Origin of the sequence: Paraglaciecola sp. 2405UD69-4 (genome assembly GCF_047525415.1) — a bacterium.
GTDB lineage: Bacteria > Pseudomonadota > Gammaproteobacteria > Enterobacterales > Alteromonadaceae > Paraglaciecola.
The window spans coordinates 692057-922742 of the sequence record NZ_JBLIXM010000002.1; the positions used below are offsets into that span (position 1 = coordinate 692057).

Below are 230686 nucleotides of genomic sequence, written 5' to 3' on the forward strand. Positions count from 1 at the left end.
TCAGAGCCAAAATCACGATTGGCATAAGATAAAGCCGCAGCCACACCAAAAACATTATCAAACACATTGGTTACACTACCTGAAACTTTAGGGCTAGTGTCATTACGCAACTGGTTTTGACTTGCCTGCACATTCAAGCTGGCGCTAGTACCTTGGCGGTCAAATGCACTTAAACTTTTGACTTCAATAGAGCCACCTATGGCATCCGCATCCATATCAGATGTAACAGATTTAGATACCTCTAACCCTTGAATCAATTCTGAGGGAATAACGTCTAATGCTACAGAGCGCACGCCACCTTCAGGTGAAGGTACATTTACACCATTTATCGTGACATTGTTTAGGTTTGGATCAATTCCTCGAATACCTACAAAACGCCCTTCACCTTGGTCTCGTTCAATTGATAAACCAGGTAAACGTTGTAACGCTTCAGCGGCATTTTGATCAGGAAACTGGCCAATGGCATCTGCAGAAACAATAGACTTGATGCTATCGGCAGCACGCTGTAAGTTAATTGCACTCGCTTGACCCGCTCTTTGGCCATATACCACTACGGTATCAAAATCCTTACCTCTGGCCGCCAATTTAATATCTTGCTGCAGAATTTTTCCACCACTTACCATGACTGGCACTTGAACTGTCGGTGCGCCAAGGTATTTTACTTCTAAGGTGTATTTCCCTTCCGGTAAGTTTACAAATCGAAAACTTCCATCTCGTCTAGAAACAGTACTTTGCTCAAGTTCTTTAATGGTAACTTCAGCGCCTTGAATATAACTCGTTTGACTATTGTCAGTGAGTAAGCCTTGAATAGAGCCCTCTTCAGCAAACGCCGATTGACAAGAAAGTGCAGCTAAACATGCCATGGCTAAAGTGGATTTAATCATTTTCATTATAACGTCTCTGGTTGCAATTTAGGGTTGGTCTTCGTTGGCGTGACAAGCTAAGTAGTAGCAATGACATTTTTATGACAGCAGTTGAAATAAAAACGGCGGCACTGTTCATAATGATGTTTTTCTGGGGAATTAATTACTTTTCTGAGCTTATTTGACCTCCCTTAGGGCCCTTGCTAAATCTGGCTTTTGCTAAAATCCTCTACAAACAAATATTCCTAGGTTCATTATATTGTCATTTTCCTGAGCCAATATGACCCCCTCGCGGCTTAGTAGCTATGTCAGCATAAAAACATCCGCATCAAACGAGTAATACAATGAATTTTTCCTTGCTAGTCCATCACCAACGTTTATTTTCAATCACTTGTGCATCTTTAGCCCTTTCTTTATCCCTCAGTCTTGGGTTAGGAGAAGCCAAACCAATAAAGGATATTTCTTGGTTAGATATCATAGGCGAAGGCAGTGTGGCGCTACTGTCTTTGGCTTGGATTTTCTTCCTTTTGGTTAGCCGTCCGCCAGGTAGAGTAACCTCAGCGTTAGTATTAGGACTAAGCTGCTTTTTGTTTTCAGCTAATTTAGATTTAATTGATGAAGTGATGTCCTACCATGATGCAGCAACTGTATTGAGCATGGTCGAATCAATACCTTCTGCCATAGGTATGTTGATCATGAGCTACGCTCTGTATCAGTGGCATAAAGAGCAATTAATGCTAAATAAGCAGCTCCAAAAACGTGAGCAAGCGTTACGTCAGCATCATCAAATTGACTTCGTGACAGCCTTATACAGTGCTGACTACATGCGCACACAGATTGACCTAGCGTTACAACATGAGCATCCACCAGAGTTTACCGTGGCTATGTTAGATATTGATGATTTTGATGTATTCAATCGCAAGTTTGGTCATGAGCAAGGAGACATGTTCTTAAGGGAACTTTCTGATTTAATTCTTATGAATCTCAGCGCCGCAGATTTAGCCTGCCGCTATGCTGGAGACAGGTTTATTTTGCTGTTTCCTGATACAGATTTAATCACAGCTCAAAGAGTCGCTAATCAAATTAAAACTGCCATAGCTAACATTGCCTTTAAGCCATCAAGTTCAAAAGAGTCCTTTTACCATAGGCTCAGTTTTGCTGTAGAAAAAGCGCAGCCCGATGACAATACCGAAGCCCTTTTAAAACGAGTTAACAGCAGCCTTGAAGTAGCAAAGCAGGCAACAAAGGAGCAAAGCATTCTGGATACTCAAAGCCGCTCTACTGGGTATGTAGATATGCCATCAAAGGATGGAAACGCCCATGGCTAAGCCCGATTTTTATGGCATAGACGATAAGGTGATCCCTGCGTATCAATTAGCCGCAAGCATACTCGATTTTAGCCATTCTCGAGCAGTCAACAAACACAAGTTATTGCGTGGTACTGGTATATTCAGTGAAGATTTAGTTTCAGATAAAAAACTCAGTACACATCAATTGTTGCAGCTTATGAAAAATGCACAGGCGCTAACTCCCGGACAAGACTGTGGTTTTTTGTTAGGTAAACGGTTATTTCCAGGTAACTATGGGGCGATTTCCAACGCATTAATGCACAGCCGAAATTTAACGGATGGGCTCAGGATATTAATGACTTACAGAAGTCAAATTTGCCCTTTTTTAGATATCAAATATTACGCAACTCCCAACAGCCACTGCATATTGATTTCTGATGCAATAGGATGTCACGAACAGTTTAAGTTTATTGTGGAGCTATACTGCACCGCTTTGGTTGCAGCTGTTAAGTTAATCTTAGGGCAACGCATTCCATTTCAATTTAACTTCCCGTTTCCAAAGCCTAAATATATTCAAGAGTATGAAGTGCATTTAGGTCACAGGTTAAGTTTTTCACAACCGGTTATGAGTATCAGCTTTGATAAAAAATGGTTAGAGATATTAGGCGTTAATCGTAGCGACAGTTTAAAGCACCATGCACTTAGACAATGTAAACAAGCTCAGATACCCTCTCAAGGCTTTATAGAAGCAGTGCGCTTGAAGATATCAAAACATGCTGAATATGGATTAATAAAAGTTGCCGAGCAATTTTGCATGAGCCCGGCAACCTTTAAACGAAAGCTAAAACAACACGGTTATAGCTTTCAACAAATTCATGATGAAGTAGGTAAACAAAAAGCAATTTACCTTTTACAGGTGCAGCAATTAAGTAACGAAGAAACGGCTCATTTAATGGAGTTTAGCGATATTCCAAATTTTCGCCGCTCGGTGAAACGCTGGACAGGATTAACTCCAAGTCAATTAAGAATGACAACACCCCATTGAGTTAATTAGCACTGATTTTGGTTACATTAAGACTTGTCATCAGCACTAATACGACTTGCCGTTGCCCCAGATTGGTCTTTATATTTGGCATCGACTCTAGCGTTATAAGGTTTTTCCGCAAAGCCAGATAACACTTCAAAGCTAATTGCGCCAATTTTCATCCCCGGTTTTAATGCAAGGGGTAATTTACCGCTGTTGAATATTTCTAACACTATATTGCCTGACCAACCGGGATCAATCCTGTGAGCAGTGACATGAACCATTAGCCCCAAACGCGCTAATGAAGAGCGCCCATCTAACCAGCCCACTATATTGGCAGGCAAAGTGACGGACTCATAAGTAACAGCTAAGGCTAACTCACCAGGGTGTAAAAAGAATGACTTATCATCAGCAATTTCGATTTCATCACTCATGACATTATTGAGCGCAGCTTGTACTTCTGCTTTAGGGCCGCTCAAATCAATATAAGGTGCTTGATGGTCTTCAAACACTCTAAATTTATTTCCTAACTTCACATCGACTGTCACACCACTTATTTCTTCATAAGCAGGTTGTGGCGATACTTTAATTTTACCGTCTAATAAGTATTGGTAAATATCTTTATCACATAAGCGCATAGCAACTGATTCTTTATTTTATGGTGTTAAATTAGGCCATTAGCCATTTTACTCTATACAGAGAGCTTACGCCATTTGCGCAGCTTTAAGGTAATAATTTTTATGACATTTTTATCACTAAGTCATATTTAGCCATTGATATTAAATAATGCAGAAAATTATTCGCTAGCAGTGCAATTTCGTAATGCAATGATCCGCTATTTTCGCTACTATTTGCGACCTTTTTTAAAACTCAACAAAACATAAGTGACCATGGCAGAACAAACTCGCAAAATTCTAGTTACCAGCGCCCTTCCCTATGCTAACGGCTCAATCCATTTAGGCCATCTTTTAGAGCATATTCAAACCGATATCTGGACTAGGTTTCAACGAATGCGTGGTCATAATTGTTATAGCGTGTGTGCAGATGATGCCCACGGCACACCAGTTATGCTTAAAGCACAGCAGTTAGGTATAACTCCAGAGCAAATGGTGGCACAAACTCGCGACGAACATCATGCAGATTTAGTTGATTTTGGCGTTGAGTACGATAACTATCATGTGACTCACTCAGACGAAAACAAAGAGCTATGTGAGTTGGTTTATAATCGCTTAAACGACTCAGGTTTTATTAGTAAACGTACAATCAGCCAGCTGTTTGATCCTGAGAAAGAAATGTTTCTCCCTGATCGTTTTGTACAAGGCACGTGTCCAAAGTGTGGGGCAGAAGACCAAAACGGCGACAGTTGTGATGTATGTAGTGCCACCTACGACCCTACCGAGCTAAAGAATCCCCGCTCAGTAGTGTCTGGTGCCCAGCCGGTATTACGAGATTCTGAACATTACTTTTTTGACTTACCTCAATTTGAAGGCATGTTGCAAGAATGGCTAAAAAGCGATGCGATTCAACCTGAAATTGCCAACAAGCTAAAAGAATGGTTTGAAGAAGGAATGCAGCAGTGGGACATCAGCCGTGATGCACCTTACTTTGGTTTTGAAATTCCTAATGCCCCAGGCAAGTTCTTCTATGTTTGGGTTGATGCACCAGTGGGTTACATGGCCAGCTTTAAAAACCTTTGTGACAAAAACGGTCTTAACTTTGATGAATACTGGGGCAAAGACTCAGATGCAGAGCTTTATCACTTTATCGGCAAAGACATCACCTACTTCCACTGTTTATTTTGGCCTGCCATGTTAGAAGGCGCAGGGTTCAGAAAGCCTACAGGGGTGAATGTACACGGTTTTGTAACAGTCAATGGCGCCAAGATGTCTAAATCTAAAGGCACCTTTATTAAAGGCCGCACTTATTTAGACCACTTAAATCCTGAATATTTACGTTACTACTTTGCCTCTAAGTTGAGCGATGCTGTAACTGATATTGATCTTAACTTTGAAGATTTTGCGCAAAAAGTTAACTCTGATTTAGTGGGTAAAGTGGTAAACATTGCTAGTCGTTGTGCCAGCTTTATCACTAAACGATTTGATGGAAAGTTATCAACTAATGTGCTTGAACCAGAGCTAGTGGCCGAGTTTCATCAAGCAGAGGCCAGTATTGCTATGGCTTTTGAAAAACGCCAATACCATAAGGCAATTCGCGAAATAATGGCGTTAGCTGATAAAGCAAATCAATTTATTGATGCTAATGCACCTTGGGTCACCATTAAAGATGAGACTAAGCAGCAGTTTACCCATGATGTCTGCTCATTAGGCATTAATTTGTTTAGAATTTTAGTGGCTTATTTAAAACCAGTTGTTCCTACTTTGGCTCAACAATCGGAGTTGTTTTTAAATGACAAACTAAGCTGGGAAAGTACACAAACAGTGCTAACTGATCACAGCATCAATAAATTTAAAGCCTTAATGCAACGTGTGGATATGGACAAAGTAAACGCCATGGTAGAAGACTCAAAAGAAAACTTAGAACCAACTGTAACACTCGATCCAAACAGTCCTTTGGCTAAAGATCCTATTAGTGAAACCATTAGTTTTGAAGATTTCGCTAAAATTGATTTACGTATTGCCCGCATTGCTAAAGCAGAGCACGTAGAAAAAGCCGATAAACTTTTACGCTTAGAGTTAGACTTAGGCGGTGAAACTCGCCAAGTATTTGCTGGGATAAAATCTGCTTACCAACCAGAAGATTTAGAAGGTAAGTTAACCGTTATGGTGGCTAATTTAGCCCCTCGTAAAATGCGCTTTGGTATGTCAGAAGGCATGGTATTAGCCGCAGGCCCTGGTGGTGAAGACTTATGGATACTCAATCCAGAAGAAGGCGCACAACCGGGCATGAAAGTTAAATAGGTTTTTAAAGCCCAGTTACCACAGCCTATTAAGGGCTGTGGTAATCTTAACCTTGTAATTTATCCTATTTCCCAATTGGCAAACTGCTTACAATAGCACTGGTTGCTACACCTACAAATATAGTGATAGTGAAACTCGTAAGCGTACCTAACATGACATACTCAGTTAATTTTTTACCTTGAGTGTTTGTTAAATCACCAAACCTAAACACTGATTTAGTGGCTAATAAAAAACCAATAGCCGAAAATTGATTTAATACAATAAAGGTCAAAATAAGCAACCTTTCTAAGTAACCAATCATCATACCTGCAGACTCTAATGAACTATTGCTATGTTTTGCATGCTCTTTAGGTAAGGCTGCTTCAATGCGCTTTAGCTCTTTTGTCCAAGGGGCTAAGATCATGGCGATTAAAATAGAAGTAGGTTTTAAAATAATTAGATAGGCCACTACTAAGGTAAGGTGCTTGTAAGTGAGTAATGGATATAAAGCGCCATACTCCGCCAGTTTATCGCTAGACCAAGCCCACAATAAAAGTAAAACCAAAATATGTGCGAGTTGATCTAAAACAAAGTTTTTTGTGGTTTTCTTTGCGTATGATTTTGCCAAATCAATCACAAAATGACTGCCCACAATCACACCAGAATACACAAGATTTAATAGCCAGCCGTTACTCCCCAACAAACTAAAAACGGCAAACGAAAGTACGCCATGCACTGCAATATGTTTATACAAAGCAGAGGACTTATAATGTTTAAGGTTACGATCAGTTACCCATTCACTTGGCTGAAAATAAAAATCACTCAATATGTGAACTAATATAAGGGCAACTAAAATAATCAACTCAGGCATTGCTAAATTCCTCTTCATAGCATTGTGCAACGTAATGTAAATATTCATCTACTAGCTGGTAACGGCTGGCTAATAAAAGCTTAGTGATATTACTTCGAGTTTTACCCAAAGCCTCAGCTAAAGCCGCATGAGACTTATCTTTAGCAAGTAAATAACACAATAGTGTTTCAGATTGAGTAAGGGTTAAATCACTGAGAAGGTTATCTAAAAATTTAGTTAATAGACCAACCTTTAGTTGAAAGTTTGAATTGTTGCTGGTGACTTTAATTAAATCGTTTTTAATTGTATCTAACCCTTTACCAGATAAAGTAAAAGCTTCACCGGTTGAGGTTTTAACCTCCGAACGTCTAGTTGTTAGCTCTCCAATCCCCACACTTTGCCTAACATCAAAAGAAGTACTGGCAGCTTTAAGGGATAGCCGAATAATCACAGCAGAGAATATGGCATCTATTGGATTATCAAACACCCCTTGAAAAGCATCTCCTCTGTATGTTTCAAAGCTCATATCGTAATGGCTTTGCAGCATGGACAAGCTGCTCTGAAGTGTATACAACATATTGTCGTACTTTTCTGACTTGATTTTTTGAGAACCAACAAGATCTCCGGTTATCACCCCTATAACACGCTTACCCATGAGAGCCTCGCTGCGCCATGTTTACTGAGAACTGAAAGAAAGTTACCAATTTTATTCCCTTCACATAATGTTACCAATAACGGTAACTTTTATTAATGTTACTAAATAAAGTAACATTTTAGTAGTATCATATGAAATCAACAAGAAGTCATCCCCTCAAATCTAATACCTAGCGGCAAATTACATAAACTAGAGTGGACAAGCTATGTCCAGATCGGTAGCATCAAATAAAAAAGACAGACCTGTCTACCACTAAAGTATATTAATTGGAATTGTCATGACTGAAACAGCACGCCCACCACTCCCTCCTTTTACTGAAGACACAGCTAAACAGAAAGTTCGTATGGCTGAAGATGGCTGGAATGGCCGTAACCCAGATAAAGTTGTTTTAGCATACAGTGAAGATACAGTATGGCGTAACCGAAATGAGTTTCCTGCAGGGCGAGAACAAGCCCATACATTTTTAACTAAAAAATGGGCCACAGAACATGAATACCGGCTTATAAAAGAACTATGGGCTTATACTGAAAACCGTATTGCTGTACGTTTTGCTTATGAATGGCATGATGATTCAGGACAATATTATCGCTCTTATGGTAACGAAAACTGGGAGTTTAACGCCGAAGGGTTAATGCAAAAACGATATGCTAGTATCAACGACCTCGCCATAGAAGCATCAGAGCGTAAATTTTTATGGCCACTAGGACCTAGACCAGAGGACCACCCAGGCTTGAGCGATTTAGGACTATAATAACGGCTTACTTTTCTCTGTTGAGTGGCGTTTCCACTTGCATAGCACCGCGACTGACACTCACTCCTACAGTAGAGAATTTAGACGCTTTCCATTTAGGCTTAATCATAGAAAGCGGAATTTCCCGCTTTCTAGCCACAATAAGGTACATAGTCGTAAACGCCGATAAATATTGTTGGCACCACAAGTTAACTTTAGAAGATGGCTTACATTTACGATTTAAAAATAATTCGTTAAACATTAAATGCTTAACATCAACAATTTCAAAACCTAATAACTGCAACCAGTCTTTAACCCTAGCACAACTAAAATAACGGGCTTCATGTAAAACACTCGCTTTGTTAATCGGCAAATACTTACATAAGCCACTCATACTAAAAGGGTTAAACCCAGTAATTACCACGTAGCCATTAGGTATAATAGCACGATCAACCTCTCGCAATACCTGGTGAGGATCACGGGAAAAGTCCAACTCATTGGCTAAAATAAAAGCATCAACACTATTTTCAGTAATGGGTAATGATGAGGGCTTAGCGACAATGTTTGAGTGGTTCAGTGAATGCGGAGTAATATTTACCTGATGTTTTATGGGACATGATTTGAGTTCAATTTCACTGCTCAAGTTACCAAGACGTACCAAATGATAACCAAAAAACTTACGGCTAAAATCTTCTACTTCAGACTCAATCAGCGCTTTCATATGCTCGCCAACGGGCAAGTCTTGCCATGACTCTGGACGACTAGGACTAGTTGTGATTAACGCCGGTTTCATAGAAATTATGGTACTCTAAAGTTATAAATTTGTTTAGGAGTTATACCGTGAGTTTAAATGTTCATCCCATTTCGGCCTTTGAAGACAATTACATATGGAGCATTCACAATCAACAATATTGTGTAGTAGTTGATCCTGGTGATGCAACACCTGTAATCGAGTACTGTAACAATGAACAATTATCTTTAGTGGCAATCCTCATTACCCACCATCACAGAGATCATACAGGAGGAATAGATGCATTATTAGAAGCTTACCCAGGCATACCTGTATACGGCCCTCAAAACCCTAACATTAAACAAATCACCCACAGATTAACAGAAGCAACCGATATCACATTACCTCATTTAAACGTCAATTTATTGGTAATGGAAGTACCAGGCCACACATTAGATCATATTGCCTACTATGGAGAAAACAGTTTATTTTGCGGAGACACCTTATTTTCTGCCGGTTGTGGTAGGTTATTTGAAGGGACACCGGAGCAGATGTACCAATCTTTAGCAAAACTCAATGCACTTCCTAGTAAAACTAAGGTCTATTGTACCCATGAGTACACCCTAGCAAATATAAAGTTTGCAAAAGCTGTGGAACCAGACAATGAAGCGCTTGTCGAATACGAAAATTGGGTTATACAAGAGCGTGAAGATAACTTACCAAGCTTGCCTTCTACCTTAGAAAAAGAGCGAAAAATCAATCCATTTTTACGCTGTAACCAGGAAACTATTGTGACCAGAATGAGTGAACATAAAGGCAAACCATTGGACTCAGATGAAGCTGTATTTGCATCACTCAGACATTGGAAAGATAACTTTTAATGAGTAATATAACCTAAGCCTGTGATTATCATCAAAAACAACAGACAAACACCACTATCAACAAACTATAACTATAAAGAGAAAACATTGCGTTTATATAAAATCATTCCTGTGATGGTGTTTACCAGTTTAACAGCTTGTCAAACAACCACTGCTACCCAAGATGAACAACTTGCACAAGAACATGAAATTGCAGAGAAAATAGTCGAGTCTTGTGAGCAAGAACATACGGATGCACAAGAGCACTTTGATTGTGAAGCAGTAACATCAGGTACCATACCGATTGCCCACCCCACAGACACTGTAGAAGTGGCAGTTGAACTACCTCAAGAAGTACTAGAGGCTGCAGCAGAAAGTGAAGTAAAAGATTTATGGCAAAGAGTTCGCACTCAACTAAGTTTTGAATACGATGACAACAGTCGTATTCAAGCACAGCGCAATTGGTATTTAAAACACCCAAGTTACATGAAGCGCGTAGCTAAACGTGCTAAGCCATTTTTATATCTAATTATTGAGCAACTAGAACAGCAAAACATGCCTTTAGAATTGGCCTTGCTGCCTATTGTTGAAAGTGCTTTCGACCCATTTGCGTACTCCCATGGACGCGCCGCTGGTATGTGGCAATTTATTCCATCTACCGGTACCCGCTTTGGGATGCAGCAAACATGGTGGTACGACGGTCGCCGAGATGTAATGGCATCGACTCAAGGAGCAATAAACTACTTAAATTACCTGTTAGAAATGTTTGATGGAGACTGGTTTCATGCATTGGCAGCATACAACAGTGGTGAAGGACGGGTTTTAAAAGCGATAAGAAAGAACAAAAAATCTGGTAAAGCCACTGACTTTTGGCACTTAGACTTACCAAAAGAAACTCGGGCGTATGTTCCAAAACTATTAGCCTTAGCAGACATACTTGAGAATCACGATCAATACAACTTTGATTGGCCACTCATTGAAAACCTTGCCTATACCCAACAAGTCAATGTTGAATCACAAATAGACTTAGCATTAGCAGCAGAAATGGCTGAGCTCTCAATAGAAGAACTACATGCACTAAACCCAGGTTACAACCGCTGGGCAACCGATCCCAATGGCCCTCACACCCTGCTATTACCCATAGACAAGGTTGAAATATTCAATGAAAAACTAGCAAAAACTGATAATAAAGACAGACTAAACTGGGTTAGACATAAAGTTAAAAGTGGCGACAGTTTGCTTAAGTTAGCAGCGAAATACCACACTACTGTAGACATCATCAGTAAAGTTAACAAGTTAAAGAGTAACGTGATAGTGGTTGGAAAACACTTGATCGTGCCCGTTGCATTAAAGTCACTCGATTCATATTCACTTTCTCAAGATCAGCGTTTAGCTACCACACAGTCAAAACAAAGTGGTGCGTACCAGCTTAAACATATAGTGAAAAGTGGTGATACCTTTTGGGATATTAGCCGCGAATATAAAGTTAACTTACGTCAATTAGCTAAGTGGAATGGGATGGCTCCCACAGACACCTTACGTCCAGGTAAAGAACTGGTAATTTGGGTAAACCAAGTAAGTAGCCAACAAGATTCAGATGCAGTAATGCGCACCCTAACCTATACCGTTCGTAACGGCGATTCACTGGCTCGGATTGCTGGAAAATTTAATGTAAAAGTGAGCGACTTACAAAAGTGGAATCAAAGTAAGCTAAAAAAATATTTGCAGCCCGGGCAAAAACTAAAAATATATGTTGATGTAACTAGAACTTAATCAAGGTAGATATGAAGGCACTTGAATTAAAAATACATCCTCCAGTGATACTCTTGATGTCATTGGCAAGTGCCTATTTCATTAACCGCTACTTTGCGACTGCTTTGTTTCCTGAAGCTTTAAAAGAATATTACTGGGTAATAGGCGCGCTAGGTATACTTGTCGCCTTAGCAGGTCTAGTACAATTCAAAATAGCCAAAACCACCATCAACCCGAGTAAACCAGACAAAACTAACCAATTGGTATCTAGTGGTATTTATAGGCTCACCAGAAATCCTATGTATTTAGGGATGGCATTGGTGTTATTAGCAGCCATATTAAAATTAGGGAGTTTATTGGGACTTATCACCTTGCCGCTTTTTATGCTCTACATCACGTACTTTCAAATAAAACCAGAAGAGCGAATAATAGAAAGTCTATTTGGCGAGCAATATATAAACTACAAAGCCCGAGTCAGGCGCTGGCTCTAGTTTGACTACACAGCCAATAAAAAAGGCAATGGGCGCCAAGCTCCATTGCCTTTTTTACTCTATCACTGGATTAAACAGTAATATTAATTAGTGACTCGCCTTCGGCCAAACCAAAACGCTCAGCTAACTGGGCTGTAATGTTAGAGTTATCCGTTTCAGTTTCTGCTTTTTCTTCGAATAAGGTTTCTAAATAATCAACCGCGTCAGTTAGATCTAAACTGCTTGAACTATCTGGTGGAGGCGGTGGTGGACGATTAGCGTCTGACGGGCCTGCACCGGCTAAGCTACCAATTTCTTTTGCGTCAAAGCCTACTTCCGCTAATTTATCAGCAAATGCACCACTTGGGGCGATGCCAGCATCAGCAAAGGCTTCAACTATACTTGCAGCGTCGGCTTCAGTTAGATTGTCAGCATCGTAACCAGCTAGTGTTTCTTCGATTAATGATGTTTGATCATCAGTAAGATTAGATTGACCACCAGACGGAGGAGGTGGGGGACGGAAGCTTGCACTACCTATAGAATCAACCATATTTTTTTCCTTAGTAATTTAACAAAGTAAATGGATGCCATTTCTTAATTAACCCACCTCAATTACCAATTAACCTCGGCTAACAAGTTAAGCGAAGATATCTTACCAAGTCTAAGAAAAGCAAAATGTGCAAACAATGTGCAAATATAAAAAGAAAGGAAAAAACGAGGTTTGCCTCAACAATAGTTGAGGCAAAATAACTTAAGCTAGCCACGTCTCCATGTAGTGCCACTAGCGCTATCTTCAAGAATAATATTTAACTCATTCAAAGCATCGCGGGCGGCATCGGCGGCAGCCCAGTCTTTATTAGCTCGAGCATCATTGCGGGCCTTTATTAAGCCTTCTATTTTAGCTATATCATCTGAGTCATCACCTGTATTGCCTTGTAAAAACTCATCTGGTGATTGTTGTAATATACCTAGGATATCAGCCAGTTTTACCATAATCCCGGCAAGATCAGCAGCTTGCTCACCTTGAGATTTATTTAACTCTTTAGCCAGCTCAAACAACACAGCAAAAGCTTCTGGAGTATTAAAGTCATCATCCATCGCAGCATTAAATCGCTCTTGATAACCGCCCATTGAAATATCAACGTCCATATTCGGTGTAACATCTCTAAGGGAAGTATATAAACGCTCCAATGAAGCACGGGCTTGCTGAATAAAACTGTCTGAATAACTTAATTGACTGCGATATTGAGCAGACATTAAAAAGAATCGAACAGTTTCAGCATCATAGATATCTAACACATCACGCAGTGTGAAGAAATTCCCTAAAGACTTGGACATTTTCTCCTGATTAACTTGCACCATACCAGTATGTACCCAGTAATTAACGTACTGGGTATCAAAGGCACAACATGATTGCGCGACTTCATTTTCATGGTGTGGAAACACTAAATCAGAACCACCACCGTGAATATCAAAATGCTCTCCGAGATGTTTGTGATTCATTGCCGAACATTCTATATGCCACCCCGGACGACCATTACCCCATGGCGACTCCCAAAAAGGCTCCCCAGGTTTCACAGTTTTCCAAAGTACAAAATCTAATGGGTCCCGCTTTTCTGAGGCCACTTCAACACGAGCTCCTGCATTTAATTGCTCTAAATCTTGGCGACCTAACTTACCGTATTCCTTGTAGGTACTTACCTCAAATAATACATCGCCACTTGGTGCCTGATAAGCATGGCCCTTATCAATTAGGCGCTGAATAACATCAATAATCTCAGGCATATGAGTGGTAACTCTAGGCTCAATATCAGGCTCTAACAACCCAATAGCGCCAAAGTCTTCATGCATACGGGCTATGGTCTGCTCGGTAAACTCTGCTGCGTCTATACCTTTTTCATTAGCACGAGCAATAATTTTATCGTCTACGTCTGTAATGTTACGGACATACTTCACTTCAACACCACGAGACCGTAGATAACGGACCATAAGATCAAAGCTCAAATAGGTACGAGCATGACCCACGTGACATAAATCATAGACTGTAATTCCACACACATATAACCCCACCTTACCAGCTTGCAACGGCTTAAATTGCTCTTTCTTTCGGGTTAGGGTGTTGTAAATATGTAGCATGTAATCACTATCCTTTATTAAAAAAATGAAGACCGAGCATACGGTCCAAAAACGGAATTCTACCACCGAGAAACTCTAGCTGCACCAGTCAATCACAGTTAAAGTCTTAAAAAACATAAGTAGATAGGCTAGAATGCTGCAGTTATTTTTATCTTCATCCTTTAAGGGGCTATTTAATGGTTAAAATCCATACAAATTACGGCGTTATCACACTAACACTTTTTGCTGATAAAGCTCCAATTACAGTTGCGAACTTTCTTGGTTATGTGAAAGACGGCTTTTACGACAACACCATTTTTCATAGAGTTATTGATGGCTTCATGATCCAAGGTGGCGGATTTGAACCGGGCATGGAACAAAAAGAAACAAAAGCAACCATTCAAAATGAAGCAAATAATGGTTTAGCTAACAACCTTGGCACTGTAGCTATGGCGCGTACCAACGAACCTCACTCAGCTACTGCTCAGTTTTTTATTAACGTAGGTGACAATAGTTTCTTAAACTTCCGTAGCGAAAGCACAGACGGCTGGGGCTACTGCGTATTTGCAGAAGTAACAGATGGCATGGAAGTAGTAGAAAAAATCAAAGCAGTATCAACTGGAAACTCAGGTTATCACCAAGATGTTCCTGTAGAAGATGTAATCATTCAGAAAGCTGAAATCATCGATTAATATTAGTTTGGGGCAACTCTTTTGAGTTTGCCCCAAATTTAACATTAACATTTCCCTATGACCTCCCCTCACCCATTCACTTACTTTATTGCAGATTTGCATCTTTCAGCAGACAGAGACGACATAAACCAATGTTTATTTGCGTTTTTGGAACATGAAGCAGTTAACGCTGACGCCCTTTACATTTTGGGGGATCTTTTCGAAGTATGGATTGGTGATGATGAGCAAAACGACTTTACGCTAAGTATTGCAGCAGCATTTAAAGCCTTAAGTTTACAGGGTGTGCCTATCTACTTTATTCATGGAAATCGAGACTTTCTCATCAGGCAAAAATTTGCTGAGCTAGCTGGTTTCACTATTTTACCTGAACAAAAAGTCATTGATTTATACGGCAAGCCCACTCTCATCATGCATGGTGATGAACTTTGCACACAAGATATCGAATATCAAAAATTTCGGAAAACTGCCCGCTCATGGTGGTGGCCTAGAATTATGTTGAGATTACCACTTAAGATTCGCAGAAAATTAGCACAAAAAGCCAGAGCCACCAGCAAAAGCAAACAAGCCAAGCTAACAATGGAAATCATGGATGTCACCCAAGAAGCGGTTTACACAGCAATGCAAACTCACAAGGTGCAAAGATTAATTCACGGCCATACCCATAGGCCAGCCATCCATAACTTTATGTTAAACGACCTAGCGGCTCAGCGCATTGTTTTAGGGGATTGGTACGAACAAGGTAGTGTCTTAAAAGTATCCAATCAGAGTGTAAAACTCACTTCAATTGAATTATAAACACGACAAAGACCATTTTTAATGGTTCAAATTATCAAACGCAAAACACTCAAAAATGTGATGATATAACATAATTAAAATAACAAAAAATACATAATAACGTCATAATATGGTCACGAATGTGTAGCTAACCATTCACAAACCTTCCCTATCCTATCAGCCGTCATATACCTAAACTCAGTATAGGTATGCATGTAAGCACTACTTAATAGGATAGCAATAAGATGAGAAAGAACTGGATTGCCAAGGCTAGTGCAATAGCCATAGTCGTATCTTCGAGCTTGAATGCACAGGTTTTACCTGAGCATCAAACTGAAAATCAATGGTATACCGATGCCCAATCGAAACTAATCGAGAAATCAACTGTTAATAACAGCTTTAAAGCGAAGAACGTCATTCTTTTTGTGGGTGATGGTATGGGAATTTCTACGCTAACCGCTTCACGAATAATGCAAGGCCAACTTGCGGGCAACTCGGGAGAAGAAGACTATTTAAGCTTTGAGAACTTTCCACATACAGCTTTAGTTAAAACCTATAACGTAGATGCACAAACACCCGATTCAGCAGGCACTATGACTGCCATGATGAGTGGCTTAAAAACTGATGTTGGTGTTATAGGTGTAGATGAGGATATCGAGCGCGGAGTATGTTCAAGTCAATCCGGTAACGAAGTTGTCACAGCATTAGAGCTTGCAGAAATAAAAGGCTTAGCAACAGGCGTTATTTCTACTGCACGTATCACTCATGCAACACCAGCTGCAACTTACGCAAAGTCTGCTGACCGTAACTGGGAAGATATTTCCGATATGCCAGAAGATGCAACAGAGTGTGTTGATATCGCTGATCAATTAATTCACTTTGAAGCCAATCTAGAAGCCCGCTATACAGGCATTGATGTTGATGGAATAGACGTTGCAATGGGTGGTGGACGTCGTCACTTTTTACCTAAAGATGTTGCCTTCAATAGCGCTGATGCGTCAAGTGAAATAGAAGGTGATCGTACTGACTCTAGAGATTTAACCGCTGAGTGGAAAGAGCTCTACCCCAACGGAACTTATGTAATCGATCAAACAGGTTTTGATGCTATCAATACTGAAAGCGAAGGACCTATATTTGGACTTTTCAATGAGTCACATATGCAATACGAAGCAGACCGAAGCAATGATATTGCTGGCGAGCCATCACTAAGTGAAATGACTCAAAAAGCGATTCAAAAGTTAGACAATAATGAAAAAGGCTTTTTATTAGTTGTGGAGTCAGGACGCATTGACCACGGACATCATGCAGGTAGCGCTTATAACGCATTAACAGACACCATTGAGTTTGCTAATGCAGTAGAGATGGCCACTAACATGACAGACTCTGACGATACATTGATATTAGTAACGGCTGATCACGGACATGTATTTACAATTGCAGGTTACCCTAAAAGAGGTAATCCAATATTAGGCAAAGTAGTACCGGTAGGAAGTGACGAAGCAACCACAGCTTCCGACGATATGCCCTATACAACCTTAGGATATACCAATGGTTTAGGTTATCGCGATTTAGGTACTGAAACTGACGCTGATGTGACTTATACATTAGATGCAGCTGCAGGTCGTCAAGATCTAAGTAATGTAGACACAACCACTAGCGGCTTTCACCAAGAGGCGTTGATCCCAGCAGGTTCTGAAACACACTCGGGTGAAGATATCGCCTTACATGCACAAGGACCTGGCTCTCAGTTAGTCCAAGGTGTCATTGAGCAGAGTGTCGTCTTTCACCTTATGAACCAAGCTTTAGATCTTGTTAACGAATAGTCAGGAGTCAAACATGAAAACATTAAGATTTAGTGCAATTGCGGTGGCTATTTTAGGTCTAGCGAGTTGCTCAGATGGAGACAATGGTGCTGATGGCATAAATGGTCAAAATGGCGCAGACGGGCTAACTAGCTTAGTAGTACAAACAGCACTTGCAGTGGGTGATGCAAGCTGTCCAAATAGTGGTGTGCAGATAGACTCAGGTTTAGACAGTGATGCCAGTGGCACCTTAGAAACATCAGAAATAACTGCAACTGAATATGTATGCGTTGCAGGCGCAACCTCTATTAGCTCTAACGAGTTATTAACTAGTTTAAACAATGACTGGTTTACAGATGGAGCACAACAAGTAGAAGATGCTAAGGCAGCATGGTTAGAGGCCACATCAACAAGCAAAACTAACACCACAATACTAAGCAGCCGTGCGACCACTATCGAGTCTATAAAAGGCCAAGCAAAAAATGTGATTCTTTTTGTGGGCGACGGCATGGGTGTATCAACCATTACCGCTGCACGCATATTAGAAGGACAATTAAACGGTGAGCAAGGCGAAGACAATCAACTTAGTTTTGAAAGTTTCCCATTTGCAGGATTAGCTAAAACCTACAACGTAGACGCACAAACTCCAGACTCCGCTGGCACAATGACCGCTATGATGAGTGGCGTAAAAACTGACGTAGGCGTAATCGGTGTAGACGAAGACATTGAGCGCGGAGAATGCTCAACGGTTGCTGGTAACGAGCTATTTACTGCACTTGAACTAGCTGAAATTGCAGGTAAATCTACAGGAATCATTTCAACTGCACGTATTACTCATGCCACGCCAGCAGCAACTTATGCAAAGTCAGCTGATCGTAACTGGGAAGATATCTCAGATATGCCAGCAGAAGCAGTAGAAGCAGGTTGTATGGACATAGCAGAGCAACTTATTAACTTTGAAACATTACTTGAAGCCAAGGTTGATAACCTAGATGCAGATGGCATTGAAGTAGTATTTGGTGGAGGCCGTCGTCACTTTTTACCTAAAGATGCAGCCTACAATAGCACGGATGCCGTTAGTGAAGTTGAAGGTGATCGTACAGATGGTCGTGACTTAACTTCAGAATGGCAAGCTAACTACGCTTCAGGAACGTATGTTATTGACCAAACTGGTTTTGATGCAATAGATACCGAAAATACTGAGCGTGTACTAGGTTTATTTAACGAGTCACATATGCAATACGAAGCAGATCGTGGTAACGACGTAGCCGGCGAACCCTCAGTAAGTGAAATGACTGAAACCGCCATTAACATTCTAAATAATGATGATGACGGATTTTTCTTAATGGTTGAGTCAGGTCGTATTGACCACGGTCACCATGCTGGTAGTGCCTATAATGCTTTGACAGACACCATAGCTTTTTCTGATGCCATTGCCAAAGCAGTTGAAATGACAGATATGTCAGACACACTTATTATAGTTACCGCTGACCATGGCCATGTATTCACTATTGCTGGTTATCCAAAGCGTGGTAATCCAATACTAGGTAAAGTTGTCAACGTTGGTGCAACTGAACCGGCCACAGCTGGCGATGGTATGCCCTATACCACTCTGGGCTATACAAATGGTTTAGGTTTCCGTGACTTTGGCAATGAGACTGACGCGGACGCTACGTACGGTTTTGCTGCGGCGGCTGGTCGCCATGATTTAACCGACGTAGATACAACTGCATCTGGTTTCCACCAAGAAGCGCTAATACCGCTAGGGTCTGAAACCCACTCAGGTGAAGATGTAGCTGTGTTTGCTCAAGGACCCGGCGCATTTTTAGTTAACGGTACACAAGAACAAAATATGATCTTTCATATAATGGACTATGCTGCTGACTTAAGCGGCAGTGTAGAAGCTGCACAATAAATAAATTGTTTAGAAGCAATAGAAAACGAGATACTAATTAGTGTCTCGTTTTTTCATTTTTATAATTGTCCATTAAGGTTAAGAAATTGAAAAATATAATCTTTCTAGCATTCGTAATCTCTTTTGCAACGCCAAACGCTATGGCAGAAAAGTCATGTGCTACAACCCAAACACTTAAAGCAAGTTACACTATTGTTAAAAGCACAGTTGGTTTTGCAAAATCACAAACTAAATTAATTCTATGGCGCAAACCCAATGTTGTTGCTCACCAATATCCACAAACACACATTACTGAAATGTGGCAAAAAGTAACAAATGACTTAATCAAACCTATCCGTTTTTTTAATGAATATGAAAGAGCAATCGAATACCAACCAGGTGAATCAGTTCACGGCAAAAAAGAGCTTGACTGGAACTACAGAAACCAACTTGTATCTGACACATTAATAACTAATATGCCTGTCGTTGAACAACAAGGAACAGGCTGTAATCAAATTGAATTACGACAAAAAGAAACGGAGAACACAAAGTTAACAATTACTTGGATGCCTCAACTTAAACTAATCAAATCTTTTAAATTAAAAACACCGTTGGGCCTCGAAACCTGGGTGTTAGATGAACTTAAAACTCAAGATGCAGATACTGTAAACTACTTTAACAAACTCTATGACTATCAAACTACCGACTATGCCGACATAGGTGATGATCATACCGATCCTTTTTTGACAAAAATGGTGACTTTAGGGTTTATAGAAGCTGGCGCCTCTGGTTTTTATAACGATAAAGGCGCTGCAATAGGAAACGGTCACCGCCATTAGGTACAGGTAGTTGACACCGAACATTATCCTCAAAATTAGGTTAAATCTTGCAGAGATTTCACCTGATTTTTTGACCTATTTAAACGACGTAATTACAAGAGAACGCCACAAAAATACAAAGCAAGTGACTATAGATATACATTAGAAATATCTAAAAACCTCACGCTAAATTAATTAGTTTATTTAACTAATATTTAGGTATAACTTCATTTAATATTTATGACTAGTGAGCCGCAGATCAAACTGTTTACTTAACTTCATCTTATTACACATAGTTTCCCAACTTTATGGTAGGTTATGCTGACAGAAATATGTCAAGCTGGTGACAGAGTGACTTACAAAATGAATTAAGTGATGGGTTTTCTCACCTTCCTTGGGTAACGAAAAATCACATCAATAACAAACTGATGAGAGGTTTAAAGCTTTACTATTGATTTGACTATCGACTTTGTCATCAAAGGTTTGAATTGGAACAGGCTCACCGTATTTTTCATAGTACCTATCGATTTTACCACTCTTACGATATTCCAACATTAGTTTTGCTATGTCGTCATAATATTTTATCAACTTTGAATGAATAGGAATACTGATGTAATTCGGGTTACTGAAGGTTTCAGTTAAGCTTGCTTTATTGAACTTTGACTCAAATAGCTCAATATCATGGGACCGAGATGTAACAACTACATCAATGCGACCTCGTTCTAGCATACCCAATAATTGCGTACTATGACTAACCACAGTGAGATGATCTATTTCTAACTTAGAAAATATTGGAGAATAAAATACTCCTCTGATACTCCCTACATTTACCTTAGCGAGCTCCTCATATGAAGTAATATCTGATTTAAAATTTGGAGATGTAAAAAAATGTAAGGTTCTGGTCTCATCTGTATATTTGATAGGATTTAAATAATACTCTCTTGCAGGAGTCATAGAGTGCCGAATTAAAAGATCAACATCACCTTTTTGCGCATCGATTAAAGAACGGCCCCAAGGTACTTTCTGCCATTTTATACTGAGTCCAAGCTCAGAAAAAATATCAGAAACCAAATCAGCTACTATGCCGGTGCATTTTCCATTTTCAAAATATAAGTCGGGTGGGTAATTACGACAATGGCCAATGAAATTTTTGGCTGATACGGGCATAGACAAGATGCTTATTAAACCCATTACTAAAAGGAAAACTCTCTTTGTCATTTCATCCTACTTAGGTATTGATTCTAACGCTATCATGACCAATGCAATAGACTTAATAGCTTGGCTATTTTGGTAATAAGTATACCCGTTTATAACTGACTTATAAAATAATTAATCGCTAAGCATATGCCCTTTGCCCAAAATAAGGGACATATACATTAAATACCTTGCTTTTTAAAGATAAAGCCGCACCATCCTGCGCCAGTAATATCCTTGATGGGCTCGCTCATCCCATTGATGCAAGGTGTGGTTTATGCCCTTCTCTGAAAGCAAAGCACTCATGTGCAAATTGTTATTCAAAAACGGATCATCACGGCCAATCACCATAATAATATCCATATTTCGTAATTCATTAAGTTTCTGCTCACATTCTAGTCCCGGCAAAAAATGTGACGGCGTATTAAAATAAACATCATCGTTATAAAAACCAGAGAACAAATCACCAAAGTATTCCACTTCTAGTGTGAGATCAAAACGGCCACTAAATGCGCACAATTTATTAAATAAATGAGGATGACGTAACGCGATATTTGCTGCATGAAAGGCACCTAAGCTACAACCATGACTAATGGTACAGGGGTTAGCATTCACGCTATCCATAAAAGGAAATACTTCATTCAATATGTACTCTTCATATTGAATGTGGCGCTGAATGCGCCAGTAAGGTTCAGCCCAACTGCAATACAAACTTTCAGCATCAATACTGTCTACACAAAAAAGTTGTAACTGCCCTGCTTCGACTTTATCTCGTATTTGATCGAGGATCCTAAGGTTCTCATACTCATAAAATCGAGCAAACCGAGTTGGAAAAACCAATACCCTAGCCCCAGCATGACCATGAACCAAAAGCTCCATATCCCTTTGTAAACGTGGGCTCCACCATTTGTGATACTCTCGTTTCATCTAGTATTTACCTCAAATTCTGAACACTCTATATATTCAATTCGAGTTCTGGCCTACTAAGAACAGTAAATGCTTTGGCTTATCTCAAATTAAGGTTAACTAAAAAAAACTAATAACTCGTCAATAAGCTCCTTAGCTTGTTTAGCTTGGCTTGGATAACTATCGTGCCCAGCTTCTAAAACATACAAATGCTTCTCGCTCTTAACCTCGTTATAAATAGCAAACTGCCCCGGCGGTGTAACAACTGGATCCCGTAATGCCAAAGCAAAATGAACCGGCACAGTCACATTCGAAGCGGCATAAGCTGCATCATAATATCTAAGTGTACGAATAAGCTTAAATGGCTCTGAATGATAAAAATCTTGTATAGACTTACCACTGCCATGGGTCGGGATCCGCAGGCGTAATTGATGATGTCCAAAGGTTGGCACATTGAAATGGGCTTTAGTTATTCTTGTATCTTGGGCAAGAGCAAGCATCCCCACTCCCCCGCTAAAGCTAACACCCAACAAGTAAATACCACCTGTAATATCAGGATAAAGTTGTTTAACAACAGACACCGACAACCATACATCTTCAACGCAGCCACGAATGATATAACGCTCTTTTTTGTCAATATCATGGCGTACGTGCCAATATGGCTCTTGAGATATAGGAGCAGCAGCACTTCTAGAAATCCCCCTACTACAAGGAAAATAAATAGCTGCATCGTCAAAAGGCAAATCAAAATCAGGGCCTTGGCGTCCCGCATACCCGTGGCCTGCCACAAACACCCTATTAACTGTTTTCTTAATAGGAACTAATAACCAGCCCCAAATAGTGATTGAGTCGGTGGATTGGAAAGAAACATCATAAAGTTTCCAGTTTTTATGAGAGTGTCCCGTGTCATGTAAGTCAAATTTAGGCTCTAACGTTATGACCTCGTTATAGGCTTTTTGCCAAAAAGCATTGAAGTCGTTAGGGCGATTAGAAGCAGTAATTGAAAGCAAGTTTTCAAGGGAATACGCCCCGTAAGGGTCATTATCAAGTATGGGATTCAAAATCAGTCATGTTTTTTAGTAAGTCCTTATGCACTGATGAAACAACGATCTAAACCTAAAGTAAATGCTTAGCTGATTAAAAAATAGCAAATATCACTTGAATATTTAGATTACACATGTAATCTAAACCTATAAACTACAACTGTAATCCGTGATATGAAAGATATAACAAAAACCGAATTTGAAGTACTCGAAGCCCTATGGGAACAATCACCAGCTTCTGCCCAAGACATTATTACCCGTTTAAACATCAAAAAGCCTTGGCATGACAAAACCGTAAAAACCTTATTGAGCCGCTTGGTAAAAAAGCAAGCTATCGACTTTAAAAAGCAACAACGTAGTTATTTATATTTTCCACTATTTGCACGAAATGAATATGTCATCAAAGAAAGTGAAAACTTCGTTAGTCGTTTATTTAAAGGCCGAGTCGCCCCCTTAGTAGCTGGATTTGCTGATAGCGACGCTTTGTCTAAATCAGACATTGATGAGTTGAAAGCACTTATAGAAAAATGGGAAAAAGAAAATGATTAACTGGTTACTCGAACAACAATTAGTGTTTAGTGCTGTGGTACTGCTTTTGATTTGGATTGAGTCAAAAGGGATATCAAAACTTGGGGCGAATACTGTCTATGCCCTTTGGTTTTTGATACCCATGAGCCTTATAGCCAGCAACCTCCCACAAGATATCATTACAATAAGTGATACATCAATATATAAGCATCTTGTTACCGTAAACAATACAGTAGTAAATGCTCCAAATTTAGATATAAATTGGGTATGGCTATGGGTGTTAGGCGCAGCTTCAATTCTATTGCTTGCTGGTTTGTCACAGTGGAAAATCACGCAACTTCCCACTAAACCAGCCTTGATTACCACGCAAGGCGTTGAGCTTCCTAGCACTTTAGGGGTATATACAAGCCAGCACTTATCAACCCCAATCTTAAATGGCATATTCAAAGCAAAAATCCTACTACCAAGCGAGTTTAATACTCAGTTCGATACCCGCCAACAACAGCTAATGCTAGCCCATGAGCTAGTCCATTATGAACGCAAAGATAACCTCTATAACTTATTAGCGTTATTGATTCTATGTGTATTTTGGTTCAACCCATTAACTTGGCTAGCGTATCGGGCTTTTAGGCGCAGCCAAGAACTAGCCTGTGATGCCACAGTGCTAAAAACCTCAACAACAAGGGACAAAATTATCTACAGCAAAGCACTTATAAAATGTGCAGAGCAATCACTACATAGCTTTTCAATACACTCACCCTACGGAGAAAAAAGCAGCATGCAAAAACGAATCAAAAACATTCAAAACTCGCGCTCAGTAAAACCTATAATTATTGGCCTAACCTTAGTGCTGAGTTCTAGCTTAGTAGCCGGTGTTGCGCTAGCGAATATGACTGAAACAAGTCACAAAGTCGCACAAGAATACATGGCATCGCCTGTAACAAGAATTGAGCCTAAATACCCTAGTCAAGCAGCACAAGACGAGATAGAAGGCTCTGTAATTTTAGAATTTGATATTGCTAAAGATGGCACCACCGACAAAATTAAAGTCATCGAATCCTTTCCAAACCAAGTATTCGACAAAGCGTCTGTTGATGCGTTACAACAGTGGGTCTACAAACCCAGAGTACAAGGAGGGCAAGCACAAAGACAAACTGGCTTGAAAGTGCAACTGGACTTCAGATTAGACAACTCTTCTGAGCGCTCTGTAACCGCAGCTAAAATAGAAAGATTAAAAGTTCAGTATTAAATTTATTAAGGGCCACGTGACTAATGAAATACTTAATACTAGTGGCCTTTATATTTTGCAGTTGTAGCCAGACACCAGTGCATTTATATACTCGGTATTTATCCGATACTCAAACCCAGCTTATATCTGCGGCTTTGTCTAAAAATCAGTTTAAGGTAATAGTAAATGATCTGGATATTCCAGATTCAGTGTCCCAGTCTAGCGTTATTTACTCTCCTTTTATTAAGTCCCCTGAAAAAGTTGAAAACCTCACCCATGTCATGAAAAAACTGGGTTGGGAGATTTATAGTACCAATATGTTTTACAAGGGAAACCACCATTATAAAAAGAACTCCATTGCCTTTATCCCGATCCCAGCAGGTGTTGATCCTCATGCTCTTTCAAACACTCAGAACTGGGCTCATCAGTACACCAGCCAAAACTGTGACCTTGATTTAACAATCGAACTTGATAAGTCGATGTTTTATAAACTAACTGGGGCGAGTGTCTCTATCGAAGACATATCTCAGGGCTCATGGAGAATCAGCCAATTTCCCTACCTTGAACTCATCCCCTCAACTGGGGCTTGGTGGCGCTACTTTGAGTTAAGGCGTTACACCCAATTTGACAAAATTGGGCCGATAGAAATATTCGAATTAACCCCCTTGAGCAACTTAGAAATATTTAAAGAATGTAAGTTTCAGTATGGGATCAGGCAGTAAAAGCTGCGTTTAAAAATAGTACAAGCTCTCCATTGTGAGATGAGTTGACAATAAATTAAGATAAACAAAATTTAAGTGTAAAAGTTGTGTAAAGTGCTTTGTAGAAGGCTGAGTATCTTATATTCTAATTGTTGATTTTTAACACTTTATACTTGGCCTACCTATAGTGAAACGATACTTACCTTTACTGATTGCCATTTCTTTAGCCGGATGTGCAACTAATAGTGAGCTAAACAACAAATTGCAGTTTCCTGAAGTACCAGAAAACTGGAATTTGACAGAATCCTCAGTAGAGGTACAAGACGACTGGCTTAACCGCTTTAATCAAAGCCAATTGCAGGACTTAGTTACCGAAGCCCTAAATCAAAATTATGCATTAAGGCAAACGGCTTATGATGTTGAAATATTAGAGCAACGCTTAATTCAAAGTAAGGCTGACTTTTGGCCAACCTTAGATGCAAATTTTAGCTCTGGGCGTAGCAGAAGTGTAAGCACAGACATAACCAGCACTAGTCATTCTATCGAGTTAGAGTCTGGAATCGAAATAGATATTTGGGGTAAGTTGTCTGCAGCCCAAAAACAAGCCAACCTTGATTACCAAGCAAGTAAAACCCAATACCAGCAAAGTCGCCAAGACCTAGTGGCTAATGTCACCACTGCTTGGTTTAACTTAATAACGGCAACACAGTTAAAAGACTTATCAGAAAGCAGGGTTGAAAACGCTAAGCAAAACCTACAGATAATCGAATCTGGTTACAGACAAGGGCTAAATAGTGCCCTTGACGTTTACTTGTCTCGCAATGAGTTAAATAGTGAAATATCTAACTTAGAAGATCAAAAGAGTACCTTACTACAAGAGTCACGTACCCTAGAAAGGCTACTGGGCCGCTATCCAAGTGGCGCAATTGCCGCGAGTGTTGAAAACATTGACCTACCACTTCTCAATACAGAGGTACCTCTCGGTTTACCGTCCGATATCATTACCCGCAAACCTGAGTTACAAGCTAGCTGGTATCAAGTGCTCGCACAAGATGCGGGCCTTGCCTATGCCCACAAGCAAAGGTTTCCGAGTATAAACTTGAGCGCTTCCATTTCTGACAGCAGCAGTGAACTTTCAGATTTGTTATCTGGGCCATCCTTTGCTTGGTCATTACTTGGTTCAGTAGCGGCGCCAATATTTAGGGCTGGCGATTTAAAAGCCGAAGAAGAAGTCGCCAGAATTGCCCTTAAACAGCAAGAACAAGCCTATTTAGATAGCCTTTACCAAGCCTTTGCTGATGTAGAAAATGCTTTAACCATTGAGCTTGGCCTGCAAAAAAGTTACGTGGCTACGGTAAATGCAAGTCAAAACGCGTTAGCGGCACAAACACTGTCATTTGAACAATATCAAAAAGGCCTAGTGACATACACTACAGTGCTTGAAGCTCAAGAGCGCTCTTTCGATGCTCAAAATGCACTAATACAAATTAAAAATCAGCTATTAGCCAATCGGGTTGACCTATACGTCGCCTTAGGAGGTGACTTTGCTGAGTCCCAAAATAATCAAGAGGATGTGTTAATCAATGAGTAACGTGAGAAAGTGGATAATTCCACTAATAATATTAATAGCCACATTAGCTGTAGCAAGGTTCATATTTACTAATCCTCCCGAAAGCAAACGAGGGGGGCCTTCTGGGGCATCACAATTAACCGTTGAAGTAACCAAACTTACTCCTGAAAAATATACAGTAATAGTAGATACCTTTGGCACAGTGCAACCTAAAGTACAAAATGCTTTAGTAGCTCAGGTAGCCGGTCAAATCACCTATGTTAGTCCTCAGTTTCGTAATGGTGGCTTTTTTAACAAAGGAGATGTGTTACTAAAATTAGACCCTAGGGATTACATTGCAGATGTAAAAATTGCTGAAGCAGATTTACTGTCTGCTGAGCAAGCACTACAAGAAGAACAAGCCACGTCACGACAAGCAGCAATTGATTGGAAGCGCCTAGGAAACTCAGAAGAGCCAAGTGATTTAGTGCTTCGTAAACCTCAACTTGCAGCCGCTGAAGCAACTTTATTATCAGCTGAAGCTGGATTAACTATCGCGAAACTAGCTTTAGAGCGCACCACTATTACCGCACCTTACGACGGCAGAATATTAGAACAACTGGTTGACTTCGGCCAAGTGCTATCAGCCACAACGCAAGTAGCAGAAATATACTCGACAGATACAGTAGAGATACGCCTACCTATTAACAACAGTGATATAGAGTTAATTAACTTTCCTGAAGAGTTTCGTGGCAGTGACAATCAACCAGCGTTAATCGAAGCTAGATTTACTTCAAGCTTTAGTAAAAATCAAACATGGTTAGGCAAAATAACGCGTACTGAAGCCGCCATAGACAGTAACTCACAGCAACTTTATATAGTGGGACAAATAGAAGATCCCTACAACCAAACTCTTCATCCTGGGTCATCTATTAAGATTGGCCAATATGTTAATGCCGAAGTTCAAGGTAAAACTATTGACGATGCAATTGTCATTAATAACAGCGCAATTTATCAAGGCACCTATGTCTATATAGTCGAAGACGGTGTTCTAAAGCGTAAAGACATTGATATTCGCTGGCAAAATAGCGAAAAAGCAATAATTGACTCAGGGATAAAGGCGGGTGACTTATTAGTGACGACACCACTGGGTCAAGTTAGCTCTGGCACTCGTGTAACTATTTCCGGCGAAGATAACGCTCCGCAACAAAGAAAGCCAAGTAAAGAGCAAATAGCTAGGATGCAGAAAAAAGCCGAAGAGCTGGGAATTACAGTAGACGAACTGCGAGCCCAGCGACAAGGCAAAGGCCCAGGTATAAGACCAAAAGGCCAGAACTAATGATGTTTCTACAAGTTAAAGCACGACTAATTATCACTGGAGAATTGACATGATTGCTTGGTTTGCCCGAAACCATGTCGCAGCAAACTTGCTGATGATAACCATACTGTTTGCTGGTATATATAGCCTTACTAGCCGTATTCCACTTGAAGTATTCCCTTCATTTGAAACAGACCGAATTAATGTATCTGTGACACTTAGGGGAGCAACCCCAGAAGACTCAGAACTTGGCGTGGCAATTTTAATAGAAGAAGCCGTTCAAGATTTAGAAGGTATTGAAAGAATTACAAGTGTCTCATCTGAAGGCTCAGCTAGTGTTAGCATTGAAATTGATAGCGACTACGACGCACGAGAATTACTAGCCGACATCAAGGCACGGGTCGATGCCATTAATACATTTCCTGCTGACGCTGAAAACCCAGTAGTATCCCTTGCACAAAGGATCCGCGAAGTAATAGCCGTGTCTATTTCTAGTGATTATGGCGAAAAAGAAATAAACGAATTTGCAGAACAAATTCGTGACGACTTGTTGCGAATACCAGGTATCACACAATTAGAATTAGCTGGAGTGCGAGATTACGAAATTGCCTTAGAGATCCCCCAAGACAGGCTTCGCCAATATGGCCTAACCTTATCTGAGGTATCAACTGCCGTGGCAAATTCAAGTAGTGATATCTCCGCGGGTAATGTCAAAACTGATGGTGGAGACGTATTAATACGCTCTAAAGGCCTTGCCTATCGTACCGACCAATTTGCTGACATTCCTATCAAAACAAACAGTGACGGTTCTATTCTGCGCCTAAAAGATATTGCAGATATTCAAGACGGTTTTGAAGAAACCCCAGTACGCACTCGATTCAATGGTAAACAAGCAGCCTTTATAGATGTATACCGAATTGGCCAACAAAGTGCTGTAGAAGTCGCCGACTTGGTAAAAGAATACATTGAGGAAAAACAGCCTCTACTGCCAGAAGGTTACGAGTTAAGTTATTGGGACGATGATTCGCAAATCGTGAAAAATCGTATTGCCACTTTAACGGGAAGTGCCCTACAAGGCGGCATCTTAGTTCTATTACTACTGACACTATTTTTACGACCAGCCATTGCGTTTTGGGTCTTTATTGGGATCCCTGTATCTTTTATGGGCGCGTTTTTAGCCATGCCTATTTTCGGCGTTACCCTTAACATAATGAGCTTATTCGGGTTTATTTTAGTTTTAGGAATAGTCGTTGATGACGCCATAGTCACAGGTGAAAACATCTATACCCATTTAAAAACTGCGAAGTCGGGAGAAGAAGCAGCGATTAAAGGCACCCAAGAAGTGGCTACACCGGTAACTTTTGGAATATTGACAACAGTTGCCGCCTTTATGCCTTTTGCTTTTATCGAAGGAAATCGTGGAGCCCTATTCTCACAAATTCCTGTGGTCGTTATTCCAGTATTATTATTCTCATTAATTGAATCAAAATTTGTATTACCTTCACACCTCAAGCACATCAAATTACGCAACGAAAAAAGTGGCCCAGGTAATCGCCTAGAACAGTGGCAGCAAAAATTTGCAGATGGTTTTGAAGCGGCAATTTTAAAATACTACCAACCACTGCTTAAATTCAGCTTACGCCATAAGCTCAGCACGCTGGCTGTTTTTGTCGGCACCTTTTCTATCATATTGGCACTTTTAATGAGTGGCTGGACCAAGTTTGTATTCTTCCCTCGGGTTCCAAGCGAAACCGTTAGGGCCACATTAACTATGACCACAGGAACAACCTTCGAAGTTACCAATAGATTCATAGTAAAAATGGCAGATAAAGCAGAAGAGCTAAGAGAAAAGTACATTGATGAAGCAACCGGAGAGAGTATTATTTTGAATGTACTCGCATCTACAGGGAGCCGTGGAGGCTCTTCTAACGTGGGCTCCGTAAGATTTGAAATTACCCCACCTGAGTCCCGAAAGCTGTCTATTAGCGCTGCTGACTTAATCAGAGAGTGGCGAGATTTAATAGGCCCTATTCCTGGCGCAGAAAGCGTGACATATCGCGCTGAGACAGGCCGCTCATCAGACCCAATTGATGTACAACTTAGCGGTAACGACCAAAATACCTTGCAAGAAATTGCAGACAAAATCAAAGCGAGACTAGCTACCTACCCTACTGTGTTTGAAATAGCCGACAGTTTATCTGACGGTAAAGAAGAACTACAAATTGAGCTAACCCAACAAGGTAAAGCCCTAGGTTTAACTCGGGTAAATATATCTAACCAAGTGAGAAGTGCATTTTTTGGTAGTCAAGTGCAACGTATTCAACGTGGTAGAGATGACGTACGTGTAATGGTAAGACTACCAATAGATGAACGTCGTTCACTGGCTGACTTGAAAAACATTTTGATTGAAACCCCAAGTGGTGGTTCAGTGCCTCTGGCCCATGTAGCTACCTTGGTGCCAGGAAAAAGCCCGTCACAAATAAGACGAATTGACAGGTTCCGTACCGTAAGTGTTACCGCTGATGTTGAAAAAACCAAGACTAACATGACGGTGTTACAGGCAGATTTGACAGAATATGTACAAGAGGTTGTGAGCCAATACCCGGGCGTTACCTTTAAAATGGAGGGCGAAGCACGTGAGCAACGTGAATCATTCTCGTCACTAAGTGTAGGCTTATTAATGGTGTTCTTCGCTATTTATGGCTTGCTGGCTATTCCTTTTAAAGACTATGTTCAGCCCATTATTGTAATGAGCGTCATTCCTTTTAGTATGATTGGTGCGGTAATGGGCCACTGGTTAATGGGTATGGATCTGACCATAATGAGTATTTTGGGAATGCTGGCCTTAGTAGGTGTGGTAGTAAATGACTCCTTAGTTTTAGTTGATTTTATTAACAAGAAACGGGAAGAAGGCATTAGATTGATGGATGCCGTGTTAACAGCAGGTGCCGCAAGGTTTAGACCTATCATGCTTACCAGCTTAACAACCTTTATTGGGCTTATGCCATTATTGTTTGAAAAGTCTACCCAAGCGCAATTCTTAATTCCTATGGCGGTATCTCTAGGATTTGGAATTCTATTTGCCACGTTTATTACGTTAATCTTAATCCCAATAAACTACATGCTTGTAGAGCGTTTAAAAGGAAATAAGGCTGACAGTAAAACTATCAGCCCAGAGCAATTACAAAATGTGTGACTAGGCTTGAGTTAATTTTAATCAAGCTCTGATTCACCTATGCGGTAAATCAATATGGCGGCTTTGTGCATATTTTTGGCAAAGCTGCTCATATCAGCCACTTCACCTTTGGTGTGAGCTCCAGCTCCCATGAGTCCCAAGCCATCCATTGCCATATCTACGTGATCAGCAGCAAATGAAATATCTGCCGCTCCTGCGTTTCGAGGGTTAACAGGAGAAACTTTTCCATAACCTAATGACTCACTGATGTCACTGTACATAGACAAAAGCTTATAGTTGTTGTCTGTAGGAGACATAGGAGGGTAACCTTCAGAAAAGGTTAACCTTGCTGAAGTATGCGCCAAATTTTCAGCTACTATTTCTTGCATCACTTTTTGGGCATCAGTTAATTCTTGTAGGCTAAGTGCTCGAATCCCCCCTCTCACGCTTACCTCTTTAGCTACAACATTGGATTTACCAAACGCACCAGCAGTTGCATTCTGAGGTTGTACATTGATTTGAGTACCACCAACAATAATTCCCGGGTTGAAGCTTAAGTTGCCAACACCAACTAGGTTTTCTCTAAACTCATTTAAAATTCGTGCTGTTTCAAAAATAGCCCCATATCCGACCTTTTCACTAAAAATTTGTGAAGAGTGAGCTGCCCGCCCTTCAACATTTAGCTGCCAACCAACTGAACCTCTTCGAGCAACAACCGCTGTTTTTATATTGCTGTCAGCATTTTCAAATCCTAAAGCTATATCTGCCCATTTAGCGGCATCAATAATTGCCTTCTTTGACAAAGACAAAGGTCTACCGCTACTCTCTTCATCTCCAGTCATTACCACACGCACGCTAACGTTTTCTAATAGGTTTAGTCCTTTCAATGCTTTTAAGGCAGACAAAATAATCACGTCTCCCCCTTTCATATCTATGATCCCAGGGCCTGCAACAAAGCCATTATCAAGAGTCTGATAACGTTGAAAGTCATCAGACTTAGCAAAAACCGTATCTAAATGCCCAATCATCAAAATTTTAGGGCCTTTCGTACCATAACTTGCGACTAAATGACCAGCTCGGTTAAATTCACTGCCATCAACCCACTGAGTATCAAAACCAATGGCATCAAATTGAGCAATGAAGACATCAGCTACTTCTTTAACACCTTCAAAGTTTAAGGTACCACTATTAATATTAACGACTTGTTGTAAGGTATCAGTAGACTGCTGCAACCCTTGATTAATTCTCTCAACAATTTGCTGCTCTATTAATGGCTTAGCAAAACTTGATTGTTGTAATAAACCAGTAACAAGAGTAAGAGCCAAAATGGTAAATTTCATATTTTTATTCTTTTATGTGAGTGGTGAGTAATATTGACTTCCAGTTAAATTTCTAACAGTTAGAGTCAAGTGTAAAAAGTGGAATGACTAGATTAAGTTTCTTAAAAAGATTTTACAATGGCACACGATACAATACAGAGTGTTATTGAGTTGCTCCAATCGGTCCTTAGCAATGACAAACAAACGCAGTTGTATAAATAACAAACAAACGCAGTTGTATAAATAACAAACAAAACAGCTCCACTGTCCTTAAAACCGCCAAAAGATGCTGAGAAAGTTACAAAAAATTACATTTGCAAATGTTCTAAAAGGCTATTTTTCGATAGGATGAAGCATAACTTAACTAAATGTGTACTGATCTTATATGTCATCTGGAACAAGTTGGACAAAGTCTCTATTCGTAGGCCTGTGGAACGGCATTAACTTCACTCGAAAATTAATAATTAACCTTATCTTCATTGTCATACTCGTTGCGATCATTGCAGCTATCATGAAAGATGACAGCTCTATCAGTGTGCCCTCTGGCTCTGCTCTAGTTCTTAAACTAGTAGGTGATGTGGTAATTGAAAAACACGCAGTGGATCCTATCGAAGAGTTTATGCAAGAAGCCTTTGAAGAAGAGCAAGACGCACCAGAAGTATTGCTACAAGACATACTGTTAAGTATAGAAAATGCCAAGCAAGATAGGCGAATTAAAGCGCTGGTATTGGATTTACACGGTTTAGGCAGCGCAGGGTTAGACAAACTAGAGCAAATAGCGGTTGCTCTAGATAGTTTCAAAGAAAGTGAAAAACCTGTTTTTGCTATCGGCGACTACTACACACAAAACCAATATTACTTAGCAAGCCACGCTGACCACATTTATCTGAACCCAATGGGGTTCATGCTATTTGAAGGTTACGGACGATTTGGCACTTACTACAAATCTGCGCTAGAAAAACTAAAAGCCGAAACCCACGTATTTAAAGTGGGGACATATAAATCTGCCGTAGAGCCCTACATACGGGATGATATGTCTGACGCGGCCAAAGAAGCTAACAAAGCTTGGTTAGACGCCATGTGGAGCCAATACAAATCAAGTGTGGCAAAAGCCAGAGGCATAGATCAAAGCAACTTTGATGAAAAACTTGATGTCTTCTTTGAAAAATTCGAGCAATCTGGTGGCGACTTTGCACAGTACGCTTTAGATTATGGCTGGGTTGATGCCCTAAAAACCCGCGAAGAAACCTTACAAGATATCATTACTGTGGTTGGCGAGAATAACGACGGCACCAGCTACAATGCAATTACTTACAAAAACTACCTAAGCATAATTAACCCACCTATGCCGACCATAGATACCTTTAATGACAAGGTAGCGATAGTGGTAGCAAAAGGCGGCATTGCCAATGGGACTAAAAAACCAGGTGAAATAGGCGGTGACAGTACAGCTAAATTACTGCGCAAGGCCCGTTTAGATGACTCAGTAAAATCTGTGGTGCTTTACGTTGACTCTCCAGGAGGCAGTGCGTTTGCCTCTGAAATTATTCGTCAAGAAGTTGAAAACCTACAAGCCGTAGGTAAGCCTGTTGTGGCAGTTATGAGTACTTATGCCGCATCAGGTGGATACTGGATTTCTGCTGGGGCCGACAAAATAATAGCGGCTCCTAGCACTATTACTGGCTCTATTGGTATTTTTGGGATGTTTTTTACATTCGAAAATACCCTAGACTATCTTGGTATCCATACCGATGGTGTAGGTACAACTGAGTTTGCTGGAATGGGAGTTACCAAAACCCTTAATCCACAAATAGGTAAAATCATGCAAAGAGGTATAGAGCATGGTTATGACCAGTTCATATCATTAGTCGCAGATAAAAGAGGCTTCACCAAAGAGTATGTAGACAGCGTAGCTCAAGGCAGAGTTTGGATCGGAACCAAAGCCATTGAAATAGGCTTAGTAGACCAACTTGGTTACCTTCAAGATGGTATTCAAGCTGCCGCGGAACTAGCTAATTTACAAGAATACGATACGCAATATATCAAGCCTTCGTTAAGCCAGAGCGAGTTATTTTGGAAACAACTGTTCCAAAAAGCAACGGTAATGCTTGACGGCGCATTGAAAACTCAAAAAGACAGCAGCCTTTTAAAATTAGTCAAAACCGTTTCAGCTGATATCGACAAAGTCACTAAGCTAAACGACCCTAAAGGCGTGTATGCAATGTGTTTAACTTGCGAATATTAAACCAAGCCTTCACGCAACATCAGTAAACTTAATTTTTAAAGCCCAATTCAATTGGGCTTTTTATTTTTGTTACAGGGCTAACACACTAACGTCCTAAAAGTAGCATTATCCCCTGCCCCAATAGCAAGGCTCACTTAATAGTTGATTGATTTATAAGCAAACAACACCCAATAGCCAGACAAGTAGTAACAAATAGTGATTCTCTGTATTCATTAGCAATAAGGCTATGTTAGAATGCCGACGTTGGCAGTTTGCAGCCAACAACACTTTGGGGCTGATTTTGGATTCGACAGGATTCTAGATGCTTTAGGTGCATGTCGAGGAGCGGTTTGCCTCGTAAAAAGCCGCATTTAAATAGTCGCAAACGACGAAAACTACGCTCTAGCCGCTTAATAACCGGCTAAGCCCTTCCACTCATACTCTTTCTGCTAGTAGAGGTTCGGAAGGTCATCCCAGCAGGATAGCGAGGGAACCTTGTCTAAGGGTGAACCGCGAAACAGTATTAGGCCAGCTGCAACGAAATCCTGTTTGTCGGAGTTCCACGCAGTTAAATAAATGACAAACTAAACATGTAGTACCGACGGTTGACGTCTTCTGGACGCGGGTTCAACTCCCGCCAGCTCCACCACATTAAAACCTTTAAGTCACTTGGCTTAGAGGTTTTTTCGTTTCTGCAGGTGTGTTTTTTGAAAGTGAATATCTAAAATTTTTCCGGTTTTTCTTTGCATAAGTCATAAGGAAACAGTACCCAGCACTCCTTAAAGCAAGGAGGTGGTGCTAATATTAATAGGATTTAGTAATTAGCACACATACCCCTAATTTTCTCCAATGCAGCGGGTGCGCCATTTAGGGTGAATGTAAACCTAACCTTTGATTGGCCTTCCCAGTCTAAGTCTAGTGATACTGAATTTGATTTTTGAATTCTTTTAATGGCAAAAACACTTTCCTTAAAGTTTAAAAATCTGTCACCCCATTTTTGGTTGAATATTAGGTTTTCAACTTTGCCATCCCAGCTAACTTTCACGATCATTTTGTCATAACCGTCTTTTTTGGTGCTTTTGGTAATACTTGGCGGTGTAGAGAATCCAAAATAAGACCACTCGAAGCCACTGTCACATCGCACTACCATCCATCCTTTTACATCCGAGTAAGGGTCTTGCATTCTTGGCTCTGGATAAGAGTCTGGAGAATAGGCAATTGCTGTTTTCTCACCCGTTGTCTCGTTTTCAGATTCGAATATATCCCATGCAGGTAATATAGGTTCTGGTTCGATTTCAGCTTCTTCTTGGGGTTCGACAGGCTCTGGAGCAACTTCAATTTCAGCTTTAGGTTCTGGCGTAGCTTCAGGCTCAACAGCTTCTGGAACAGGTTTTAGCTCTTCTTTTGGTTCATCAGGTTTGGGGGCAGCCTTAACTTCCTCTTTAGGTTCGATTGTAGGCTGGGTCTCAATTATAACCTCAGAGTTATCTGGTTCTTCTTGGCTCTCTTTTTCCACTGTCATGATGATTGCAAAAACCAACCCCACAGCAACCAGTAGCACAATAAATATTAATGATTTTGAAGTGCTCTTTTCGCTCATTATAATGTCCTTTAATTTTTGGCAAACAAGCTGTACATGCGACCAAAATCACACAAAATCTGAAATACTTGGTTAATCGTAACCATTTCAGTGGCCCGTTACAACAACCGCTAACCAGAGCAGTAAAATGCAGAAAAAGCGATATCTGCTCTTTGAGGTGATATTACTCAAGCGTTAATTCAAACAGTAATGTTGAACAGCTAAAACAACTGAATCCGCATTTATTTTTATTGTTTAAAAGCATTGACTTAGTTTACCCATGCTGGCTTTTAGCATCTAGATAAGAAAAAAGAATCGCTTTTACTTCTGATGTAAAGAGCATGAATGATATAAAGGCACCAAGTAATCAAAAAGTAACGTCACATATGAGTTTTTCTTCGTTAGCATTAGATAAATCCCTAACTGATGCAGTCAAAGTGTTGGGATACGAGAGCCCAACACCAATACAACAACAGGCTATCCCCGAGATTCTTGCGGGCAAAGATATTATGGCGGGCGCCCAAACAGGTACGGGAAAAACGGCGGCATTTGCCCTTCCCATACTACAGCAACTAATAAAATTTACTGATACACAAAGACCTATCCGAGCACTGGTATTAACCCCCACTCGAGAACTCGCCCAACAGGTGTATAAAAACTTTGTGTGCTATGCCGAACATACTCATCTTAAGATTGCGGTGGCATATGGCGGAGTCAGCATTAACCCGCAACTGTCCGCGATAGAGAAAGGCGTGGATATACTGATAGCAACACCAGGGCGCTTGTTAGACCATATAGAAAAAGGAAGTGTTGATTTAAGCCAGCTTCAAACCATTGTATTTGATGAAGCGGATCGCATGTTAGACATGGGATTTAAAAATGAAATCAACCGTGTTTTAGCGCGCCTGCCCAGCAAAAGACAAACTTTGTTGTTTTCAGCAACATTCGATGACGCAATTTTCAAATTAAGTAAAACCTTACTCAAGGACCCTACACTTATCGAAGTTAATGAACGCAATGCAGCAGCCACGCAAGTAGAACAACTAGTGTATACAGTTGATAGTGATCGAAAGCGAGAAATCACGTCTTATCTCATCGGCTCAAAAAACTGGCATCAAGTATTAATATTTACTCGTACCAAACAAATGGCTGATGCCCTCGCCAAAGAAATGTGTAAAGACGGGATCCCAACTCAAGCTATCCATGGTGATAAATCACAAGGAGCCAGAGAAAGAGTACTCGCAGAATTTAAACAAGGTAAAACCAGAGCACTAGTAGCAACCGATGTAGCAGCCAGAGGCATTGATATCATCGATTTAAAGTATGTCATCAATTACGAACTGCCTTATGTTGCCGAAGATTATATTCACCGTATTGGTCGCACAGGTCGAGCAGGAAACACTGGGTTAGCCATATCACTAATGAGTCCAAAGGAAGAGTGGCTACTAGAAGCAGTTGAGAAAGTACTCGACAGCGTACTGTTAAAACAGTGGCTACCGGGTTACGAACCCGACTTAACCAAACAAAACCAACCGGCCAAAAGAAGTAATAAAGGTAAACAACAGGCCAGAAACAAAGCCCTTGGCATCAAGCCTAAGAAAAAAAGAAGATAAAAGTTGTACCATAAGCTTACACAAAGCCGTTGGTTAATGATTTTAAAAACAACGAGATACAAATGGGCTTTAAAAATTTGTTAGCTTTACACGCTGCAAATATGTAATTGAAGGCGCCCCTAAATACTTTATGTCTGAGCTGTATTAGCTCAGACTTGATCTAATAGTTACCAGCTTTTGTTCCATACAATCTAGCTTGGGCTAAACCACGGCTTACATTTACCACATATCTCTGTGTAAAATTTGCACAACCACACTTACTAAACCATAATATCTGCACAAATAATTTACCAAGGAAGTGTGAGTTATGCCCACAAAAAAACAGTCCCCGTATAAACGCTACAGTATATTATTACTCATTATTATTTTAGTTGGTGCAGCTTATTATTTTTTGAAAATTCAGCAGAATGAAATTCAACAAAACCACCGTTATTTGCGGCAACTAAACGAAGCGGCAAAAAGTCTACAGCAATCACTTAATCTACTCAGTACAAGTGTTCGCCAAGAATTTAAAGAATATCAGGCCCAAGAAACCAGTAAGTCAGATAATAAGCAAATTGACACGCATTCCGAACTCGACATTAACAAATTTAAAAACCTGCTGAACGCCACACAAAACTTTAAACACTTAAACGTCCTTAAAAATAGCAATCAATCACTTGAAACAACAGGCACTGAGTTTGCCTTACAATTGGATCCTAATGAGCAAGCTATTAAAATTGAAATTGATAATTTAAAAATAACCACACCTATTTCTGATCTTATCCCAAGCCATTTAAGTCCATTTCCATTACTTGTAATTAGTGATGATAAAGGCAATATTTTGGCAGAAAAACGCCATACCGATCTCGCAAAAGGCCTTTCTGACCTAAGGTTTTCAAATGTTAAAGTTTATCTAGAGAGTAAAGAAAAATTAGAAATAGAAAGGGCAACAGACACAAGTGTAAGTGACTCTATAGACCGAGAGCTAGCCGGCCTACACCTGCGAATTTATCGACAACCCATAAAGTTAACCAAGCTGAGTTTGGCCGAAGAAAAAAACCACTTATACTCAACAAAGGATATTTACTTGTTAGCCTTTGTTGATAAACAAGACGTCGTATTAAACAACTTAAAAATAGGTAATACCGCTGCGTTATGGGCCGTACTTTGCCTAGTTCTATTAGTCGCAATATTACCTATATTAAAAATTCAATATTGCGCCCCAACCTACAGCTACTCTCGCTCTGATGTTAGCCAATTTATTCTCGGTTTATTTATCTTGTTTGGCGTACTGGCCATAGCCATTACCGACCAACTTTTTTATCGTTATTGGCTGCAACAAAAAGCAATTCAGAGTGAAAGTTTGCACAAAATGATCAGGGAAGATTTTAGCGAAGAATTGAATAAACTAATTGAAATCGATAATACCTATTTTGAAAATATCCAGCAGGCGGGAAATAATCCCTGTGAAGGCCAGTCAGGCTCCGCGCTTGCCCATGACATCGATAAATCTCAACAACTAAGAAATTGCCTTTTATTACCAGAGTCGGGTAAATCCACTCCTTATTTTATCGAGAATTGGTTTTTACTTAACAAAGATGGGTATTTTTCAGGTTTTAATGACAAGCAACCTCCAACTATATATCGCCCCCATCAGGATCTATACAGCACAAAACTGGCGGACTTAAAAGGACGTGAATACTATCAGCGAGGCTGGCACGGCGAGCTTTGGAACTGGACAGGAAAAGAGAATAAAGAAGACACAGATAAGTCCAAGAGGGGTAAACCATTTTTCATTCAACGTATTCGTAACATTCGTGATGCCCGTTTTAATAGCCAATTGGTTTTTAAGCATATTGTTCATAACAAACAGTTAAATAAAAAGTCTAGATACCTCAGTTCAATTGGTACTTCGTTAACAAGTTTAAATCAGCGTAGTTTACCCAATAACTTCGGATTTGCTGTTATTGATAAACAAGGTCAGGTGTTATTCCACAGCGACGAAGAGCGTAGTTTAGTAGAAAACTTTTTTGCAGAAAATACTCACAATTTACAACTACTTACCACTATGGCGCACTTGACAGAGCTAGACGCAGAAGTCCCCACCCAGCTAGAACTAGAGTATCGTCATGCCCCACATAAGGTCACTATTGGCAAGTTACATAAAGATATACCCGAATGGGGTTTGGTGGTCTTTTATAATCAAGAGGAATCCTCCCAAGTAAATATGTTATTGGTATTTCTTGCCGTTATTTTATATCTGATGTTGCTAATTCCTTTGGTGTTACTTAGCCGCTATTTAAGCCTTCAAGGCTTGTGGGCTCGCATTCTTCATTACCAACATGATGACAACCAACCCTTGGCTTTTCGCATTAGGTATAAATGGCTTGCCTTGTGGATATGGTCTGCTTGTATCATGCAACTGTTAAGCATGGGAGTCACCAACTACGTACTGCCACGCTTGGCCTTTTTCTTCATAACTTTGAGCGTGATCCTAATTGTATTGCAATATAGGCTTGTCCCCGTTGCTTTTCAGAATCAAAAACTCACTTTTAAAGCCCTTGTTAAACGGTTTCTGCCGCAGCCAAGCATAGTATTTAGAACTCCCTTTTTTATCCCCTTTATTTGTGGGTTGCTTATTTCCTTGGCGTTGTACTTTTCACCCACAAGCGAAAATACCCTAACTCAAGCTAACGACAACACACCCTATGGCTTAATAATTGGAGTGGCATTCTTTTTAGTGACCTCGGTGTTATTGTTTATAAAAACCCGAGAAAGCCAAACAAAGCGTCCTCTTACTTCTACTAAAAACAGCAGTCTTGCATTATTAAACCGCAGGGTATCAATGGGGTATCTTTGGTACTTGGCAGCAAATATCTATCTCATTACTATGGTGCCTGCGGTCATTCTCATTAACAGCGTTAACGGCTATATGCTTGCTGGACAAGCCACCTTTCAAAATCAATATTTACAAGTACAACAGCAAAAAATGGCACAGCAAGCTAAGCATTATAGAAAGATCATGAAACAACCTAGGGATGACATCCCTGGTTTAGCGCCTGTATTGCCACAAATTGAACATCAGAATTTATTTCCAGGAGTGGCCTTGGCTGACACACAAGCCACAACTAGCTGGCTGACTGTAACCGATAGGGAAACTGGCAATAGTCACTCCAATAATGATCCTTTTTTAAAGTCGATTATCAAAAATTTAAACCTTAAAACCCATGTTGCCGCTGAGTATCAATTTGAGGCAGCCAATAACCTCCAAAACAAAAGTGAGAAATCATTACAATACAACCAAAACCGCTTTATGCGAGCCGCCAGTTGGGAGTTTTTACCACAAATAATCCTCATTACGGCGCTAGTCATTATGGGGATATTTTTTGCTGGTTTATTTTTAGTTAGTCGTAAATTATTAGGTGAACATATTTTTGATAGTTATCGCCTTAGACCTCCTTCAGAATCACAGCACAGCGAATATATATGGCAGCGTTTAACAGAGTTAAAAGCCCAAGGCCAAATGCGGCTACAATTTATTAGCCAATTGAGTCAATTAGATTTAGAAAATGCTTTTAGCGCTAAAAAAATCCCCATATACGAGGGGCACATTAGCTATATAGAAGATTGGATAGATACTGAAGGACAGATAAATCAAACTAAGCTTATTGGGCTGCAAAGCCAAGAACACCCGCCACTCATTGTCATTCAAGGGCTAGCACAAAGCTTATTTAATCGAAAAAATCGCACCCAAGCACTCACAATACTTAAATACCTACAACAACAAAAAATTGATTTAATTATTGTGTCAGAAGTGTCGCCGATGTTATTGCTTAGTCAAGCCGACAACTTTCCTGCCCATGACGAGAAAGAAGCGCCCGATAAAAGAGAACTGTGGCAATGGAGTAAACTATTACGTGACTATGCCATGCACTATTATTGGGTAGCGAGCAAAAAAAGTACCTTAACCACATCGCCTGATGCCGTATCTATGTTAATACACGAATCAACCCATTGGCCTGAGCTAAAACAAATCAAAGAGGTATTTCTCACCTACCATAGATCCATAAAGTTACAGCAACAAGAAGAGCAGTTAAAACAAAGTATTACCAATGAAGAGTTAGAATTAAATGACTATTGGTCACCCCAGCAAATAGTGGAGTTTTTTGTGCAACATGCTCGCCCTACTTATCGTTTACGCTGGGAACAATGCTGTACCGACGAACGCCTTACACTGCTGCAACTAGCCCATGGCGCTAAACTCAACCCTGCCAACGTTGAAGCTATTGGACATTTACAACGCCGAGGATTGATATACAGAGACAGTGGCTGGCACTTAGTGAATGAAAGTTTCAGGCAATTTATTTTAACGGCTGAACCCAGCAGCCAAGTAGAAAAATGGGTAGCGAAAGCACAAACTAGCTTGTGGCACAATTTACGAGCGCCTTTGTTTATGTTGGTAGCCATACTGTTTATTCTGGTTATTTTCAGCGCCAATATAGCTTTTGATTCCGTTTTGAGTACCTTAGCCGCCGTACTCGGCATCGCTCCCTTATTAATTCAAAACTTATCTAGCCTGCGCGCAGTGGAGATTTTGCCTAAAGAGTGAACAAGTGAGTTAAACCATAATGAAATTTGATAGTGTTAAAACTGCAATTCAAGATGTTTAACTCCCTTGCTTGGTTTACTGCTGCGGCTTAGAGCTTTTAGGTCGGGGTTCATACTGTTGAAAGCTATAAATAGTTAGTAAAAAAAGCAATACACTAAATTCTTTTCACCAAAGCTGATATCGATAGAGTCGAGCCTATTGCTATGGGCTACGTTGTGATTATTTCAATAATCCAGCTTACGCGGTTTTCAGCCAAGGCAATATGGATAAAATAAATTCCTCAATATCTGCAGGTTGCTCACTTTGATAACTATAAACACGAATACCAAAAATGACGAGCATGAGTTGTTTGGCATATTGCACACTGATTTCAGGCGAGAATACTGTCTTTAGGTGAGCGCAGTAATTTGCTTCGATTTTCGCAAACTCTTCAGAAACTTTCGTCAATATCGACTCATTGTGAGCAGACAGCTCCAATTGCGTTTTTACTAAAAAGCAACCACAGTAATCCTTGGCTTTGGCTTCTTCGAACAAGTCCAGCAGTATCGATTTAATGCCTTCAAGAACATTTAAACTGCCTTGTATACGGGTGTTTACCGTCGTAATGGTATCTGCTGCATAGCGACTCAGGGCAAGCAAGTACAAGCCTTCTTTGCTTTCAAACTCTCGGTACAAGCTACCTGGGCGTAACCCCGTGGCTTGTAACAATTGCTGCATAGAAGTTCCATGGTAACCATACTGCCAAAATGTGTTAATTGCCTGATCAAGCACAACATCCACATCGAATTTTTTAATCGCCATAACGCTCATTACTTTATTGGGTACAGGTGATATTTAATAACATTTTGAATGCTTATTCAAATTGACGTTGACAAACATAGCTTGCGGAAATAACATTTTGAACGTTCATTCAAAAATATATTTAATCTCAAGGAAACCCATATGAGCCTTAAAGAGCAACTAACTGAAGTACGTGAAGCGTCTGCTAAAAATATTCCTGCTGAAAAGCTATCTGTCATGCTGGCTGAAGTCGAAGTGCTAAAAGCAAAAGAGCTTGAAAAGCTTGCTCCAAAAGTGGGGGAAGTATTTCCGGAATTCTCTCTTTCAGACCAAGTTGGCAACTCAGTTACCTTGTCAGAAAAGCTCTCTCAAGGCCCAGTAGTACTAACATTTTACCGTGGCGGTTGGTGCCCATACTGCAACCTAGAATTGCGTGCATACCAAAACGTGCTTGACGACATCAAATCACAAGGTGCTAGCTTACTAGCCATAACTCCTGAGCTACCTGATGCATCACTTTCTACTGCAGAAAAAAATGCGCTAAGCTTCTCTGTATTATCTGATCCTAATTCTGAGTTTTCTAAAACCTTAGGTTTAGCCTTTACTCTACCGGACTCAATCAAACCTATTTACAGTGGGTTTGGCATTGACGTTGAAGCGCATAACGGTAAAGGCGCTTTCGAACTACCTCTTGCTGCAACCTATGTCATTGCCCCATCAGGCAAAATCGTATTTGCTGATGTGAACGCTGATTACACGCAGCGCGCTGAGCCTAGCGAAGTTGTTGAATCGTTAAAGCACATCTAAACACATGGCAATCACTTACCAAAAGGAAGCGTTACAATGACTCGTTCATTCAAACTACTAGCGTCGGCCGCTATGATTGCCACCAGTGCATTTAGTCTAAACATTGCAGCAGCCGATAAACCAAGACAACTTGAAGTAGTTGCCAACCTCAGTGCAGAGACCCCCCCAGGCAACATTGCGGTGGGCGCTGATGGCCGAATATTTCTCAGTATTCACCAGTTTTACGGCAAATCATTGCGAGTCGTTGAGCTGTTACCAGATGGAACAACCAAACCTTACCCCAATGAAAACTGGGCCTATGCGGCTCAAAGCCAAGAGTCTGGTGGTCTTTACGGGGTACTTGGGTTAAATATCGATACTAATGGCATTTTGTGGTTGTTAGACACGTCTGGGCCTGATCATGCAGGGCGATTAGTAGGATGGAACACCAAGAAAGAACAACTGCATAAAATAATTTACCTAGCTAAGCCTGTGATTACTGACTCAAGCTTTCTAAATGACCTAGCGGTTGATAGCAAAAACCACGCAATCTACATCGCTGATACGGGCACGGCCTCAATCCTTGTGGTTGACTTGAAAACCGGCATAGCTCGCCGAGTATTGAAAGAGTCGATGTCAACCAAAGCCGAAGACATCGATATGGTCATTGATGAGCAAACAATCTACTTAAACGGCCAACCAGTGCGCATGGGCGTGAACCCAATCACCATAGATAGTAACTTTGAATACCTTTACTACGGCTCTATGTCTGGCACTAGCCTGTACCGAATTGCCACCAAAGATCTATTAGATACAAGCCTATCCGATCAAGAGCTAGACAAAAAAGTGCAGCGTTATGGTGACAAACCCATTTCTGACGGCATAACAATGGATAACTCAGGCAATGTGTACGTCACCTCAATAACAAACGACGCAATCGGTTACACTCAAGCAAATGGTCAATATAAAACCCTTATCCAGCGTGATGATGTGTCTTGGCCTGACGGGCTTGCAGTTGGCTTAGATAATTACATCTATGGCACTGTAAATGAACTGCACCGCTCTCCCGTATTAAATAGCGGCAAAGACGGTACTCAGGGCGAATTTAAGGTTGTACGCTTTAAGGCATTATCCGATGCCAATACCGGCCGATAATTAAGCCAATAATATCGCTCATCCTAAATAAAAACTTGAAGCGTTATACTCTCAAATCAAAAAGAATGTAACGCTTCAACCTTAAACTTTAATTTGTAGTAAATAGCTGTACAGAAATGGCTGCCTTTCCATTTACCTCTAGAAAAAGTCATTTATTGTTGAAACTTTAAAGGTGGGAAAGCAGTGGCGGTGCTACCAAAGATGGTTTCGACAAAATCGATTTGATTACGATGGGTGACTTTGTGTTTATTTCAACGTTTCAACGAACCAGCCCCCGCAGTTCGATAAAAGAAACACCTCAGAATTGCATGACCTAACCAAATATAAAATCCAATAACCAGTTATCAAACGCCTCATTGATCAACTTTGACTTGTGGGTATATTTAAACTCCAATTTAAAAATCACGGATTGATCATGGGTCGCAAAAAACCTTCACTTCTAAAAGAGTTTTCTTATTTACCTTGGTGGGTAAGTGTTATTGCGGGCGTCGCTGTGTATGCTGGGCTTAGGTTTGTTATTCCGAATTTGGCAAGCGAAAATCCAATATTGTCAGTGTTTGCCAATACTGCGCAAAACGCAGCGTGGGTGTTTGCTTGTTTATTCCTAATCCCTGCCATTTCTTCTATTTTTAATCAACAAAAACGCAAACTACTAATTAAGGAGCAAAACAGTATCGACACCCTTCGAGACACCTCTTGGAGTGATTTTGAGGTGCTGGTGGGTGAGGCTTTTCGTCGTAAGGGCTTTGCGGTACAAGAAAACATGGTAGGTGGTGCCGATGGGGGTATCGACCTGAGGTTACTTAAAGACGGTAAATTGCATATAGTGCAATGCAAGCAGTGGCGCAGATCTAAAGTAGGTGTGTCTATTGTGCGTGAAATGTTTGGTGTGCTGGCCGCATCGAACGCAGTGAGTGTTTATGTTGTCAGTTCTGGGCATTTTACAAATGATGCCATTAAGTTTGCACAAGGGCTGCCTATTGAGTTGATTAACGGCAATCAATTACTTGAATTAATTGCAGAAGTGCAAACCACTAAGCCTTTGCAAACTGCAGTTAAACCAACAACTACCACCATATGCCCCAAATGTGCTTCGCCTATGGTGAAACGCATCGCTAAAAAAGGGGCAAACATTGGTAATGAATTTTTGGGTTGCAGTAGTTTTCCTAAATGCAGACACATCGAGCAACTCTAGTTTCTCTGAACTACCACTCCCTCAACTGCTGCATCTCTCTCAACCTACCACGCTGTACCACCAGCGCTTCAAACAAGTCGTCGATTGATTGGTTGTTTGAGTTTAATCCTGGTAAGGCTATGTTAGCCTCGGCGAAAAAACGTTTGTTTTGCCATGATTGCATAGTTGCTTGTTTTCGTATTTCTAGGTTTATACCAGTTGATTTCAGCCAAGCTTATTGCCACCAGCTTTGAATGTGCTGTTTGGCGCCTTTTAGTTTTTGTTCTGTGGGTAGTCGGTCGCTTTTTTGGTTATTGATTCTGCAGTCGGTTGGCAATAGATTCCATAGCTCTTTGTTGAGCCAATTGGCAAAAAGCATGCTGTGGTCAATATCGTATTTCCCCCCAGTAACTTCTAGTGCAGAAATATCAGGTAAACACATTAACCTGTGCTATTCGTAGCGTAAATAGGGCTATTCCTCCCATCACTAAATGCTTTTTCTAATGCACCGAGTTATTGTACTGAGGGTAAGGTTTTACACTAAATTATAGGTTGAATAGCTAGGGAGCCTTTCCCACTATGATTTGTCTTTAGGTATAGTGCAACTGCTTAAGTATAGTGCGTAATCCTCATAAACATTAAGCTCAGCCAAGTATTTAAACATTAGATTTTAAAGTTTCAGCTGCCGCTTTTTTTGACCTTTGGCTATTTGCTAGCAACCAAGAAGGTTATAGCTGTAACTAGTTTTAATTTAGAAAAACAAACATACAAGGAGTATTAAAAATATGAATAATAAACTGAAAAGTATACTCATTAGTGCTTGTGCACTTTCTGCAACTCTCTCTATAAATGCTCACTCCAACAGTGTGTTTATTGATGACATAACAATTTTTGATAGTACAGGAGCCGCTCCTTTTATATCTGATGTTTTAATTGAAAATGGTAGGTTTGTGGCAATTGAACCGCAGCTTAAAGCGCCAGATAATGCCGTGATGATCAATGGTAATGGCTTGAGTTTGGTTGCTGGCTTAACAGATGTGCACACCCATTGGACATCTAGCAGGGCCGAAGTTGCAACAGCAATGCTGACCCATGGCGTCACTACTGTTACAGACTTTCACTCTTCGCCAGATTCTTACGCACCTAAGCGTGAATGGCATACAAAGCTCATATCTCCCCATGTAATTTATGCCGCCCGTATTGCTCCGCCTGGTGGCCATGGTGCAGATTGGGCCGATGAGCGAATGACACGCTTAGTGGCATCAACAGAAGAAGCTAAAAGCGTTGTAGCATATTTAGATGACTTTAAGCCCGATATGATAAAAGTATTCGCTGACGGATGGCGATACGGGCGAAGTAAAGAGGATACCAATATTAGCCCAGACGCATTAGCAGAAATCGTAACCCAGTCTGCTTTGCGAGGTTTACCCGTGGTTACCCACACAGTAACTGTTGATGGCGGAATGCTAGCGGCAAAAGCCGGGGTAAGCGCAATAGTTCACGCAATACAAGACGAGCCAACCCATGCAGTACTGCCCAAGTTAATGGCTGATAATAATGTTTATTATGCCCCTACATTGGCCGTTTATGAAATAAGGCCGGATAGAGTCGCTAGATATTCTGATAAACAAATAAAAGCGGCACAATTAAGACAAACGTATTCTCAGCAAAACTTTCGCAGTTTTTTAAATGCTGGGGTCCACTTAGCCTTAGGTACGGATTCTGGTATTGGTAACACACCATTTGGAGAGTCATCAGTACATGAAATGGAGCTTATGGTAGATTTTGGTGCTACTGCAAAACAAGCGCTAATTGCAGGAACCCGAGGCGGTGCTGAAGCACTTGGACTAGCAGATGATAGAGGCACAATAGCCACAGGTAAACGTGCTGATTTTGTCATTGTAGACGGTAAACCTTGGGAAAATATCAGTGATTACAGGAAATTAAAATCAGTCTTTATTGACGGCAAGCAAGTGGTGGCTGATAACAAACTAACAAGTGAACAAGGTGCAGAGATACCACCAGCTATAATCGCAACCGAAAACATTGATGATTTTGAAGCCATGGAGGGTAAAACCCAATACGGCACACTGCGTAAAACCAACATAGATTATGGTTTTCCCCGTAGTCAGATTTTGACTTTAGTTAAGCCTGCTACCTCTAGTTCAAATAAGGTATTGAGTGTGTCTATCGCATTAGAAAACAAAAAGAATCCTAAAGCTGGTGTTCTTTTTCCTTTATCGCAAGGTAGCTTTTACCCTGTAGATGCTAGCAATTTCAAGGGAGTTTCTTTTGCTATCAATGCAAAACCAAGTACTTACACTGTAACTTTAGATAGCTATGCTGGTAAAAGCAGCGTTGATGTAAACATTAGTGCTTCAGGTTGGCAAACAATTACCATCCCGTTTAATCATTTTGTTAAACAAGGCAAGCTTGATATTGGTCTATTGAAGAGTATTTCCATTGACGTAACGGGTAAACCCGAAGAAACATTTTGGATAGAGCTAGATGATGTTAAATTTACCCCTTAGCTAATACTATCAACACCCAAAATTTTTAGAGCTTAATTATGTGCGGCCGTTTAAATGTTACTGATACGCCTGGAGTAATTGATTTACTTGGTACTCTGGGCATTCCTATTGATGTAGGGCAAAAGCCTTTGAGGTTTGAGCGCTTTATTCGGGCAGGTAGCGAGGTTTCAATTGTTAGGCAAATGGCGCAGCAGCGCTATATTGCCAATGCCAGTTGGTGGTTATTGCAAACCTTAAACGGCGATAGCTTTAAACCTGATTTTAAATGGGCGAGCTTTAACACCCGTTATGACAAACTAAACAAGCCCCAAAGTGCAGGGTATGAGGCGTTTAGGCAGTCTCGTTGTGTTATTCCCGCATCTGGCTTTGGTGAAACCGAAGGTAAAGGCCGTGATGCAAAATATACAGACTTTAAAGCCATTAAAGGTGAGGCTATTGCCTTGGGTGGCTTATGCCGAGAATGGGTAAATTCTACTACGGGAGAAACGGCCTTGTCGTGTTCGGTGATAACTTTACCTCCCCACGAAAAACTCCTGCCCTACCATACTAAAGCTAGCCCACTAATATTGAGCCAAGATGACGACACCATTGATATGTGGCTAGACCCTAATCTAAAAGATGTAAGCGTTTTTGCAGACTTACTAAAGCCTAATATTCCGCAACGTCTTATTGGCTGTCGTATTGATAAACCCGCTTCACACAAGCCTATAGATAAGGTATTTAAGATAGACGCAGACACCTAACTTAAACTTTAAGCTTAACTTCTTGCTAAACGCTGGATAATATTTTTATGTTGCGGAAATTTTTCAAGTAATTCAGCGGCACTAACCCCTATCATATCTTCAGGCTCCCAACCTGGGGCGACTGCTTCGCTCACTAAACCAAAATCGTGTTCAGCAGTGGCGCTCTCGGCAGGTGTTAGCTCTGCAGCTTTATAGGTCCCACCGGCTACCGCTAATTGCAGCTGTTGGCCATTTTTTATATCTGGCCCCACTACGACTTTTTCATAGCGGCCATCTGGGTGAATCATATGATAGGTAATGGGCAAGCCCATATGATAAAACTCAATACCATCAGAGTGTTTAGTGTGAAAGTGGTCGATACTGTTGTCTGTACTTAGCATGTAGTAAATGGCCGTCATGCTGGTACGTTTACCGCGTTCGGTAATAACAGGCTCTCTGTGAGTGGCTTTGAAGGTTTGCCTAAAATAGCCACCTTCAAAGTGGCCCTCTAGGTTTAGTAGTGCGATAACTTCGTCTTTGGTCATGTGACTCCCTAGTTAATCATTAAAAGGGGCAAGTATGCCCTGCCCCTTTTAATACTACTTTTTAAGTTAGTCTTTCAGCTCGATAATAGCGCTGACTTCAACCGACATATTACCCGGTAGGCTACTCATACCCACTGCGGCACGGGCGGCTTTGCCGTCATCACCAAATGCAGTTACAAACAAGTCTGAAAACCCATTAATGACTTTTGAGTGGCCAGTAAAAGAGTCAGTGGCGTTAACCATTCCCGTTATTTTAAGTACTTGTTTTACATTTGATAAATCACCTACCGCATACTTTATGGTTGCTAAAGCACATAGGCCAACTCGCTGTGCGGCGTCATAACCTTGTTCAATGTTAAGGTCGTCACCTAGTTTACCTAATACACTTTTACCTTCGCAGGCACCGTGGCCAGACAAATACAAGGTATTGCCCGAACGCCTCCAGGTTACATAATTAGCAATTGGCTTTACTGGCTCAGGCAATGTGAAGCCTGCGTCTTTAATTTTTTGCTCTGGTGTGGCGCTATCAGCAGAGCTTAAAAATGGTGTAAGCAGTCCTAGTGACAATACGCTGCTTAGTAATAATTTTTTCATGGGTTGCCTATTTATCGTTATTTTAATGTGGTTAATTTAATAGTGTCGAAATTTTTAGCTTGAAGTTCAAGCTAGCTTTCTTAAAGCGTCAGTTAATGTTGCGATTTCTGCAGCAGAAACGAAAACCTGCGGAGTAACTCGGATACAACAGCCACTGGCTAGGCCTTTTCTAACAACGGTAAATACGCCAAATTCGTTTTCTAAACGTTTTTGTAACTGGGTAACTTCTTCAAAGCTCGTTTTGCCAGTTAAACGGAATGCTCCCATGCCACTTGATGACTCAGCATCAGAGCCACCCAACACCTCTATGTGAGGCATCTTTTTGGCTTCTGTCGCCCATAGCGAATGTAAATAACGTAAACGTGCATCTTTATTAGCTGGCCCAATTGATTGATGAAAATCAATCGCAGTAGGTACAGTTAAGGTGGCAGCAAAATTGGTTGTTGCTGTGTGTACACGTTTGTACGTTAGGGTGTTGTCTGGGTCTGTTTCACCGGGGTAAGGTGAAATTTTCTCTAGGCTGCCTTGTTTCATATACAGGGCCCCTACTCCTACAGGGCTGCCAATCCATTTATGTAAATTAAACCCTGCCCAATCTACGTTAAGGTCGGTAATTTTAAAGTCTAACAAGCCCCAAGATTGTGCACAGTCACACACTACATCTATGCCTCTTTGCTTGGCTGCGTCAGCAATTTTAGCCACTGGAAGTATTAACCCATGTTGATTACTTGCGTGAGTCAGTAACATCAATTTAAGTTTAGGATTACTATCAAACGCCTTAATGTATAAATCGAGTATTTGTTGCTGGTTTGCTTGGGGTGGCAGTACCACTTCTACAGGTTCAACATCACGTGATTTGGCTAGCCACTGCATTGTTTCTTTAAAACTCGGGTAATCAATATCAGTAAATAAAACCGTTTCGCCGGGTTTAAAGTCGTTATATTGCCTTAACAGATTATGGATAGACTCAGTAGCATTTCTTGTTAACACCACTTCGCCATCTTTGGCCCCTAAAGCTGCAGCAACTTTATTAGCACTATCGACTAAATCTTGGTTGTATTCTTTACGGGCATAATACGACAGTTGGGTATTTACCATTTCAGTATTTTCAAGGTAAGCAGTTTGCACTGGACGAGCCATTTTCCCCCAATAGCCATGCTCGAGATTCACGATCCCATCTGCTTTGTCATAAAAAAGTGCAACTTTGGCCCAAAATGATTCATCTTGTGCGAGCGTTTCAGGGGAAACACCGCTAGGAATTTGAATAGGATGTGGATGATTGGCTTGGATATTAGCATGGGCTAATTCTGAGCCAGCTATCGAATACACCGCCCCTGCAGTAAGAGTTTTTAACATACTTCTTCGGTTAAAGCCTGAAGCTTCTGAGCTCATTACAACACCTTTTATTATGATTAATGGATAGAGATTTTCACAATAATTTTAATTGCGATTGGCCAATTATGCACGAGTCGTTCCACAGATATCCAACACACTGCTGCATATGCAAATTACACTTAGTATATTGCTGTCTATTCTAGACAAGACATGCCCTTTTTGGGACAATTTTGTTATGGCATTTTCATTTGCGATCAATGTGTTTTTCTTCTTTTTATCATTCATTTATCCCACATTAGGTAAGCCTTTTACCCTAGCCGCAATGACGCCCCCAATTTATTCAAACTTTAGGAAATATCATGCAAAAAATAATCATTGTAGGCGGAGGCGCGGGTGGTCTTGAGCTAGTTACCAAGTTAAGTAAAACATTAGGTAAAAACAAGCAAGCTGAAGTCATCTTAGTTGACCGCAGTCGGACCCATGTGTGGAAACCTTTGTTACACGAAGTAGCAGCTGGTGTCATAGATAAAAATTCTGACGGGGTGGATTATCGTATCCATGCCGCCCGTCACCATTATGATTTTCAATTAGGCAACATGAGTCATATTGACCATGCAAGCAAAACCATTCACCTAGACCCGCTTACAGACGAAAACGGAGATGTTTTACTACCAAGTAGAACCTTAACTTACGATACCCTAGTCCTTGCTATCGGCAGTGTAAGTAATGATTTTGGTACGCCGGGCGTTGGAGATAACTGCTACCTACTGGACTCTCTGCAACAAGCTGAACGGTTTCACAAGGCATTGCTTAACCAACTCATAAAAATTAACCAGCTAAGTGATACGGAGTCGAGCTTAAAAGTTGCCATAGTAGGCGGAGGAGCAACAGGAACAGAGCTTGCGGCTCAGCTTCATCATGTTGCTAACTTAGCCCGTTCCTATGGCATGCCTAAAATGTCTGCTGAACGGTTACAAATCTCAATAATAGAAGCAGGGCCGCGCATACTCCCCGCTTTACCAGAACGGATAACAAATTCCGCAAGAGCTGCGTTACATAAACTAGGTATTAAAGTGTTAGAAAACACTCGGGTAGCTAGCGCACAAAAAGATGGTTTTATGACAAGCGAGGATACGCTGATTGAAGCCGATCTAATGGTATGGGCTGCAGGCGTCAAGGCGCCAGATTTCATTCAAAAGTTAAACATTTTTGAAACTAACCGCGCCCAACAGATATTAGTAAATAAACAGCTTCAAAGTACCTTAAGCGAAGAGATTTACGCTATTGGTGATTGCTGTGGCTTTCAGCAAGATGACGGTTCTTGGGTACCTCCTCGGGCGCAATCTGCTCATCAAATGGCAAGTATTGTCGCAACTAATATCATTAATACAGAAAAATCTAAGCCGTTAAAGTCATACCAATACAGGGATTACGGCTCATTGGTACATCTTAGCAAGTACAGCACAGTGGGAAGTTTAATGGGTAGCCTTAGCAACAGTAGTATGTTTGTTGAAGGGAAATTAGCCCGCTTTGTTTATATCTCTTTGTATAACATGCACCAATTTGCTGTTCATGGCTGGTTTAAAGGTTCGCTAGTATTATTAAGCCGTAAGGTGGGTAACATAGTTGGCCAAAAGCTGAAGTTACATTAATCATTGCCAATTTAAGATAAACAGTAGGTAATGCTACCAAGGCTTAAAGGACTAAGCCTTGGTGTTATCGAATTTCAATCCCCTTTCAAAGCAAAGCTAAGATGAACACACAGAGCATCCAGGATTTTTAGGGATCACAAATGTTTGCCAGTCCATGCTTTTAGCATCAAACAACATGAGTTTATTAGATAGCGGCTCACCGAAATGAGTTAAAATTTTAATGCATTCTAATGCCTGCATAGCTCCAATCACTCCAACAACAGGAGACATAACCCCCGCTTCCACGCAGCTTAGCTGTTGTTCTGTAAACATAGTGCTTAGGCATTGATAACAAGCATTGTCCGTTCCAGGTAAAAAGCTACATAACTGCCCTTCCATTCTGATGGCGGCACCAGAAACCAAAGGCTTTTGCCGTTGAATACAAAGTCGGTTTAATTGATTACGGGTTTCAATGTTATCGGAACAATCTAGCACAATATGGTGAGCGTCTATCTGTTGGCTGAGTTCTTCATCGGATAATCGTTTTTCGAAGATATTGATGTCAGCAGTGCTGTTCATCGCAAGCAGAGCTCGCTGCGCCGACACACATTTATTCGCGCCAAGGCTAGCCTCAGAATGTAATACTTGACGCTGTAAATTAGACTCTTCAACTATGTCGTCATCAACGAGAGTCATATAACCTACCCCTGCTGATACTAAGTATTGGGAAGCTGCACACCCTAGCCCACCCGCACCAATCTGTAACACCTTGCTATTGAGCAATATTTCTTGTTTTTCTAAGTCAAAGCCAGCTAACAGGACTTGCCTACTGTAACGCATTGCATTTTCTGTGGTGAGTCTTTTAAGCATTGCCTAAGAACCGCTTTGCTGTTGTATAAATTCAATAAACTCAAGCTCTGGTAATGGCCTGCTAAAGAAGTAACCTTGTATTTCATCACAACCCATAGATTTTAAAATATTTAACTGCTCTTGCTCTTCCACGCCTTCAGCAATCAAAGTAAGGTCAAGATTTCGGCCCAATTCGATAATAGTTCTAACGATTGATTGGTCGGCACTTTCATGTTGAATATTACGTACAAAAGACTGATCTATTTTAAGCTTATCAATATTGAATTTTTTCAAATAACTCAAAGATGAGTAACCGGTTCCAAAGTCATCAATAGCGAGTTTTACACCCAGTGACTTTAAGGATTCTAATGTTGCTATGGTTTCTTGCTCATTATAGATAATTACCCCTTCTGTAATCTCAAGCTCGAGGTTTTGAGGTGGTAATTGAGTGTATTGCAACACCTCTTGGACCTTAGACAGAAAATCTTTACGACCAAATTGCAAAGGAGAAATATTCACCGCTACGACTATGTCACTAAATCCAAGCTTAATAAAATCACGGGCTTTTTCACAGGAGGTTTGTAAAATCCAATCCCCCAATTGATCGATCAAGCCAGCTCTTTCTGCCAAGGGAATAAATTCTGCAGGAGATATCCAATCACCATTGCGCTGCCAACGAATTAATACCTCTGCACCAATAATTTTGCCGCTGTGTAAGTCAAGCTGTGGCTGAAAATACAACTCAAAGTCCGCATTAGATATTGCAAGGCGCATATCTTCAATGAGCTTCTGCTGGTACCTTAGTTTGTCACCTAATTGAGGCGTAAATATAATATGGCTTCTATCTTCACTGCTGGCTGATTTATCTAAAGCAGCCAAAGCACTTTTATGGAGAGTTGTGTAGCTGTCGCCGTGTTCAGGAAAGCATGAAAAACCGAAATCCAAGCTCACTTCATACTGGCAATGAAACCTAGTGTTCAGAATTTTTTCTTCTATTCTTTTAACTAACGAGTAAATTTGCTCTTTGTTTGCATTTCGCTCTCTCACTAACGCGAAGCTTTTCTCTCCAAGGTGGTACACACTACAATCATCAATATTTAGACCACACATTACTTCTCGGATAACGGCAGCAAGCTCACTCATAATGGTAGCGGCAACATTGACCCCCTGACCAGTAAGCAATTGATTAAAAGAGCGAATTTCAACTAACCCAAAAGAAAACTCTTGTCCTAAGTCACATAAGCCTGACACTGTTCGTTCAAGCTCATATCTATTTTTTAAGCCAGTCTCGGGATCATGACTTGCACGATATGACAAAGCTTCTTCAATTCGCTTTCTTTCTGTTATATCCGTTAGATGAATATCCCACTCTCTATAATCCTCAAGGCAATGTAAATTGCATTGAAAGTACAGTTGGTCAATCTGGTATTCGAATAAGGTTGAGTGAGTCCCTGTATCAGCTAAGATTTTTTCTTGGTATGACTTAATGTTTTCATCTAACAGCAAGTGAGCTTGCCCAATAGGTAACCCTAAACGCTGAAGCACACTATCGGTGGCTGGGTTTGCATAGGTCACCCTATTTTGGTGATCTAAGCTAATCACTGGGTTTGGATTTCGTGTGGGGAATAGCGATAAGCGCTGGTTATCAGCAGAGCTACCTAAGTAGGCAGTAATAGCTTTGGCAACTACATAAGCAATGATAAGAGTAGCGATCCCATATAAGACAACAAAAAGTTTGACACTCTCAACCCCCGTAAAAATTTCACTCTTGGATTGCCTTGCCTTTGTGTCGACGCCATTTATGAGTATCTGAATTTGATACTTAGTTGCATCACTTAACTCTTTAATTTTATCTAGCTGTGTAGTTGCTAGCTGCCAATTTGGGTCACTTTGAGCCAAATTGTCAAAAAACAAATAGGCTAGATCATTTATCTTTTGAAGGTTAGCAGCTGTTCCTTGTATTTCTACTTTGTTGCTAATGCTTGGGGTTAACTCTGCCAGGATACTTTCAGCACTTTGGTAGTTCTTAATGTAGTTGTCTTTTGCATCCACAATGTCATTGATTGAATGGGCCTCAAACAGTAAACGCTCTTGCTCGACTATGTAATTATCTAATTTATAAAGTTGGTCATAGGTTGGCATATCTTGTGAGATTAACTCAGCAGTGTGCTCAGCGATAGACTCACCTTTGAAATACACCACGGCTGTAACCACAACACCTAATGTGAAAACAACAATCAATATGACATTGACCAAAGTGCGAGATACTTGATGAAAAATATTTTTAATCAAAACCATAGACCTAATACTGAGACTACAAATAAGTTTATGCGGGATAAAAAATTAAGCCACTAAGACTAGTGGCTTAAATGTATACTATCTTGGGGGAAACATTCCACCCGGCCCACCAGGAGGCATCATACCCTTCATGTTGCGCATCATTTTTTTCATGCCGCCGCCGGACATTTTTTTCATCATCTTTTGCATTTGAGTAAATTGCTTCAGCATTCTATTTACATCTTGAATTTGAGTACCTGAGCCTGCAGCAATACGACGCTTACGACCACCTTTTATGATATCTGGCCTTGCTCTCTCACCTGGCGTCATTGAATTGATTATGGCTTCCATTTGATTAAATGATTTGTCATTAGCTTTATCTTTTATCTGGGCAGACATATTTCCCATACCGGGCATTTTATCCATTAGGGACATCATTCCGCCCATATTACGCATTTGCTCTAACTGCTCTTTAAAATCCTGTAAATCAAAGCCTTTACCTTTTTGAACCTTCTTAGCAAGTTTTTGAGCCTTTTCCTTGTCTACCTTACGCTCAACTTCTTCAATTAAGCTTAATACGTCTCCCATCCCTAAAATACGAGATGCTATACGCTCTGGGTGAAATGCTTCTAATGCATCTAATTTTTCACCCATCCCCATAAACTTTATAGGTTTTCCGGTTATGTGCCTAACAGATAAGGCAGCACCACCTCGAGCATCACCGTCAGCTTTTGTTAAAATAACACCGGTTAATGGCAGAGCGTCGTTAAACGCTTTGGCCGTGTTGGCGGCATCTTGCCCCGTCATAGCATCGACTACGAATAGTGTCTCAATTGGATTAATGGCTTTATGTAATGCTTGAATTTCTTGCATCATCTCGCCGTCAACATGCAAACGACCTGCAGTATCAACTAGTAGTACATCAAAAAACTGTTTACGGGCAAAATCAATAGCCGCATTGGCGATATCGATTGGGTTTTGATCAGCAGAAGATGGGAAAAACTCCACCCCTACATCATTAGCCAAGGTTTCTAGCTGTTTTATTGCTGCAGGACGGTAAACATCAGCACTTACAACCAATACCTTTTTCTTTTCACGTTGTTTTAATAAAGATGCAAGCTTACCAACACTGGTTGTTTTACCTGCACCTTGCAAACCTGCCATTAATACAACCGCTGGCGGCTGTGCTGCTAGGTTCAGGGATTCATTAACCTGCCCCATCACAGATTCGAGTTCAGATTGAACTATTTTTATAAAAACCTGACCTGGATTTAGGCTTTTACTTACTTCTGTTCCTACTGCTCGCTCTTTTACTTGAGCAATAAACTCACGTACTACGGGTAAGGCAACGTCAGCTTCAAGAAGTGCCATGCGAACTTCACGCAAGGTGTCTTTAATATTGTCTTCAGACAAACGCCCTTTACCACTGATATTTTTTAGCGTTTTACCTAGCCTGTCACTTAAATTTTCAAACATACTTCGTATTACCTAAAATTTGCTTATTATCAATATTATATAGAAGATAGTTGCAGATAAGAATGCTCAATAGAACTTCTTGCCTAAGAAATTATCTCTTACCTTTGAAATGTGCTTAAAGCTATGTCATGAAAGCAAAATAAGTGTTAATTTTAACAGCTCAATATTTTACGAAAAAACTCATAGTGCTTAAGCTGCACTTTTGTAATGCCCACTTTAATAAGTCAGAGAGTTTAAGATGTTACTAGATTTACTTTGTTTTGTTTTTTATCTGATAGCATCAGCAATTGTGGTTGCTGGAATGTTTGATAAAAAGGGTCCAAACAAAACCTATGCAGCCTTCTTCGTGGCCGTTGCTTTAGTACTTCATGCCTTTATTTTACAAGCAGGTGTGTTATTGGCACCTGGGCAAAACATGAGTTTGCTTAATGTTGCTTCTTTGATTGGTTGGCTTGTTAGCCTCTCGATGCTACTAACATCATTTAAGTTGCCAAACACAATTTTATTACCAGTGATTTATGTATTTAGCGGCTTAATTGTAATATTAAATAGTCAATTACCGGGTGCACACATGATGGACCTGAGTATTAAACCTAGTTTACTTGTGCATATTGCTTTGTCTCTTCTGGCGTACGCAAGTTTAGCCATCGCATTTTTATATACATTGCAGTTGTCCTACATAAATTTACGATTAAAAGAAAAAAAAGCGTCACTGCTGCACTCTTCACTTCCACCTTTAATGGCCGTTGAAGATATTTTATTCAAGCTACTATGGATTGGTACTATTTTACTGACTTTGTCTTTAGCCACTGGTTTTATGTTTTTAGATGATATGTTTGCAAAAGAGCAAGCACACAAAACCCTTCTTTCATTACTTGCTTGGGTTATCTATAGCATCATAGTTATTGGCCATTGGATATACGGCTGGCGCGGTAGAATTATGATTTTTTCTAATATCTTGGCAGCAGTGCTGTTGACCTTAGGATACTTTGGTAGTCGTTTTGTCCGAGAAGTAATACTTAACTCTTGATCAGAGCCGTAATTGCACTTAAAGTTGCACCCTTATTATCTTTATAGGATTTCCATAGTTGGACGATATCGCCACTAGTAGTTTATTCATTATCCTCGGCGTTCTAATACTACTCTCAGCTTATTTTTCAAGCTCTGAAACGGGCATGATGTCCATTAACAGATACCGCCTTAAACACCTGGAAAACGAAGGTCATAAAGGCGCAATTCGAGTACAAAAGCTATTACAACGTCCTGACCGCCTAATAGGCCTCATTTTAATCGGTAATAACTTAGTTAATATCGCTGCTGCATCTGTTGCAACAATTTTATGTTTACGATTATTTGGTGAATTTTGGGGCTTGATAGCAGCCAATTTTGGTTTAACTATTGTTATTTTGATATTTGCAGAGGTGACCCCAAAAACCTTGGCCGCACTGTACCCAGAGAAAATATCCTATCCAAGTTCGGTAATTTTGTTGCCACTTATGTTTATCCTTTATCCTTTTGTGTATCTAATAAATGGAATATGCAACGGCATGTTGGCGTTAATTAGAGTCAACCCAAGAAACAATGATGGTGAAAACTTAAGCCGAGAAGAATTAAGAACGGTTGTGCATGAAGCAGGGACGTTAATCCCTAAGAAACACCAAGATATGTTAGTTGGTATTTTGGACTTAGAGAAAGTAACTGCAGAAGACATTATGATCCCACGCAGCGATATTGTAGCGATTGATATCAACAATGAGTGGAAAGATATCCAAAGAAAACTAGTTAACGCTCAGCACACTAGAGTATTGCTATATCGAGACAGCATAGATGACGCAGTGGGTTTTGTTCATGTTCGTGATGCACTGCGGTTACTATCCAAAGATCAATTCACAAAAGCGACACTGCTAAGAGCGGTTAAGGATATTTACTTTACCCCTGAGTCAACACCATTACACACCTTAATGTATAAATTCCAAGCTGCTAAAGAAAGAATTGGCTTGGTAGTTGACGAATACGGCGATATTCAAGGCCTAGTTACCTTAGAAGATATACTAGAAGAAATAATAGGTGACTTCACAACTAGCTTCTTACCTGATCATAGTAAGGAAGCAAATCTACAACAGGATGGTAGCTTTTTAATTGATGGTAGTGCCAATATTAGAGAACTCAATAAAGAGCTTGATTGGAATTTTCCTACGGAAGGTCCTAAAACCCTCAATGGTTTAATACTGGAATATCTTGAAGACATTCCAGAAGCCAATATCAGCTTGAGAATTGCAGGATATCCAATTGAGTTGATAGAAATGAAAGATAATATGGTTAAAACTGTTAGGGTGTTGCCTGAATTCTACCGAGAAGAAACTGAGCTTAATCTTGATTAGTAGTATCTGATTTTTGACGGTTTTGCTTAATCTTACTTTTTAGTAGCTCAACTTTATCATTTAAATTAGTTAGGCGATCCATGATCCCCTGAAGCTCGTCATCATGAGTCAGTTTTGATTCTACAACTTGATGCTCTAACATCTGTTGTAAATATGCTGGCAAACTTTTATTTATCATACTCATGGTATCGACCAGAAATATCATTTCTTAAACATCAAATAGAAATTATCATAGAGCTAAATCCATATTAGGGATGGAATGTCTTTGTAAACTCCCCTTGCCCATCCGATACGTCATAATCGATTATGACAATACTAGAGGTATCGAACAGAATTGACTTCTTATTTCTATTTATCTCTTCTAAAAAATAACAAACGAATGGCATATGGCTGACAACCAAAACAGTATTCAAGGATTGGCTCTGTGACACCAAAGCGTCAAGGTAGTCATGAAAAAGCTTTGAATTACCATCGGGAGTAATGTCACTTGAGTTGGCCTTTTCAGTTACATTTACCACTAAACTCAACTCTTGGTAAGTTTCCTGAGCCCTTAGATAGGGACTCACCAAAGCTAGATCAATTAGACCGTCTTCACCTAATTGCTCTTTTAGCCACTTACTCGCCTCAGAAACCTGTTGTTTGCCAAAAACAGTCAAAGCCCGTGCTTCATCTGGCTCTGAAAGCGCTTCAGCTTGTCCGTGACGCATTATAACTAACTTCATATTATTGATTTAATGTGTATTTTTGTTAATAGTACAACAAAAAAGCCATGAAAAATGTTTAGAAAGTGATTATCTATAAAAAATTGGTTTATGCTTATGCGTTGTAACTTCAAGGAAAATATATATTGCTTAAAAGTGCCTATGACAACCGTCAGTATAAATACACAGAGTTAGCCAATGGCTTAAAGGTTTTACTGATTCAGGATAAATACTCTGCTAAAAGTGCCTGCTCAATAACAATTAATGCTGGGCATTTTCAAGATGACCAGGATTGTCAGGGATTGAGTCACTTGCTAGAGCACATGTTGTTTTCTGGAAATCACCAATTCCCTTTCCCCAATGAATTTGCCGACTATTTGGCTAATTACAATGGCACGATCAACGCCTCAACAGGTACAGAATTTACAAGCTATTTTTACGAACTTAATAATGATAACAACCAAATAGCATTAGTGCATTTGTTTGCAATGATTGTAAAACCCAAATTCCATAAAAGCTTCATAGAAAAAGAAATTAGTGCGATAGATGCAGAGTTTTCATTAAAACAAAAAGATGACCTGAGGCGTTTATATCAAGTTCATAAAGAAACATGTAACCCAGCTCATCCATTTAGCAAGTTTTCGGTAGGTAATAAAAGTGTATTTTCCGAATTTTCCCTGTTGGAATTGCAGCAAAAGCTATTGAAATTCCATCAACGTTTTTATCAGCCACAAAATGCTTCACTATGTTTAATAACTCCCCATGACATTAGTACAAGTGAGGATTTGGTCCAAAGCGTATTCACTGAATGGTTAAACAGCCCTAAAGTACCTGTAACCTCCTACCCTGACTTGTATTTGCCAGAAAATTTAGGCATAAAAATTAATATTAAACCAATACAACATGCCCAAAGAATGATTCTTACTTTTCCTTTACCTGGACAAGGAAAATATTTTAGAAGTAAACCTTTAAGCGTATTGAGCCACATTTTTGGTGATGAAGGAGATAATGGTTTACTTAGCTTTTACAAACAAAAAAACTGGGCAACCAGCCTCACTGCCGGCGGAGGAGTTGAAGGAAGTAACTTTAAAGACTTTAATATAAACCTGCAATTGACGGATGAAGGAGTTAAAAATCAACAAGGTATAGTTTCAGCATTATTTTCTTTTATTCAATTAATAAAGAGTGAAGGAGTAAGTAAATGGCGTATTGAAGAGGTTTCAACCTTGAATAAATTAGATTGGGACTTTAGTGATCGCCTCAAACCCATAGATGAAGTGCAACAGTTAGGCACTGCCATGTTTGAATTCCCTGAAAAATACCTACTTTGCGGTGACTACGTACTTGATTGCCCAGATCAGGTATTAACAGAGAAAATGTTAGGGTATTTCTGTCCTAGTAATCTCAGAGTAAAATTAGTGTCGCCTGATGCAAATACTGAACTTATTTCAAAGTGGTACAACACGCCATATAGTGTAAAAACATTAGATACAAACATAACTTCAGAGACGTACAAATTAATTGATACATCCTCATTGAAACTCCCTGAGGCCAATAGTTTTTTGCAGCCTCCTTCACCACTGAAGAAAATTAATCCAAAATATCAACTACCACATAAAATAGTCAATAAAGATGGATTAGAGCTCTGGTATGGCCAGGACAATCAATTTAAACAGCCCAAAGGAAATTGCTTTTTGACCTTTGACTGCCCCGCGATTAATCAAGGGGTAGACATTATTGCAGGAAAACGCCTTTGGGTTGCGTTATTGAATGAGAGGCTTAACCAAAAATATTATCAAGCAGACATAGCGGGGATCCATTTTCACTTTTACCCTCATCAAGGAGGGTTTTCTATACAAACAAGTGGCCTTAGCCACCCACAGCTCAGCTTCTGTAGTAAACTTTTGAATGAAATCATAGTGCATGACGACTTTACTAAAAGCTTTGAACGCGTGAAGTCGAAACAACTACACGGGTTATCTAATACCCTGCTAAACAAGCCTATAAACCGACTATTCTCTCGATTGGCAGTACTCATACAAGAGCAAAACTATTCTCCCGAACTTTTAGCTTTTCATATGGAGCAGTTCAATTTAGGCGATATCAAACAAACTAAAGAAAAGTTACTGAACTCGTTTCACTTAGAAGGCCTAATGTATGGTGATTGGAGTTATTCTGACGCTGAACGCGTAGCTCTTGAGATTGAGGACTTTAGGAATCATTACACTACAACTGACAAGATAAAAAGAGGCGTTGCCCAAATTATCCAGCTTCCAACTCACACTCATTATGTTGAGTGCGAACATCCAGACTCTGCTGCAGTTATATACTTTCAAGCACCAAATAGCGACTTAAAAACCACAGCACTCACCATGTTGACAGAGCAATTATTAGCAGCACCTTTTTTTCAAGAGCTAAGAACCGTTCAGCAACTAGGATACTTAGTAGGTACAGGGTATGTTCCCTACAATAACCACCCTGGAATTGGGTTTTATGTTCAATCACCGCACAAAAACGCAGGCCAACTGATAAATGCGATAAATACATTCTTATTAGCTACGGCTGATCTCATTGATGAATACCAAAAAGTTTGGCAAATGCTCAAAAATGGGGTTATCAAACAATTTATCCAACAAGATGCCAATTTAAACATGAAAAGTCAGCGACTATGGATGGCAATTGGTAACGGAAACGACTCATTTGATCAAAAAGAAAGCATGCTCCGAACCATCAATGAACTTGAATTTATAGATATAAAAAATTACTTTCTAAACATGGTAGCAAGACACGGTTTTGGCGAATTTGTATTGTACAGTGGAGACTTAACCCACCTAACACATCCAGCCAACGCCATAGAGGTATCAGCTATTGCTAGCTTTAAAAAAAGTGCCCATTACCTGTAAATTCCTCACTATTTGACTGAAAACTACCCGATCCCGCTAAATTTACGCAAAGTCCTACTTTTTTCTCCTATAAATGCTTGTAGCGGGCGATTAAATTGGGCATATTGAGTCTTAGGAGATAGGGATATGCCGATAGCTAAATCGACTAAGTAAAAGGTAATCTACTATCTTTGGGCAAGACGTGCGCAACAACCGTTTAATTACAATTTGTTTTTATATGATTGTGGGACTTTTCTCCTGCTCGTCTGTGTATGCCTCAAATAATGTATTTTCCAAGTTTTCAAAGTCAGATGGCTTAGCTCAAAATACAGTTACGGATATAGTCGAAGATAAACAGGGATTTATTTGGTTTTCGACTTTTGAAGGCGTGAGTCGGTTCGACGGCTACGACTTTAAAACCTACAAGCACCAACTACAAGACAACCACTCTTTACCTGATGGCTTCACTAAAAAAATGCTAGTGGACTCAAACGGTATGCTTTGGATTGGTACGCGAAATGGCCTTGCTAAATATAATCCTCAACTAGATAACTTCAAAACTTTCAATAAAGACAATAGTGAACTAAGTCACAATGAAATATTTTCTTTAGCGTTAGATATTGACGGGAAACTGTTGGTTTCAACCAGCGAAAGTCTATATGCCTACGATGACGCTGCCGATACTTTCTTGCCGTTTAGAGTAAATGGTGAGTCATTACCCGCTGACATAAAAGTTATATTTAGTGAGCCTGATAGAACATGGATTGGTAGTTTAGGCCATGGTGTTTATATACTTGATCATGCAAGCAACACATTATACAGCCTCAAAAACACCAACCCATGGAACATAAAAATTTCGGCTGAGTTTATTTTTGATCTTCAATTTATCAATAATAAATATTGGTTAGGTACTGAACAAGGCGCTTTTGTAGTAGACAAAACCTTTCAGAAAGTAGACCAGATAAGTTCTCAAAGTAGTCCAGCAGTTATTGGCGATGAAGTAAGGAGCATCACACTTGATAAAGAGAACAACGTTTGGCTGGGAACAACAGCAGGGATAAGTATCATCAATGAAGCTTTTGACAACTTATTTTCATATAACGATCAAAACAATAGTAACTTTGGTTTAGAAAGCACACACTTTTTAAAGCTATTTAAAGACTCCAATAACACCATTTGGTTAGGTACATACTCTGGCGGTATCTATCGCTATAACCAAGAAAGCTCTAAGATTAAGTTTTTTCAAAAAAGTGCTAATAAGGCTAATTCCTTATCCGGTAATGTTATTTGGGGATTAGCCCAAGATTCAAAGGGGCAAACATGGGCTGCCACACAATCAAATGGCTTAAATAAATTCGATGCAACCAACTTTACATTTCAGCATTTTTTAACCGACTTCAAACATAATATTTGGGCACTTGAAATTGATAAATTCGATAGAATTTGGGTGGCTAGTTCTGGGGGGTTATTTGTTTATAAACAAAGTGAGAACGGCTCCTTAATACTTGTAAAAACTCTCGTACCAGGCCAAGACATTCAAAAGATATTTCAATTCTCTGACAAAATATGGCTTAGAAAGGAAGTAGGTGAAATAAGCTGGGTCAATGTCGATACATTGACGCAAACAAACATAAGCATTCCTAATAATAATATAAATTATGTTGAACCCTTATATTTAGATAATTCTAACAACCTTTGGTTAGAAACTAATCTAGGAATGATTCTATATAATACTGAAACGAAAACATTAGAAAGACTAATTATTAATTTTGATGAGTCTGTAAGACTGTTTAATTCAGTTGTTGAGACTGAAAACGGGTTTTGGCTTTCTACTTTAAGTCACGGTTTAATAGAGTTAGATAAAGCTTCCTATCAAGTAAAAACTCATATTAGTCAAAAGAATGGCCTTGCAAGTAAGCAGATTTTAAAATCAATTAGATTTGAAGATAGCTTATGGCTGTCATATACAACTGGCGGCATCGATGAAGTATCATTGAAAGAAGCAAAGGTTTTACAAAATATATCACCTGAAAGGTTGATGTATAATGAACTAAATGAAGGAGCTGGAATATTAACTCAAGACAATAAATTGATCTTTGGTGGAACAAGCGGCCTACTAACATTTGATATTAAACAGCTTTCATTTAGTGAAAATATCAGAAGAGCAAATGAATCTAGAAATACCTCTAATCAAGCACCGACGTTAACACAGCTCAGAATATTCAATCATCCTGTGTCTATTCATTCTAATAACACACCACTTACATCAGCTATTAATATGACTAGCAATATAAACCTATCTAATGAATCAAGTATGATAGGTCTAAAGTTTGCACAGGTTAACCCAGTGGTACCAGAAGCGATTGAGTATCGTTTTAAATTAATTGGATTATCTAATAAGTGGATCACAACAGATAGTGAATCACCTAGGAGAGCGGAATTTTCGAATTTAGACTTTGGAACTTACACTTTTGTTGTACAGAGCAAAGCCCCCTTTAGCGAGTGGTCTCAACCTAATCAAGTAAGCATTAATATCGCTCCACCGTTTTGGTTACAGCAAAATGCTCTTTTTCTTTACGCAGCCCTTAGCCTGTTAATCTTGTTTTACTGGCTTAAGCAATTAAGAGCTCGAAACGCGATTAGGCAGGCAATATTAGAGAACGAAGAACGCTTAAAACTTACTCTGTGGAGTAGTGGCGATGAATTATGGGACTGGGATATCTACAAAGGACAAGTATTTAGATCTAACACTTGGGGAACCTTAGATTTTCCACAAGACGATATCAGGGTGAATAGCTCATATGAGGCCAATATACACCCCAATGACATAGAAAGAGTACAACAAGCTTTAAAGAGTCATTTAGACGAGAAAACAGAAAACTATGAAGTAGCTTATAGGGCTCAGACCTATAAAGGTGACTGGTTGTGGGTTTTAGACAGAGGCAAAGTCGTTGCAAGAGATAATAACCACCAACCGCAACGTATGACGGGCACCTTAAAAAATATTAGTCATCTAAAAGAAGCTGAAGAGCAGCTAAAGTTATTTAAGCGTTCAATTGAAACCATATCAGATGGTGTATTTATAACAGATACTAGCTTTAAATTTATCTCAGTAAACAACTCCTACTGTAAATATACAGGAGAAACCCGAGAGCAGGCTCTTGCCAATTACTTGGCGTTCCATCAATATCCGGGCGTATTTACAGAGGAAGTAAAAAAAGCCCTACAGCAAAAAGGAAATTGGTTCGGTGAAGTTGAGTCCCGTAGAAAGGTAGGCGAAAAATATGAAATGGAGCTCAATATCGATGCAATTACTGATGAAGATGGAAAAATCAGTCATTATGTAGGGGTTTTCTCAGATATTACCGCCCGTAAAGGCACTGAAAAAGAATTACTAAAACTATCAAATACAGATCCACTGACGGATTTGCCAAACCGTTCTTTCTTCTTAGCAAGCCATGCGAATATAGTAAGGCGTGATACTTCACATGCTTTAGTGTGTTTAGACATGGATAATTTCAAAAAAATAAACGACTCTTTAGGGCATCAAACAGGTGACATTTTAATCAAGCAAATCGCCAAACGATTGCAAAAGTTAGCCGGAACCAAAGCAACCTGTTACCGAATAGGCGGTGATGAGTTTAGTATATTAGTGGATAACTCCACTGATATTCATTACATCACTCATTTTGCACAAACCATATTAGATAATATGGCACGGCCGTTTATCATAAATAAACAAGAATTTGTACTTGGCGCGAGCTTAGGTATCGCTTTTTATCCTGAAGATGGCAGTTCACCTCAAGAGTTATTAAAAAATGCAGATACCGCCATGTATTTTGCTAAAAACGCAGGGGGAAATAAATACCAATTCTTCAGTGGCGAAATGAACCAAAATGCAGTGCGCCAGTTGCAAATTGAGAACTTAATACGCCATGGCCTAAAAGAAAATCTATTCACAGTTTTCTATCAACCTAAAGTCGATATAGCCAGTGGTAAATTAACCAGTATGGAAGCCCTAGTAAGGTTCGAACATCCAGATAAAGGTATTGTTAGCCCAGCACAGTTCATCCCATTAGCAGAGCAAACAGGTCAGATAGTGGACATTGGTGAGGTTGTACTAAGAAAAGCCTGTGAAGACACTAAACGCTGGGTAGACCAAGGCCTATTTACTGGCCGAGTCGCTGTCAATATATCGGCAAGGCAATTTCAAATCCCCGACTTAGATGAGAAAATAATTAACCTTTTACAAAAAGTCGGCCTTTCACCTTTGCATTTAGAGTGTGAAATTACTGAAGGCACGTTGATGCAAGATCCTGAAAAAGCCTTACGTATGATGGTTCGTCTTAGAGAGCGCGGAATTCACCTAGCCCTTGACGACTTTGGTACTGGGTATTCTTCTTTGGCCTATTTAAAACGCTTTCCTATTAACACATTGAAGATTGATAAAGCCTTTATTGATGATATAGCTACAACAGCAGAAGATAGATATATGACCCAAGCGATTATTACAATCGCCCATAATTTAGGTCTAAAAGTCGTCGCAGAAGGTGTAGAGCATGAAAATCAACTGTCAATTTTACGTCGTTACAAGTGTGAAATGTTGCAGGGCTATTTATATAGTAAACCACTCAACTCTCAAAGGTTCGAGCGTTTACTGACAGAGAACCAGCAATTATCTAAAGTACTGCAAAAGAATACGCTCTAACCTCTACATAGCTGTATTTAAGCTCTCTACAGCCTACTCAATGAAGCTATACACATTCAAAACCCCCAATGAAGATTACGTTTTTAAGATATATTTTTATATTATTATAGTTTTTGGCATAGTTCTCGCTAAGTATATTATGACCGGCAAAATAATGTCGGCATAAACGTCAATAAAATACGAGGAAATAAAAATGTTAAAATCATACGCAGTAGCACTAGTATTAGCAACAGCAGCTCCAGCAGCAATCAAATCTGAAGAAGCAGTTAAAGCTCCTAGTCAAAGCAAAGCGCCTGTTACAACGGCAGATACAAGTAAGAACGGAGTTAAAACTGGTAGAAACTGGTAATATCTGTAGTTATAACAACTATAAAAATATCAAATACGGATTGGTAAATTAATGCTACCGGTGGAAGATTTAAATATCTTAAGGGAAGAATATTAAAATTGAGTAATATAATACTGAATTTATCAAAAAGAGGGGCAACCCTCTTTTTTTAGGCCTGAAATAAAGCGCTTCCTACTCCCCTCGCCTCAATTAATCTTATACGTTGCCTAGACCTAAACAGTGGATACACAATGGGCCCAAAGAGCAATCCAGCTATAGCCCAACTCTTTGCGGACAAGCCAGTTTTAACAGATAGCAAATAGTAAGTAACACTACAAATGATAGAACTTAACACTAAAAATAACATGCAACCCTCGTCGACTAATTAAATTTCCCGTTTAACATTTTAAAATGCATGGCATAAATGGCGGCAGTGTTTTGCCTAAATCATTCTGAAGTGGCTATTTTACAGCCTTAACAAAAATAAAAAAGCCGAGCTTAAGTATATATAAGCTCGGCTCGGTATATTAAGTAGTTTTATAGGTAGGACTAATAAAAAGACTGTCCTTGTGCATTCATTCGTTTTAAACACTCAGCAGGCTTAAATTTATCACCGTATACCGTCTGGTAATGCTCAAGTTTTTCGATCACATTTGCAATACCTAAGGAGTGCATATAACGGAAAGGCCCTCCAAGAAAAGGTGGGAATCCAATACCAAAGATGGCACCGATATCCCCATCTCTCGCATTACGGATTACGCCTTCATCTAAACACATAGCAGCTTCATTTAGCATTAATAGAACACAGCGCTCGGATATTTTTTCACTACTAGAGGCCTTTGCAGGTGTTATGTTAAGTAACTCATAAATAGACTCATCAACATTCTTCCCAGCCTTTTTGCCTGAGTAATCATAAAACCCACGAGCATTCTTTTTACCTTTTCTGCCGTCTTTCAAGATAAGGTCAAAGTTAGGGTTAGAAGCAAATCGCTCTCCAAACTGAGCTTGCAAGATTGGACCAATCTTAGTCCCTACATCTATCCCTACTTCATCTAATAGTTTAATTGGACCTACAGGAAAACCAAATTTAACCAAAGACTTGTCAATATGATCAATTGGCTCTCCACTTAATAATACTTCTGCTGCCTCATTCATGTATGGAGCCAAAATACGATTAACATAAAAGCCAGCTCCGTCTTTTACTACTATTGGAGTTTTACCCTGTTTTTTCGCTAACTCTACTGTGGTTGAAATAGTTAAATCCGAAGTTTTATCATGGGCAATGACTTCAGCCAGTGGCATTTTATCTACTGGAGAAAAGTAGTGTAAACCAATAACATTTTCCGGCCTTTTAGCTTTAGCCGCTATTTGTCCAATTGGGATAGACGAAGTGTTAGAGGCAAATATTGTGGTTTCAGCACAGTTTTCTTCAACATCAGCAACCATGTTTTGCTTAAGTTCTAAGTCTTCAAATACAGCTTCAATAACTATATCAGTATCACCAAAACCGGAATAATCCACACTACCTGTCAGTAAGGCTAACTGTTTTTGCATCTCTGATTTTTTAATGAATCGACGTTTTAACTTTTTATTTAAAATGTCGTAACTGTATTTTATGGCATTGACAATTCCGTCAGTTCGAATATCTTTTATCCTAACTGGCAGTCCAGCCTTGCTCGCTGTAACAAATGCAATTCCTCCTCCCATCAATCCACCACCGAGCACTCCCACTTTCTTTAACTGAGTTGGAGCTACACCTTCGATGCCCGTTTCTTTTTTCATGTCGGTTGTAGCAAAGAACAAACTTCTGAAAGAAGCAGACTCAGGACTCATCACTAACTGGCCGAAATGACCTGCCTCAACTTCAAGACCCTTTTTGACACCTTTGCTTAAACCGGTTTCAATACAATCAATGATTAGATTTGGTGAAGGGTAATTACCTTGAGTCTTACTTGCGGTTTGCTTCCGAGCTTGCTTAAACATGATACTGCGGCCAAGCTCGCTCTTTTCTAAAAATTTACCCATTAAGTTTAACTTAGGGCCTTTGCGGTTAGGCTTGGTTTTCTTGGCAAGCTCAATTGCAACCTCTAGTAAGATTGATTTAGGTACCATGTCGTCAACTAAACCATGCTTTAACGCTTGTTTGGACCTCAATGGACTACCGGTAAGCATCATTTTCATTGCTTGCTGGACACTGATTAACCTCGGTAAGCGTTGCGTGCCGCCACTGCCCGGCAATAGCCCCAATTGAACTTCAGGTAAACCAAGTTGAGTTTTAACATCATCACTACACACTCTATAATGACATGCCAACGCCAGCTCTAAACCACCGCCAAGTGCCGGCCCATGAATTGCTGCTACAAAGGTAGCTGCCATTGCTTCAATACGGTCAAATATTTGTTGACCACCTTTAGCGATTTGAGTGGCATCTTGAGCATTTTCACATGCCGCCAGCATACTGATATCAGCACCGGCCACAAAAGAATTGTCTTTCCCGCTTACTAAAACAACACCTTTTATGCTGCTATCAGCTTCTATTTTATCCAAAACAGTTTCTATTTGTTGCGAAAACTCTGCTTTTAGTGTGTTCATAGTTTCGCCAGGAACATCTATCGTGAGTATGGCGATACCGTCTTGGCGAATATCTAGGGTAAAAGCGCTTTGTACTTGGTTTGTATCATTCATTGTAGTCATCTAATTTACCCTATTCAGTTTCAACTATCATAGCCGCAGCCAAGCCACCAGCGGCACAAGCTGTTAGTAAACCAGTACCGCCGCCTCTTCGATTAAGTTCATTTAACATTTGCGTGATCATTCTAGTGCCCGTTGCGGCGAACGGATGTCCATAGGCCAAAGAGCTCCCCATAACATTAAACTTGTCCATATCAACCTCACCAGTTGCTTTGCTGCGGTTTAGCTTTTCTTGAGCAAATTTATCACTGGCAAACATTTTTAAGTTAGCAAGAGTTTGCGCGGCAAACGCCTCATGCATTTCAATTAGCGTCAAATCATTTAGCGTCATACCAGCTCTTTCAAGGGCTAAAGGTGTTGCATAGGATGGTCCCATCAACATGTCTTCCCATACATCAATAGCCGCCCAAGCATAGCTTTTAATGTAACCCAAGGGTTGGTAACCAAGTGCCTTAGCTCGGCTTTCTGTCATCATCAAAATAGCCGAAGCGCCATCGGTTAAAGGGGTCGCATTTGCAGCTGTCACAGAACCATGCTTTCTATCAAAAACAGGACGCAGCTTTGCATATCCTTCAAGCTTGGAGTCAAAACGGACATTATTGTCTTGCTCTAATGCACCTTTAAATGGTTCGGCATAGGCAGTCATTACTTCATTACTAAGCTTACCTTCTTGCCAACTTTGAGCCGCTAAACTGTGCGATCTATGAGCTAATGCATCTTGGTCTTGCCTACTAATGCTATGAGTTTTTGCCATTTGTTCAGCTGTTTGCCCCATTGATAAACCTGTTGAATATTCTGCAACAGCAGGTGGGACCGGTAGTAGATCTTTAAGACCTAGCTTCTTCATTACATTCCACTTTTGGCCCAGTGTTTTCGTTTTTTGTAAATCCGTTAATGCGCGAGCTAATTTTTTAGACACGCCAATTGGCGAAACCGAGGTAGAGTCAGCTCCCCCAGCGATGCCTACATCGATATTTCCAGCCATCATAGATTCAGCAATATTAACTGTAGACTGAAAACTAGTGGCACAAGCTCGAGAAACACTATAAGCATCGGTTTGCACATTCATGCCAGTTCCTAAAACAATCTCCCGAGCAATATTTGGTGCTTCAGGCATTTGTACGACTTGCCCGTACACTAATTGCTGAATCCAGCTAGGGTCTATGTTGTTACGAACCAACATTTCGTTCACTACCATTTTGCCTAAATCTACGGCTGGTACACCGTGAAAGTAGGTGGCCATTTTAGCAAAGGGCGTTCGTAAGCCTGCGACGATAGCAATTCTGTCGCCTTCTCTTGTTTTTACAATTTGATTAGTTGCCATCTGTTGATCCTTTTAAATTGCAAACCAAAGTGGTCTGACCTGTATAGAGCGAATTGTACAGAGTAACGAAAACAACTTCAAGTTAAGCAAACTCCCCTCTGTACTTTTATACTTTAAATAAGAAGGTGGTATTACAAGCCAATACTCTTTACTGTTCATGTAAAACTGAAATTTTTGCTGCTTTGTAACATTGTATTTCTGATAGGGAACCCTATATAGATTGCATTGTCAGTACCCTGTGGAAAAATGACAACTCATTAGCTTTTGTCGAACATTTTAAACACCAAGAGCATTAGATCCCCCATTCGAAGGAAAGTGTTAACGATATGACAGCTGAAAAATTTATACAGTTACGTACCTACTTAGATAGCCAAGTGGTTGGCCAACAAACTCTAACGCAAAACATTTTATTGGCATTATTAGCTGATGGTCATCTACTCGTTGAAGGGCCGCCGGGACTTGCTAAAACCCGAGCGGTAAACGCACTCGCAAAGGGTGTAGAGGGAGATTTTCATCGAGTACAGTTTACACCAGATCTTTTGCCGGCAGACTTAACGGGTACGGATATATATCGTCCAGAAACAGGTAACTTTGTATTTCAAAAAGGGCCTTTATTTCACAATCTAGTGCTAGCTGATGAAATAAACAGAGCGCCAGCCAAAGTTCAATCCGCTTTACTAGAAGCAATGGCTGAAAGACAAATCACAGTGGGTAACAAAACCTATGACTTACCCGAGCTATTTTTAGTCATGGCAACCCAAAACCCCATTGAGCAAGAAGGCACCTACCCTTTACCTGAAGCACAGCTTGACCGCTTTATGATGCATTTAGAAATTGAGTATCCAGGTGCCGCAACCGAATTGGAAATTCTCCGTTTAACACGAAACGAAGCAATGCACGTTACACCTATCACGCCCCCTAACCTTACTCAAAGTGATATTTTTGAAGCCAGACAAGATTTATTAAAGATTCATTTAGATGAGTCCTTAGAGCAATACCTAGTACAGCTTATTATGGCAACGCGCCAACCTGAAAAATACCATGCAGACCTTGCCAACTGGTTAGAGTTTGGCGCAAGCCCAAGAGCAACAATTGCTTTAGATAAATGCGCTAGAGCTCACGCATGGCTAATGGGAAGAGACTTTGTCGGGCCTGATAATATACAAGCGGTATTTCACAATGTATTGCGGCATCGAATAATACTCAGCTATGAAGCAGAAGCCGAAGGCATTAATAGAAATCAAGTGTTAGACAAAATACTGCAACTTGTCACTGTTCCTTAAACCCAAGGTCGTGAAAGGAAGTACAATGCAAAATAATTCTAAATGGTTGGCCCAATCTCATAGCGACGGAGTGACCCTAGGTATAAGAGAGCTTTTACATTACCAAAGTAAAACTAGCTTGTTAAACCTGACTCCTCGTAAAGCTGTTCAGGCCAAACTATCTGGTGGGTACCTAGCGAAGACTAAGGGCCGTGGCATGGAGTTTGATGAAGCTAGGCACTATCAGCCTGGTGATGATATTCGGGCCATCGATTGGCGGGTTACCGCTCGCACAGGTAAAACCCACACTAAGGTTTACCGAGAAGAAAAAGAACGACCTGTATTTGTGTTAACCGACATGTCTAGCAATATGCAATTTGGTACGCAATTGTTATTTAAATCAATTCAAGCCGCCCATCTGAGTGCATTAATTGCGTGGTCAGCTAGAAAACGCGGCGACCGCATTGGCGGTTTAGTTTTCAATCAACACCAACACCTTGAATGTAAGCCTTTCACCCGTCAAAAAGCTGTACTGTCGTTACTTAATAGTATGATCAAAATACAAAGTACGGCTCAAGATAGCGGAGACATTGAAGTTAGCTTATCAGATGCTTTAGCAAGACTTAGACGCCTTGCTCATCCGGGCAGTTTGATTTTTATTATCAGTGATTTTAGCCAACTTGATGAGCTAGCTAAACAACACATAGCGCAATTAAGTAAACATAACGAAGTTATTGCCTATTGCTTAAGTGATCCTTTTGAACACGAGTTACCCAGTGTAAAAGTCAGTCAACGAGTCACACTAAGTGATGGTAAGAATAGACAACAGATTACCCTAGGTGAAAAAAACACAGAGCAAGAATATAACCTGCAGCATCAAGCTCATTTTGAGAAAATTGAAAAAACACTTAAACAGTGTAAAGCACAAGTTTTAGCTATTGATGCAGGATTACCTTTAGAAGTTCAACTGGAGCGTTTTTCTGGGAGAGGCAGCCAATGAATCCATTAGATAACCTAAAGGATATTCATACCCCAACAGAAATTGGCTTTTGGCCTTTGGCTTATGGCTGGTGGCTAGTCATACTTTTGGTTTTCGTACTCTTTACCTGCTTAGTGATTTGGGCCATCAAGCTTTACAAACTTAGCGCCAAAAAACGTCAAGCATTAAAAGAACTAGCATTAATCAATAATACCCATGGAAATGGTAAAGCAAAGTTGAATCAATTACTTAAACGCGCTGCCATTAGTTATTTCCCCAATATAAAGGTGCAACAACTGCACGGTGATGACTGGGTTAACTTTTTAAACCTTACTTTTAATAGAAAACATAATCAGGAATTCAATAAAAATATAATGGCTCTGCAGCAATCTTTATATCAAAAAGTACCTTCGGATGACTTTGACGTATACAAACAGGCTACCTCGGATTGGTTAAGTGCAGCCTTGCCACCCAAAAAATCGACATTAGAACTGCTGGAGCACAAACATGCTTGAGTTTGAATGGCTTTGGGCATTTTATCTTTTACCTCTGCCCATTCTTATGTTTTTTTTACCCGCTAAAAAGCAAGGACAAGAAGCGGCGCTAAAAGTCCCTAGCTTAACTGCAGGGATAGAATCTAGTACCACGAACACTGGCATTAAAAAATGGCGACTATTTTTCGCAAGCCTAGCCTGGATAGCCTTAGTGACGGCAACTGCCAGACCACAATGGTTAGGAGAGCCCATTAGTATACCAGCTGAGGGACGAGATTTAATGATAGCGGTAGACTTGTCTGGCAGTATGAAAATTGATGATATGCAAGTTAATGGCAAACAAGTAGATCGTTTAGAAATGATTAAATTTGTACTAGGCGATTTTATAGAGCGCCGCATAGGAGATAGGCTTGGATTAATATTATTCGCTGATACAGCTTACTTGCAAGCCCCCCTCACCTACGACAGAGAGACAGTAGAAGACTTACTCGACGAATCACTAATTGGATTAGTTGGAGAACAAACAGCTATTGGTGACGCAATAGGCTTGGCTATAAAGCGATTTGAAACCAAAAAAGAATCTAACAAAGTATTAATACTACTTACTGATGGTCAAAATACCGCAGGCAACATCACCCCTGAACAAGCCAATGAATTAGCTATAAATAATGGGGTTACCATATACACCATAGGTGTGGGGGCCGACAAAATGTTAGTACAGAGCTTTTTTGGAAAACGCCAAGTCAACCCATCACAGGATTTAGATGAAGACATGTTAACTGATATCGCAAAATCAACTGGAGGACGCTACTTTAGAGCCAGAGACGCAGAGTCGTTACGGCAAATTTACGCTACCTTAGATGAGTTAGAACCTATCGCTAGAGAAAGTCGTCAAATGCGCCCTCTACAGGCACTGTTTTACTACCCATTAGCTCTAGCTTTACTTATCACAGCATTAATGGCGCTTTTTCCTTTAGCCAAACAATATGTATTCACTGGAACAAAACCATGAATGACTACATGACGATTCTCAATGATTTCCACTTTATCCGGCCACACTGGTTATGGGCCATCCTACCTTTAATTGGGTTAGTTGGTTTACTGCGCCATGTGCATAAACAGCAATCTGGCTGGCAAAGTGTACTGGCGAGTCATCTATATCAACACTTGATTACAACCGATGGAATTAAGAAAGCCCGCCCACCTTTATTGTTATTAGGGGTGTCTTGGGTCATTGCCACTCTAGCATTAGCAGGCCCTACATGGGAAAGACTCCCCCAGCCTGTTTATCAATTGAACACAGGTAAGGTGGTACTCATTGATATGTCAATGTCCATGAGAGCAACTGACATTACCCCAAATAGACTAACCCGAGCTAAATACAAGGCCATTGATTTAGTTAATGCTATAACAGAAGGGGAAACAGGCTTAGTTGCCTATGCTGGCGATGCGTTTACGATTAGTCCTCTTAGTAGTGATGCCCAAAACCTCACAACACTGATCCCAAGTCTAACGCCAGAAATAATGCCCATAGCAGGCAGTGAGCCGGTGTTAGGTATTGAGGCAGCAATAGAGTTATTAACTAGCGCTGGTTACCAACATGGTGAAATTTTTTGGATTACCGATGGTATTTCAAATCAACAGATGAAAGAAGTAAGTGAACTCATTAATACTTCATCTTATAGATTATCCATACTTGCAGTTGGAACCGAGGAAGGGGCGCCAATAAAGCTGGTTAATGGTGAATTACTAAAAGATAATCGCGGAGCTATCGTCATTCCAAAGTTAACCACTAACAACTTAAAATCAATAGCAAAAAGTGCGGGTGGCCGTTACGTCTCGATGCAAAGTAACGACAAAGATATAGATTACTTAATGAAGCAAGAACTACTCAATGAAGAAGCTTCGAGCGAAGAAGAACAACAAGATAACTTTGGTGATAAATGGCAAGAAATGGGACCTTACTTGTTATTAATATTATTACCATTTGCTGCCTATAGTTTCAGAAAAGGCATACTAAGCGTCATTCTATTGACCTGTCTGCTGCCAGTATATACACCAAGCGCTGAAGCAAGTTGGTGGCAAGATATGTGGTCAACTGCGGATCAGCAAGGGCTACAAGCCTTTAAACAAGATGACTTTGAAAGTGCAGCAAACACATTTAAAAACCCACTGTGGCGCGGAACATCTCAATATAAAAATAAAGATTTTGAGGGCGCTTTACAGTCTTTTTTAGAGGTTCCTCCATCAAGCAATGATTATATTGAGGCAGCCTACAATGCGGGCAATGCTCTAGCACAACTTGGAGAGTTGGATAAAGCCATCGTTGCTTACGACCAAGTATTAGCATTACAGCCTGAGCATGAGGACGCCCTTGCCAATAAAACGCTATTAGAAGATCTCAAGGAGCAGCAACAAAACCAACAGGAGCAAAATCAGTCTGAGGATCAGTCTCAACAATCTGATCAACAAGAAGGTGAGAATTCAGACCAGCAACAATCAGAGCAACAAAATTCTGAAAATCAAGAAACTGAAAACTCACAAGAGCAGCAAGAACAGAGCAATGAGCCTCAAGGGCAAGACTCAAATGAGCAGCAAAATGAATCTTCCGAGCAAGCAGAAGAGTCAGAAAATCAAGACTCTGAGAAGCAAGAACAGCAAGCTCAGACGGAACAAGAACAACAAGAAAGTGAACAACAAGGAGAAGTTGCTGAAGCGAGTGAAGCGGAGCTGACGGACGAAGAACGAGAACAAATGCAGCGTATGCAAAGCCTACTTAATAAGATACCTGATGACCCGGCATTTTTATTAAAACGAAAAATGTTAATAGAGTCTCAACAGAGAAAAAGAGAACGTTTACCTGCAAATATTCAGAGGAATTGGTAGAAGTGAGTAAGTTAAAAATAATCAAAATAATCACAGCTTTATACTTGTGCAGCTTAAGCTACTTTAGCTTTTCTCAAAGTATCGAGGTAAGCGCCTCAGTAGATAAAAACCCAGTCATGGTTGATGAATCTTTTATTTTAAGTGTGGTGGCTAATGGCGATATAGATACCAATGCTTTTGATTCTTCATTTTTGATGAAGGACTTTGTTGTTGGCCGCACCTCTGTCAGTACTCAAACTAAAATGATTAACTTTACTACAACCAAAAGCACCACTTGGTCAACAGTGCTTATTCCTAGAAAACAAGGGCGCTTTACAATCCCTTCTTTTGACTTACAGGGTAATAAAACTGAGCCACTGACTGTTATGGTGATACCAGTATCAGCGAGTAAGCAAACACAAGGGAGAGACTTATACATCACCACAGAAGTTGATTTAAAAGAAGCCTACTTACAACAACAGATTAATTACAAGGTTAAACTTCACTTAAGTAAAGACTTACAAAGAGGCTCATTATCTAGCCCAACATTAGAAAACGCAGATATTCGTCAACTAGGTAAAGATAAAGAATATAATGAGATAATCGATGGCATTAGATATCGAATTATCGAGCGCTCATTTGCCATAGTTCCCCAGCAAAGTGGCACTGTCACTATTAATGGCCCTCTATTTGAAGGTGAAGTAGTAGATAACACGCAACAAAGCTTTGGCTTTTTTAACCGCAGTAAAATTGTTAATCGCGTGGGGCCAGAACAAAAAATTACTGTTAAACCTATACCAACTGGATACAAAGAGCATTGGCTTCCAAGTGAATATGTACAAGTAAATGATGAATGGCAATTTGATACCAATAAGCTTGTTGCTGGAGAGCCCGTAACCCGGACCATAACACTAACGGCAATGGGTGTGGTTGAAGAGCAATTACCGGATATCTCAAGTACTTACCCAAGTTCAGTTAAGACATACCCTGATAAAGCAGAAACAGCGACAATTGAGAAAAACAATACCTTAGTCGCTCAGCGCAAAGAAAGTATCGCAATTATTCCCAATGAAGCGGGAGAGCTGCTTATACCTGAAGTTAAAATACCTTGGTTTAATACAGTTACTGAAAAAACGGAATTCGCGACCTTACCCGCAAAAACAATACAAATAAAACCTGCTAAAGCCTCACTCGCTCCACCTCCTGTGCCAGCAAATACAGTTAACAAAGCTCAACAGCCAGTGACTAGTGAAACAAGCCTACCAACCACTAACCAAGGTCCATCACCAGAAACAAAATATTGGAAATGGCTGAGCATTGCGCTTGCCCTTTTGTGGGCCATTACGTTGCTGTTATGGTGGCGCCACGCTAAATACTTTACGACTAAACCAAGCACTTCTGTTCCATCCGGTCCTAGAAAAATTGACAGTGAGCAAAAAGCTTGGCGAGAGTTAGAAAAGTCACTGGATAAAAACGATCCCGTATCTACTCAACAAAACCTAACGACTTGGCTGGCATGTATTACAAATGACAAAAAAGCGTCGTTATCCTCAAGTATTGCTAGATTACAAAATCCAGAACTTGAAGAATCAATTAATACACTTTTAGCTTCTAGGTACTCTTCTGCCCCATCCAATTGGAACGGTAATGAGCTTCATACCCTATTACGTAGACTCCGTAAAAGCCAAAAAAATACGGAGCAAACAGATACAGGTTTAGCATCCTTATATCCAATAACATAGCCCGCAATAATACAAATAATGTAGAATAAACTTTTACAGGGGTATAGCACCTTGAAAAAAAGGCGAATTTATAATGTTTTCTCGAAAGGAAAATAAACAAGCCACGGTCTCTAATGACATGGCAAATAAACAAAAACGCTATGAAGTGCTGGTACTGGCATTACATACCGATATATACCGCTATGCATATTGGCTTGTGAAAGACAAAGCAATAGCGGAAGACATAGTACAGGAGACCTTTCTTCGCGCTTGGAAATCTTTAGACTCTCTTAAAGATGAAAAAGCCGCTAAGTCGTGGTTAATTACAATTTTACGAAGAGAAAACGCTAGGCGCTTTGAACGCAAACAATTTGACTTAGTTGACATTGATGATGTGTCAGTGATTGATGATCAATTGACGAATGAAGTTGAAATTGAACACAAAGAGCTAAGAGAAATAATGGCCTCACTCAGTGAAGAGTATAGAGAGCCACTCATGCTGCAAATTATGTTCGGTTACAGCGGTGACGAGATAGCCAAGCAACTTAACCTAAATAAAAACACTGTGATGACAAGGTTATTTAGAGCGCGTAATCAAGTTAAAGAAGCGCTAGAGAAAAGCAATATAGATATGGGGCGTAAAAATGGATGATTTAGAATTTCGTCGTACTCTTTATAGTGACCCTAATTGCCAAGATAAAAAACTCAAAGAAGCTATGTTGGCGGATCCTAAAAAGCAAGAGTTTTGCAAAGAGCTTAAATTGCTAGATAAGAAGATGCAGCAAGCTTTTGAAGTAGATGTGCCTGCTGATTTAGTTCACAAGTTATTACTTAAGCAAACAATGGAAAGTCACGCGCAATCGAAAAAGCGCAATGTGTTTCAATTTGCAATGGTAGCGTCTGTGGCCTTTGTTATGGGTATAAGCTTTACCTTGTGGCAATCGAGTACTTTGATTAACCTTTCAGAGAATGCTATCGCCCATGTTCGAGCCGAGGGAGACCATGCTTTGGGAGCTAACGAAAATGTTAGTCTTGAACAAGTAAATGCTAAACTTGCTAGTTTTGGTGGCCAATTAACCGATAATGTTGATCGAATTTATTATGCTAACTTCTGTGATTTTGACGAAGTAAGAAGCCTACATATGGTGATGCAAATTGGTGATGAAAAGGTCACTGTGTTTGTAGTACCAAATGAGAGCAATTTTGATAGTCAAAGTGTTTCAAAGGATAAGCACTACTCGGGTGAAGCAATGGATTTTTCTAAAGCCAGTGTAATAGTGGTAGGAGATAATGGCGCTAATGTATCTAAAGCTAAACAATCTCTGAGTAAAAAGTTTAAATTCTCCGCTTAGGGTTAGAAAAATTAGAAGGCCTTGGGCAGGCTAGGCAAATTAAATAGTTTGCCTAGCCTGCTAATTAAAATGACAAGTAAGCATTGATTAGTTTAATTGAAGGGTCATTGTTATGTGTTCTATGCCCCCATCATCATAAGGCTCCCCTTGCTCTTGAAATCCAAACAAACGGTATAGCTTAACCGCATTTGTTTGAGCAGAGAGCGTCACATTTGCAATGGGTGAAATTCCTTTTATATCCGCTAGTATAGATTCAATAAGCGCCTTGCCTCGACCTGTACCACGAGCATCTTTCCTAAGGACAACTCTTTCTAATTTAAAATCACCATTCCCTACCTCTCTGTACCTAGCGTACCCAAGTAACTCCCCATTTTTGTTTAAATCTAGGTAATGCATTGCAAGCTGGTCAAGGTCGTCTAAATCAGTGTAAATACTATTTTGTTCCACCACAAAAACATCTTGTCGTAGTTTGCATATGGCATAGAGTTCGTCAATACCAAGCTCTTTAAAGGTCATTCTTTTCATATAAACTCTTGATGTGGCTAGAATATCTATCATTCAGTTGTTAGCATGAATAAATATCATAATGATTAGCTTAATAAGCGCAATTTTAAATTTAGGAATCGCCAATGGAACCCCTCACGTTTGTATCTCTAGGACTATATTTCATCGTAATGCTGGGGATAGGTTTATATTCTTTCAAACAATCTAGTACAGATGTTGAAGGGTATATGTTGGGCGGCAGAAACCTAAGCCCCAAAGTCACTGCATTGTCAGCCGGAGCTTCAGATATGAGTGGCTGGATGCTAATGGGACTTCCTGGTGCTATGTATGTGTCGGGCTTATCTAGTGCATGGATTGCAGTTGGGCTAGTCGTAGGAGCCTATTTAAATTACTTGTGGGTTGCGCCTAGATTACGTGTGTACACAGAGTTTGCTAAAAACGCCATCACTATTCCCGATTACTTTGAAAACCGCTTCAACGATACCAGTAGAAGTCTAAGATTAATTTCGTCAATTGTTATCGTTATTTTCTTTACCTTGTATACCTCATCAGGAGTAGTGGCTGGCGGCAAACTTTTCGAGAGCTCTTTTGGTTTAGATTATGAATTAGGTCTCTACATTACAGCTGGCGTTGTGGTGGCTTACACTATGCTAGGAGGCTTTGCTGCAGTGAGTATCACTGACTTCGTACAAGGTTGTATTATGTTTGTTTCCTTGGTTTTGGTGCCTGTTGTTGTTGTTTTTGAATTAGGTGGAATTACCGAAGCTGTAAACCAATTAGAGTCTTTACCTGCCAACTATATGGCCATTTTTAATGATGCGTCTAATGGACAAGCCGTAACTGCGATAGGTGTTATTTCACTACTGTCGTGGGGCTTAGGGTACTTTGGCCAGCCACATATAATCGTACGATTTATGGCAATCCGATCGGTTAAAGATGTAAAAGTAGCCCGAAGAATAGGCATAAGTTGGATGCTAGTGTCAATTATTGGAGCATTGGCAACTGGACTAATGGGGCTTGCCTATGTAACAGCCAACAATGGAACGCTTTCAGATCCTGAAACTGTGTTCATTTACCTATCCCAATTACTGTTTAACCCACTAATTGGAGGCTTTTTATTAGGTGCCATATTAGCTGCCATCATGAGTACAATTTCTTCACAGTTATTGGTGACATCAAGTTCACTAACTGGGGATTTCTATCAAGCTTTCCTCCGACGTAATGCGAGTCAAAGTGAGCTGATCATTGCTGGTAGAGTATCTGTGGCACTTGTAGCTGTGGTATCTGTTTACCTAGCACACGACAGAGATAGTAGTATCTTAACACTAGTGAGCAATGCTTGGGCTGGGTTTGGTGCTGCTTTTGGGCCTGTAATTCTTATTAGCTTGTTTTGGAAGAAGATGACTCGGTTATCAGCAATATTAGGCATGTTATTCGGAGCCATAACTGTTTTACTGTGGATTTATCTACCTGTCACTATTGATGGCAAAAGCTTGAGCAATTGGATGTATGAAATCGTCCCAGGCTTTTTAGTTTGTAGTGTAACTATTATATGTGTAAGTTTATTACAAAAGCAGACGGACACTGAGCTTCTTGAAACATTTGATAGAGTAGAAAAAGCCTTAGACCAAGTATAGTATTGAGTAATATTTACGCCCTAAGTTACAACGAATAGAGGAATATTTCGTGAACTTTTATGTTGCACGTCAACCAATATTAAACAAGTCAAAAGCACTTTATGCCTATGAACTTTTATTTAGAGATGGAGTAGATAACGTATTTCCCGAAATAAATGATGATGAAGCCACAGCCAAGCTCATTGACGGCTTAGAATTTAACTTAGGGCTAAACGATTTAACCGATGGATCATTAGCATTTATCAACTTTACACAAGAAACGTTATTGAGAGGCTACCCACTTTTACTTCCTAAAGAGCAGGTTGTTGTAGAAATTTTAGAAACCGCTAAACCAGGAAAAAAATTACTGGCAGCTTGTATCCACTTAAAAAAGCAAGGGTACAAAATCGCCTTAGATGACTATGAACATCAAGCTGTATGGCTGCATTTTTTCCCATATGTTGACATAATTAAAATTGATTATTCATTGACCTCTGAAGCGCAGTTTGCGCAAATAGTTTCACTGGTAAAAGGTTACCCGCAAATTAAGCTGTTAGCTGAGAAAATTGAAACCCATACGCAATATCAACACGCGATTCAAATAGGCTGCGAATACTTTCAAGGGTACTTTTTCAGCAAGCCAGAAGTTGTTAAAACAGTGGCATTTAATCCAACTCAGTTGTCTGTTGTGAACTTGATGTCAGAATGCAACAAAACAGAGCCAGACCTTAACGTCATTACGTCTATATTCGAAGGCGATGCAAATTTATCCTATAAACTACTACGTTACGCGCAATCCCCTATATTTAAACGCAGCATTACAATTGAAAGTATAAAACAAGCTGTAGTGGTGCTTGGAATGCAAGAACTACAAAGGTTTATATCATTACTATTTAGTGCACAGTTTTCACAGGAAAAACCAAAAGAACTAACGGTCATGGCACTGGTTAGAGCTAGGTTTTGTGAGCTCATGGTGCTAAGAATTTTACCTAAGAGCTCTCAATCTTCTGCATTCTTAATGGGCCTTTTGTCTTTAATAGACGCTATGGTTGACGGCGATTTACAGGAGCTATTAGATAAGTTACCTATTTCAAATGAATTGAAAGAGGCAATTATAAACCGTGTTGGAAAACATGCCGACTTCCTGAAACTATGTGAATTGTACGAAAACGCAGAATGGCAAAATATAAAACAATTCTGTACAGACATAAAAATCGATTACGATGACGCAGCTTTAACCTTTCAAGAGTCATTCAAATGGGCATCAGCCAGAATGGATGCGTTATACTCGTGAGCCCTTGATACTTTCCCCAATGATTACCTGTTTTTTTCAGTAATAAATATAATTTTATAGTTTTTTTTGATATTGTTCTAAATATAGAATTATTTAATATAAACCCTCAAAACATTAGCGTGAGAAATCTATGTCAACCACGATACCTACTGTGACACATTTAAAACAACTTGAAGCGGAAAGCATTCATATTTTCCGAGAAGTAGCAGCAGAATTTGATAATCCTGTGATGTTATATTCGGTCGGGAAGGACTCGTCAGTACTATTACATTTAGCAAGAAAAGCATTTGCTCCAGGAAAAATTCCTTTTCCTTTACTACATGTTGATACAACCTGGAAATTCCATGAAATGATCGCCTTTCGTGACGAAATGGCTGAAAAACATGATTTAAACCTTCTAGTACACATAAACCCAGACGGGTTAAAAATGAATGTAGGTCCATTTAGCCATGGAAGTGCTAAGCATACAGATATTATGAAAACAGCCGCGTTAAAACAGGCTCTAGATCACTATAAATTTGATGCAGCATTTGGTGGAGCAAGACGAGATGAAGAAAAGTCTCGAGCCAAAGAGCGTGTATATTCTTTTAGAGATGACAATCATAGATGGGATCCTAAAAACCAACGTCCTGAATTATGGAATGTTTACAACTCTCAAGTAAATAAGGGAGAAAGCATTCGTGTATTCCCTATGTCAAACTGGACAGAACTAGACATCTGGCAATATATCTATATGGAAAATATCGAAATTCCATCACTTTATTTGGCCAAACCTCGTCCAGTAGTTGAAAGAGATGGCGTCTTGATTATGGTCGATGACGATCGTATGCCATTAGAAGAAGGCGAGACTCCTGAAATGAAGTCAGTAAGGTTTAGAACATTAGGTTGTTACCCTCTTACTGGAGCTGTGGAATCTACTGCAGCAACGCTCCCTGAAGTTATTCAAGAGATGTTGTTAACCAAAACATCTGAAAGACAAGGCCGAGTGATAGACCATGATTCATCTGGTTCGATGGAAAAGAAAAAGATGGAAGGATACTTTTAATGGCAACCAATATTGTTTGGCATCAGCATGATGTTGACAAGGCGCGCCGAGCTTCATCAAAAGGTCAAAAGCCTTGTGTATTATGGTTAACAGGTTTAAGTGGTTCTGGTAAGTCGACTATTGCTAACTTATTAGAAAAAAAATTAGCTGAACACAACAAACATACCTATCTATTAGACGGTGATAATGTTCGTCATGGGTTATGTGGTGATCTTACTTTTAGTGACAAAGACAGGGTTGAGAATATTCGCCGAGTGGGCGAAGTAGCAAAACTCTTTGTAGATGCTGGCGTTATCGTACTGACTGCTTTTATTTCTCCATTTAAAAGTGAACGGGACTTTTGTCGTAACTTACTAGAAGAGAATGAATTTATAGAGGTATTCATCAATACCCCTATCGAAGTGTGTGAAAAGCGTGATCCCAAAGGTCTTTACCAAAAAGCCAGGCAAGGTGAAATCAAAGATTTTACAGGTATAGATTCTCCTTATGAAGCGCCTGAATCTCCTGAAATAACGCTAACCTATACAGGGCAAAGTGCTGAAGAGTCTGCCGAGCAGCTTTTTGAGTTACTTACTGAAAAAGGAATTATCGGATAATGTTAGATGACAAACTCGTTAAAACCATAATTGCAATCACCCATAAAGCGGGTGATAAAATTATGGAAATTTATGAAAAAGATTTTGCGATATACGAAAAATCAGATGAAAGTCCATTAACCGAAGCTGATCTTGCTGCACATAATTGTATAGTTGATGGCTTAACTAGCGCGTCAGACTTACCTATTTTATCTGAAGAGTCAGCTAATATAGCTTGGGAAGAACGCAAGCAATGGTCTAGCTATTGGTTAGTAGACCCATTAGATGGCACTAAAGAGTTTATAAAAAAGAATGGGGAGTTCACTGTCAATATTGCTTTGATAGAAAATGGCGTTCCTATTTTTGGTGTTGTTTATGCACCCGTTCTAGAACAAACATACGTGGGTGTTGCCGGACAAGGTGCTTATAAAATCACTTCGGGTGTGCAAACAGCCATTAGCCCTAAAGTAAGAGAAAACGGCGAGACCTGGAAAATCGTAGGTAGTCGCTCTCATCAAAGTCCAGAGATAAAAGCCTTGCTTGACTCTTTAGACGGAGAAACAGAACTAGTCGCTATGGGGAGTTCTTTAAAGCTTTGCTTAGTGGCCGAAGGAGCAGCACATTTGTATCCTCGTTTAGGACCAACGTCTGAATGGGATACTGGCGCAGCCCAAGCTGTGGTTGAAGCAGCCGGAGGGAAAGTCACCATTATTGAAGACTCTAAGGATGCATTAAAAGCAAATGCGGCCCCCCTTAAATACAATCAGAAAGATTCCGTTTTAAACCCTTATTTCTTAGTGAGTTGCTAATTATGAATAGCGAAAATACTTTATTAAAATCAGATATCTTGGGATATCTAGAACAACACGAAAAGAAAGACATGCTGCGTTTTTTAACCTGCGGTAGTGTAGACGATGGTAAAAGTACCTTAATTGGCCGCTTGTTACACGACTCAAAAATGATCTTTGAAGACCAATTAGCCGCTATTACTAAAGACAGTAAAAAAGTGGGAACTACTGGTGAAAAAGTAGATTTAGCACTTTTAGTTGATGGGCTTCAATCTGAGCGTGAACAAGGTATAACAATTGATGTTGCCTATCGTTACTTCTCCACTGACAAACGTAAATTCATCATTGCTGACACCCCAGGACATGAGCAGTATACCCGTAACATGGTTACTGGTGCGTCAACGTGTGATGTAGCGATAATCCTAATTGATGCTCGAGGCGGTGTAAAAACTCAAACTCGTCGTCACTCATTCTTAGCATCTTTACTTGGTATTAAACATGTCATTGTTGCTGTGAATAAAATGGACCTTAAGGATTACAGTGAAGCAGTTTACGAAGAAATCAAAAAAGACTACTTAGAGTTTGCTAAAGAGTTGGATATTCCTGATATTCAATTTATTCCTTTATCAGCCCTAGATGGCGATAACGTAGTAAACCCTAGCGAAAACACACCTTGGTATAAAGGTGAAACGTTAATGACTATGTTAGAAAACGTAGAGATTAATGACGACGTTAACGCTGAAGATTTTCGCTTCCCAGTACAATACGTTAATCGTCCAAATCTAAACTTCCGAGGGTTTGCAGGTACAGTAGTATCAGGCCAAATTAAGCCTGGTGATGAAATAACTGCACTGCCTTCTGGTAAAACCTCAAAAGTGAAAAGCCTTGTAAACTTTGAAGGCGAACAAGAAGTCGCTTATGCACCATTAACTACCACTATCACACTTGAAGACGAAATAGATATTTCTCGTGGCGATATGATTGTTAAAAGTGATAATTTGCCTCTACATAGCAACACTTATACGACAAATTTAGTATGGATGGATGAAGAGCCAATGATGCCTAACAAGCAATATGGTTTTAAGTTTGCCACTAAGTTTGTACCTGGTAGCGTTGTGAATGTAGATTATCAAATTGATGTAAACTCTATGGAGCATAAAGACGCAACTAGACTTGCATTAAACGAAATAGCAGTGGGTACTATAAAATTAACCCAAGCTGTTGCATGTGACCCTTATACGCGCAATAGAGCCACAGGTGCATTTATCATCATAGATAGATTAACCAATGGTACCGTTGGCGCTGGTATGATAATCGATACTGCTGAAGAAACGAATAAGAGCCAATTCTCTGAGTTCGAATTAGAGTTTAATCAATTAGTCAGAAAGCACTTCCCTCATTGGAATTCTACTGATATCAGCAAACTATAAATAGCAAGATAAGACAATATGGATATTAACCAGTACTTGGTATTAGCAATTTTTGCCGGTACGATATTGGCGCTCGTTACAACTAACTTGCGCCCATCTCTTATTTTTGCCAGTTCTTTATTGTCTCTTATTGCTAGCCAACAGCTAGTAATAGGAGATGTAATTCACAACCTGACAAATCAAGGTTTAATTACCTTAATTTTGTTATTACTAGTAAGCTCAGCTGTAGATAAAACCTCAATCATTAAGCGGCTTGGCAGGACCTTAGTCACCGCTAGTTTTAATGGCAGTTTTTGGCGTTTATTTGGCTTAACGTTTACATCATCAGCCCTGCTTAATAACACGGCAATTGTGGCTAGCTTAATCGGCCCTGTTAAACAAAATCAATACCATCATGCATCCCGGTTGCTGATCCCCCTCTCCTACTCTGCAATTCTCGGGGGAACTGTCACTCTAATCGGTACATCTACCAATTTAATCGTTAATAGCTTTCTAATCGAAAACGGACATCCAGGTTTCGCCTTCTGGGACTTTACTTTATATGGCCTTGTTGCAGGAGTAAGTTGTGGCTTTTTAATGTTTTTACTCACACCATTCTTACCAGAGATAAGTAACAAAACTAATGAGTACAATAGCTATTCAATCGAAGCCGATGTATCTGTAGATTCAGAGTTAGTCGGAAAAACAGTGGAAGAAAATCACCTCAGAAATTTACCTGAGCTGTTTTTAATAGAGGTCGCTCGTGGAGGCAAGCTGATTACACCAGTCACTCCAGACTTAGTTATTCAACCCCATGATAAATTAATCTTTTCTGGAAATATTCAAAAAGTCGATAATCTAAGTCATATCAAAGGGCTTGAGCTGTTTGCCGAATCTGACGGTTTACTTAGAGATAACTTAACTGAAGTTATCATTTCAAACCGAGCTCAAATTATTGGGCAAACAATAAAAGCCTTAGGCTTTAGAGCATTGTTTGATGCTGCTGTTGTTGCAATAAGGCGCGACGGTGAATCACTATCAGGAAAATTAGGGGAAATAAAACTCCAAGCTGGTGACTTCCTCTTATTGGCCACCGGTCCTGATTTTATGCAAAGACATAACTTAACAAAGAACTTTTTCATTCTTTCTGAGAAACGGGTTCCTACTAAACTATCGAAACGCCAAGAATGGATAACCCTAGGCGGTTTTTTATTAACTGTGTTACTTGCAGCCACATCAATTTTAAACTTGGCTACTGGGTTAATGTTCTTTATATCCACCCTAGTTGTCAGCCGTGTTACCTCAAGTAATGAGATAAAACGCAACATCCCTCTAAATCTAATAGTCGTAATTTTAGGGGCGTTAAGCCTAGCTACAGCGCTAGAAAAGTCAGGTCTAATTAGTACAATTATGAACTCTGTTGCACCATGGGCACTCTCTGTGAGCCCCATATGGGCACTTGTAGGCATATACTTAATGACACTATGCTTGACAGAATTAGTCACGAACAACGCAGCAGCTGCCCTTATGTTCCCATTAGCATATGGTTTGGTTGAAACCCTTGGTGTTCCACTTATGCCATTTGCATTAGCAGTAGCCTTTGCTGCAAGTGCGAGTTTTATCTCACCTTATGGGTATCAAACTAACTTATTAGTGTTTAGTGCGAGTAATTATAAATTCAAGCACTTCATTAAATTTGGTCTGCCAATATCACTTTGCTATTCGAGCATTGTTCTGAGCTTGTTATGTTATACATACAATTTATAGGCTTAAAAACGAATTGGCTTTAGAGTCCAAAATAGTTAGCCTAACTTAATGCAAATAATGAGTGCGTGAAATAAATGTTCCAACTTGTGTACTTGAGTGACAAAACTAACTCAATAGAAAAAAGTGATATAGAAAATATACTGTCGTCGTCCAGGGTAAATAATAAAAGTAAAGATATCACAGGACTCTTGCTACATTTACCTGAGCATTTCATTCAAATACTCGAAGGCGGCCAAAAGCAAGTTGAAAAGGTATTTGAAAAAATATGCAAAGATGACAGGCACACAAATGTTCGCTTAATATTCTCTGAGCATGCGATGCAAAGAGACTTTGGTAAGTGGTCTATGGGGTTCTCAGAAAACCTTAAAGCAAGTGAGATCCAAGATACAATTCACATAATAAATGCACTTTCAAACACTCAAAGGTTTAACGAAATGCAAGCCAATAGCCTACGTTTGCTATTAAAGTCCCTAGCTTAATAAAAACTATTAACTTGCTGTTTTACTAGACTTAGCCACTGCCAAATTAATTTCTGCCATTTCATCATGGGTCAAATCACGCCACTGTCCGGGTTTTAAGCCAGCTAAGCGTACAGACATAATTCGGCTACGTTTGAGTTTAGTTACTTCATACCCTAAATACTCGCACATTCTACGAATTTGGCGATTAAGCCCTTGGGTTAACACTATTTTAAAAACCATCTTACTTTGCATAGTAACAACACAGGGCTTAGTCACTGTGTTTAAAATGGGAACCCCTTGGGACATTTTATGAATAAAGTGTTCAGTGAGAGGCCGGTTGACCGTCACTATGTATTCTTTGTCATGGGCATTTTCAGCCCTTAAAATTTTATTCACTATATCGCCGTCACTGGTCAAAAAAATAAGCCCTTCAGAGGGCTTATCTAATCGGCCAATGGGAAATATCCTTTGCTTGTGCCCTACTGCATCAATGATATTTCCTTTCACATGGCGCTCAGTAGTACAAGTGATCCCAACAGGCTTATGGTAAGCAATATATATTCTATCTGTCTTATCTTTAGCACTAGCATTTATAGTGCTTCCGTCAACAGTCACTACATCCCCTTGAGCTACTTTAGTTCCTAACTCAGGGGTATGCCCATTTATCTTAACTCTTTGCTGCTCTATCAATTTATCTGCTTCTCGACGAGAGCAGTACCCAGAGTCACTGATAAACTTATTTAGCCTAATTAAAGTTGTCATTAAGATACAAACACTCTTTCAACGCGCTCCAACAATGGCTTATCAGCTAGGCTCAACTCGCCACCTTTAATCCAATCAACTAGCAAAGTGTTTAACTCTAAATGCTCACCAGATTGAAGCTTTTGAGCCATTAACTCCATTTGGATCTGCTTACGTTTAGCTTGTTCAGAGTCTGGAGATGGTTTATCTGCAAGTACTTCCATTTTTAAAGTGAGCTTTTCACGATCTATGCTTGACGAGCTATCGGTGAACCCAGACTGCCACTTTTTACGAAGCTCCCCTATTTCAGGTAAGTTTGCGCCTTCTTGCCAATCTCTTAGCACATCAAATAGCTGCACATACTCTTGATTTTTTTCTATATTTGAAAAATCATACAAGCGAGATTTTTGTTTAGAAATCAAATTGTTAACTTGATTTTCCAGTTTTCTACGAGGGCCAGTTGCCAACTCACTAAGTGCGCTTTGAATATCTGAAATACCGTCTAAAGACGCTTTTAACTCACTTTTATTTGTAGCAGCGTTTAAGCGTGACTCCAGCACAAAAACCTGCTGCTGCAAGTCTTCAAGTTGTGCCTTTACTTCAGACCTTTGTAACTGTATTAACTCTGCATTTTTAGAAAACAGTCTATCATTCGCGTCTCGAAACCCTTGCCATAACTGCGCTTCTGCTTTACGACCTGCGTGCCCAATATCTTTCCACTTAGCTTGTAATACTTTTGCTTGCTCAATCCCTTCATGAATTGAGTCAAGCTCAAGCAATGACTTTGCCTTGTCTACCAACATCTGTTTCTTCTGAGCATTATCACTATAAAAAGCGTTAACTTTCTGTTTTAGGGGGGTAATTAATGTTCGAAATTCATCATATAAATCATTTCGCACCTTATAATCCACTTCCCCGATATCTCTCCACACTTGTTGTTGCGTGCGCAATACCTTAGATAATTCGGTAACAGTCATGGCGTCTTCGCCAGGTAAGTTTCGTAAGGTGTCAAGCACCTGCTGTTTTAACTGATAATTATTCTCTCGCTCTTTTTGCTGCTTGTCATAAAATTCACGACAAGGAACAAAAGCTGCCTCTAAAGCTTTATCAAAGGCATCATTAAGAGCTTGATCCGATTCAGAGAGCGTTTTCCCCAAACTATTCCATTGGCTTCTCAATCGTTTAATTGCTGCAGACTGAGCGTCAACCTGAAGTGGTTGCGCGATCAGGCTTTCGGCCTCCTTTAGAAGAATAGGCTTTCTTGGAGCCGCGATATAATCTTGCCAATCCTTCAAGTTTTCAATTTGCTCTTGTACATTTGTAAAAGCTTTTTGGAGTTGCCCTTGTTGCTTCTCATTTAAGTTACCAAACCAAGCTTGTACCTTTTGGTACAGCCCCATTGCCGCTTTAAACTTACCTTGACGTACTAGGCTATCAACAGCTTTGATTTTGTTTCTACAACGAGTTAAGTCTGCATTAAGTTCCTTTCGAAATTCAGCTATGGTTTTGTTCCAAAGTTTGTTTACTTTATGCCAGCGGCCTACCAGTTCACTTGGGAATAACTCAGTAGATTGTGCAGTTAAAGAGCGCCAGTTTTGACTAAGCTCATTAAGATAAGCTTGAGCCTCATCTAGTTGATTTGCACTTTCAGGAAGAGCTTGGGCTTCTAATTTTTCAACTAACTGCTGAGCCGATGCTATTTGTTGTTGTAATTCAGGTAAATGAGACAGCGTATGTACATATTTATTAACTGTGTTGTTAAGCTGCTCTAGGTGTTGATGCAATCCTCTTTCGCTGGCAGGTGCTTGGCTAATGAGTTGAATAAGTTCAGTACCCAATAGCGTCAACTTACCTTTAAAAGCATCCAGCTCATCAAGACTGATTTCAGCTAGTCTAGAATCAAGCTCAGCCTTCACCTCTGCTACATAACTTTCAACACTATTTGTGACGGTTTCTATGGACTTCTGCAGCGCGAGCTCTGCTTGTTGAGCCACCCAAATAGGCCTCAACAATTCTATATTTCTATTAACCTTATTCGTTATATCTAAATACTTTTGCTGGATCTCGCCCCGTTTAGTTTCATCTAAGTGGCTAAAGCTTTCTGCTAACTCACTGTATTCGCTGTTCAACTCTTCTTGCAGCTTCTCGGTATACTCTAAGTTTTGGTTGTCTTTTAACGTCAATAAACGAGACAGTAACATTGTTACCTGTTTCTCAACTTCTAAGGGAATTTTCTCAAGTTTAATCCAGCTAGATAATAGGTTTTCAGCTTTCTCGATAACGGTATTCGTGGAAGCTTTTTTAATAAACTTATTGAGTAATTTACGATTACTCGTCTCATCATGTAAGGAGTCTAATATAGCAATCTGCAATTCTTCATTCTGAGTATTAGTAAGTAATTTATCTCTAAGTAAAGGCTTATCAATTTTATCTAACAAACTAATAGCAAGCTTAGTGTCTTGCTGCACCCAAGGTTGCATAAGTAGTTTGTTAATTAAGCTACTGTCTTTTACCTCAAGAATAAAATTACGTCTTTCAGTGCTTGTTAAGCTAGTGTCTGTGTCAGACAGCAAAACTGTTTCGACTAGCTGAATCGACTTACGTTTCACTAGCTCGTTTTTAGCAATCTCAGACATTTTGTACCACAACACAAAACTATCTAGCCTTTGAAGGGCTGCTAAACTAACTTTAGTATCTGCATCATTAAAGGCTAACTCATGTAAAATCGACTTTTGTTCAGATATTTTGCTATCAAGATTTTCGATGGCTTTTATTCTAACGTTTGGATCGGGACTTAGATGTTTAGCTTGAAAAAATTTCTTAAATATCATCCTGTTTAAACCGTGCTATTGTTTGACTCTGATCAGCCTTTTGATTGAACTCTTGTTTAAACGACTCACGACTTTTGTGTACAATTTCACCGTCTGCGCCAACTGTCATATGCTGTTCTGATTTTAGGACCTTTGCCTGATACATCATTACAGCCTGCATACTTACTTCTTTTTGCTGTTCAGTTAATGGCGCACCATCTAGCCACTTGCCAGTTTCCACGCACTGCAACAACTTTTGATAAACTGGCTCAGACATGTTTTGTAATAGCATTGCACTGTCCATACTAATCTGCCCTTTTAAGAAAAACTAAACGAACACGATTTACAATGTACCAAACAAACCCTATAACAGTGACTCCCATTGCCGCTGTATGCTGTAACTCTCCTGGTACAGCGCCTCCCCAATACATGAAACCAAAACCTGCGACAAATAATAACATGGCAATCATTGACTGAGTTTGAATGCGTTGGCCTTTCAAATATTTGTTTAAGTTCTTTTTACGGGCTAAATCTTCAGCACTCGCATCGCCAAGTGTAAATCCACAATGCTGACATGTTTGCGCTTTGTCAGAAATCTTTTTACTGCAACTTGGGCAGTCTATTAATGCCATTTTTAACTCCAACTTTACATAGAAAAGCGCGACCGATAGCCGCGCTTTACATAATACAATTAAAAACTAATGATTATCTTTGTTAAACCTTTCCCAGTAATCAGCAACAGAGTCTTTCATCTCTTTACGCAGTAAGAAAATACCAAACAAGTTAGGTAGGGTCATAACCACAATCGCCACTGCTGATAAAGTCCAAACTAGTGTTGTGTCTGATACTGCAGCCCATACAAAGCCTGCGACGTAAATAACACGATAAGGCATTACTGAGCGTGGCCCAAATAAGTAAGTCATTGCTCTATCGCCGTAATATGACCACGCTATAGCAGTCGAAAAAGCAAATAACAATAAACCAACTGATACAATATACTTACCTGACTCTCCAAAGAAACCTTTGGTGAATGCCAAAGCTGTCAAACTGGCAGAATGAACTAACGACTCGCCTGTTACAATGATAGAGTTTTTCACCAAACTACCGTCTACCACTTGTAAGGTACCTGTGTAGTTATCTACTGGTTCACCTATAGAAAAGGTTACATTTTCAGCAAAGGAGCGGGCATTGATAATAGTAAAGCCGCTATTTACCGCCTTACCATTAACAACTTGAATCTCACCAGTGTACCCTGACACCCCATGACCTTCTAAATCGTTTATATATGCATACAACGACTGTTTATCAGTGGCATCAGATTCTTCATAGGTACCTGCAAGTATATGCATATCAGAACGGTCGAATGTATTGAAATGCTTCTCTTTCCATACACCTGATGAAAGAATAACTAAGCCTGTAATTGTACAAATAATAATAGTGTCGATAAATGGTTCTAATATAGACACCATACCTTCAGACACGGGTTCATCGGTTTTCGCTGCGGCATGGGCAATAGGTGCTGAACCTTGACCTGCTTCGTTTGAAAATAATCCTCTGTTAACCCCTCTGTTAAAGGCATAGGCAATAGTGGCTCCTAAGAAACCGCCAGTTGCTGCAGATCCAGTAAAGACATCGGAAAATACAGAGACAATTGAAGGGCCGATATTCTCTACGTTGGCAAAAATAACAGCGAACGCCCCAATGATATAAATTAGCGCCATAATCGGTACAATTTTAGACGTAACAGCGGCAATACGAGTGATCCCACCTAAAATAACTAAGGCTAAACAGACTCCTAATACGCTACCAACAATCAAAGGGTCAAAGCCAAATGTAGCCTCGATACTTGTAGCAATACTATTACTTTGAGGTAAATTACCAGTACCAAATGAGCTAATCACTGTAGCAACAGCAAACGCCACTGCTAGCCACTTCATATTTAGACGCTTATCCATGTAATACATGGGTCCACCAGCCATAGTCCCATCTGGTGTTTTATCACGGTATTTGTGAGACAAGGTCACCTCAACAAACTTTGTAGTCATACCAAAAAAAGCGGTTGCCCACATCCAAAATAAAGCTGCTGGACCACCTAAAAACAACGCAAATGCAACACCACCAATATTACCTGTACCCACTGTACCTGATAAGGCTGTGGTTAATGCCCTGAAGTGACTTGTATCACCGGGAGAGTCTGACTTGTCATACTTACCAGTTACCACTTTCCAAGCATGCTTAAAGTATCTAACTTGCGGAAATTTAAGATAAATTGTAAAAAACAAACCTGTTCCCAACAGCACATATGGAAACCACCAGGCTCCCCCCAACATGCCATCCATAGATTTCAATATATTATGAAATGCTTCCAACGTTTTTCCCCTTTAGTAATTTTTATAGTTTTGTATTTTTATAATGTTTATTTTTGAACTTAACGCAGCATATCAACTACAGAGCGCATGGCAACCATCACATCTTCACCAAGCTGTTTACAACGAATTGGCGACCAGCCATATACAACATCCGGTAACTCAATATTATCCTTAAACGGCATTTCTAAGGTATAAGACAAGCAGTCAAATTCGTGACCGATAGCATTTGCCGCTACAGTCAAATTAGCTTCGCCAGGCTTATCTTTTTCATAACCAAACTCATCCTGAAACTCAGGAGTAGCCATCAATAAAGCATTCTTAAATGCACTCTCTAAGTTTTGTAACCTCTGGTTGTAATTAAGGTTACCTTCACAACCTGCAACAAAATTATATGGTAAAGCTTCATCGCCATGGACATCTAAAAACATGTCGACCCCCACTTGCTGCATTTTTTGTTTAACTAGATAAACCTCTGGGCTGTTCTCCATAGACGGGGATTGCCATTCACGGTTGAGGTTTACTCCTTTAGCGTTAGTTCTTAAGTGGCCACGTGCTGAGCCATCGGGGTTCATATTTGGTACTACATAAAAAACTGCTTTTTCTAGTAGGAATTTAGCTAAACCATCATCTTCATCTAATAGTCTATGTAAAAAGCCTTCAACTAACCATTCAGCCATGGTTTCACCTGGGTGTTGCCTTGCTGTTACCCAAATAGACTTTTTATCATCTGCTGGCTCACCTATAACCAACAAAGACATATCTCGTCCATCTAAAGTCTCGCCCAGATGATAAGGTTGGCAATATTCAGATTGTTGCGACCAAGCTAGTAAGTCTAAGTGGCGTTCATAACTGTATGGTGCAAAATACGCATAGTATATTTGTGAACATTCAGGAGTGTGCTGAATTATCAATTTGTCACCATCAAACTCAGTTTCTACTCTAAACCATTCTTGGCGGTCATAAGAGGCAACAGCTTGATAATTTAACCACCCATCTGGGTATGCTGAATTCGCAAGATCATTAATGCTAATGGTGTGGGAAACAAAACTCTGTGTATCTAACTTAAAATGAAACCATTGATAAAATTCTGATTGATTGTCTTTACGAATACTAAGTTGGATATCTTGAGGTGAAGCCGCGCTGATAACTTGAATATTACCGCTATCAAAATTACTACTAATTCTCACATTCTATTCCCATGAAGATTTGACTAAAGTAATTTATCACAGTCATAAAAAAAGGACTACTAGAGTCCTTTATTCAAGCTAAAAACAGTAGGTAATTGCTTAACTAGGTACGCTAAGTGGTAAGGTGGGATAAAACAGGTTAGCCATATGTTGTACAACTTTCATTACTTGGCAACTATAGCCAAACTCATTGTCATACCAAACATATAAAGTAGCTCTATTTCCCGCCACTATGGTGGCTTGAGAATCAACCACAGAGGGTGCCCGAGTCCCCACTAAATCTGTAGACACAATTTCTTTAGAAGCCGTAAAATCAATTTGATGCTGCAAAGGTGAAAACAGTGAAATATCACGCAAGTATCCATTAATGTCTTCTTTGCATGTATCTGCACGCATATGTAAATTGAGTATTGCCAAAGACACATTAGGAGTAGGTACTCTAATGGCGCTACCCGTTAGTTTTCCAGCTAAAATCGGATAGGCCTTAGCGACAGCTTTGGCTGCACCCGTTTCTGTTATTACCATATTTAGAGGGGCACTGCGTCCACGCCTATCCCCTTTATGAAAATTATCGATAAGATTTTGATCATTTGTAAATGAATGGACGGTTTCGACATGGCCACTGTCAATGCCATATTTTTCGTCTATAGCTTTAAGCACAGGAGTTATAGCGTTTGTGGTACAGCTTGCTGCCGATAGAATCACATCATCTGGCAATATATCAGTATCATTTACGCCATAAACTATATTCTTGATATCACCTTTGCCCGGTGCTGTTAATAAGACTTTTTTCACCCCTTTAGACTTCAAGTGTTGACCAAGCCCCTGCTCATCTCGCCACATACCGGTATTGTCTACTACAATGGCATCTTTAATACCGTACTGACTATAATCAACTTCTTCAGGGCCATTGGTATATATAACTTGAATGTACGACCCATTAGCTTTAATTGCATTTTTTTCTTTATCAATTGTGATACTGCCACTAAATGGACCATGCACAGAGTCTCGCCTTAATAAACTAGCCCGTTTTTCTAAGTCCCCCTCTCTTCCACCTCGCACAACAATGGCTTTTAAACGTAACTTATTATTTGTTCCTTGCCGCTCGATTAACAATCTAGCCAATAATCTACCAATTCGTCCAAAACCATATAACACTACATCTTGGGCTTGCTGTTCGTCTTTTACATTGATAATACTTTTTAGCTGATCATTGAGGTAATTTGATACTGTGAGGTCTTTATAGAGCGGGTTATATTGAAATGCATAAGCCAGTTTGCCGATATCAATTTTGGCTGGGGCCAGAGACATGTTATTTAACGCTTCAAGTAATGGCCAACTTTCACGTAATCTGAGTTTATTTTTTTCTTTTAGCCTAACTGAACGATGAGCTTTAATAATATCTATAGTAGTCGCCCCTAAAAGAGGCCGTCCATATACAAAAATCTCAATGGCCCTATTTCGATATAACTTGCCCAAAATAGGTTGCATTTGCTCTGCGTATTCTTGTCTTTCCTGCCAACTCCCAATTAACTCTTGCTCTAATTCCAGATTCACAATGCTTTCCTCAATTTGGTTTTAAAAGATTCTGGCGCATTCTAATCAAGGAATTACGCGCTACCAAATTGTTGAAAAATTACGATTTTATTGTAAAAGCAATAAGAAACTCAATTTTGTAGGTAAGTTTTCACCAATTTAAGTGGGGAACAGCCGTGATATAAACTGCAAAAACAAAATTCATGATTTAAATGGACAAAAGCTTGGTTTTCGCAATTAAATCATGAAATTAACTTTCATTGAAAAAAATTCAAATTAGGACCAAAGTCTTATAAAAACAACTTACACATCAAAATTAAGCTCAATCTTTATCAATAGAACTTTCAGTGAACTTTAGAGATACTGAATTAACGCAATAGCGCTTTCCTGTGGGTTGTGGTCCATCATCAAACACATGCCCTAAATGCGCATCACAATGTTTGCATATAATTTCTATTCGCTGCATACCAAGGGAGTCGTCAGCTTGGTAACTCACATTACCATCAGCGCTTTGTGATGAAAAAGATGGCCAGCCACAGCCAGAATCAAACTTATCTCTAGAATGAAATAGCCTTTCACCACAACATGTGCAGAAAAAATCACCATCAGCTTTAAGGTCTAATAGCTCACCAGTAAATGGACGTTCAGTCCCTTTCTCTCTGCACACCCTAAACTCTTCACTTGACAGTTTTTGTTGCCATTGTGCATCAGTAAGCTTCATCGTTTCTCCTTTTAAATAGTGAATCAAAATCAGTGCTTTTACTGCTTAGAATTAAAGCACTTAAATACAGATATACTTTGCGAGCCTTGTAAATACACCTGCTTTATAAGTACGTTTGGTTGCTGTTCCCAACAATCATAACGGGTATCTAACTTTATTTGCCAAGCTGCTTTATCATCTAATTTAGGAAGATGAAAGCGTACATCGTCTTTACTACTATTGAATACCAACAACCAATGTTCATGAAATTCATCTTCAGGCCCTTTTAATTCAACAGCGAATGCCTGATTATTGTAATCTTGCCAATCACCATCTAACTTACGCTCTCCGTCTGGGCGATACCAATGGATCTCCTCGACATTACACCCAGTTGAGTAGTGATCATCCTTGAAATTAAGATGACTTAAGATTGAGCTACTCTTACGTAAGGCAATTGCCTCTTGGCAGAAAGTCAAAAAGTTTTGCTGCGTTACGTCAATATCCCAATTTAGCCAATTTATTTCATTATCTTGGCAATAGGCATTGTTGTTACCGTTTTGGGTACGGCCTAACTCATCTCCACCCAATACATGAGGGGTACCTTGCGACAGCATTAAAGTGGCAAAAAGATTACGCTTTTGGCGCTCTCTTAATTGCACAATACTAGGGTTATCAGTAGGCCCTTCAATACCATAGTTAGCAGATAAGTTGTGGCCATGGCCATCTCGATTTTGCTCTAAATTAGCTTGATTGTGTCTTTCAGCGTAACTCACTAAATCCTGCAATGTAAAACCATCATGATAGGTAACATTGTTAACCGAAGTTAATATGGAGCGACTTTCCTTTGGAAAAACGTCTCTAGAGCCAAACAACCTAGTAGCAAAATCACTTGTATGGCCTTTATCACCCCGCCAAAATGCCCTAACTGTGTCTCGATATTTATCGTTGCACTCTAACCAGTTAGACGGAAATTGACCTAGTCTGTAGCCGCCATGTCCAATGTCCCAAGGCTCAGCGATAAGCTTACAACCAATTAGAGTTGGATCTTGTCTAATGGTTCTAAAAAAACCTGCCAATGTTGAGAACTCATAAGGATCTCGCCCTAGGCTAGCGGCTAAGTCAAACCGGAACCCATCCACTCCCATTTCTGCTACCCAGTAACGTAAAGAGTCCATTACCATTTTTAAAACATAAGGAAATGCAGTGTTGACACTATTGCCACAACCGGAGTTATTTACATATTTTTGATAATCAATAGCTCCGTATTCATTGCGCTCAAATAGATAAAATGAAGTGTTATCAAACCCTTTAAATGACAAAATTGGGCCATCTAGGCCCCCCTCAGCGGTGTGATTAAAAACGACGTCAAGTATTACTTCAATCCCTGCAGTATGCAGGGTATCAACCATAGTTTTAAACTCTGCTATAGCATCTTTTATGACGTACCTAGGATCAGGACAAAAATAGTTAACAGGGTTATATCCCCAATAATTTGTTAAGCCTTTATTAGTAATAAAAGGTTCGGACATAAAGGCTGATACAGGCATCAACTGCACAGCACTCACTCCTAAGGATTTTAGGTGCTCAACAATTGCAGGGTGAGCAACACCTAAAAACTTTCCTTTATGTTCATCGGGCACGTCTGGGTGAAGCTGGGTTAAACCTTTAACATGTGCCTCATACAAAATAGTTTTATCTAAGGGTATATTAGGCTTACTTGGCCTGTCATGGTTCTCTTTAGGAAGATTGATTACAGCCTTTGGTACCATGTATTGACTATCACCTTGGTACTTTTCAGCATCCCATATCAGTGGTCTATTGAGTTCTTTAGCATAGGGATCAATTAACAACTTTTGAGAATCAAATATTAGTCCGACACTGGTATTATTGTTACCTTTCAAACGATAGCCATACAGTTGACCAGCTTGAATCCCATCAATAAACCCATGCCAGACTTTACCTGTCTTAGCAGGCATAGTTATGACAGAAAGTTGCTCCTCTGTATTAGCGTCAAACAAACATAACTCAACAGCCTTAGCGTTAGGGCAATGCACCGCAAAGTTACACCCTGATTGACTTAGGGTTGCACCCAATGGATGTGGAGTTCCGGCTAAAATTTTAACGTTAGACATGGTTTAACCCGTAAATAAAATAAATAAACTAGCCAATGGAGGTAAACTCAATGAAATAGAGTGAGGCTGGCCATTCCACTCGTTACTATTAGTTGTAAACTTGTCACTAATTGCATAGCCACTGCCCCAATACTTTTTGTCATCAGAATTAAGGATTAACTTATACTCACCTCTGTCTTGAACACCTAACCTAAAATCTTCGTAGGGCACGGGGGTAAAGTTAACAATAAAATAAATCTTCTGTTTAGCGCCATTAGACTTTCTGAGCACTGAAAGTACACTTTGCTCTGCGTTGCCATGCTCAATCCACTCAAACCCTAAGTGATTGTGATCTAATTCATGTAGAGCTGGATACTCACTGTATAGATAATTTAAATCTCGATATAAAGACTGGATCCCTTTATGTTTTTCATACTCAAGCAAATGCCAGTTGACTGAGCTATCATGGTTCCACTCTTGGGCTTGGCCTATTTCATTTCCCATGAAGTTTAATTTTTTACCAGGGTGAGCATACATAAAGCCAGCGTAGGCACGTAAGTTTGCAGCTTGCTGCCATTCATCACCAGGCATTTTTCGAAGTAGTGACCCTTTACCATGCACCACTTCATCATGGGAGACGGGCAATATAAAGCTCTCATCAAAGGCATATACCATGCTAAAGGTTATTTCATTGTGGTGATAACGTCGATAGGCAGGATCCTTTGAAATATAGTGCAATGAATCGTTCATCCACCCCATATTCCATTTAAATCCGAAACCTAATCCCCCTTCAAATACTGGCCTCGATACTTTTGGAAACGAAGTAGACTCCTCAGCTATGGTCATGCCATTTGGAAATTTTTCATATACGGCTTTATTCATCCATTGCAATAGACTTATGGCTTCATAATTGTGATTGCCGCCATCAATATTAGGTATCCACTCACCTTCTTCTCTGGAGTAATCTAAGTACAACATAGATGCCACTGCATCTACTCTGAGTCCATCAATATGGTATTTATCCATCCAAAACAATGCATTTGCCACCAAAAATTGTCGAACAGTATCTTTACCAAAATCGTAGATACATGAGTTCCAATCTGGATGCCAGCCCTTACGGGGATCTTCATACTCATAGACATGGGTACCATCAAAGCGTGCTAACCCATGACCATCTTCAGGAAAATGTGCAGGAACCCAATCAATAATGACACCAATTTCATTTTGGTGACATTGATCGACAAAATACTTGAAGTCATCAGGCTCACCAAAACGACTAGTTGGTGAGAATAAGCCAACGGGCTGATAGCCCCAAGATCCATCAAAAGGAAATTCTGATACAGGCAACAGCTCAATATGGGTGTAACCCATGTCTTTAATATACGGGATTAAATCTGTCGTCAGGTCTCTATAGGTTAAAAATTGTTTTTCAGAGTCAGAACCTGGCTTTTTCCATGAGCCTAAGTGCAGCTCATAAATGCTCATTGCCTGTTGATATCTATCTTTAAACCCTTGATTTTTCCACTTTGTATCTTGCCATTGATACTTTTTGTGGTCATAAACTACAGAAGCATGGGAAGGATATTGTTCCGCCATAAAGCCGACAGGATCAGCTTTGTGAGGCAACTCATTACCAAGCGCATCTTTCAATTGATACTTATACTTGGCACCTGCGGTAATACCTGGCACCACAAGAACCCAATAACCAAAATCAGTTTTTTGCATGGGAAGACAAGATCCGTCCCAAAAATTAAAATCACCAATTAAAGAGACTGCTGAAGCATTAGGGGCAAACACTGCAAAGCGAGTCCCTTGAATAGGTTTATCTAACCCAACATCTAAATCAACTAATTGAGCCCCCAGCTGCTTGTATATATTTTCGGGTAAATGATCTACATAGTGGACACCATAATAAGCATGCTCCTTGAACTGATAAGGGTCTATCACCTCATAATCGGTTTCGCCATTAGTCACTTTAAAACTATAAGCTTTTGGACAAGAAGCGAGTGTGAACTCTCCAGAAAATAAGTAACTATTTGGTGTTTGTGTCAATTCACCTATAAGCTCGCCAGTGCCTAAATCGCTCACAACTACTTTAGTTGCCTGTGGCTGCCAGGTGGTAATAGAAAAAGTTGAAGTCGAATTTTGAAAATCGGCACCTAGGTGGGAAAAAGGAAAGGTACATTTAGCTTGAGATAATATGTTTTCTAACTGCATATTTTCGCCTTAGTTTGTGTGGCTAAACTAGTTAGTCAAGCCACCGATAAATTTAAATCACATTGATACTCTTTTTCTTATCTTAGTTAAATCTAGGGCCAGCGCATTTAAAGCTTCGTCACTATAAATACTTTGCAGGTCTTTAGTCAATTTTCGGCGCCAATTGGGATACTCACTAGACGTACCTGGAACATTTACAGGCTTGTCCATTTCTAACCAATCTTCAAGCTGCAAACTTAAAAGTTCGCTCGCTCCTCCAGCTAAATGCTTCTGCATACCAAAATTCAACGCCCGGCTCATGCCAACATAGTTCACATCAGTCCCTACTTCTTCATTTACCGAACGATGGCCGTGTAGCGTATCTAAAATGGCTTGTTTATTTCTGTGGCGACTATGATACAAGTTCTCTAGTACCTCAGGGTTAGGATACAAACCTAACTCTTTTCCTAGTACCAAATCAAGACAATCCCAATACCCTTTTAACGTTGGCATATCATGTGTTGTTAAGGTAGCCATAGATTGAGTCGGGTAATGAGATGGTGAATAAAACCCACCATCTTTTGCCTGCTCGAAAAAAAACACTCGATAAGAATACACGCCATTCTCGGCGAGCTTGTCACGTATTTCAGGAGGTACAGTACCTAAATCCTCCCCTATTACCATACTTTCATTACGATGACTTTCTAATGCTAAAATACCTAACAGATCATCAACCGGATAATACACATAGCCACCTTCGGTAGCGTCGTCCCCTTTTGGAACCCACCATAAACGCAGTAAAGCCATAACATGATCAATTCGTAATGCTCCCGACGCATGCATATTAGACCGGAACAAATCAATAATAGGCTGATATTGTTGCTGGTAAAGCTTTTCTGGATCCATTGGAGGTAAGCCCCAAGTTTGCCCTAAAGGACCTAACTCATCAGGGGGAGCTCCTACACTTGCATCAATACAATAAAGCTCCTTGTTTCCCCATATCTCCGCACTGCCTTCACTCACACCTACAGCGAGATCGCGGTATAAGCCTATGCTCATATTATTTGCATTAGCCACTTGGTTTGCTTGCTCCAACTGCATGGCTGCTTGCCACTGTAGCCACATAAAAAACTTTATTCGTTTCTTATTTTTTTTGCTAAAAGATTTAACTGCAGGTTTATCAAAATCAGATAGTTCTTCTGGAAAGACGGGCCAGCCCCACGAAGGTAACCCTTTGTCTGACAGGCTTTCTTGTAATGCATCATAAACAGCAATCGTCTGCAGGCTGCTTCCCCCCTCAGTAACAAACTGTTTGAAAGCCCTATTCATTTTAGTATTCTTTGAAAGAAACCGAGTGTTTTGGTATTCAAATATTGTTTCAAGGGCTGTTAGTTTTAAGTCAGTAATTGTTTCATAGTCTACCGAATCTGTATCTCGAACAAGTGCTAACTTTTGGGTAAATTCGGGGGCATTAACTAGGGCTTGCACTGTGCTGTCAGCAAACCCTTCAACTTTAGTGACATCAATATAAATAAAGTTTAACCAACGGCGAGATGATGGCCCGTATGGACTGCATACTTCAGGTTGAGCAGGGTATAAGGCGTGAATTGGATTTAATCCTATAAACTGTGCTCCTTGCTTAGCTGCTTTATCAACTAAAAATGCTAAGTCAGTAAAATCCCCTACTCCCCAGTTATTTTCACTTCTCAAGCAATATAACTGTACGCTTACCCCCCAAACCTTATTACCATCTTGTATGCTTTGCGGCTTGTAACAAGAATCCGGAGCAATAATAAGCAGTGTACTCGCAAGCTCATCACCATCCACCTGTAAGGAGAGTGAGTGATAACCTAAGGGTAGCGAAACCTCTAACTGCACTACATATTCTTGAAATTCAATATCTTCAATATGCACGACATTAGTAAGCTGACCGTCAATTGGAATAAAACTACAGCAAACATTTTCACCCTGCTCAGTGGTTATGACAGCCTGATATTCATCATCAACAAGTTCAATTGGCAACCTTACCGCAATATGCAGATCTTCGTGACTACGTACAACTTGGACTGGACCTAGAGGCGCCAGCCAAGATTGATTGGCCTCTTCTTCTACTTGTTCTATTAATGCTTGAGGGTTATCAACTTGGTACCCCATCAAATGCAATAGCTTTTCCTTAGTCGTGTTAGAGATAGTTGTTGGCTTACCCCATGCATCTGTATAATTTGACTCAATACCGCGATGTTCAACTAAATAATCAACCAATGAAGCCGTCATTCTTACTCATCCCTATTTTGCTTGCCTAAACCAAGATAAAACCTAAGCTATGATACACAAATGATAACAAATTAATTTGTGTTACAAATAATGTAATTAAACAACATTTTGATTGGAAAATTTTGCCTTATATACTGATTTAGTCCATAATTTTGTAATTATATTTCAGCAGAGCGTATTAAGCTCTTCGTTAACGCTTTTTTAAGTAAGCAGTTAAATAAACTCGCAGAGGATTTTAGACATGACAATTAAAGTAGGTATCAATGGCTTTGGCCGTATCGGTCGATTTGTATTTCGCGCCGCCTGTGAACGCAGTGATATTGAAGTAGTAGGTATTAATGATTTATTAGACGCAGATTACATGGCGTATATGCTCAAGTATGACTCTACCCATGGTAAATTCAACGGTACAGTTGAAGTAAAAGATGGCCAACTTATTGTTAATGGAAAAACGATACGAGTGACTGCAGAGCGTAACCCAAGTGACCTAGCATGGGATGCTATTAGTGCTGACGTAGTTGTTGAGTCTACTGGTTTGTTTTTAACTGATGAAACAGCTCGTAAACATATCGAAGCTGGAGCTAAAAAAGTTGTGATGTCTGCGCCATCTAAAGACGCAACACCTATGTTTGTAATGGGTGTTAACCAAGACTCTTACGCGGGCCAAGATATAGTTTCTAACGCCTCATGTACTACAAACTGTTTAGCACCACTTGCAAAAGTATTAAATGACAACTTTGGCATTGTTGATGGTTTAATGACTACAGTACACGCGACTACAGCAACGCAAAAAACTGTTGATAGTCCGTCTGCAAAAGATTGGCGTGGTGGCCGTGGTGCTTCTCAAAACATCATCCCATCATCTACCGGTGCAGCTAAAGCAGTAGGTAAAGTTATCCCTGAGCTAAATGGCAAACTTACAGGTATGGCTTTCCGCGTACCAACAGCTGATGTTTCAGTTGTAGATTTAACGGTTAATCTTGCTAAGCCAGCCAGCTATGAAGAAATTTGTGCTGCAATGAAAGCAGCCTCAGAAGGTGAGATGAAGGGTGTAATGGGCTACACAGAAGATGCTGTAGTATCTCAAGATTTCATTGGTGATGTACGTACATCTGTTTTTGATGCAACCGCTGGTATCGCATTAACTGATACGTTCGTTAAATTAGTATCTTGGTACGACAACGAAATTGGTTATTCAAACAAAGTATTAGATTTAGTAGCGCACATCAGCAAATAGTCTACATATTCGTAAAACTATGCTACAAAAGGCGATATAAGGCTTTAAGACTTATATCGCCTTTTTTGATCGCGCTACTTTTAAATACAAAGGCCTAACAAGAGGACTCTATGCAATTACCTGACTCAATAAGCTTATCTACTCGAGATAATGTACAAATACTAAAAATAGACAATGCATTTGCCACTGCAGAAGTGTCTTTGTTTGGGGGACATATTCTCAGTTACGTACCAAAGCACGATAACAAAGATAGGCTTTGGGTAAGCAAAAATGCTTTATTTGATGGTAAAAAAGCAATTAGAGGCGGCGTACCCATTTGCTGGCCGTGGTTTGGCGACCATCAAACTAATTCTAGTGTGGCATCTCATGGTTACGTTAGAACACAGAAATGGGCTGTCACAAAAGCATCTGACACTACCAAAGGCACACTCATCTGTCTTCAACCAGAAACCACTATTGGTACAGGTTTTGATGGCCAGGCGTCACTACAGCTAAGTATTGAAGTTAGCAGCACTATTGTCATAAAACTCGAAACAACCAATGTAGGGGATACGCCTTTCGATTACAGCTGCGCCCTACACACTTACTTTAATATCAAAGATATTCATCAATGCCAACTTCAAGGATTAACAGGTAACTATAAGGATAAAACACGAAACTTTGATTTATTTGAAACCACCAATCCTTATGTATTTACAGAAGAAACTGACAGAGTACACCTACAACAGCCAAAGACTTTGACTATCTCAGATAGTGAAATGCAAACTCAAATTGGCTCGTCTGGACACGACAGTATAGTGGTTTGGAATCCTTGGAAAGAAAAGTCTATTAGTATGGGAGACATGGCAGACGAGAGTTACTTAACTATGTTATGTGTCGAAACAGCCATAACGCAAGGGCATACTATCGAAGCAGGTAAAACCCACGTGTTGGAACAAATTATCAAATAAAATTCAAATATACACAATGTACGTAAATAAGTAGCGTAAACAATCTTTCATTGATTACGCTACTCATACAGCTTATATAGGATTAAAAGCGATAACCAATTCCTAATGCAATGACAGGGTATACTTCAAAATCTGAGATATCTTCTTGCAAACTTGCCACTTCTTGATCTACGTTTGCCTGAAACTCCATTGCTTCAGGAGAATCACCATTAACGTCAAACTGATAGCCTGGGTAGCCAACTACTTCAGCCGTTCCAGCAACTTCTAATTGAACATCAGGCTCGCCAGAAAACAACACGCCAATTTCCAACGAAAACATAAATCCATCTTCGTAACTTTGTCCCCAACCAAACCCTAAATACCCTGCAGTTTCATCACCTAAGACAATAGCAGTATCAAGGGTAAGTGGGTCTGAGCTACTACCTCGATATTCTAAGTCACCTATTTCAAAAGTTTCACTGCCAGCACTGATCGCACTGCCCCGTAATTCGTTATCATTTATATAAGCACCGCCACTTACACGAAAAACGCCACCGAATGGTCTCCAATCAACAAGCATCCCATAGGTAGACAGCTCAATTTCCCCATTGTAATCTATATCATCTTCTTCAAAGGTATCTGAATAGGTATACCCATTTCCTTGCAGACGTAAGTTCCAGTTTTCATTAAAGCTGTAATCTAGCTCGATACCAGGCCCTAATGTACTCACTTTTGCAACAACGGCTAACCCACCACCTTCAATAGGCTCTTGTTGAGTTTGCTCTTGAGCACTACTGTGTTGACTCAAAAAAATAAATGGTAAGCAAGTTAGTACTATTCCAGTTTTTCTCTTTAAGCGCATCTTCATTGTCCTTCCCTCAAACACTATTTAACTATTACTGAGTATGTAAATTGAAGGTTTATTTTGAACGACTTTAGGTCAGCTTTACACTACGACTCAGTATCTAAATCAGCATTAAGGTGTGCCAAGAAATACCTAATACACCTGAATTGAATACTTATTGGTTGGACTATTAGATGAAACTTGCAGACACAAAAAAGGAGCCTTGAGGCTCCTTTAAACATAACAAAAACTAAATACTATTCGTTACCTGATCCTTCTGGCGCAGCGGGTTTCTCTAGCAAGTCTTTAATACTTAAACGCACTCGGTTTTGACGGTCAATTTCAACAACTTTAACATCAATAACCTGCCCTTCTTCAAGGTGCTCAGATACTTTATTTACTCTTTCATGAGCGATTTGAGAAATATGTACTAGACCTTCTTTACCTGGCAGTATTTCAACAAATGCACCAAAATCAACAATACGAGTAACTTTACCTGAATAGGTTTTTCCTGCTTCAACTTCTGCAGTCACTTGCTCGATCTTAGAAATAGCAATTTCTGCTTTTGCTCGCTCGGTAGCAAAAATCTTAACTGTACCATCATCTTCAATTTCGATATTACAGTCAGACTCTTCAGTAATAGCACGGATCATCGCACCACCTTTACCGATCACATCACGAATCTTATCTTTATCTACTTTCAACGTATAAATACGCGGAGCAAACTCAGACATTTCTTCACGGTGGCCAGAAATAGCTTGGTCCATTACACCTAAAATGTGTAAACGAGCTTCTTTAGCTTGCTTAAGGGCAACCTGCATAATTTCTTTAGTGATACCTTCAATCTTGATATCCATTTGTAGTGCTGTGATACCACCAGTTGTACCAGCAACTTTAAAGTCCATATCACCTAAGTGATCTTCATCACCTAGAATATCTGAAAGAACAACAAAGTTTTCATCACTTTTCACTAGTCCCATCGCAATACCAGCAACAGATGCTTTAATTGGAACACCTGCATCCATAAGCGCTAGAGACGTACCACAAACAGACGCCATTGAAGATGAACCATTTGACTCAGTGATTTCTGATACTACACGTACAACGTACGGGAAATCTTTCTCAGACGGCATAACCGCTTGAATACCACGCTTAGCTAGACGACCGTGACCAATTTCACGACGCTTGGGCGAACCAACAAAACCAGTTTCACCCACACAGTATGGAGGGAAGTTGTAGTGAAGCATAAAGCGGCTGTCTTCTTTACCGTTTAAGCCATCAATCATTTGTGCATCACGCTCAGTTCCAAGAGTAGCTGCAACGATTGCTTGGGTTTCACCACGAGTAAACAATGCAGAACCGTGAGTACGAGGTAACAAACCTGTAGCAACATCAAGAGCACGGATCATAGCAGGATCACGGCCATCAATACGTGGCTGACCTGCAAGTATACGTGAACGAACCACATCACTTTCAAGTTCATGTACAAGCTCAGATACTTCTTTAGCATCTTGCTCTTCATCAGCAGCAGTTATTTCTTCTACAGTTTTGTTAGTAATGGCAACGATGGCGTCCTTACGTTCCATTTTATCAGAGATTTGGTAAGCTTCTGTGATACCCGCTTCAGCCAACTCTTTGATTTTATCTTTAAGTGCAGTGTTTTCAGCTTCTGGAGCCCAATCCCACTTAGGAGTATTGACTTCTGTAGCAAATTCGTTAACTGCGTTTATTACAGTTTGCATTTGCTCGTGACCATACATAACAGCACCAAGCATCACTTCTTCAGACAATACGTCTGCTTCAGATTCAACCATAAGTACCGCGCCTTCAGTACCAGCAACCACTAAATCAAGCTGGCTTTCTTCTAACTCTGAAGTACGAGTATTTAAAATGTATTGCTCGTCTTTATATCCAACACGAGCAGCACCAACTGGTCCATTGAACGGCATACCTGAAATAGCTAGCGCAGCAGATGTACCAATAAGAGAGATGATATCAGTAGGAATTTCTGGGTTTGCAGAAACCACTGTTACTATAATTTGAACTTCGTTCATAAACCCATCAGGGAATAATGGACGAATTGGACGGTCGATTAAACGTGATGTAAGGGTTTCATATTCTGAAGGGCGACCTTCACGCTTAAAGAAACCACCTGGAATTTTACCAGCGGCATAAGTACGCTCTTGGTAATTAACAGTTAGAGGGAAGAAATCTTGACCTGGCTTAGTGTCTTTTTTACCAACAACAGACACTAATACAGAGGTGTCATCCATACTTGCCATTACTGCCGCAGTAGCTTGGCGAGCAATTACACCAGTTTCAAGAGTTACAGTATGTTGTCCATACTGAAAAGTTTTAGTAATAGGAGTCATTTTTTTCCTTTCAATAATTATAAACTGCCCTACTTAGGACAATACAGTTTTGCTTTTTTGTATATCGCTTTTAAATGCGGCGCATAGTATAGCGGCTCAACACTACTAAAAACAGTCACCACAAGGAATAATCGAGAAAAACATCCCATATCAAGCAAAACCTTATATTTTCTATACACCACTCCCATTTCTATGACCCATTATCGGCACCTGAACTATGTTTGTAATTTTGGCTACTTTAAAATTTTGATTGTAAAATCTAAACTTATACCCTTTCAAATCCTCATAACCTGCTTCACTATAATAGAAAAATCCACTCTGGAATTTACTCAGGCTTTTTAATGCGACTCATACAAATAAATAAAGAACGTTATCGTAAACATTTAAATTTAGTTATTGGAGGCTGTGCTGCAGGGTTAATATTAGGCAGCTTAGCTATTTCTCAAATACTAATCGCACTTTTCCCAGACCCAAGTGGCAGTCATTTTCACTGGAACCTATTAGGCGTAGTAATCTCGAGTTTAAGCTTGGCTTGGGTACTCAATAAGTATCGTAACCACAGTTTTATGACTGAAGTGGTTTACATCTGGGAGCTTAAAAAAGCGTTGAATAAAATAAATAGAAAAATATTAAAAATTAAAGAGCTGGCTAAGCAAGGCAACGTGAATGCCTTACTTACTTTACAATATAGTTATGATGGCTCCCGTATGCTATGGGAGTTGGATGATAATACGATTGTGATGGAGGAATTGAATAGCGCCCAAAAGGAACTTAATAAGTTAATTCAAGAATACCAAGTCACCCTAGATGTCAATAACTACACTGACGATGTTCTAAAAACCTTTAACCACTGATATTAAAAAATATAGAAAAGGAGACAAAAAATAATGAATCGCCGTAAGAAGGGAAATCAAATCCTAAAAGCCAGAGCTAAAAAAGCCAAAGCTAAACTGGCTCCAAAAAACAAACCTAAGTATCTGAGCAAAGCTGAGCGGGCGAAGATAGAAACTTCTATTTATAATACCGATAACGCCCCCGCCTTAGATGACTGACAATAAACATTAATGCACGTTAGTTTCACTTAGTTTCTTTAGGTAACAAGAAGGGCTGATTAATTAATATTTTCTCAAAGTTTTCTTTAGTAACAGGTCGACTATAGAAATAACCTTGTATGTAATGGCAGCCAAACTTTTTCAACATTTTTGCCTGTCGCTCAGTTTCCACCCCCTCTGCAACCACTTCTATGTTCATCTTGTTACACAAAGCTATAATACTTTGTAACATGTCCGACATATCCTTATTCGTTTCTAAATCATCAATCAATACTTTATCTAATTTAAGAACATCAACAGGCAACTTAGACAAATAAGCAAAGGTGGCATACCCAGACCCAAAATCATCAATTGCTATTCGTAGACCCAACTCTTTAAGTTTCCAGAGTACTTTTTTAGTTTTTTGAATGTCGTTTATCACGCACCCTTCAGTAATTTCGAGTTCTATACATTCTGGTGCTAAACCTGTTTCAGTTAACAGGTACGTAAACTCGTCAACAATTTGAAAGGTTTGCAATTGTCTGGGTGATACATTGACAGCTAAGCTAACCTTATCGCCATACTGCCTTCTTAACGTAACGAGCTCTGAAATACTCTTTTTAAACAGCCAACTCCCTATTTTAGCAATTTGCCCATCCAACTCACTCAAACTAATAAACTCGGCAGGAGAAACCCAACCAAGAGACGCATGCTCCCAGCGCATAAGCACTTCAGCTCGCTCAACAGCCCCAGTACTTAATTTGACCTTAGGCTGAAAATACAAACTAAATTGATTGGTATTAATGGCTTGTTGAATACTATTTTGAATGGTTTGCTTACGTTTTTTCTGCGCTATGTGGGCAGCATCTAATCTGACAACCTCAGGAACCATTCCATGATAAGTTGGATCACTATAATCTGAGCTTGAAGTACTTCTAATTGAGTGAACTAACTGAGCTAGGTTTGCTCCATTAAAAGGTGCTTCAGCGTAACTCAGATGAGTAGTGAGTTTTTGAGATAACTTATCGTTATTCCACTCTAGATTCAGCGCTTTACGAAGAGTAACTAGACTATCATGCAGGTCACCATTGAATGCACTTTCTGGAATGATCACTAACATTTGATCCACTTCAACTTTAAACACTTCGCAGTCCTGGCCTAAATGTTTACGAATTACGCTTTCAATTGAGCTTAGTACAGTAAAATCAGGAATTTTTTGTTCCCAATAACGATCAAGTAATGACAAATCAGAAACAATTATAGAGGCAATTGCAAAGGCCTTATTCTGAACGAGTAAATGCTCCGCAGCTCTGTCGAATAATACTCGCTCTGGCTTTACGTATTGCTGGGTAATTTGGTCTTTCGACTTAACAATAAAGCGTTGTTGATACTCTCCAAAAGCAAGCTCTACCTCCTGAATTAGTTGCTGGTTATTCCAAGGCTTAGACAAAAACTTATATGCAGCGCCAGAATTCATAACATCAACAGCAGCTTCAAAATCCGCTTGTCCTGTTAAAATCATCGATACTATATCAGGGTATTTTTCCCGAATATCTTTTACTAATGTACCGCCATTAACATCCGGCATTCTGAAGTCCGAAAGTACAACTTGTATATCAGTGCCCCTTAATACTTCTAATGCTTCATTGGCACTACGTGCAGTAAAAATTCGGTATTTCGTATGTCTAAAACTACGCTTTATTGCCTTTAATATATTCTCTTCATCGTCTACTACAAGTATGCAGCAGTCCTTTAACAAAGGGTTATATATTGCAGGTTGTTGTGACATATTTAACATAAAATATATTCCCTAAAATGAAAGTTTGGTTTCTATTCTGAAGCGCACACTTTGCTCAGGCTCCCCTACTAAGCGCTTAGTTTGAGATATTCTCGCTCCAAGCCACTGCTTAGACGTTAACTTATACCGAATACGAAAATCCCAACCTTTATAATTACTAGTAGCAAAACGACTCGAGGCATTTTGTGCAAACTCTGTTACTACCGAAAAACGCTCAGCATAAATATACTTTAGCTCAGTTAAGTAGTGGCCAACCTTGCTTAACGAGCCTTTTCGAAACTCGATAACATAGCTTTGCCTCTCTTTAGAAAACTCTTCGTGCAACTCATTAGGGACATCATGAATTGACCACCCCAAGTCCAGGCCAAAGCGCACATCATCTAGCTTTATTGAACCAGAAAAACGTAAAAACCGATTATCAAACTGTGTATCACCAGTAGCAAAATTAGCCCCTACTTCACCAGTATAGTCCACAAACCACGGCGACAAGGTAATCAATGCATTATCAACAGCGAGCACGGTTTGATATTGAATGAGCGACATATGCCCAACAGTATTAGTTTGCCCATCAAGGGGGTTAAATGTTGCAAATACCAGCTTTTGTCTCTGGGCAAGGCTATATTCGAGATGCAAACCAATAGGGTTTAAATGTCTGTCCCAAAATAGATCCGAGATTTGCTTAGATTGCCAAGGAATTTTCCCTAAAGTAGCGGATAAATTGTTAAGACTAAACCTTGTATACAGCTGTGAAATAAAAATGTCTTTATCACCACTTGGGTTATTAGTCTTTTGGTAGAGAGTAACAGCAGGCACATTTTGACGATTTTTAAGCCCCGTTCTTACCTGACTAACCACTGACAACCTCTTATTAACATGGTGTGTAGCAGCAACTGACGCAATCAGCCTGACCCTTTTCCTTGGTGTTAAATTAACTTGGTCTGTTTCATTCTCATATCTGAGTATAGCGCTACTTGAAACCTCAAAAGCTTGAAGGCCTTGTACTCCAAAAAAATTTAACAACATCAGAAGAAAAGCATTCTTCATTAATCCTTTACCTGTGCACATTATTAAAGCAGCCATTAATTTCGTGCAACTAATGTATCAATTGTCACAAATGTCGTATATAATACTTTAGTCATATATGTCCAATAATAACATTATGATATAAATGACAATTGAATCACGGGAGTTGTACTGATGACTAAATCAAAATCTTTAACCACAGGAGACATTGCTAAGTATTGCGATGTCAACTTGCGCACTGTTATTCGATGGATAGAGAAAGGTAGTTTGAAAGGATACAAGTTACCAGGCAGAGGCAATAATCGCGTCACGGTTGAAGATTTTTTGAGTTTCTTAAATGAAAACAATATGCCCATACCCGAAGACTTTTTACCAAAGTCAAAAACTATCTTAATAGTAGATGATGATGAAAACATGGCAAATGCTATTAAACGCGTCCTAAGAAGCTCTGGTTTTGAATGCGATACTGCAACCAACGGCTTTCTAGCAGGTAGTAAGTTAATGCAAAAGCAACCAGCACTCATGACCTTAGACTTAAGTATGCCAGGTCTTAATGGGTTTGAATTACTTGAACACCTTAGAAAGCAAGATGATTTCAATAGTTTGAAAATCCTAGTGATATCAGCACTTGATCAAAACAGTCTAGATAAAGCCAAAGAGTTAGGTGCGGATGCTGCTATTTCAAAACCTTTTGAAAAAGATCATTTATTAGACCTCGTCAATCAACTTACTCGATAAGATTAGAATTAAAGAGGTGTAGAAATGTTAAGAATGCTCATATTGTTTTCCTTACTTTCCAGCTTTTCCAGTGGAGTAATGGCACAAAACACTTCCCTAACCTTTGGTATTGTTCCACAGCAGTCAGCCAAACGATTAGCAGCTTTATGGACACCTATACTTGAACAAATTAGTCAAACAAGTGGCATCAACATTGAATTTAACACCGCTCGTGATATTCCTACTTTCGAGAAGCGACTAGCTGCTGGAGAATATGATTTTGCATATATGAACCCCTATCACTTCGTGGTGTTTAACAAAGAGCCTGGGTACCAAGCAATTGCCAAACAACTAGGAAAAACAATACAGGGCGTAATTGTTACGAGAGCAGATAGCAATATAAGAAAAATTGAAGATTTAGAAGGAACCCAATTAGCGTTTCCTGCCCCTGCTGCATTTGCCGCTAGTATACTTCCTATTGCGGAGCTTAAAAAACATGGGGTTTCATTTACCACCCAATATGTATCTTCCCACGATTCTGTTTATCTCAATGTATCTAAAGGTTTCTTTCTTGCTGGAGGTGGCATTAAACGTACATTAAATAATATGCCAGATGCAATCAAATCCCAATTAATTACTATATGGGAAACCAAAGGGTACACTCCCCATGCGTTTGCAGTGCATCCTAGAGTCTCTGAAACCACTAAACAAAAAGTCATGAACGCATTAGATGACTTAAATAATAGTGAACAAGGTAAAAGCTTATTAAGTACTATAAATTTTAAAGGAATTGATAGCGCCAAAAATAGTGACTGGGACGATGTTAGAGCCCTCAATATTGAACTCTTATTGAACGAAAGCTCAACCAATTAGAAGGCTTAAAATGCAATTGTCATTACGTAACAAAACTATACTGGGGGTTGCTTTTATTGAAGCAAGCTTATTACTCCTATTAGTATTCACAGCCGTGGATTTTATGCGTGATACCATGAACGATAGACTTGTTAAGCGAGCCTCCACAATAACAACTCTTTTTGCCGCAACAGCAAAAGATTCAGTTTTATCTTATGATCTTGCTTCCCTAGAAGCTTACAGTAACGAGCTTATCAAAAACCCTGACATTAGCTACATTAGAATAATAAACAGTGAGCAGCAGGTTCTGGCTCAGGCCGGAAACGAAACACAATTAAATTTGCAATTTAAAGCTGACGAAGAGTTAGACTTAGTATCTGATGGAGTCTTCGATAGCTTTGGTCTAATAAGTGAAGCAGGGCACATATATGGGCAAGTTCAACTGGGTATCGAAGTCAAAAGTATTGAACAATCAATCCAAAAGATTCAAAACTGGACAAGTGGTATCGCTTTAATTGAAATGCTACTAGTTGGCCTATTTTCTTTTGTTTTAGGTACTTACCTAACCAAGCAGTTGCAGCGTTTAAGACAAGGCGCTAGAACAATTTCAACCAAAATTGAAGATGGGGATTACTCCAATACAAAAATTGAAATTAATGGTAAAGATGAGTTAACAGAAGTCGCAGAAGCCTTTAACAAACTAGTGACTAACTTAGAAACAGAGCACGAACGAAAAGAAAAATATCAAAATGATTTGAAGATGCTCAATCAAACACTAGAGAAAAAAGTAACCGAGCGTACTTCTTTACTTAACGAACGTAACCATCAATTAGAGCAATCTAATCTAGAACTTCACGCAACCCAACAGCAACTTATTCAAGCCGAAAAAATGGCCTCTATCGGCATATTAGCAGCAGGTGTAGCTCATGAAATTAACAACCCGATAGCATTTGTTACCAGTAATTTAAGCTCGCTTAAAGATTATGCCAATACCTATCGACAGTTAAGTGAACACTTAATTATGCTATCTAATGTAGCATCTGACACACAAACACGTAAGCTTTTAGAATTATTAAAATGGGCTCAAGATAAAGAGTTTGGCTATATTAACCAAGATACAAAGGAACTTATTGAAGAGTCTGTTGAAGGACTATCTAGGGTTAAAAATATCGTTCAAGGTTTAAAGCAATTCTCACGTGCAGACTCAGATGAAAAAGAGTGGTTTGATATAAATGCGTGTGTGGAGGCAACGTTAAGTAAAGTAAGTAATCAACTTCAATATCATTGTAAAATTGAAAAACACTTAAATTCAGTTCCCAAAGTTTTAATTAATGTAAATAAAATCAACCAAGTAATAACGAACTTGCTGATTAACGCTGGGCAAGCCATTAGCAAAGAGGGAATCATTACAATAACAACCCACCTGAAAAATGATAATGTAATTGTATCCATTTTAGACAACGGTTCTGGTATCGAACCTCAACATTTAAGTAAACTATTTGACCCATTCTTTACAACAAAAAAAGAAGGAGTGGGAACTGGCCTAGGTTTGTCAATTTCTTACGGAATACTTCAAGAGCATGGAGGGGAGTTAACCGTTAAAAGTGAACTTCATGAAGGGAGCTGTTTTAGTATTATATTGCCAGTCAAAGATAAGAGTACACACAAAGGAGAAATTCTATGAACAAAGAAAACAGTTTAGATACACCGCCTATGACGGTGCTTTGTGTGGATGATGAATTAAATATTCTCAAATCTATGAAGCGTTTGCTATATAAGCAAAATTATCAATTACTTTTAGCCGAAAATGGAGAAAAAGCCCTTCAGATAATAGAGAAACAAAAGATCCATTTAATTGTTTCTGACATGAAAATGCCGGGCATGTCTGGTGCAGCTTTACTGGGTAAAGTGTCTACTTTGTCACCTGATACCTATCGAATTCTTCTCACTGGCTACTCCGATATGGAGTCAACCATTGAAGCAATCAACAAAGGAAAAATTCATCGATATCTTCAAAAACCTTGGGAAAACCAAGAAATTATTGATGCAATCGAAGAAGGGTTATCAAATGTTAAACTTAAAAATGAAAACACCAGACTGCAAAAGTTAATAAAATTCCAGAATGCAAAATTAAAAGAGTTAAATCAAAACCTAGAAAGTAAAATACAGTTAAAAACTAAACAGATTCAGCTAGCCTTAAAGCGCAATGAAAACAACAATCAGGCCACTCAAAAGGTATTGTACAATCTAATAAGTATCAATCCTAATCTCAGTGGTAGCTTTGCCAATAGTGTTAGCGTGCTAGCAAAAAATTTAGCTGAAAAACTAGAACTCCCGAAGTTAGAAGTCGCTAACATTACTTTTGCAGCTTTATTGTGTGAAATTGGACTTCTTGGTTTAGATACAGCTATCTACTGTAAACCTTTTGATGAACTTAACTTTAATCAAAAGCAAGAATATATCGACCAAACAAAGACTGCACAGTTAATACTCGGGCCTGCAACACACCTTCAAGAAGTGTCAGACATCATCACATGTCAATTTGAGAATTTTAACGGAAGCGGGCCCAATCAACTTTTTGATTCTCAAATACCTATAGGTGCAAAAATTCTATCAGTGGCTAGGGATTTCTGGCGTTATTCATTAGGACGAATTAACTCAGAAAAATTGGATGAAACCGAAGTCAGGCTTACCATGAAAAAGTTTTTGGGAACCCGTTATGATCCCAAGGTTTTAGAGATACTTCTAAATACCCCAGATATAGTTTCTGATGAATTTATTGAAAAGCCGATCCCATCACATGCCCTCAAAGCTGGTATGACGTTAAAATGTAACATATTCAATGATGCACATATTTTGGTTTTACCAGAAGGTCATGTATTTACTAACAAAACTATCAGTAAGTTGCTGCAGTTTGAAAAAAGCCAAGCCGCCCCACTCTCACTAATCGTAGAGGATTGTCCACCGGTTACACCTGAGAATGGTCCAGAAACGACAAGCTAAAAGTAGTGCCTACTCCAAGCTCTGACTCTACTGTAATCGAGGCTCCATGAGCCTCTAGAATTGCGTAGGAAACAGATAAACCTAATCCAGTCCCAACCCCAACTGGTTTTGTGGTAAAAAATGGCGTAAACAATTGACTAATTGTTTGTTTATCCATTCCTTGACCAGTATCTTTAACATGAATAACCAAGCGTTTTTCATCTTTTGTAGATGAGATAGTCAGCTTGCCACCAGCATCCATCGCATAAGCCGCATTCATGAATAAGTTAACAAATACTTGTTGCAACTGCCCAAAGTTGCCCAAAGTAACTAAACTCAAGCCTGTAAGCTGATTTTCAACTTGGTGATCATATTTAAATGCGTTATCAGTGATTCTTAGCGCGGCCTCTACACAATCAGTAATCGAGATGGCGGTTAGCTCTTCTCCACCAGAATGAGAAAAACTTTTTAAATCATCGACTATGTTATTTACTCGTTTTAGGCCTTCAATATTAGACTTGAGTAAATCTACAGAGTCTTCATCAATAAATTCCAAGTCGACGTTTTCAATAACCTCCTTAAAATCAGCTGTAGATATTGACTCGCTGTTTATTATAAGGGCCTTTAAACTAGCATGTAATGATTTGTAATCTTCAAGATATTCCTGAAGAACCTCCATGTTAGCGCGAATAAATGCTATGGGATTATTAATTTCGTGGGCAACACCTGCAGCCAATAAACCCAAAGAAGCCATTTTTTCCGATTGAATTAATTGACGACGGGCTTTTTCAAGCTTATCCAATGATTCTTGTAACTCAGCATTTCGCTCTAACAGACTGGCATCTGCGGACCGTTTACGCACCCCACTTAACAATTGCTCAAGGCCAACATTAAGCGCAAAGAGTTGATCTGGGGTTACAGTTTTACTGCTGTTAAGTAGAATAAGCCAAGTCATTTCATCTTCTGATAAAGTAAGGTGACTATAACTGACTTGTTTGATCTGGCTTGTACCTATGCTGATATCAGTATCTAAATCACAGACTTTCCATATATTCTCTGATTTTTGTGCATATACAGGTAAATAAGATTCTAAAATATTAACTAAATTGACCTTCTCTCCCCATTCATCATTCGAACTCCAAAGGTACTTCAAATTACCCTGAACAATTCCTTTCTTATCCGTAACAATGATGCAGCCACAATCAGACTGACAAAATGTCGCAGCTCGAGCCACAGAAGTATTTAATAACTGCTCCAGCTCAATCTCAGATACAAGGTCACTGGCGGTATATCGTAAATACTCTAATTCATTTTGCTTTAATGTAGATGAAACTAAGGCAGCTTTCAAAGATTGATTTGCTTGATAAATTTCTAAAGAATAACTCTCTAATTTATTCTCTGCGCTCATCCTAGCTTTCTTTTCTCTCGCGATTTTTCGCTCCAGAATGGCAACCCGCTTCTCTAAGCTATCTACAGATAATGAAGAGTTATTCGTAGCACTCAAACTTTTTCAACCTCAATAACACAGCGATGACATGCTTCATGCTTACACTCTGGTTGGGATACCTTTATTTGTTGGCCTGTATGCTCTGCAAGCCCATATATAATCCCTTCACAGAAATAGCATAAATTACGGGGAGATAAGTACTCAAAGGTTAATATGGTGGGGGTTTCAGATAAAAACTCAAACTCGGGGAGTAAAGCGTCTGGGTTTAACTTCTGAACTTCTACATGTATGAAATTTTGCACCGCATGTAAAAACTCGAATACATCTTTAAAATCATGGGCGCCAGCTGGTGCGATATTAAATAATTCTTTGAAGACCCACTTACCAAAAGCAAACTGGGCGTCTTTTGATGTTATACCTTGTTTCTCAACAACAAGCCCTATTAGTGTAAATAACTCTTCATCGTCATAAGTCGCTACGGTTGTGTAGGCGCCTTCACTCTCGAGGTTAGCTTCATTTAAAAGTTCATCCCAAAATTCATCACCCCATAACTCCTCGATAAACTCATTAAACTTTACAAAAACAATTCCCTTCATAGACACCCTTTATTAGTTAAACCCTAATGTGTACCATTTAGATGGCTTACACCTAAAAATAACTTACAAATAAAAAACATCAAACACACATACAATTTACATTATTTTTAAAGATATGGATCGAATTATTTTAAGCTAGCCTATTTTGCATTCAATCAAAAAGCCCCCAAAACCACCCTCGAGATAACTCCTCCTCACACCCTTTGAGCTGAGTCGCATATCTCAAAGAACGGCTCGCTACTGTTTTAGCAACTTTGTTTAACCATGGCTTTTGATGGTAGCTTCCCCTGCGGTATCCGCCCCAACCTTCGTGGTAATTTATATACTGTAACTCTGCATTCCACTTTGAAATGCCATTTACCTTGTGGGTTTTAGAAATAAACCATCCCATAAAGTCCATTGCATCACCAAAGTCAGTTCTATCAGCCCATGAGTTCTTTGTTTCTCGCTTGTAATCATCCCAGGTCGGCGTTTTTGCTTGGGAATAGCCATAAGCAGAGCTCACTCGGCCCCAAGGTATTAGACCAAAAAATATGTAATCCTTAGGAGGGCGAGCTTTTGCTTTAAAGGAGCTTTCTTGATACATCATAGACATAGGGACATGAATGGGTACTCCCCACTTCTCTTTCATATCTGTGGCAACATCAAACCAATCTCGTTTCTCAAAGAAAATATCACAAATATTACTGATATTTTTTGGGGGAGAATTAGCGCAGCCACCCAATAAGAAGACGATGAGTAAACAAGCTATTATTTTTCTCAGTAAAAAGAGTTTTTTTGTGAACTTTTGTTTCATCGTCTACTCTTAAAGTATGTGTTTTTGAAAGTGTGTGATTTCCCTAGTAGTAACGTTTAGCCTGGCATATGTCAGGCTTTTTTTATTTGTCATCTACTTTATGAAAATAACCACTCAAAAATTCATCAAAGGATATAGTGTCCTGTTGCTCAATTAACCTTTGCTTTTGTATTGATAACTCAGCCTGTTTAACTAATTCATCTGCACTCATGTACTCATAATTCACATTGGCTAATTCATTTTTGAAGGACTCTGCCAAATTTAAGCCCAAAGTGCCATTATCAATTCCTTGCTCAATTAGTTGCTCTAAAACAAGGGCTGACGGAGTTAAACTTGGGTCTAAAACTTTCTGCCTTTCAACTTCTAATGCCACTGAGTAATCATCGGTTTTATTGGCACTGTCTAATATTTCAGCGATTTCTTTCATATCAGAGAATAATTGTAATGCCCATTCTTTTAATTCAATTGCTTTAGCGGAGCAAGTCAACTCAAGCTTTGGTTCACGTCCCCTCGCAACGACTGTATTTAGATTCGTTTCGGTCTCTTGATACTGCGCAGCATCCATTAAGCTGCTGGGCTTAACTAAGCAATACAACAAAAACACATCTAAGAAAAAGAACTGATTACGCTCAATGCCTATCGCAGTAAAAGGGTTTACGTCTAAAGCCCTTACCTCAATGTAACTTACCCCTCTTTCATCTAATGCATCCGTTGGCTTCTCTAATGAGCGAGTTGGCTGCTTAGGCCTTATTGGTGAATACAGCTCATTCTCAATTTGTAGTACATTGCTATTAAGTTGCTGGTAGTTGCCATCTTTTTTACCTGCAAATTTTTTGTAAACATCAGAAGGCTGATTTATCGCAGCTCTCAAAGACTCAATATAAGTATCGACCTTGTTGTAACATATGTTTAACCCAGATTGAGCACTGTTTGTATAGCCTAGATCGCTCATACGAAGAGAGGTAGCATAAGGTAGGTAATAGGTACCTTTCCCTAGCTTTTTAAATGGTAATTTAGACTCCTTGCCTTTAATGAATGAGCCACATAGCGCAGGTGATGCACCATAAAGATAAGGAATAATCCAGCAAAAACGTCGATAGTTACGAATTAATGCAAAATATGCTGCCGAAATTGAATCTTTGTTTACTAATTGCTCACCATCAGCTAGCAGCCATTGTTGCCAAAATTCATCAGGTAATGAGAAGTTAAAATGCACTCCAGATATTGCCTGCATCATGCTCCCGTATCGATTCTTTAACCCAACTCTATACAGGCTTTTCATTTTTCCTACATTAGAGGTGCCATAATTAGCGATGGGAATAGCGTCTTGATTTTCAATAAAGCATGGCATACTCATTGGCCATAATCGCTCTTCGTCGATATTAGAGAGGACAAATTTATGTATGTCTTTAAGTTGCCCAATAGTTTTATCAATGGACACTTCTGGAGGGGTAATAAACTCTAGTAATGACTCGGAAAAGTCTGTCGTTATAAACTCATGGGTTAACGCAGCACCTAATGATACTTGATGGGGAGCTTGCGACAATCCACCATTTGGATTAATACGCAAAGTTTCACGCTCTACCCCATGCTTTATACCAGTCAATGAACTCATAATAGGTGGTGTTTGTAACCTAGCTAAACGCTCAGAAAAAGATGTTTTATTTACTTGCAAAATAGTATCCAATATAAAAAATTGTGAGCGCAATGACCCGTATGCTTAACCTGTTAATTATGTTTTATCAAGATAACATGTAACTGAACAGGTATGCCTTAGACGAAAAACGTAAACGTCCTAGTTTCAATTAAAACAGAACGTGTTTATTGAGTTTTGATTCCAATTAAAGATAGTTTATTAGTCTACCCTCAGATGAGGGATAAAGTAACTAGTGACGAGCGCAATAACATCCATCTGAATAATTTTTAAACATCGCAAACATTAACTAGTTGAAAGTAATGTTTTTAACATAGAAATCTTTATTAATTGACTATTAAAATCATAAGCCTAACTGCTAATATAAACCTATCATAAACTATAAGGGTAGCGAATGGACGCTAGTAAAGATATTTTCAATAGTGAGTTCGCACTGCGTCAGTTTAGTGGCAGCTGTCCATTACTCATAAAAATCTTAGATAAATTCCAGCTACAATATATTAGCTTTAATGAGACACTCAATGAACTCATCAAACAAGGTGATTTTGAAACTTTGCAGCGAGATGTGCACACCTTAAAAGGAGTGAGTGGTAATTTAGGAATGGAAGTATTGCATCAGGCTTCAAAAGAGTTAGAGCCAAAGTTATCTGCAGATGTACAAGAAACAGATATTACTGAGTATCTAGAAATAGTAACAACAACTATTTTAGCGATTACTGATTTCATAAAAAATAATAGTGACCAGCCTGAACAAGTAGCTGACTCCGGAAGTAAGCAATTATTAGTGGCAGCTTTAAAGCGCAATGAATTTATATCTGAAAGTAAAATGCAAAAATTTATGCAAGATTTAGATCTAGCGGATGATGTAAAAAATGCGATCAAGAACGCAATTAATGATTTTGATTACATTCTAGCATTGCAATTATTGCAGTAATTTAAAAGAGTACATTTGTTGAACCCCACAATAAGAGTTTTATTCGACCATTCAGATTTTATTATAGTTGATAAACCGTCACAGATAGCCGTTCAGAACGAGGATAGGCAGCAAGGGATTTTGCCCGTTATATGCCAGCAACTAGATATCGAAAAGTTATGGCTTGTACACCGCCTTGATAAAATCACCTCAGGCATACTCATTCTTGCGAAAACCGCCGAGGCAGCCGCATCATTTGGTCATATATTTGAGCAAAGGAAAATTGAGAAATACTACCTAGCTTTATCGACTAAAAAACCTAAAAAAAAACAGGGCTCAATAAAAGGCGGCATGAAAAAAGTAAGAGATGGAAAGTGGATCTTAAATGGCACTCATACCCAGCAAGCTTTGACGCAATTTTTTAGCTTTTCAGTTGCTCCAAACTTACGCCTGTACTTAGTAAAACCATTAACTGGAAAAACTCATCAGATAAGGGTCGCATTAAAAAGCCTAGGCGCCCCAATTTTAGGAGATGAGCTCTATGGCGGACAAGCTTCAGATAGAACCTATCTACATGCATTTGCCATTAAGTTTACCTACAAAGACATGCCCATTGCTCTAATGTGTCCTCCGTCTGAGGGCGAATACTTCACTGGGCTTGATACTCAAGCAGTGATAAGTAACCAGCAACAACCTTGGTCGTTAAACTGGCCAAAATATACAATCAACTCGTTACCTTAACCATGAGTAAAGCTAAACCTAAAATAGCCATTGTCGGCAAAGGTGCAATAGGTAGCCTAATTGCTTACAAGTGCCAGAATCAAAATATCGAATACCAGCTTCTGTTAAAAAACAAACTTGATATCACTCTAGAGATTGAAAATATTAATGGGCGTAAAACAGTTATTCACCCTAAAAACTCGGCTATCACAAGTGCAACTAATTTCGACATCATAGTTTTACCTATAAAAGCATACCAAGTGCTTGGCGCACTAAAGCAATTAAGGCATAAAATACAGCCTAACCATACACTAGTTTTATTGCATAACGGTATGGGCACTATAGAACAAGTCAAGCTGCTCTACCCTAACAACCCGATCATTGCAGCTACCACTAGTTACGGCGCATTTAAAACCACTGATACTTCAGTCAAAGAAACAGGCTTAGGTGAAACGCACCTAGGCTGGGTAACATCACCGGTAAGCAATAGAAACGTGATTGAAGAAACATTATCAATGCTGCTACCACCTAGTGTTTGGCATGAAACAATACAGCTAGCACTTTGGAAAAAGCTTGCTATCAACTCAGCAATAAATCCACTTACCGCCATTCATAATGTGAAAAATGGCGTGCTAGCCGAGGCCCCTTACACCGAGATACTCATCAATATTTGCTCTGAAGTATCACAGGTGCTCCACGCTGAAGGCTTTAACATATCGCCTGAAGCGCTACTTAATGATGTGAATAAAGTCCTTAATACTACCGCTAACAACTACTCATCTATGCACCAAGATGTTTACTACAAGCGGCAAACAGAAGTTGAATTTATTAACGGTTATGTCAGTAATAAAGGTAAGCAACATGGGATTAGCACACCAGCTAACCGATATTTGTATGAAGAAATACTTAAACTAGAATCCGCTTATTAATGAGTAGTTAAGTTTATCTGCAATAGGTTTCTATAAAACGCCCATAAAAAAGGACGCCTAAGCGTCCTTAATATTTATTGAAACAAAAAACTATTCTGCAGGAGTTTCTGGCTTCATATGGGGGAATAAAATTACGTCTTTAATGGTTGGGCTGTCAGTAAACAACATCACCAAACGGTCAATACCTATTCCTTCACCTGCTGTAGGCGGTAAACCATATTCAAGGGCGCGTATGTAATCTTCATCAAAATGCATAGCTTCGTCGTCACCAGCATCTTTTTCTTCCACTTGCTTACGGAAACGTGCAGCTTGATCTTCAGCATCATTTAGCTCTGAGAAACCGTTAGCTAGCTCACGTCCGCCAACAAAAAACTCAAATCTGTCAGTGATAAATGCATTCTCGTCATTTCTACGAGCAAGTGGTGACACTTCCCAAGGGTAAGCCGTGATAAAAGTCGGTTGATCTAACTTCTCTTCAGCTGTGGCTTCAAAAATTTCACACAAATATTTACCTGCACCCCAAATACCGTCGACTTCAGGCTCTTTAATGTGTAGCTGTTTAGCCATAGCTTTTAGTTCTGGCAAATGGTTCTCAGGATCATTTATCGCTTGGGCATTAGCTTCTGGCCAATACTTTAAGACAGCTTCATTCATGGTTAAGCGAGTAAATGGCTGACCAAAATCATAATCCACTTCACTTACCACATTACCTTCAGCATCTTTGGTCGTATTTTTAATTATTGTGGTACCTAAAACATCTTGTGCAACTTTACGTAGCATTTCTTCGGTCAGGTTCATCAAGTCGTGATAGTCAGCATAAGACTGATAAAACTCTAGCATAGTAAACTCAGGATTATGCCTAGTAGATAAGCCTTCATTTCTAAAGTTACGGTTAATTTCAAACACACGCTCAAAGCCACCTACAACCAAGCGCTTTAAGTACAGCTCTGGCGCTATACGCAAATACATATCTATATCTAAAGCATTGTGGTGAGTAGTAAAAGGCTTAGCTGTTGCACCACCTGGTATCACCTGTAGCATGGGAGTTTCCACTTCCATGAAGTTACGTTCTGTGAGGAAGTTACGAATACCACTTACCACTTTGCTGCGGATCATAAAGGTATCGCGAGTTTGCTCGTTAGTGATCAAATCAACATAACGCTGACGATATTTAGTTTCTTGATCAGCTAAGCCGTGGAACTTTTCAGGCAAAGGACGTAAAGATTTAGTCAAAAGCTTATATTCTGTCATATTGACATATAAATCCCCTTTACCGGATTTATGTAACTCACCTTTTACTCCAATAATGTCGCCAATATCTAAGCTACCATATCTTTCTTTGATATCTTTTTGGGTATCTTTAGCAGCGTAAGACTGAATACGCCCAGTCATATCTTGCAGCAATAAAAAAGGACCACGTTTTGCCAGAATACGCCCAGCAACACTCACTACCTTACCTAGCTCTTCCAATGCAGCTTTTTCATAGTCGCCAAATTCTTGCTGTAATTCATCGCTATAAAATTCACGACGAAAATCATTGGGGAAACCATTTGATTTGCAGTTTTCTCTTATTTGAGCAAGCTTGACGCGACGCTCTGCAATCAATTTGTTTTCATCTTGGTTTTGTTCAGTCATCGACTTTCCTGATATATCTTTAATTTAAAGAGTCTTACAACCCAGATTTTAAGCTAGCTTGTATAAATTTATCTAAATCACCGTCCAAAACGGCTTGTGTATTACGGGTTTCAACGCCGGTACGTAAATCTTTAATTCTAGAGTCATCTAGCACATATGAACGTATCTGGCTGCCCCAACCTATGTCTGATTTACCATCTTCCATAGTTTGTTTTTCTTCGTTTTGCTTAAGCATTTCATGCTCATACAGCTTAGCCTTAAGTTGTTTCATGGCTTGAGCTTTATTTTTATGTTGCGAACGATCGTTTTGGCACTGCACCACTATATTAGTAGGCTCGTGGGTAATACGTACCGCTGAATCTGTCCGGTTTACGTGCTGTCCACCTGCTCCAGACGCTCTGTATGTATCGATACGCAAGTCTGAAGGGTCAATCTCAATTTCAATATCGTCATCAACTTCTGGATAAGAAAACACAGACGCAAATGACGTATGACGGCGACTGCCAGAGTCAAAGGGAGACTTTCTTACAAGACGGTGTACACCTGTTTCAGTTCTAAGCCAGCCAAATGCATAATCACCACTAAAGCGAATTGTTGCACTCTTAATACCTGCCACATCACCATCAGACACTTCAATCAACTCAGTCTTAAACCCATGGGCTTCGCCCCAACGCAAATACATGCGCAACAACATATTTGCCCAATCTTGTGCTTCAGTACCACCAGAGCCAGATTGAATATCAATATAGCCATCGTTAGCATCATTGGGGCCAGAGAACATGCGCCTAAACTCAAGCACTTCTAGCTTTTTGGTAAGCTCGGAAAGTTCAGACTCAGCCTCATCAAAGGTTTCTTGATCTTCTGCTTCAACGGCTAGTTCAACTAAGCCCTCAACATCATCTGTTCCTTGTTGCAGAAGGTCGATTGTCTCAACGACCATTTCCAGCGCGACTTTCTCTTTTCCTAGTGCTTGGGCCCTTTCCGGCTCATTCCAAACATCTGGGCTTTCTAGTTCACGGTTTACTTCTTCGAGTCGCTCTTTCTTTTGATCATAGTCAAAGATACCCCCGAAGCGACAAAGCACGTTGTCTTATATCGGCGATAGCGTTGTTGACAGGGTTTATTTCAAACATAAAATACGAGATAGTCACAGTATAAAAGGGCGGCGATTTTAACGGATTTTAATGGCTAATAACAGTGCCCTTCACTATAATTCGCCTCACTTCATGATTGTGCTAGGGATAATCCATTCCCATTTTCTTTTTGCGCATACCAATAACCCATAAAGTCGGCACATATGGCTTGCTCAATTTCAATGGCTCGTTCAGTAGGACAAAAAATAGTAATTTCAATCTCAGTGTCTCCTAATTCAGTTGTAGACACTTTGATTTGCGGATCAGGTCCAGTAATAGGGACATCTAAGCGGCGCTCAATCATTTGATTATAACGAACAGCAACGTCATAAAAATCTTCACAGTATTGCTTAGCGTTTTCTAAAATTTTATCGATAAATACAAAAGGATTAACACTTTGATCTCGCGTTATGATGAAGTGATGAGTCGCATAACGTTTTAAAAAGTTTAGATTTTTAATGGGGCTTGTCATTAATTTATTGTTTGGAATAAACAGGGTTTTACCTGTGTATTCGTAATTCTCAATATTCACCTCTAGCAGCGTGCTTTTAATCCAGTCTGTTGCCGAAACTTCACCAACAAACTCACCTACTTCAATCCAATCACCAATACGAAACGGGCGAGTTGACACTAAATAAAAGAAGCCAATCACACATTGAATAAATTCCCTAGTTGCCAACACAATAGCAACAGAAAAAGCGGCTATCGAGAAAGCAAACTTTTGAATTTCGTGAGACCATATTCCTAAAATAAGCACAATCATCATAAAGTTGAGAAAGTTCTTAACATTGTTAACTAAATCTCGCTTATCAGCCCCTTTGCTTTTAGCATGGCTACGTAACCATTTAACGATTAAATATTTGGTCGATAAGGCTATAAAAGCGGTCACAAATGTAAGAAAAAACTGATTCTCAGCGATTAAATTGAAGTATTTCATTTAGCTATTTTAGGAATAAAGTGATAAAAAATTGAGTATACACATTACTTTAATTTGTTATAGGAATTTAACGCTTTACGTTAGTGATTAACTAGTCGTAATATGCGCCACTTATCAAAATTGGAAATTAAACATGCGCATCGCCATATTGTCTCGAAACCCTAAGCTTTACTCTACTCGTCGGTTAGTTGAAGCTGGCACGTCACTTGGGCATCAAGTAGATGTTATTGATACCATGCATTGTTATATGGATATTACCAGTAACAGACCATCAGTTAGATACAAAGGTAAACCCCTTCCATATTATGACGCCGTGATTCCGCGAATAGGCGCTTCGGTAACATTTTATGGCACTTCTGTTGTTAGACAGTTTGAAATGATGGGAACCTACAGCATCAATGAGTCGGTAGCTATTAGCAGGTCTCGTGACAAATTACGCTCATTACAATTACTGTCCAGAAAAGGCATAGGAATGCCTCGTACTGGTTTTGCACATCACCCAGATAAAATCGATGATTTGATAAAAAATGTTGGGGGAGCTCCGGTTGTTATCAAGCTACTTGAAGGTACCCAAGGCATTGGTGTTGTACTGGCTGATACTCAAAAAGCCGCAGAGGCAATTATTGAAGCTTTCATGGGGTTAAAAGCCAACATTTTAGTTCAAGAATATATCAAAGAAGCTGGAGGTGCAGATATCCGCTGTTTGGTGGTTGATGGCAAAGTCATCGCCGCAATGAAACGCCAAGCGGCGCCGGGTGAGTTTCGTTCCAACCTTCATAGAGGAGGCTCGGCTAGCATAGTTCGCTTATCTCCTGCGGAACGAAAAACAGCTGTAGATGCTGCTAAAACTATGGGCTTGAGTATGTGTGGTGTAGACATACTAAGAGCAAGTTCTGGCCCAGTCGTCATGGAAGTTAATTCTTCACCTGGGCTAGAAGGTATCGAAACTGCAACTGGTAAAGACGTAGCAAGTATGATTATTCAGTGTATTGAAAAAAATGCCAAACCTAATAGCAACAAAACAAAAGGAAAAGGCTAAATGAAGCCTCTTGAAATAGGTGGTGTGAGTATTCTCCCTGGAGAGACAAAGCGCATAGAGCTGCCTATGCCTCCTTTATACACAGACACTGTTTTGTCTATGCCAATACATGTACAAAGAGGTAAGCGCGATGGCCCTACTATGTTTGTTAGTGGTGCAATTCATGGGGATGAACTAAACGGTATTGAGATCATTAACCGTTTAATGAAAAGTAAATCCATAAAATCATTGCGAGGTACTTTGATCACGGTACCCATAGTCAACGTGTATGGCGTATTAAACCAAAGCCGTTACCTTCCTGACCGTCGTGACTTAAACAGAAGCTTCCCGGGTAGCAAAAAAGGTTCTCTTGCTGGCCGCTTGGCTAATTTATTTATTAAAGAGATAGTCAACAAATGTGATGTGGGGATAGATTTACACACGGGTGCGATTCACCGCAGTAACCTACCTCAAGTTAGAGCAGACCTTGACGACCCCGAAACACTAGCTATGGCCGAAGCATTTGGCTTACCTGTTCTACTAAATGCGGATATTAGAGAAGGCTCTTTACGCCAAGCAGCGGGAGATTTAGGTGTAAAAGTTATTCTATATGAAGCCGGTGAAGCACTGCGCTACGATGAGTTTTCTATTCGTGCTGGGGTAAAAGGCATCATCAATGTCATGCGTCACGTTGGTATGCTCAACAAGCGAGCCCGTAAAGGCCATGAAATATCTAGGTTCATTGCTAGGCAAAGTGGCTGGGTTAGAGCAACCGAAAGCGGATTTGTTAATCATATAGCCCAACTGGGAGATCATGTCTGTAAAGGTAGTGTCCTTGCGTCTATTTCAGATCCTTATGGAACAGAGCTTAGCTCGGTTACCTGTCCTGAAGAAGGCGTAGTTATAGGTAAACAAAACATCCCGCTTACCCAAGAAGGTGAAGCGATGTACCATATCGCCTATTTTCGAAAACCAGACTCAGTAGCGGAAAACCTTGAGCTATTGCAAGATAACCTTGTTCTTGGTGAACCATCCATTGTCTATTAATGAGTAATAATTATGATTAATAACAAACATTTAGTCGGTGCTTTAGAATTATGTGATTTACCATTTTTATCCTTAAGCGGGCTTGAGGCACGGGTTGATACAGGAGCGACAACTTCGTCATTGCACGTAGATAACATTTTAGAGTTTGAAAAAAATGGGGATGCTTGGGTACAGTTTGACATACACCCTGATGTCCACGATGTAACCCAGGTTGTGCAAAGAGAAGCTAAGGTAAAAAGTGTCCGTAAAGTTAAAAGCTCAAATGCAACACTGCAAAAACGCCATGTTATCGAAACTGACATTTTAATAGCCGGGACTCAATGGAGTATTGAACTTACGTTAACGGACCGTTCAGAAATGAAATATCTCATGTTACTGGGAAGAGAAGCGATGTCGGGCCGCTTAATAGTTGATCCAGAATTAGAGTTTGTTTTAAGTAAACCTGAATAAGTTATAAAACTCATATTTTGTTTACCTACAAAAAAACCGCTTTCATTAGCGGTTTTTTATAGATGAAACTAAGCTCCTACGATTAAGCCTACATTTTTTCCATGGTTTCGATGCCTAGCAAGTCTAAAGCCGATTGCAGTGTTTTTGCAGTCAGTTGGGCTAACATCAAGCGACTATTTTTGGTGCCTTCTTCGATTCCATCTTTAAGAATTGGACAAGCTTCATAAAAACTCATGAACAAGCTAGCAAGCTCATAAATATAAGTACATAACACATGAGGTGTCGCTTCCGCAGATACCTGCTTAATAGCTTCAACATATTGCATTAATTTTACAGCTAGTAATTGCTCTTGATTTTCAGTTAAAACAATATCGGCCTGCAAGTTAACATCGTCAACATGGGCTTTTCTAAAGATACTTTGTACACGGGTGTAAGCATACTGTAAGTAAGGTGCAGTGTTACCTTCGAAACTGAGCATTGAGTCCCAATTAAAGATATAATCTGTTGTGCGATTTTTACTTAAATCTGCATACTTAACAGCGCCTATACCTACTTTATCAGCAATAACTTTACGTTCTTCAGAGCTCAAGTCTGACTCACGTTTGTTGATCAACACTTCTGCACGTTCGATAGCTTCGGTTAACAATTCAGCTAATTTTACAGTACCACCAGTACGAGTTTTAAATGGCTTACCGTCATTGCCTAACATCATACCAAAAGGGCAATGTTCGTAACTTTGCTCGGGTTTTATAAAGCCGGCTTTACGGGCGACTATTTCTGTCTGCTTAAAATGTAAAGCTTGACGAGCATCGGTAAAGATAAGAGTACGATCAGCGTTCAGCTTACCATTGCGGTATCGAATAGCCGCTAAATCAGTGGTGGCATATAAATAACCTCCTCCAGATTTTTGCACAATATAAACAGCAGGATTACCTTCCTTGTCCGCCATTTCTTCTAAAAATGCGACTTGTGCACCTTGATCTTCAACTACAATACCTTTTGATTTAAGCGCCTCTACCGTTGTAGCTAGGTCATCGTTATAGGCACTTTCGCCCATGACATCAGCTCTGGTTAAGGTTACATTTAATTTGTCATAAACTTCTTCACTGTGGGCAATAGATACATCGATAAAGTTTTGCCACAGTTGCATACATTGAGGGTCTCCACCTTGTAGCTTTACAACATAGTCTCGCGCCCTATCTGCGAACCCCTCTTCGTTATCAAAGCGAACCTTAGCTTCACGATAAAAATCTTCTAAGTCAGACAATGCGGTTTCAGCCACTTCATTAGCCGCTAATTTATCATTCAAATGGGCAAGCAACATTCCAAATTGTGTTCCCCAGTCCCCCATATGGTTTTGACGAATAACGTTATGTCCCAAAAACTCTAGAGTTTTAGCGACCGCATCACCAATAATAGTGCTTCGTAGGTGGCCCACATGCATTTCTTTTGCAAGGTTTGGCGCTGAATAGTCTACGACTATGTTTTGTTGCTCTTCTGTTTCGATACCAAGGCGTGGGTTTGCATTTGCCCCCTGTAACTGCTTGGCTATCCACTGGGGCTTGAAGTGAATATTTATAAAACCTGGACCTGCGACTTCAAGCTTTTCAACCTCGTTATCTAAATCGACGGCTTCAACAATTTTCTGTGCAATTTCTCGTGGGTTCTGCTTTAAAACCTTAGAAAGCCCCATGGCACCATTAAATTGATAATGACCAAAACCTGCACGAGTACTTCTACTCAAAGGCGCAGGGGTGCCATCTGGAGCACCAATTGTGCTAAGTGCAGTTTTAAATTTTTCTAATAAAAAGGTATGTAAATTCATTTAAATTTTGTCTCAAAAATTCGAGGCCTAGTGCTCTCTCGTCGTATGGAATTCAATTTCAGGATATCTTTCTTGTGCCAATGACAAATTAACTCTAGTTGGCGCAATATAAGTTAAATTGTCACCGCCATCTAACGCTAAATTAGACTCAGCTTTACGCCTAAACTCATCCAAGGTTCTTGCATCTGGTGCTGTAACCCATTGCGCAGTATAGACATTGACGTGTTCATACATGGCATCGACATTGTATTCACCCTTCAAACGCGCAACCACAACATCAAACTGCAATACCCCTACAGCACCAACAATTAAATCATTGTTCTGCAAAGGTCTGAAAACTTGAACTGCACCTTCTTCAGATAATTGTATGAGCCCTTTTTGCAGTTGCTTTTGCTTGAGTGGATCTCTCAAACGAATGCGCTTAAATAACTCTGGTGCGAAATTCGGGATCCCAGCAAAACGGAATTTTTCACCCGCGGTAAAGGTATCGCCGATTTGAATTGAACCATGGTTATGCAAACCAATAATGTCACCTGCATAGGCCTCTTCTAATAATTCCCTATCACCGGCTAAAAAGGTTAAAGCATCTGAGATACGTACATCTTTACCAATTCGGCTATGATGCATTTTCATGCCCTTTTCATATTTTCCTGAGACAATCCTACAAAAAGCAATTCTGTCTCGATGTTTTGGGTCCATATTAGCTTGGATTTTAAAAACAAAACCACTGAATTTTTGCTCGCTAGACTCTACTTTACGCTCATTGGTTTCACGACCTTGTGGCAAAGGTGCCCATTCAACTAAACCGTCTAACATATGGTCTACACCAAAGTTCCCCATTGCGGTTCCAAAAAACACTGGGGTGAGCTCACCGGCTAAAAACTCTTCATGGTTAAACTCATGTGAGGCTCCTTGCACAAGCTCTAACATCTCTCTTAATTCTTCTGCATAACTACCGATTGCTTCGTCTAGCTCTGGATTGTCCAAGCCTTTGACAATACGCACATCCTGAATGGTATGGCCCATCCCCGTTTGATACAAAATAGTTTCGTCTCGTAACAAATGATAAACGCCTTTAAACTCTTTCCCCATACCAATTGGCCAAGTAATAGGAGCACATTTAATATTAAGTACATTTTCAACTTCATCTAGTAAATCGATTGGGTCACGGGTATCCCTATCTAATTTATTCATAAAAGTAATGATAGGCGTGTCTCGCAGGCGAGTAACATCCATTAATTTAATTGTTCGAGCTTCTACACCTTTAGCCGCATCGATAACCATTAAGCATGAGTCTACCGCGGTTAGTGTGCGGTAGGTATCTTCTGAGAAGTCTTCATGCCCTGGGGTATCCAATAAATTAACCAAATGATCTTGATATGGAAACTGCATAACCGAGGTTGTAACTGATATCCCCCGCTCTTTCTCCATTTCCATCCAGTCAGATTTGGCATGCTGGCCTGATTTTTTACCTTTTACAGTTCCTGCTTTTTGTAAGGCATTTCCAAACAAAAGGACTTTTTCAGTAATAGTGGTTTTACCGGCATCTGGGTGAGAGATAATCGCGAATGTACGACGTTTATCAACTTCTTGTTGAAAGGACATGAAAATACTCTTTACTAAACAATTGACTAATGATTTTGGCCGCGCATTGTATATGACTTAAGGATAAAAGTCCTGATTCAAGAGTAACTTTCATTACTTCTGAAAACAATTACACCTAACTAGCCAAATAAAGTGACGAATTTGTTATAACTTTTTAATTTACTCGGGCGCTAGAATATCTTATAGTCTTTCCGGTAAGTTTTTTGCCAAGTGGTTAATTAGGAAGTTTAACAATATGTCCCGTAGAAAGATGTTTAGCGGTGCTCAATTAAAATCTTTGCGAAAAGAGGCTGGTTTTACTCAAGAAGAACTCGCAAACCGAATTGGCATAAGCAGAGAAACTGTTTCGGCTATAGAGAATGAGAAGCCTGAAACTATGGAAAGCATAGGCATGAGTGTTATAAGTAAATGGTGGTCTACTTGCCGCCAAACAGCTTCTGAACAAACCAGAGAATCATTTTTTTCTACCGTTATGGACTATTTCGGCTTTAATTTAAGCTAAGCATACCTTACCCTAGGCCAATGTTAATTCGCGCCTACCTCCCAACAATAATGACAGCGCTCTTCGGAGGGCTTTTTGTGGCGTTTGGGATATTATCTTTTGGCAATGCCTACATTTTTGATCGTGTATTTTTAGCGGTATTAGTATTTACCGCACTTTTATGCAAAGATAATATAAACATAGTTTCAGTTGTTGTTATTTTGTTTATTCAGGCAATAATCGGTGAAACCTTATGGCTTTTCTGGGATGACACTTTAACTTTTAAATTTATCTTCTATATATTTTCCTTAGCTGTTTTATACTTCTGCCGCCACGATAAGATTACACGCGTAATTTTAGCAGTTACCATTTTGATGATTATCACCAATATTTTTTGGTATATTACTTCTTATAACCCACCGAATACAACCTGGTATATGTGGTTGACCATATCCAGCTTAGGCGTTCGCTTCTTAATATTTTCTAGAGTTAGTTTTGTAGAGCATTATTTTCCCAAACGAAGTGAGTCTATTAATTTAGACTGGGCAATTTATAGATTGAGCGCTTTTTTCATTTTCATTCAGGTAGCAATGATATTGGAATACTGGGTTAGGCATGTCTTTAGTTATTCCGACGCTATATTAATGTATACAATCTATCCCTATCTAACGCAAACCATCGCTACCTTGATTATTTGGGTTGTTTTTCATGAAAGTTACAAACTCTTACTCCCCAAAATTATGAAGGTATAGTTTACCTCTCTACATATATATAAAAAACAGAGATAATCCTTGAGTGGGAACTAGCCCACCTTTTAAATATAAATGATCAAGGATTAACAATGAAAAATTTTAAATTACTATTTTTACTTTTAACTGGATTAACACTTCCTACTCAAGCTCACATTATTGACAAGTACTCCACAAAAAATAAAATTGATAGCGAGCAAGGATTACAAATGTTAGCTATGACCAGCTCCAAGCGCACACCACCTGCTCAACAGTTAGCTATGACAAGCTCTAAGCGCACTCCACCTGTTCAACAATTAGCTATGACAAGCTCAAAGCGCACACCACCTGCTCAACAATTAGCTATGACAAGCTCCAAGCGTACTCCGCCTGCTCAACAGTTAGCTATGACAAGCTCAAAGCGTACACCACCTGTTCAACAATTAGCTATGACAAGCTCAAAGCGTACTCCGCCTGCTCAACAATTAGCTATGACAAGCTCTAAGCGTACTCCGCCTGTTCAACAATTAGCTATGACCAACTCTAAGCGTACCCCACCTGCTCAACAATTAGCTATGACTAACTCTAAGCGTACTCCACCCGTTCAACAGTTAGCTATGACAAGCTCTAAACGTACACCACCTGTTCAACAGTTAGCTATGACAAGCTCTAAGCGTACTCCGCCTGCTCAACAATTAGCTATGACCAACTCTAAGCGTACTCCACCTGCTCAACAATTAGCTATGACCAACTCTAAGCGTACTCCACCTGCTCAACAATTAGCTATGACCAACTCTAAGCGTACTCCGCCAAGCACAACTTACGCCTTAAGTTAAATTTATATTACTGCGATGAAGTATTCTATTAAATATCTCTTACACTCAAAACTCAGAGCGTAAGAGATGTAGTATTTAGCTAAGTAAACTTCTGGCTAAAAAAGTGAAATTATTTCACCTTGTGGAACCAAATCCACATTTTTATTTATAAACTAGTTTCCGACAAAGAAAGTAGAGTGTAATAACTTCAAAAATAACTCTGCTGTAGTTTCATAAAAATTGGAGAAATAGATTATGTATATAAGTGGTGCAGATTTAAGAGCAATGCGTCAAGACGCTGGTTTAACAACTGTAAAAATGGCTGAGCTTGCGAAAGTTAAGACTCGTAAAACATACGAAAACTGGGAAAAGAATATTGGCGCTCCTAGCATGAATCAGTTCATTGCTATGTGTGTGGGTTGTAATTACAACTCTTCAAAATTTGTCAAAATGGCAATTGAAGGTGAAGGGCAAGCAGAAAGCTTAAATGTAACTGCGGCTCGAAAGTAAAACCTAAAAGAGGAGGAGCAATCCTCCTTTTAACCTATATATAATCCCATAATTAACGCATCTTCTTTACCTGAAGCGGTTGGGTAATAGTTTTTACGTTGTTCTATCAAAACAAAACCTTGTTGCTCATATAGATAAATGGCAGCTTTATTCGACTCTCTCACTTCTAACCATAATTGAACCGCATTCTTACTACTACATGCTTTTATAAAATGTTCTAAAAGTCTTTTACCATATCCTTTTCCTTGAAATTTACGATCAACTACAATATCCATCAGAGTCACTTCATCTAACACTGGCATTGCTATGTAATACCCCATTACTTGCTCATCAATTAGTAGGCAATTTGCAAAATATGGCGGAGTTATACAGTCATCAAATATTCTCTTAGACCATGGGCTAAACTGGCCCTGTACGTGTAAATCGAAACATGTTTGATTTAAATCAGAAGTGACTGCGCTAAATTCTAAGTCCATAGAGTCGTCGATGGTAAGTTTACTAGGTTACAGTGAGTTAACTTTAGCTTCTTTGAGTAAGTCCCAAAGTTGCTTTTTTAGGGTGGCGGATGTACTTAACCCCTTTAAACTTGTGGTATATAATTTTTTATTTTTGTAGCTCAAACTATCCCCCACTCCCCAAAAGATTGGATACTCTTCGTACCTCTGCTCTTGGCCATTATCTACATGAATAACAGAGGTATCCGCTAACTCTAATGCCAGCAAAACATCTTGAAATATTGGAGTAGATAGATCGTCCTTTGTAAAAGTAGTTAATATTGAATCTGTTTTCTTTAGAGGAGCGTTTTGTTTTTTAAGCTGCTGTAATTTGGTCAATGCACTTTCTTTAACGCTAGATGTGTTGTACGCAACTGATTCTGGCTGTTTTAGCTCTTTCATTTGCGCCTCAGAAGGGCTAGCTTCAACTTTTTCCTGGGATAATAAACCCCAATTGGAAATCCCCATTTCAGTTAAAATGGCGCTTTGATATGTGCTAATTGATGAATGGCTAGTGCGTGTCATATTAAAACAATATCATGAATTGAAAGTTGATTGTCGATACATTGACAAAAGAAAGTTGGCAGGAGTGGAGGGATTCGAACCCCCAACCATCGGTTTTGGAGACCGCTGTTCTACCAATTGGAACTACACTCCTGCTGAGGGCCTGAATTATACTGACGTAAAGTAAAAGGTAAAGTAATTTTGGTTATCCCTTTAGCATCCACAAGTCAACTGCACACTTAACAACCAATAAGTGCTTATTTTAAGCTAATCGATTGTTTTTGCAGCTGCAAACCAAAGGCGATTCGTAAACTCAACCAGAGGTAGCATCCCTTTAATTTTTTGCCAAACATCTTCCCCATGCTTTCCCATTAGCTCACTATAAACAGCACACAAATGTACAGCCTCTTTATGGCCTATTTGATTGATCACGACGCATGAAGCCAAATCAAAATAAGGATTGGATAACGCACTGTATTCCCAATCAAATACCTTGGGCGTTTGACTAGCGGTAACGTGAGATAGCGCCAAATCGTTGTGACAAAATACCACTTCCTCAGAGCATGCGTAGCGCCATATGTCAGTGTATTCTTGCAATAAGATTAAGTCTGCTGGCTCTACCCTAGGTTCCAGTATACTAATGTAATGTGCCCACTGTGCTGGTAAGTCTAGAGGATAGGCATGAGTCACTTTCACCTTATGAATTCTGACCAAAGCTTTTGCTAATTGCTCGATAATGACAGTCTTAGATAACTTAGCCTTATTTAAGGTTTTATCTTCTACCCATTGGTCAACTTGAAACAGATGTCGGCCTGATAAATAAACAGGCTCTATGGCCAAATGGTTAGCAAATAGTTCTTCTTGAAGAAGAAATAGGGCTTGCCTATCTAACTTAGCAATTGAATCTGATTCAAATGTTTTTAGAAAATAACAGGTACTGCCACTTTGAAGGCGGTAACTACTATTAAGCGCACCGCCATCCATAGGCGTTATAATAAAATTTGGCTGAAGAAATACTAAACTTGATAATTCTTCTTTTATGGTGCGTAAGAAGGAGTTCATGTCGCAGCTATATTGTCGCTATTAATAGCGCTATCCCCTCGCCATTTAAGGTAACCGTAAACAGCAAACCCCACATAAAACAGATATAAAACCCCAGTCAAAGACATACCTTTAGAAAAGTATAGATACACACCAAATATATTAATGACTATCCAGTACAACCAATTTTCTCTCACTTTATGGGTAACTAAAAAAGTCGTAAATACACTAAAAACAGTAATAAACGCATCTAAATATAAGTAACTAGAATCAAATATCGAGCTAGCATAATAACTAAGTCCAATCGCAGCTAATGATAAACCGCTGATGAACAACAAATGATAAAATATAGGCAAGGTTTTAACAGTAATCGATTGCTCTTTGCTTCCTGTCCATTTGAGCCAACCGTATACCGCCATCAACATAAAATAAATATTCAAAAGGGTGTGAAACGGCAAAGACACGCTCCAAAACAACCATGTATATAGTGCGGTGCTAACTAAAGCACAAGGCCAGCACCAAACATTTTGTAATGCAGCAAGCCAAACATAGGCTAGAGCTAAGATAACAGCAACCCCTTCTAAGAAAGACGTCGCTGTAAGCTGTGCGATGAAACTATCAATCACACTTTTGAGCTCATTTTGTCACCGTTAAGAAACTTACACACAAAAATGGCCTGGCCTATTTCTTTATGGCTCCGTTGCATTTCTTCAGCTAACAGTTGCATTGTGGGTAAATAGTCTCCACTCACAATAGTACTAGTGGCACTGGTGCTCACTTTGATGTTTTCATAGCTATTTAACCTGTCAATAAAATCCTTTATTGGCTCTAAATATTGCTCGTTTAAAGGATACATAGATAACTCTGCAACTAACTTCATCGTAACTCCAAAGTAAAGAGCCGAACTCAGACTGAGTTCAGCCATTAAAAATCAACTAATACTGATATCTAACATTGATACCTACACGGCGCGGTTCACCGAATTGCTCGTATACATGTGGAGCATATTCATCTCTCGGGTCATTTCCGAAGGCGAAGCCTCGATTAGCATATAGCTCATCAAATAAATTTCGGGCATATAAACTAACCATCCAATGCTCGTATTGATAATCTAGACTTGTATGGGTAAGAAAAACGCTGTCAGACTTATTATCGTGACTAAAAGAGTAATAAAAATCATCTTTAGCATCGAATTCAATTAACCAATTAATACTCTCTGTTATTTCCCAGTTTACGCCAGCATTAACGTGATAGGTGGGAGCATGAGCTTGTTCTCGGCCATCGATATTAGAACCATCTTGGCGGGTGATATTACTAATCTCAGTTTTTAAGTATCCAATATTAGCAAAAGCACTTAGGTCATCAGAAAAAATATAATTGATAATTGCTTCAACCCCGTAATTTTTACCATCTGTAGAGTTCTCATAAAAATCAACGAATGATTGCTCGTTAACAATAGAGTTTTTATATTGAACGTCATCTCGTTTTTGGTAAAAAGTACTGAAGTCAACAGTTAGAGTACCCTCTTGGTTGGTACCTTTGATTCCAAACTCAATACCAATAAGAGACTCTGCATCAAAAATAGCGTTATCTAAAATAGTCTGTCTAAAATCAGCGACGTCTTCATCGTCCACCTTACTTAAAGACTGTCCATTGACCCCACCCATTTTATAGCTACGTAATAAGCTGAGGTATAACATGCTATTGTCGCCAACATTTTGGTGATAGCTGATTTCTGCTCCCCAATCAGAGTGATCGATTGATTCATCTGTAGAATAAGAATCGCTATAGTCTAGGGTTTGTGATGCAAGGCGTAGGCTACTCGTTATCCACTGAGAGTCAGATATAAGATATTTATATTGACCAAACAAAGCTAAATCAAGACGGTCGACCTGACTCTCAAAAGGATTTTCCAACCAAGTATATTCACGAGTTAAATCTTCTGACCTATCAGAAAAATAACCACCAACCACCCAAGTGTTACCTTCGCTGTTTTTACTACTTAGTTTTACTTCTAAATTGCTGTCGTTACGGTCTCTCAAATAGTGATCGGTAGAAGAGTATTCCCAACCTGGAGCTATACCAACATAACTCCAATCTTCATCATAACCATAACCTAAATCGGCTTGCATCAGACTTGCTTGAACTTTCAAGTCGGCAAAATCTAATCCTTTATAGTCAACAAGTAGACCTAGAGCTTCACTTTTTTGAGTATCGAAACCAGGCTCGTCTGACAAGGTAGTTCGGTCTCTATTAAGTGAAAAAGCATCATAGCCATTGTCAACATCAATTAAATGCACAACTGTCTTTATGTTTAGTTCCTTATTAACTTCCCAGTTTAGCTTTCCCCTTACCGTTAATTCATCAATGTTATTTGTATCTTCTCTGTCTAACCAAATGTTATCAATGAAGCCATCGCTGGTATTTTGGTGAACGGAAAGACGATAATTAACTGAGTCACTAACCGCACCACCTACAGCGGCTCCAAGGTTCCAACTTCCATAATTGGCGACACCAAACTGTGTGTCAAAACTGGTTTCGTCATTGGCATCATTACTGATAACATTAATCATTCCCGCTAGGCCATCAGCGCCAAAGCGAGCACTATTAGGGCCCTTAAATATTTCTACTTGGGCAATATCAAAAGTACTTGCACCTGCTAGTAACCCTGAATAATTAATTCCGTCGACTAAGTAACCTACTGAAGGGTTTACAGGATCCGTAAACTGACTACGCTCACCTATTCCTCGAATTTGTACAAACCGCCCTCTGCTTGCGCCACTGGCAAAATTAACATTGGCAGCTCGATTTAGAATATCTTCAAGATGTTGTGCTTGACGGGCTGTAATGGCTGCTTCATCCAGTATAGAAATACTAGTAGCCATCTTAGATAAAGGTGTACTTACTAAGGCACCTTGAACTGTTATAACTTCTACGTTTTCTTCAACGGTTTGAGCCGATACAAGAGTGTTAACTAAAAAATAGCTAACTAAGGTCGCTAAGGGCTTTTTACTAAACTTCATTTAGGAGGATCTCTTCAGAATTGATTGAAAAGATCCGGCTTTACGGCACGTAAATGGGAATAATTATGTCTTACCATTCCTACGCCGGTATTATCCGGATCAGGTGTAAGGGTCATGAGTTTGCACTCAAATCTCAGCCGTATTTGGCCCCCCTTGGTGTAAAGCAACAAGTTCTAAACTCGTTGCTATGAGAGCACATAGTGTAACAGTGCCATGCTGATTAGCAATAAAAGTTAAGATATGTGAAAGAGCAAAAAGATATTTAGTAAGTTACTTTTACTTTAACTAATTTGTTCTTGGAGAAAAACGAGTTTTCCTGTGTAAACCAAACTTCATCGTTACTAGTTATACAAACACCTTCCACTTGTCCATATCCTTCTAAGTTAAAGTACTTAACAAGATTTAAATTTTCATCCAATATGGTCATAAAAGGCGAAAAAAATCCCAGCCCCCAAACCTTATATCCAACTAAAACAAACTGTTTACGCTTGGTATCATAATCCCCTCCAGTAATGACACCTGGTAAACCATTCACTTCAAAAGCAGGTTTTATAACTTGCTCATCAGTAGTTTTGTCTAACTTATAGATAAATAGCGTTCCAGTATCCCAACTTTTCGAAAATAAATATAAGTTACTACCATGGTTAACCATGGCTTCAGCATCAAAATCATGGGCTAAATATTTATTATCATTGGTTATGTTATTCGAATAACTAAACTCGACCGTCTCTATAACTTGCGCCTCACCAGTTCTAGTTACTTTTTGGATCTTTAATTTTTTTCTATTGCCTCTGTTATTACCGATATCTCCTATATACAAGTAATTTTCGTCACCGGTTATTGCTTCCCAATCTTTATTTTTAATATCTAGGGAGCGGCTGCTAACTATGATTCCTTTATTATCTATTTCATATATAACAGCCTGGTTTCCCGAGTCGTTTAGCGTAAAGGCTGTGTCATTACTGGAGCAAAATAGCGCAGATGACTCTTTTAATTCAGCTGGCAGGTCATACTCTTCGATAAGAGTATAATTCTCATCTTGTGCTGCACTTACTTCATTTAAAACTAATAGAAAAACTAGCGACGTTAACAATATTTTATAAACCAGTTTCAAGTATTCATCCATTTAATATATGTAGTTAAAATCAACAAGCAGCGTAACCTGATTTACGGTTAAAGTATTAACTTTCTAACAAACTATCTGTCTTTCCATGGGGTTTAGGCAACCTAGTTTCAGCGTCTAAACTTACAAATACTATATCATCAGCCATACATATGGTCTTTTTAGTAATTTTATTTCTCACTAGGCATGTAATAGTGATAGACGTTCTCCCCACTCTCTTAGTTTCAAGTCCAAACTCTACAACATCTCCTTGCATTGCAGGCGACTCAAAACTAATTTCTCCAATATGTTTAGTTACTAGAACGTTAGTTTCCAATTGGCAAATTGCATAAATAGCCGCTTCTTCATCAATCCATTCTAACGCCCTCCCCCCAAACAAAGAGTTTGCATAATTTAGATCATTGGGCATGACCAACCTTCTAGATAAAAAGCGCATTCGTATTCCTCATTTATTTTGCTTACACTATCTCAATTACGATAGAGAAAGAATCCTAATTAAGTGAACTCACCTAGTCAATTAAGTATTTGGTTTAAAAGCCGAAATAACAAACCTTGCCATAGACAATTATTAGTAATTAGCGGTGATAGAGACTGGGTAAACGAGTGTGTAGACTCCTTAACTGAATTAGTTGACGAAAACTCATTATTCGTAGGGAAAAAGCAATCTAACGCCGACACCATTAATATCAAAGACTATCAAAGTAAATTAGGGCAAGAGTACAACCATTTAATCCTAGACTGTTTTGAAGGCTTCAGAGCAAACGCTGCAATAGCCTTAAGTGGTACGATTAAAGCAAATGGGGTAATGATCCTATTATGTCCGCAGTTTTCAGACTGGATAACATATCCTGATCCTGAAAATGCTAACCGTATTTCTTTCGGTTATAACCGCTTAGATTTACAAAATAACTTCTACAACTATTTGTCTTCTAGTTTTGTAAATAGCCAAGACGTAGCTATTTTAACTGAAGAGTCATTTCAATCTCCTATTTGTTATTTAGGCGATACAATTACTGAAAATAGATACGCAGAACAAGAAGAAGCCATACAACTTATATGTAAACATGCACTTGGAAGAGCCCATAGGCCACTTCTTGTAACTGCTGACCGAGGGCGAGGCAAGTCATCAGCACTTGGCATAGCTGCCGCTAGCATGATGATCGATAAAAACTTAATTATATGGGTAACAGCTCCTTTAAAAACGAATACTATACAAATATTCAACCATGCCCAAAAGCGACTTCCCAACGGTCATCAATCCAATAACTACTCCCTAAATATCAATAATAGTTCCCTTAGCTTCAAAGCTATAGATGAAGTGCTGTCGAAGAGCGAGCTACCGGATGTGCTATTTTTAGATGAAGCCGCTGCCATACCAATACCTATTTTAATCAAGCTATTAGAAAAATTTCCGAGAATTATTTTTAGTACAACAAGCCATGGCTATGAAGGGAGCGGCCGAGGTTTCGAAGTAAAATTTATCAATATTATTAAAAAGCTAAAACCAAACTATAAAAGAATACATTTAAATCAACCAATTAGATGGTACGCATCAGATACACTAGAGAATTTTTGGTTTAATACCATGTTTTATAATTATAAAAGAAATGGTATCTCCCATAGCAACAGCAAAGAAAATTTTACTTTTAGAAAAATAAGCCAAGCTGAACTTTTAGAAGATCATAATTTACTGGAGGAAGTTTTCAGCCTACTTCTTGAGGCTCATTACCAAACAAGCCCGGATGACTTACAAAGGCTTTTAGACGCTCAAGAACAACATTGTTTTGCTTTAATGGACAACGACCATGTTATAGGGGTTGTTCAAATTATCGAAGAAGGGGGCGAATGCCTAACTGACATGAAAGAAGCCATAGCAGAATGCAGTAGGCGCTTCAAAGGTCACTTAGTATGCCAACAACTGGCCTCTACGTATTATCTGCCTGAACTATGTCTATTAAGACACTGGCGAATTAGTCGAATAGCTATAACCCCTAAATTACAAAGACAAGGCTTAGGAGAAGCTTTGATAAAACATATCGAGCAACAAGCTAGCTTCGATAATATAAATCTATTAAGCGCTGCTTTTGGGGCAAACACGGATATAATTAAGTTTTGGAGTAAAAGTAAATTTAGCCCTGTTCAAATATCCCACAAAGCAGAGGTATCAAGTGGCGAACAAAGTTGTATTTGCATAAAGGCAATCAACACTACACCAAAAGGCTTAATTGATAGATTAGAGAAGGAATTTTCTGAAAACTTTAGATTTAATCTAAGCAAAGTACTGCAAAATATATCGACTGATATTGCACTGATGCTACTCAAGCAATCGAACCATGAACTAGAAACTTATAATCACGACAAGGTACTTCAATTTATAAATGGAACAAGGCCTCTCGCAAGCTGTTATAAAGATATTTATTTAGCTGTGTCTTCTAATATAGGCAATTGTAACATTCCCAAAAGGCACTCTCTTTTTCTAACTGCTTTTATCATGCAAAATAAATCACATGAAAAGATAAAGTCTGAGTTTACATTAACGGGGAAAAAACAAATTGAATCGCTCCTTAGAGCTTGTATGAAAGACTTAATACTAAATTAAGATTTGCGAAGATATTGATGATATAAAAAAAGCTCCCGAAGGAGCTTTTTTTTAAAGTGTTATACCACGGTTTTTAGCTTTTTCTTTGATATAAGGTTCCCAACTTCTCGCACTACGAGCTGTTGCCTTATCCTTCTTAGCTTCTAACACATGTTTGTAAGCAGTTTTGAAGTTACCTTTATAAAAATTGGCTTCCATCATAGTTAAATGAATACGGCCAACTTTATCAGAGCCACCATCTAAGGCCTTCTGTAAAGCAACTAACGAATCATTATACTGCTCAGCAATATAAAGCATAACGCCTTGTTTTTGATACATATCAGGATCAGAAGTAAGAATAGCTGTCTGTTCATAATAATCAGCAGCTTCTTTGAACTCCTTAGCTTGTTGATAAGAAGTAGCAATACTAGTTAAAGTTTTCGCATCCTTTTCAACAAGTCCTGAATCAATATGCTTCTCAAGAACTTTAGCAGCCTTGATAGGAATATCATTCATCGTATACAACTGGCTTAAAGCTTTAATTTCAGCGGCCTTAGTCAAGTAACCCTGACCATAAGCAACCTCAAATGTAGATAAAGCTTTCTTATTGTCTTCCACTAATAAATAAAAGAATCCTAGTTGCGTCCACTGAGCCTTATCGTCAGAAAAAAGTCTAACAATATCTTCTTGAACAGCTATGGTTTCTTTATACATTTTGCGGTTGTAATAAGAAGTCATTTTGAGCGCGTAAGCTGTTTTATTTGGCTTATCTGACAAGCTAATAGCTTTGTTGATAGGCTCTATAATTTCAGCAAACTTACCAGTTTGATAATATGCGTTTGAAATTCTGAAATAAACATCAAAATCTTCTTTACAGGTTGTATCCAACCAACGGGTATACCACTTAATTGCATCTCCATATTCTTCTTCTTGAAGACTTAAATCTGCAATCAACTTGATAGTACCAACTTGCTCAGAGTCATTTAACTTATTAACAGATACAGCCTTTTGTAAATACTCTATAGATTTCTTACCTTGACCACTTTGAGTGGCAAGTAAGTTACCTATAAACCTATCTGTAAAAGCTCTATCAAACTCATCCGACGTTTCAATTTCGTATAAAACTTCTAAAGCTTCTGGTACTTGATCATTGTTATAAAACTCAAGCGCTTGACCTACCTTTTTACCCACTTTTTGACTAGGGATATTGGTAGGTCCACGTTTATAATCAGGACAAGCTATCGGACCAACTGGTTTTGCTTTATCTTGAGCATATACTATGCTCGGAGAAGCCGCAGCCACAGTTAACGCTGAAACCGCACACAAATGTTTTAAATATTTCTTCATTATGATTGATCCAACTTAAAGTCTAATTGCACAGTTAAGCCAAACTGTTTCATTGGTTTTCCATCTTCGATCTTAGGCTTATATTTCCACTTACTTAATGCCCTACGTGCTTCTCTATCAAAAACACGTTTAGGGTCAGCTTCAATAACCTTAACATCTTCAACACCACCAACTTCGTTGATTGTGAAAGAAAGTTTTACCCAACCTTCTTTACCATCACGAGCAGCTTGAACTGGGTATTTTGGTTCAATACGAACGATTGGTGTAGCTTCACCGTCACGCATTGCACCTACCCCACCGATATTTACAGAAGCACCACCTACATCAACACTCGGCATACTAAACCCAAGTCCATCAGTACTAACATCAGCTACATCTGGTTCTACAGGCTCAATTTTAGGAGGCTGTTTGGGTGGAGGCGGTGGCGGTGGCGGAACACGCTGTCTCAATTGAGTAGCATCATCCGGCGCAGCCATCACTATGTCAATAATTGGAGAATCAGTCTGCTTTTGAGGCGGCATAGATGTATTTGATATTAATTTAGCCATCAATACAAAAAGCCCGAACGCAATTGCGGCCCCTACTAATATAGAAACTATTAATCGACCCATATTAACTTCCCGCCGTTGCTATTGAGATTCGATCAATACCAGCTGACTTAATTTGATCCATTACATCAACAACTACGCCATGTTCGGCTTCTTTGTCTGCTTGAATTATAATTACATCAGAAGGTTGTTCAGCCATCAAACGCTCTAGGTTTGCTCTAACGCTATCAATATCTACTTCACGCTTATCTATCCATACTTTTTCATCGGCGGTTACCGCGATAAAAATATTGGCATTTTTAGGCATGACAGATTGAGTACCGTTTGGCTTATTCACATCAATACCCGCTTCTTTTACAAAGACGGTAGTTACGATGAAGAAAATCAGCATGATAAACACAATGTCAAGCATTGGTGTCATATCAATCTCTGCATCTTCGTCTTCTACTCTAATTTTTCGACCCATAAGATCCTCTCTTTAATGATGGGGCAGGCTGTCTATCAGCTTAGCTCTGGCAATTTTTACTTTGGCCTCTAAACGAGAGCTAAAGAAAACACCAGACAACGCTGCTACCATTCCAGCCATAGTTGGAATAGTCGCCATAGAAATACCTCCGGCCATTAGACGAGGGTTACTTGTCCCCTGAGTCGCCATAGTCTCAAATACACCGATCATGCCAGTAACTGTACCTAGAAGGCCAATCAAAGGACACATAGCAACAAGTATTTTGATCAACATCATTCTTGCGCTTAAACCATCGGATGCTTGTGAAATCCATGTGTCACGGATTCTATGCGCATACCATGAGGTAGTATCAGCTCGTGCATCCCAATTAGAGATAATTTCATCTCTAATTTTTGGATACACGGAACCTAAATACCAATAACGCTCTATCATTAAAACCCACATAAGAAAGAGTGTTAAAGCGACAACGTAAAGAACGTCACCGCCGGCAGCGATAAAGTCCCTGACAGACTCCCATAGTTCTATCAGGTATAACATCTTAAGCTTTCTCCGACTCTGCGTGTGCAGCAACTATGCCTGCAGCTTGCTCATCAAGTATGTGCGTAATAGATTTACTACGTCCAGCCACAATGCTGTGCGTTAGTAACAGAGGTAGTGCAGCGATAATACCTTGAGCAGTAGTTACCAATGCCATTGAAATACTACCAGCCATCAGTTTAGGGTCACCTGTACCGAACAAAGTAATTTGTTGGAAGGTCAAAATCATACCTAATACTGTACCAAGTAGACCTAATAACGGAGCAATAGCCGCGAAGATCTTGATAACATTGATGCCGCTATCAATTTTTGGTAGTTCACGCATGATTGCTTCATCTAGTTTTAATTCAAGAGTTTCAACATCTTGTGATTTGTTATCTTGATAAACTTGAAGGATTCTTCCTAGAGGGTTACCACTAGAAGGAGTACCTACATTTTTGATTTGAGAGCGGATTTTTCCACCAATAATGGTTAGTGTTACGATTTTATACAAACCAATTAGCAAGCCAATAGCTAGCATGATTGTAATAACATAACCTACATAACCACCTGCATGGTAACGTTCCATCATTGTTGCTTTTTCTTTCAACAATCCAAGAATTGCACCACTAGATGGGTCAGCATAGAAAGGAACTAATCCTGAAGATGCATTTAGCAAATCTAAAGCTGACCTCACTAAGTGACTATCAGGCTGACGTCCTAATGGTTGAACCATTTCATTTTGGTCGTCATATACTAAATAGCCTTGAGCGCCAACTAAGTTAAAGGTACCAACACGTAAAACTTCTTGTTGCTCTGAACCACCATCTAAGCTAACTACTTCTGTAGTAAATTTAGATACTTGGCCTGACTCAGTCATTTCAGTTTGTAGTGCGAACCAAAGGTCTTCTAACTCTTTAATATTAGGTAGGCCTTTAGACTCTTCAGACATACGCTTCAAGAAAGCACCACGTCCTGGGAATTCAGCACTAACAATAGAAGTAGAGATTTGACCGTAAGCTTCGGCAGACGCTTGACGAACAACACCAAACATTTCACCTAGCGTACCAGTAGCTTGAACAAGTTCAGCTTCTTTTTCAGCTAATGCGACTTCATTATCTGAGAATTGCTTAGCTAAAGCATCACCACGGGCTTTTTCGGCCTTAAGGTCTGCCTGTGCTTTTCTCACTAGAGCTTGCTTATCAGCTCGCTCAGATTGAAATTCAGCTTCTCTTTCTTTATTAATTTGAGCTTCAGATACTCTATTTTTCTTAACTTCTTCTAACAACTCTTCAAGGGTACTAGCTGCTTGTGCTGATGTTGCTAAAAGAGAAATAGATGCAGCAGCAAATATAGATTTAAATACAGTTTTCATCAATATTACTCCGCTGCTTTAATTGGTAGTTCAAGAAGATCAGGTGGTACTAATGCATTAGCCATACGAACAGCGTATACAACTGAGCTAACGTATGAATCATCAAGTACTTCCCAAGCTCGGGCATCGTTATCCCATATCCAAGCTGTTTTTTGATCAAGAGATAGAGCCATTAATGCAGTTCTACCTAAGTTAAAGAAATCAACAGTAACTTCAGTTCCTTGATAATCAAAAGTACCTTGGTAAGAACGAATCGCTTTACCGTAAGTATTTTCGATTTGGTAGGCCTCTATTACCTGTCTAAATTGTTCAGATGTAGTAACGTTTGAGTTAGCCATTACATCACGTAAACGCTCTACTCGTGCTTTACGCTCTTCTAGATTGATTGGAACATCTAGGTCAATAAATTTCTCTAGACTGTCAATCATTCTAAACATCAAAGGTACAATTCCGCGTTTAACGCCTTCGATACCATCAATTTGAGTTTGAAGAGAATCGATTCCACGTTGTTGATCCGCAACCAAGGTCGCAACGTAATCGTTATACACTTTTAAGTTTTCTGTTTCGTCTACTATCCCACGATATTCAACAAATAACTCCTGAGACTGCTCGTACAGGTTGTTGATTTTCTCTTGGGATTTCGCTGCAGCCGTATGAATTTTTGCTTCTTCTTTATGAAGATCATTTAACGGGTCTGCAGAGACAACAGCGCTGCTACCGAGTGCGAAAGCACCAACGACGGCAGAAGCAATAAGGTTTCTCTTGCTCATTTTGGACATAATTCCCAACCAATTTTCTTTTTTTGAATCCTTTTCACACTTGAAATTTGTGGATAAGGGGCTTTTAAGCTCTGTTATTTAAGGGGCTTAGATCTTTATAAGACTAAAGACTAAGACGTTTGAATATTCACATGGTTACTGGCAAATTGTCAAGGATGGAATAACGTAAAGAGATAATTTGTTTGAGCTTAAAGTCTATGCGCTCAGAAACTAATCAGCCCTATAATATTTATCCCTAGTCGACAAATTAGATTGAGCGACAAAGAAATCATTAATTAAAAAGACAGGCCTAAATTCTGATTTCACTCCTTGCTCTAACAGTTAGATTTTAAGTTAATAATTTGTGGGCTAGGCACACTTAACTTAAACCTTTTATTTACTAAGGTAAGAAAATAAACCAAGAAATTAAAATATCTAACTTATCATCAGGAACTTAGCTAAAATTGGAAGGAAAATAAGGTTTGTAGTTTAGCCACTTTTCTAATCCTTTTGAATTAATCGGCTCCCTTACTTGATTTTCACTGAAAGTGAAACTTGGTTTATTAGACAGGTAAAAGTCTAAAAATTTAGGGTCCCAGTTTAGACCACACCATTCAAATAAATCAGACAATGTTTTATGTGTTTTTTCTACAATGTCTTCATACCTTATATCTACAATATTTTTCGGATAACTCTTCCCCCAATAATCCATCAACTCGTAACTTTGCTGATAAAAAGCCGCTATATCAGGCAAGGTCGTCGAATAGTTGTGTATATCCGAAAAAGGTTGAGTGAAAACAGACCAGCAGACAGCCTCCTTTTTACGCCTCAATTGAATTATTTTAGCATTTGGAAATGCAGCAATGATAAAAGGAGCAAACCTGAAATTGTGTGGCATCTTATCGATACTAATTATATTTTTGTTACCAATAGCATTGATATACGAGTGACGAAAATGTGAAATTTCTGCTCCATTTAGTTCGGGTGGTTGCTTATTTGAAATTTGTTGGATTAATTTATTATTAATCAAATTCCCCCAAACAGCACACTCCCCCATTGGGATTACTCTAGGGTGCTGTGCTAAAACCTTTTCTAATAATGTACTTCCAGAACGGGGCAAGCCGACTAAGAAAATAGGCGCATACTCGTCAGTTTTACTATGTAACGTTACAGGAGAAACATTTATATTTTTTAAGAATTCAAAATATTTACGTTCTGATACATCCGAGAAACTATGTCCTATTTTTTTAAGGTGAATATTTTGTGCTCGATTCGCAATCTCATAACAATCATAGGCTAAACCATAGTTCTTTAGGCGGTCGTAGCCTTTCGCTAAGGCATATGACATCATTTTTGAATGAAAAGGGTCAGATACTTCTTTTAAAGAACTAGTTAAATCTTCAAGCATGTTTGCTAGCTTTTCATTCTCTGCAGTCTCAATCAGTGTACGCCAAACATAACCATTTACAGTGGTTTTAGTAAGCAAAAACGTAGCATGTTTGATTGCTCCCTTAGTATTACCATTGAAGTGATGTATGCGAATTTGAGCTTCAGTCCAGTTCAATAAATGATTATCGTTTGATAGCCTATCAAATATTAAACCTAACCACTTTTGAGCTTCATCTAGCTTATGAGCTAAAATACACAAATCTGCATATGCCAACCCTAAACTTGCTGTAATATCTTTGCCTGACGTAGCTTTGTCAAAAGCCGTTAACGCAGCATCATAATTGGAGAGTCTAGCTTCAACGTTAGCTAATTTTTGCCAAAAATTAGACTCATTTGGAAATCTTTCAGTAGCCGCTAAGTAGGTAATTCTTAATAATTCAAAGTCAGAATTTTGAGGAAGTGATGTAATCAACTGATTATATTCATGGCTAGTTTTCACTTGCCATTGAATGAGTAACTCTTTACACCTTTCTACCTCGTAGTGATCATACAATCTAATCAATAGTGCTTTTAGCAAATTGACAGGAACCACTCCCTTAAAATCGAGTAGCGCTTTAAGAAGTCCTTTAAAGTCTTTCGTGACTAACAGCAATTGACATAGATAACTTAATATATGAATTTCTGAAGGTTCATATTTAAGGGCTAACCTTTGGTATTTAATTGCTGAATTCCAGTCTTTACTCATGGTTTTTACACGAGCTATACCTAATAACGCATCTACGTTTTGAGGCTCTAACTCTATAACCTGAAACAGTATTTGTTCTGCCCCCTTGTTGTCATTGCTATCAAAACACCTTTTCGCCATCAACAACTGTTCATATATAGTTTTACTATTCACTTTTATAATCACTAATAATAAAGGGTAATTTAAACACCCTTACTTTTAAACCATCCTGTAATAGAATAACGATTCTGTGGAGCAAAAGGGGCAACACAGGTGACAGCATGAATATGTTTAACATCAAATAGAGTTAAGGAGTTAAAATGAGGCCTCCATGTATCCGTTGGCTCTCCAGATTGATGATAAAATTGAAGAAGTCCCCCCCAATCAGGGTGCCACTGCTCTGAAAAGCTAAATACATAGGCTAGCTTTCTACCTTCTGCAGCCAGATCGTCAGAATGTCTAGTCAAAAAGTTCCCTGGAGCAAAACGTGTTACCTGAGCATCAGCAGCAATGATATTAGTATGACCGCTTATTTCACGCACAAAATTCAACACACTTTCACTATTAAGAAGCTTTAATACGTCACTTATCAAACCAGTACTTTGCTTTGATATTTTGAAACGTCCATATAGGAAACCACTTCCTTTAGCAGCTTCTTGATGAATACTTCTTAATAACTCTCTTTGTTGACTAACGTTTAAACCGGCAAGATCCTTATCAGTAGCCTCTCGGTTAAGCCCATTTAAACTATAAGCTAGTGAATATGGTAATGTAGAAATTTCAGAGGATAAACTCTTAGCACTATCTTTTTCCCAAAACTCCTCAATACGACATTTACCATTTTGGAGAAAAGTTTCTCTAATGGATTCGGTACGCAGCACTTCCTCATTAAATTTCAGCATTTTTACTCCGTTTAACTATTAGTACTAGGAGCATTAGGTGTAACTGACCCTGAATCTAATTCATCGCCTGATTTTACTTCCATTGCTTCTATACCAATGTCATGTTTTTCGTTAAAGAGGCGGCGTAAGCGATTAAGTTGTAGGCTAGAAGTAGCTAAAGAGTACAAAGGTGCTAAGTAACCTCTTTGTTGATATTCGGCAATTTTATCACTTGGTAACTCACTTAGTTTTTGTTGATCAATGGTAAACATATCAACTATTTTTTTCTTATCACCATTAGTAAAAGCCAAATTTATCTGCATTGGCGTAATCAATTTGTCTTGACTCAACTGTACCAAAAACTCTCCAGTAAGGAGCTCAGCATGATATAAGTTCCCTAACCTTTCTTGAACGTTTTTAAAATATTGGCTTTCTGCGCCCATTTCAAATAATGGTAATCCAATATTATTGTTGACCAGCTCACTTTTAACATCGATATGAACCGTAAGTTTATCATTTTCACTAGGGTGTAGCCCTATAGCGAATGGATAGTTTAAAATTACCTTAGGAATATAAATAGCTTCCCACTGCTGCGGTCTGTAATAGAGATTTTCTCCAGTAAAAATGCTGGTAAGCACAACACTTCTATATCGTTTTAATCCTTTGTCGTATAGAAGTACGATAGGGTAACTTGTAGCAGCATTTGCAAACTCAGTTACAACAACAGGAATTAAGTTTTGTTCCTTTGCTACAGTAAAGTCTTTTGGAGGGTTTACTTTTAATTGCCCATGAACAGTTTCGTCAATCGCCACATACTGGCTCATTCTACTTCTCCTTTATTATAATTTTTTAATGCTTGTTCAATACTATGATAGCGTTGTTCCAACCAAACTTTACGCTGTGAAAATATCTGTTGTATTGCCTCTGTTTCTGCAGATTCGAGGGATGGATTCCAAATAGAAAAAATTAAAACTATACGCTCTTCTTTGCCATGGTTATTAGCAGCATGAACGAAACTATCGTCAAATGCTAATAATTCCCCTTGGCGCCAATAATATTTTTTATTTGCCACCTCAAGGTAAGCAGAATCAGTGTTAACCAATGGCAAATGCACTGTCAAACTATGGTTGGAAAGTCCGTAGTGAGATGGAATACTTTGCCCAGCTTTGAGCAATGAAAAGAAAACCTCAAATGGGGAGTCATCTAACCCATACAAGGGAGCAGACTCTAAATATTTAAGAGTGTTTTTAAAATACTTAGCTGTCTCTTCATTTAACTTACCGTCTTGGTATAGATGTATCGCCCCCCAATTTTTAGACCCAGCTAAGTCCTTAAAATTAGGTTGTGATATATAATTCTGATCAAGATAAGGTTCAACGTTACTTCGCTCACCCTGCAAATATGCCTGAAGCTCACCTGCAATATCATGACTTCCATCACAAAGTTCACGGGCCCAAGTTTCAACAGATAAATCATAAACTGGTTTTGGTGCTAAATGTGGTAGATAAAACAAATGAGGCTTTTGTAACGGGTCTTTAAATGGAATGGGCTTGTCCCACAATTGAACCCAACATGCATCAGACATTGTCTTGGGAAAATTGGCAGTCAACTCTTGATGTTGCTGACGAAAATAACTACTTAAAAAGCGTTTTCCTGAAGAGGAACGTAAAACGACTTCTTCACTCACCCTATCAGTTACTTTTAGCCTTAACGCTCTACCATCTATATCGTCTGCTAAAGAATATAAAATGGCAGCTAAGTCTCTTTGCCCTAAACGCTCAAATACATAAGCTGAATACAAGTATGGAAGGGCGACATTTGGAGAAGCTTTAATTAGCCTAAGGTACAAATAGCCAGCACGATTTAAATCACCATATCTCTCTTCGATAACCCCATAGCGATACAAAAACTGTGGATTATCTAAATTATCTTTACTAAGTTCATGCAACATATTTAAAGCAAGCTGATATTTGCCACTTTTTAAAGCCACATCTACTTCAGAAAAAATCGATACTACCATATTATATTTCGACTTCCTTTAACTAAGTCCCACTGCAAACTATACACAAATACCTTTAGTGCCCTTAGGTACAACATCAAAAGGTGAGGTTAAACGAAATGCATCTTTTTGAGCCAACTTAAATGGAAAAGTGCCGTGCCAAAAGTATGATGGAAATAAAACCAACATTCCGGGAGTAGGTTTCACAGTAAGTTCAATGTCGTCATTGGTATTTAGATTCAATGAACTTTTACCAAAATATATATCTCCCTCAGAGCCGCTCAACCCTTCTGGCACATGAACATAAAAAGAGGAACTAATCCAACCATCTGAATGCACATGACTCACATGGTATCCTTGAGAGTCTAATTTGACCGACCAAGAGCCAGAAAACTCATAGCCTTCTGCCTTACGAGATAAAAGTGGATGTTCAGGGCCATCAGGTAAACTGTGAATATAAGTCTCTAGCAACTCCCGTATCCCCTTTACAAGTAAATCAATTTCCGGGTACTGTTTAGAAAATAATCCCCCAGGGATCTGTGACCCATTAATAAGAGTTTGCCTCAACGGTGCTGTATTAAATTTGTGTAATGTCATTAGGCGCTCTTTAAGCTTCTCGAGAAACTCATCTAAACTTGCAAAGCCCTTGGGCACAGGTAAAGTATAAACCCTAACAAAATTATCGTAATCATTTAACCACTTGTAGCGTGCATCACCAACTAGCCTCCATAGAGTACCTTGTAGGGCTAATGCTAGTTGATTATGAGGTGATACTTCAAAAACTCTATCTAAACTAAGTTGTGCTTCACTTAGTTTATTCAAGCTCATCTCAAGTTGAACTTTATGTAATGCTAACCCAAGATCGAATCCTAATAAAAGCGCTTGTTCTGCAGTTGAAATAGACAATTGAAGCTGGTCAAATTTGGCTAAAAGATAAGCCTTACTTTTCAGAATACTCTTACTGTTATGATCCGATGCCTTTTCAAGCACAAGCTGAGCTCGCTCATATTGCGCTGCACTGGATAACAGATCTACAAAAGCACTACGAAGTTCATCATTTGGGAACAGATCTAATACTTTTTCATAACTTTTACCAAATTGCTGTAAATTCCCTAACTGCCAATACAATTCATTCAAGTTATCATGAATTTCTCTTTGCTGTGGAGCCAACTCCAAAGCATTCAAATAATACATTTCAGCTCGTAATGGCTCTCCTAAACTGACATAACTGTCGCCTAAGCTAGATAAAGACTGATAATTATTAGGCTCTAATTTATTAGCTATTTCAAAATGCTTGATTGCCTGACTTACTTTTCCATTTTTCTGCCAACATAGACCAAGGTTTTGATGTGCGTTGGTATTATTTGGTTGTTTAAGCAAAACTTTTTCATACAGTAAAATAGCAGTCTCTAATTTGCCTTGAAGCCTATAAATATCTGCCACTAACTTTTGCAACACTGGGAACGCTTCTACTATTTTGTGATTTTCTTCGACTAAGTGCAGAGCCTTAACGTAACTCTTATTATCAATGTAGAGAATTAAAAGGTTTTTAAATGGTTCATGTTTAAATTGGCCTGCCAATGAGAATGCGGTTTTATAATACCCTTCTGCCTCTATTGGTTTTGATAAACGTTTTAAACATATAGCTAAATGGTTATATAACTGCCAATCATTTTTGTTGTAATAAATTGCTTGTTTAAAGTCTTTAACTGCAGATTCAAATCGGAGTTGTTGTTTTCCAACTACACCAGACAAAAACCATATCTGATACAAACTTGGATACTGTGCTTTTAGTGGTTTTAATAAGGCTTCAGCCTGACTTAGCTTGTTTTGCTTGATGAAAGTGTAAATTTGATTGAGTTGCTGTTGCAAATTACTATGCGGCATATAATGTACTATTGTTTGTTTATTTATATATTTAACCTAAAACTCTTACTTAAATAACCATTTAAATATAGAAAAAAGCCAGGTATTAACCTGGCTTTTTTAGATCTTCTAGTTTAACTAAAATTAGAAGGTGTATGTTGCACTTACAAAGAAGCGACGTCCTAACAAGTCATATGTACTTGGGAAAGTATTTGCTTGTTCTTGAGAGTCACCCAATGCTGTTGGTTCGTTCGCAAACAAGTTAGTAATACCAGCGTTCACACGTACACCATCAGCTAGGTGGTAACTAGCACTTAGGTCAACATAAACCTCTGAACTAATTTCTGGAACGATTAACTCAGATGCATCAACACCACCAACTACGATTTGGTCATCAGTAGTGCTGTCGATATAACGAATCAAGGTTGAGAAGCTTAAATCGCCGCTTGCCCATGTGATACGGTTATTACTTTGGAACTCAGCAAGTGGAGAACCACAAGTATTACCAAATGCACCCGCACATTCGTTAACTGTACCTAACTCTGCAACTGGAGTGATATCGAATGAATCCAAGAATGTATTTCTAGAGTCAATGATTAGGATAGAATTGTTATCACCGATACCAAAGTCCAAATCAAAGCTATAGTTAATGTTCACATCAAGACCAGAAGTCTCAAGTGCACCAATGTTTTCGTTTAAAACACTAACTGTGTCAACGTTACCATCAGCTCGACGGTCAATAGCTTGACAGAATGGAGAGTTAATATCTTGAACTTGGTTATAACAGATATTCAAAACGTTTTGAACACCACCACCAAGAACGTCAATTGCATCAGTAATTTCAATATTGAAATAGTCGAATGAAACAGTCAGGTCTTCAACTGGCGTTAAAACAACACTCAAAGTAACTGTTTCTGACTCTTCTTCTTTCAGTTCTGTATTACCACCAAACACACCTTCAATTTGAGAGTTTGCTTGAATAAATGTACCAACTTGATCTGCACTTAAACCAGTTGCAACACATAAATCACTATCAGTTGTACCTTCTACGAACCCATCAGCAGAACACGGATCTGTCGCGCTAGGGAAGCCATTAGACTGCCCTAAGAACAACTCAGATACGTTAGGAGCGCGAACCGCTTCTTGATAACCAGCACGGAACATAACCGTATCGTTTACTACCCAGTTAAGTGAAGTAGCAAAAGACTCAACACTGCCAACTGTTGAATAGTCAGAGAAACGACCAGCTACCCACAAAGTCAATTCTTTAGCAAAATCTTTCTCTTCAACTAAAGGTACATCGATTTCGTAGAATAATTCCTTAACACCATAGCCACCGGAAGTTGTGTCGCCAGCGTTGAAACCTAGAACATCACCGGCTGCTAAGAATTCATCAGGGCGGAAAGTTGAGCTATCGTGACGAGACTCAAAACCAACAACCAAACCAACATTATTTTCAGCAGAAGGTAGGCCGAAAGGTAGTTCACCAGCTACGTCAAAGTGAAACACTTCTTGGCTAATGTTAGTCACGTTTGTTGCACCAATTCTGATGAATTCAGCCGCTTCTTCAGTAATTGTTCCTTCACCGAAGATATTCAATGGTACACAACCATTTGATGTATCTTGACACTCAGTACCATCATCTGTCACTAACAATGCCTGACGGAAACGACTAGCAGCAACATCATTTTCTAAAAGGTTTGTTTGGTCTAATTCTGAACGGCTGTAATAAGTATTGTAACCCCAATTATCATTAAAGTAACCTTCAAGACCAACTAAAATACGTACACCAGAGCGAGTGTCGATAGATTGACGAGGACCAACCTCAACCATTCTTCGACCAATAAATGCCTCATAGTTTCCGTCGGCATTTAACTCACCGCTATTCAAAAATGCTTCCTGAACGTCTGCACCAAAAAATACACTGTTAGGGTTAAGCTCAACTGTTGTAAAAGCAGGTGTTGGTGCCAGCTCTTGTGGAACAGTGTTTCTGTTAAAGCCTACTTCTGCGTATAAACGATGATCGTCTGTAATATCAAAATGACCAAACCCATTTACCGCTAAACGCTCTTGAGGCAACTGTAAAAAGTTATCAGGGGCATAATTAAACAAATCGTCAGGACTAACAAAAGTTGCACCTGAACCATCAGGTAAAAAACGGCCTAAAGTATCGCCATTAGGAAGTGTTGGGCCACCAAATATACGAGTACCTGGAATACCACTTGAACCTCCAGCTACTAGGCCATCTGTACCCTCAGTTAAAGCAACATCAGAAAAACTTCTATCTCCTTGATACACCGCGTCACGCTTAGCATATCCCATATAGATAGTTGCATTACCACGGTCGTCAGCAAAGTTGCCACCAATGGTTAAGTCGATATTGAATTTTTCACCATCGCCATCTTCTGTAATGTCGTACAAAGTGCTGATTTCTGCACCTTCGAAATCATCTTTCATTCGAAAGTTAACAACACCACCTAATGCATCCGAACCATATACGGCAGATGAACCACCAGTAATAATATCAACGCCCTCAATAAGAGAACCTGGGATACTGTTTAAATCAACAACCCCAGCTTGAGTCGCTGGGATCCAACGGCGGCCATTTACTAGTACTAATGTACGGCTTGTACCTAGACCACGTAAATCAACACGTGCAGTACCATCGCCTGGGTTGTTTGAGCTAGCGCCAAATGACGGTAAAGTACTTGGCAACTCAGCTAATTTTTGCTCGATATTTAAGTTACCTGAAACTACGAACTCTTCCCCAGAAAACTCAAATACAGGGCTTTTCGCTGTTAGGTTAGCACGTTGAATACGTGAACCTGTAACAGATATCTTTTCAACAGAGGCTTCAGCAGTCTCTGCATCTTGAGCTAAAGCAACATTAGATATCAATGCTGTAGATGCTGCACCCGCAGCCATAGCTAAACGAATTGACTTCGTCAATTTTGAATTTGTAAACATGTATGTCTCCCTGGACCACAATTTTATAATGTGTATAAGTCGTTAAAACGACTTTTAATAGTGAAAGGTAGTGAACCTCACGGTTGATAATATACATAACGTGTATAGTTGGTCAACTGGCTAAACCAGATTGATTTCTTTGAAAACTCAAAAAAAAATCGCTGATATCAAGTTATTACAATTTATTAACAGTATGAAACACTCAGTAATTATAATGGAATAGAAAACTGACAAGAGCTTAACTACTAGGCTTGCTAGGTAAACTTAGAATATTAGTTATTTTGAAATTAGCGTATATAGTAAAGATTACTAACATTAATTAGCACAGGAAGAACGTATGAAGTTAGATGACGATATTCATAATTATTACGAGCAACTAGTATTAGAACGAATTGAAGCATTAGGATTAAATAAAAGCAAAAGTGAAGACTATATAGCTGATGTCTGTTGTTTAGCCCTTAATCAAATTCCACCAAGATACATCAGGTTCGAAGTTGATATGTCTTTTTACTTACCACAAAGTGAGCGTCAACAAATGCAAATGAATGTTGTAAATGCTGTCAAACAAGCAGTAGATTATTTAGATGTGAATGAAGGGCTTGTTACATCAAAAAACAATCGAGAATAATTGGTGGTGTCCTTCCAGCCACACCTCGGCACATGAGTCGTTTGCTGCGGCTGCTCCCTTCCAGGCCTGACCGGGTTCACAAAGTATCATTGCGAGGGGACCAAAAGGCCACCATTGAAGTTCTTAATAAATATCAACTTATTAAGGCCGCGCATTATGAACAAAGCAATAATGTTATGCAACATCATTTTTGATTCAATTGCCTGATTGCTCAATTATTTATCAACACGTATTAATATGAAGGATTTCATCTATGAACACTCCTTTAGCATTAAAGCTCATTAACTTACTTAGTGTCGATTAAACTACCACAAAAGATAGACTACTCGAATAATCAGTAATTTTTAGGAGCTGCGATATTTTTACCTAACAAACTAGGACAAATATCCTAATTATTGCTTGTATAAGCACAATTTTTTAATCATGCTACGCACTTCATTAACCATCCTGTTTGAGTCGAGCAGTTTAAATGAAGCTAGACAAATTTGATCTTGAAATTTTACGTGTCATGCAAAAAGATGCCACAGTATCTATGGCTGATCTCAGTAAAAAAGTGGGATTGTCGCATACTCCATGCTGGAGAAGAGTTAAGCGTTTAATTGCAGAAAAAATAATCCTTCAAAAAGTAACTCTTTTAGACAATAAAAAACTAAATTTAGGTGTCTCTGTATTTATATATGTGACATTGAAAAACCATGATGGAGAGTCATTAAACGACTTTGAAAAAGCCGTTCAAAATATAGAGTCCATTGTAGAATGCCATACAACGAGTGGCGATAAAGACTATTTACTAAAAGTTATTGTAGAAAGTATTGAAGAGTATGAACATCTGCTAAAAACTAAGCTGACTAATTTGCCCTTGGTTGATCATCTGAGCTCTACTTTTGCTTTAAAGCAAGTAAAAAATACGACAGAGCTTCCTATAAAAGACGTATAACTTAGAGCCGATTAAATACAAACTCGCCCCGTTAGCTACCAGCGGGGCAAGCTGCTATCTTCACCTCACCAATTTATACGATTTTTGCTGTCTTTTTATTAATTCCATAATCTCTGAGCTTATTCGCCACAGCCGTATGGCTTAACCCCAACCTTTTAGCTAATTGCCTTGAACTAGGGAAATTGGGATATAGCCTCAAAAGAATCTCCTTTTCAAACTTTTTCACCTCGTCTTCTAGGCTTCCATTAAATTCTTCAGAGATAACATGAGTTGCAGCAGAGCAAGAGGGTAACTGTATGTGTTGTTTATCCAACTCATTACCTTCCAGTAAAGAAACGGAACGATAAATTGCATTCTTTAACTGCCGAACATTTCCTGGCCATGGATAGGTTTGTAAAAAGTCTACACAAGCTTTAGTCAATCTAGGTATCTGCCTTCCGAGCTTCAGACTATGCTCTTTAACAAAACGTTCTGCTAAACCAATTACATCAGACTTTCGCTCTCTTAGTGGCGGTATAAATAGACTAAAAACATTTAATCTATAAAACAAATTTTCATCAAACTTCCCCTCTTGAACTAAAGCACCTAAATCAGTTTTCGTTGTACAAATAATGCGAAAGTCAACGGAGTAATCACTAACATCTTCCTTTTGATGGTAAGTGCTACTTTGCAATATTGTCAAAAGTTTACTTTGTAATTCAGAGGACAAATTTGCAACTTCTTCCAAAAATAATGTGCCCCCTTTTGCTAACTCTACAACTCCATTTTTACCTCCGTCTCTGGTAATGAGTTCTACATCACTATCCTTATCAGATAACATCAGGCAATCTACCACTATAAATTCACCGCCTTTATTTTTACTCTCCTCGTGGCAGGCTTTAGCTAAAAGTTTCTTGCCTGTCCCTGTTTCACCAAACATGATTATTGGCCCATCCAACTCAGCCATTTTTTTAGCGTCTCTAATTAGGTTTTTCATTGCCTTACTTTCAGCGTGTATAGATATAAAGCAATCGACATTTCCTTGGTTGAAAGCCGTAAGCTGTTGTCCCAACCTAAACTCTGACTTAAGCATAAAAACTGCTCCAGCCATAATAGATTTGCCGCCTGTATCAGGTACTATCACTGGCAACATATCAACTAAATAATCTTGTTCTACAAACTTAATTTTTTGAGCTTTAGCTTCTGGCTTTCCAGCTTCCATCCATCTGGATACATTAACTCCTTTTAGCAAATCCCCAATGAAGGTATTTATTACCTTCTCTTTGGGTATTTCTAAATACTTTAATGCAGCATCGTTTATCAGAATAATCTCACCTTTGGTGTTAACCGAAAAAACAGGATCAGGAAGAGTTTTAAGTAATGTTTGTAATTGGTATTGTTCTCGCTCAACTGGCATAAAAGGGGTTGTTTTGACATCTTTAATACCATCAATTTTTCGAATCTTAGGCATCAGGTGTTGGAACTCTGAAAACTCCAAGTTAGGAAAATTCAAAAATATTTTTCCTACCTCATCAATCTCAATACCTCGTAGGTTAATTTCATGCTCAACTAAAATATCAAGTATATCTTGCGCAATACCTAACCTATCCTGACAGTTAATTTCCAGACGCATTCGGTTCTCCAAATAAAAACTTAGGCATAAAATGTTTCGATAGCTATAGTGTTAAACTGTAAAGATATTATTACAATATTTAAAATAAATAGCAGTATAAACCTTGGTGAAGGGTAAGGCCTGAGGGTGGCCTTTTCTATGAATAAAAAATCAAGAATAGACTTGTGAAATAATCCTGAATGGTAAAGTACAGATGAAGCCTAGTTGATCTTACTGTTCAGCTCTGCAAGCAGTTGCTTACTAATATTTCCTATACTGGGTTTGTTGTCTGCCCCCCAATTCAAAGGTCTACATTGCTCCATTGCTTTAATACCAATTCGAGATGTTAGTATGCCTGCGCCCAACCCTTGAGCAACTCTAGTGGATAATCTTCCGGTAATCCCCGCACCTAGAGCGTAATTACCTGCATCAGATAAAATCTCAGAAGCACCTGCATACAACATAGTATTAAAGGTATTGCGAATGAGTCTGACCCTACCCCAATACCCTAATTGTAAGCCGTAGATTTCACTAATTTGATTCATTAATCTAATGTTTCGCCACAAAACAATTAACATATCCAATAAAGCGAATGGACTCACAGCAATCATCACCCCAGCCGCAGAAGCATTATTAGCTATTTGTTTAATTGCAACTCTATCAATCGGTGTTAATACTATGTCTTCAAATAAGCACATGATCTCATGATCATTATGATTTTCATCTACACTATTACGCCAATTTTGAACTAAAAACTGATAATTTTGAGGCAGATTTTGTGCTAAGTTCAGACAATGAGATTCGGCAAGTCCCATGGTTGGGCCACTACTAATCTTATTTGATTCTTTCTTAAATTCAGTTTGCCGTTTAAGCTGTCTTAAGCCTTTCAGTTCTGATATTACCAATGTAAACAGAAAGACTAGCGTGGTAATAAAAACCCCTAACCAAATAGCACCCAACCAATCAGAGCTGCGCGTTATCTCAATTACAAATAAACTAAATTCCACTATGCTAGTGACAAAAATAGCACCCCCGAGAAGCAACCACCACTTTTTACGGGAAGATCTGCTGTTATTCTTGGGGCGGTATTTCAGCTCATCTTCAACAACAGTATCTTCTAGCAAGATATCAACTGGCTCGTTCATATCTAAAATAGCTTTAGGCTTAATATTCTTAGTTTCTGGTTCTGCTAGAACTGAGTTACTGAATACTTTAGCGCTTTGAATATTTAAAGTAGTGTCATCTTGTTGATTAGCAGGCTCATTATTTTTCATTTTAATTTATCAGCCAATAAAAACTCTAAAACTTGGTCCACACGTATATGAGGCAGCGAATGACTTCCCCCTAACAAAGGAGGCATAAAGTTTGGAAACTCAAAGTTTTGAGCATCCCAAAATGAAGCGGGAGGACAAGCCTGTGGCACCTCCCCTGGAAACAAAGTAATCGTCTTACCTAGATTATTTTGTCCTTGTAACACCTGTATATTATCGCCTTCAAGTTCACCTAACCCTGTTCTAGATGTTTTAATTGAAGCAACAGCGGTAGATTCAGTTTTAACCCCATTAAATTGGATGTTTTTTCGGGCACTTCGCAACATACTTTCTAGCAGCTTCACTAAGTTTCCTTGTTGATCAGGTGTGACATGGTCAGCTTTACTAGCAGCGAACACTAATCTATCAATTTTAGGTTGAAATAATCTATTTAGAATACTTGAAGAACCATACTGAAAACTGCCCAATAACCAATCTATGGCTTTTTGTAAGTCTTGATAACAGTAATAGCCATTGTTTAAAGCATTAAGACAGTCAACCAAAATAACTTGCCTATCAAACTTTTTGAAATGCTCTCGAAAAAATGGTTGCACTACTTTGAGTTTATAATGCTCAAAGCGATTAATAATTAAATCAGCTTGACTGCCCTTTGCCACTTTTTTCGAATCGAAGCTTAAATCAGAATCATAAATTGGAAGAAGAGGAAAAAAGTGCAAAGCGGGCGCACCTGCCAGCTCTCCAGGTAGAATAAAACGGCCAGGTTGAAGTAATTGCAAACCTCGCTTTTGACAAGCATGTAAATATTCAGCATATAATTCAGCGATGTTTTTTAAAATTAGCTCATCAGCTACTTCCATGGGTTTTAAAGCTGCAAGAGCGGAAAGAAAAGGCTTTGCTAATTCAGCTCTAACAGGCTCTGCTAGCTCTGACTGACATTGCTCTACCCATTGCTCATAACTCATATCAAGCAGAGGTAAATCAAGCAACCACTCACCAGGATAATCAGTGATATCCAGAGTTAATGTGGCATCTTTTGACAAATATTTACTGACGCCGCTGCTTTTTTTATATTTGATTTTTAATCTAACTTGAGAAATACCTTTAGTAGATAAAGGCCATTCTGGTTCAGCCTTTGATAAAGACAACATTGCATCTTCATAGGCGAACCGTCTAAAGCTCAAGTTTGGTTGAACATCTCTTTTAACACCTACTAACCTTCCTTCACGCACCACGCTAAAAAATGGAAGGTTTGCATCTTCATTTGCTTCCAGTAATTGGTTGACCAAAGATGTGATAAAAGCCGTTTTTCCACTACCACTTAACCCTGTCACAGCTAAATTAATATGATGGTCAACCAACCTTGCAGCAGTCAGTCTAACCTTATCTTTTGTACGCTGAATATTTGGATGTTGTAAAATTGAGCTGTCCATTTAAATCAATATAAACCTATCATTATTAAAAGAGTGACCGTTCATGCTGTATTATCCATAAAGCTAAAGGTTATTTATCTCTCTATTTAATTGAAACTCTGAAGACGTCACGTAGGTTTCGACTTTTCTCAGCCTTTCTTCGTTATTTTCAAACTGCTGCTTGATATCGAAAAAAGCTTTTTTAGGCGGCTCACCAGCTTGCCAAATCTTAGACTTAACAACCACTTTTTCTGCCTCTTCCGTATTGGTGTTATGCCAGCCTTTTCCTGAAGATGTGCTTTGTCCATGACCAGAAAACGTCTGCTGAGCAGCTTTAGCCGTAGTAGGCTTTTTCTCTAAGATAAACCATGCAGCTACGTACCCTACAAATATAAGGGTACCAGCTGATAATAGGCAGGCTGCAACCAACAGTATCCTGACTAACCAAAGCTCGATACCAAAGTACTCAGAAATACCAGCGCATACACCTGCTATCCTGCCCCGACTTGGGTCTCTATACAATGTTGGTCGATTGCTCATACTTTATTTCTCCACTGAGGGGACTCGGCATCTAAAATCGACTCTAATGTGTGGATCCTGTCTGCCATTTTATCAGCCCTATCAGCCAACTCCTGTAAAGTCCCATATTCCTCTTCAGATAGCCCTTGGTTAATTTGCTTCTTACTTCTGTAATGTAAAATAAGCCAGATAGGTGCAACGAATATCATAAATAAAATGATTGGTGTGACTATTATCCCAATAACTCCTTCCACAATAACTCCCCTATATCTTATTTATTCTCATCTGAAGATTTGCTTTTTAATGATTTTTTCATTGCAGCCAATTCATTATCTATCTCATCATCAGACTCTAACTCTGCAAATTCATCCGCTAAGGTTTTCTTACCTAAATCATATGCATCAACCTGAGACTCTAAGTCATCAATCTTACGCTCGTATTGTTCAAAGCGTCCCATCGCGGCATCTACTTTTCCGCTGTCGAGACTTTTCTTAACTTCAAGTCTTGAACTAACGGTTTTTTGACGAAGAATAATAGCTTTTTGACGCGCCTTAGCGTCAGCTAATTTATCTTGAAGTTGCCCAACTTCACTTTGAAGCTTTGTGATTTGTTCATCTACAACACCCAATTCTGATGTCCAAATACGAGCTTGTTCATCACACTTTTTCTTTTCCTGTAACGCTGCTCTCGCTAGATCTTCACGATCTTTACTAATAGCTAACTCTGCTTTGGCCTTCCAGTCTTTTGACTCTAATTCAATCTTGTTAATTGACGCAGAAATTTCCTTTTTACTTGCAATTGTTTTAGCAGATGCAGAACGCACTTCTACTAAGGTGTCTTCCATTTCTTGTATGATTAAACGCACCATTTTCTCTGGATCTTCGGCCTTATCTAAAATGGCATTAATATTTGAGTTCACTATATCTGTGAAACGCGAGAAGATACCCATGTCTAATTCCTCTTTTCTTTACTGTTAGTTACATGGCTTAAGTTAGCCTGATTACAGGTGTTATCTATACAATTAATGGGCCAATCTAGTTGATTAGGGTAACCCTATGATTTTAAAAGATAAATATTTTAAAGTATTAGTACTGGGATATATTGCAATAAGCAAGTACACTACTACTTAGCCTTTTAGACCATTTTTTAAGGATATTGATGAGCCGTTTTCGCCAACAAGATAACCTACTCGGACAATCTAATAACTTTTTAGAAGTATTAGAGCAAATATCGCAGATTGCACCGTTAAATAAACCGGTATTAATTATCGGGGAGCGTGGTACAGGTAAAGAGCTCGTTGCTGCTCGTCTTCATTTTTTATCAAAACGCTGGGAGCAAACCTACCTAAAACTAAATTGCGCTGCACTTAATGAAAGCTTGTTAGAAAGCGAACTATTTGGTTATGAAGCAGGTGCTTTTACTGGGGCGGCTAAACGAAGAGAAGGTAGATTCGAGACAGCTCACAATGGGACTCTATTTTTAGATGAATTGGCGAATACATCTGGAATGATCCAAGAAAAGTTACTCAGAGTAATTGAATATGGCGAGTTTGAAAGAGTTGGGGGCTCACGGAGTGTGAAGGTTGACGTAAGGCTTATAGCGGCAACTAATGAAGACTTACCAGCACTGGCAGAGTCTGGAGAGTTTAGAGCTGACCTATTAGACAGGTTGGCTTTTGATGTTATTACACTTCCTCCACTTAGAGAGCGTAAAGAAGATATTATGATGCTAGCCGAAAATTTTGCTATCAATATGGCAAGAGAGCTTGAAATGGAATTATTCAGTGGCTTTACTGAAAAAGCGAAACGCACACTTCTTGATTATCATTGGCCTGGCAATATCAGAGAATTAAAAAACGTTGTTGAAAGAGCAGTTTATCGCAGCAACAACCCTAACATCCCCGTACATCAGATAGTGTTAGACCCTTTTGAGTCTCAGTACCGCCCCACTAAAAGAATCAAAACTAGCGACAGAGTGACCCAGCCCACGATTAATACAACCCCAGCTCCAGAAACCACAGAAAAAGTAGAAAAAGAAGAGATACTTTCTCCTTCCCAAGAAACAGCGGAGATTGAGTTTCCCGTTGTGTTAAAAGAGCTTTCCCAAAATTTTGAGATTAACTTAATCAATCAAGCCTTAATTGATAGTCAGTTTAATCAAAAGAAAACAGCCGAAAAGTTAGGGTTAACCTACCACCAATTAAGAGGCTATCTAAAAAAATATAATTTATTAGATCAATCTAATGAGGACATGGATTAAGCTACTACCGTGAATATTAAAATGAAACGCCTTAGATACAGTTCAATCAATTCAATATTGATGATTTTTATTGGTGTGATTTTGTGCGCTTGTGATGCTTTAATTACTTCAAAAGTTGATGCCGATGGTATTGTGTATTGCTCAGAAGGCAGCCCAGCTGGCTTCAATCCTCAGTTAGATACTTTTGGGACTACAGTTGATGCGTCTTCCCACCAATTGTATGACAGACTAATTGACTTTGATCAAACCACTGGCGAAATAGTTCCTGCCCTTGCAACAAGCTGGCTAATTAGTCCAGATGGAAAAACTTATACTTTTCAACTTCGCAAAAAAGTCGCATTCCACCAAATTGAATCATTTACACCTTCCCGATATTTTAATGCTGATGATGTCCTGTTTAGCATTAATAGATGGAGGTTAAAGTCACACCCTTACCATCAAGTTTCCGGCGGAAGATACCCATACACAGACAGCCTAAATCTGAATAAACTAATTAAAAGTGTTAAACGTTTAAACGGTTACAGGGTAGAAATCACCCTTCAGAAGCGTGAAAGCTCCTTTCTTGCAAACCTCGCGACTGATTTCGCAATTATCTTATCTGCAGAATATGCAAACACCCTAACATCTCGGAACCAACAACAACTTATTGATACTAAACCGGTTGGTACTGGGCCTTACAAGCTGAGTGAGTTCAGACAAGACCAATATATAAGATATGTAAAACATCCTGAGTACTGGCGTACTGACAAACTGACAGACAAACTCATATTTGATATCACCCCATCTAGCTCACTTCGTTTAGCTAAATTGATTACTGGAGAGTGTGACGCGATTGCACTTCCAGCCCACAGTGAACTTGAAGTTGTTAAGCAACAAGATAATTTAGTGTTAGATGAAGAGCCAGGACAGAACATTGGATTTTGGGCTTTCAATACCACTAAACCGCCATTTAATAATCCAGAAGTACGCCGAGCTTTATCTATGGCAATTGATAGAAACGCTTTGTTAGAAGCTATTTACTTTGATAGTGCGATTGCCGCCAAAAACATTGTTCCACCTACATCTTGGGCTTTTCAGGCTGATGTAAGAAAAGTAAATTTCAACCCAATTACAGCCAAAAAAATATTACGAGACAATGGTATTGAAGACGGTTTTAGTATGACAATATGGGCTATGCCAGTAAAGCGCTCTTATAATCCTAATGCCATGAAAATGGCAGAACTAATAAAAGGCTACCTACAGGAAGTCGGTGTTCAAGTGAATATAGTTAGTTACAAGTGGTCGATATTTAGAGAAAAACTAACCCAAGGTCTTCATGACTCAGTTTTAATCGGGTGGTCAGCTGATAACGGTGACCCTGACAACTTTTATCGCCCCTTATTATCATGCGCAGCTATTGAGTCTGGAACGAACAGAGCAATGTGGTGTTCAAAAGAGTACGACCAGCTTATCAACGAAGCATTAGATTATTCAGACATTGAAGAGCGTGCTTATTTTTATGGTCAAGCTAACGAGTTACTTGCCGAACAACTACCACTACTCCCCATAGCACATGCATCTAGATACCAAGCTCATAGAAAAGAACTAAAAGGATTAGTTATCAACCCTTATGGTGGAATAAGGTTTGCTGGAGTAACTAAGAACTAATGTTAAATATTCTATTGCGTTACGCCAATTTGATTATTATTACTTTGTTTATTCTAAGCCTACTGTCCTTCGCTCTTGCGTATCTTTTCCCTGGAAATCCGATAGAAATATTAACAGGGTTAAAGCTAGAAGAATTACAAAAGCTGCAAAATCAAAGTGTTAACATTGCTTACAAACCTGAAGGAAGTGTGCTTTCACAGTATGGCCACTATATGTCAGAACTGTTCTCTGGAAATTGGGGAGTCAGTTTCAATTCAGGACAACCATTATACGAAGAAATCATGTTATCTTTACCGGCTAGCCTCGAGCTAAGTGCCTATGCTCTCACTATTTCCTTAATATTAGGACTACCTTTAGGATTTTTAGCCGCCTTAAGACACCATAAAGTTTCAGATTACGCTTTGCTGTCCGTTAGCGTTGTTGGCTATTCAATACCAGTATTTTGGTTAGCGCTTATTTTGATTTTAGTCTTTTCTCTGCATTTTGGTTGGTTACCTTTATCTGGGCGCCTTAGCCTAGTATATGAAGTACCTAACAATACAGGGTTTATATTGTTGGACATATTAATGGCCGACATAGAAAATAAACCTGCTGTTTTATTAGATGCCGTGAGGCATTTAATCTTACCAACCTTGTCCATAGCTGTAGTTACAACAACGTTAATACTAAGAATAACAAGGCGATCTGTAATAGAAACACTCAACAGCGAATTTATACAAGCTGCATACGCAAGAGGCCTAACAACTCGACAAGTATTATTACGTCACGGGATTCGCAATGCATTAATACCAATTTTACCTTTGCTAGCGATGCAATTTCCCACTCTACTTACTAACGCTATGATAGTGGAAACAATTTTTTCTTGGCCAGGTATAGGCAACTGGTTAATTCAGGCTATATATCAACAAGATTACTCTGCTATCCGAGCTGGAATGTTGGCTGTTTCGGTGTTCGTTGTAATATTCACTATGTCGATTGACATGTTTCTGCGGTTAACAGATCCCAAGCGCAAGAAGGTAGAACGTGGCACGATTTAATTTATACCAAGAGGAGCATCATCCTTCTCCCCTTCAATATACATGGTTAGAATTTCAGAAGAATCATATAGCTATGGCAGGGCTAGTATGTTTAGTTTTATTTATTATAATCACAATTCTATGCCCAATTCTGGCCCCATTTGATCCTACCTTACAAAAAACTGGCAACATACTCGTGCCTCCATCTTGGGATGCAAACGGTGGTATAACGCATATATTTGGAACAGATAGCCTAGGAAGAGATATCTTATCAAGGGTTTTGTATGGATGTAGAATGACCTTTGGTATCAGTATTCTACTGGTAGTATTTGCACTTTTAGTCGGTGTGGGTTTAGGGGCCCTGGCGGGAATGAGTAGAGGTTTTCGCTCTAGTTTTTTAAATCATACTTTAGACTCTATTCAAGCCATTCCGACAATATTAATTGCGATCATCATAATAGCAATATTAGGCACCGGACTAGTCAATAGTATGTGGGCAATTGTTTTAGCTTTAATTCCACAATTTGTTCATCAAACACGAGACTTTGTTCGAACTGAGCTAGCTAAAGAGTATGTAATGGCAGCGAGGTTAGATGGCGCAAGCAAAGTGCAGTTATTTGTTCGCTCAATTTTACCCAATATGGGTGAAACATTAGTTATGCAAGCAACATTAGCCTTATCCATATCCATATTAGATATCAGTGCTCTAGGCTTTCTTAATTTAGGTGCCCAAGCGCCTTCTTCAGAACTTGGGGCTCTATTATCTCAAGGTATAGAGGTTGCTTATATTGCTCCTTGGAATATCGCACTACCTGGCGGCGCATTGTTTATCATGGTGGTATCTGTAAATATTGTAGGTGATGGCTTACGCTCTGCCTTGAAAAACAGGTTGCTACACTAATGATATTATTAGACGTTAAGAATTTAACCTTGGAAATGGACATTTCTGGTGTCTGGATAAAAGCCCTTGATAAGATCAATTTAGTCATCAATGAAGGTCAAATTCATGCCCTTGTCGGTGAATCAGGCTCAGGAAAAAGTATAATAGTAAAAGCCATAGTCGGTGCGTTACCTAGCCACTGGAGGATCACCGCCGACAGAATGACATGGCGAGGACAAAACCTACTTACCATGTCTTTGAAAAAGCGTCGGAAACTTATTCGAAACGACATATCAGTAATATTCCAAAACCCAATAAACTCACTTGATCCCCTTCTAACTCTGGGTGACCAACTAAAAGAAATGATCCCAAAAACAAACTTAACTAAGCGCTGGTTTTGGCAAAGAAACGCACAAAGACAAGAAATTGCTATAAGTCTATTACACAAGGTGGGGATAAAAAATCACGAGTTATGCTTAAAGAGTTACCCCCATCAAATAGGTAGTAATGTCATTCAAAAGTTTATGATAGCTATGGCTGTAGCATCTGAGCCTAAGTTGATCATTGCCGACAATCCTACTAAAGGAATGGAAGTCACGACTAAAACGCAGATATTAAACTTACTCAGTAGAGTAAATCAGGTTCGTGACTTGAGTATCTTATTTGTAAGCCACGACCTGCTTGCCATATCCAGTATGGCTTCGTATATGACCGTTTTATACTGTGGGCAAACTGTAGAAAGTGGTGATTTACGACAATTGAGAAAGCGAGCTTTTCACCCCTACACTAAAGCATTACTTGATAGCGCACCTAGCTTTAGGAAAGACTTACCAGCCAAATCAACACTCACGTCTTTACCGGGTACAATCCCTACCCTACATCACTTACCCACTGGATGCAGGTTAGGACCAAGATGCCCAAGAGCAAGAAGAGAGTGTGTTGTTATGCCTATATCTAGAAAGGTACATAACCATTACTATAGCTGCCATTTTCCTATCCACAGGGAAGTAAAATAATGGAGTTATTTAAAGTTGAAAAATTATTTTACGATGATAAAAAGCAAAGTTTTTGGTCTAACACACCTGCAACCTTTGAATTAGGACCCGTTAGTTTTAACCTAAAAGCGGGCGAAACATTAGCAATAATTGGTGAGAATAGTTCTGGTAAATCTCTACTTGCAAAATTATTAGTTGGGTTAGAAAAGCCTAAAAGCGGCAAAATCCTGATGAATGGCGCAGAGGTACACCAAACAGAGCTAACAAGTAATTGTCACGACATCCGGATGATTTTTCAAAATAGTAATGAGTCTCTAAACCCGGGATTAACCTTAGGGGCAATACTAGAAGAGCCACTGCGCTTAAATACCAACTTAGACAGCCAAGAGCGTAACAAACTTATTGTAAAAACGCTGAGGCAAGTTGGCTTGATGTCAGATCATCAGTTTTTTTATAGACATATGCTCTCAGATGGACAACGTCAGCGTGTTGCCCTAGCAAGAGCATTAATTCTAAAGCCTAAGGTTATAGTGGCTGATGAGCCTTTCGCTGCGCTGGATCCTTCTGTGCGCTCCCAAGCAGTAAACCTATTAATGCAATTACAAAAAGATTTAGGTATTGGATTTATTTTTATATCCCATAATTTAGGCATAGTAAGGCATGTTTCCGATAAAGTCATAGTCATGCAAAACGGTAAAGTGATTGAGTCTGGAAAAACAGAAGTAATTTTTACTTGGCCAAAAGCAGATTATACAAAGAAGCTAGTTGATTCACACCAAGCATTGGTCAACAGGCAAGCTCAATAAAACTACTCATTTACTAGCTGGATTTAAATCCAGCTAGTAAATGAAATTCATTACCCCACCAAAGATAGTAAAATACCCGCCGCCACAGCTGAACCTAAAACACCCGCAACATTAGGGCCCATAGCATGCATAAGTAAGAAGTTATGATGGTTAGCTTCAAGCCCTACCTTATTAACGACTCTAGCAGCCATAGGGACAGCCGAAACACCCGCAGCACCAAGCAAAGGATTAATCTTTGACTTACTAAACTTACTCATGACTTTTGCCATCAAAATACCAGCAGCGGTTCCAATAGAAAACGCAATTGCTCCTAGCCCTAAAATTCCTAATGTTTCTACAGTTAAAAATTTATCGGCGGACAGTTTAGAGCCAACGGCTAACCCCAAGAAAATGGTAACAACATTGATTAATTCATTTTGAGCACTATTGCTAAGCCTATCGACCACGCCAGACTCTTTCATCAAGTTACCTAAACAAAACATTCCAACCAAAGGCGTTGCAGTAGGCAAAAATAGTATTGTCAGCAGTAAAACAGCTAAGGGGAAGATTATTTTTTCTCTTCTAGATACGACTCTCAGTTGTGGCATCTCGATTTTTCGTTCAGCTTCTGTTGTAAACAAGCGCATGATAGGTGGCTGAATCAACGGAACTAAGGCCATATAAGAATAAGCAGCAACCGCAATAGCACCTAGAAGATCAGGAGCCAATTTTGAGGCTAAAAATATAGCAGTGGGGCCATCGGCCCCGCCGATAATAGCAATAGCCGCAGCATCTTTGAGAGTAAACTCAAATCCTGGTACTAGGTTAAGTGCAATTGCTCCAAACAAGGTTGCAAAGATTCCTGCTTGAGCAGCAGCACCAAGTAACAGCATTCTTGGGTTAGCAATCAAAGCACTGAAATCAGTCATAGCGCCAACCCCCATAAAAATTAACAACGGAAAAACGCCGCTATCAATTCCTACATGATAAACATAATATAACAACCCACCTGCTTCGCTGAATCCTGCAAGAGGTATATTAGTTAGGATAGCGCCAAACCCAATCGGTAATAGTAAAAGCGGCTCAAACTTTTTAACAATAGCCAGGTACAATAATAATGTACCAACACTCATCATTATCACCTGCCCTAACTCAAAATGAGCTAGCGCTGTGCTTTGCCATAATATTTCTAACTTTTCCATTAGGTATGCACCTTAGCCTATAGTGAACAAAGGTTGTCCAGCTTGCACTGCATCCCCTTCTTTAACTGAGATATTAGACACAGTGCCCGTTGCAGGAGCGCGAACTTCGGTTTCCATTTTCATGGCCTCCATTACAACAACAACGTCACCAGAATTCACAATGCTCCCTTCGCTTACCAATACCTTGAAGATATTACCTGCTAGAGGAGAGTTTAATGATTCACCAGAGGTAACAGCTGGCGCCGGTGAGCTCGTCGCAACTTGGGGTTGAACAGCTGTCAATGTGCCACTAGGAGCAACCTCAACCGAGAACACTTGGCCATCAACTCTTACCGAATATGCCGAAGGTTTTGCTTCATCAGATGCTGCAGTTGCAGCTGTTGGCTCACTAACCGAAACTGCGTCCATATCTGGTGCCGGTTCAAAAGCATCAGGGTTATTTCTATTTTTAAGAAATTTTAACCCTATTTGAGGGAATAAAGCATAAGTTAAGACATCATCAACTAGCTCTTCAGCGGTTTCAAACGACTCTTTTTGCGATAGCTCTGTTAGTTCAGTTGTCAATGACTCTAGCTCATCTGCAATTAAATCAGCAGGACGACAAGTAATAGCTTCAGCTCCATCGATCACTCGTTTTTGTAATTCAGCATTTACTGGCGCAGCAGTTGCCCCATATTCACCTTTTAAAACACCTGCAGTTTCTTTACTGATACTCTTGTAACGCTCGCCAGTTAATACATTGATTACTGATTGAGTCCCAACAATTTGTGACGTAGGCGTAACTAAAGGAATAAAACCAAGGTCTTCTCTAACCTTTGGAATTTCAGTTAACACTTCATCCATTTTATCTTCAGCGCCTTGTTCTTTTAGCTGGCTTTCCATATTAGTTAACATTCCACCAGGAACTTGAGCAATCAAGATACGTGCATCAACACCTTTCAAACTACCTTCGAACTTCGCATACTTTTTACGTACATCTCTAAAATAAGCTGCGATATCCGTAAAGGCATTCAAATCTAACCCGGTATCACGTTCTGTACCTTCAACAATTGAAACGATTGTTTCCGTAGCCGAATGTCCGTAAGTCATACTCATTGATGAAATAGAGGTATCTAAAATATCTATGCCAGAGTCTATTGCTTTTTGAGCTGTTGCAATGCTCAAGCCAGTTGTCGCATGACAATGTAAGGCGATAGGAACCTCAATCGTTTCTTTTAGCTTAGATACCAACTCTTCACATTCATAGGGCTTAAGCAATCCAGCCATATCCTTAATACAAATTGAATGAACACCCATGTCTTGCAACTCATTGGCCATGTCTAACCATGTTTGTAAGGTGTGTACAGGAGATACCGTATACGACATAGTCCCCTGGGCATGTGCTCCTTGCTTAATCGCTGCTTTTACCGCTGTGTCTAAATTACGGATATCATTCATAGCATCAAAAATTCTGAACACATCAACACCATTGGAGTGTGCTCTTTCAACAAATTTTTCTACTACATCATCTGCATAGTGGCGGTAGCCCAATAGGTTTTGACCACGAAGTAACATTTGTTGCTTGGTCTTAGGCATTGCTTTTTTGAGTTGGCGAATTCGCTCCCAAGGATCTTCACCAAGATAGCGAATACAAGAATCAAAGGTCGCACCACCCCAAGTTTCCAGTGACCAATATCCTATTTCATCTAACTTGCTAGCTATCGGCAACATATCTTCTAGGCGCATTCGAGTTGCTAACAAAGACTGATGAGCATCACGAAGAACAACGTCAGTAATCGCTAATGGTTTATTCATGGGATCTATCCTTAAATTTAATACTAATTCTGTTGTCTATGTTGCTTAACAGCAGCGCCAATTGCGGCGACTATTTTAGGAGATACGCCTGATTCAACAGGCGTAGCCGGTGTGCTAGTTTGAAAAGGCTTGGTCTGCACATCCAATGAGGGATCTGGGATTAACTTGTTTAACCAAGAAATGAAATTAATGGCCCCGATTAACATAGTCAAAAATAAAAATACAACTACCATTCCAACTAATAATAAGTTTGCGGCTTCCAAAAGTGCATCAGCGACTTCTAATTGCATAACAATAACATCCCAAGATGAATGATTTAGTGATTTGATGGTTACATGCAAGCTGAAAAAAAACAACAAATAGGCAATAGGAAAAGTGCATAATGAATAAGAAAATATTCATTTTTAACTTATATTTATCCATTAAACAGAAATTTAAGTCAAAAAAAAACCTACAGTCAACACTGTAGGTTTCTTTAGTATGGCGCGTGTGGAAGGATTCGAACCTCCGACCGCCTGGTTCGTAGCCAGGTACTCTATCCAGCTGAGCTACACACGCGTATAAAAAACATGGAACGAATAAACTAAGATTAAATAATACTAATATTTTAACCTATATAAAGACTTAAATCTCTATATTAATAATATGGCGCGTGTGGAAGGATTCGAACCTCCGACCGCCTGGTTCGTAGCCAGGTACTCTATCCAGCTGAGCTACACACGCGTAAAAATAAGACTACAAATATGGCGGAGAGGGAGGGATTCGAACCCTCGGTACGAATTAACGTACGGTTCCTTAGCAGGGAACTGGTTTCAGCCACTCACCCACCTCTCCGGAACAATTTATAAACACATTAAGAGAATAATTAATCCTAAGATAAATCCAATATTGATAAGGCCTTTGCCTTAAAAGTATTTGGTCGCCTCTCCTAAATGTGGAGCCGAAGTTTACCGAACCAATTACGTAAGTCAAACACTTTTTATAAACTTAATGACTACTTGCTGAGTTTTTAAACGCTTCCGAAACAACTGCTTAATATTTGAGTTATTTTAGGAAAATTTAAGCACTACAAATTTAAACTCTCGGCAAATTTTAAATATAAAAAAAGCTGGGTAATCCAGCTTTTTTTAACACCCAAACAAAATTAATCTTGTTCGTTTCCTGAGACCTCTCCATGGGCTGCAAGTTGAACGTTCTTTTCAGCTTGGATACGCATATAAATCTCTTCTCGATGCACAGATACTTCTTTAGGTGCATTAACCCCTATTCTTACCTGATTACCTTTAACTCCTAGTACAGTGACAGTTACATCATCACCGACCATTAGAGTTTCTCCTACACGACGAGTTAAAATAAGCATTCTATTGCTCCTTTTCCGTTAATATAAATATCAGTCCATTACTAAGTTAGTGATAATACCTAGATTCACTAGCTACCTACACAATCGGTTTTTCCCTATTTTTGTTGTCACTACAAAAAGCAACCGAAAAATTTTTTAATCAAAGTTTACTATCTAACCAAAGCTTAACAGAGCCTAGAGCAGCATTAAGGTTCTCAGGTTGACTTCCACCTGCTTGGGCCATATCAGGGCGCCCACCGCCTTTACCACCTACTTGCTGTGCCACGTAATTGACAAGTTCACCTGCTTTAACTTTAGAAACTAAGTCCTTGGTTACACCTGTAATCAGACTCACTTTACCTTCTTGAGCGATCCCCAGCACAACAATGACACTGCCGAGCTGATTCTTGAAATCATCGACCATAGTTCTTAGAACTTTAGGCTCAACATCTTTTAAGTTAGCTGATAAAACCTTTATACCTTTAACTTCGTATACTTGTGACAACAAATCCGCGCCGGCGTTCGATGCTAATTGTTGTTTCAATTTATCTAGCTCTTTTTCTGTCGCTTTACTCTGCTCTAATAGCTGTTGTATACGATTAGTAATAGCACTTGGTTCAGATTTAACCAAATTAGCAATATCTACTAATTGTTGACCTTGGCTTTGGGTTACCTCTAATGCACGCTCTGCTGTAACCGCTTCTATTCTTCGGACACCAGAAGCGATCCCACTTTCTGACACAATTTTAAACAAGCCAATATCACCGGTTTGATTTACATGAGTCCCGCCACAGAGCTCCATAGAAAATGCTCCCATAGAAACCACTCGAACATCTTCATCATACTTTTCGCCAAACAAAGCCATAGCACCAGCTGCTTTCGCATCATCCAAGTTCATTAACTTAGTCTCAAGGCTATGATTAGCTCTTATTTGCTCATTTACTAGTTTTTCTACCTGTTGCAATTCTTCATGGGTAACCGCTTCAAAATGTGAAAAATCAAAGCGTAACCTTTCAGCGGTCACCAATGATCCTTTTTGATTCACATGGGCGCCTAATACCCGTTTCAATGCTTCATGCATTAAATGCGTGGCACTGTGGTTTAGTTTGATTGCGTTTCGACTATCTAAGTCAAACTGGGCTTCTACCACCTCTCCAACATGTATAGAATTCTCGGCTATACCTTTATGAGCTATTGCGTTATTTAACTTGACCGTATCTTTAACAATAAAATTTCCTGAAGCCGTCTTAAGTACGCCAGAATCTCCAACTTGGCCTCCAGACTCTGCATAAAATGGTGTTTGATCCAAAATAACAACACCTTCGTCTCCAGGGTTCAATTGTTCAACTAATTGCCCCGATTTAAACAACTCTACGACATTGGCACTATTGCTAACTAAGTCATAGCCAGTAAATTCAGAAACAGTATCTGACTTAAGTTGCTCGTTATAGTCTGTGTCAAATTGACTCGCTTGCTGCGCTCGTTTACGTTGTTCAGCCATAGCAGCTTGAAAACCATCTTCATCAATTTTGAGATCTTTTTCGCGGGCAATATCATTGGTTAAATCTGCTGGAAAGCCATAAGTATCATAAAGCCTAAATACTAGCTCTCCCGGTACGGTATTTGACGTCAGCTCAGCCAAAGCTTCATTTAAAATACTTAAGCCCCTTTCTAACGTCCGAGAAAACTGCTCCTCTTCAGTTTTTAGGACCTTTTCAATTAATTCGCGATTGGCAGCAAGTTCAGGATATGCCTCTCCCATTTGAGCTTCTAACGCTTCAACTAAGCGGAAAAAGAATACCCCAGTGGCACCAAGTTTATTTCCGTGACGTACCGCTCTGCGAATTATACGTCTCAATACATAGCCACGGCCCTCATTTGAAGGAAGAACACCATCACAAATTAAAAAGCTACAAGAGCGAATATGGTCAGCTATAACACGAAGTGATTTATCATTCTTATCGGTTGCGCCAGTAACTTTTGCCGCTGCATCGATAAGGTTAACAAAAATATCAATTTCATAATTACTATGAACATTTTGCAGAATTGCAGAAATACGTTCTAATCCCATGCCTGTATCTATAGAAGGTTTTGGTAGGGGTAACATATCTCCATTACTTTGACGGTTATATTGCATGAAAACCAGGTTCCAAATTTCAATGAACCTATCTCCATCTTCTTCAGGCGAACCTGGAGGCCCACCCCAAATATGCTCACCGTGATCATAGAAAATCTCTGAGCATGGGCCACATGGGCCTGTATCACCCATTGACCAGAAGTTATCAGAAGTACTAATTCTAATAATTTTATCTTCCGGTATACCAACTGTATTAGCCCATATATCATAGGCTTCGTCATCTTCGTGATAGACGGTAACCAATAATTTTTCTTTTGGTAATCCAAGCTCTTCGGTCAAAAATGTCCACGCGAATTGAATAGCATCAGCTTTAAAGTAGTCACCAAAACTAAAATTCCCTAACATTTCAAAAAATGTATGGTGCCTGGCGGTATAGCCTACATTCTCAAGGTCATTATGTTTTCCTCCCGCTCGAACACAACGCTGTGATGAAACAGCTTTGTTGTAACTACGAGTTTCTGAACCAAGGAAAACATCTTTAAATTGATTCATGCCGGCGTTAGTAAACAAAAGTGTGGCATCATTGCCTGGAACCAAAGACGAGCTTGATACTTTTTGGTGACCTCGAGAGGCAAAAAAATCTAAAAATGCGTGCCTAATATCGGCAGTTGATCTATTCATTTACAATCCTGAATAACAAAAATTACTGGCTAATCAATTTAGCACCCCATAAAAGAAGCGCGTGGCCAGCAAAGATAACATGTTTCAGCTACCCTTGTTAACACCACTACAGCTCAAGTATCAAACAGAGTTTAAAAACGTTTGTTTTTTAGACAACTCTATTACATAACCTGACTGTTCTTGTGAAAAGGCCTGACAAAATAAAACTTTCTGCTGCTTTTGTCTCACTTTCCTATCTGCAGAGCAAACATTTGAATACTTGTTTTTAAAAATATTCAGGGCTATCTCAAACCAATCAATAGGCTTATCTCAGAAGCCTATTAATTGGTTCTAATAATATCTTGTGCTCATTTAGTTCATCTCCTATTAGGAAGTGGCCTATGCTATTTTTTGCCCTAATTCTCACTTTAATTTTGGCAAATCAGCTACCTCATTGATGGTGGTTTTCTCTAAATTTATCTATCTGTTCCCTAGCCAAAGATTTGCCATAATCTCTAAGCTGCATTATTTAACCTGCTCGTATTTACTATGTTCTCATCACGCCAATAACCGAGTTAACCTAAACTTAATGATTTTTGAGCCTTTCTCTGTCATATTTAGGTTAAAATACCACTCAAGAAGATTTGAACTTTGCCTTTCAACAACAATATGTTTACATTCAAATTTTTTACTTCTATTGAAAGTATTGGTCAGTCTACTTGGGATGCGTTTGCCGAAAAGCATAGTCCCTTTTGTCATTACAGCTTTTTACATAGCCTTGAAGCTACTGGCTGCACCGGAGGGAAAACTGGCTGGCACCCACAACATGTCGTAATTTATCAAAACTTACAGGCCGTTGGCATACTTCCTTTGTATAAGAAAACCCACAGCTATGGAGAATATGTATTCGACTTTGCTTGGGCTAACACCTACCGCGAGTACGGACTAAACTATTATCCTAAGTTAGTATCAGCCATTCCCTACACTCCTGTTACTGGAGCGCGGTTAATGACTTCTTCAGACATCGACGAATCAGCTTTGATAACAGCTTTATGCGATACACTTCAGCAACATCTTAAAAAATTATCTATCTCATCAATGCACTGGTTATTTGTAGATAAGTTAACCAGTGAATGCCTCGCTCAAAACAATCAACTACAGCGTTTATCCGTTCAATTTCAATGGTTTAATAAAGCGTATACATCGTTTGATAACTACTTAAGTCACTTTAATTCAAGAAAGCGTAAAAGTGTAAAAAAAGAACGCTTAAAGATTTCTGAGCAAGACGTTACCGTACAACGCAAGCATGGTAGTGAACTTACTGAACAGGATATGCAATTTTTTTATCACTGTTACAGGCAAACTTACTTAAAGCGCAGTGGTCATTCGGGCTATTTAACATCAGAGTTTTTTCAAGAAATTTTTTCTAAAATGCAAAATAATTTGATGCTAGTGATGGCCTACAGAGAACAGCAGCCTATAGCCAGTGCACTTTTCATATTTGACAATAATCAACTTTGTGGACGTTACTGGGGGGCATTAGAAGAAGTCTCAAGCTTACATTTTGAATGTTGTTATTACCAAGGAATAGAGTTTTGTATTGAGAAAGGTATCAAAGTCTTCAACCCAGGCACCCAAGGAGAACACAAAATTCTCAGAGGCTTTGAACCTATATATTGCTATTCTAATCACCATTTGGCAGAACTAGCCTTTCACGATGCTGTAGCTAAATTTATTGATACAGAATCAAAAGGCTTAGAACAATACAAAGCCCAAGCTGAACAACTATTACCTTTCAAAAAAGAGTAAAATAATTTGGCTAACTAAAGGTTACTGACCTATTTTACGCCAAATTAAGATGAAGTTATTAGCAGGCATTGCAACTTTATCAACAAGCGTCAACCCTTTTGCCCATGCCACTAATTCTTCTACAGATCTAATCCCCCCACAGCCTTCTGATTCTAGGTGCTTGTCAAACCTTTGATTTGACTCACTGGTATATTTACCGTCGATATTAAACGGGCCATATTGACAAAAAACTCCACCTTCAGGTAAATTTTTAGCAATCATTTCCATCATCAGTTGTGCTTCGGCAGGTTGCATAATATGAGTAGTGTTTGCCGTAAATACAGCATCAAACTCACCTTTAGGCCAATCACTTTTTCCTAAAGTAAACTCCACAGGTGGCAGAATATTTGACGCATCACAATCCGCTAGCCAAGTGCGGATCCCATTATGATTATGTACCATATCGCTAGTTTGCCATTGTAAATGGCTAAGATGCTCACCAAAATAAACAGCGTGCTGTCCTGTTCCTGAACCGATTTCTAACACTTTATTATGCTCTTTAAGAGCCTGTTCTAGTACTTTAAGGATAACATCCTTGTTATTCTCACAAGACTGACTAAAGGGTTTATTTATTGAAGCCATTATAGGTTGGGTCCTAACCATTTTTCGGCTTCTAACCTATCCCACCCCTTTCGCTCAGCGTAATCAAGTAGTTGGTCTTCTTGAATTTTAGCCACTGCAAAATATCTGCAATCAGGATGAGAGAAATAGAATCCAGAAACTGCTGCACCAGGCCACATTGCATAACTCTCAGTGAGTTTCATTCCTGTGTTTTTCTCTACATCCAATAAATCCCATATTAGCTGTTTTTCAGTGTGCTCTGGACACGCGGCATACCCAGGTGCTGGTCTAATACCTTGATACTTTTCACGAATTAGCTCTTCATTACTAAGTGCTTCATCAGGTGCATAACCCCATAATTCTTTTCGAACTTTTTCATGTAAATATTCAGCAAAGGCTTCGGCAAATCTATCAGCTAACGCTTTAATCATTATCGAATTGTAATCATCACCATCATCTTCATAAGCTTTAGCTAACTCATCTTCCCAAGTACCAGCAGTGACAGCGAAAGCCCCTAAATAATCTGCTTTTTTAGAAGCTTTAGGCGCAATAAAATCACTTAAACAGTTGTTGGGCCCTTTAGGCTTTTCTGTCTGTTGTCGCAAATGGTGAGCCATATGAACCACTTTATCGCGGCTTTCATCAGCATAAATCTCTATATCATCTTGCACACGATTTGCTGGAAAAATTCCCATCACGCCACTTGCTTTTAAGTCTGGGTTATCGCACAGTTTTTTTAGCATGGCTTGGGCATCATCAAACAAGTTTTGAGCTTCTTTACCCACCACTTCATCTTGCAAAATCCTAGGGTACTTTCCAGCTAATGACCAAGTTAAAAAGAATGGAGTCCAATCAATGTAATCAATTAATTCGGCTAAGCCTAAGGTAACAGAGGTTATTCCTAACTGCTTAGGCACAGGGGGTTGGTAGTTTTCCCAGTCACACTTAAAACTATTTTCACGGGCCTGCTCTAACGTAATTGGCTTAGTTCTAGGTTGCTTTTTACCATGCTGAACACGAACTTTCTCGTACTCTTCAGATAACTCTTTACCAAAAGCGGCTCTGTTTTCAGGGGTAATTAATTTTTGACAAACACCAACCGCACGACTTGCATTGGGTACATAAACTACAGGATGTTGATAATTTTGCTCAATTTTAACAGCAGTATGGGCTTTTGATGTCGTAGCGCCACCAATCAGAAGCGGTAAATCAAAGTCTAAACGCTGCATTTCTTTTGCAACATGCACCATTTCATCTAGCGAAGGCGTGATCAAGCCAGATAAGCCTATCATGTCTACATTTTCTTCCTTCGCTACTTGCAGTAATTTAGCACAAGGAACCATTACTCCAAGATCAATAATTTCAAAGTTATTACATTGTAAAACCACACCCACGATATTTTTACCTATATCATGAACATCGCCTTTAACTGTCGCCAGGAGTATTTTTCCGTTACTACTTCCTTGGTCTTTCTCAAGCTCTATAAATGGATTTAAGTAGGCTACGGCTTTTTTCATAACCCGGGCTGATTTTACCACTTGTGGTAAAAACATTTTTCCCTCACCAAACAAATCCCCAACCACGTTCATACCGTCCATAAGAGGACCTTCTATCACATGCAGTGGCTTGTCAGCTTCTAAACGAGCAGCTTCGGTATCTTCTTCTATAAAGTCCATTATCCCGCGGATCAAAGCATGTTCTAGACGCTTATTTACCGGTAACTTACGCCATTCTAGATTATCTTTAACTTGGACTTTACCGCCACCTTGATATTTTGGAGCCAGTTCTAATAGGTTATCTGTAGCCTGAGAATGGCGGTTTAAAATAACATCTTCTACTGCTTCTTTTAGTTCAGCAGGAATTTGATCATAAACTTCTAGTTGCCCAGCATTTACAATTCCCATGTCCATTCCAGCTTTAATTGCATGAAATAAAAATACTGAGTGCATGGCCTCACGGACCGGGTTATTACCACGAAATGAAAATGAAACGTTAGATAACCCACCAGAAACATGGGCATGGGGCAAGTTTTGCCTAATTTTACGGGTAGCATTAATAAAATCGACAGCATAATTATTATGCTCTTCGATACCGGTAGCTACTGCAAAAATATTTGGGTCAAAGATAATGTCTTGTGGAGGAAACCCAATTTTTTCAGTCAATAGTTTGTAGCTACGCTCACAAATTTCATATTTGCGTTCTTCTGTATCAGCTTGCCCTACTTCATCAAACGCCATGACAACAGTAGCAGCACCATAGCGCTTTAATAATTTAGCTTGATGGAGGAAGTTTTCCTCTCCCTCTTTTAAGCTAATAGAGTTGACAATAGCCTTACCTTGAACACACTTTAAACCTGCCTCAATCACTGACCATTTAGAAGAGTCAATCATGACAGGCACTCTTGAAATATCTGGTTCAGATGCAATTAAATTCAAAAACCGAGTCATAGCAGCTTCTGAATCCAACATGGCTTCATCCATGTTTACATCAATGATTTGCGCACCATTTTCTACTTGTTGCCTAGCAACGTCTAACGCTTTCTCATAGTTATCTTCTAAAATAAGACGCTTAAACATTGCTGAGCCTGTAACATTTGTTCGCTCACCAACATTCACAAAATTAGCTGATGCCTGAGAGGGTTGCTCAACTTCTACTTCAATTTTACTCATCACAACCGCCTACAATACAAAAGGTTCTAAACCAGACAAACGCATTTTTACTTCTCGCTGCACTATTTTTCTAGGTTCGTAATCTTTTACAGCACTAGCAATAGCTTTTACGTGTTCAGGGGTACTGCCACAACAGCCTCCGACAATATTCAACAAACCTGCCTCAGCCCACTCTTTAATATGCTCAGCCATTTCATCAGCCTCCATATCATACTCACCGAATTCGTTAGGTAGACCAGCGTTTGGATGGGCTGACACAAAACACTCTGCAATTTGCGATACTTCATCAACGTATTGACGCAATAAGTCTGGTCCTAAAGCGCAATTTAAACCAAAAGAAAAAGGGGCGACATGATTCATCGAATAATAAAATGCTTCAGCAGTTTGACCTGATAAAGTACGACCAGAGGCATCGGTTATTGTACCAGAAATCATAATAGGTAAACTAATATTCAGCTCATCAAATACAGACTGAACAGCAAACACGGCGGCTTTAGCATTTAAGGTATCGAAAATAGTTTCTACCATTATTAAATCCGCGCCCCCCTCGATTAAGCCATGAGTAGCTTCAACATAGATTTCAACTAACTCATCAAAAGTGACATTTCGTTTACCTGGATCATTTACATCAGGAGATATTGAAGCAGTACGGCTAGTAGGCCCTAACACACCCGCCACAAACCTTGGTTTGTCAGGAGTTAGCGCCGTATATTTTTCAGCTGCTTTTTTCGCTAACTTGGTAGCTTCAATGTTTATCTCTTTTGCAAGATCTTGCATATGGTAGTCTGCCATTGAAATCGCAGTAGCGTTAAAAGTATTTGTTTCAATAATGTCTGCACCCGCTTCAAAATAGGCACAATGTATGTTGTAGATCAATTCAGGCTGGGTTAATACCAGTAAATCATTATTGCCTTTAACATCAGATTTCCAATCAGAGAAACGCTCACCTCTATAGTCTGCCTCTTCCAATTTATGTTCTTGGATCATAGTACCCATAGCACCATCAAGTATTAAAATTCTTTGCTGTGCTGCGTCTATTAATTGCTGCTTAGGTATAGGGTGACTCAAGATTAATCCTCTTTAATATTACTGTTTTTATAACAACTTTTTCTATTACTCTGAAAGCTTCGCTAAATCATATGGTGTATTTTGATAAACATAGTAGTTTAACCAGTTAGTAAAAAGTAAACTGCCATGAGCCCGCCAATTAAGAATAGGCTCTTTACTAGGATCATCATCAATAAAGTAGTTTACAGGGATTTGTACATCATCATTAGTTAATAAATCTCTCTGATACTCTTGTTTTAACGAATCTTGATCATATTCCGGATGCCCTGTAACAAAAACTAACCTCTTATCATCAGAAGCGATGATATAAGCCCCACCTTCTTTTGAGCTAGCAAGAACATTCAATTCTGGAACCGAATTATATTCTTCTATACTGATTTCACCATAGCGAGATTGAGGAGCATTAAAAGTATGATCAAATCCTCGCAATAATTCTTCATGCTCACTTTGCACAAAGTGACGATACACACCACTTAGCTTATTTTCCCTTAATCGTCGGTTAATTCCAAAATAATGATAAATAGCAGCATGGGCGGCCCAGCATGAAAACAAAGTAGATTGCACATTGCGACGAGCCCAATCCATAATCACTGTCATTTTGTCCCAATATTTTACATCACTGTAGGCCAAATGAGCCAAGGGCGCACCGGTTACAATTAGTCCATCGTATTGTTTATGGGAAATAGCATCAAACTCAACATAAAAATTATCCATATGTGCTGCAGGAGTATTTTTAGGCGCTTGGTTATCAATACGAATCAAATCTATATTCACTTGCAAAGGAGTGTTGGATAACAGACGTAAAAATTGCTCTTCTGTCTCCAACTTGTTCGGCATTAAATTTAAGATCCCTACTTCCATAGGCCTAATATCTTGTTTAGCAGCACGCAATGTGTCCATAACAAAGATATTCTCTCTGTTTAGTACATTTTGAGCAGGTAAATTACTAGGAACTCTTATAGGCATGATGACTCCAATGCTGACAATATTGAGTATTCAATCTTGCCAAATCCCTCACAAAAGTCAACATCTTTACGTCTAGACGTCTAAATGAAAGATATACTAAATAGTTAAATATACTGCAAATCTTAGAATTAGAGCGACTAGGCGACCAAAAGTCTTTTTATACTTACCACCAAGTTATCAATATCCCCACATTAGAAAGATGGTTGATTTTCAACCAGAGTAGTGACAGGATTAAGTAATTGCTAAGCTAGAAAAGGAAATTCACATGCACGCAAATAAGCTAATACTCGCTGTATTCGCTCTCATAATAGTCAGTTGCAGCTCTACAGAATCACCTCAGAAAACTAAGCCAAATTACCCAGATTCAAAACAACACATTGTTATAGATGAATTGCATGGTCATAAAATTGCGGACCCTTTTCGTTGGTTAGAAGAAGATTATTCGCCAGAGACTCGTAAATGGATTGAGTCGCAACAAGTTTTTGCAGAAGCTCAACTCAGCAACCTTCCTACGTATTCCGAATTTAATGAGCTCCTAAACCGAATGTCAAAGTCTACAAAAAATGCCACTCCATTATTAAAAGGAGATTATTTATTCGTATGGAAACACCCGGCAGAAAGTAACGCATGGAAGTATTTCGTTAAAGATAAGGTAGGGAAAGAAAGAGTTTTACTAGACCCCTATGAATTTAGTAACGAGGGCACCGCCAGAGTTGAAATTTTAGATATAAGTAGCGATGGCAAGATGGTTGCCTACGGCCTGACATTAACCGGAGCAGACGAACAAGAAGTGAGGTTTAGAAATGTCGTGACAGGGAAAGATCTTAAGACGGTTTTACCTTACGGGCTATATAATCAGTTAGAATTTAAGCAAGACGGATCTGGCTTTTTCTATGTCAAACGCACTCGAGACGAATCAGAACTTATATATGAACACAGATTTGGAACGAAGTTAAATGATGACAAAGTAATTTTTGGGCAAGGCATTCCCCTTGATAACTGGATTGCAGTTAATGAGTCAAAGTCAGGTCGTTACCAAATTTTTTCAGTTGAACATGGCTGGTCTCGCTCCGACTTATACCTTAGGGATGTCACTGAACCTAATCAGTTAGTAACTTTGGTTGAAGGTAAAGATGGTCAATTCAATGCGTGGTTTATTGGAGAAAGATTATTTATATTCAGTAATTTTTCAGCTAATAATGGTGAAGTTTTTGAAGTTGACCTTGCCCAACCCGAGTACGAAAATTGGAAGGTAGCTATAAAAGAAAACTCAGAAAGGGTGATTGACTATGTGTCTGTCATCGATAATAAACATGCAGTAACCTATTTGCATAATGTGCAAAATGAACTGCATATATTCTCCGTTAACGGAGCCTTATTAGAACAGGTTCCCATACCAAAATTTTCATCAATTACCAAAATCTCGGGAAACGCCGAATCAGACGAATTTTTCTTTGGTAGTGAATCTTTTTTATCACCCAGAACAACCTTTAAGTATAAATTAGGCAGTGAAAAAATTGAGGTATATTCAAAGGACGAAGTTGCGTTTAATAGTGAAGCTTATGAGGTAAAACAATTTTGGATCTCATCAAAAGATAATACCAAGTTTCCAATCTTTTTAATGGGTAAAAAAGGCTTTAATACTTCAGAACCCAAACCCACTATATTGTATGGTTATGGAGGGTTTGCATACAGCATAAAGCCTAGATTTTCGACACCACTGGCAGCTTGGTTAGAAATGGGGGGCCTGTACGCTATTGCTAATATCCGTGGCGGAGCAGAATTTGGAAAAGAATGGCATCGCCAGGGGCAACTTGCAAATAAGCAAAACGTTTTTGATGATTTTATAGCAGCAGCCAGCTGGCTTAAAAGTAAAAGCTATACTTCTAAAGAGCAACTATCAATACAGGGAGCCAGCAACGGTGGTTTATTGGTAGCCTCAGTTATTACTCAAGTTCCCGATCTTGCAAATGCAGTGGTATGCCAAGTGCCTGATTTAGATATGATTGGTTACTATCGCTTCAAAAACAATAATGCGCCTGCATTACTTGAATATGGCAATGCTTCTATTAAAACACAGTTTGAATACCTGATTAAATACTCACCTTATCAAGCTGTAGAAAAAGGGGTGGCGTATCCAGCCATTTATATAAGTAGTGGCGACTTCGACACCCGGGTACCACCACTTCAGGCGCGAAAAATGACGGCAAAGCTACAGCAATATTCAAGTGGTGACGCGCCTATTGTTCTTAAGTATGACGAGCAAGGCGGTCATACATCTGGAGGCTCAAATACGCAAAAAGCGTTAAACTCAGCTGCCGAGTATTTAGCTTTCATGGCTAAATACACTGGCCTCCAACCTAAACGCTAATGAATGGTTACCGGCACAGCGTGCTTGTTTTTTTCATATCGCTATTTGTATTTAGATGCGCTGAGGTACTCCTTTCACTCAATGTATGTGTTGTAGATGAGTGATCGTCTGCTGCATATTATTCAAGGGTAGAGCCAATAGGTCTGCTCTAGGGCCCTGAAACGGACTGTTATATCAGAATCATCCAATGGCTGTAATTCGCTCTTCGTAGTCGAACAGATTTAAGATACTTATTTAAAGTGCAAGATTGAATCTGGATTAAAGTAAATTTACACGTATATAACTATCTTTTCAGGCTAATACTTCAACCAAGATGGATTCCCTTTTTAGAGAGTTTCAACCTTGGCTGCAAATGCTAAATCCTCATTTTATTGAGAATTACTTTAATTTTATATTCTCAAGTTGACCTATAACCTTTTGATTTCTATAGGCCGTGATTTTCATTTCAGAATAAATTCACCAAAAGAGCAATTAGGGCTTAGTTATAGAAGTGAGGCATATTACAGATACTTCAAGGATGTTGTTTTTCTTATTATTAAATGACAATAAATGGACTGCGAGGATGATATGCTAAATCACTATGGTTAAAAAACCTTAGGGATAACAGCTAGGATCAGCGACTGTTCTTATGCAAGTTAAAAAGAAGTTCTGCCTCAGCGGTTGGCATATCACACTCATTTATAACTTCAGACAAACTTGCACCGTCATTAATCAGTTTTGCAGCTTTGTTATAAAATCGACTTTGCGGATCTTGCTCAGCCAGCAGTTGATGAGCAGACTGTAAGTCTTTTAGCTCTTGACTAAGCCCTTTAACTCTTTTGCTCACCCCAATACTACCACTACGAACCTCATGGAGCTCTTCCCGCAGAAGGTTAATACCCGAGCTTAATTCAGATAGTGTATTAAGGCATGACTGTGTTTGAAGCCAAACATCTTTATTACGCTTGTAACTTTTAAAAATAAGTCCTAAGCAGAACACCGCAATGACGCAAGCGACAATACTCAGAATAAGTGGAATAGTCATAAACGCCTCAATGCAGTGACTTATTTTAAATTAGAAACCACAACAGCTGGAAACAACAAACAATGCCTTACAGATGTTAAAGTTATTAAATATTAGAGATTTCGTTCCATTCTTCATCATTCAGTAGTTTGTCTAAATCCACTAAAATTAATAGCTGACCATCTCGGTTACTCACGCCTTGAATAAACTTAGCACTTTCTTCAGTACCTACATTTGGTGCACTATCAATCTCTGAAGATCTTAAATAAACCACTTCAGCGACGCTATCTACTAGTATTCCAACAACTTGTTCATCAGACTCGATGATTACAATACGAGTGTTATCTGTCATGTCTGAAGGCGGTAAACCAAAACGTGAACGTGTATCGATTACGGTAACAACATTCCCCCTAAGGTTAATAATGCCTAGTACATAATCAGGTGCGCCTGGAACTGGGGCAATTTCTGTATAACGCAATACTTCCTGCACTTGCATTACATTTATCCCATAGGTTTCTTCAGCTAGTTTATAAGTTACCCACTGCAAAACTTCATCGCCACTTGCAGCTACGGTATTGCTTGCACTTCTTTCGTCACTCATTCAAATTGCTCCGGCCTGAATCAGGCAAATCGTTACAGCTTAAGCCTTGGTCTAACATAGTAACTAATTGTTTAACGTTTACCAAAGCACACATTTTCTTCTTAACCATACCAGATACCCAAGGGCGACTACCTTTAATGTTACGCCACTTTACATCCTCTGGAGATAAAGTTACGTTGTTAATAAGGCTTTCACAACTCAGTCCCCACTGACTATCACCTAACACTATAAGATATTGGTATTTTGTAGACTCTGCCACCTTTTCTATAGACTTTTCTGGCATTAGCCACTTGATAGTGTCAACGACATTATACTTTTCATCTCTAATAATCATTACACCGTTAAACCAAGCCGGCTTACCAAATAGCTGATTTACGCTTTCAAACTGATGTATTCCACCTAACTCAGTTAAAGGAACAGCCAAAGTCATACCTGCTACCTCAAAGATCAATACCTGAAACTTTTCGGTTGGAATAACACCTAATTCCTTTTCGCTTGATTTTACATCGGTAGATACTTTAGTTTCGACCAGTGGCTTAACAACTTTAGCCACAATAGGCTCAGATTGTACAAATTTATCTTCAGTATGTTCGAAAGGCTCGCTTCTAGAAGCAGGAACCGCCTTTAACAAATGCTCTACTGCCTGCCTTTGAACTTCTTCTACTGGCGGCTCTTCGGTCAATAGTGCTGACATATAGTCTTCCATAACGCTTTCATCAGCAAAGTGGCGACGACTCATATCTCTCCTTCCAATTTCTCTAAAAAAGTAAGAAGTTTACTGTAAGCAAACACTCCTCTTGACTTAGGGCTATATACCGACGGGGGACTTTGTGCTTGGCTAGCATCTCTAAATTTAGTATCAATAGGGATTAAGCCAACCCATACCTTGTCTTTATATGATCTGGTTAACGTGCTGTAAGACCCTGTCGCTGCTTTAACTCTCTTGTCATACATAGTAGGTACTATTGTATATACAAACTGCTTCGATAAGGACTTTTGCATGACATCCATGGAATGCATCATTCTCTCTAACCCTTTTAATGCCAAAAACTCAGTTTGTACGGGCACAATAACACGGTCACATGCAGCTAAAGCATTGATCATCAGGACGCCTAAAACCGGCGGACAGTCAACTATCGCATAATCAAACTCATCAGATACTAAATCCAAAGCACGGCGCAAAAGAAGCCCCATACCATTTTGGGTTCCCAGCTTCCTATCCAATGTCGCCATCGCCATAGTCGCCGGCAAAATAAATAAAGAGTCTAACTTAGTTGGGCATAAACTATCTAAAACTGTATCTTTACTTAAGCCCTCCCCTGCAGTAAAAACAGTGTAAAGGCTAGAAGAGAGCTCTTCTGAGTCTACCCCAAAATAGTAACTCAAAGACGCTTGAGGGTCTGTATCCACAAGTAGCACTCTTTTGCCTTTTTGAGCGAGTAAGCCACCTAGGGTAACAGTAGTTGTAGTTTTACCTACCCCCCCCTTCTGATTAGCAACAGTCCAGGTAATCACAATTACGCCTTAGCTATATAATTAATGAAAGAGGTATAACTAACTTTATAATTCACAGATATGCCCCTCCAAATTTACCTACGCATTTCAGCTTTAATACGACCAGACATTTGTTCTATGTCGTAATTCTCTTGTGATATTCCAGCAACAGTTACTGCTTGTGGCATTCCATATACAACACAACTATTTGCATCTTGAGCCCAAATAGTGGCCCCTTGGCTTTTCAGTTTACGGCACCCTTCTCTACCGTCAGCCCCCATACCAGTCAAAATAACAGCTAAAACGTTACCCAAATAAACATCACTCAAGGAGTCAAACGTAAGATCAACACTTGGCTTATAAATATGATCAGGATACCTTTGCGTTTCATGGATAGTTAACCTTGCTAAACTTCCCTTTCCCTCCACAATCATTTGTTTGCCTCCTGGTGCAATATAACAAACACCTGGTTTCAAACTATCCCCTTGCTCTCCTTCCTTGACTTGTATCTGACATAAATCGTTTAAGCGCTTAGCAAATGCCTTGGTAAAGGTACCTGGCATGTGTTGCACAACAACAATAGGAACCTTAAAACTAGCTGGTAAAGCGGTTAAAATTTTCTGAAGGGCGACTGGTCCACCAGTAGATGCCCCGATTGCCAAACATTGATAATTCTTTACTTTATAGGTGCTGCTACTAATATCGCTTTTATTTTCATGACTAACTGCCCTAGGAGGCGGGCGGCTTAGTAGTAAATTTTTCTGCCCTTTGTTTACCACTCTAGAAGAAGGGCTACTAATATGCCTTTTTTTGAGACAAAGCGCTTTCACGCGGCCTTGTAGTAAACGTACAGCTTCTTCTCTATTTAAAGCAATATCTTCAAATTTCTTAGGAAGAAAGTCTAATGCGCCAGCATCTAAGGCCTCTAATGTAGCTTTGGCCCCTTCACTTGTTAGTGATGAAAACATAATAATTGGAACGGGGGCAGTAGCCATTATACTTTTAACTGCAGTAATACCATCCATTACTGGCATTTCAACATCCATGGTTACCACATCAGGCTTTAATCTTCTTACTTCAGCTAACGCTTCTCTACCGTCCTTAGCTTCGCCTACCACTTGAAGCTCTTTATCTTTCTCTAATATCTGAGTGATCCTACGACGAAAAAAAGTTGAGTCGTCAACAATTAGAATCCTATAAGCCATGTCGCCTATTACCTTATTAACATTTTTAGCTTAGATGGGTGGTTATTGCAGACCTGCTCCACTTTAGTCGCTATGATTTTTTTACAGCGTACCTTTTAAGTAAGCCGGGAATATCTAAAATTAGCGCTATACCACCATCACTAGTGATGGTTGCACCTGCCATTCCTGGCGTGCCTTGCAATAACTCATCCAAAGGCTTTATCACGACTTCCTCTTGACCAATTAGCGCGTCGACCACAAATCCAAGCTGTTGCGTACCGATTTGGACCACGACAACATGTCCTTTTGCTCTATCAATACTTGTTTTATCTTTACTCAGCCACTCTGCTAGATAAAACAGCGGAATCGCCCGTGAACGCACAATCATAGTCAATTGGCCATCCACTTTATTGGTCTTTTCAATATCCATGTTAATAATTTCATTCACAGAGCCCAGTGGCAAAGCAAATGTCTGTTTACCAATCACGATCATCAAGGTAGGTAAAATAGCCAGAGTCAGAGGCACTTTAATCTCTAAGGTTGTTCCAACCCCCATTTTTGAATCTATATTTACCGTACCATTTAATTGATTAATTTTGGTTTTCACGACGTCCATGCCGACACCACGACCAGAAACCTCAGATATTTCAGTCTTAGTTGAAAAACCTGGCGCAAATATCAAATTAAATGCTTCAACATCAGTCATTCTTGCTGCAGCATCTGCGTCCAGTACTCCTCTAGAAATAGCAATCTCTTTTAACTTATCCGGGTCCATCCCTTTACCATCATCAACAATTGTCAAGAGTATATGGTCACCCTCTTGTGATGCGGATAATTTTACCGTTCCTAAACTGGGCTTACCTGCTGCTTTTCTCTCTTCTGGCATTTCTATGCCGTGATCGACAGAGTTCCTAACTAAATGCACCAATGGATCAGCTAGTGCTTCCACTAAGTTTTTATCTAAATCTGTTTCTTCACCTTCTAATTCTAAGGTAATCTCTTTTTTCAATGTTCTAGCAAGGTCACGAACAACTCGAGGAAATCTTCCGAAAACCTTTTTAATTGGCTGCATTCGCGTTTTCATCACAGCACCTTGCAAGTCACCGGTGACAACATCAAGGTTAGCAATCGCTTTTGACATGCTTTCATCGTTGACATTAACCCCCAAACTCAACAAGCGATTTCTAACTAAAACCAACTCTCCAACCATATTCATAATCTGATCTAAACGTTTAGTATCAACACGAACCGTGGTTTCACCTTGAACAGGAGTCGCAGGCTTTTTCTCATCTTTGGTTGTTGTTGGCTTTGCAACTCGTTTGGCTGGTGCGCTAGGCGCTGTAGGTTTATTAGGCGCAGCTTTTGATTCCGGCGCTGTGTTTTTAACAACTTTGTCTGCTTTGACTTCAGGCTTACTTGCTGGGGTATTCACATCAGATGGCGCGGGGGCTTCGTTTGCAGCAGGCCCTTTGCCTTTACCGTGCAATTCATCTAATAATGCTTCAAACTCATCATCAGTAATATCATCACCTGAAGAACTGCTTGGGGTTTCGCTACTATCTGCTACTGCGGGTGTTGCTTCTGCCTTAAACTGCCCTTTCCCGTGAAGTTCATCTAGTAAGGCTTCAAACTCATCATCACTTATATCTTCATCCCCTGAAGAAACAGGCTCTGAAACCGGAGTTTCTTTAGAAGCTGGCGGATTATTACCATGTAACTCATCTAATAATGCTTCAAACTCGTCCTCACTAAAGTCATCTGTGGCAGATGGTGTCGCTGAATCATCATCGATGGGTTCGGTTACTGGCTCTACTTCCTCAATCACAGCAGCTTCTTCAATTGTCTGTACTTCGTCTTCAGATTCAGGTTGGCTTAATCTAGTTAAGGTTTCGATGAGTTCTTGGTCGGCTGCTACTAGAGGTTCTCCAGCTTTTACATTATCAAACATGACGACCACAGAGTCGGTAGCTTGTAAAATAACATCCATGAGCTCTGGGGTTAGGGTTCGCTGGCCATTTCGCATAACATCGAATACATTTTCTGCACCATGGCAAATTTCAACTAGCTCAGTAAGCGACAAGAAACCAGCGCCGCCTTTTACTGTATGGTAGCCACGAAATATCGCGTTGAGTAAATCAGCGTCTTCAGGGTTATTTTCTAAATCAACCAGTTGCTCCTGCAACTGCTCTAATATTTCCCCTGCCTCGACCAAAAAGTCTTGTAATATTTCCTCATCTACATCAAACGCCATATCTTCAGTACCCCTAAAACCCTAGACTCGAAAGCAAATCATCAACGTCATCTTGATTAGACGCTACATCTTCTCTACTGTCTGCGTCCAAGATTGGACCCTCAGCCTTAACCTTATCGGCTTTGTTATCAGATATATTAGAACTTTCAGATGCCTGCTCTTTATCTTTTAACTCAAGCCCCCCAAATATCGTCAGCATATCGACTAAACTGTCTTCAACTTCTTTTACTAACTCGATTACTCTGCGGATTACTTGACCTGTCAAATCTTGGTAGCCTTGTGCCATCAGCACTTCTGTCAAAAAGCCAGTAAGATTAGTGGTGCCATCAACACCATTTTGAAGAAACTCATCCATGTTCTTAACTAACTGATTAAACTCGCCTAGTTTCAGCTCACGTGCCATCAGCTTTTTCCACTCAGGCTGGAGTTTTACAATGCCAGAATTTAAATCGGTAGCAACCAACATACATGAATCCACCAAATCCATCGTTTTATTTGCTGCGTCTTCGGTTAGTTCCATAACATAGGTAAGCCTACTCTGTGCATCTGGAATATCTTCATTTGCTAAATCGGCAATACGAGGATCGAGTTGAAAATGATTCAAAGAATCATGTAATTGACGAGTTAGCTTTCCAACTTCAGCAAATAACTCAATTGATGCATGCTTTCCTGTACTATCAAGAAGATCATGGGCTTCTTGGTTTTCACCACTTTCAATCAAGCTTACCAATTTCTTAGCATCTTCAAGCGAAATGGGAGGTGAACTTAGGGTGTTCATATAGTCTCTCCTAGCACTCAGGGAAACCTGAATTTAGCCTAAACGTTCGAATATTTTCGCCAACTTCTCTTTCAGTGTGGCAGCAGTAAAAGGCTTAATGACATAACCATTAACCCCAGCTTGAGCTGCAGCAACTATTTGTTCTTTCTTTGCCTCAGCTGTTACCATTAAAACAGGAATGTGCTTTAGCTTTTCATCTGCTCTAATTGCTCTTAGCAAGTCAATACCTTGCATACCAGGCATATTCCAGTCAGTTACTACAAAGTCAAAAACACCTTGCTGAAGCATAGGTAATGCAGTACTGCCATCATCCGCTTCTTGTATGTTAGTAAAACCAAGATCTTTTAAAAGATTCTTGATAATACGGCGCATTGTCGAAAAGTCATCAACAACAAGAATTTTCATGTTCTTATCCAAAACCACCTCCGGTGAGAATCAAAACGTCCCGTTCTGTTTCATATATATCATTACGTTATTCATGTGAGCGCCAATATTGCATACGAGATTTTAGTTTCAACATAGCTTGGCTATGTATTTGACTTACTCTAGACTCGCTAACATCAAGCACTTCACCTATTTCTCTTAAGTTTAATTCTTCATCATAGTACAGAGACAGTACAATGGCTTCTCTCTCTGGTAAAGTAGTGATGGTATAAGCAAGTGCTTTTTGAAATGAACCTTGAACCAAATCATCAAAAGGTGCATCAGATCCTTTCGTTTGCTCAGTTCCAATCACATCTTCAGTTACCCCGAGATCTTCCATTCCTATTATTTTGCCAGCATTCACTTCATTTAACATTTGATGATAGCTTTCAATACTAACTTGTAATTTCTCAGCAACATCAATGTCCCTTGCATCTCTACCCGTTGCTCTTTCTACTTGATTAATGGCCTCTGTTATCGCTCTACCATTTTTATGTACAGATCGTGGCGTCCAATCACCTTTTCTAATCTCATCTAACATGGAGCCTCTTATCCTGATACCAGCAAAGGTTTCAAAACTGGCACCTTTACTACCGTCAAAATTTCTAGAAGCCTCTAAAAGCCCAATCATGCCTGCTTGAATCAAATCGTCAACCAAAACACTTGCTGGCAAACGCACCATTAAATGATGTGCGATACGTTTAACCAAAGATGCATGGCGTTCAACCAACTCATTCTTATTAGCTAGTTGTTGATAGGCTGATGCTTTACTAGTCACCGGTTATCTTCCACTGTTTTCTTTGTTACTAATTGCTCAAGAAAAAACTCTAAATGCCCACCTGGTTGGTTAGGAATTGGCCAGCTGATTGCTTTTTGAGCCAAGCCTCGAATTGCTTTTGCAGCTGGCGCTGTAGGAAAAGCTTCAACAACCGCTTTTTGTTTTCTAACAGACTTACGTACATTCTCATCAAAAGGTACCACTGCAACCAATTCTAATGCGACATCCAAAAATCTATTTGTCACTTTGGTTAGCTTTGAAAATAGCTCGTCACCCTCACGTAGACTACGAACCATGTTAGCAACAATTTTAAAGCGGAAGATCCCATGCTCTTTGTTTAATATTTTGATTAATGCATAAGCATCAGTCAATGATGTGGGTTCATCACACACCACAACCAAAATATCTTGAGCTGCTTTTGAAAAGCTTAAAACCATATCTGAGATGCCAGCAGCGGTATCCACAATCAACACATCAATTTGCGATTGTAGCTCACTAAACGCTCGAATAAGACCTGCATGTTCAGTGGGCGTCAACTCAGTCATTGACTGACTTCCACTTGTCGCTGGCGCTATTTGAATTCCATATGGTCCTTCAACCAATACATCATCTAACGTACATTCACCGGACAAGACATGAGACAAGTTTTTCTCAACCCTAAGTCCCAATAACACATCTACGTTAGCTAACCCTAAATCGGCATCGAGAACCATAACTCGCTTACCTTGCTGTGCCATAGAAATAGCAGTATTCAAGGTAACATTGGTTTTTCCTACACCACCTTTACCGCCTGTGACAGCAATAACTTTAATTAATCTAGATTGATTCATTCTTCTAAGGCTACTCGCTTGGTCCTCAATCATATTGCCGCTACTTCACTGTTAACTTGACTAGCGGTAGTATGAATTAAAGCATATTTTTTATAAAGCTTTGCTGCACTTGTAATTAAATACTTAGTGCTGGCTGACTGCAAGTCTTCTGGGACTCTTTGCCCGTCAGCTAGATAACAAACCTGTAATTTGTTTTCGATGGCCACACTTATGGCCTCTCCTAAACTGTAACACTCATCTAACTTAGTCAAAATACACCCATGCAAAGAAATCTTTCGATACTCGTTCACTGTTTGCTGCATAGCTTGATATTGACAGTTCGCTTGTATCACTAAATATTTACGTATGTTAACACATGAATTTTGTTTTATTGTATCTAACTGCTTGATTAACCTTGCATCTTTTTGACTATAACCAGCAGTGTCTATTAATACTAACCGTTTATTCTTAAATTGAAAAAGTAAATCAGTTAACTGATTTGCGTCTTGTGCTTGTTTTACAGGACACCCAATTATTTTACCGTAAGTCGCTATTTGGTCAAATGCCCCAATTCGGTAGTTATCTAGGGTTATTACCGCAACGTTTTCCACTCCGTATTTTCTTACTGCTTGTGCAGCCAACTTAGCAATTGTAGTGGTTTTTCCAGTTCCTGTTGGCCCCATTAAAGCGACAACGCCAGGTTGAGACAAAATATCATCATGTTTAGTCTGCAATTTATTAGCAAGTAACTTTAGCAAAAATAGCCAAGCCTGGCGCTCATCACATGACTCTGGGGTATATGAAACCACTTCATCTGCTAAAGAGGACGAAATACCCATACCTTGTAATTTTTCGAGCAAGTAGCCGTGTAATGGATGTTGTCTTTGTTTTTCTTGGGCAATCAAACCTGACACTTGAAACTGAAGAATATTTCTTAAAGATGATAACTCTTTACGCATATCAGCTAACGCATCGGTTTGATGGTTTTGACGAGGTGGTTGAGAACGATTAACAGCATGACTTTTCGAATCTTCGGGGCGATAAGTCTCAATATCATCGGTTTTATTGACCTTTGCTTGAGATTGTTTTTCCAGTAAGGCTTTTAAACTATCAGGTGCAGTATCACCTATAATCTCGCTCAAAGATGGTGTTTTAGTAGCTGTTTGCTGGCTAGTTACATCTCTTGATTTCTTGGGTACAAGTTGTGCATCTGGTTCTTTGTCGTATGCAGCGACTATCTCAATACCATCTGCGTGCTTTTTGTTAGACATAATAACAGCATCACCGCCTAACTCATCTTTAACTTGTTTAAGCGCTTCTCGCATGTCTTTGCCATAAAACCGTCTAATCTTCACTTTTCCCCCTTAGGCTAATAATTCAACGCTATACCGTCAGATTATTGACCTACTGCACTTACAATTTTAATTTGTTTGTCATCAGGAATTTCCTGATAAGACAATACGTGTAACCCGCTCACTGAGTGTTTTAAAAACTTAGACAACACTGGCCTTAACATGCCTGATGTCAGCAGCACCGCGGGCTCTCCAGCTAACTCTTGTTGCTGTGATGCTTCATTCAATGATGTTTGTAATTTCTCTGCTAGTCCTGGCTCAATACCAGCACCGTCTGCACCACCAGCCTGTAATGACTGGTGCAACATTTGTTCCAGTTCTGGAGCCAGAGTGATCACGGGTATTTCCATCGCTCCGCCATTAATTTCTTGAACAATTAACCTTTTCAAAGCAATTCGAACAGCAGACACAAGTACATCTGGATCTTGGCTTTTGGGACCAAACTCGCATAAAGTTTGAACTATGCTACGCATATCTCTAATTGGTACCCCTTCGTAGAGCATAGTTTGTAGGACTTTTACAACCGTGCTCAAAGGCAACACATCAGGTACTAATCCTTCTACTAGCTTAGGACTGTTTTTCGCTAACATATCCAATAGCTGTTGAACTTCCTCATGACCAAGTAATTGATAAGCATTGTTAGTAAGTAATTGGCTTAGGTGCGTTGCCACAACGGTTGCAGCATCGACCACCGTATAGCCTAATGTTTGTGCATGCTCTCTTTGATTTGCTCTTATCCATACGGCATCTAAACCAAAGGCGGGATCTTTCGTGACTTTTCCTTCAAGCTTCCCAAAAACCTGGCCAGGGTTAATTGCGAGCTCATCGTCATGACTTATTTCAGCTTCGCCTACTGTTACCCCAAGCATAGCAATCGTATAATTATTTGGACTTAGATCTAAGTTATCGCGGATATGTACTGGGGGAATTAAAAAACCTAGCTCTTGAGATAACTTTTTTCTGACCCCTTTAATACGGTTTAACAATTCACCACCTTGGGCCTTATCCACCAAAGGGATTAACCTATAACCTACTTCTAACCCTATGGTATCCACATGTTGTACGTCATCCCAACCTAACTCTTTTATTTCTGCAGGTTGCTGGTTTTGCTCTGGTAAATTGCTTACAACTTGAGGTTCATTCGCTGCTTTTTGTGCACGCCAATAGTTGTAATAAGCATAACCGCCGACAACGGCACTGAACCCCAAAAAGGCTACATGTGGCATACCAGGAACAATCCCCATTACAAATAATACACCAGAGGTGATATATAAGGCCTGCTGATTACCCAGTTGCTTGGTTAACTCTGACCCCATTTCCTGAGAGTCATTTTCACGGGTAACTATAATCGCAGTGGCGACTGAGAGTAAAAGTGAAGGTATTTGCGCCACTAATCCATCACCAATGGTTAATAACGTATATATTTCGATTGCTTGTCCAAAACCTAAATCGTGTTGGATCATCCCTATAAATAGCCCCCCTACTATGTTAATCAACATAATAAATAGACCAGCTACAGCATCACCTTTTACAAATTTGGATGCACCATCCATTGAACCATAAAAATCTGCTTCGGTAGTTATCTCCACACGCCTTTTTCTAGCTTCGTCCGAATCTATAAAGCCCGCGTTCAAATCTGCATCTATGGCCATTTGCTTGCCGGGCATAGCGTCTAGTGTAAATCTAGCACTTACTTCAGATATACGGCCTGCTCCAGCGGTTACTACTTTAAAGTTAATAATGAGTAAAATGGCAAATACCACTATACCTACAGCATAATTACCACCGATTACTACCTCACCAAAGGCCTGAATAACCTTACCAGCGGCATCACCACCTTCATGGCCTTCGAGTAAAACTATTCGTGTCGATGCCACATTAAGGGCTAACCGCAAAACCGTTGCAATTAACAACACCAAAGGAAAGATTCCGAAATCTACTGGTTTTTTAGTAAAGACAGAGACCAAAATAACTACTAATGAAAGTGCGATATTAAAGCTGAATAAAATATCTAATAAGAATGCAGGCATAGGTAAAATAACCATGCCCATAATAGCCAACAAAACTACAGGTGCCCCTAAGCCAGAGGCAGCGGTTTTAAAGTTATCTTTATTAAATCTATTTAAATAAGGAGTAAGTTCCATAAACGAAAAATTGACACTTCTGTATTTTATCGACTAGTTATTTACTCAAAAGCAACTAGTGCGCCAAAATTAGAAGATTCACAATAATTCAGACTATCGTCGTAATTCTGGAGGAATAGGCAAGTTAGACTTAAGAGGGGTTGGCCTTTTTCCTTTACCTTTTTTATAGGCTTTGAGCTGATAAACATAGGCAAGTACCTGTGCAACCGCCATAAATAACTTTTCTGGAATTTCGTGTTCGGCTTCAGTGGAGTAATAGATAGCTCTTGCCAACATTGGAGAGGCAACAATAGGCACATCATGAGCTTTAGCAATCTTTCGTATGTGCATGGCCATTTCATCAACCCCTTTAGCCACAAGTGTAGGCGCTTTAGTTCCAAGCTGGTCATACTTTAAAGCCACAGAAAAATGAGTAGGGTTTGTAACTACAACATCGGCATGGGGGACTTCCTGCATCATTCGGTTGGCAGCAGCTTGATATTGCAACTTACGTATACGGCCTTTTACTTGGGGATCTCCATCAGCATTTTTCCGTTCATCTTTCACTTCCTGTAAAGACATTTTCATTTCTTTATTATGCTTATAGCTTTGATAAGGCACATCAAATACAGCAATAGGAATAAGCGCACAGCACATAATTAAAAAAGCCCAAGCAATAAGTTCTAAGGCGTGAAATATATTCTGTGGGTAGAGTTCTAAGTCTAAATGTAATGCTTCATCTTGAAATACAATTAAAGAAACATAAGCCATAGTTGCCACGACCAAAAACTTAGCAATTGCTTTAAATAGCTCTACGATACTATTCATACCAAACATGCGTTTAATACCGGCAACAGGACTAATTTTACTTGCTTTTGGCGCAGCCGATTGCCATGTGAAATTGTATCCTCCTAAAGCAATGTTCCCATACACACCCGCGACCGTTACGATCAACATGTAAAACAAAACTGGAAAGCTTATAGTTTCAAAAGCAAATCCCCAAGCTTGAAACATATGATTTAAGTCATAAGTTTCATCTCTAGATAATGTAAAGGTTCGTCGCGTTACCTCAAAAAGCGCACTGGCTATTTGCGCCCCAATCATTAAAAAAGCAACGGCACTGGAGACTAAAACCAAGGTTGTAGCTAATTCTTTAGACCTAGCTATTTGACCTTTTTTTCGGGAGTCTTCAATTTTTTTTGCGGTGGGTTCTTCTGTTTTTTCGTTTGCATCAGCCATAGCCTTCCCCCTTTAAGAACACACTAAGACTAACTGACACATCATATTTTGAGCTCGTTCCCACAGTAATTCAAAGTGATGGGTTAAATTACCTAAGGTTAACCAGATAATGAGTAGCCCCATAATTTGCGCGATGGAAAAACCAATACTAAAAATATTCAGTTGAGGTGCTGCTTTAGTCATTACCCCAAATGCTAAATTAACAATAAGCAGAGACACAATCGGCGCTAAAGATAAAGTTAAAGCAGAAACAAACATCCAACCAGCCCAATGGGCGATTTCTCTGAACTGTTCTGGAGAAAACCATGCGCTGCCAATTGGAAAAGCTTCAAAGCTCATCACCACCATTCTAATCATGGCTAGGTGTCCATCCATGGCCCAAAAAAGAAGTGTCGCTAAAATCAAATAAAATTGGCCCACTGCTGGTACATTAATACCATTAACAGGGTCAACAATAGATGCAAAGCCTAAACCGGTTTGCATAGCTACGACTTGCCCAGCTAACACAAAGGTATTGAGTACCATATTTGATAAAAAGCCCAAAGCAATACCAATAATTAACTGTTGAATTACCAGCATAAAAGTTCCTACTGAAAATACTTCAGCTACTGGTACAGGTGGTATAACAGGCATGATAATTATAGTAAGAAAAAGCGTTAGTAAAGCCCGAGTTGTAGGGGGTACACTCTTAGCACTTAAACCTACCATAGACGCAAACATACCTGACACCCGCATAAAAGGTAACAACAAATCCGCGAGATATTGAGTAATGGTAGAAGTAGCAAATTCCATAGTCTGAGCGTTACCCTAAAAAAACCAAAGACTAGCCAACCACTTCGGGTATGCGTTCAACCATAGTAAAAGTGAAATCCATCAACTTCTGTACTAACCAATGGCCTCCCCAACTCAAAGCCAGCAAGGTTACTATCAACCTAGGTAGAAAACTCATTGTTTGCTCATTAATAGATGTGGCCGCTTGAAACACAGCAACAATTAACCCCACAAATAAGCTAGGCAGAATAATGACAGACACCAGCAAAATAACCATTTGCAGCGCTTCTTTTAATATTTCGACAAAGACTTCTGGGCTCATTTAAACATTCCTTAAATATGGGCTAAAATCAAAACCAATCATCCCATTCCAAAGCTATTAGCTAAGGTACCGAAAATTAAGTTCCAGCCGTCCACCAACACAAATAGCATGAGCTTAAATGGTAAAGAGACAATCATGGGCGATAACATCATCATCCCCATTGCCATCAAAATTGAAGCGACAACCAAATCTAAAATCAAAAATGGAATAAATAACATAAACCCAATTTGAAACGCTGTTTTTAGCTCACTGGTAACAAAAGCAGGTATCAGCACATTCATAGGTACATCAGCTGGGTCTTGAAACTGGCCATCCATGCCTCCTATCTGCACAAAGGTTTCTAAATCTTTCACCCTTGTTTGCGCCAGCATAAAAGCTCTCAAAGGCTGTTTACCAATTTCGTAGGCTTGTATAGAAGTGATCTCTTCATTTAAATAAGGCTGGAGTGCTGTCTCGTTAATTTTTTCAAATACAGGGGCCATGATAAACATTGAAAGAAATAAACTAACGCCTATCAATATTTGATTCGAAGGAGATTGTTGCAAACCAATCGCTTGCCTCAAGATAGACAACACAATAATAATTCGCGTGAATGAGGTCATCATCATTACAAAGGCAGGCAATAAGCTGAGGGCTGTCATGATAGCCACAACTTGCAATGTCATGGTGTAATCTTGGGAGCCATCTGGATTATCAGTTAATGTTAACGCAGGGATACCAGGGGCACTGTAGGCTGAAATACTAAAGATCCCAACTCCAACAAATAAAAATATCCTTAACCAGTTTTTATTCATCACTTTTTCTCCTTGTTTGCAGCAGGAGAGCTAACGGTTTGACTTTCTTGATTCTCAGCTACACTTGGGTTGAGTTTACCAGCCATAAACATAGCTAACTTATCTTTAAAGTTATCGTTACCCGTGGCTGAATCATTTGCTAGTGGCACTTCAAGCTTCGCCAAATGGTTTATATTGTGTGCAGTAACACCAACTAAATGTTGTTCATTACCTACTTCAATCACCATGACTCTCTCTCTGGTGCCAGCCATCATTGACGCTACGACTTTTAAGTCTGATGAGCCTGACTGAGTGACGTTAAACCGTCGCATTAAAAAAGCAACGACAAAAACAACACCTACAACGAGTAACAAAGATAGGAAAATTGACACTATTGAAGTGGGGTTAGTAAGATCTTGAGCCGCAGAATAGGCTCTATTTGAGAGCAATAAAAAAGGGCCAAGTACACACCAAGCCCATGTTTTATATGACTTTTGTTTACCTGAGTTTTTTGATTCTTTCCAATTGACTAATAACATCTGTTAAGCGAATACCAAATTTGTCGTTGACCACTACTACTTCTCCATGAGCAATCAACGTGCCATTAACTAAAACATCTAATGGCTCACCTGCTACGCGGTCTAATTCAACAACAGATCCTTGGTTTAGCTGTAACAAATTACGAATACTTATGTTACTCCTTCCTACTTCCATAGAAATAGTGACAGGAATATCTAATATAGTGTCCAGCTTACGTTTTTCCTGGCTAGTAATCTCCCTGTCTTCTTCAAACTCATCAAGCTCAGCGACTTCTGCTCCAAGACCAAATTCGTCTTTAGCTCCATCACCTTTAGCCTCTTCATCTGCTTGCTCAGCCATAGCCGCAGCCCAGTCATCTAAACCGTCTTCTTCACTCATTTTGTACTCCGTACTCGATTAATTGGCATATACTTACCAATCATCTTCGAGGGTTTGCAGTTCGGCGTCGTTATCGATACGACGACCGCCTTTAGTTAATAATTGCAACTCAGACTTAACTGATGTCGGCCGCGGAATTTTTTCAATAATCTTAAGCGCTACATTTTCTCTTGACTGTCCCATCTTGGCTCTAAAGGTGGGTAACTTCTCAATCATGACAGTGATATGTTCTGGCATTTCAATGGGAATAACAAAACCCGCTTCAAAATCCATCACTTCTTTAAGAGACATTTCGATATCCATCATATGAGTAGATAACTCAACTTTGACATCCATGATTTCATCTCGTAACGCTTTACTCCATCTTAAATCCGTATCTTCCTTATCACTTTGCACACCAGCGTCTAATAGTTCCCTTATGGGCTCTAACATAGAATATGGTAACGAGACATGAAAATCCCCGCCACCACCATCTAGTTCAATATGAAACGAGCTAATCACCACCACTTCAGTGGGGCTGACAATATTCGCCATAGCTGGATTCACTTCCGAGTCAAGGTACTCAAAAGAAACATCCATAACAGGTGCCCAAGCTTCTTTGTAATCTTCAAAGATCAATTTAAGCAACATTTGGATGATACGGCGTTCAGTTGGGGTAAACTCTCTACCTTCTATCTTGGCGTGATAACGGCCATCACCACCAAAAAAATTATCAACCAAGATAAAAACGAGCCTGGCCTCCATGGTGATGAGGCCCGTCCCTTTTAATGGGCGAAACCGAACCATATTCAAACTTGTTGGAACGAATAAAGTATGAATATATTCGCCAAACTTAGTCATCTGGATCCCATTGATGGAGACTTCAGCAGAGCGACGCATCATATTAAAAAGACTCACACGCATATGCCTAGCAAACCGCTCATTCACGATTTCTAGGGTAGGCATACGCCCACGGACGATACGATCTTGCGAGGAAAAGTCGTATTCCATAGCAGATCCTTCGGATACGCTTTCTGATACGTCCTCTTCTTCTACATCGTCGACACCATGAAGTAGCGCGTCAATTTCGTCTTGGGATAATAAATCGCTCAATCTAATTCTCTCATTTAATCAATGCTATTTACTGCATTACAAAGCCTGTAAACAGAACTTCTTCAACGGTTTGGTTACCGCTAACATCAGCCATTGTGCTTTGGACGGCTTTTAAAGCACTAGCTCTTATTGCGGTTTTTCCTGCCTCTGTAGCTAAATCATCAGCATTAGCTGTGCTAAATGTTCTTAGCAATGAGCCCTCAATCAAAGGGATGTGCATTTTTACTTGCTCTTCGTTATCAGAGCCGCGCATCATTAATTGTACTTTAATCTCTACGTATCTATCGCGAGTTGCCCCCGGCGCATTAAATGTAAATGGCCTAGGCATTGCCACATACAAGGCAGTTCCAGTTTTCACTAATGCTGTACTGTCACCTGATTCACTAGAAGCAGAATCTGTGCCAGCAGCGGCCTCTTCTGCAACCGGCTCAGGCTCATCTGAGCCCATCAAAAAAAAATAGGCAGCCCCGCCACCAGCTATCAAGACAACAACAGCAATGATGATGATAATCAACTTGCCTTTCTTGCCGCCTTCTTCCATCTGTAATTCTTCTTCAGCCATTTATCTCTCTCAATTTCTAAACTGTGCTGCCTATTATCGGGTCCAAATAAAATTTGGCAATGTGCTTTATACTTTTAACCTAGCTTTAGACAAAATAATCAACACCACCAAGGGCACCGTTTACAATTTTTTGCTGCGATATTATATTTTCTGGTACCTCAACTTCTTCAGTTTTATTATCAGCTGAACTCCCGTTACCTGCAAACTCTCCTTGTTCTTGTTGCTGATTGTCACTATCTTGACGCACTGAGGACTGCCCCAGCTCAATTCCTTTATCAGCAAGCATTTCTCTTAACCTAGGCGTAGCAGAATCAACCGCATCTCGTGCATGGTGAGACTGAACTACAAAGTTAACTGTTGCTGAATCTCCAGACATTGCGACCTTAACGTGTACTGAGCCTAATTCAGCGGGATCTAACCGAATATCAGCAACTAAGTTTTTAGTGTTTACCATCCAGCGTACTTTTTCAGCTAGCTGTTGATGTCCTTCTGGTTTGGTAATATTGATTGCTTTATCGAGCTTAGTTTCAACCTGACTTAGTTGAACTTGCTTACTTTGCTCCCCTTGAATTTGGGCAACCTCTCTAGCATAACTGTTAAATGACTGATTTTGATTATGCTCTAAAGCCTGGCTGAGGCTACTCGCAAAGTCGATAACCTGAGAAACACTATTAACGGTAGTGTCAGCACTAATAGCAGCTTTATTGACAACGCTTTGATCTGTTACTTTTGTGGTAGCCTCGGCAATTAGGGCTTTTAAGTCAATACCTGGCTCCCGCCCTTTAGAAAGCTGCTCTTTAAATTCTTGTAACCCAGTTTTAAGTGCTGCTACAAATTCTTTTGATGCTAACTCCCCACCTACTGGAAAATCTGCAGTCAGCGAACTTGCCACTTGCTGCGCTGTAGCCTGACTCTGCTCAGTTAAGTCAACTGAATTTCCCTGACTAGTATCGATTACTCGATGACTTATGTTCTCTAGTACTTTATTTAATTTGGAACTAGGTAAATCGAGTAGCTTCTTCACATCAGATTGCTTAGTTTCGACAGGTAAACTTGCTGTGTTTATTACGGGGATAGCAGCCGTGTCAGCCAGGTCTGTCTCACTGTCAATAATATCAGCCACAAATGGCTGCTCTGCCCCATCAGTTGTTGAGGCGACATCGATTGTTTCAGCAACGCTTGTTTCAATAGCTGTAGTTACTTGAGATATCTCTGCTTTAGGAGTGAGTGATTCAGTAGTCATTAGATCATCAGCAGCTAAATCATCAAGGTTGAGCTCTTCGGTTTCTTGCAATAGATCAACAAATAATGCTTTGTTTACCTCTTTTGTTAAATCCGCAACAGTGTGCTCAGCGTCTATTTTATCATTAAGGTTCTTTGAAAGATCGAGTGAGGTTTCAGTTGCAATGACTAAATCATCACTCACACCCTCATCATCTTGCGTTAGCGTATCTAGCATTTCAGAGACTATTTTACTTATTTCTTTATCCCTTGGCGCTTGCTCTACTTCACTGAGTATTTTCGAAATAAGTTTTTGATTAACAAAATGCTCACTTACTTCGCCCCTGCCTATATCTACTAACTCAGAGGTATCTTCTTGGTTAATAGCTATATCAGTGCTGCTGTTCGTTGCGTCAATCTCTTCTGTATTAGAGGTAGACAGCATACTAACTGCTACATTTTCATCATTAACCTGCTTATCTAACTTTTTGCCATCACTTTGAACTAAACTATCTCGCCCTAATCCTTGCAAGTTACCAACCAGATCAACCCATTGGTCCACGTTTATAATGTCTGATTCCGCATCAGATTTACTCTCTCCATTCACTTCAGACTCAATATCAAAGTCTCTGGGTAACACATCATGTTCACCACTTTTTAAAGCCTTTGCATCACTGTGACCTTCAAGCTCTACTTTTGTTGATTCAACAGCCTCACCTGACGAGGTTTGCTTGGTTTTTTGGCTGTTCTCAAATTCGTCTTTGGTGACATGAGTATTTTCATCTAGGACTGAAGCAGTTTTAGACGCTTTACTATTGCTTAAATCAGTACTCACCTTCTTTTGCTTGTCTGGAGTTGCATCAGCACGCTCGCGGGCATTATCAAACGCCGAGCGAGCTGAATTACTATATCCATGGTCATTCTGATGACCTTTTAGCAATAAACCAAATTGCTCTTTAGTATTTGACTCTAGCTGGCTGCTAGTTTCAGCTCCGCTGGCAAAAGCGGCAAGTTCTGATTTAGTAGTGGCAACTTGTTGCATCATTATAACGTCCTTAACCTCATTATCATGGGGCTACCTATAAACACTTAAATTTCAACAGCTTATATATAAATCATTAATCAAAAATATAAGAATTAAATGCTTTTAGGTAAAAATAAATTGAAACTCAAATCTATTACAGCAAAGAGTATTCCAATTTATAAAAAGGTTAAAATAATGAAAAAGGATTTACTTACGAAGGTATTTTTGCAGTGACATTTCATCGAGCATTGCCTGCTCTTGTTTATCTTCTCTTTTTTGCTTGGCTAGCTGCTGCTTCTGCAACAACATTTCAACGGCTTTTCGTTTACGTTGTTGCTGTAACCACTGTGAACGCCTTTGATCTGCGACTATCAACGCTTTATTCAAAGCTTGTGTTTGCATCTCACAGGCTTTATCCAACTTGCCAATAAACTGGTGGTGTTGCCCAAAGGTTAAACTCCCAATTCCATTTTTAGCTTTTTGTTGTACTTCTCTAAGATAATCTAATCGATAGTTCTCTAATCCAGATAGCTTTTGTTTATTACTCTGGGCAAATTGCTGTGCTTGGCGAAAATCTTCCACCATTTTTTGCTCTTTTTGGCGCTCCCACTGAGCCACCAGATCAAGCTGAGATTTAGACATCCGCATGCCTCTTCAGTATCAATATAAAATTAATCACCCGGTACCTAGCCCACCGCTTAAGGTATGCATGTCTGCTGTGCTATGTTCAAAATCCAAAACCTGCGTCATACCTTGCTGCAAAAACGCGTTGATAGCAGGCTCAGCATTAACAGATAAATCAATTCGGGGATCCGTGCCTTTTGTATAAGCTCCTATGCTAATAAGATCTCTGTTTCGTTGATACGTTGCATACACTTGGCGAATACGCCTTGCTCTTAATACATGCTCTTCAGACACAACCATGGGCATCACACGACTAATGGATGCTTCAATATCAATAGCTGGATAGTGGCCTGAGTCTGCTAAATCGCGGGACAAAACTATATGCCCGTCTAATATAGCTCGCGCAGCATCAGCAATCGGATCTTGCAGATCATCGCCCTCAGTTAGCACAGTATAAAATGCGGTGATAGAGCCTTGGTTTTCAGCACCATTACCTGCCCGCTCAACTAATGCTGGAAGCTTTGCAAATACAGAAGGCGGATATCCTTTTGTAGCCGGCGGCTCGCCAACAGCTAGGGCAATCTCTCTTTGCGCCATAGCGTAACGGGTCAAAGAGTCTATTAGTAATAAAACGTTTAATCCTTTATCTCTGAAATATTCAGCAATAGTTATGGCCGTCTCACACCCTTTAAGGCGCATCAAAGGAGAAGTATCGGCAGGAGCGGCAACGACAACGGCTTTTTTCCGCTCTTCTTCACCCAAAATATCTTGAATAAATTCCTTTACCTCTCGGCCCCTTTCCCCCACTAAGCCTACAACCACTACATCTGCAGTCGTCCCTCGGGTCATCATTCCCATTAATACACTTTTACCAACACCACTACCTGCGAAAAGCCCCATACGTTGCCCAGATCCAACTGTAATAACAGAGTTTATCGCCCTGACGCCGACATCTAAAGGTTGTGTGATGGGTTTGCGTATCAGAGGATTCATAGGGGGTTTGGTCAGTGGAACACGGGTTTCGGCATCGATAGGACCTAGGCCATCAAGGGGCTGCCCGTTACCGTCAACCACACGGCCTAATAACCCCATACCAACAGCTAAACCTTGCTCTCTATTTAAAGGCATCACTCTAGAGCCAGGTACGATACCTTTTACTGCTTCGGTGGGCATAAGATAAGTAATATTTTCTGCAAACCCAACCACCTCAGCCTCTATCTCACCTTCTATAGTTTGTATTAAACATTGGCTGCCTACTGGCATTTGACAGCCCACAGCTTCTAGAGTCAAACCAATCCCTCTAACCAATTTTCCGCTGGCAACCACAGGGGCATGGGGAATTTGATTCTTAAGCTTTTTTATCCGTTCTAACATTTTTAAGAGTTACTCGTCAGTTGCGCTGGTTGCTAAATGACTTAAACCTTGCTCTAGCAAAAACTTATCAATAACGTCTCTTACCCTGCGCTCAACTGTGATATCCACCGCATTAGTATCTGTTACTATTTCACACCCGCCAGCTGATAGTTCAGGAGATGCAATGATATCCCATCTGTGCTTTGTAATTTCCTCTTCAGAAAAGTGGTTGTTTATTCGTTCAATATCATTTGGATGTAAATGGATTTGATAATGCTTTTCTTGGATGGGTAGTACTTTCAACCCCTCACTAAGGGCTTGAAATATAAGGTCATCGTTGGTTTTAACTTCACTACGAATTACGCCTCTGGCTAAACTTACCGCCAATAACACCAACTCTTGCTCTAGCTGTTTTTCAACTTTGCTAACAGGATGTTGAATACTCTCAATCAAGCTTACCCAACTGGCTAGGTTTTGTTGTGTTTGCTCTTGCCCACTTGCCAAGCCTTCTTGCATTCCCTCTTCTAGGCCTTTGCTGTATCCTTCTTTTTGGCCATCTTCTAAGCCTTTTTGAAATCCCTCTTCTTGTCCTTTTTTGTGGCCATCAGCATACCCTTCGGCATGGGCTGCGGCTCTAATTTCTTCAATTTCTTCAGCAGTAGGTGGCAGAATTTCTACTTCAGGCTCTGGCGGTTCGTATTTCCAATCAGACTTTCGGTTCAAAGCGTTGGTTTTTTCTAAATCTGCTTTGTTTACCTGCGATTCTACATAAGGTAAGTCCCAAGCTTTAAACTCTTCATCTAATTCATCATCAGTCATACTGTTTCTCCAAAAAAATCAGTAGACATTTATAAGAACTCATCACCGCCACCACCGCCTAGCATGATTTCACCTGAATCAGCTAAACGCCTGGCAACAGACAGAATTTCTTTTTGAGCCGTTTCTACTTCGCTGATACGAACCGGCCCCATGGCCTCTAAATCATCAATAAGCATTTCAGCGGCACGTTTAGACATATTCTTAGTTATCTTGTCTTTGAGTTCATCTTCAGCCCCTTTTATCGCTTTGAGCAGTGCTTCTTGCTGCACTTCTCTGAGTATGGCTTGAATTGCTCTGTCATCCACTTCAGAAAGATTGTCAAATACAAACATTAGATCTTGGATTTGTTGACTCATTTCTTCATCTTGCTCACGGATAGCATCCATCAACTGACCTTCAATATTAGTATCTAGGTAGTTCATGATATCAGCAGCAGACTTGAGCCCTCCCATTTTCGCCGCTTGGGTACCAGCTTGACCGGCAAACTGTTTCTCCATGATCTCATTCAATTCTTGTAATGCTGCCGGTTGTACCTCTTCTAAGTTTGCGACTCTCATCATTAGATCAAGGCGGACTTTCTCAGGGAATTGACTCAGAATTTCAGCTGATTGCTCAGCATCTAAGTAAGACATAACAATAGTTTGGATCTGCGGATGCTCATTTCGAATAATACTGGCAACCTGTTTTGAGTCCATCCATTTTAACGAGTCTAAGCCTTTCGCCCCAGAGCCCATCAATATTTGATCAATTAAGTTAGCAGCTTTATCTTCACCTAATGCAGACGTTAAAGCTCGCTTAACAAAGTCAGTACTTTGGAATCCAATGGTGCTGTAATTTTGGATTTCTTCGATAAAATTTTTGTGAACAGCAGTAATTTTAGGTTGGGTCATGTCTTCAATTGAAGCCATAGCTTGCCCTAGTTTTTGTACTTCTTTAGGTTCAAGGTGTTTAAGAATTTGTGCTGCATCTTCTTCTGATAAGCTAAGTAGTAAGATAGCGGCTTTGTCAACGCCTTCTAACTTTCCAACGTCGTAGCCTACTTCACCGGTTTCTTGTTCTTCATCCACAATCTAGCCCTCAATATCCCGCTTACTGAACCACACCTTAATCATCTAACATCATCCAATTTTTAACAACCTGAGACGACAACTCTGGCTCATTTGCCACTAATGCTCTAACAGCTTTTAGTACATCTTCATCTTTGTGTAAATCAGGTAGCATGAAAGTACCGTCTGCCGCAAAACCAACTTGAGATTCATCAAACTCTTCAGCTAATAGGCTAATATTTTCATCCCCTAAATCTAAGCCCTCATCTGCATCCAAGTCATTACTCTTGATCTCTTCTGGGTGAATCAGTTTACTCACCATAGGTCTCACCACAAATAGAATTAACAGTGCGATGATAAAGATGCCCCCACCTAGTTTAATCATAGGTAGGAATACAGGGTCTTCCCAGAATGGAACATCAACGGCTTCAAAGTCTCCCTCCCTTGTAAAGGGAATACTTACCACTTCTAAAGAATCTCCTCGGGTTACATCAAATCCAATACCGCCTTGCAGTAAACGACGTATATCTAATAACTCTGCCTGCTGCCTAGGCGCGGTTGTTTCGGTACCATCTGCTGCGATAGTTGAAACATAGTCTAAGGCCACAGAAACACTTAAACGGCGAATAACCCCAACTTGCTGCTTAGTATGGCTGACTGTGGTGTCTAATTCGTAATTGCGAGTTTCTTCTTTATGGTTTCTACCAGGTGTAGTTTGTTGACTTGAGTTAAAGTTGGCACGTTCTGGAATATTTGCATCCAACGGAGGTTGGTTAGTCAGGGCACCAGGAATGCCTGCTATCACGCCACCTACACTGTTATCTTCAACTGTCATTTCGCTTCTGATAGCAGGTAAATCAGGATTATAACTGCGCTGCGTATGCTCTACAGACGTAAAGTCCATAGTGACATCGGCCTGTGCTGTATAGTTGCCAATCCCTAATACTGGAATAAGAATAGAGTCAATTTTCTCTAGGTACTCACTTTCACGCTTTTTTTCTAACTCATATTCTTTTCGAGAACGAGCCGCTTCGGCATCTTGAGAGCCTGAGTTTAACAAGCGACCATTACTGTTACTCACTGTGACTCTTTCTGGCTCTAAACCTTGAACGGAAGAAGCTACGATATCAATTATCGAATTGACCTCGCCCGTAGAAATCATTGATCCACGTTTACTAGTGACTACTACAGTGGCGCTGGCTTTTTTCTCTCGCCTTGCAAACACATTTTCTTTGGGTAGGGCTAACAAGACTTTTGCTCTGGCAATGGAGTTTATTTCTTCAATTGTACTGGCGATTTGTCTTTCTCTGGCATGTTTTAAGCGCTCTTTCTCAACACGCTGGCTCACCCCAAACCCCATATCTTGCATAATAATATCAGTACCAGCAGACTCCCCTTGGGAAATACCTTGTCTAGTCATACCAATTTTTATACTTTGATATTGCTCAGCACTAACATAAATAACATTGCCTTCTAAACGGTAATCTATCTGAGCTTGATCAAGATAATCTAGTGTTTCTATTAACTCCTGAGTCTCCATCTTTGCTAAAGGACGATAATCTGGCTCTCGCGCCCAAAGAAAAATAAGCACCGCTATAGCAACACAAATCACTAAGGCTACAATCAAAGTGATTTGGCGCACCATGTCGGCATTGCCAACAGAGTCCATAAAACCTGATTTTTGTTCTGCACTTGAGTCGTTAGGATACAAATCTGTATTCATATCGCTCATTGCTAATTCTGTACCCGCAGCTTCAGCCAAAACCTAACTCCTAAACTGGCATGTTCATTATTTGTTTGTAGGCATCAAGTACTTTATTTCTTACTTGAATCGTAGCCTCAAACGCGATACCGGCTTTTTCTTTAGCGATCATTACGTCAGCTAAACTAAGGCTCTTATCGCCCATCTCGAAAGCCATAGCTTTATCTTTTGAATCAAGTTGCATTTCATTTACGGTACCAACAGCTTGGCTCAATAGCTCTGCAAAATTTTGAGAAGATGGATTAGTCGTCAGTGAGTTAGGATCACCAAGCCCTATTTTTGTCTGCTCGGCCATGCCTTGCAGTTCTTGATAGAGTGACTGTGCTTTTATATCCATGACTAACTCCCAATGCTGGTGATGTACTTTATTTTGAAACACTATATCTTTGTAATTAGCAAGCTGAGTGCCAAAGTACCAAGTCTATCCAAAAAAATATTTCATATAAATTACAATAACTTACGAATTTAAGAAGTGTATATTCGGGTGTCATATTCTTGACAATTAGCACAAAGACGTAGGTATAAAAAAGCCACCAATCATGGTGGCTAATATTTAAGCTGGCTAAACCTTAAACAACAAAAAATATTAAGCTGGTAAGTCAATTCCAACTTCGCGCATTTTTGCTAACTTGTAGCGTAATGTTCGTGGGCTTATTCCTAAACGTTCCGCCACATCTTTACGGCGACCTTTACAGCTTTGTAATGTATCTAAAATAATTTGATGTTCTTGCTGTCTTAACTCAGATCCTAATTTACTGCTGTCTTCCTCAATGACTTCAGTCTCAAACGTTCGGGTCCCTGTCGATAAGTCTTGTTCTATCATAAGATCGATTGCATCAATCTGAGTGCCATCAGACAAAATCAACGCCCGTTGAATGACATTTTCTAACTCACGCACGTTACCTGGCCAACTATGCTGCAATAGCTTGCTGCGACCAGCCGCAGTTAGTTTTGGTATTGCGTTACCTAATTTTTGACAATGCCGTTCGATTAAATGCTCAGCTAAAGGCACTATATCTCCAGCTCGTTTATCAAGCGGTAACCAAGTCAGAGGAAACACATTAAGGCGATAATACAAATCTTCTCTAAATTCACCTGCGTCAACAGTTTGCTTTAAGTTGCGGTTACTTGTAGCAATAACCCTTACATCAAGGGCAATAGTTTTACGGCTTCCTAGTCTTTCCACTTCTTTTTCTTGCAGCACCCTTAACAACTTGGCCTGTAGACTAAGGTCCATCTCGCTAATTTCGTCAAGTAAGATGGTGCCTCCCTGAGCTTGTTCAAATTTACCGGGGCAAGCTTGTAATGCTCCAGTGAAAGCACCTTTTTCGTAACCAAATAATGTGGCTTCAAGCATGTTTTCTGGAATAGCAGCACAATTAATCGCCACAAACGTCTTTTTACTGCGATTTGACTGATCATGAATATATCTTGCCAATACCTCTTTACCAGAACCACTGGGGCCGAGCACCATGACGGTGGCTTCTGATGTAGCTACTTTTTTAGCAAGCGTCAAAAGTTGTAAACTACTAGGATCATCAACAACAGGGGTTCGTGACTCAACCTTATGGGCTGGAGCATAACACCCCACTAAATTAAGCAGAACTTCTGGCGCAAAGGGCTTAGACAAATAGTCTGTGGCTCCATCGCGCATAGCCTGTACTGCATCATTAATCGTTGCGTAAGCTGTCATTAAGAGAATAGGAAGATTAGGATGCTTATTTTTGATATTTTTAAGCAAAGACAAGCCACTCATACCCGACATTTGGATATCACTAACCACTAAATCTACTGACTGTTCTGATAAAATTATTAACGCTCGCTCTCCGCTATCAGCCTCAACCACTTGGTAACCACCAAGCAACAAGGTATCAACTAGCGCTTCACGTAAGCCAGCATCATCTTCAACGATTAGTATTTTAGCTTGACTCATATTTATCTCCCCGCCGCATCGGCATATTGTAGTTGCGACTGATTGTATTGCGCAGATTTAGCCACATTATCGGCCTTATTGTTTGCTTCAAGTACTGGTAATGCCATAGTAAAACACGCACCTCCTGTGGCTAAATTACTAACAGCAATTTGCCCTTGATGAGATTGAGCGACACTTTTAACCACTGCTAAGCCCAACCCTGTACCATTACTTTTTGTGGTAAAAAAGGGTTCAAATATTCGAGTGACATTTTCTTTTTGAATACCAGGACCATTGTCCATTACACATAGCTTTACAGTATTTGGTTTCTCGGTGCACAATTTGGCGGATAGACTAATTTCAGCATTCGCTGGAATAACAGACAGAGCATTGTGAACAAGGTTTTGCAAGGCACCAAGTAACGCAGTTTGATTCCCTAAAATATGAATATCCTGCTGCGGCTCTTGAACCAAAAACGTGGCTTGGTGTTTTTGCAACATAGCATCAACCCCCTGCTGCAAATCGGCCAACAAGCTTTTAATTGAAACACGACTGACAACTTGAGCATCGCCACTTTTTGCAAAAAGTAACATATCATTTACTTGGCTTTCTAAATCTCTGAGCCTAGATTGCAGCTTGTCACTGAATTTGTCGCGAGCATTTTTCGTTAAGGTGTTATTTGATAAATTAGCCGCATATAGCATAGCAGCAGACAAAGGAGTACGAATTTGATGGGCTAAAGACGCTATCATTTTTCCCAATGAGGATAATTTTTGTAAATGTCCTATACGCTGTTGTAACTGTCTAGTTTCAGTCAAATCTGTCAGCACAATAAGCTGACCAGGCTCTTTTCCTAGAGGCGTAATAGATAATTTTACTTTGCGACCATCAAATAATGAAACCTCATGGCCATCATCCGCTTGAGGCTTAAATGAACGAAGTATAATGGCCCGCCATGATTGACCTTCTAAGGGCTCACCTAGTAAAGTTTTAGCTAGTTGGTTGGACTGTTTTACTACCCCTTTGCCATCAACTACAACTACACCAGCAGGCATGACCTGTAACAAATGCTCTAGGCGATTAGCTTGTAACCGCAATGCCTCTACCTCTAAAGAATCTTCAGAAGCAATGTGAGAAGTATTGGAAACAATATCAGTCCTCACTAAAGTGTCTTTAAATATATTATTTGGCAAGCTGTTGGTAGACCCCATAAATTCCTCACGTCAAAACTTAGACAGAATGATTACAGGTATTACAAAGCACATGTCATGCCAAAAGAAATTACCTTTTAAAACATAATGTTACGAGAATAAAATGAGATATAGCCTGTCAAAGAAATGGCGGCCAAGTGGACAAATAGGCCAATGAAGAGGGTTATGCTTTGTTAATATTATATTTGCGCATTTTTTCTACCAAGGTGGTACGACGCATTCCTAAGGTCTCGGCTGCACGGGCAACCACCCAATCTTGTTGCTCTAAGGCTTGTGAAATTAAGCTCACTTCAAGATCAGAAATATACTCTTTTAAGTTTAAGCCATCTGCAGGTAACTCTTTAGAAGATGAATCATCAATAGTACCAGATTCTTCATCTTCAGCACTTTCTCTAAATAACGCATTAATGGCTTCACGCTCAAGTAACTCATCTGGGTACTCAGGCTCATAAGGGTCAATATCTAAATGTTTATATTTAAAGGGAAGGTCCGCTAAATCAATGAGCTGCTCTGGATAAAGTATCATCAAACGCTCAACCAAGTTAGAAAGCTCACGGACGTTTCCAGGCCACTTATGTTCCATCAATGAGCGTATTGCATTTTCTGTAAATTTAATCTGTGCGTTATCTTCTTGTAATCGACACACCAGCTCTTGTAACAATAAAGGAATATCTTCTTTACGCTCTCGCAATGCAGGACTATCAATCGGAAATACATTAAGGCGATAGTATAGATCTTCTCTGAAGGTACCATCGGTGATCATAGACTCTAAGTTTCTATGGGTAGCAGCAATCACTCGCACATCGCACTTAATAGGTTTAGTACCTCCAACCCTTTCGTAGGTCCGCTCTTGCAAAACCCTTAAAAGCTTGACCTGCATTTGCAATGGCATGTCGCCTATCTCATCTAAAAAGAGCGTACCGCCCTCTGCCATTTCAAATCGTCCTTTACGCGTTCCAATAGCCCCAGTAAAAGCACCTTTTTCATGACCAAACAGCTCACTCTCAAGAAGCTCACCAGGTATAGCACCACAATTAACAGGTATAAAAATACCCTCTTTGCGATTTGACAAATAGTGGACGTTTCGAGCAATAACTTCTTTTCCGGTTCCTGACTCACCTAAAATTAACACATTTGCTTCTTTAGGTGCCACTTGCTCAATCAGATGCCTGACATTTTGGATTTGATCACTTTTCCCCACCAAGCTACGAAACAGCTTTGGTTTATGGTTTGCTAAGGGATTAGTAGCCGGTTGACGACGGCGGTATTCTTGACACCTATGTAACATTTGCGTCAATGCAGGATAGGTAATAGGCTCGTTTATAACACCAACAATATTCGAAGTTGGTTTAAAATCTTCATATTGCCCTAATATAATAAAAGGAACACTCGGAAATTTTTCAGCAACATCACTTACTAATTCGGGACTCGTACCGTCGACAAGAACGGACTCGATACCTTGATTAATCTTTAATGTTTCTACGGCCGAAGAAAATAAAATACTAGAGCAGCATTCACCAAGAAAGGTAAGAATAGTAGTAAGATTATTAGCTTGCTCTTCATCAGAACAAATAATCAAAATATTGCTCATGCATCCTCAGTTTTGCGTTTTTTCGATTTTACCATATGAGATGATTCTAACCATTCGAGAGGGGATAGCAACTGAATTTCAAGCAATTTTAACAAAATGCTTTTTTATTGAGCAATCACTAGCTTGTTGAAACAAACCCCAAAAAAAAGAGTAGCTTAGCTACTCTTATGAAAAACCTACTAGGTAAGCAAACTATCCATTCAACAAGGATAACGCCTGCCCTTGTTGTTGGTTTGCTATTTCTTGAACAGCTAAACTGGTTTGCCCCAAAATACTTGCCACTGCATTTTCAGATGTGGCTTGGGCATAATCAGTATCCTGAATACGGCTTCTTGCAGCAGCTAAATTCACATTAGTTTGAGTAAGGTTTCGCGCGGCACTTTCAAATTGACTTTGAGTAGCACCTAAGTCTGTTCTAGCACTACCAACAAACTCAATTGCAGCATCAGCTGCAGCTAGGGCATCCTCTACACCATCTGCGGTACTCAAGTCTACATTCAAAATATTATCTAAACCCGCTACAACGTCTTTCGTAGCCACACCTATTTTCTGGTCAGCATTTGCGCCAACTTGAAAGTCAATGGAACCATCACCGGACAATAGTGACTTTCCTGCAAATTCTGTTTGCTCTATTGTTTGAGAAATGTTTTCTTGCAGTTGACTCACTTCTGATTGAATTGCTTGACGGTCTGCATCACTTAACAGACCATTACCAGCCTGCACTGATAATTCGCGTATACGGTTCACATCATCATTTATTCCCGACAAGCCGCCTTCTGCAACTTGGGTCAAAGACACACCGTCATAAGCATTAGTTACTGCTTGACGGCCGCCTTCTACTTCTGAAGTCAAACGATCAATTATCTGTTGAGCGGCAGCACCATCTGCGGCACTGTTAACCCTTTTCCCTGATGACAACTTCTCAAGTATGGACTCTTGCTTATTTTGTACTTGTTGTAATAACGACGTATTTGATTCTGAATTAAAATTAATCATGACGTTTCCCCAAATAATATTTCTAAAATACTAGCAGAGAGATGCACAAAAAGTAATCTGAAATATAAATCCCCATTAATACCTTTGCATAATATTTCATTGCGGAAGATAACAAATCAATGAAATAATAAAATTATATGCTTAGTTTCAATAAATAGAGTTCACACAATACATGCTTAAAAATATCCGTTTACATATCGAAAAAGATGAACAAAAGCAGGCATTATTAGAAGATAAACTCGCTAAGCACGTATTAAAAACCCAAAAAGAAAACATTAACGCCTTTCAAAGAAATATTCCGTCGTTATTGAATTATATAGAGTCTACAGACTTAGCTAACTTTTCATTGTTCATTAACAAATATGGTGAACATAATATTGTTGATTACGGCCAGGGGCGATCTATTTATGGGTTTCACCCCGAAGAAGAAATACTTGCTCAATTAAAACAAAAGCAAAAACACTCCCCAGAAGTAAATCTTAACAATGATAAACAAATCTGCAGTAATGAATTAGAAGAAGAAAACCTTGCAGACATCCAAACATTGCAAAGCTTTCAACTACAGCAACAACTGCAGATACTGCCCCAAAAAATTGAATGTTTAGTTGTTTTAGGGTGCGGGTTGGGCTTGCACTTAGAGCCTTTACTCGAGCAGCATGATATTAAAAACTTAGTGATTTATGAGCCAGAATTACAGTTCTTTAAGTGCTCAGTAATGGACGTTTCATGGGCACGTATATTTTCTTTGATACAACAAAAAGACACATCTATATTTTTACAACTTGGCAAAGATGGACGAGATTTAATAGCAGATATTAGAGAGCTGAAAGACCACTGTGGGGTATCTAGTTTTCACCTGTATAAACATTACAACCACCAAGTATTTGACTCAATTGAACAAGATATATTGACTCGAAGCTGGTCAGATATACAAGAAAGTGGTTTTTCAATTCAAACAAAAGATAGCTATTTAGACTATGTGCCTAATTGGACACCCAAAGTAGACTTAGAGACCCATAAAACAATAAATGCAAACAATAATAAACTCTCTAATAACCTAGCTGCATTCAAAAAATACTTCCCAGATATCTATGAAGAATTTAAAGATTATAAGCCACAAAAATGGCTTCCAATTGAATCCCCTAACGGTGAAATAAATTTACTACATATTAAAGAGTTGCATACTTGGTATGGAACTAGCCCAAAACAAGAATGTATTTTAAATTTTGAAAACTTTGACGAGCAGCCCAATAAAGATGGCTTAGTATTAGGGTATAAAGGAACTAAACTCGCTCATTATGTCCATTATCAATTCGTGAAAGAAACCGAAGAGCTATTGCAAAAAGCAGAAGAAGAAATAGGAGCCCTTCCTGATACTGTTCAGTCTCTAATAATGTTTGGTATCGGTACTGGTTATCAATTAGAGAAGCTTCTCGAGGAACATACCGTTGAGAAGCTTTTTGTATGCGAGCCCAACCCTGACTTTTTTTGCGGTTCACTTTTTGCGATAGATTGGCATGCTATTTTTGAAACGGTAGAGAAGTCTGGGGCTCGGATTTATCTTAATATTGGTGATGACGGTACTAACTTATTTAGAGATTTATTAAATCAATTTTATGCTATTGGTCCTTATATATTAAACAGTACATACTTTTATCAAAGCTACCACAACGCCTCTTTGAACAAAGCTATTTCACAACTTAGAGAGCAGTTACAAGTTGTTATATCTATGGGGGAATACTTCGACCACGCATATTACGGAATAGCTCATACAGCAGAAGGAATGAAACGTAAAATTCCAGCGTTAGTTGCTAACCCAAGTGAAAAACTAAGTTACGATGATAAAGAAGTACCTATATTCATTGTAGGAAACGGTCCTTCTCTAGACTCTTCTATCGACGCTATAAAAGAATGGCAAGGACAAGCCATAGTTATTAGCTGTGGTACGGCGTTACAAGCACTTCATCGACATGGAATCACACCAAATTTTCATGCAGAAATTGAGCAAAATCGCTGTACCTTTGATTGGGCAGCATTAATCGGTGATTTAGAGTACTTGAAACACATTACTCTGATTTCATGTAACGGCATTCACCCGGATACTTGTGATTTATACAAGGATGTGATGGTCGCCTTCAAAGAGGGTGAATCTTCAACGGTATCAGCATTAAACGTATTGGGACGTGAAAACTATCAAGTGTTGCAAAATGCTTTTCCAACAGTAAGTAACTTTGTATGTGATTTATTCAGCACTATGGGATTCACAAACATTTACTTAATCGGTGTCGATTTAGGCTTCATCAATGTTAAGCATCACCATTCAAAATCATCCGGTTATTATCAAGAGGATGGTGAAGAGACATATGACTACTCCGAAAAAAACAATACCTCTATTGTGGTACCAGGGAATTTTCGCCCTACAGTAAACACAAAACATGAGTTCAAGGTATCTAGGCAGGTAATAGAACAGGTTACGGCTAAAAAGCCGAAAGGCCAATCTTTCTATAACTGTAGTGATGGAGCAAAAATTCTAGGTACATTACCATTGAGGCCTGATGATCTTTTAATAGTTGCGACAAATGAACAAAAGAAACAGCTATTAAATAAACTGAGTACAGAAGTGTTTTCGTCAAACGGCTTCGATAACTATGAACAACGCTTTAACGAACATTTTTCAAAAGAACTATTAATAAAAGAAATTGGCGAATTTGAACAACTATTAGAAAAAGATATAACGAGTGTTGATGATGTGCAGTTCATTATTACTAAACAAAAAGAAATGCTATTTTCATCTTACAAAACGGGTAAGTCGTTATTGTTTTATTATTTATACGGCACAGTGAATTATGCCAATGCGGTTGCTGAAAAGTTAAGGGCCAACTTAACATTATCTAGATCTTCTAATTTAGCGTGGCGAAAGTATTTAAAAAAAATAAAGTTAATGATGGCCATTAAATCGTCCGAATTTGACCTGTCTAGCTATAGAGAGTCGATGAGAGCGGAGTTACTTTTAAGTAACTTCATTTCTACTAAAAGTATATTAATAATTACTAACTCTACTGCATTCATTAATTCTATCAAATGGGCAGTTGAATCGATGTTCAGAAGCTTTGCTGAAGTAATTGCTGTGTCTCCTAAATATATAGATATCAATAAAACGTTCGACTTTGTAATTTACTATGTTAACAATCATTTAGAAGAGAGAGAAAATAGCCCATTTGTGGCTTCCAAATTACCAATTAATGGTAAGTTAAAAACACTTTGGGTTATCGACAGCTCAGCGGTTAGGCCTACGACATTTGCAGAAGCTATACCGAGCCTTTCGATAGTAATTAGACCACCAATGCTTTCGGTCAAATCCAAAAAAATTCATAACATATTTGTTTACGCAATAAATGCAATTCGAGCATGTGTTGACTCACCGATGCCA

192 protein-coding genes, 4 tRNA genes, 2 other RNA genes, 1 pseudogene and 1 riboswitch (2 of these 200 cut by a window edge) are annotated in these 230686 nt (G+C 39.4%); of the genes and pseudogenes, 79 read left to right on the forward strand and 120 right to left on the reverse strand.

The genetic code is table 11. The features are described from left to right. Positions 1-890, reverse strand: the 5' portion of a protein-coding gene (locus ACMUMK_RS09490; protein WP_414700882.1) for a TonB-dependent receptor. The gene continues 1801 nt to the left of window position 1, outside the view; the window shows 890 of its 2691 coding nt (coding positions 1-890); it begins with the start codon at positions 888-890; its stop codon lies beyond the left edge, outside the window. Positions 891-1207: 317 nt separating this feature from the next. Between ACMUMK_RS09490 and ACMUMK_RS09495 the strand changes: the two genes are divergently transcribed. Next, positions 1208-2191 (forward strand): GGDEF domain-containing protein, encoded by a 984-nt coding sequence (locus ACMUMK_RS09495; protein WP_414700883.1) that lies wholly within the window; start codon positions 1208-1210, stop codon positions 2189-2191. After that, positions 2184-3197 carry an AraC family transcriptional regulator ligand-binding domain-containing protein gene (locus ACMUMK_RS09500; protein WP_414700884.1) on the forward strand — a complete coding sequence of 338 codons (1014 nt, stop codon included), beginning with the start codon at positions 2184-2186 and terminating at the stop codon, positions 3195-3197. Before ACMUMK_RS09495 ends, ACMUMK_RS09500 begins: the two co-directional genes overlap by 8 nt. 26 nt (positions 3198-3223) lie before the next feature. Here the strand turns inward: ACMUMK_RS09500 and dcd are convergent, their stop codons facing one another. After that, positions 3224-3814 carry a dCTP deaminase gene (gene dcd / locus ACMUMK_RS09505; protein WP_414700885.1) on the reverse strand — a complete coding sequence of 197 codons (591 nt, stop codon included), beginning with the start codon at positions 3812-3814 and terminating at the stop codon, positions 3224-3226. 252 nt (positions 3815-4066) lie between these two features. Between dcd and metG the strand changes: the two genes are divergently transcribed. Next, positions 4067-6094 carry a methionine--tRNA ligase gene (metG, locus tag ACMUMK_RS09510; RefSeq protein WP_414700886.1) on the forward strand — a complete coding sequence of 676 codons (2028 nt, stop codon included), beginning with the start codon at positions 4067-4069 and terminating at the stop codon, positions 6092-6094. Between the two features lie 64 nt (positions 6095-6158). On the opposite strand, the gene ACMUMK_RS09515 is transcribed toward metG, so the two are convergent. Together ACMUMK_RS09515 and ACMUMK_RS09520 are read right to left on the reverse strand one after the other, a co-directional pair. Then, positions 6159-6944, reverse strand: coding sequence for a DUF3307 domain-containing protein (locus ACMUMK_RS09515; protein WP_414700887.1), 786 nt, complete (start codon positions 6942-6944; stop codon positions 6159-6161). Beyond that, positions 6937-7578: a hypothetical protein gene (locus ACMUMK_RS09520; RefSeq protein WP_414700888.1), complete on the reverse strand. Its 642-nt coding sequence runs from the start codon at positions 7576-7578 to the stop codon at positions 6937-6939. Before ACMUMK_RS09520 ends, ACMUMK_RS09515 begins: the two co-directional genes overlap by 8 nt. Before the next feature lie 277 nt (positions 7579-7855). Between ACMUMK_RS09520 and ACMUMK_RS09525 the strand changes: the two genes are divergently transcribed. Next, positions 7856-8329, forward strand: a complete 474-nt coding sequence (locus ACMUMK_RS09525) for a DUF1348 family protein (protein WP_414700889.1) — start codon at positions 7856-7858, stop codon at positions 8327-8329. A 7-nt stretch (positions 8330-8336) separates the two neighbouring features. Here the strand turns inward: ACMUMK_RS09525 and ACMUMK_RS09530 are convergent, their stop codons facing one another. After that, entirely contained in the window at positions 8337-9101 is a 765-nt protein-coding gene (locus tag ACMUMK_RS09530) for a methyltransferase domain-containing protein (protein WP_414700890.1), read from the reverse strand. A 47-nt stretch (positions 9102-9148) separates the two neighbouring features. Here ACMUMK_RS09530 and gloB point away from each other — a divergent pair, with 47 nt between their 5' ends. The 3 genes from gloB (at position 9149) to ACMUMK_RS09545 (ending at position 12141) form a co-directional block, all read left to right on the forward strand. Next, positions 9149-9919, forward strand: coding sequence for a hydroxyacylglutathione hydrolase (gene gloB / locus ACMUMK_RS09535; RefSeq protein WP_414700891.1), 771 nt, complete (start codon positions 9149-9151; stop codon positions 9917-9919). An 87-nt stretch (positions 9920-10006) separates the two neighbouring features. After that, positions 10007-11671 carry a LysM peptidoglycan-binding domain-containing protein gene (locus ACMUMK_RS09540; RefSeq protein ID WP_414700892.1) on the forward strand — a complete coding sequence of 555 codons (1665 nt, stop codon included), beginning with the start codon at positions 10007-10009 and terminating at the stop codon, positions 11669-11671. Between the two features lie 11 nt (positions 11672-11682). Next, positions 11683-12141 (forward strand): methyltransferase family protein, encoded by a 459-nt coding sequence (locus ACMUMK_RS09545; RefSeq protein WP_414700893.1) that lies wholly within the window; start codon positions 11683-11685, stop codon positions 12139-12141. A 70-nt stretch (positions 12142-12211) separates the two neighbouring features. On the opposite strand, the gene ACMUMK_RS09550 is transcribed toward ACMUMK_RS09545, so the two are convergent. Beyond that, on the reverse strand, positions 12212-12670 hold the full coding sequence (locus ACMUMK_RS09550; protein ID WP_414700894.1) for a hypothetical protein: 459 nt from the start codon (positions 12668-12670) through the stop codon (positions 12212-12214). A gap of 206 nt (positions 12671-12876) precedes the next feature. Beyond that, on the reverse strand, positions 12877-14256 hold the full coding sequence (cysS, locus tag ACMUMK_RS09555) for a cysteine--tRNA ligase (protein WP_414700895.1): 1380 nt from the start codon (positions 14254-14256) through the stop codon (positions 12877-12879). A 176-nt stretch (positions 14257-14432) separates the two neighbouring features. Here cysS and ACMUMK_RS09560 point away from each other — a divergent pair, with 176 nt between their 5' ends. The 5 genes from ACMUMK_RS09560 (at position 14433) to ACMUMK_RS09580 (ending at position 20236) form a co-directional block, all read left to right on the forward strand. After that, the gene (locus ACMUMK_RS09560) at positions 14433-14927 is read left to right on the forward strand and encodes a peptidylprolyl isomerase (RefSeq protein WP_414700896.1); all 495 of its coding nucleotides are present in this window, start codon (positions 14433-14435) and stop codon (positions 14925-14927) included. Positions 14928-14984: 57 nt separating this feature from the next. Continuing rightward, positions 14985-15722 (forward strand): UDP-2,3-diacylglucosamine diphosphatase, encoded by a 738-nt coding sequence (lpxH, locus tag ACMUMK_RS09565; RefSeq protein WP_414700897.1) that lies wholly within the window; start codon positions 14985-14987, stop codon positions 15720-15722. Between the two features lie 224 nt (positions 15723-15946). After that, positions 15947-17524 (forward strand): alkaline phosphatase, encoded by a 1578-nt coding sequence (locus ACMUMK_RS09570; protein ID WP_414700898.1) that lies wholly within the window; start codon positions 15947-15949, stop codon positions 17522-17524. A 13-nt stretch (positions 17525-17537) separates the two neighbouring features. Then, on the forward strand, positions 17538-19418 hold the full coding sequence (locus tag ACMUMK_RS09575; RefSeq protein ID WP_414700899.1) for an alkaline phosphatase: 1881 nt from the start codon (positions 17538-17540) through the stop codon (positions 19416-19418). Between the two features lie 86 nt (positions 19419-19504). Further along, positions 19505-20236, forward strand: coding sequence for a hypothetical protein (locus ACMUMK_RS09580; protein WP_414700900.1), 732 nt, complete (start codon positions 19505-19507; stop codon positions 20234-20236). A gap of 393 nt (positions 20237-20629) precedes the next feature. On the opposite strand, the gene ACMUMK_RS09585 is transcribed toward ACMUMK_RS09580, so the two are convergent. From ACMUMK_RS09585 to ACMUMK_RS09595, 3 genes are all read right to left on the reverse strand, one after another. Then, positions 20630-21382, reverse strand: a complete 753-nt coding sequence (locus ACMUMK_RS09585) for a substrate-binding periplasmic protein (RefSeq protein ID WP_414700901.1) — start codon at positions 21380-21382, stop codon at positions 20630-20632. Between the two features lie 225 nt (positions 21383-21607). After that, entirely contained in the window at positions 21608-22336 is a 729-nt protein-coding gene (locus tag ACMUMK_RS09590) for an esterase family protein (protein ID WP_414700902.1), read from the reverse strand. 95 nt (positions 22337-22431) lie between these two features. Next, positions 22432-23376 carry an acetylxylan esterase gene (locus ACMUMK_RS09595; RefSeq protein ID WP_414700903.1) on the reverse strand — a complete coding sequence of 315 codons (945 nt, stop codon included), beginning with the start codon at positions 23374-23376 and terminating at the stop codon, positions 22432-22434. Between the two features lie 156 nt (positions 23377-23532). Here ACMUMK_RS09595 and ACMUMK_RS09600 point away from each other — a divergent pair, with 156 nt between their 5' ends. The 6 genes from ACMUMK_RS09600 (at position 23533) to ACMUMK_RS09625 (ending at position 31878) form a co-directional block, all read left to right on the forward strand. Continuing rightward, a complete protein-coding gene (locus ACMUMK_RS09600) occupies positions 23533-23907 on the forward strand; it encodes a BlaI/MecI/CopY family transcriptional regulator (protein WP_414700904.1) in 375 nt (124 codons plus the stop codon). Then, the gene (locus tag ACMUMK_RS09605) at positions 23900-25135 is read left to right on the forward strand and encodes a M56 family metallopeptidase (RefSeq protein WP_414700905.1); all 1236 of its coding nucleotides are present in this window, start codon (positions 23900-23902) and stop codon (positions 25133-25135) included. Before ACMUMK_RS09600 ends, ACMUMK_RS09605 begins: the two co-directional genes overlap by 8 nt. Before the next feature lie 23 nt (positions 25136-25158). Then, the gene (locus tag ACMUMK_RS09610; RefSeq protein WP_414700906.1) at positions 25159-25836 is read left to right on the forward strand and encodes a hypothetical protein; all 678 of its coding nucleotides are present in this window, start codon (positions 25159-25161) and stop codon (positions 25834-25836) included. Between the two features lie 163 nt (positions 25837-25999). Beyond that, positions 26000-27406: an efflux transporter outer membrane subunit gene (locus ACMUMK_RS09615; RefSeq protein WP_414701398.1), complete on the forward strand. Its 1407-nt coding sequence runs from the start codon at positions 26000-26002 to the stop codon at positions 27404-27406. Next, positions 27399-28703 carry an efflux RND transporter periplasmic adaptor subunit gene (locus tag ACMUMK_RS09620; protein ID WP_414700907.1) on the forward strand — a complete coding sequence of 435 codons (1305 nt, stop codon included), beginning with the start codon at positions 27399-27401 and terminating at the stop codon, positions 28701-28703. Before ACMUMK_RS09615 ends, ACMUMK_RS09620 begins: the two co-directional genes overlap by 8 nt. A gap of 49 nt (positions 28704-28752) precedes the next feature. Continuing rightward, on the forward strand, positions 28753-31878 hold the full coding sequence (locus ACMUMK_RS09625) for an efflux RND transporter permease subunit (protein ID WP_414700908.1): 3126 nt from the start codon (positions 28753-28755) through the stop codon (positions 31876-31878). Positions 31879-31895: 17 nt separating this feature from the next. Here the strand turns inward: ACMUMK_RS09625 and ACMUMK_RS09630 are convergent, their stop codons facing one another. Beyond that, positions 31896-33197, reverse strand: coding sequence for a M20/M25/M40 family metallo-hydrolase (locus tag ACMUMK_RS09630; RefSeq protein ID WP_414700909.1), 1302 nt, complete (start codon positions 33195-33197; stop codon positions 31896-31898). Positions 33198-33561: 364 nt separating this feature from the next. On the opposite strand from ACMUMK_RS09630, the gene sppA reads away from it, so the two are divergent. Both sppA and ssrA read left to right on the forward strand, forming a co-directional pair. After that, entirely contained in the window at positions 33562-35421 is a 1860-nt protein-coding gene (sppA, locus tag ACMUMK_RS09635; protein WP_414700910.1) for a signal peptide peptidase SppA, read from the forward strand. A gap of 270 nt (positions 35422-35691) precedes the next feature. Then, positions 35692-36049, forward strand: a transfer-messenger RNA (tmRNA) gene (ssrA, locus tag ACMUMK_RS09640). A 165-nt stretch (positions 36050-36214) separates the two neighbouring features. Here ssrA and ACMUMK_RS09645 read toward each other — a convergent pair. Continuing rightward, positions 36215-37000, reverse strand: a complete 786-nt coding sequence (locus tag ACMUMK_RS09645) for a hypothetical protein (protein WP_414700911.1) — start codon at positions 36998-37000, stop codon at positions 36215-36217. 365 nt (positions 37001-37365) lie between these two features. Between ACMUMK_RS09645 and ACMUMK_RS09650 the strand changes: the two genes are divergently transcribed. Continuing rightward, a complete protein-coding gene (locus ACMUMK_RS09650; RefSeq protein WP_414701399.1) occupies positions 37366-38592 on the forward strand; it encodes a DEAD/DEAH box helicase in 1227 nt (408 codons plus the stop codon). Between the two features lie 307 nt (positions 38593-38899). Then, a complete protein-coding gene (locus ACMUMK_RS09655) occupies positions 38900-43183 on the forward strand; it encodes a hypothetical protein (protein WP_414700912.1) in 4284 nt (1427 codons plus the stop codon). 237 nt (positions 43184-43420) lie between these two features. Here the strand turns inward: ACMUMK_RS09655 and ACMUMK_RS09660 are convergent, their stop codons facing one another. Beyond that, positions 43421-43984 carry a TetR/AcrR family transcriptional regulator gene (locus ACMUMK_RS09660; RefSeq protein WP_414700913.1) on the reverse strand — a complete coding sequence of 188 codons (564 nt, stop codon included), beginning with the start codon at positions 43982-43984 and terminating at the stop codon, positions 43421-43423. 141 nt (positions 43985-44125) lie between these two features. Between ACMUMK_RS09660 and ACMUMK_RS09665 the strand changes: the two genes are divergently transcribed. The 3 genes from ACMUMK_RS09665 to ACMUMK_RS09675 all read left to right on the forward strand — a co-directional run bounded on the left by ACMUMK_RS09665 (position 44126) and on the right by ACMUMK_RS09675 (position 47099). Beyond that, entirely contained in the window at positions 44126-44770 is a 645-nt protein-coding gene (locus ACMUMK_RS09665; protein ID WP_414700914.1) for a peroxiredoxin-like family protein, read from the forward strand. Between the two features lie 36 nt (positions 44771-44806). Continuing rightward, the gene (locus tag ACMUMK_RS09670; RefSeq protein WP_414700915.1) at positions 44807-45904 is read left to right on the forward strand and encodes an L-dopachrome tautomerase-related protein; all 1098 of its coding nucleotides are present in this window, start codon (positions 44807-44809) and stop codon (positions 45902-45904) included. A gap of 415 nt (positions 45905-46319) precedes the next feature. Then, positions 46320-47099: a restriction endonuclease gene (locus ACMUMK_RS09675; RefSeq protein WP_414700916.1), complete on the forward strand. Its 780-nt coding sequence runs from the start codon at positions 46320-46322 to the stop codon at positions 47097-47099. A 10-nt stretch (positions 47100-47109) separates the two neighbouring features. Here the strand turns inward: ACMUMK_RS09675 and ACMUMK_RS09680 are convergent. After that, positions 47110-47478 (reverse strand): annotated as a pseudogene (locus tag ACMUMK_RS09680) (SAM-dependent methyltransferase); the annotation flags it as partial. Positions 47479-47863: 385 nt separating this feature from the next. Here ACMUMK_RS09680 and ACMUMK_RS09685 point away from each other — a divergent pair. Then, positions 47864-49609 carry an amidohydrolase family protein gene (locus tag ACMUMK_RS09685; protein ID WP_414700917.1) on the forward strand — a complete coding sequence of 582 codons (1746 nt, stop codon included), beginning with the start codon at positions 47864-47866 and terminating at the stop codon, positions 49607-49609. Between the two features lie 38 nt (positions 49610-49647). After that, positions 49648-50352: an SOS response-associated peptidase family protein gene (locus ACMUMK_RS09690; RefSeq protein ID WP_414700918.1), complete on the forward strand. Its 705-nt coding sequence runs from the start codon at positions 49648-49650 to the stop codon at positions 50350-50352. Positions 50353-50366: 14 nt separating this feature from the next. Here ACMUMK_RS09690 and ACMUMK_RS09695 read toward each other — a convergent pair whose 3' ends face one another. The 3 genes from ACMUMK_RS09695 to ACMUMK_RS09705 all read right to left on the reverse strand — a co-directional run bounded on the left by ACMUMK_RS09695 (position 50367) and on the right by ACMUMK_RS09705 (position 52862). Then, complete coding sequence (locus ACMUMK_RS09695) at positions 50367-50876, reverse strand: cupin domain-containing protein (protein ID WP_414700919.1); 510 nt, start codon at positions 50874-50876, stop codon at positions 50367-50369. Between the two features lie 66 nt (positions 50877-50942). Then, positions 50943-51470 (reverse strand): RidA family protein, encoded by a 528-nt coding sequence (locus ACMUMK_RS09700; protein ID WP_414700920.1) that lies wholly within the window; start codon positions 51468-51470, stop codon positions 50943-50945. Positions 51471-51536: 66 nt separating this feature from the next. Beyond that, positions 51537-52862, reverse strand: a complete 1326-nt coding sequence (locus tag ACMUMK_RS09705) for an aminotransferase class V-fold PLP-dependent enzyme (protein ID WP_414700921.1) — start codon at positions 52860-52862, stop codon at positions 51537-51539. Between the two features lie 302 nt (positions 52863-53164). Between ACMUMK_RS09705 and ACMUMK_RS09710 the strand changes: the two genes are divergently transcribed. After that, on the forward strand, positions 53165-54457 hold the full coding sequence (locus tag ACMUMK_RS09710; RefSeq protein ID WP_414700922.1) for an NAD(P)/FAD-dependent oxidoreductase: 1293 nt from the start codon (positions 53165-53167) through the stop codon (positions 54455-54457). Positions 54458-54553: 96 nt separating this feature from the next. Here ACMUMK_RS09710 and moeB read toward each other — a convergent pair whose 3' ends face one another. The 3 genes from moeB to ffh form a co-directional block, all read right to left on the reverse strand. Beyond that, positions 54554-55306, reverse strand: a complete 753-nt coding sequence (gene moeB / locus ACMUMK_RS09715) for a molybdopterin-synthase adenylyltransferase MoeB (RefSeq protein ID WP_414700923.1) — start codon at positions 55304-55306, stop codon at positions 54554-54556. 3 nt (positions 55307-55309) lie between these two features. Then, entirely contained in the window at positions 55310-57577 is a 2268-nt protein-coding gene (locus ACMUMK_RS09720) for an EAL domain-containing protein (RefSeq protein ID WP_414700924.1), read from the reverse strand. Between the two features lie 84 nt (positions 57578-57661). Beyond that, positions 57662-59038: a signal recognition particle protein gene (gene ffh, locus ACMUMK_RS09725; RefSeq protein WP_414700925.1), complete on the reverse strand. Its 1377-nt coding sequence runs from the start codon at positions 59036-59038 to the stop codon at positions 57662-57664. A gap of 238 nt (positions 59039-59276) precedes the next feature. Here ffh and ACMUMK_RS09730 point away from each other — a divergent pair, with 238 nt between their 5' ends. Then, entirely contained in the window at positions 59277-60068 is a 792-nt protein-coding gene (locus tag ACMUMK_RS09730) for an inner membrane protein YpjD (protein ID WP_414700926.1), read from the forward strand. A 58-nt stretch (positions 60069-60126) separates the two neighbouring features. Next, positions 60127-61419: an HlyC/CorC family transporter gene (locus ACMUMK_RS09735; protein ID WP_414700927.1), complete on the forward strand. Its 1293-nt coding sequence runs from the start codon at positions 60127-60129 to the stop codon at positions 61417-61419. Here the strand turns inward: ACMUMK_RS09735 and ACMUMK_RS09740 are convergent. Next, a complete protein-coding gene (locus tag ACMUMK_RS09740) occupies positions 61406-61603 on the reverse strand; it encodes a hypothetical protein (RefSeq protein ID WP_414700928.1) in 198 nt (65 codons plus the stop codon). The genes ACMUMK_RS09735 and ACMUMK_RS09740 overlap by 14 nt on opposite strands. A gap of 64 nt (positions 61604-61667) precedes the next feature. Further along, positions 61668-62141: a phosphohistidine phosphatase SixA gene (sixA, locus tag ACMUMK_RS09745; RefSeq protein WP_414700929.1), complete on the reverse strand. Its 474-nt coding sequence runs from the start codon at positions 62139-62141 to the stop codon at positions 61668-61670. 125 nt (positions 62142-62266) lie between these two features. Between sixA and ACMUMK_RS09750 the strand changes: the two genes are divergently transcribed. From ACMUMK_RS09750 to ACMUMK_RS09760, 3 genes are all read left to right on the forward strand, one after another. Then, complete coding sequence (locus tag ACMUMK_RS09750; RefSeq protein ID WP_414700930.1) at positions 62267-65023, forward strand: insulinase family protein; 2757 nt, start codon at positions 62267-62269, stop codon at positions 65021-65023. 217 nt (positions 65024-65240) lie between these two features. Further along, a complete protein-coding gene (locus ACMUMK_RS09755) occupies positions 65241-69710 on the forward strand; it encodes an EAL domain-containing protein (protein WP_414701400.1) in 4470 nt (1489 codons plus the stop codon). Positions 69711-69903: 193 nt separating this feature from the next. Beyond that, positions 69904-70059, forward strand: a complete 156-nt coding sequence (locus ACMUMK_RS09760) for a hypothetical protein (RefSeq protein ID WP_414700931.1) — start codon at positions 69904-69906, stop codon at positions 70057-70059. 528 nt (positions 70060-70587) lie between these two features. On the opposite strand, the gene fadJ is transcribed toward ACMUMK_RS09760, so the two are convergent. Together fadJ and fadI are read right to left on the reverse strand one after the other, a co-directional pair. Further along, the gene (fadJ, locus tag ACMUMK_RS09765) at positions 70588-72732 is read right to left on the reverse strand and encodes a fatty acid oxidation complex subunit alpha FadJ (protein ID WP_414700932.1); all 2145 of its coding nucleotides are present in this window, start codon (positions 72730-72732) and stop codon (positions 70588-70590) included. A gap of 10 nt (positions 72733-72742) precedes the next feature. Next, positions 72743-74053, reverse strand: coding sequence for an acetyl-CoA C-acyltransferase FadI (gene fadI / locus ACMUMK_RS09770; protein ID WP_414700933.1), 1311 nt, complete (start codon positions 74051-74053; stop codon positions 72743-72745). A 326-nt stretch (positions 74054-74379) separates the two neighbouring features. Between fadI and ACMUMK_RS09775 the strand changes: the two genes are divergently transcribed. The 8 genes from ACMUMK_RS09775 (at position 74380) to ACMUMK_RS09810 (ending at position 82726) form a co-directional block, all read left to right on the forward strand. Next, positions 74380-75336, forward strand: coding sequence for an AAA family ATPase (locus tag ACMUMK_RS09775; RefSeq protein WP_414700934.1), 957 nt, complete (start codon positions 74380-74382; stop codon positions 75334-75336). Between the two features lie 25 nt (positions 75337-75361). Next, on the forward strand, positions 75362-76315 hold the full coding sequence (locus tag ACMUMK_RS09780) for a DUF58 domain-containing protein (RefSeq protein WP_414700935.1): 954 nt from the start codon (positions 75362-75364) through the stop codon (positions 76313-76315). After that, on the forward strand, positions 76312-76809 hold the full coding sequence (locus ACMUMK_RS09785; RefSeq protein ID WP_414700936.1) for a DUF4381 domain-containing protein: 498 nt from the start codon (positions 76312-76314) through the stop codon (positions 76807-76809). Before ACMUMK_RS09780 ends, ACMUMK_RS09785 begins: the two co-directional genes overlap by 4 nt. Next, the gene (locus tag ACMUMK_RS09790) at positions 76802-77800 is read left to right on the forward strand and encodes a vWA domain-containing protein (protein WP_414700937.1); all 999 of its coding nucleotides are present in this window, start codon (positions 76802-76804) and stop codon (positions 77798-77800) included. Before ACMUMK_RS09785 ends, ACMUMK_RS09790 begins: the two co-directional genes overlap by 8 nt. Beyond that, positions 77797-79674, forward strand: a complete 1878-nt coding sequence (locus tag ACMUMK_RS09795; RefSeq protein WP_414700938.1) for a vWA domain-containing protein — start codon at positions 77797-77799, stop codon at positions 79672-79674. Before ACMUMK_RS09790 ends, ACMUMK_RS09795 begins: the two co-directional genes overlap by 4 nt. 2 nt (positions 79675-79676) lie before the next feature. Next, the gene (locus ACMUMK_RS09800; RefSeq protein WP_414700939.1) at positions 79677-81395 is read left to right on the forward strand and encodes a BatD family protein; all 1719 of its coding nucleotides are present in this window, start codon (positions 79677-79679) and stop codon (positions 81393-81395) included. A gap of 73 nt (positions 81396-81468) precedes the next feature. Then, entirely contained in the window at positions 81469-82026 is a 558-nt protein-coding gene (locus ACMUMK_RS09805) for a sigma-70 family RNA polymerase sigma factor (RefSeq protein ID WP_414700940.1), read from the forward strand. Next, positions 82019-82726 (forward strand): DUF3379 domain-containing protein, encoded by a 708-nt coding sequence (locus ACMUMK_RS09810; RefSeq protein ID WP_414700941.1) that lies wholly within the window; start codon positions 82019-82021, stop codon positions 82724-82726. The genes ACMUMK_RS09805 and ACMUMK_RS09810 overlap by 8 nt, the downstream gene beginning before the upstream one ends. Positions 82727-82813: 87 nt before the next feature. Here the strand turns inward: ACMUMK_RS09810 and ACMUMK_RS09815 are convergent, their stop codons facing one another. Next, positions 82814-83251: a GNAT family N-acetyltransferase gene (locus tag ACMUMK_RS09815; RefSeq protein ID WP_414700942.1), complete on the reverse strand. Its 438-nt coding sequence runs from the start codon at positions 83249-83251 to the stop codon at positions 82814-82816. A 104-nt stretch (positions 83252-83355) separates the two neighbouring features. Between ACMUMK_RS09815 and putP the strand changes: the two genes are divergently transcribed. From putP to ACMUMK_RS09855, 8 genes are all read left to right on the forward strand, one after another. Beyond that, a complete protein-coding gene (gene putP / locus ACMUMK_RS09820) occupies positions 83356-84867 on the forward strand; it encodes a sodium/proline symporter PutP (RefSeq protein ID WP_414700943.1) in 1512 nt (503 codons plus the stop codon). A 49-nt stretch (positions 84868-84916) separates the two neighbouring features. Continuing rightward, positions 84917-86140: an EAL and HDOD domain-containing protein gene (locus ACMUMK_RS09825; protein ID WP_414700944.1), complete on the forward strand. Its 1224-nt coding sequence runs from the start codon at positions 84917-84919 to the stop codon at positions 86138-86140. Positions 86141-86270: 130 nt separating this feature from the next. Continuing rightward, complete coding sequence (gene cysD / locus ACMUMK_RS09830) at positions 86271-87185, forward strand: sulfate adenylyltransferase subunit CysD (RefSeq protein ID WP_414700945.1); 915 nt, start codon at positions 86271-86273, stop codon at positions 87183-87185. Further along, positions 87185-87781 carry an adenylyl-sulfate kinase gene (gene cysC, locus ACMUMK_RS09835; RefSeq protein ID WP_414700946.1) on the forward strand — a complete coding sequence of 199 codons (597 nt, stop codon included), beginning with the start codon at positions 87185-87187 and terminating at the stop codon, positions 87779-87781. The genes cysD and cysC overlap by 1 nt, the downstream gene beginning before the upstream one ends. Next, positions 87781-88569, forward strand: a complete 789-nt coding sequence (cysQ, locus tag ACMUMK_RS09840; protein WP_414700947.1) for a 3'(2'),5'-bisphosphate nucleotidase CysQ — start codon at positions 87781-87783, stop codon at positions 88567-88569. The genes cysC and cysQ overlap by 1 nt, the downstream gene beginning before the upstream one ends. Before the next feature lie 2 nt (positions 88570-88571). Continuing rightward, on the forward strand, positions 88572-89978 hold the full coding sequence (gene cysN / locus ACMUMK_RS09845; protein ID WP_414700948.1) for a sulfate adenylyltransferase subunit CysN: 1407 nt from the start codon (positions 88572-88574) through the stop codon (positions 89976-89978). Positions 89979-89996: 18 nt separating this feature from the next. Further along, entirely contained in the window at positions 89997-91724 is a 1728-nt protein-coding gene (locus ACMUMK_RS09850) for an SLC13 family permease (RefSeq protein WP_414700949.1), read from the forward strand. 74 nt (positions 91725-91798) lie between these two features. Continuing rightward, a complete protein-coding gene (locus tag ACMUMK_RS09855; protein WP_414700950.1) occupies positions 91799-92203 on the forward strand; it encodes a BLUF domain-containing protein in 405 nt (134 codons plus the stop codon). A gap of 9 nt (positions 92204-92212) precedes the next feature. Here the strand turns inward: ACMUMK_RS09855 and rluF are convergent, their stop codons facing one another. The 11 genes from rluF to malQ form a co-directional block, all read right to left on the reverse strand. Continuing rightward, a complete protein-coding gene (gene rluF, locus ACMUMK_RS09860; protein ID WP_414700951.1) occupies positions 92213-92947 on the reverse strand; it encodes a 23S rRNA pseudouridine(2604) synthase RluF in 735 nt (244 codons plus the stop codon). Then, a complete protein-coding gene (locus ACMUMK_RS09865; protein ID WP_414700952.1) occupies positions 92947-95757 on the reverse strand; it encodes a DUF349 domain-containing protein in 2811 nt (936 codons plus the stop codon). Before ACMUMK_RS09865 ends, rluF begins: the two co-directional genes overlap by 1 nt. After that, positions 95747-96040, reverse strand: a complete 294-nt coding sequence (locus ACMUMK_RS09870) for a YeaC family protein (protein ID WP_414700953.1) — start codon at positions 96038-96040, stop codon at positions 95747-95749. Before ACMUMK_RS09870 ends, ACMUMK_RS09865 begins: the two co-directional genes overlap by 11 nt. 1 nt (position 96041) lies before the next feature. Continuing rightward, on the reverse strand, positions 96042-96368 hold the full coding sequence (locus ACMUMK_RS09875; RefSeq protein ID WP_414700954.1) for a hypothetical protein: 327 nt from the start codon (positions 96366-96368) through the stop codon (positions 96042-96044). 66 nt (positions 96369-96434) lie between these two features. Continuing rightward, positions 96435-98105 (reverse strand): alanine/glycine:cation symporter family protein, encoded by a 1671-nt coding sequence (locus tag ACMUMK_RS09880; RefSeq protein WP_414700955.1) that lies wholly within the window; start codon positions 98103-98105, stop codon positions 96435-96437. Between the two features lie 59 nt (positions 98106-98164). Further along, entirely contained in the window at positions 98165-99292 is a 1128-nt protein-coding gene (locus ACMUMK_RS09885; RefSeq protein WP_414700956.1) for a M14-type cytosolic carboxypeptidase, read from the reverse strand. 99 nt (positions 99293-99391) lie between these two features. Next, positions 99392-100849: a glyceraldehyde-3-phosphate dehydrogenase gene (locus ACMUMK_RS09890; RefSeq protein ID WP_414700957.1), complete on the reverse strand. Its 1458-nt coding sequence runs from the start codon at positions 100847-100849 to the stop codon at positions 99392-99394. Between the two features lie 301 nt (positions 100850-101150). Then, positions 101151-101549, reverse strand: coding sequence for a peptide-methionine (R)-S-oxide reductase MsrB (gene msrB, locus ACMUMK_RS09895; protein WP_414700958.1), 399 nt, complete (start codon positions 101547-101549; stop codon positions 101151-101153). A 38-nt stretch (positions 101550-101587) separates the two neighbouring features. Beyond that, positions 101588-103660: a glycogen debranching protein GlgX gene (gene glgX, locus ACMUMK_RS09900; RefSeq protein ID WP_414700959.1), complete on the reverse strand. Its 2073-nt coding sequence runs from the start codon at positions 103658-103660 to the stop codon at positions 101588-101590. Positions 103661-103663: 3 nt separating this feature from the next. After that, positions 103664-105856 carry a 1,4-alpha-glucan branching protein GlgB gene (glgB, locus tag ACMUMK_RS09905; RefSeq protein ID WP_414700960.1) on the reverse strand — a complete coding sequence of 731 codons (2193 nt, stop codon included), beginning with the start codon at positions 105854-105856 and terminating at the stop codon, positions 103664-103666. Between the two features lie 57 nt (positions 105857-105913). After that, positions 105914-108109, reverse strand: coding sequence for a 4-alpha-glucanotransferase (malQ, locus tag ACMUMK_RS09910; protein ID WP_414700961.1), 2196 nt, complete (start codon positions 108107-108109; stop codon positions 105914-105916). A 241-nt stretch (positions 108110-108350) separates the two neighbouring features. On the opposite strand from malQ, the gene gap reads away from it, so the two are divergent. Both gap and ACMUMK_RS09920 read left to right on the forward strand, forming a co-directional pair. Further along, a complete protein-coding gene (gene gap / locus ACMUMK_RS09915; RefSeq protein ID WP_414700962.1) occupies positions 108351-109346 on the forward strand; it encodes a type I glyceraldehyde-3-phosphate dehydrogenase in 996 nt (331 codons plus the stop codon). Positions 109347-109456: 110 nt separating this feature from the next. Beyond that, positions 109457-110296 carry a D-hexose-6-phosphate mutarotase gene (locus ACMUMK_RS09920; protein WP_414700963.1) on the forward strand — a complete coding sequence of 280 codons (840 nt, stop codon included), beginning with the start codon at positions 109457-109459 and terminating at the stop codon, positions 110294-110296. Positions 110297-110378: 82 nt separating this feature from the next. Here ACMUMK_RS09920 and ACMUMK_RS09925 read toward each other — a convergent pair whose 3' ends face one another. Together ACMUMK_RS09925 and pnp are read right to left on the reverse strand one after the other, a co-directional pair. Next, the gene (locus tag ACMUMK_RS09925; RefSeq protein WP_414700964.1) at positions 110379-111143 is read right to left on the reverse strand and encodes a hypothetical protein; all 765 of its coding nucleotides are present in this window, start codon (positions 111141-111143) and stop codon (positions 110379-110381) included. A 233-nt stretch (positions 111144-111376) separates the two neighbouring features. After that, positions 111377-113491 carry a polyribonucleotide nucleotidyltransferase gene (gene pnp, locus ACMUMK_RS09930; RefSeq protein WP_414700965.1) on the reverse strand — a complete coding sequence of 705 codons (2115 nt, stop codon included), beginning with the start codon at positions 113489-113491 and terminating at the stop codon, positions 111377-111379. A 341-nt stretch (positions 113492-113832) separates the two neighbouring features. Here pnp and ACMUMK_RS09935 point away from each other — a divergent pair, with 341 nt between their 5' ends. Together ACMUMK_RS09935 and ACMUMK_RS09940 are read left to right on the forward strand one after the other, a co-directional pair. Further along, entirely contained in the window at positions 113833-114345 is a 513-nt protein-coding gene (locus ACMUMK_RS09935; RefSeq protein WP_414700966.1) for a DUF3087 domain-containing protein, read from the forward strand. A 33-nt stretch (positions 114346-114378) separates the two neighbouring features. Then, on the forward strand, positions 114379-114543 hold the full coding sequence (locus ACMUMK_RS09940) for a DUF2986 domain-containing protein (protein WP_414700967.1): 165 nt from the start codon (positions 114379-114381) through the stop codon (positions 114541-114543). Positions 114544-114568: 25 nt separating this feature from the next. Here the strand turns inward: ACMUMK_RS09940 and ACMUMK_RS09945 are convergent, their stop codons facing one another. Continuing rightward, positions 114569-116320 carry an EAL domain-containing protein gene (locus ACMUMK_RS09945; protein ID WP_414700968.1) on the reverse strand — a complete coding sequence of 584 codons (1752 nt, stop codon included), beginning with the start codon at positions 116318-116320 and terminating at the stop codon, positions 114569-114571. A 12-nt stretch (positions 116321-116332) separates the two neighbouring features. Then, entirely contained in the window at positions 116333-117364 is a 1032-nt protein-coding gene (locus tag ACMUMK_RS09950; RefSeq protein WP_414700969.1) for a hypothetical protein, read from the reverse strand. A gap of 153 nt (positions 117365-117517) precedes the next feature. Here ACMUMK_RS09950 and ACMUMK_RS09955 point away from each other — a divergent pair, with 153 nt between their 5' ends. From ACMUMK_RS09955 to ACMUMK_RS09970, 4 genes are read left to right on the forward strand one after another with little or no spacing between them, the layout of a single operon-like run. Further along, positions 117518-118081: a response regulator gene (locus ACMUMK_RS09955; RefSeq protein WP_414700970.1), complete on the forward strand. Its 564-nt coding sequence runs from the start codon at positions 117518-117520 to the stop codon at positions 118079-118081. Positions 118082-118105: 24 nt separating this feature from the next. After that, entirely contained in the window at positions 118106-118933 is an 828-nt protein-coding gene (locus ACMUMK_RS09960; protein ID WP_414700971.1) for a PhnD/SsuA/transferrin family substrate-binding protein, read from the forward strand. A gap of 10 nt (positions 118934-118943) precedes the next feature. Then, positions 118944-120596: an ATP-binding protein gene (locus ACMUMK_RS09965; protein WP_414700972.1), complete on the forward strand. Its 1653-nt coding sequence runs from the start codon at positions 118944-118946 to the stop codon at positions 120594-120596. Continuing rightward, positions 120593-121915 carry an HD domain-containing phosphohydrolase gene (locus ACMUMK_RS09970; RefSeq protein ID WP_414700973.1) on the forward strand — a complete coding sequence of 441 codons (1323 nt, stop codon included), beginning with the start codon at positions 120593-120595 and terminating at the stop codon, positions 121913-121915. The genes ACMUMK_RS09965 and ACMUMK_RS09970 overlap by 4 nt, the downstream gene beginning before the upstream one ends. On the opposite strand, the gene ACMUMK_RS09975 is transcribed toward ACMUMK_RS09970, so the two are convergent. The 4 genes from ACMUMK_RS09975 to gshA form a co-directional block, all read right to left on the reverse strand. Continuing rightward, positions 121881-123398, reverse strand: coding sequence for a sensor histidine kinase (locus ACMUMK_RS09975; protein WP_414700974.1), 1518 nt, complete (start codon positions 123396-123398; stop codon positions 121881-121883). The genes ACMUMK_RS09970 and ACMUMK_RS09975 overlap by 35 nt on opposite strands. Continuing rightward, positions 123395-123937 (reverse strand): heme NO-binding domain-containing protein, encoded by a 543-nt coding sequence (locus ACMUMK_RS09980; protein WP_414700975.1) that lies wholly within the window; start codon positions 123935-123937, stop codon positions 123395-123397. The genes ACMUMK_RS09975 and ACMUMK_RS09980 overlap by 4 nt, the downstream gene beginning before the upstream one ends. 151 nt (positions 123938-124088) lie before the next feature. Then, positions 124089-124733, reverse strand: a complete 645-nt coding sequence (locus ACMUMK_RS09985) for a hypothetical protein (RefSeq protein ID WP_414700976.1) — start codon at positions 124731-124733, stop codon at positions 124089-124091. Between the two features lie 82 nt (positions 124734-124815). Then, entirely contained in the window at positions 124816-126408 is a 1593-nt protein-coding gene (gshA, locus tag ACMUMK_RS09990; protein ID WP_414700977.1) for a glutamate--cysteine ligase, read from the reverse strand. Positions 126409-126781: 373 nt separating this feature from the next. Here gshA and ACMUMK_RS09995 point away from each other — a divergent pair, with 373 nt between their 5' ends. The 3 genes from ACMUMK_RS09995 to ACMUMK_RS10005 are packed head-to-tail and all read left to right on the forward strand — an operon-like array spanning position 126782 to position 128949. Then, entirely contained in the window at positions 126782-127321 is a 540-nt protein-coding gene (locus ACMUMK_RS09995) for an Hpt domain-containing protein (RefSeq protein WP_414700978.1), read from the forward strand. Positions 127322-127339: 18 nt separating this feature from the next. Beyond that, positions 127340-128041, forward strand: coding sequence for a TIGR01621 family pseudouridine synthase (locus ACMUMK_RS10000; RefSeq protein ID WP_414701401.1), 702 nt, complete (start codon positions 127340-127342; stop codon positions 128039-128041). A gap of 2 nt (positions 128042-128043) precedes the next feature. Further along, complete coding sequence (locus ACMUMK_RS10005) at positions 128044-128949, forward strand: ketopantoate reductase family protein (RefSeq protein WP_414700979.1); 906 nt, start codon at positions 128044-128046, stop codon at positions 128947-128949. 90 nt (positions 128950-129039) lie between these two features. Here the strand turns inward: ACMUMK_RS10005 and lysS are convergent, their stop codons facing one another. The 3 genes from lysS to ACMUMK_RS10020 form a co-directional block, all read right to left on the reverse strand. Further along, entirely contained in the window at positions 129040-130584 is a 1545-nt protein-coding gene (gene lysS, locus ACMUMK_RS10010; protein ID WP_414700980.1) for a lysine--tRNA ligase, read from the reverse strand. Positions 130585-130618: 34 nt separating this feature from the next. Next, positions 130619-131717 (reverse strand): peptide chain release factor 2 gene (gene prfB / locus ACMUMK_RS10015; protein WP_414700981.1). Its coding sequence is split into 2 segments (ribosomal slippage): positions 130619-131641 and positions 131643-131717, totalling 1098 coding nucleotides; the frame shifts between segments, so codons are not numbered across the junction. Positions 131718-131808: 91 nt separating this feature from the next. Next, a complete protein-coding gene (locus tag ACMUMK_RS10020) occupies positions 131809-132654 on the reverse strand; it encodes a mechanosensitive ion channel family protein (RefSeq protein ID WP_414700982.1) in 846 nt (281 codons plus the stop codon). Between the two features lie 133 nt (positions 132655-132787). Between ACMUMK_RS10020 and rimK the strand changes: the two genes are divergently transcribed. From rimK to ACMUMK_RS10035, 3 genes are read left to right on the forward strand one after another with little or no spacing between them, the layout of a single operon-like run. Further along, a complete protein-coding gene (gene rimK / locus ACMUMK_RS10025) occupies positions 132788-133693 on the forward strand; it encodes a 30S ribosomal protein S6--L-glutamate ligase (RefSeq protein ID WP_414700983.1) in 906 nt (301 codons plus the stop codon). Then, a complete protein-coding gene (locus ACMUMK_RS10030; RefSeq protein WP_414700984.1) occupies positions 133694-134719 on the forward strand; it encodes a succinylglutamate desuccinylase/aspartoacylase family protein in 1026 nt (341 codons plus the stop codon). It abuts the gene before it with no gap. Between the two features lie 15 nt (positions 134720-134734). Beyond that, a complete protein-coding gene (locus tag ACMUMK_RS10035) occupies positions 134735-135169 on the forward strand; it encodes an ATP-dependent zinc protease (protein ID WP_414701402.1) in 435 nt (144 codons plus the stop codon). Positions 135170-135257: 88 nt separating this feature from the next. Here ACMUMK_RS10035 and argS read toward each other — a convergent pair whose 3' ends face one another. After that, a complete protein-coding gene (argS, locus tag ACMUMK_RS10040; protein ID WP_414700985.1) occupies positions 135258-136994 on the reverse strand; it encodes an arginine--tRNA ligase in 1737 nt (578 codons plus the stop codon). Between the two features lie 27 nt (positions 136995-137021). After that, a complete protein-coding gene (prfC, locus tag ACMUMK_RS10045; protein ID WP_414700986.1) occupies positions 137022-138599 on the reverse strand; it encodes a peptide chain release factor 3 in 1578 nt (525 codons plus the stop codon). Positions 138600-138834: 235 nt separating this feature from the next. On the opposite strand from prfC, the gene ACMUMK_RS10050 reads away from it, so the two are divergent. The 4 genes from ACMUMK_RS10050 to ACMUMK_RS10065 all read left to right on the forward strand — a co-directional run bounded on the left by ACMUMK_RS10050 (position 138835) and on the right by ACMUMK_RS10065 (position 141133). Beyond that, the gene (locus ACMUMK_RS10050; RefSeq protein ID WP_414700987.1) at positions 138835-139101 is read left to right on the forward strand and encodes a helix-turn-helix domain-containing protein; all 267 of its coding nucleotides are present in this window, start codon (positions 138835-138837) and stop codon (positions 139099-139101) included. Between the two features lie 20 nt (positions 139102-139121). Next, positions 139122-139832: a hypothetical protein gene (locus ACMUMK_RS10055; RefSeq protein WP_414700988.1), complete on the forward strand. Its 711-nt coding sequence runs from the start codon at positions 139122-139124 to the stop codon at positions 139830-139832. 89 nt (positions 139833-139921) lie between these two features. Beyond that, on the forward strand, positions 139922-140644 hold the full coding sequence (locus tag ACMUMK_RS10060) for a hypothetical protein (RefSeq protein WP_414700989.1): 723 nt from the start codon (positions 139922-139924) through the stop codon (positions 140642-140644). Positions 140645-140878: 234 nt separating this feature from the next. Then, positions 140879-141133 carry an XRE family transcriptional regulator gene (locus ACMUMK_RS10065; protein ID WP_414700990.1) on the forward strand — a complete coding sequence of 85 codons (255 nt, stop codon included), beginning with the start codon at positions 140879-140881 and terminating at the stop codon, positions 141131-141133. A 29-nt stretch (positions 141134-141162) separates the two neighbouring features. Here ACMUMK_RS10065 and rimI read toward each other — a convergent pair whose 3' ends face one another. The 9 genes from rimI to ACMUMK_RS10110 all read right to left on the reverse strand — a co-directional run bounded on the left by rimI (position 141163) and on the right by ACMUMK_RS10110 (position 147754). Next, a complete protein-coding gene (rimI, locus tag ACMUMK_RS10070; RefSeq protein WP_414700991.1) occupies positions 141163-141609 on the reverse strand; it encodes a ribosomal protein S18-alanine N-acetyltransferase in 447 nt (148 codons plus the stop codon). 27 nt (positions 141610-141636) lie between these two features. Beyond that, entirely contained in the window at positions 141637-142152 is a 516-nt protein-coding gene (locus tag ACMUMK_RS10075; protein WP_414700992.1) for a DNA polymerase III subunit psi, read from the reverse strand. Between the two features lie 56 nt (positions 142153-142208). Further along, positions 142209-142285: transfer RNA gene (locus ACMUMK_RS10080), tRNA-Trp, on the reverse strand. Between the two features lie 113 nt (positions 142286-142398). Next, entirely contained in the window at positions 142399-143193 is a 795-nt protein-coding gene (locus tag ACMUMK_RS10085) for a phosphotransferase (RefSeq protein ID WP_414700993.1), read from the reverse strand. After that, a complete protein-coding gene (pnuC, locus tag ACMUMK_RS10090; protein WP_414701403.1) occupies positions 143190-143795 on the reverse strand; it encodes a nicotinamide riboside transporter PnuC in 606 nt (201 codons plus the stop codon). The genes ACMUMK_RS10085 and pnuC overlap by 4 nt, the downstream gene beginning before the upstream one ends. Next, positions 143795-144052, reverse strand: coding sequence for a hypothetical protein (locus ACMUMK_RS10095; RefSeq protein ID WP_414700994.1), 258 nt, complete (start codon positions 144050-144052; stop codon positions 143795-143797). The genes pnuC and ACMUMK_RS10095 overlap by 1 nt, the downstream gene beginning before the upstream one ends. Positions 144053-144107: 55 nt before the next feature. Continuing rightward, entirely contained in the window at positions 144108-146195 is a 2088-nt protein-coding gene (locus ACMUMK_RS10100) for a TonB-dependent receptor (RefSeq protein ID WP_414700995.1), read from the reverse strand. 59 nt (positions 146196-146254) lie between these two features. After that, positions 146255-146359: riboswitch (TPP riboswitch) on the reverse strand. Between the two features lie 98 nt (positions 146360-146457). Beyond that, positions 146458-147309, reverse strand: coding sequence for a hypothetical protein (locus ACMUMK_RS10105; protein ID WP_414700996.1), 852 nt, complete (start codon positions 147307-147309; stop codon positions 146458-146460). Between the two features lie 67 nt (positions 147310-147376). After that, the gene (locus ACMUMK_RS10110; protein ID WP_414700997.1) at positions 147377-147754 is read right to left on the reverse strand and encodes an acyl-CoA thioesterase; all 378 of its coding nucleotides are present in this window, start codon (positions 147752-147754) and stop codon (positions 147377-147379) included. Positions 147755-147817: 63 nt separating this feature from the next. Here ACMUMK_RS10110 and ACMUMK_RS10115 point away from each other — a divergent pair, with 63 nt between their 5' ends. After that, complete coding sequence (locus ACMUMK_RS10115; protein ID WP_414700998.1) at positions 147818-149917, forward strand: tRNA(Met) cytidine acetyltransferase TmcA; 2100 nt, start codon at positions 147818-147820, stop codon at positions 149915-149917. Between the two features lie 51 nt (positions 149918-149968). Here the strand turns inward: ACMUMK_RS10115 and ACMUMK_RS10120 are convergent, their stop codons facing one another. The 12 genes from ACMUMK_RS10120 to ACMUMK_RS10175 form a co-directional block, all read right to left on the reverse strand. Then, positions 149969-151243, reverse strand: coding sequence for a tetratricopeptide repeat protein (locus ACMUMK_RS10120; protein ID WP_414700999.1), 1275 nt, complete (start codon positions 151241-151243; stop codon positions 149969-149971). Beyond that, positions 151243-151854, reverse strand: coding sequence for an energy transducer TonB (locus ACMUMK_RS10125; RefSeq protein ID WP_414701000.1), 612 nt, complete (start codon positions 151852-151854; stop codon positions 151243-151245). The genes ACMUMK_RS10120 and ACMUMK_RS10125 overlap by 1 nt, the downstream gene beginning before the upstream one ends. Position 151855: 1 nt before the next feature. Next, positions 151856-152257 carry an ExbD/TolR family protein gene (locus tag ACMUMK_RS10130; protein ID WP_414701001.1) on the reverse strand — a complete coding sequence of 134 codons (402 nt, stop codon included), beginning with the start codon at positions 152255-152257 and terminating at the stop codon, positions 151856-151858. A gap of 12 nt (positions 152258-152269) precedes the next feature. Beyond that, positions 152270-152794 (reverse strand): MotA/TolQ/ExbB proton channel family protein, encoded by a 525-nt coding sequence (locus tag ACMUMK_RS10135; protein ID WP_414701002.1) that lies wholly within the window; start codon positions 152792-152794, stop codon positions 152270-152272. A 1-nt stretch (position 152795) separates the two neighbouring features. Further along, complete coding sequence (locus ACMUMK_RS10140) at positions 152796-154148, reverse strand: MotA/TolQ/ExbB proton channel family protein (protein WP_414701003.1); 1353 nt, start codon at positions 154146-154148, stop codon at positions 152796-152798. A 5-nt stretch (positions 154149-154153) separates the two neighbouring features. After that, positions 154154-154918: a DUF3450 domain-containing protein gene (locus ACMUMK_RS10145; RefSeq protein ID WP_414701004.1), complete on the reverse strand. Its 765-nt coding sequence runs from the start codon at positions 154916-154918 to the stop codon at positions 154154-154156. A gap of 442 nt (positions 154919-155360) precedes the next feature. After that, positions 155361-157193: a tetratricopeptide repeat-containing sulfotransferase family protein gene (locus ACMUMK_RS10150; RefSeq protein WP_414701005.1), complete on the reverse strand. Its 1833-nt coding sequence runs from the start codon at positions 157191-157193 to the stop codon at positions 155361-155363. A 29-nt stretch (positions 157194-157222) separates the two neighbouring features. Continuing rightward, positions 157223-157921, reverse strand: a complete 699-nt coding sequence (locus ACMUMK_RS10155; RefSeq protein WP_414701006.1) for a 2OG-Fe(II) oxygenase — start codon at positions 157919-157921, stop codon at positions 157223-157225. Between the two features lie 11 nt (positions 157922-157932). Continuing rightward, on the reverse strand, positions 157933-158724 hold the full coding sequence (locus tag ACMUMK_RS10160; protein ID WP_414701007.1) for a SapC family protein: 792 nt from the start codon (positions 158722-158724) through the stop codon (positions 157933-157935). Then, a complete protein-coding gene (locus ACMUMK_RS10165; RefSeq protein ID WP_414701008.1) occupies positions 158721-159920 on the reverse strand; it encodes an aspartyl/asparaginyl beta-hydroxylase domain-containing protein in 1200 nt (399 codons plus the stop codon). Before ACMUMK_RS10165 ends, ACMUMK_RS10160 begins: the two co-directional genes overlap by 4 nt. Before the next feature lie 39 nt (positions 159921-159959). Then, on the reverse strand, positions 159960-161786 hold the full coding sequence (locus ACMUMK_RS10170; RefSeq protein ID WP_414701009.1) for a putative 2OG-Fe(II) oxygenase: 1827 nt from the start codon (positions 161784-161786) through the stop codon (positions 159960-159962). Between the two features lie 123 nt (positions 161787-161909). Next, positions 161910-164732 (reverse strand): TonB-dependent receptor domain-containing protein, encoded by a 2823-nt coding sequence (locus tag ACMUMK_RS10175; RefSeq protein WP_414701010.1) that lies wholly within the window; start codon positions 164730-164732, stop codon positions 161910-161912. Between the two features lie 337 nt (positions 164733-165069). Between ACMUMK_RS10175 and ACMUMK_RS10180 the strand changes: the two genes are divergently transcribed. Continuing rightward, positions 165070-165360, forward strand: a complete 291-nt coding sequence (locus tag ACMUMK_RS10180) for a late competence development ComFB family protein (RefSeq protein ID WP_414701011.1) — start codon at positions 165070-165072, stop codon at positions 165358-165360. A 9-nt stretch (positions 165361-165369) separates the two neighbouring features. Here the strand turns inward: ACMUMK_RS10180 and ffs are convergent. Next, positions 165370-165466, reverse strand: an RNA gene (gene ffs / locus ACMUMK_RS10185) — signal recognition particle sRNA small type. Positions 165467-165829: 363 nt separating this feature from the next. On the opposite strand from ffs, the gene ACMUMK_RS10190 reads away from it, so the two are divergent. Continuing rightward, positions 165830-166297: an Lrp/AsnC family transcriptional regulator gene (locus ACMUMK_RS10190; RefSeq protein WP_414701012.1), complete on the forward strand. Its 468-nt coding sequence runs from the start codon at positions 165830-165832 to the stop codon at positions 166295-166297. A gap of 73 nt (positions 166298-166370) precedes the next feature. Here ACMUMK_RS10190 and ACMUMK_RS10195 read toward each other — a convergent pair whose 3' ends face one another. The 6 genes from ACMUMK_RS10195 to pspA all read right to left on the reverse strand — a co-directional run bounded on the left by ACMUMK_RS10195 (position 166371) and on the right by pspA (position 172036). Continuing rightward, a complete protein-coding gene (locus ACMUMK_RS10195) occupies positions 166371-167909 on the reverse strand; it encodes a sigma-54-dependent transcriptional regulator (RefSeq protein WP_414701013.1) in 1539 nt (512 codons plus the stop codon). Positions 167910-168109: 200 nt separating this feature from the next. Next, positions 168110-169162, reverse strand: a complete 1053-nt coding sequence (locus ACMUMK_RS10200) for a YcjF family protein (protein WP_414701014.1) — start codon at positions 169160-169162, stop codon at positions 168110-168112. Then, positions 169159-170589 (reverse strand): YcjX family protein, encoded by a 1431-nt coding sequence (locus ACMUMK_RS10205; protein ID WP_414701015.1) that lies wholly within the window; start codon positions 170587-170589, stop codon positions 169159-169161. The genes ACMUMK_RS10200 and ACMUMK_RS10205 overlap by 4 nt, the downstream gene beginning before the upstream one ends. Before the next feature lie 63 nt (positions 170590-170652). Beyond that, entirely contained in the window at positions 170653-171108 is a 456-nt protein-coding gene (gene pspC / locus ACMUMK_RS10210) for an envelope stress response membrane protein PspC (protein WP_414701016.1), read from the reverse strand. Beyond that, positions 171105-171341, reverse strand: a complete 237-nt coding sequence (pspB, locus tag ACMUMK_RS10215; protein WP_414701017.1) for an envelope stress response membrane protein PspB — start codon at positions 171339-171341, stop codon at positions 171105-171107. Before pspB ends, pspC begins: the two co-directional genes overlap by 4 nt. 17 nt (positions 171342-171358) lie before the next feature. Further along, positions 171359-172036 (reverse strand): phage shock protein PspA, encoded by a 678-nt coding sequence (pspA, locus tag ACMUMK_RS10220; protein WP_414701018.1) that lies wholly within the window; start codon positions 172034-172036, stop codon positions 171359-171361. A 209-nt stretch (positions 172037-172245) separates the two neighbouring features. Between pspA and pspF the strand changes: the two genes are divergently transcribed. The 6 genes from pspF to ACMUMK_RS10250 are packed head-to-tail and all read left to right on the forward strand — an operon-like array spanning position 172246 to position 178690. Continuing rightward, entirely contained in the window at positions 172246-173346 is a 1101-nt protein-coding gene (gene pspF, locus ACMUMK_RS10225) for a phage shock protein operon transcriptional activator (protein ID WP_414701019.1), read from the forward strand. A 21-nt stretch (positions 173347-173367) separates the two neighbouring features. Next, a complete protein-coding gene (locus ACMUMK_RS10230; protein WP_414701404.1) occupies positions 173368-174993 on the forward strand; it encodes an ABC transporter substrate-binding protein in 1626 nt (541 codons plus the stop codon). Further along, positions 174993-176030, forward strand: coding sequence for an ABC transporter permease (locus tag ACMUMK_RS10235; RefSeq protein ID WP_414701020.1), 1038 nt, complete (start codon positions 174993-174995; stop codon positions 176028-176030). Before ACMUMK_RS10230 ends, ACMUMK_RS10235 begins: the two co-directional genes overlap by 1 nt. Next, positions 176017-176910, forward strand: coding sequence for an ABC transporter permease subunit (locus ACMUMK_RS10240; RefSeq protein ID WP_414701021.1), 894 nt, complete (start codon positions 176017-176019; stop codon positions 176908-176910). The genes ACMUMK_RS10235 and ACMUMK_RS10240 overlap by 14 nt, the downstream gene beginning before the upstream one ends. Beyond that, a complete protein-coding gene (locus ACMUMK_RS10245; protein ID WP_414701022.1) occupies positions 176910-177905 on the forward strand; it encodes an oligopeptide/dipeptide ABC transporter ATP-binding protein in 996 nt (331 codons plus the stop codon). The genes ACMUMK_RS10240 and ACMUMK_RS10245 overlap by 1 nt, the downstream gene beginning before the upstream one ends. Further along, entirely contained in the window at positions 177905-178690 is a 786-nt protein-coding gene (locus tag ACMUMK_RS10250) for an ATP-binding cassette domain-containing protein (RefSeq protein ID WP_414701023.1), read from the forward strand. The genes ACMUMK_RS10245 and ACMUMK_RS10250 overlap by 1 nt, the downstream gene beginning before the upstream one ends. A 50-nt stretch (positions 178691-178740) precedes the next feature. On the opposite strand, the gene ACMUMK_RS10255 is transcribed toward ACMUMK_RS10250, so the two are convergent. The 8 genes from ACMUMK_RS10255 to alaS form a co-directional block, all read right to left on the reverse strand. After that, the gene (locus ACMUMK_RS10255) at positions 178741-179871 is read right to left on the reverse strand and encodes a sodium ion-translocating decarboxylase subunit beta (protein WP_414701024.1); all 1131 of its coding nucleotides are present in this window, start codon (positions 179869-179871) and stop codon (positions 178741-178743) included. Between the two features lie 12 nt (positions 179872-179883). Further along, on the reverse strand, positions 179884-181665 hold the full coding sequence (gene oadA / locus ACMUMK_RS10260; RefSeq protein ID WP_414701025.1) for a sodium-extruding oxaloacetate decarboxylase subunit alpha: 1782 nt from the start codon (positions 181663-181665) through the stop codon (positions 179884-179886). Positions 181666-181688: 23 nt separating this feature from the next. After that, positions 181689-181955: an OadG family protein gene (locus ACMUMK_RS10265; RefSeq protein ID WP_414701026.1), complete on the reverse strand. Its 267-nt coding sequence runs from the start codon at positions 181953-181955 to the stop codon at positions 181689-181691. A gap of 191 nt (positions 181956-182146) precedes the next feature. Next, a tRNA-Arg gene (locus ACMUMK_RS10270) sits at positions 182147-182223 on the reverse strand. An 88-nt stretch (positions 182224-182311) separates the two neighbouring features. Continuing rightward, positions 182312-182388, reverse strand: a tRNA-Arg gene (locus ACMUMK_RS10275). A 21-nt stretch (positions 182389-182409) separates the two neighbouring features. Continuing rightward, positions 182410-182499 (reverse strand) — tRNA-Ser (locus ACMUMK_RS10280). Positions 182500-182809: 310 nt separating this feature from the next. Beyond that, positions 182810-183025, reverse strand: coding sequence for a carbon storage regulator CsrA (gene csrA / locus ACMUMK_RS10285; RefSeq protein ID WP_414701027.1), 216 nt, complete (start codon positions 183023-183025; stop codon positions 182810-182812). 139 nt (positions 183026-183164) lie between these two features. After that, a complete protein-coding gene (alaS, locus tag ACMUMK_RS10290) occupies positions 183165-185762 on the reverse strand; it encodes an alanine--tRNA ligase (RefSeq protein WP_414701028.1) in 2598 nt (865 codons plus the stop codon). Positions 185763-186410: 648 nt separating this feature from the next. On the opposite strand from alaS, the gene ACMUMK_RS10295 reads away from it, so the two are divergent. After that, a complete protein-coding gene (locus ACMUMK_RS10295; protein WP_414701029.1) occupies positions 186411-187550 on the forward strand; it encodes a GNAT family N-acetyltransferase in 1140 nt (379 codons plus the stop codon). Positions 187551-187571: 21 nt separating this feature from the next. Here ACMUMK_RS10295 and ACMUMK_RS10300 read toward each other — a convergent pair whose 3' ends face one another. Genes ACMUMK_RS10300 through ACMUMK_RS10315 form a run of 4 tightly spaced genes read right to left on the reverse strand, consistent with a single transcriptional unit; the run spans position 187572 to position 192853 of the window. Then, positions 187572-188171 (reverse strand): DUF938 domain-containing protein, encoded by a 600-nt coding sequence (locus ACMUMK_RS10300; protein WP_414701030.1) that lies wholly within the window; start codon positions 188169-188171, stop codon positions 187572-187574. Then, positions 188171-190819, reverse strand: coding sequence for a methionine synthase (metH, locus tag ACMUMK_RS10305; RefSeq protein ID WP_414701031.1), 2649 nt, complete (start codon positions 190817-190819; stop codon positions 188171-188173). The genes ACMUMK_RS10300 and metH overlap by 1 nt, the downstream gene beginning before the upstream one ends. Positions 190820-190828: 9 nt before the next feature. Next, entirely contained in the window at positions 190829-191887 is a 1059-nt protein-coding gene (locus ACMUMK_RS10310; RefSeq protein ID WP_414701032.1) for a homocysteine S-methyltransferase family protein, read from the reverse strand. Between the two features lie 45 nt (positions 191888-191932). After that, positions 191933-192853, reverse strand: a complete 921-nt coding sequence (locus ACMUMK_RS10315) for a homoserine O-succinyltransferase (RefSeq protein ID WP_414701033.1) — start codon at positions 192851-192853, stop codon at positions 191933-191935. Positions 192854-193118: 265 nt separating this feature from the next. Between ACMUMK_RS10315 and ACMUMK_RS10320 the strand changes: the two genes are divergently transcribed. Continuing rightward, on the forward strand, positions 193119-195224 hold the full coding sequence (locus tag ACMUMK_RS10320; RefSeq protein ID WP_414701034.1) for a prolyl oligopeptidase family serine peptidase: 2106 nt from the start codon (positions 193119-193121) through the stop codon (positions 195222-195224). Between the two features lie 613 nt (positions 195225-195837). Here ACMUMK_RS10320 and ACMUMK_RS10325 read toward each other — a convergent pair. From ACMUMK_RS10325 to ACMUMK_RS10475, 31 genes are all read right to left on the reverse strand, one after another. After that, positions 195838-196248, reverse strand: a complete 411-nt coding sequence (locus tag ACMUMK_RS10325) for a DUF2802 domain-containing protein (RefSeq protein WP_414701035.1) — start codon at positions 196246-196248, stop codon at positions 195838-195840. Positions 196249-196333: 85 nt separating this feature from the next. Further along, positions 196334-196828: a chemotaxis protein CheW gene (locus ACMUMK_RS10330; protein WP_414701036.1), complete on the reverse strand. Its 495-nt coding sequence runs from the start codon at positions 196826-196828 to the stop codon at positions 196334-196336. Then, positions 196821-197567, reverse strand: a complete 747-nt coding sequence (locus tag ACMUMK_RS10335; protein WP_414701037.1) for a chemotaxis protein CheW — start codon at positions 197565-197567, stop codon at positions 196821-196823. Before ACMUMK_RS10335 ends, ACMUMK_RS10330 begins: the two co-directional genes overlap by 8 nt. Continuing rightward, entirely contained in the window at positions 197564-198343 is a 780-nt protein-coding gene (locus ACMUMK_RS10340) for a ParA family protein (RefSeq protein WP_414701038.1), read from the reverse strand. The genes ACMUMK_RS10335 and ACMUMK_RS10340 overlap by 4 nt, the downstream gene beginning before the upstream one ends. A gap of 74 nt (positions 198344-198417) precedes the next feature. Further along, positions 198418-199527: a protein-glutamate methylesterase/protein-glutamine glutaminase gene (locus ACMUMK_RS10345; protein WP_414701039.1), complete on the reverse strand. Its 1110-nt coding sequence runs from the start codon at positions 199525-199527 to the stop codon at positions 198418-198420. 70 nt (positions 199528-199597) lie between these two features. Then, on the reverse strand, positions 199598-201757 hold the full coding sequence (locus ACMUMK_RS10350) for a chemotaxis protein CheW (RefSeq protein WP_414701040.1): 2160 nt from the start codon (positions 201755-201757) through the stop codon (positions 199598-199600). A 13-nt stretch (positions 201758-201770) separates the two neighbouring features. Then, positions 201771-202535, reverse strand: a complete 765-nt coding sequence (locus ACMUMK_RS10355) for a protein phosphatase CheZ (RefSeq protein WP_414701041.1) — start codon at positions 202533-202535, stop codon at positions 201771-201773. Positions 202536-202568: 33 nt separating this feature from the next. After that, a complete protein-coding gene (gene cheY, locus ACMUMK_RS10360) occupies positions 202569-202952 on the reverse strand; it encodes a chemotaxis response regulator CheY (protein WP_414701042.1) in 384 nt (127 codons plus the stop codon). A 55-nt stretch (positions 202953-203007) separates the two neighbouring features. Continuing rightward, complete coding sequence (locus tag ACMUMK_RS10365) at positions 203008-203736, reverse strand: RNA polymerase sigma factor FliA (protein ID WP_414701043.1); 729 nt, start codon at positions 203734-203736, stop codon at positions 203008-203010. Beyond that, positions 203733-204599 carry a MinD/ParA family protein gene (locus tag ACMUMK_RS10370; protein WP_414701044.1) on the reverse strand — a complete coding sequence of 289 codons (867 nt, stop codon included), beginning with the start codon at positions 204597-204599 and terminating at the stop codon, positions 203733-203735. The genes ACMUMK_RS10365 and ACMUMK_RS10370 overlap by 4 nt, the downstream gene beginning before the upstream one ends. Next, positions 204596-205900 (reverse strand): flagellar biosynthesis protein FlhF, encoded by a 1305-nt coding sequence (gene flhF / locus ACMUMK_RS10375; RefSeq protein ID WP_414701045.1) that lies wholly within the window; start codon positions 205898-205900, stop codon positions 204596-204598. Before flhF ends, ACMUMK_RS10370 begins: the two co-directional genes overlap by 4 nt. A gap of 41 nt (positions 205901-205941) precedes the next feature. Next, positions 205942-208041 carry a flagellar biosynthesis protein FlhA gene (gene flhA, locus ACMUMK_RS10380; RefSeq protein WP_414701046.1) on the reverse strand — a complete coding sequence of 700 codons (2100 nt, stop codon included), beginning with the start codon at positions 208039-208041 and terminating at the stop codon, positions 205942-205944. A gap of 93 nt (positions 208042-208134) precedes the next feature. Continuing rightward, positions 208135-209259, reverse strand: coding sequence for a flagellar biosynthesis protein FlhB (gene flhB / locus ACMUMK_RS10385; protein WP_414701047.1), 1125 nt, complete (start codon positions 209257-209259; stop codon positions 208135-208137). A 12-nt stretch (positions 209260-209271) separates the two neighbouring features. Next, positions 209272-210051: a flagellar biosynthetic protein FliR gene (fliR, locus tag ACMUMK_RS10390; protein ID WP_414701048.1), complete on the reverse strand. Its 780-nt coding sequence runs from the start codon at positions 210049-210051 to the stop codon at positions 209272-209274. 31 nt (positions 210052-210082) lie between these two features. Next, positions 210083-210352, reverse strand: a complete 270-nt coding sequence (gene fliQ, locus ACMUMK_RS10395) for a flagellar biosynthesis protein FliQ (protein ID WP_133469250.1) — start codon at positions 210350-210352, stop codon at positions 210083-210085. A gap of 38 nt (positions 210353-210390) precedes the next feature. Continuing rightward, positions 210391-211146: a flagellar type III secretion system pore protein FliP gene (gene fliP / locus ACMUMK_RS10400; RefSeq protein ID WP_414701405.1), complete on the reverse strand. Its 756-nt coding sequence runs from the start codon at positions 211144-211146 to the stop codon at positions 210391-210393. After that, entirely contained in the window at positions 211146-211664 is a 519-nt protein-coding gene (fliO, locus tag ACMUMK_RS10405; protein ID WP_414701049.1) for a flagellar biosynthetic protein FliO, read from the reverse strand. Before fliO ends, fliP begins: the two co-directional genes overlap by 1 nt. Next, positions 211624-212043, reverse strand: coding sequence for a flagellar motor switch protein FliN (gene fliN, locus ACMUMK_RS10410; protein WP_414701050.1), 420 nt, complete (start codon positions 212041-212043; stop codon positions 211624-211626). Before fliN ends, fliO begins: the two co-directional genes overlap by 41 nt. A gap of 33 nt (positions 212044-212076) precedes the next feature. After that, complete coding sequence (fliM, locus tag ACMUMK_RS10415) at positions 212077-213135, reverse strand: flagellar motor switch protein FliM (RefSeq protein ID WP_414701051.1); 1059 nt, start codon at positions 213133-213135, stop codon at positions 212077-212079. Positions 213136-213163: 28 nt separating this feature from the next. Then, positions 213164-213697, reverse strand: a complete 534-nt coding sequence (gene fliL / locus ACMUMK_RS10420; protein WP_414701052.1) for a flagellar basal body-associated protein FliL — start codon at positions 213695-213697, stop codon at positions 213164-213166. 85 nt (positions 213698-213782) lie between these two features. Continuing rightward, positions 213783-215963: a flagellar hook-length control protein FliK gene (locus tag ACMUMK_RS10425; RefSeq protein ID WP_414701053.1), complete on the reverse strand. Its 2181-nt coding sequence runs from the start codon at positions 215961-215963 to the stop codon at positions 213783-213785. Between the two features lie 186 nt (positions 215964-216149). After that, a complete protein-coding gene (gene fliJ / locus ACMUMK_RS10430) occupies positions 216150-216584 on the reverse strand; it encodes a flagellar export protein FliJ (protein ID WP_414701054.1) in 435 nt (144 codons plus the stop codon). A 33-nt stretch (positions 216585-216617) separates the two neighbouring features. Next, complete coding sequence (gene fliI / locus ACMUMK_RS10435; protein WP_414701055.1) at positions 216618-217940, reverse strand: flagellar protein export ATPase FliI; 1323 nt, start codon at positions 217938-217940, stop codon at positions 216618-216620. A 9-nt stretch (positions 217941-217949) separates the two neighbouring features. Then, positions 217950-218738 carry a flagellar assembly protein FliH gene (gene fliH, locus ACMUMK_RS10440; RefSeq protein WP_414701056.1) on the reverse strand — a complete coding sequence of 263 codons (789 nt, stop codon included), beginning with the start codon at positions 218736-218738 and terminating at the stop codon, positions 217950-217952. 29 nt (positions 218739-218767) lie between these two features. Continuing rightward, positions 218768-219805, reverse strand: coding sequence for a flagellar motor switch protein FliG (gene fliG, locus ACMUMK_RS10445; protein ID WP_414701057.1), 1038 nt, complete (start codon positions 219803-219805; stop codon positions 218768-218770). Positions 219806-219842: 37 nt separating this feature from the next. After that, positions 219843-221546 carry a flagellar basal-body MS-ring/collar protein FliF gene (gene fliF / locus ACMUMK_RS10450; protein ID WP_414701058.1) on the reverse strand — a complete coding sequence of 568 codons (1704 nt, stop codon included), beginning with the start codon at positions 221544-221546 and terminating at the stop codon, positions 219843-219845. A gap of 10 nt (positions 221547-221556) precedes the next feature. After that, positions 221557-221883, reverse strand: a complete 327-nt coding sequence (gene fliE / locus ACMUMK_RS10455) for a flagellar hook-basal body complex protein FliE (protein ID WP_414701059.1) — start codon at positions 221881-221883, stop codon at positions 221557-221559. Between the two features lie 249 nt (positions 221884-222132). After that, positions 222133-223479: a sigma-54-dependent transcriptional regulator gene (locus ACMUMK_RS10460; RefSeq protein ID WP_414701060.1), complete on the reverse strand. Its 1347-nt coding sequence runs from the start codon at positions 223477-223479 to the stop codon at positions 222133-222135. A gap of 2 nt (positions 223480-223481) precedes the next feature. Then, positions 223482-224669 carry a sensor histidine kinase gene (locus tag ACMUMK_RS10465; protein WP_414701061.1) on the reverse strand — a complete coding sequence of 396 codons (1188 nt, stop codon included), beginning with the start codon at positions 224667-224669 and terminating at the stop codon, positions 223482-223484. Positions 224670-224832: 163 nt separating this feature from the next. Further along, positions 224833-226260 carry a sigma-54 dependent transcriptional regulator gene (locus ACMUMK_RS10470; protein WP_414701062.1) on the reverse strand — a complete coding sequence of 476 codons (1428 nt, stop codon included), beginning with the start codon at positions 226258-226260 and terminating at the stop codon, positions 224833-224835. A gap of 192 nt (positions 226261-226452) precedes the next feature. Then, the gene (locus tag ACMUMK_RS10475; protein WP_414701063.1) at positions 226453-227256 is read right to left on the reverse strand and encodes a flagellin; all 804 of its coding nucleotides are present in this window, start codon (positions 227254-227256) and stop codon (positions 226453-226455) included. Between the two features lie 172 nt (positions 227257-227428). Here ACMUMK_RS10475 and ACMUMK_RS10480 point away from each other — a divergent pair, with 172 nt between their 5' ends. After that, positions 227429-230686 carry the 5' portion of a 6-hydroxymethylpterin diphosphokinase MptE-like protein gene (locus tag ACMUMK_RS10480; RefSeq protein ID WP_414701064.1) on the forward strand. Its footprint extends 327 nt past the window's final position, so the window shows 3258 of its 3585 coding nt (coding positions 1-3258); the start codon lies at positions 227429-227431; the stop codon falls past the right edge of the window.

Coding starts and splice junctions, on each gene's coding strand:
- ACMUMK_RS09700 (WP_414700920.1), bottom strand. CDS start 51,470: ATGAAAAAATTATTACTAAGCAGCGTATTGTCACTAGGACTGCTTACA.
- fliJ (WP_414701054.1), bottom strand. CDS start 216,584: ATGTCTAAATCTCAGCTTGATCTGGTGGCTCAGTGGGAGCGCCAAAAA.
- pnp (WP_414700965.1), bottom strand. CDS start 113,491: ATGACTCCTATTACTAAAACTTTTCAGTATGGACAACATACTGTAACT.
- ACMUMK_RS09545 (WP_414700893.1), top strand. CDS start 11,683: ATGAAGGCACTTGAATTAAAAATACATCCTCCAGTGATACTCTTGATG.
- ACMUMK_RS09755 (WP_414701400.1), top strand. CDS start 65,241: ATGATTGTGGGACTTTTCTCCTGCTCGTCTGTGTATGCCTCAAATAAT.
- ACMUMK_RS10470 (WP_414701062.1), bottom strand. CDS start 226,260: ATGAGCAATATTTTGATTATTTGTTCTGATGAAGAGCAAGCTAATAAT.
- cysC (WP_414700946.1), top strand. CDS start 87,185: ATGGCAACCAATATTGTTTGGCATCAGCATGATGTTGACAAGGCGCGC.
- ACMUMK_RS09760 (WP_414700931.1), top strand. CDS start 69,904: ATGTTAAAATCATACGCAGTAGCACTAGTATTAGCAACAGCAGCTCCA.
- fliQ (WP_133469250.1), bottom strand. CDS start 210,352: ATGAGCCCAGAAGTCTTTGTCGAAATATTAAAAGAAGCGCTGCAAATG.
- ACMUMK_RS09530 (WP_414700890.1), bottom strand. CDS start 9,101: ATGAAACCGGCGTTAATCACAACTAGTCCTAGTCGTCCAGAGTCATGG.
- ACMUMK_RS10345 (WP_414701039.1), bottom strand. CDS start 199,527: ATGGCTTATAGGATTCTAATTGTTGACGACTCAACTTTTTTTCGTCGT.
- ACMUMK_RS09740 (WP_414700928.1), bottom strand. CDS start 61,603: ATGAGTATGATAAATAAAAGTTTGCCAGCATATTTACAACAGATGTTA.
- ACMUMK_RS09810 (WP_414700941.1), top strand. CDS start 82,019: ATGGATGATTTAGAATTTCGTCGTACTCTTTATAGTGACCCTAATTGC.
- glgB (WP_414700960.1), bottom strand. CDS start 105,856: ATGCAGTTAGAAAACATATTATCTCAAGCTAAATGTACCTTTCCTTTT.
- fliN (WP_414701050.1), bottom strand. CDS start 212,043: ATGAGTGAAGAAGACGGTTTAGATGACTGGGCTGCGGCTATGGCTGAG.
- cysQ (WP_414700947.1), top strand. CDS start 87,781: ATGTTAGATGACAAACTCGTTAAAACCATAATTGCAATCACCCATAAA.
- lysS (WP_414700980.1), bottom strand. CDS start 130,584: ATGACTGAACAAAACCAAGATGAAAACAAATTGATTGCAGAGCGTCGC.
- ACMUMK_RS10155 (WP_414701006.1), bottom strand. CDS start 157,921: ATGCTGAAATTTAATGAGGAAGTGCTGCGTACCGAATCCATTAGAGAA.
- ACMUMK_RS09570 (WP_414700898.1), top strand. CDS start 15,947: ATGAGAAAGAACTGGATTGCCAAGGCTAGTGCAATAGCCATAGTCGTA.
- ACMUMK_RS09625 (WP_414700908.1), top strand. CDS start 28,753: ATGATTGCTTGGTTTGCCCGAAACCATGTCGCAGCAAACTTGCTGATG.
- ACMUMK_RS09500 (WP_414700884.1), top strand. CDS start 2,184: ATGGCTAAGCCCGATTTTTATGGCATAGACGATAAGGTGATCCCTGCG.
- ACMUMK_RS10135 (WP_414701002.1), bottom strand. CDS start 152,794: ATGTTATACCTGATAGAACTATGGGAGTCTGTCAGGGACTTTATCGCT.
- ACMUMK_RS09855 (WP_414700950.1), top strand. CDS start 91,799: ATGTTCCAACTTGTGTACTTGAGTGACAAAACTAACTCAATAGAAAAA.
- ACMUMK_RS09710 (WP_414700922.1), top strand. CDS start 53,165: ATGCAAAAAATAATCATTGTAGGCGGAGGCGCGGGTGGTCTTGAGCTA.
- ACMUMK_RS09610 (WP_414700906.1), top strand. CDS start 25,159: ATGAAATACTTAATACTAGTGGCCTTTATATTTTGCAGTTGTAGCCAG.
- ACMUMK_RS09585 (WP_414700901.1), bottom strand. CDS start 21,382: ATGCCCGTATCAGCCAAAAATTTCATTGGCCATTGTCGTAATTACCCA.
- ACMUMK_RS10425 (WP_414701053.1), bottom strand. CDS start 215,963: ATGATGCAACAAGTTGCCACTACTAAATCAGAACTTGCCGCTTTTGCC.
- ACMUMK_RS10005 (WP_414700979.1), top strand. CDS start 128,044: ATGAGTAAAGCTAAACCTAAAATAGCCATTGTCGGCAAAGGTGCAATA.
- pspA (WP_414701018.1), bottom strand. CDS start 172,036: ATGGGTATCTTCTCGCGTTTCACAGATATAGTGAACTCAAATATTAAT.
- ACMUMK_RS10330 (WP_414701036.1), bottom strand. CDS start 196,828: ATGAGTGACGAAAGAAGTGCAAGCAATACCGTAGCTGCAAGTGGCGAT.
- lpxH (WP_414700897.1), top strand. CDS start 14,985: ATGACCTCCCCTCACCCATTCACTTACTTTATTGCAGATTTGCATCTT.
- ACMUMK_RS09660 (WP_414700913.1), bottom strand. CDS start 43,984: ATGGCGATTAAAAAATTCGATGTGGATGTTGTGCTTGATCAGGCAATT.
- ACMUMK_RS10130 (WP_414701001.1), bottom strand. CDS start 152,257: ATGGGTCGAAAAATTAGAGTAGAAGACGAAGATGCAGAGATTGATATG.
- fliR (WP_414701048.1), bottom strand. CDS start 210,051: ATGGAATTTGCTACTTCTACCATTACTCAATATCTCGCGGATTTGTTG.
- ACMUMK_RS10100 (WP_414700995.1), bottom strand. CDS start 146,195: ATGAAGTTTAGTAAAAAGCCCTTAGCGACCTTAGTTAGCTATTTTTTA.
- fadJ (WP_414700932.1), bottom strand. CDS start 72,732: ATGACTACAATGAATGATACAAACCAAGTACAAAGCGCTTTTACCCTA.
- sixA (WP_414700929.1), bottom strand. CDS start 62,141: ATGAAGTTAGTTATAATGCGTCACGGACAAGCTGAAGCGCTTTCAGAG.
- metH (WP_414701031.1), bottom strand. CDS start 190,819: ATGAGTAAAATTGAAGTAGAAGTTGAGCAACCCTCTCAGGCATCAGCT.
- glgX (WP_414700959.1), bottom strand. CDS start 103,660: ATGTCTAACGTTAAAATTTTAGCCGGAACTCCACATCCATTGGGTGCA.
- ACMUMK_RS09970 (WP_414700973.1), top strand. CDS start 120,593: ATGAACAAAGAAAACAGTTTAGATACACCGCCTATGACGGTGCTTTGT.
- fliP (WP_414701405.1), bottom strand. CDS start 211,146: ATGAATAAAAACTGGTTAAGGATATTTTTATTTGTTGGAGTTGGGATC.
- ACMUMK_RS10370 (WP_414701044.1), bottom strand. CDS start 204,599: ATGATTGAGGACCAAGCGAGTAGCCTTAGAAGAATGAATCAATCTAGA.
- ACMUMK_RS10250 (WP_414701023.1), top strand. CDS start 177,905: ATGGAGTTATTTAAAGTTGAAAAATTATTTTACGATGATAAAAAGCAA.
- fliL (WP_414701052.1), bottom strand. CDS start 213,697: ATGGCTGAAGAAGAATTACAGATGGAAGAAGGCGGCAAGAAAGGCAAG.
- putP (WP_414700943.1), top strand. CDS start 83,356: ATGGAACCCCTCACGTTTGTATCTCTAGGACTATATTTCATCGTAATG.
- ACMUMK_RS10055 (WP_414700988.1), top strand. CDS start 139,122: ATGTTAATTCGCGCCTACCTCCCAACAATAATGACAGCGCTCTTCGGA.
- ACMUMK_RS09515 (WP_414700887.1), bottom strand. CDS start 6,944: ATGCCTGAGTTGATTATTTTAGTTGCCCTTATATTAGTTCACATATTG.
- gap (WP_414700962.1), top strand. CDS start 108,351: ATGACAATTAAAGTAGGTATCAATGGCTTTGGCCGTATCGGTCGATTT.
- ACMUMK_RS09815 (WP_414700942.1), bottom strand. CDS start 83,251: ATGAAAAGAATGACCTTTAAAGAGCTTGGTATTGACGAACTCTATGCC.
- ACMUMK_RS09685 (WP_414700917.1), top strand. CDS start 47,864: ATGAATAATAAACTGAAAAGTATACTCATTAGTGCTTGTGCACTTTCT.
- ACMUMK_RS09655 (WP_414700912.1), top strand. CDS start 38,900: ATGCCCACAAAAAAACAGTCCCCGTATAAACGCTACAGTATATTATTA.
- ACMUMK_RS10465 (WP_414701061.1), bottom strand. CDS start 224,669: ATGGGGTCTACCAACAGCTTGCCAAATAATATATTTAAAGACACTTTA.
- csrA (WP_414701027.1), bottom strand. CDS start 183,025: ATGCTTATTTTAACTCGTCGTGTAGGAGAAACTCTAATGGTCGGTGAT.
- fliO (WP_414701049.1), bottom strand. CDS start 211,664: ATGTTATTAGTCAATTGGAAAGAATCAAAAAACTCAGGTAAACAAAAG.
- oadA (WP_414701025.1), bottom strand. CDS start 181,665: ATGAATAAACCATTAGCGATTACTGACGTTGTTCTTCGTGATGCTCAT.
- ACMUMK_RS10230 (WP_414701404.1), top strand. CDS start 173,368: ATGAAACGCCTTAGATACAGTTCAATCAATTCAATATTGATGATTTTT.
- ACMUMK_RS10145 (WP_414701004.1), bottom strand. CDS start 154,918: ATGAGCAAGAGAAACCTTATTGCTTCTGCCGTCGTTGGTGCTTTCGCA.
- ACMUMK_RS09630 (WP_414700909.1), bottom strand. CDS start 33,197: ATGAAATTTACCATTTTGGCTCTTACTCTTGTTACTGGTTTATTACAA.
- ACMUMK_RS09795 (WP_414700938.1), top strand. CDS start 77,797: ATGAATGACTACATGACGATTCTCAATGATTTCCACTTTATCCGGCCA.
- ACMUMK_RS10050 (WP_414700987.1), top strand. CDS start 138,835: ATGTCCCGTAGAAAGATGTTTAGCGGTGCTCAATTAAAATCTTTGCGA.
- ACMUMK_RS10460 (WP_414701060.1), bottom strand. CDS start 223,479: ATGAGTCAAGCTAAAATACTAATCGTTGAAGATGATGCTGGCTTACGT.
- ACMUMK_RS09940 (WP_414700967.1), top strand. CDS start 114,379: ATGAATCGCCGTAAGAAGGGAAATCAAATCCTAAAAGCCAGAGCTAAA.
- ACMUMK_RS10120 (WP_414700999.1), bottom strand. CDS start 151,243: ATGAAGAAATATTTAAAACATTTGTGTGCGGTTTCAGCGTTAACTGTG.
- ACMUMK_RS10160 (WP_414701007.1), bottom strand. CDS start 158,724: ATGAGCCAGTATGTGGCGATTGACGAAACTGTTCATGGGCAATTAAAA.
- ACMUMK_RS09790 (WP_414700937.1), top strand. CDS start 76,802: ATGCTTGAGTTTGAATGGCTTTGGGCATTTTATCTTTTACCTCTGCCC.
- ACMUMK_RS10335 (WP_414701037.1), bottom strand. CDS start 197,567: ATGAGTCGTCGCCACTTTGCTGATGAAAGCGTTATGGAAGACTATATG.
- ACMUMK_RS10245 (WP_414701022.1), top strand. CDS start 176,910: ATGATATTATTAGACGTTAAGAATTTAACCTTGGAAATGGACATTTCT.
- ACMUMK_RS09690 (WP_414700918.1), top strand. CDS start 49,648: ATGTGCGGCCGTTTAAATGTTACTGATACGCCTGGAGTAATTGATTTA.
- ACMUMK_RS09850 (WP_414700949.1), top strand. CDS start 89,997: ATGGATATTAACCAGTACTTGGTATTAGCAATTTTTGCCGGTACGATA.
- ACMUMK_RS09650 (WP_414701399.1), top strand. CDS start 37,366: ATGAGTTTTTCTTCGTTAGCATTAGATAAATCCCTAACTGATGCAGTC.
- ACMUMK_RS09805 (WP_414700940.1), top strand. CDS start 81,469: ATGTTTTCTCGAAAGGAAAATAAACAAGCCACGGTCTCTAATGACATG.
- ACMUMK_RS10085 (WP_414700993.1), bottom strand. CDS start 143,193: ATGAACTCCTTCTTACGCACCATAAAAGAAGAATTATCAAGTTTAGTA.
- malQ (WP_414700961.1), bottom strand. CDS start 108,109: ATGACGGCTTCATTGGTTGATTATTTAGTTGAACATCGCGGTATTGAG.
- ACMUMK_RS09730 (WP_414700926.1), top strand. CDS start 59,277: ATGTTACTAGATTTACTTTGTTTTGTTTTTTATCTGATAGCATCAGCA.
- ACMUMK_RS10315 (WP_414701033.1), bottom strand. CDS start 192,853: ATGCCTATAAGAGTTCCTAGTAATTTACCTGCTCAAAATGTACTAAAC.
- ACMUMK_RS09780 (WP_414700935.1), top strand. CDS start 75,362: ATGCAAAATAATTCTAAATGGTTGGCCCAATCTCATAGCGACGGAGTG.
- prfC (WP_414700986.1), bottom strand. CDS start 138,599: ATGTCCTTTCAACAAGAAGTTGATAAACGTCGTACATTCGCGATTATC.
- ACMUMK_RS10060 (WP_414700989.1), top strand. CDS start 139,922: ATGAAAAATTTTAAATTACTATTTTTACTTTTAACTGGATTAACACTT.
- ACMUMK_RS09695 (WP_414700919.1), bottom strand. CDS start 50,876: ATGACCAAAGACGAAGTTATCGCACTACTAAACCTAGAGGGCCACTTT.
- fliE (WP_414701059.1), bottom strand. CDS start 221,883: ATGGATATAAAAGCACAGTCACTCTATCAAGAACTGCAAGGCATGGCC.
- ACMUMK_RS09935 (WP_414700966.1), top strand. CDS start 113,833: ATGCGACTCATACAAATAAATAAAGAACGTTATCGTAAACATTTAAAT.
- ACMUMK_RS10235 (WP_414701020.1), top strand. CDS start 174,993: ATGTTAAATATTCTATTGCGTTACGCCAATTTGATTATTATTACTTTG.
- rimK (WP_414700983.1), top strand. CDS start 132,788: ATGCGCATCGCCATATTGTCTCGAAACCCTAAGCTTTACTCTACTCGT.
- dcd (WP_414700885.1), bottom strand. CDS start 3,814: ATGCGCTTATGTGATAAAGATATTTACCAATACTTATTAGACGGTAAA.
- ACMUMK_RS09670 (WP_414700915.1), top strand. CDS start 44,807: ATGACTCGTTCATTCAAACTACTAGCGTCGGCCGCTATGATTGCCACC.
- ACMUMK_RS10190 (WP_414701012.1), top strand. CDS start 165,830: ATGAAGCTAGACAAATTTGATCTTGAAATTTTACGTGTCATGCAAAAA.
- fadI (WP_414700933.1), bottom strand. CDS start 74,053: ATGGCAACTAATCAAATTGTAAAAACAAGAGAAGGCGACAGAATTGCT.
- ACMUMK_RS09960 (WP_414700971.1), top strand. CDS start 118,106: ATGTTAAGAATGCTCATATTGTTTTCCTTACTTTCCAGCTTTTCCAGT.
- ACMUMK_RS09645 (WP_414700911.1), bottom strand. CDS start 37,000: ATGAGCGAAAAGAGCACTTCAAAATCATTAATATTTATTGTGCTACTG.
- ACMUMK_RS09495 (WP_414700883.1), top strand. CDS start 1,208: ATGAATTTTTCCTTGCTAGTCCATCACCAACGTTTATTTTCAATCACT.
- ACMUMK_RS10020 (WP_414700982.1), bottom strand. CDS start 132,654: ATGAAATACTTCAATTTAATCGCTGAGAATCAGTTTTTTCTTACATTT.
- ACMUMK_RS10095 (WP_414700994.1), bottom strand. CDS start 144,052: ATGAAGTTAGTTGCAGAGTTATCTATGTATCCTTTAAACGAGCAATAT.
- ACMUMK_RS09590 (WP_414700902.1), bottom strand. CDS start 22,336: ATGAAACGAGAGTATCACAAATGGTGGAGCCCACGTTTACAAAGGGAT.
- ACMUMK_RS10165 (WP_414701008.1), bottom strand. CDS start 159,920: ATGGTAGTATCGATTTTTTCTGAAGTAGATGTGGCTTTAAAAAGTGGC.
- ACMUMK_RS09775 (WP_414700934.1), top strand. CDS start 74,380: ATGACAGCTGAAAAATTTATACAGTTACGTACCTACTTAGATAGCCAA.
- pspF (WP_414701019.1), top strand. CDS start 172,246: ATGAGCCGTTTTCGCCAACAAGATAACCTACTCGGACAATCTAATAAC.
- ACMUMK_RS09675 (WP_414700916.1), top strand. CDS start 46,320: ATGGGTCGCAAAAAACCTTCACTTCTAAAAGAGTTTTCTTATTTACCT.
- argS (WP_414700985.1), bottom strand. CDS start 136,994: ATGAATTTACATACCTTTTTATTAGAAAAATTTAAAACTGCACTTAGC.
- flhB (WP_414701047.1), bottom strand. CDS start 209,259: ATGGCTGATGCAAACGAAAAAACAGAAGAACCCACCGCAAAAAAAATT.
- ACMUMK_RS10140 (WP_414701003.1), bottom strand. CDS start 154,148: ATGAAAACTGTATTTAAATCTATATTTGCTGCTGCATCTATTTCTCTT.
- ACMUMK_RS09600 (WP_414700904.1), top strand. CDS start 23,533: ATGAAAGATATAACAAAAACCGAATTTGAAGTACTCGAAGCCCTATGG.
- pspC (WP_414701016.1), bottom strand. CDS start 171,108: ATGAGCAATCGACCAACATTGTATAGAGACCCAAGTCGGGGCAGGATA.
- msrB (WP_414700958.1), bottom strand. CDS start 101,549: ATGAAGCTTACTGATGCACAATGGCAACAAAAACTGTCAAGTGAAGAG.
- ACMUMK_RS10075 (WP_414700992.1), bottom strand. CDS start 142,152: ATGACACGCACTAGCCATTCATCAATTAGCACATATCAAAGCGCCATT.
- ACMUMK_RS09785 (WP_414700936.1), top strand. CDS start 76,312: ATGAATCCATTAGATAACCTAAAGGATATTCATACCCCAACAGAAATT.
- cysN (WP_414700948.1), top strand. CDS start 88,572: ATGAATAGCGAAAATACTTTATTAAAATCAGATATCTTGGGATATCTA.
- ACMUMK_RS10065 (WP_414700990.1), top strand. CDS start 140,879: ATGTATATAAGTGGTGCAGATTTAAGAGCAATGCGTCAAGACGCTGGT.
- moeB (WP_414700923.1), bottom strand. CDS start 55,306: ATGCTTAAAAGACTCACCACAGAAAATGCAATGCGTTACAGTAGGCAA.
- ACMUMK_RS10320 (WP_414701034.1), top strand. CDS start 193,119: ATGCACGCAAATAAGCTAATACTCGCTGTATTCGCTCTCATAATAGTC.
- ACMUMK_RS09870 (WP_414700953.1), bottom strand. CDS start 96,040: ATGGACAGTGCAATGCTATTACAAAACATGTCTGAGCCAGTTTATCAA.
- ACMUMK_RS10350 (WP_414701040.1), bottom strand. CDS start 201,757: ATGGCGTTTGATGTAGATGAGGAAATATTACAAGACTTTTTGGTCGAG.
- ACMUMK_RS09875 (WP_414700954.1), bottom strand. CDS start 96,368: ATGGCATTAATAGACTGCCCAAGTTGCAGTAAAAAGATTTCTGACAAA.
- rluF (WP_414700951.1), bottom strand. CDS start 92,947: ATGACAACTTTAATTAGGCTAAATAAGTTTATCAGTGACTCTGGGTAC.
- ACMUMK_RS09950 (WP_414700969.1), bottom strand. CDS start 117,364: ATGAAGAATGCTTTTCTTCTGATGTTGTTAAATTTTTTTGGAGTACAA.
- ACMUMK_RS10200 (WP_414701014.1), bottom strand. CDS start 169,162: ATGAAAAATAATGAGCCTGCTAATCAACAAGATGACACTACTTTAAAT.
- cysD (WP_414700945.1), top strand. CDS start 86,271: ATGTCAACCACGATACCTACTGTGACACATTTAAAACAACTTGAAGCG.
- ACMUMK_RS09560 (WP_414700896.1), top strand. CDS start 14,433: ATGGTTAAAATCCATACAAATTACGGCGTTATCACACTAACACTTTTT.
- alaS (WP_414701028.1), bottom strand. CDS start 185,762: ATGAATAGATCAACTGCCGATATTAGGCACGCATTTTTAGATTTTTTT.
- fliI (WP_414701055.1), bottom strand. CDS start 217,940: ATGTTAGAACGGATAAAAAAGCTTAAGAATCAAATTCCCCATGCCCCT.
- fliH (WP_414701056.1), bottom strand. CDS start 218,738: ATGACTGATGATGAATTAGATGAAGAGTTTAAAGCTTGGGACTTACCT.
- ACMUMK_RS09980 (WP_414700975.1), bottom strand. CDS start 123,937: ATGAAGGGAATTGTTTTTGTAAAGTTTAATGAGTTTATCGAGGAGTTA.
- ACMUMK_RS10170 (WP_414701009.1), bottom strand. CDS start 161,786: ATGCCGCATAGTAATTTGCAACAGCAACTCAATCAAATTTACACTTTC.
- ACMUMK_RS09525 (WP_414700889.1), top strand. CDS start 7,856: ATGACTGAAACAGCACGCCCACCACTCCCTCCTTTTACTGAAGACACA.
- ACMUMK_RS10125 (WP_414701000.1), bottom strand. CDS start 151,854: ATGGGTCGATTAATAGTTTCTATATTAGTAGGGGCCGCAATTGCGTTC.
- ACMUMK_RS10175 (WP_414701010.1), bottom strand. CDS start 164,732: ATGTTTACAAATTCAAAATTGACGAAGTCAATTCGTTTAGCTATGGCT.
- cysS (WP_414700895.1), bottom strand. CDS start 14,256: ATGCTACATATTTACAACACCCTAACCCGAAAGAAAGAGCAATTTAAG.
- ACMUMK_RS10325 (WP_414701035.1), bottom strand. CDS start 196,248: ATGACTATTCCACTTATTCTGAGTATTGTCGCTTGCGTCATTGCGGTG.
- ACMUMK_RS10195 (WP_414701013.1), bottom strand. CDS start 167,909: ATGCGTCTGGAAATTAACTGTCAGGATAGGTTAGGTATTGCGCAAGAT.
- ACMUMK_RS09550 (WP_414700894.1), bottom strand. CDS start 12,670: ATGGTTGATTCTATAGGTAGTGCAAGCTTCCGTCCCCCACCTCCTCCG.
- ACMUMK_RS09865 (WP_414700952.1), bottom strand. CDS start 95,757: ATGATATTTAAGAAATTTTTTCAAGCTAAACATCTAAGTCCCGATCCA.
- ACMUMK_RS09665 (WP_414700914.1), top strand. CDS start 44,126: ATGAGCCTTAAAGAGCAACTAACTGAAGTACGTGAAGCGTCTGCTAAA.
- ACMUMK_RS09925 (WP_414700964.1), bottom strand. CDS start 111,143: ATGAAGATGCGCTTAAAGAGAAAAACTGGAATAGTACTAACTTGCTTA.
- flhA (WP_414701046.1), bottom strand. CDS start 208,041: ATGGAACTTACTCCTTATTTAAATAGATTTAATAAAGATAACTTTAAA.
- ACMUMK_RS09520 (WP_414700888.1), bottom strand. CDS start 7,578: ATGGGTAAGCGTGTTATAGGGGTGATAACCGGAGATCTTGTTGGTTCT.
- ACMUMK_RS09945 (WP_414700968.1), bottom strand. CDS start 116,320: ATGTTAAATATGTCACAACAACCTGCAATATATAACCCTTTGTTAAAG.
- ACMUMK_RS09620 (WP_414700907.1), top strand. CDS start 27,399: ATGAGTAACGTGAGAAAGTGGATAATTCCACTAATAATATTAATAGCC.
- ACMUMK_RS09920 (WP_414700963.1), top strand. CDS start 109,457: ATGCAATTACCTGACTCAATAAGCTTATCTACTCGAGATAATGTACAA.
- ACMUMK_RS10030 (WP_414700984.1), top strand. CDS start 133,694: ATGAAGCCTCTTGAAATAGGTGGTGTGAGTATTCTCCCTGGAGAGACA.
- ACMUMK_RS10295 (WP_414701029.1), top strand. CDS start 186,411: ATGTTTACATTCAAATTTTTTACTTCTATTGAAAGTATTGGTCAGTCT.
- ACMUMK_RS10265 (WP_414701026.1), bottom strand. CDS start 181,955: ATGCAATTAGAAGTCGCTGATGCACTTTTGGAAGCCGCAAACTTATTA.
- ACMUMK_RS09605 (WP_414700905.1), top strand. CDS start 23,900: ATGATTAACTGGTTACTCGAACAACAATTAGTGTTTAGTGCTGTGGTA.
- ACMUMK_RS09575 (WP_414700899.1), top strand. CDS start 17,538: ATGAAAACATTAAGATTTAGTGCAATTGCGGTGGCTATTTTAGGTCTA.
- metG (WP_414700886.1), top strand. CDS start 4,067: ATGGCAGAACAAACTCGCAAAATTCTAGTTACCAGCGCCCTTCCCTAT.
- ACMUMK_RS09965 (WP_414700972.1), top strand. CDS start 118,944: ATGCAATTGTCATTACGTAACAAAACTATACTGGGGGTTGCTTTTATT.
- ACMUMK_RS10475 (WP_414701063.1), bottom strand. CDS start 227,256: ATGATTAATTTTAATTCAGAATCAAATACGTCGTTATTACAACAAGTA.
- ffh (WP_414700925.1), bottom strand. CDS start 59,038: ATGTTTGAAAATTTAAGTGACAGGCTAGGTAAAACGCTAAAAAATATC.
- ACMUMK_RS09985 (WP_414700976.1), bottom strand. CDS start 124,733: ATGAAACAAAAGTTCACAAAAAAACTCTTTTTACTGAGAAAAATAATA.
- sppA (WP_414700910.1), top strand. CDS start 33,562: ATGTCATCTGGAACAAGTTGGACAAAGTCTCTATTCGTAGGCCTGTGG.
- ACMUMK_RS10255 (WP_414701024.1), bottom strand. CDS start 179,871: ATGGAAAAGTTAGAAATATTATGGCAAAGCACAGCGCTAGCTCATTTT.
- ACMUMK_RS10355 (WP_414701041.1), bottom strand. CDS start 202,535: ATGAACACCCTAAGTTCACCTCCCATTTCGCTTGAAGATGCTAAGAAA.
- ACMUMK_RS10205 (WP_414701015.1), bottom strand. CDS start 170,589: ATGGACAGCTCAATTTTACAACATCCAAATATTCAGCGTACAAAAGAT.
- ACMUMK_RS10110 (WP_414700997.1), bottom strand. CDS start 147,754: ATGCGCTTTTTATCTAGAAGGTTGGTCATGCCCAATGATCTAAATTAT.
- ACMUMK_RS09995 (WP_414700978.1), top strand. CDS start 126,782: ATGGACGCTAGTAAAGATATTTTCAATAGTGAGTTCGCACTGCGTCAG.
- ACMUMK_RS09705 (WP_414700921.1), bottom strand. CDS start 52,862: ATGAGCTCAGAAGCTTCAGGCTTTAACCGAAGAAGTATGTTAAAAACT.
- ACMUMK_RS09955 (WP_414700970.1), top strand. CDS start 117,518: ATGACTAAATCAAAATCTTTAACCACAGGAGACATTGCTAAGTATTGC.
- ACMUMK_RS10300 (WP_414701030.1), bottom strand. CDS start 188,171: ATGGCTTCAATAAATAAACCCTTTAGTCAGTCTTGTGAGAATAACAAG.
- ACMUMK_RS10180 (WP_414701011.1), top strand. CDS start 165,070: ATGAAGTTAGATGACGATATTCATAATTATTACGAGCAACTAGTATTA.
- rimI (WP_414700991.1), bottom strand. CDS start 141,609: ATGGACTTAGAATTTAGCGCAGTCACTTCTGATTTAAATCAAACATGT.